The 227129-nt window shown below is 60.7% G+C and carries 209 protein-coding genes, 3 tRNA genes, 1 other RNA gene and 3 pseudogenes (1 of these 216 running past the window's edge); 124 read left to right on the forward strand and 92 right to left on the reverse strand.

The window, feature by feature from the left end; all coding sequences use genetic code 11:
- Positions 1–32 precede the first annotated feature (32 nt).
- The 3 genes from prs to lolB all read right to left on the reverse strand — a co-directional run bounded on the left by prs (position 33) and on the right by lolB (position 2595).
- Entirely contained in the window at positions 33–980 is a 948-nt protein-coding gene (gene prs / locus Q9R34_RS02155; RefSeq protein ID WP_006118899.1) for a ribose-phosphate diphosphokinase, read from the reverse strand.
- A gap of 137 nt (positions 981–1117) precedes the next feature.
- A complete protein-coding gene (gene ispE, locus Q9R34_RS02160) occupies positions 1118–1975 on the reverse strand; it encodes a 4-(cytidine 5'-diphospho)-2-C-methyl-D-erythritol kinase (protein WP_485892221.1) in 858 nt (285 codons plus the stop codon).
- The gene (lolB, locus tag Q9R34_RS02165; RefSeq protein WP_434125437.1) at positions 1972–2595 is read right to left on the reverse strand and encodes a lipoprotein insertase outer membrane protein LolB; all 624 of its coding nucleotides are present in this window, start codon (positions 2593–2595) and stop codon (positions 1972–1974) included. Before lolB ends, ispE begins: the two co-directional genes overlap by 4 nt.
- Before the next feature lie 216 nt (positions 2596–2811).
- Between lolB and hemA the strand changes: the two genes are divergently transcribed.
- The 6 genes from hemA to kdsA are packed head-to-tail and all read left to right on the forward strand — an operon-like array spanning position 2812 to position 8125.
- Positions 2812–4068: a glutamyl-tRNA reductase gene (hemA, locus tag Q9R34_RS02170; protein WP_485892223.1), complete on the forward strand. Its 1257-nt coding sequence runs from the start codon at positions 2812–2814 to the stop codon at positions 4066–4068.
- 43 nt (positions 4069–4111) lie between these two features.
- Positions 4112–5194, forward strand: coding sequence for a peptide chain release factor 1 (prfA, locus tag Q9R34_RS02175; RefSeq protein ID WP_485892224.1), 1083 nt, complete (start codon positions 4112–4114; stop codon positions 5192–5194).
- Positions 5194–6027 carry a peptide chain release factor N(5)-glutamine methyltransferase gene (prmC, locus tag Q9R34_RS02180; RefSeq protein ID WP_485892226.1) on the forward strand — a complete coding sequence of 278 codons (834 nt, stop codon included), beginning with the start codon at positions 5194–5196 and terminating at the stop codon, positions 6025–6027. Before prfA ends, prmC begins: the two co-directional genes overlap by 1 nt.
- A 12-nt stretch (positions 6028–6039) precedes the next feature.
- Complete coding sequence (locus Q9R34_RS02185) at positions 6040–6438, forward strand: SirB2 family protein (RefSeq protein WP_084881896.1); 399 nt, start codon at positions 6040–6042, stop codon at positions 6436–6438.
- Positions 6435–7244, forward strand: coding sequence for an invasion regulator SirB1 (sirB1, locus tag Q9R34_RS02190; protein WP_434125444.1), 810 nt, complete (start codon positions 6435–6437; stop codon positions 7242–7244). Before Q9R34_RS02185 ends, sirB1 begins: the two co-directional genes overlap by 4 nt.
- 26 nt (positions 7245–7270) lie before the next feature.
- Positions 7271–8125, forward strand: a complete 855-nt coding sequence (gene kdsA, locus Q9R34_RS02195) for a 3-deoxy-8-phosphooctulonate synthase (protein WP_434125445.1) — start codon at positions 7271–7273, stop codon at positions 8123–8125.
- Positions 8126–8190: 65 nt separating this feature from the next.
- On the opposite strand, the gene chaA is transcribed toward kdsA, so the two are convergent.
- Entirely contained in the window at positions 8191–9282 is a 1092-nt protein-coding gene (gene chaA / locus Q9R34_RS02200) for a sodium-potassium/proton antiporter ChaA (protein ID WP_485892229.1), read from the reverse strand.
- Between the two features lie 370 nt (positions 9283–9652).
- Here chaA and chaB point away from each other — a divergent pair, with 370 nt between their 5' ends.
- Positions 9653–9883: a putative cation transport regulator ChaB gene (gene chaB, locus Q9R34_RS02205; RefSeq protein WP_485892230.1), complete on the forward strand. Its 231-nt coding sequence runs from the start codon at positions 9653–9655 to the stop codon at positions 9881–9883.
- A gap of 189 nt (positions 9884–10072) precedes the next feature.
- Complete coding sequence (locus Q9R34_RS02210; RefSeq protein WP_434125447.1) at positions 10073–10750, forward strand: gamma-glutamylcyclotransferase; 678 nt, start codon at positions 10073–10075, stop codon at positions 10748–10750.
- 43 nt (positions 10751–10793) lie between these two features.
- Here the strand turns inward: Q9R34_RS02210 and Q9R34_RS02215 are convergent, their stop codons facing one another.
- The 8 genes from Q9R34_RS02215 to Q9R34_RS02250 form a co-directional block, all read right to left on the reverse strand.
- On the reverse strand, positions 10794–12242 hold the full coding sequence (locus Q9R34_RS02215) for a serine/threonine protein kinase (RefSeq protein WP_485892232.1): 1449 nt from the start codon (positions 12240–12242) through the stop codon (positions 10794–10796).
- Positions 12243–12286: 44 nt separating this feature from the next.
- Positions 12287–13240: a hypothetical protein gene (locus Q9R34_RS02220; protein ID WP_485892234.1), complete on the reverse strand. Its 954-nt coding sequence runs from the start codon at positions 13238–13240 to the stop codon at positions 12287–12289.
- Between the two features lie 14 nt (positions 13241–13254).
- On the reverse strand, positions 13255–14031 hold the full coding sequence (locus Q9R34_RS02225; protein ID WP_485892236.1) for a PP2C family protein-serine/threonine phosphatase: 777 nt from the start codon (positions 14029–14031) through the stop codon (positions 13255–13257).
- The gene (gene tagH, locus Q9R34_RS02230; protein WP_485892238.1) at positions 14028–15155 is read right to left on the reverse strand and encodes a type VI secretion system-associated FHA domain protein TagH; all 1128 of its coding nucleotides are present in this window, start codon (positions 15153–15155) and stop codon (positions 14028–14030) included. The genes Q9R34_RS02225 and tagH overlap by 4 nt, the downstream gene beginning before the upstream one ends.
- 36 nt (positions 15156–15191) lie before the next feature.
- Complete coding sequence (gene tagF / locus Q9R34_RS02235; protein ID WP_434125452.1) at positions 15192–15890, reverse strand: type VI secretion system-associated protein TagF; 699 nt, start codon at positions 15888–15890, stop codon at positions 15192–15194.
- Between the two features lie 13 nt (positions 15891–15903).
- Positions 15904–18018 (reverse strand): type VI secretion system membrane subunit TssM, encoded by a 2115-nt coding sequence (gene tssM, locus Q9R34_RS02240; protein ID WP_485892240.1) that lies wholly within the window; start codon positions 18016–18018, stop codon positions 15904–15906.
- Positions 18018–19235: a type IVB secretion system protein IcmH/DotU gene (gene icmH / locus Q9R34_RS02245; protein ID WP_434125455.1), complete on the reverse strand. Its 1218-nt coding sequence runs from the start codon at positions 19233–19235 to the stop codon at positions 18018–18020. The genes tssM and icmH overlap by 1 nt, the downstream gene beginning before the upstream one ends.
- An 85-nt stretch (positions 19236–19320) precedes the next feature.
- Complete coding sequence (locus Q9R34_RS02250; RefSeq protein WP_485892455.1) at positions 19321–19815, reverse strand: SH3 domain-containing protein; 495 nt, start codon at positions 19813–19815, stop codon at positions 19321–19323.
- A gap of 497 nt (positions 19816–20312) precedes the next feature.
- Between Q9R34_RS02250 and Q9R34_RS02255 the strand changes: the two genes are divergently transcribed.
- The 7 genes from Q9R34_RS02255 (at position 20313) to cobA (ending at position 32225) form a co-directional block, all read left to right on the forward strand.
- On the forward strand, positions 20313–21542 hold the full coding sequence (locus Q9R34_RS02255; protein WP_485892242.1) for a nitrate- and nitrite sensing domain-containing protein: 1230 nt from the start codon (positions 20313–20315) through the stop codon (positions 21540–21542).
- Between the two features lie 270 nt (positions 21543–21812).
- The gene (locus tag Q9R34_RS02260) at positions 21813–23063 is read left to right on the forward strand and encodes a CmpA/NrtA family ABC transporter substrate-binding protein (protein ID WP_485892243.1); all 1251 of its coding nucleotides are present in this window, start codon (positions 21813–21815) and stop codon (positions 23061–23063) included.
- Positions 23064–23074: 11 nt separating this feature from the next.
- Entirely contained in the window at positions 23075–23947 is an 873-nt protein-coding gene (ntrB, locus tag Q9R34_RS02265) for a nitrate ABC transporter permease (protein WP_485892244.1), read from the forward strand.
- 9 nt (positions 23948–23956) lie between these two features.
- Complete coding sequence (locus tag Q9R34_RS02270) at positions 23957–24742, forward strand: ABC transporter ATP-binding protein (protein ID WP_485892245.1); 786 nt, start codon at positions 23957–23959, stop codon at positions 24740–24742.
- A gap of 12 nt (positions 24743–24754) precedes the next feature.
- Positions 24755–28819, forward strand: a complete 4065-nt coding sequence (gene nirB, locus Q9R34_RS02275; RefSeq protein WP_485892246.1) for a nitrite reductase large subunit NirB — start codon at positions 24755–24757, stop codon at positions 28817–28819.
- Complete coding sequence (locus tag Q9R34_RS02280; RefSeq protein WP_485892247.1) at positions 28816–31416, forward strand: nitrate reductase; 2601 nt, start codon at positions 28816–28818, stop codon at positions 31414–31416. The genes nirB and Q9R34_RS02280 overlap by 4 nt, the downstream gene beginning before the upstream one ends.
- Before the next feature lie 11 nt (positions 31417–31427).
- Positions 31428–32225, forward strand: a complete 798-nt coding sequence (gene cobA / locus Q9R34_RS02285; protein ID WP_485892248.1) for a uroporphyrinogen-III C-methyltransferase — start codon at positions 31428–31430, stop codon at positions 32223–32225.
- Here the strand turns inward: cobA and Q9R34_RS02290 are convergent.
- A complete protein-coding gene (locus Q9R34_RS02290) occupies positions 32222–33040 on the reverse strand; it encodes a DeoR/GlpR family DNA-binding transcription regulator (protein WP_434125468.1) in 819 nt (272 codons plus the stop codon). The genes cobA and Q9R34_RS02290 overlap by 4 nt on opposite strands.
- Before the next feature lie 378 nt (positions 33041–33418).
- Here Q9R34_RS02290 and Q9R34_RS02295 point away from each other — a divergent pair, with 378 nt between their 5' ends.
- The 9 genes from Q9R34_RS02295 to Q9R34_RS02335 all read left to right on the forward strand — a co-directional run bounded on the left by Q9R34_RS02295 (position 33419) and on the right by Q9R34_RS02335 (position 42390).
- Positions 33419–34216: a GolD/DthD family dehydrogenase gene (locus tag Q9R34_RS02295; RefSeq protein WP_434125469.1), complete on the forward strand. Its 798-nt coding sequence runs from the start codon at positions 33419–33421 to the stop codon at positions 34214–34216.
- Positions 34217–34271: 55 nt separating this feature from the next.
- Entirely contained in the window at positions 34272–35207 is a 936-nt protein-coding gene (locus tag Q9R34_RS02300; protein ID WP_033747606.1) for a D-ribose ABC transporter substrate-binding protein, read from the forward strand.
- A gap of 47 nt (positions 35208–35254) precedes the next feature.
- Positions 35255–35866 carry a DUF2291 family protein gene (locus Q9R34_RS02305; protein ID WP_434125470.1) on the forward strand — a complete coding sequence of 204 codons (612 nt, stop codon included), beginning with the start codon at positions 35255–35257 and terminating at the stop codon, positions 35864–35866.
- Between the two features lie 9 nt (positions 35867–35875).
- Entirely contained in the window at positions 35876–37402 is a 1527-nt protein-coding gene (locus Q9R34_RS02310) for a sugar ABC transporter ATP-binding protein (RefSeq protein ID WP_434125471.1), read from the forward strand.
- A 53-nt stretch (positions 37403–37455) separates the two neighbouring features.
- Positions 37456–38523 carry an ABC transporter permease gene (locus tag Q9R34_RS02315; RefSeq protein ID WP_434125472.1) on the forward strand — a complete coding sequence of 356 codons (1068 nt, stop codon included), beginning with the start codon at positions 37456–37458 and terminating at the stop codon, positions 38521–38523.
- A 12-nt stretch (positions 38524–38535) separates the two neighbouring features.
- The gene (locus Q9R34_RS02320; RefSeq protein WP_485892249.1) at positions 38536–39333 is read left to right on the forward strand and encodes a glucose 1-dehydrogenase; all 798 of its coding nucleotides are present in this window, start codon (positions 38536–38538) and stop codon (positions 39331–39333) included.
- Positions 39334–39496: 163 nt separating this feature from the next.
- Positions 39497–40939 carry a YchO/YchP family invasin gene (locus Q9R34_RS02325; RefSeq protein WP_485892250.1) on the forward strand — a complete coding sequence of 481 codons (1443 nt, stop codon included), beginning with the start codon at positions 39497–39499 and terminating at the stop codon, positions 40937–40939.
- A gap of 75 nt (positions 40940–41014) precedes the next feature.
- Entirely contained in the window at positions 41015–41377 is a 363-nt protein-coding gene (locus Q9R34_RS02330) for a hypothetical protein (protein WP_485892252.1), read from the forward strand.
- 104 nt (positions 41378–41481) lie between these two features.
- Positions 41482–42390: a bestrophin family protein gene (locus tag Q9R34_RS02335; protein WP_485892253.1), complete on the forward strand. Its 909-nt coding sequence runs from the start codon at positions 41482–41484 to the stop codon at positions 42388–42390.
- 104 nt (positions 42391–42494) lie between these two features.
- Here the strand turns inward: Q9R34_RS02335 and Q9R34_RS02340 are convergent, their stop codons facing one another.
- Positions 42495–43568 (reverse strand): porin, encoded by a 1074-nt coding sequence (locus Q9R34_RS02340; protein ID WP_485892254.1) that lies wholly within the window; start codon positions 43566–43568, stop codon positions 42495–42497.
- A 918-nt stretch (positions 43569–44486) separates the two neighbouring features.
- Between Q9R34_RS02340 and Q9R34_RS02345 the strand changes: the two genes are divergently transcribed.
- The 6 genes from Q9R34_RS02345 (at position 44487) to spy (ending at position 51320) form a co-directional block, all read left to right on the forward strand.
- Positions 44487–45707, forward strand: a complete 1221-nt coding sequence (locus Q9R34_RS02345) for a bifunctional succinylornithine transaminase/acetylornithine transaminase (protein ID WP_485892256.1) — start codon at positions 44487–44489, stop codon at positions 45705–45707.
- A complete protein-coding gene (gene astA, locus Q9R34_RS02350; RefSeq protein ID WP_434125481.1) occupies positions 45704–46735 on the forward strand; it encodes an arginine N-succinyltransferase in 1032 nt (343 codons plus the stop codon). The genes Q9R34_RS02345 and astA overlap by 4 nt, the downstream gene beginning before the upstream one ends.
- Positions 46732–48201: a succinylglutamate-semialdehyde dehydrogenase gene (gene astD / locus Q9R34_RS02355; protein ID WP_485892258.1), complete on the forward strand. Its 1470-nt coding sequence runs from the start codon at positions 46732–46734 to the stop codon at positions 48199–48201. The genes astA and astD overlap by 4 nt, the downstream gene beginning before the upstream one ends.
- A complete protein-coding gene (astB, locus tag Q9R34_RS02360; RefSeq protein WP_434125484.1) occupies positions 48198–49523 on the forward strand; it encodes an N-succinylarginine dihydrolase in 1326 nt (441 codons plus the stop codon). The genes astD and astB overlap by 4 nt, the downstream gene beginning before the upstream one ends.
- Positions 49524–49558: 35 nt before the next feature.
- A complete protein-coding gene (astE, locus tag Q9R34_RS02365) occupies positions 49559–50557 on the forward strand; it encodes a succinylglutamate desuccinylase (protein ID WP_485892259.1) in 999 nt (332 codons plus the stop codon).
- A 277-nt stretch (positions 50558–50834) separates the two neighbouring features.
- Complete coding sequence (spy, locus tag Q9R34_RS02370) at positions 50835–51320, forward strand: ATP-independent periplasmic protein-refolding chaperone Spy (protein ID WP_434125487.1); 486 nt, start codon at positions 50835–50837, stop codon at positions 51318–51320.
- A 75-nt stretch (positions 51321–51395) separates the two neighbouring features.
- On the opposite strand, the gene cho is transcribed toward spy, so the two are convergent.
- From cho to Q9R34_RS02390, 4 genes and pseudogenes are all read right to left on the reverse strand, one after another.
- On the reverse strand, positions 51396–52256 hold the full coding sequence (gene cho, locus Q9R34_RS02375) for an excinuclease Cho (protein ID WP_033747571.1): 861 nt from the start codon (positions 52254–52256) through the stop codon (positions 51396–51398).
- A gap of 126 nt (positions 52257–52382) precedes the next feature.
- Positions 52383–53207: an ammonia-dependent NAD(+) synthetase gene (nadE, locus tag Q9R34_RS02380; RefSeq protein WP_485892260.1), complete on the reverse strand. Its 825-nt coding sequence runs from the start codon at positions 53205–53207 to the stop codon at positions 52383–52385.
- A gap of 126 nt (positions 53208–53333) precedes the next feature.
- Positions 53334–54526, reverse strand: a pseudogene (locus Q9R34_RS02385) (multidrug effflux MFS transporter).
- On the reverse strand, positions 54523–55101 hold the full coding sequence (locus Q9R34_RS02390) for a TetR/AcrR family transcriptional regulator (RefSeq protein WP_485892261.1): 579 nt from the start codon (positions 55099–55101) through the stop codon (positions 54523–54525). The pseudogene Q9R34_RS02385 and the gene Q9R34_RS02390 overlap by 4 nt, the downstream one beginning before the upstream one ends.
- Before the next feature lie 193 nt (positions 55102–55294).
- Here Q9R34_RS02390 and osmE point away from each other — a divergent pair, with 193 nt between their 5' ends.
- Positions 55295–55630 (forward strand): osmotically-inducible lipoprotein OsmE, encoded by a 336-nt coding sequence (gene osmE / locus Q9R34_RS02395; protein WP_434125494.1) that lies wholly within the window; start codon positions 55295–55297, stop codon positions 55628–55630.
- 66 nt (positions 55631–55696) lie between these two features.
- On the opposite strand, the gene Q9R34_RS02400 is transcribed toward osmE, so the two are convergent.
- The 6 genes from Q9R34_RS02400 to hxpB form a co-directional block, all read right to left on the reverse strand.
- Positions 55697–56080, reverse strand: a complete 384-nt coding sequence (locus Q9R34_RS02400; protein ID WP_434125495.1) for a DUF6515 family protein — start codon at positions 56078–56080, stop codon at positions 55697–55699.
- A gap of 195 nt (positions 56081–56275) precedes the next feature.
- Positions 56276–57667, reverse strand: coding sequence for an L-cystine transporter (locus tag Q9R34_RS02405; RefSeq protein WP_434125497.1), 1392 nt, complete (start codon positions 57665–57667; stop codon positions 56276–56278).
- 156 nt (positions 57668–57823) lie between these two features.
- Positions 57824–58414 carry a metal-dependent hydrolase gene (locus Q9R34_RS02410; protein ID WP_434125499.1) on the reverse strand — a complete coding sequence of 197 codons (591 nt, stop codon included), beginning with the start codon at positions 58412–58414 and terminating at the stop codon, positions 57824–57826.
- Between the two features lie 188 nt (positions 58415–58602).
- Complete coding sequence (gene kduD, locus Q9R34_RS02415; protein ID WP_485892262.1) at positions 58603–59364, reverse strand: 2-dehydro-3-deoxy-D-gluconate 5-dehydrogenase KduD; 762 nt, start codon at positions 59362–59364, stop codon at positions 58603–58605.
- A 16-nt stretch (positions 59365–59380) separates the two neighbouring features.
- Positions 59381–60217 (reverse strand): 5-dehydro-4-deoxy-D-glucuronate isomerase, encoded by an 837-nt coding sequence (gene kduI, locus Q9R34_RS02420; protein ID WP_485892263.1) that lies wholly within the window; start codon positions 60215–60217, stop codon positions 59381–59383.
- Positions 60218–60411: 194 nt separating this feature from the next.
- Positions 60412–61092 carry a hexitol phosphatase HxpB gene (gene hxpB / locus Q9R34_RS02425; RefSeq protein ID WP_485892264.1) on the reverse strand — a complete coding sequence of 227 codons (681 nt, stop codon included), beginning with the start codon at positions 61090–61092 and terminating at the stop codon, positions 60412–60414.
- 143 nt (positions 61093–61235) lie between these two features.
- Here hxpB and Q9R34_RS02430 point away from each other — a divergent pair, with 143 nt between their 5' ends.
- Positions 61236–61772 carry a YniB family protein gene (locus tag Q9R34_RS02430; protein ID WP_434125505.1) on the forward strand — a complete coding sequence of 179 codons (537 nt, stop codon included), beginning with the start codon at positions 61236–61238 and terminating at the stop codon, positions 61770–61772.
- Positions 61773–61776: 4 nt separating this feature from the next.
- Here the strand turns inward: Q9R34_RS02430 and Q9R34_RS02435 are convergent, their stop codons facing one another.
- Together Q9R34_RS02435 and ghoS are read right to left on the reverse strand one after the other, a co-directional pair.
- The gene (locus Q9R34_RS02435; RefSeq protein WP_485892265.1) at positions 61777–62670 is read right to left on the reverse strand and encodes a fructosamine kinase family protein; all 894 of its coding nucleotides are present in this window, start codon (positions 62668–62670) and stop codon (positions 61777–61779) included.
- A gap of 134 nt (positions 62671–62804) precedes the next feature.
- Entirely contained in the window at positions 62805–63095 is a 291-nt protein-coding gene (ghoS, locus tag Q9R34_RS02440; protein WP_434125508.1) for a type V toxin-antitoxin system endoribonuclease antitoxin GhoS, read from the reverse strand.
- Positions 63096–63448: 353 nt separating this feature from the next.
- On the opposite strand from ghoS, the gene Q9R34_RS02445 reads away from it, so the two are divergent.
- From Q9R34_RS02445 to Q9R34_RS02520, 16 genes are all read left to right on the forward strand, one after another.
- Positions 63449–64210 (forward strand): DUF481 domain-containing protein, encoded by a 762-nt coding sequence (locus Q9R34_RS02445; protein ID WP_033747531.1) that lies wholly within the window; start codon positions 63449–63451, stop codon positions 64208–64210.
- Positions 64211–64448: 238 nt separating this feature from the next.
- Positions 64449–66377 carry a threonine--tRNA ligase gene (gene thrS, locus Q9R34_RS02450; protein ID WP_434125509.1) on the forward strand — a complete coding sequence of 643 codons (1929 nt, stop codon included), beginning with the start codon at positions 64449–64451 and terminating at the stop codon, positions 66375–66377.
- Between the two features lie 4 nt (positions 66378–66381).
- A complete protein-coding gene (gene infC / locus Q9R34_RS02455; protein WP_434125534.1) occupies positions 66382–66924 on the forward strand; it encodes a translation initiation factor IF-3 in 543 nt (180 codons plus the stop codon).
- Between the two features lie 99 nt (positions 66925–67023).
- Positions 67024–67221 carry a 50S ribosomal protein L35 gene (rpmI, locus tag Q9R34_RS02460; RefSeq protein WP_006118955.1) on the forward strand — a complete coding sequence of 66 codons (198 nt, stop codon included), beginning with the start codon at positions 67024–67026 and terminating at the stop codon, positions 67219–67221.
- Positions 67222–67319: 98 nt separating this feature from the next.
- A complete protein-coding gene (gene rplT, locus Q9R34_RS02465) occupies positions 67320–67676 on the forward strand; it encodes a 50S ribosomal protein L20 (protein WP_010616241.1) in 357 nt (118 codons plus the stop codon).
- 120 nt (positions 67677–67796) lie between these two features.
- Positions 67797–67841: a pheST operon leader peptide PheM gene (gene pheM, locus Q9R34_RS02470; protein ID WP_001386830.1), complete on the forward strand. Its 45-nt coding sequence runs from the start codon at positions 67797–67799 to the stop codon at positions 67839–67841.
- A 141-nt stretch (positions 67842–67982) separates the two neighbouring features.
- Positions 67983–68966 (forward strand): phenylalanine--tRNA ligase subunit alpha, encoded by a 984-nt coding sequence (gene pheS / locus Q9R34_RS02475; RefSeq protein WP_033747521.1) that lies wholly within the window; start codon positions 67983–67985, stop codon positions 68964–68966.
- Positions 68967–68980: 14 nt separating this feature from the next.
- Positions 68981–71368: a phenylalanine--tRNA ligase subunit beta gene (pheT, locus tag Q9R34_RS02480; protein ID WP_485892267.1), complete on the forward strand. Its 2388-nt coding sequence runs from the start codon at positions 68981–68983 to the stop codon at positions 71366–71368.
- A 4-nt stretch (positions 71369–71372) separates the two neighbouring features.
- Positions 71373–71675, forward strand: a complete 303-nt coding sequence (ihfA, locus tag Q9R34_RS02485) for an integration host factor subunit alpha (RefSeq protein ID WP_033747517.1) — start codon at positions 71373–71375, stop codon at positions 71673–71675.
- 204 nt (positions 71676–71879) lie between these two features.
- Complete coding sequence (locus Q9R34_RS02490) at positions 71880–72224, forward strand: DUF2502 domain-containing protein (protein WP_485892269.1); 345 nt, start codon at positions 71880–71882, stop codon at positions 72222–72224.
- A 99-nt stretch (positions 72225–72323) separates the two neighbouring features.
- Positions 72324–73307: a vitamin B12 ABC transporter permease BtuC gene (gene btuC / locus Q9R34_RS02495; RefSeq protein WP_485892270.1), complete on the forward strand. Its 984-nt coding sequence runs from the start codon at positions 72324–72326 to the stop codon at positions 73305–73307.
- Positions 73308–73344: 37 nt separating this feature from the next.
- Positions 73345–73890: a glutathione peroxidase gene (locus tag Q9R34_RS02500; protein ID WP_434125512.1), complete on the forward strand. Its 546-nt coding sequence runs from the start codon at positions 73345–73347 to the stop codon at positions 73888–73890.
- The gene (gene btuD, locus Q9R34_RS02505) at positions 73891–74631 is read left to right on the forward strand and encodes a vitamin B12 ABC transporter ATP-binding protein BtuD (protein WP_485892272.1); all 741 of its coding nucleotides are present in this window, start codon (positions 73891–73893) and stop codon (positions 74629–74631) included.
- 71 nt (positions 74632–74702) lie between these two features.
- Positions 74703–75164 (forward strand): C40 family peptidase, encoded by a 462-nt coding sequence (locus Q9R34_RS02510; protein ID WP_033747504.1) that lies wholly within the window; start codon positions 74703–74705, stop codon positions 75162–75164.
- Between the two features lie 313 nt (positions 75165–75477).
- On the forward strand, positions 75478–76209 hold the full coding sequence (locus tag Q9R34_RS02515) for an EAL domain-containing protein (RefSeq protein WP_485892273.1): 732 nt from the start codon (positions 75478–75480) through the stop codon (positions 76207–76209).
- A 139-nt stretch (positions 76210–76348) separates the two neighbouring features.
- The gene (locus tag Q9R34_RS02520) at positions 76349–77785 is read left to right on the forward strand and encodes a protein adenylyltransferase SelO (protein WP_485892274.1); all 1437 of its coding nucleotides are present in this window, start codon (positions 76349–76351) and stop codon (positions 77783–77785) included.
- A 4-nt stretch (positions 77786–77789) separates the two neighbouring features.
- Here Q9R34_RS02520 and Q9R34_RS02525 read toward each other — a convergent pair whose 3' ends face one another.
- Positions 77790–78836 (reverse strand): 3-deoxy-7-phosphoheptulonate synthase, encoded by a 1047-nt coding sequence (locus Q9R34_RS02525; RefSeq protein ID WP_434125518.1) that lies wholly within the window; start codon positions 78834–78836, stop codon positions 77790–77792.
- 153 nt (positions 78837–78989) lie between these two features.
- Positions 78990–79817, reverse strand: a complete 828-nt coding sequence (gene ppsR, locus Q9R34_RS02530; protein ID WP_081137326.1) for a posphoenolpyruvate synthetase regulatory kinase/phosphorylase PpsR — start codon at positions 79815–79817, stop codon at positions 78990–78992.
- A gap of 453 nt (positions 79818–80270) precedes the next feature.
- Here ppsR and ppsA point away from each other — a divergent pair, with 453 nt between their 5' ends.
- The gene (ppsA, locus tag Q9R34_RS02535) at positions 80271–82655 is read left to right on the forward strand and encodes a phosphoenolpyruvate synthase (RefSeq protein ID WP_485892277.1); all 2385 of its coding nucleotides are present in this window, start codon (positions 80271–80273) and stop codon (positions 82653–82655) included.
- 59 nt (positions 82656–82714) lie between these two features.
- Here the strand turns inward: ppsA and rprA are convergent.
- Both rprA and ydiK read right to left on the reverse strand, forming a co-directional pair.
- An RNA gene (gene rprA, locus Q9R34_RS02540) (antisense sRNA RprA) lies at positions 82715–82823 on the reverse strand.
- Between the two features lie 244 nt (positions 82824–83067).
- Complete coding sequence (gene ydiK / locus Q9R34_RS02545; protein ID WP_033747493.1) at positions 83068–84189, reverse strand: AI-2E family transporter YdiK; 1122 nt, start codon at positions 84187–84189, stop codon at positions 83068–83070.
- Between the two features lie 205 nt (positions 84190–84394).
- On the opposite strand from ydiK, the gene ydiJ reads away from it, so the two are divergent.
- Positions 84395–87448, forward strand: coding sequence for a D-2-hydroxyglutarate dehydrogenase YdiJ (gene ydiJ / locus Q9R34_RS02550; RefSeq protein ID WP_485892278.1), 3054 nt, complete (start codon positions 84395–84397; stop codon positions 87446–87448).
- Between the two features lie 33 nt (positions 87449–87481).
- Here the strand turns inward: ydiJ and Q9R34_RS02555 are convergent, their stop codons facing one another.
- Entirely contained in the window at positions 87482–87886 is a 405-nt protein-coding gene (locus Q9R34_RS02555; protein WP_434125523.1) for a hypothetical protein, read from the reverse strand.
- A 391-nt stretch (positions 87887–88277) separates the two neighbouring features.
- On the opposite strand from Q9R34_RS02555, the gene sufA reads away from it, so the two are divergent.
- From sufA to Q9R34_RS02590, 7 genes are read left to right on the forward strand one after another with little or no spacing between them, the layout of a single operon-like run.
- Positions 88278–88652, forward strand: coding sequence for a Fe-S cluster assembly scaffold SufA (gene sufA / locus Q9R34_RS02560; protein WP_434125525.1), 375 nt, complete (start codon positions 88278–88280; stop codon positions 88650–88652).
- A gap of 7 nt (positions 88653–88659) precedes the next feature.
- Positions 88660–90153 carry a Fe-S cluster assembly protein SufB gene (gene sufB, locus Q9R34_RS02565; RefSeq protein WP_434125526.1) on the forward strand — a complete coding sequence of 498 codons (1494 nt, stop codon included), beginning with the start codon at positions 88660–88662 and terminating at the stop codon, positions 90151–90153.
- Between the two features lie 42 nt (positions 90154–90195).
- Positions 90196–90942: a Fe-S cluster assembly ATPase SufC gene (gene sufC / locus Q9R34_RS02570; RefSeq protein WP_033789824.1), complete on the forward strand. Its 747-nt coding sequence runs from the start codon at positions 90196–90198 to the stop codon at positions 90940–90942.
- Complete coding sequence (gene sufD / locus Q9R34_RS02575) at positions 90917–92194, forward strand: Fe-S cluster assembly protein SufD (protein ID WP_485892281.1); 1278 nt, start codon at positions 90917–90919, stop codon at positions 92192–92194. Before sufC ends, sufD begins: the two co-directional genes overlap by 26 nt.
- Positions 92194–93417, forward strand: coding sequence for a cysteine desulfurase SufS (sufS, locus tag Q9R34_RS02580; protein WP_485892458.1), 1224 nt, complete (start codon positions 92194–92196; stop codon positions 93415–93417). Before sufD ends, sufS begins: the two co-directional genes overlap by 1 nt.
- Positions 93418–93437: 20 nt before the next feature.
- Positions 93438–93854, forward strand: a complete 417-nt coding sequence (sufE, locus tag Q9R34_RS02585) for a cysteine desulfuration protein SufE (protein WP_033789826.1) — start codon at positions 93438–93440, stop codon at positions 93852–93854.
- Positions 93855–93909: 55 nt separating this feature from the next.
- A complete protein-coding gene (locus tag Q9R34_RS02590) occupies positions 93910–94893 on the forward strand; it encodes a L,D-transpeptidase family protein (RefSeq protein ID WP_485892282.1) in 984 nt (327 codons plus the stop codon).
- Positions 94894–94979: 86 nt separating this feature from the next.
- On the opposite strand, the gene Q9R34_RS02595 is transcribed toward Q9R34_RS02590, so the two are convergent.
- From Q9R34_RS02595 to Q9R34_RS02620, 6 genes are all read right to left on the reverse strand, one after another.
- Positions 94980–95216: a major outer membrane lipoprotein gene (locus tag Q9R34_RS02595; RefSeq protein WP_007374746.1), complete on the reverse strand. Its 237-nt coding sequence runs from the start codon at positions 95214–95216 to the stop codon at positions 94980–94982.
- Positions 95217–95517: 301 nt separating this feature from the next.
- Complete coding sequence (gene pykF / locus Q9R34_RS02600; RefSeq protein ID WP_434125531.1) at positions 95518–96930, reverse strand: pyruvate kinase PykF; 1413 nt, start codon at positions 96928–96930, stop codon at positions 95518–95520.
- A 344-nt stretch (positions 96931–97274) separates the two neighbouring features.
- A tRNA-Val gene (locus Q9R34_RS02605) sits at positions 97275–97351 on the reverse strand.
- Positions 97352–97362: 11 nt separating this feature from the next.
- Positions 97363–97439: transfer RNA gene (locus Q9R34_RS02610), tRNA-Val, on the reverse strand.
- Between the two features lie 3 nt (positions 97440–97442).
- Positions 97443–97519: transfer RNA gene (locus Q9R34_RS02615), tRNA-Val, on the reverse strand.
- 208 nt (positions 97520–97727) lie between these two features.
- Positions 97728–99101 (reverse strand): MATE family efflux transporter, encoded by a 1374-nt coding sequence (locus tag Q9R34_RS02620; protein ID WP_485892284.1) that lies wholly within the window; start codon positions 99099–99101, stop codon positions 97728–97730.
- A gap of 193 nt (positions 99102–99294) precedes the next feature.
- On the opposite strand from Q9R34_RS02620, the gene Q9R34_RS02625 reads away from it, so the two are divergent.
- The gene (locus Q9R34_RS02625; RefSeq protein WP_485892285.1) at positions 99295–99933 is read left to right on the forward strand and encodes a riboflavin synthase subunit alpha; all 639 of its coding nucleotides are present in this window, start codon (positions 99295–99297) and stop codon (positions 99931–99933) included.
- A gap of 43 nt (positions 99934–99976) precedes the next feature.
- On the opposite strand, the gene cfa is transcribed toward Q9R34_RS02625, so the two are convergent.
- Both cfa and punC read right to left on the reverse strand, forming a co-directional pair.
- A complete protein-coding gene (gene cfa, locus Q9R34_RS02630) occupies positions 99977–101125 on the reverse strand; it encodes a cyclopropane fatty acyl phospholipid synthase (RefSeq protein WP_434127043.1) in 1149 nt (382 codons plus the stop codon).
- 308 nt (positions 101126–101433) lie between these two features.
- A complete protein-coding gene (gene punC, locus Q9R34_RS02635; RefSeq protein WP_485892286.1) occupies positions 101434–102636 on the reverse strand; it encodes a purine nucleoside transporter PunC in 1203 nt (400 codons plus the stop codon).
- Positions 102637–102756: 120 nt separating this feature from the next.
- On the opposite strand from punC, the gene punR reads away from it, so the two are divergent.
- A complete protein-coding gene (gene punR, locus Q9R34_RS02640; protein WP_485892287.1) occupies positions 102757–103662 on the forward strand; it encodes a DNA-binding transcriptional activator PunR in 906 nt (301 codons plus the stop codon).
- Here the strand turns inward: punR and purR are convergent.
- Complete coding sequence (gene purR / locus Q9R34_RS02645; protein ID WP_434127046.1) at positions 103659–104684, reverse strand: HTH-type transcriptional repressor PurR; 1026 nt, start codon at positions 104682–104684, stop codon at positions 103659–103661. The two genes, punR and purR, sit on opposite strands and share 4 nt — an antisense overlap.
- Positions 104685–104969: 285 nt before the next feature.
- Between purR and cydH the strand changes: the two genes are divergently transcribed.
- On the forward strand, positions 104970–105059 hold the full coding sequence (gene cydH, locus Q9R34_RS02650) for a cytochrome bd-I oxidase subunit CydH (RefSeq protein WP_094078480.1): 90 nt from the start codon (positions 104970–104972) through the stop codon (positions 105057–105059).
- Between the two features lie 47 nt (positions 105060–105106).
- On the opposite strand, the gene Q9R34_RS02655 is transcribed toward cydH, so the two are convergent.
- Positions 105107–105907, reverse strand: coding sequence for a C40 family peptidase (locus tag Q9R34_RS02655; RefSeq protein WP_434127047.1), 801 nt, complete (start codon positions 105905–105907; stop codon positions 105107–105109).
- 362 nt (positions 105908–106269) lie between these two features.
- Between Q9R34_RS02655 and Q9R34_RS02660 the strand changes: the two genes are divergently transcribed.
- Positions 106270–106605, forward strand: a complete 336-nt coding sequence (locus Q9R34_RS02660; protein ID WP_179256429.1) for a Grx4 family monothiol glutaredoxin — start codon at positions 106270–106272, stop codon at positions 106603–106605.
- A 42-nt stretch (positions 106606–106647) separates the two neighbouring features.
- Here Q9R34_RS02660 and rnt read toward each other — a convergent pair whose 3' ends face one another.
- The 5 genes from rnt to eptA all read right to left on the reverse strand — a co-directional run bounded on the left by rnt (position 106648) and on the right by eptA (position 111368).
- Positions 106648–107322 carry a ribonuclease T gene (rnt, locus tag Q9R34_RS02665; protein WP_434127048.1) on the reverse strand — a complete coding sequence of 225 codons (675 nt, stop codon included), beginning with the start codon at positions 107320–107322 and terminating at the stop codon, positions 106648–106650.
- Between the two features lie 111 nt (positions 107323–107433).
- Positions 107434–107841 (reverse strand): lactoylglutathione lyase, encoded by a 408-nt coding sequence (gene gloA / locus Q9R34_RS02670; RefSeq protein WP_033747448.1) that lies wholly within the window; start codon positions 107839–107841, stop codon positions 107434–107436.
- 110 nt (positions 107842–107951) lie between these two features.
- Positions 107952–109049 carry an N-ethylmaleimide reductase gene (gene nemA / locus Q9R34_RS02675; protein WP_485892288.1) on the reverse strand — a complete coding sequence of 366 codons (1098 nt, stop codon included), beginning with the start codon at positions 109047–109049 and terminating at the stop codon, positions 107952–107954.
- 48 nt (positions 109050–109097) lie between these two features.
- On the reverse strand, positions 109098–109694 hold the full coding sequence (locus Q9R34_RS02680) for a TetR/AcrR family transcriptional regulator (protein WP_434127050.1): 597 nt from the start codon (positions 109692–109694) through the stop codon (positions 109098–109100).
- Positions 109695–109733: 39 nt separating this feature from the next.
- Positions 109734–111368, reverse strand: coding sequence for a phosphoethanolamine transferase EptA (gene eptA / locus Q9R34_RS02685; RefSeq protein ID WP_434127051.1), 1635 nt, complete (start codon positions 111366–111368; stop codon positions 109734–109736).
- A gap of 207 nt (positions 111369–111575) precedes the next feature.
- Here eptA and Q9R34_RS02690 point away from each other — a divergent pair, with 207 nt between their 5' ends.
- The 4 genes from Q9R34_RS02690 (at position 111576) to Q9R34_RS02705 (ending at position 113980) form a co-directional block, all read left to right on the forward strand.
- Positions 111576–111815 (forward strand): DUF1289 domain-containing protein, encoded by a 240-nt coding sequence (locus Q9R34_RS02690; RefSeq protein WP_434127052.1) that lies wholly within the window; start codon positions 111576–111578, stop codon positions 111813–111815.
- A gap of 57 nt (positions 111816–111872) precedes the next feature.
- Entirely contained in the window at positions 111873–112769 is an 897-nt protein-coding gene (locus Q9R34_RS02695) for an aldo/keto reductase (protein WP_434127053.1), read from the forward strand.
- 86 nt (positions 112770–112855) lie between these two features.
- Complete coding sequence (gene sodC / locus Q9R34_RS02700; protein ID WP_485892290.1) at positions 112856–113377, forward strand: superoxide dismutase [Cu-Zn] SodC; 522 nt, start codon at positions 112856–112858, stop codon at positions 113375–113377.
- A 135-nt stretch (positions 113378–113512) separates the two neighbouring features.
- Positions 113513–113980: a hypothetical protein gene (locus tag Q9R34_RS02705; protein WP_434127055.1), complete on the forward strand. Its 468-nt coding sequence runs from the start codon at positions 113513–113515 to the stop codon at positions 113978–113980.
- On the opposite strand, the gene Q9R34_RS02710 is transcribed toward Q9R34_RS02705, so the two are convergent.
- Genes Q9R34_RS02710 through Q9R34_RS02720 form a run of 3 tightly spaced genes read right to left on the reverse strand, consistent with a single transcriptional unit; the run spans position 113981 to position 117088 of the window.
- The gene (locus Q9R34_RS02710) at positions 113981–115981 is read right to left on the reverse strand and encodes an FUSC family protein (RefSeq protein WP_485892292.1); all 2001 of its coding nucleotides are present in this window, start codon (positions 115979–115981) and stop codon (positions 113981–113983) included.
- Positions 115982–115988: 7 nt separating this feature from the next.
- The gene (locus tag Q9R34_RS02715; protein ID WP_485892293.1) at positions 115989–116846 is read right to left on the reverse strand and encodes an efflux RND transporter periplasmic adaptor subunit; all 858 of its coding nucleotides are present in this window, start codon (positions 116844–116846) and stop codon (positions 115989–115991) included.
- Entirely contained in the window at positions 116843–117088 is a 246-nt protein-coding gene (locus tag Q9R34_RS02720) for a DUF1656 domain-containing protein (RefSeq protein WP_434127058.1), read from the reverse strand. Before Q9R34_RS02720 ends, Q9R34_RS02715 begins: the two co-directional genes overlap by 4 nt.
- A gap of 152 nt (positions 117089–117240) precedes the next feature.
- Here Q9R34_RS02720 and slyA point away from each other — a divergent pair, with 152 nt between their 5' ends.
- On the forward strand, positions 117241–117678 hold the full coding sequence (gene slyA / locus Q9R34_RS02725; RefSeq protein ID WP_434127059.1) for a transcriptional regulator SlyA: 438 nt from the start codon (positions 117241–117243) through the stop codon (positions 117676–117678).
- Between the two features lie 46 nt (positions 117679–117724).
- Here the strand turns inward: slyA and slyB are convergent, their stop codons facing one another.
- Positions 117725–118192 (reverse strand): outer membrane lipoprotein SlyB, encoded by a 468-nt coding sequence (gene slyB, locus Q9R34_RS02730; RefSeq protein ID WP_434127060.1) that lies wholly within the window; start codon positions 118190–118192, stop codon positions 117725–117727.
- Positions 118193–118470: 278 nt separating this feature from the next.
- Between slyB and anmK the strand changes: the two genes are divergently transcribed.
- From anmK to pdxY, 5 genes are all read left to right on the forward strand, one after another.
- The gene (gene anmK / locus Q9R34_RS02735) at positions 118471–119586 is read left to right on the forward strand and encodes an anhydro-N-acetylmuramic acid kinase (protein ID WP_485892295.1); all 1116 of its coding nucleotides are present in this window, start codon (positions 118471–118473) and stop codon (positions 119584–119586) included.
- 17 nt (positions 119587–119603) lie between these two features.
- Complete coding sequence (locus Q9R34_RS02740; RefSeq protein WP_434127062.1) at positions 119604–119942, forward strand: MliC family protein; 339 nt, start codon at positions 119604–119606, stop codon at positions 119940–119942.
- A 5-nt stretch (positions 119943–119947) separates the two neighbouring features.
- Positions 119948–120604: a pyridoxamine 5'-phosphate oxidase gene (gene pdxH, locus Q9R34_RS02745; protein ID WP_434127063.1), complete on the forward strand. Its 657-nt coding sequence runs from the start codon at positions 119948–119950 to the stop codon at positions 120602–120604.
- Positions 120605–120742: 138 nt separating this feature from the next.
- Positions 120743–122017 (forward strand): tyrosine--tRNA ligase, encoded by a 1275-nt coding sequence (gene tyrS, locus Q9R34_RS02750; RefSeq protein WP_434127064.1) that lies wholly within the window; start codon positions 120743–120745, stop codon positions 122015–122017.
- Between the two features lie 64 nt (positions 122018–122081).
- Complete coding sequence (gene pdxY, locus Q9R34_RS02755) at positions 122082–122942, forward strand: pyridoxal kinase PdxY (RefSeq protein ID WP_485892296.1); 861 nt, start codon at positions 122082–122084, stop codon at positions 122940–122942.
- 34 nt (positions 122943–122976) lie between these two features.
- Here the strand turns inward: pdxY and gstA are convergent, their stop codons facing one another.
- A complete protein-coding gene (gstA, locus tag Q9R34_RS02760) occupies positions 122977–123582 on the reverse strand; it encodes a glutathione transferase GstA (protein ID WP_485892297.1) in 606 nt (201 codons plus the stop codon).
- A 144-nt stretch (positions 123583–123726) separates the two neighbouring features.
- Positions 123727–125223: a dipeptide/tripeptide permease DtpA gene (dtpA, locus tag Q9R34_RS02765; protein WP_485892298.1), complete on the reverse strand. Its 1497-nt coding sequence runs from the start codon at positions 125221–125223 to the stop codon at positions 123727–123729.
- A gap of 577 nt (positions 125224–125800) precedes the next feature.
- Between dtpA and Q9R34_RS02770 the strand changes: the two genes are divergently transcribed.
- The gene (locus Q9R34_RS02770) at positions 125801–126499 is read left to right on the forward strand and encodes a CTP synthase C-terminal region-related (seleno)protein (RefSeq protein WP_485892299.1); all 699 of its coding nucleotides are present in this window, start codon (positions 125801–125803) and stop codon (positions 126497–126499) included.
- Positions 126500–126523: 24 nt separating this feature from the next.
- On the opposite strand, the gene nth is transcribed toward Q9R34_RS02770, so the two are convergent.
- The 9 genes from nth to ydgT form a co-directional block, all read right to left on the reverse strand.
- On the reverse strand, positions 126524–127159 hold the full coding sequence (nth, locus tag Q9R34_RS02775; RefSeq protein ID WP_434127068.1) for an endonuclease III: 636 nt from the start codon (positions 127157–127159) through the stop codon (positions 126524–126526).
- Positions 127156–127860: an electron transport complex subunit E gene (locus Q9R34_RS02780; RefSeq protein ID WP_485892301.1), complete on the reverse strand. Its 705-nt coding sequence runs from the start codon at positions 127858–127860 to the stop codon at positions 127156–127158. Before Q9R34_RS02780 ends, nth begins: the two co-directional genes overlap by 4 nt.
- The gene (rsxG, locus tag Q9R34_RS02785; RefSeq protein ID WP_485892302.1) at positions 127853–128485 is read right to left on the reverse strand and encodes an electron transport complex subunit RsxG; all 633 of its coding nucleotides are present in this window, start codon (positions 128483–128485) and stop codon (positions 127853–127855) included. Before rsxG ends, Q9R34_RS02780 begins: the two co-directional genes overlap by 8 nt.
- A gap of 3 nt (positions 128486–128488) precedes the next feature.
- Complete coding sequence (gene rsxD / locus Q9R34_RS02790; RefSeq protein ID WP_485892303.1) at positions 128489–129547, reverse strand: electron transport complex subunit RsxD; 1059 nt, start codon at positions 129545–129547, stop codon at positions 128489–128491.
- Positions 129548–131647, reverse strand: a complete 2100-nt coding sequence (gene rsxC, locus Q9R34_RS02795) for an electron transport complex subunit RsxC (protein ID WP_485892304.1) — start codon at positions 131645–131647, stop codon at positions 129548–129550.
- Positions 131640–132218 carry an electron transport complex subunit RsxB gene (rsxB, locus tag Q9R34_RS02800; protein WP_033747391.1) on the reverse strand — a complete coding sequence of 193 codons (579 nt, stop codon included), beginning with the start codon at positions 132216–132218 and terminating at the stop codon, positions 131640–131642. Before rsxB ends, rsxC begins: the two co-directional genes overlap by 8 nt.
- Positions 132218–132799 carry an electron transport complex subunit RsxA gene (gene rsxA, locus Q9R34_RS02805; RefSeq protein WP_033747388.1) on the reverse strand — a complete coding sequence of 194 codons (582 nt, stop codon included), beginning with the start codon at positions 132797–132799 and terminating at the stop codon, positions 132218–132220. The genes rsxB and rsxA overlap by 1 nt, the downstream gene beginning before the upstream one ends.
- 123 nt (positions 132800–132922) lie before the next feature.
- Positions 132923–133366, reverse strand: coding sequence for a DUF2569 domain-containing protein (locus tag Q9R34_RS02810; protein WP_434124873.1), 444 nt, complete (start codon positions 133364–133366; stop codon positions 132923–132925).
- Positions 133367–133459: 93 nt separating this feature from the next.
- On the reverse strand, positions 133460–133675 hold the full coding sequence (gene ydgT, locus Q9R34_RS02815) for a transcription modulator YdgT (protein ID WP_434124874.1): 216 nt from the start codon (positions 133673–133675) through the stop codon (positions 133460–133462).
- On the opposite strand from ydgT, the gene Q9R34_RS02820 reads away from it, so the two are divergent.
- The 5 genes from Q9R34_RS02820 (at position 133674) to yjfF (ending at position 138896) form a co-directional block, all read left to right on the forward strand.
- Positions 133674–133940, forward strand: coding sequence for a hypothetical protein (locus Q9R34_RS02820; protein WP_485892306.1), 267 nt, complete (start codon positions 133674–133676; stop codon positions 133938–133940). The genes ydgT and Q9R34_RS02820 overlap by 2 nt on opposite strands.
- A 438-nt stretch (positions 133941–134378) precedes the next feature.
- On the forward strand, positions 134379–135335 hold the full coding sequence (gene ytfQ, locus Q9R34_RS02825) for a galactofuranose ABC transporter, galactofuranose-binding protein YtfQ (protein ID WP_434124876.1): 957 nt from the start codon (positions 134379–134381) through the stop codon (positions 135333–135335).
- Positions 135336–135389: 54 nt separating this feature from the next.
- Complete coding sequence (locus tag Q9R34_RS02830) at positions 135390–136910, forward strand: sugar ABC transporter ATP-binding protein (protein WP_485892307.1); 1521 nt, start codon at positions 135390–135392, stop codon at positions 136908–136910.
- Positions 136903–137913, forward strand: coding sequence for a galactofuranose ABC transporter, ATP-binding protein YtfT (gene ytfT / locus Q9R34_RS02835; RefSeq protein WP_485892308.1), 1011 nt, complete (start codon positions 136903–136905; stop codon positions 137911–137913). The genes Q9R34_RS02830 and ytfT overlap by 8 nt, the downstream gene beginning before the upstream one ends.
- On the forward strand, positions 137910–138896 hold the full coding sequence (gene yjfF, locus Q9R34_RS02840) for a galactofuranose ABC transporter, permease protein YjfF (protein ID WP_485892310.1): 987 nt from the start codon (positions 137910–137912) through the stop codon (positions 138894–138896). The genes ytfT and yjfF overlap by 4 nt, the downstream gene beginning before the upstream one ends.
- Before the next feature lie 624 nt (positions 138897–139520).
- On the opposite strand, the gene araA is transcribed toward yjfF, so the two are convergent.
- Together araA and Q9R34_RS02850 are read right to left on the reverse strand one after the other, a co-directional pair.
- A complete protein-coding gene (gene araA / locus Q9R34_RS02845; RefSeq protein WP_485892311.1) occupies positions 139521–141023 on the reverse strand; it encodes an L-arabinose isomerase in 1503 nt (500 codons plus the stop codon).
- Between the two features lie 11 nt (positions 141024–141034).
- Positions 141035–142720, reverse strand: a complete 1686-nt coding sequence (locus Q9R34_RS02850) for a ribulokinase (RefSeq protein ID WP_485892312.1) — start codon at positions 142718–142720, stop codon at positions 141035–141037.
- Between the two features lie 367 nt (positions 142721–143087).
- Here Q9R34_RS02850 and Q9R34_RS02855 point away from each other — a divergent pair, with 367 nt between their 5' ends.
- From Q9R34_RS02855 to Q9R34_RS02875, 5 genes are all read left to right on the forward strand, one after another.
- Positions 143088–144071: an arabinose ABC transporter substrate-binding protein gene (locus Q9R34_RS02855; protein ID WP_485892313.1), complete on the forward strand. Its 984-nt coding sequence runs from the start codon at positions 143088–143090 to the stop codon at positions 144069–144071.
- Between the two features lie 61 nt (positions 144072–144132).
- On the forward strand, positions 144133–145653 hold the full coding sequence (araG, locus tag Q9R34_RS02860) for an L-arabinose ABC transporter ATP-binding protein AraG (protein WP_485892314.1): 1521 nt from the start codon (positions 144133–144135) through the stop codon (positions 145651–145653).
- Positions 145654–145667: 14 nt separating this feature from the next.
- Complete coding sequence (araH, locus tag Q9R34_RS02865) at positions 145668–146654, forward strand: L-arabinose ABC transporter permease AraH (protein ID WP_434124884.1); 987 nt, start codon at positions 145668–145670, stop codon at positions 146652–146654.
- Positions 146655–146715: 61 nt separating this feature from the next.
- Positions 146716–147633, forward strand: coding sequence for an arabinose operon transcriptional regulator AraC (gene araC, locus Q9R34_RS02870; RefSeq protein ID WP_434124885.1), 918 nt, complete (start codon positions 146716–146718; stop codon positions 147631–147633).
- Positions 147634–147711: 78 nt separating this feature from the next.
- Positions 147712–148752, forward strand: a complete 1041-nt coding sequence (locus Q9R34_RS02875; RefSeq protein WP_434124886.1) for an oxidoreductase — start codon at positions 147712–147714, stop codon at positions 148750–148752.
- A gap of 297 nt (positions 148753–149049) precedes the next feature.
- On the opposite strand, the gene add is transcribed toward Q9R34_RS02875, so the two are convergent.
- The gene (gene add, locus Q9R34_RS02880) at positions 149050–150048 is read right to left on the reverse strand and encodes an adenosine deaminase (protein ID WP_434124887.1); all 999 of its coding nucleotides are present in this window, start codon (positions 150046–150048) and stop codon (positions 149050–149052) included.
- A 490-nt stretch (positions 150049–150538) separates the two neighbouring features.
- Here add and malI point away from each other — a divergent pair, with 490 nt between their 5' ends.
- A complete protein-coding gene (gene malI / locus Q9R34_RS02885) occupies positions 150539–151570 on the forward strand; it encodes a Mal regulon transcriptional regulator MalI (RefSeq protein ID WP_485892315.1) in 1032 nt (343 codons plus the stop codon).
- Between the two features lie 44 nt (positions 151571–151614).
- On the opposite strand, the gene Q9R34_RS02890 is transcribed toward malI, so the two are convergent.
- On the reverse strand, positions 151615–153114 hold the full coding sequence (locus Q9R34_RS02890) for a YdgA family protein (protein ID WP_485892316.1): 1500 nt from the start codon (positions 153112–153114) through the stop codon (positions 151615–151617).
- A gap of 132 nt (positions 153115–153246) precedes the next feature.
- Positions 153247–154422 (reverse strand): mannose-6-phosphate isomerase, encoded by a 1176-nt coding sequence (gene manA, locus Q9R34_RS02895; protein ID WP_485892317.1) that lies wholly within the window; start codon positions 154420–154422, stop codon positions 153247–153249.
- A gap of 193 nt (positions 154423–154615) precedes the next feature.
- On the opposite strand from manA, the gene fumC reads away from it, so the two are divergent.
- Positions 154616–156013 (forward strand): class II fumarate hydratase, encoded by a 1398-nt coding sequence (gene fumC / locus Q9R34_RS02900; protein ID WP_434124891.1) that lies wholly within the window; start codon positions 154616–154618, stop codon positions 156011–156013.
- Positions 156014–156056: 43 nt separating this feature from the next.
- Here the strand turns inward: fumC and tus are convergent, their stop codons facing one another.
- Positions 156057–156986: a DNA replication terminus site-binding protein gene (tus, locus tag Q9R34_RS02905; RefSeq protein ID WP_485892459.1), complete on the reverse strand. Its 930-nt coding sequence runs from the start codon at positions 156984–156986 to the stop codon at positions 156057–156059.
- A gap of 205 nt (positions 156987–157191) precedes the next feature.
- On the opposite strand from tus, the gene Q9R34_RS02910 reads away from it, so the two are divergent.
- A complete protein-coding gene (locus tag Q9R34_RS02910) occupies positions 157192–158382 on the forward strand; it encodes an MFS transporter (protein ID WP_485892318.1) in 1191 nt (396 codons plus the stop codon).
- Between the two features lie 192 nt (positions 158383–158574).
- Entirely contained in the window at positions 158575–159063 is a 489-nt protein-coding gene (locus Q9R34_RS02915; protein WP_224481430.1) for an RrF2 family transcriptional regulator, read from the forward strand.
- A 145-nt stretch (positions 159064–159208) separates the two neighbouring features.
- Here Q9R34_RS02915 and oqxB read toward each other — a convergent pair whose 3' ends face one another.
- Together oqxB and Q9R34_RS02925 are read right to left on the reverse strand one after the other, a co-directional pair.
- The gene (gene oqxB / locus Q9R34_RS02920) at positions 159209–162361 is read right to left on the reverse strand and encodes a multidrug efflux RND transporter permease subunit OqxB (protein ID WP_485892320.1); all 3153 of its coding nucleotides are present in this window, start codon (positions 162359–162361) and stop codon (positions 159209–159211) included.
- A gap of 17 nt (positions 162362–162378) precedes the next feature.
- A complete protein-coding gene (locus tag Q9R34_RS02925) occupies positions 162379–163539 on the reverse strand; it encodes an efflux RND transporter periplasmic adaptor subunit (RefSeq protein ID WP_434124894.1) in 1161 nt (386 codons plus the stop codon).
- Positions 163540–163837: 298 nt separating this feature from the next.
- Between Q9R34_RS02925 and Q9R34_RS02930 the strand changes: the two genes are divergently transcribed.
- The 3 genes from Q9R34_RS02930 (at position 163838) to Q9R34_RS02940 (ending at position 164975) form a co-directional block, all read left to right on the forward strand.
- On the forward strand, positions 163838–164182 hold the full coding sequence (locus Q9R34_RS02930) for a helix-turn-helix domain-containing protein (RefSeq protein WP_033747323.1): 345 nt from the start codon (positions 163838–163840) through the stop codon (positions 164180–164182).
- 86 nt (positions 164183–164268) lie between these two features.
- The gene (locus Q9R34_RS02935; RefSeq protein ID WP_434124895.1) at positions 164269–164703 is read left to right on the forward strand and encodes a ribonuclease domain-containing protein; all 435 of its coding nucleotides are present in this window, start codon (positions 164269–164271) and stop codon (positions 164701–164703) included.
- 2 nt (positions 164704–164705) lie between these two features.
- Positions 164706–164975 carry a barstar family protein gene (locus tag Q9R34_RS02940; protein WP_434124896.1) on the forward strand — a complete coding sequence of 90 codons (270 nt, stop codon included), beginning with the start codon at positions 164706–164708 and terminating at the stop codon, positions 164973–164975.
- Here the strand turns inward: Q9R34_RS02940 and Q9R34_RS02945 are convergent.
- The 4 genes from Q9R34_RS02945 to Q9R34_RS02960 form a co-directional block, all read right to left on the reverse strand.
- The gene (locus Q9R34_RS02945) at positions 164972–167347 is read right to left on the reverse strand and encodes a virulence factor SrfC family protein (RefSeq protein ID WP_485892322.1); all 2376 of its coding nucleotides are present in this window, start codon (positions 167345–167347) and stop codon (positions 164972–164974) included. The two genes, Q9R34_RS02940 and Q9R34_RS02945, sit on opposite strands and share 4 nt — an antisense overlap.
- Positions 167344–170307, reverse strand: coding sequence for a virulence factor SrfB (locus tag Q9R34_RS02950; protein ID WP_485892323.1), 2964 nt, complete (start codon positions 170305–170307; stop codon positions 167344–167346). The genes Q9R34_RS02945 and Q9R34_RS02950 overlap by 4 nt, the downstream gene beginning before the upstream one ends.
- Positions 170308–170309: 2 nt before the next feature.
- Positions 170310–171641: an SrfA family protein gene (locus Q9R34_RS02955; RefSeq protein WP_485892324.1), complete on the reverse strand. Its 1332-nt coding sequence runs from the start codon at positions 171639–171641 to the stop codon at positions 170310–170312.
- A gap of 162 nt (positions 171642–171803) precedes the next feature.
- Entirely contained in the window at positions 171804–172979 is a 1176-nt protein-coding gene (locus Q9R34_RS02960; protein ID WP_485892325.1) for a benzoate/H(+) symporter BenE family transporter, read from the reverse strand.
- A 92-nt stretch (positions 172980–173071) separates the two neighbouring features.
- Between Q9R34_RS02960 and Q9R34_RS02965 the strand changes: the two genes are divergently transcribed.
- From Q9R34_RS02965 to Q9R34_RS02980, 4 genes are all read left to right on the forward strand, one after another.
- The gene (locus Q9R34_RS02965) at positions 173072–173629 is read left to right on the forward strand and encodes a helix-turn-helix domain-containing protein (RefSeq protein WP_033747303.1); all 558 of its coding nucleotides are present in this window, start codon (positions 173072–173074) and stop codon (positions 173627–173629) included.
- 66 nt (positions 173630–173695) lie between these two features.
- Positions 173696–174127: a MarR family winged helix-turn-helix transcriptional regulator gene (locus Q9R34_RS02970; protein ID WP_485892326.1), complete on the forward strand. Its 432-nt coding sequence runs from the start codon at positions 173696–173698 to the stop codon at positions 174125–174127.
- Positions 174128–174138: 11 nt separating this feature from the next.
- Positions 174139–174696, forward strand: a complete 558-nt coding sequence (locus Q9R34_RS02975) for an isochorismatase family protein (RefSeq protein WP_434124902.1) — start codon at positions 174139–174141, stop codon at positions 174694–174696.
- A 1-nt stretch (position 174697) separates the two neighbouring features.
- The gene (locus Q9R34_RS02980) at positions 174698–175765 is read left to right on the forward strand and encodes an AbrB family transcriptional regulator (RefSeq protein ID WP_434124903.1); all 1068 of its coding nucleotides are present in this window, start codon (positions 174698–174700) and stop codon (positions 175763–175765) included.
- A 35-nt stretch (positions 175766–175800) separates the two neighbouring features.
- Here Q9R34_RS02980 and Q9R34_RS02985 read toward each other — a convergent pair whose 3' ends face one another.
- Complete coding sequence (locus Q9R34_RS02985; RefSeq protein ID WP_485892327.1) at positions 175801–178692, reverse strand: autotransporter outer membrane beta-barrel domain-containing protein; 2892 nt, start codon at positions 178690–178692, stop codon at positions 175801–175803.
- A gap of 36 nt (positions 178693–178728) precedes the next feature.
- Here Q9R34_RS02985 and Q9R34_RS02990 point away from each other — a divergent pair, with 36 nt between their 5' ends.
- Positions 178729–178962, forward strand: coding sequence for a hypothetical protein (locus Q9R34_RS02990; RefSeq protein WP_485892328.1), 234 nt, complete (start codon positions 178729–178731; stop codon positions 178960–178962).
- On the opposite strand, the gene pqqU is transcribed toward Q9R34_RS02990, so the two are convergent.
- Complete coding sequence (pqqU, locus tag Q9R34_RS02995) at positions 178959–181070, reverse strand: TonB-dependent receptor PqqU (RefSeq protein WP_485892330.1); 2112 nt, start codon at positions 181068–181070, stop codon at positions 178959–178961. The genes Q9R34_RS02990 and pqqU overlap by 4 nt on opposite strands.
- Before the next feature lie 208 nt (positions 181071–181278).
- Here pqqU and Q9R34_RS03000 point away from each other — a divergent pair, with 208 nt between their 5' ends.
- Positions 181279–182142: an NAD(P)-dependent oxidoreductase gene (locus Q9R34_RS03000; RefSeq protein WP_434124906.1), complete on the forward strand. Its 864-nt coding sequence runs from the start codon at positions 181279–181281 to the stop codon at positions 182140–182142.
- Positions 182143–182144: 2 nt separating this feature from the next.
- Entirely contained in the window at positions 182145–182927 is a 783-nt protein-coding gene (locus tag Q9R34_RS03005) for an AraC family transcriptional regulator (protein ID WP_434124907.1), read from the forward strand.
- Here the strand turns inward: Q9R34_RS03005 and leuA are convergent.
- Positions 182848–184560: a 2-isopropylmalate synthase gene (leuA, locus tag Q9R34_RS03010; RefSeq protein WP_485892331.1), complete on the reverse strand. Its 1713-nt coding sequence runs from the start codon at positions 184558–184560 to the stop codon at positions 182848–182850. The two genes, Q9R34_RS03005 and leuA, sit on opposite strands and share 80 nt — an antisense overlap.
- 187 nt (positions 184561–184747) lie before the next feature.
- Here leuA and Q9R34_RS03015 point away from each other — a divergent pair.
- The 12 genes and pseudogenes from Q9R34_RS03015 (at position 184748) to Q9R34_RS03070 (ending at position 194858) form a co-directional block, all read left to right on the forward strand.
- A pseudogene (locus Q9R34_RS03015) lies at positions 184748–185680 on the forward strand (ABC transporter substrate-binding protein).
- 150 nt (positions 185681–185830) lie between these two features.
- Entirely contained in the window at positions 185831–186013 is a 183-nt protein-coding gene (locus Q9R34_RS03020; RefSeq protein WP_434124910.1) for a hypothetical protein, read from the forward strand.
- Positions 186014–186022: 9 nt separating this feature from the next.
- On the forward strand, positions 186023–186799 hold the full coding sequence (locus Q9R34_RS03025) for a hypothetical protein (protein ID WP_485892332.1): 777 nt from the start codon (positions 186023–186025) through the stop codon (positions 186797–186799).
- Between the two features lie 84 nt (positions 186800–186883).
- Positions 186884–187903: a dipeptidase gene (locus tag Q9R34_RS03030; protein WP_485892334.1), complete on the forward strand. Its 1020-nt coding sequence runs from the start codon at positions 186884–186886 to the stop codon at positions 187901–187903.
- 148 nt (positions 187904–188051) lie between these two features.
- On the forward strand, positions 188052–188123 hold the full coding sequence (gene pqqA, locus Q9R34_RS03035; protein ID WP_010617686.1) for a pyrroloquinoline quinone precursor peptide PqqA: 72 nt from the start codon (positions 188052–188054) through the stop codon (positions 188121–188123).
- A gap of 53 nt (positions 188124–188176) precedes the next feature.
- Positions 188177–189094: a pyrroloquinoline quinone biosynthesis protein PqqB gene (gene pqqB / locus Q9R34_RS03040; protein ID WP_485892335.1), complete on the forward strand. Its 918-nt coding sequence runs from the start codon at positions 188177–188179 to the stop codon at positions 189092–189094.
- Between the two features lie 3 nt (positions 189095–189097).
- A complete protein-coding gene (pqqC, locus tag Q9R34_RS03045) occupies positions 189098–189853 on the forward strand; it encodes a pyrroloquinoline-quinone synthase PqqC (RefSeq protein ID WP_485892336.1) in 756 nt (251 codons plus the stop codon).
- 3 nt (positions 189854–189856) lie between these two features.
- Positions 189857–190135: a pyrroloquinoline quinone biosynthesis peptide chaperone PqqD gene (gene pqqD, locus Q9R34_RS03050; RefSeq protein WP_434124915.1), complete on the forward strand. Its 279-nt coding sequence runs from the start codon at positions 189857–189859 to the stop codon at positions 190133–190135.
- Positions 190122–191264, forward strand: coding sequence for a pyrroloquinoline quinone biosynthesis protein PqqE (gene pqqE, locus Q9R34_RS03055; protein ID WP_485892337.1), 1143 nt, complete (start codon positions 190122–190124; stop codon positions 191262–191264). The genes pqqD and pqqE overlap by 14 nt, the downstream gene beginning before the upstream one ends.
- A gap of 2 nt (positions 191265–191266) precedes the next feature.
- Positions 191267–193561 carry a pyrroloquinoline quinone biosynthesis protein PqqF gene (gene pqqF / locus Q9R34_RS03060; protein WP_485892339.1) on the forward strand — a complete coding sequence of 765 codons (2295 nt, stop codon included), beginning with the start codon at positions 191267–191269 and terminating at the stop codon, positions 193559–193561.
- A 117-nt stretch (positions 193562–193678) separates the two neighbouring features.
- On the forward strand, positions 193679–194263 hold the full coding sequence (locus Q9R34_RS03065; protein ID WP_485892340.1) for a YceI family protein: 585 nt from the start codon (positions 193679–193681) through the stop codon (positions 194261–194263).
- Positions 194264–194429: 166 nt separating this feature from the next.
- Positions 194430–194858: a thiol-disulfide oxidoreductase DCC family protein gene (locus Q9R34_RS03070; protein ID WP_485892341.1), complete on the forward strand. Its 429-nt coding sequence runs from the start codon at positions 194430–194432 to the stop codon at positions 194856–194858.
- Between the two features lie 2 nt (positions 194859–194860).
- Here the strand turns inward: Q9R34_RS03070 and Q9R34_RS03075 are convergent, their stop codons facing one another.
- Positions 194861–195190 carry a cupin domain-containing protein gene (locus Q9R34_RS03075; RefSeq protein ID WP_485892343.1) on the reverse strand — a complete coding sequence of 110 codons (330 nt, stop codon included), beginning with the start codon at positions 195188–195190 and terminating at the stop codon, positions 194861–194863.
- Between the two features lie 137 nt (positions 195191–195327).
- Here Q9R34_RS03075 and Q9R34_RS03080 point away from each other — a divergent pair, with 137 nt between their 5' ends.
- Positions 195328–195966, forward strand: a complete 639-nt coding sequence (locus Q9R34_RS03080) for an RpiB/LacA/LacB family sugar-phosphate isomerase (protein WP_434124921.1) — start codon at positions 195328–195330, stop codon at positions 195964–195966.
- 45 nt (positions 195967–196011) lie between these two features.
- Here Q9R34_RS03080 and Q9R34_RS03085 read toward each other — a convergent pair whose 3' ends face one another.
- Genes Q9R34_RS03085 through Q9R34_RS03110 form a run of 6 tightly spaced genes read right to left on the reverse strand, consistent with a single transcriptional unit; the run spans position 196012 to position 202388 of the window.
- A complete protein-coding gene (locus tag Q9R34_RS03085; protein WP_434124922.1) occupies positions 196012–196776 on the reverse strand; it encodes an ABC transporter ATP-binding protein in 765 nt (254 codons plus the stop codon).
- Positions 196777–196785: 9 nt separating this feature from the next.
- Positions 196786–197652, reverse strand: a complete 867-nt coding sequence (locus Q9R34_RS03090) for an ABC transporter ATP-binding protein (protein ID WP_485892344.1) — start codon at positions 197650–197652, stop codon at positions 196786–196788.
- Positions 197624–198529: an ABC transporter permease gene (locus tag Q9R34_RS03095; protein WP_485892345.1), complete on the reverse strand. Its 906-nt coding sequence runs from the start codon at positions 198527–198529 to the stop codon at positions 197624–197626. Before Q9R34_RS03095 ends, Q9R34_RS03090 begins: the two co-directional genes overlap by 29 nt.
- Positions 198526–199551 carry an ABC transporter permease gene (locus tag Q9R34_RS03100; protein ID WP_485892347.1) on the reverse strand — a complete coding sequence of 342 codons (1026 nt, stop codon included), beginning with the start codon at positions 199549–199551 and terminating at the stop codon, positions 198526–198528. Before Q9R34_RS03100 ends, Q9R34_RS03095 begins: the two co-directional genes overlap by 4 nt.
- A complete protein-coding gene (locus Q9R34_RS03105; RefSeq protein WP_434124925.1) occupies positions 199548–201179 on the reverse strand; it encodes an ABC transporter substrate-binding protein in 1632 nt (543 codons plus the stop codon). The genes Q9R34_RS03100 and Q9R34_RS03105 overlap by 4 nt, the downstream gene beginning before the upstream one ends.
- A gap of 57 nt (positions 201180–201236) precedes the next feature.
- The gene (locus Q9R34_RS03110) at positions 201237–202388 is read right to left on the reverse strand and encodes a mandelate racemase family protein (protein WP_485892348.1); all 1152 of its coding nucleotides are present in this window, start codon (positions 202386–202388) and stop codon (positions 201237–201239) included.
- A gap of 325 nt (positions 202389–202713) precedes the next feature.
- Between Q9R34_RS03110 and Q9R34_RS03115 the strand changes: the two genes are divergently transcribed.
- The 6 genes from Q9R34_RS03115 (at position 202714) to Q9R34_RS03140 (ending at position 208337) form a co-directional block, all read left to right on the forward strand.
- A complete protein-coding gene (locus tag Q9R34_RS03115; protein WP_485892349.1) occupies positions 202714–203538 on the forward strand; it encodes an MBL fold metallo-hydrolase in 825 nt (274 codons plus the stop codon).
- Positions 203539–203636: 98 nt separating this feature from the next.
- Entirely contained in the window at positions 203637–204752 is a 1116-nt protein-coding gene (locus tag Q9R34_RS03120) for an ABC transporter substrate-binding protein (RefSeq protein ID WP_485892351.1), read from the forward strand.
- Positions 204753–204880: 128 nt separating this feature from the next.
- Positions 204881–205288, forward strand: coding sequence for a DUF2231 domain-containing protein (locus Q9R34_RS03125; RefSeq protein WP_485892352.1), 408 nt, complete (start codon positions 204881–204883; stop codon positions 205286–205288).
- A gap of 12 nt (positions 205289–205300) precedes the next feature.
- On the forward strand, positions 205301–206593 hold the full coding sequence (locus Q9R34_RS03130) for a PQQ-dependent sugar dehydrogenase (RefSeq protein WP_485892353.1): 1293 nt from the start codon (positions 205301–205303) through the stop codon (positions 206591–206593).
- A gap of 649 nt (positions 206594–207242) precedes the next feature.
- A complete protein-coding gene (locus tag Q9R34_RS03135) occupies positions 207243–207872 on the forward strand; it encodes a DapH/DapD/GlmU-related protein (RefSeq protein ID WP_485892354.1) in 630 nt (209 codons plus the stop codon).
- A gap of 126 nt (positions 207873–207998) precedes the next feature.
- The gene (locus Q9R34_RS03140) at positions 207999–208337 is read left to right on the forward strand and encodes a glutathione S-transferase C-terminal domain-containing protein (protein WP_485892355.1); all 339 of its coding nucleotides are present in this window, start codon (positions 207999–208001) and stop codon (positions 208335–208337) included.
- A gap of 14 nt (positions 208338–208351) precedes the next feature.
- Here Q9R34_RS03140 and Q9R34_RS03145 read toward each other — a convergent pair whose 3' ends face one another.
- Positions 208352–209671 (reverse strand): MFS transporter, encoded by a 1320-nt coding sequence (locus Q9R34_RS03145; protein ID WP_485892357.1) that lies wholly within the window; start codon positions 209669–209671, stop codon positions 208352–208354.
- A 474-nt stretch (positions 209672–210145) separates the two neighbouring features.
- Between Q9R34_RS03145 and Q9R34_RS03150 the strand changes: the two genes are divergently transcribed.
- The gene (locus Q9R34_RS03150; RefSeq protein ID WP_485892358.1) at positions 210146–212500 is read left to right on the forward strand and encodes a membrane-bound PQQ-dependent dehydrogenase, glucose/quinate/shikimate family; all 2355 of its coding nucleotides are present in this window, start codon (positions 210146–210148) and stop codon (positions 212498–212500) included.
- Between the two features lie 67 nt (positions 212501–212567).
- On the opposite strand, the gene Q9R34_RS03155 is transcribed toward Q9R34_RS03150, so the two are convergent.
- Positions 212568–213308, reverse strand: coding sequence for a nitroreductase family protein (locus Q9R34_RS03155; RefSeq protein WP_434124935.1), 741 nt, complete (start codon positions 213306–213308; stop codon positions 212568–212570).
- Between the two features lie 281 nt (positions 213309–213589).
- Between Q9R34_RS03155 and Q9R34_RS03160 the strand changes: the two genes are divergently transcribed.
- From Q9R34_RS03160 to Q9R34_RS03170, 3 genes are read left to right on the forward strand one after another with little or no spacing between them, the layout of a single operon-like run.
- Positions 213590–214933, forward strand: coding sequence for an MFS transporter (locus Q9R34_RS03160; RefSeq protein ID WP_485892360.1), 1344 nt, complete (start codon positions 213590–213592; stop codon positions 214931–214933).
- Complete coding sequence (locus Q9R34_RS03165; protein ID WP_485892361.1) at positions 214911–216257, forward strand: enolase C-terminal domain-like protein; 1347 nt, start codon at positions 214911–214913, stop codon at positions 216255–216257. The genes Q9R34_RS03160 and Q9R34_RS03165 overlap by 23 nt, the downstream gene beginning before the upstream one ends.
- Positions 216258–216269: 12 nt before the next feature.
- Positions 216270–217397, forward strand: a complete 1128-nt coding sequence (locus tag Q9R34_RS03170) for a lactonase family protein (RefSeq protein ID WP_485892362.1) — start codon at positions 216270–216272, stop codon at positions 217395–217397.
- Positions 217398–217452: 55 nt separating this feature from the next.
- On the opposite strand, the pseudogene Q9R34_RS03175 reads toward Q9R34_RS03170, so the two are convergent.
- The 5 genes and pseudogenes from Q9R34_RS03175 to Q9R34_RS03195 form a co-directional block, all read right to left on the reverse strand.
- Positions 217453–217563: pseudogene (locus Q9R34_RS03175) on the reverse strand (Rpn family recombination-promoting nuclease/putative transposase); the annotation flags it as partial.
- Positions 217564–217885: 322 nt separating this feature from the next.
- The gene (locus Q9R34_RS03180; RefSeq protein ID WP_485892363.1) at positions 217886–218569 is read right to left on the reverse strand and encodes a hypothetical protein; all 684 of its coding nucleotides are present in this window, start codon (positions 218567–218569) and stop codon (positions 217886–217888) included.
- Between the two features lie 47 nt (positions 218570–218616).
- Complete coding sequence (locus tag Q9R34_RS03185; RefSeq protein ID WP_485892365.1) at positions 218617–219183, reverse strand: nucleotidyltransferase family protein; 567 nt, start codon at positions 219181–219183, stop codon at positions 218617–218619.
- Complete coding sequence (locus tag Q9R34_RS03190; RefSeq protein ID WP_485892366.1) at positions 219180–220196, reverse strand: XdhC family protein; 1017 nt, start codon at positions 220194–220196, stop codon at positions 219180–219182. Before Q9R34_RS03190 ends, Q9R34_RS03185 begins: the two co-directional genes overlap by 4 nt.
- A gap of 179 nt (positions 220197–220375) precedes the next feature.
- A complete protein-coding gene (locus Q9R34_RS03195) occupies positions 220376–221272 on the reverse strand; it encodes a LysR substrate-binding domain-containing protein (RefSeq protein WP_485892368.1) in 897 nt (298 codons plus the stop codon).
- Positions 221273–221468: 196 nt separating this feature from the next.
- Here Q9R34_RS03195 and Q9R34_RS03200 point away from each other — a divergent pair, with 196 nt between their 5' ends.
- Genes Q9R34_RS03200 through Q9R34_RS03215 form a run of 4 tightly spaced genes read left to right on the forward strand, consistent with a single transcriptional unit; the run spans position 221469 to position 225442 of the window.
- A complete protein-coding gene (locus Q9R34_RS03200) occupies positions 221469–222218 on the forward strand; it encodes an SDR family NAD(P)-dependent oxidoreductase (RefSeq protein ID WP_434124946.1) in 750 nt (249 codons plus the stop codon).
- A gap of 55 nt (positions 222219–222273) precedes the next feature.
- Positions 222274–223572: an MFS transporter gene (locus Q9R34_RS03205; RefSeq protein ID WP_434124947.1), complete on the forward strand. Its 1299-nt coding sequence runs from the start codon at positions 222274–222276 to the stop codon at positions 223570–223572.
- A gap of 12 nt (positions 223573–223584) precedes the next feature.
- Entirely contained in the window at positions 223585–224424 is an 840-nt protein-coding gene (locus tag Q9R34_RS03210; protein WP_434124948.1) for a transketolase, read from the forward strand.
- A 1-nt stretch (position 224425) separates the two neighbouring features.
- Entirely contained in the window at positions 224426–225442 is a 1017-nt protein-coding gene (locus Q9R34_RS03215; protein ID WP_485892369.1) for a transketolase family protein, read from the forward strand.
- A gap of 377 nt (positions 225443–225819) precedes the next feature.
- Here the strand turns inward: Q9R34_RS03215 and Q9R34_RS03220 are convergent, their stop codons facing one another.
- Together Q9R34_RS03220 and Q9R34_RS03225 are read right to left on the reverse strand one after the other, a co-directional pair.
- Positions 225820–226149 (reverse strand): SMR family transporter, encoded by a 330-nt coding sequence (locus tag Q9R34_RS03220; protein WP_434124950.1) that lies wholly within the window; start codon positions 226147–226149, stop codon positions 225820–225822.
- Between the two features lie 160 nt (positions 226150–226309).
- Positions 226310–226573 (reverse strand): hypothetical protein, encoded by a 264-nt coding sequence (locus Q9R34_RS03225; RefSeq protein WP_434124951.1) that lies wholly within the window; start codon positions 226571–226573, stop codon positions 226310–226312.
- 264 nt (positions 226574–226837) lie between these two features.
- Here Q9R34_RS03225 and hpxO point away from each other — a divergent pair, with 264 nt between their 5' ends.
- A protein-coding gene (gene hpxO / locus Q9R34_RS03230; protein ID WP_485892370.1) for an FAD-dependent urate hydroxylase HpxO crosses the window boundary here: on the forward strand, positions 226838–227129 show its 5' portion. Its footprint extends 866 nt past the window's final position; only the first 292 of its 1158 coding nucleotides appear in the window; it begins with the start codon at positions 226838–226840; its stop codon lies off the right edge, out of view.

Genomic DNA, 227129 nt, shown 5'->3' on the forward strand with positions numbered 1-227129 from the left:
GGCGCCTGGCCCGGTTTTTTATTAGACGAAAATCAGTGCTCGAACATCGCCGAGATAGACTCTTCGTTGCTGATACGGCGGATCGCTTCAGCCAGCATGCCGGAGAGCGTCAGGGTACGCACGTTCGGCAGCGACTTCATCTCTTCAGAAAGCGGGATGGTGTCGCAGACGATGACCTGATCGATCACCGATTTACGCAGATTCTCCACTGCGTTGCCGGAGAAAATCGGGTGGGTCGCGTAGGCGAAGACGCGTTTCGCGCCGCGCTCTTTCAACGCTTCCGCCGCTTTGCACAGCGTGCCGCCGGTGTCGATCATATCGTCGACCAGCACGCAGTCGCGGCCCGCCACGTCACCGATGATGTGCATCACCTGAGAAACGTTCGCGCGCGGACGACGTTTGTCGATGATAGCCATATCGGTATCGTTGAGCAGCTTGGCAATCGCGCGAGCACGCACGACGCCGCCGATGTCCGGGGAAACCACAATCGGGTTTTCCAGACCAATTTGCAGCATGTCTTCCAGCAGGATTGGGCTGCCGAAAACGTTATCAACCGGGACGTCAAAGAAGCCCTGGATTTGCTCGGCGTGAAGATCGACCGTCAGAACGCGATCGACGCCAACGCTGGAAAGGAAATCCGCGACCACTTTAGCGGTAATCGGCACGCGAGCGGAGCGCACGCGGCGATCCTGGCGGGCATAGCCGAAGTAGGGAATAACCGCGGTAATACGACCAGCAGAAGCTCGACGCAGCGCGTCGACCATCACAACCAGTTCCATCAGATTATCATTGGTGGGAGCACAGGTGGACTGGATGATGAAAATATCACCACCGCGTACATTTTCATTGATTTGTACACTCACTTCGCCATCGCTGAAACGGCCCACTGCGGCGTCTCCGAGGCTGGTGTAAAGGCGGTTGGCAATACGTTGTGCTAGTTCCGGGGTGGCGTTACCAGCAAATAGCTTCATATCAGGCACGAGAAGAACCTCAGGCTTGGCGTCCAGAGAATGAACGACGTTACGGTAACCGGCGCATACCGTAGCGCATGTTCATACGGGTGTGTTAATGCACAGCGTGCAGCGTCTGGAACAGGGTGACACTGTCACACATGCGCTTACAGCCCGGAAAGGGTGCGATGCAGAGGCGAGACGTTAACGCCTCGCGCGACAAATCCGCATACCCATTTCGGGGCGAGTTCCAGCACCTGACGAGCGGCTGACTCGGTGTCAAATTCGGCAAACACGCAAGCGCCAGTGCCAGTCAGGCGCGACGGCGCGTATTCTAGCAGCCAGGAAACAAGCTCATCAACCTCACGAAAACGTTTTCTTACCACTGCCTCACAATCATTGTGAAAGGGTGTCGATAAAAGCGCCGCCAGCGAACGCACCGGCGTATCGCGCGTAAGCTGCGGATCGTTAAACACCAGCGGCGTCGGCACGCTTACGCCGGGATGCGCCACCAGGTACCATTTTTCCGCCGGATCGGCGGGCTGGAGCTGCTCGCCGACGCCCTGCGCGAAAGCGGCGAAACCTCTGACGAACACCGGCACGTCCGCGCCAAGCTTAATCCCCAGCTCCGCCAGCGCCTCAAGAGAGAAACCGACTTCCCACAGGTGATTCAGCGCCACCAGCACGGTGGCGGCGTTCGAGGAGCCGCCGCCCAGCCCGCCGCCCATCGGCAGCCGCTTTTCAATGGCGATCTGCGCCCCGGCGTTGGCTGGCAGCCGCTGTTGCGCCTGCGCCGCCTGACGCAGCAGCATGGCCGCGCGAACAATCAGGTTGTCGTCATGGGCGACGCCGTCCACCGGCGTGGTCAGGCTAACGCGGCCGCTGCTGTCCGGCGTGATATGCAGGCTGTCGCCGTAGTCGAGAAACTGAAACAGCGTCTGCAGGTTATGGTAGCCGTCTGCGCGACGGCCGGTGATATAGAGAAACAGGTTGAGCTTTGCCGGTGCAGGCCAGGTGATGATCATTGCAGGGTCCAGCTATCCATACGCAGTTTGATGCGCTGATCGCCTTCACGCAGCTCAAGGTTCGCCGGCAGCGGCGGGGTGGATTTGCTGTCGTAATCCTGAATCGCCACCTGCCACTTCTGGCCGTTGCTGCTGTAGTTCAGGCTTTTAAGCTGATAGTTGCTGTTGAGCTGATAGTCGCTGGCGTCGCCCGGCAGGCCCATCATCCACTGACGCAGGTTGGCGAGCGGGATATCCATGCCGGTCAGCTGAGAGATCATCTTCTCCGCGTCGTTGCTGACGTAGCGTTTGCCTTTGTTATCCACGATCTGTACGGTGTCGCCTTGCGCGTCGAGCTGCAGCTCGGTGCTGCCGAGCGGGTTGGTCAGCAGCAGGCGATAGCGGTCCGGGGCGGTCTGCTGCCAGTTAAAGCGCGCGTAGACTTTCTGCTTGTCGGAAAGATAGGCGAAGGCGCCGCGTGTCTGGTAGTGCGTGACTTTCGCCACCTCCTGCTGATGCTGCTGCCACTGCGGCGCGGTCGTGCTCGGGCCTGGGCCCTGCGGCTGATTAACGGCGCAGGCGGTGAGCAGAACGCTCGCCAGCGGCAAAAGGCGCAGCATAGTGCGTGGGGAACAGGTCATCACGTGGTCATCTCCTCGGACACGTTTTTAATTCGTAACGGTTAACGCTAGCGATCCGCTTATAAACCGTCAATGGTGATAAGAGTAAAATTGCGCACGATCAGTTTAATCTTATTACAGTCATAGCCTTTGTATGGCTTTTCATGATCTGCCGCATCTTGTAGAATGCGCATCACAAAACCCTGACATTATTGGGACATCCCAACTTTTATCGCCATGACGCTGCTCGCTCTCGGAATCAATCATAAAACTGCACCTGTCGCGCTGCGCGAACGCGTCGCGTTCGGGCCGGACGTGCTGGAACAGGCGCTCGACAGCCTGCTTTCCCAGCCGATGGTGCAGAGCGGCGTCGTTCTCTCTACCTGCAACCGCACTGAACTCTATCTGAGCGTAGAGCAGCAGGCGGATCTGCAGGAGCGCCTGGTGCGCTGGCTGTGTGACTATCACCATCTCAATGAAGAGGACGTGCGTCAAAGTCTCTACTGGCATCAGGACAACGCGGCGGTCAGCCATTTAATGCGCGTAGCCAGCGGCCTCGACTCGCTGGTGCTGGGCGAACCGCAAATTCTCGGCCAGGTGAAAAAAGCCTTCGCCGACTCGCAGCGCGGCCATGCGCTGAGCAGCGAGCTGGAGCGGATGTTCCAGAAAACCTTCTCGGTCGCCAAACGCGTGCGCACCGAAACGGAAATCGGCGCCAGCGCGGTGTCGGTCGCCTTTGCCGCCTGTACGCTGGCGCGCCAGATCTTCGAGTCCCTCTCGACTGTCAACGTGCTGCTGGTCGGCGCGGGCGAAACCATTGAGCTGGTAGCGCGCCACCTGCGCGAGCATAACGTGCAGAAGCTGATCATCGCCAACCGCACGCGCGAGCGCGCCGAGCGGCTGGCGGAAGAGGTCGGCGCGGAAGTGATCGGCCTCGGCGACATCGACGCGCGTCTCGCCGACGCCGATATCGTCATCTCCTCCACCGCCAGCCCGCTGCCGATTATCGGCAAAGGGATGATGGAGCGCGCGCTGAAAGCGCGCCGCAACAAACCGGTGCTGCTGGTGGATATCGCCGTGCCGCGCGACGTCGAGCCGGAAGTGGGCAAGCTGCCTAACGCTTATCTCTACAGCGTCGACGACCTGCAGGCGATCATCGAGCAGAATATGGCGCAGCGCAAAGCCGCGGCCGTACAGGCCGAAAGCATCGTGGCGGAGGAGAGCGGCGAATTTATGTCCTGGCTGCGCGCCCAGAGCGCGGTCGAGACGATTCGCGAATACCGCTCTCAGGCGGAAAGCGTGCGCGCCGATCTCGAATCGCGCGCGCTGGCCGCGCTGCAGCAGGGCGCCGATCCGCAGAAAGTCCTGCTGGAGCTGGCGCACAAGCTGACTAACCGTTTAATTCACGCACCAACCAAATCCCTGCAGCAGGCCGCCCGCGACGGCGACACTGAACGCCTGCAATTGCTTCGCGACAGCCTTGGTCTCGAGTAGACTCCTGGGCTGTTGCCCTCTGTGACGAGAATCCCATCACGACATGAAAACCTCTATTGTTGCCAAACTGGAAGCGCTGCAGGAGCGCCACGAAGAAGTGGAAGCGATGCTCGGCGACGCCAGCGTTATCGCCGATCAGGACCGCTTCCGCGCGCTCTCGCGTGAATATGCGCAGTTAACCGACGTGACCCAATGTTTCCGCGCGTGGCAGCAGACGCAGGAAGATATCGACACCGCCCAGATGATGCTGGACGATGCTGAGATGCGCGATATGGCGCAGGAAGAGCTGCAGCAGGCACGCGCCGAGAGCGAGCGGCTGGAGCAGCAGCTGCAGGTGCTGCTGCTGCCGAAAGATCCCGACGACGAGCGCGCCTGCTTTATCGAAGTGCGCGCCGGCACCGGCGGCGACGAGGCGGCGATCTTCGCCGGCGACCTGTTCCGCATGTACAGCCGCTACGCTGAAGCCCGCCGCTGGCGCGTGGAGATCGTCAGCGCCAACGAGGGCGAGCACGGCGGTTATAAAGAGGTCATCGCCCGCGTCACCGGCGAAGGCGCCTATGGCCGCCTGAAGTTTGAATCGGGCGGCCACCGCGTGCAGCGCGTGCCGGAAACCGAGTCCCAGGGGCGTATCCATACCTCGGCCTGTACCGTGGCGGTGATGCCGGAGGTGCCGGAAGCGGAGCTGCCGGAGATCAATCCCTCCGACCTGAAGATCGACACCTTCCGCTCGTCCGGCGCGGGCGGCCAGCACGTCAACACCACCGACTCCGCCATCCGCATCACCCACCTGCCGACCGGCATCGTGGTGGAGTGTCAGGATGAGCGTTCGCAGCACAAAAACAAAGCCAAAGCGCTGGCGGTGCTGGGCGCGCGCATTCGCGCCGCGGAGATGGCGAAGCGCCACGAAGCGGAGGCGAGCACGCGCCGCAACCTGCTGGGCAGCGGCGACCGCTCCGATCGTATCCGCACCTATAACTTCCCGCAGGGCCGCGTGACCGATCACCGCATCAACCTGACCATCTATCGCCTTGACGAAACCATGGAAGGCAAGCTGGACAACCTGATTGAGCCGATTGTGCAGGAGCATCAGGCCGATCAGCTGGCCGCGCTGGCTGGTCAGGAGTAATGGCGTTTCAGGACTGGCTGAAAAAGGCTGTCGCCGCGCTACAGGGCGGCGACAGCCCGAAGCGCGACGCGGAGATCCTGCTGGGGCACGTCACCGGCAAATCGCGCAGCTGGCTGGTGGCGTTTGGCGAGACTGAGCTGCTGCCTGAACAGCTGACGCAGCTCGACGCGCTGCTGGCGCGGCGCGTGCGCGGCGAGCCGGTGGCGCACCTCATTGGCGAGCGCGAATTCTGGTCGCTGCCGCTGCGCGTCTCCGACGCGACGCTGATCCCGCGTCCCGATACCGAAGCGCTGGTTGAGCAGGCGCTGGCGCGTCTGCCCGCCGCACCGTCGCGCATTCTCGACCTCGGCACCGGCACCGGCGCCATCGCGCTGGCGCTGGCGAGCGAACGGCCCGACTGCGAGGTGCTGGGCGTCGATCGCATTGAGGCCGCCGTGGCGCTGGCGCAAAGCAACGCCGAGCGGCTGGCGATCCCCAACGCCGCGTTCGCCGTGAGCCACTGGTTCGACGCGCTGCACGCTTCGCGCTTCGACCTGATCGTCAGCAATCCTCCCTATATCGACGCGTGCGACCAGCATCTCTCGCAGGGCGACGTGCGCTTCGAACCGCGCAGTGCGCTGGTGGCCGACGAGGCGGGGCTGGCGGATCTGCGCCTGCTTATTACCCAGGCGCCGCAGTGGCTGGCGCCCGGCGGCTGGCTGCTGTTGGAGCATGGCTGGCAGCAGGACGCGGCGGTGCGCGCGCTGATGCAGCAGCACAATTTTCTTCAGGTCGCGACCGTAAATGACTACGGCGGCAATCCGCGCGTCACGCTCGGTCGCATTCCCTCTTAAAAAGGACGTTCCATGGCCGCTTACTACCCGCTTATCAAGCAACTGCATCTGCTGACGGTGTTTATCAGCATTGCGCTTTTTATTGTGCGTTTTTACTGGCTGCGCAGCGGCTCGGCGCTGCTGCAGCGGCGCTGGGTGCGCATTACGCCACACGTTAACGACACCTTTTTACTGCTGACCGGCGTGCTGCTGGTGATGATTACCCACTTTTACCCGTTCTCGCCGCAAGGAAGCTGGCTGACGGAGAAGCTTTTAGGCGTTATTATCTACATCGCCTTAGGTTCCGTGGCGTTGAGTCGTCGCCCGCGCACCAGCCGTACGCGCTGGATCGCTTTCCTGGTCGCGCTGGTCGCGCTGGTGACAGTGATTAAGCTGGCGGTGACCAAAATGCCGTTATTGGGGATAGTATGACCTCCACAGAGCAATTAGATTTTAGCCAGACGCCGCTGTGTGAAGCGGTGATTGGCGCTACCCGCGCGATTCGCGCCGATTTTCCCGCCTCGTCCGTGCAGGAGCAGCTGGCGACGCTGGTGGCAGAAGCGCGCCGCTATGTGAGCAGCGAACAGGACGCCGACATGCAGCTGGAGAAGCTGCTGGAACTTTTCTACCGCCAGTGGGGCTTCGGTGGCGCCAGCGGCATCTATAACCTTTCCGACGCGCTGTGGCTGGATAAAGTGCTCAAGACGCGTCAGGGCACCGCGGTGTCGCTGGGCGTGATCCTGCTGCATATCGCGCAGGCGCTCGATATTCCGCTGATGCCGGTTATTTTCCCCACGCAGCTGATTTTGCGCGCTGACTGGATCGACGGCGAGATGTGGTTGATCAACCCGTTCAACGGCGAGACGCTGGATACCCATACGCTGGAAGTGTGGCTAAAGGGCAACATCAGCCCCACGGCGAAGCTCTACGACGACGATCTGGAAGAGGCGAAGACCGTGAGCGTGATGCGCAAGATGCTCGACACCATGAAGTCGGCGCTGATGGAGGAGAAGCAGATGGAGCTGGCGCTGGGCGTGAGTCAGGTGCTGCTGCAGATCGATCCGGACGACCCGTACGAGATCCGCGATCGCGGTTTGATCTACGCGCAGCTGGAGTGCGATCACATTGCGCTAAACGATTTAACCTATTTCGTTGAGCAGTGTCCCGAGGATCCGGTCAGCGAAATGATCAAAGTACAAATTCACGCAATTGAACAGAAACAGGTGACGCTGCACTAAGCGCACCACACCATTAAGGAAAGGGCATGACTCAGAAAGTCGTCACTATTGGTGATATCAAGGTCGCTAACGATCTGCCATTTGTGCTGTTTGGCGGCATGAACGTGCTGGAATCGCACGATCTCGCCATGCGTATTTGCGAGCACTACGTGAAGGTCACCGACAAGCTTGGCATTCCGTACGTGTTCAAGGCCTCTTTTGACAAGGCGAACCGCTCCTCCATCAAATCTTATCGCGGTCCCGGCCTCGAAGAAGGCATGAAGATTTTCCAGGCGCTGAAGCAGGCGTTCGGCGTGAAGATCATTACCGACGTGCACGAGGCGTCGCAGGCGCAGCCGGTGGCTGACGTGGTGGACGTGATCCAGCTGCCCGCCTTCCTGGCGCGTCAGACCGACCTGGTAGAAGCGATGGCGAAGACCGGCGCGGTAATCAACGTGAAGAAGCCGCAGTTCGTCAGCCCGGGCCAGATGGGCAATATCGTGGATAAGTTCGCCGAAGGCGGCAACGATAAGGTGATCCTGTGCGATCGCGGCAGCAACTTCGGCTATGACAATCTGGTCGTCGATATGCTCGGCTTTAACGTAATGAAGAAAGTCACCAACAACAGCCCGGTGATTTTCGACGTGACCCACGCGCTGCAGACGCGCGACCCGTTCGGCGCCGCTTCCGGCGGTCGTCGTGCCCAGGTGGGCGAACTGGCGCGCGCCGGTATGGCAGTCGGTATCGCCGGTCTGTTTATTGAGGCGCATCCGGATCCGGATCACGCGAAGTGCGATGGCCCGTCCGCGCTGCCGCTGGATAAGCTGGAGCCGTTCCTGGTGCAGATGAAGGCGATTGACGACCTGGTGAAGAGCTTCCCGGAGCTGGATACCAGCAAGTAACTGGCGCTTCAGGCGGCCAAATAAAAAAGAGCGATGTGAATCGCTCTTTTTTTTTCGTCTCTTGTTCAGAGCATGATCGTCATCAGATAGCCGGCGAAAATCGCCAGGTGCGCGGCGCCGTTCAGCACGTTGGTGCGCCCGGTTGAAAACGAAATATGACACAGGATCAGCGCCGCTGACATCATCACCATCTGCGGCGGCTCAAGGCCGAACACCAGCTGCTGGTCGGTGAGGGTGGCGATAATGGTCACCGCCGGCACGGTCAGCGAGATAGTCGCCAGCACCGAGCCGAAAAAGAGGTTCATGGCGCGCTGCACCTGATTCATCAGCACCGCCTTGAGCGCCCCCAGTCCTTCCGGCGAGAGGATCAGCAGCGCCACCAGAAAGCCGGTGAACTGTGCGGGCGCATTAAACTCCGACAGCAGATGCTCCAGCGTATTGGCGTTCATCTTGGTAACGCTGATGACCGCAATCAGATGGACGATCAGCCAGGCGGTGTGCCAGATGCTGCTGTGGGCCGAGGGCTTGCCGTGGTGCGGGTCGCCATCGTCGCTGTCGTCTTCATGCTCGTAAACAAACAGGCTCTGGTGAGTGCGCGTCTGAATCAGCAGAAAAACCCCATACATCGCCGCCGAAATCGCCGCGATCAGCAGCGCCTGCGTGGTGGTAAAGTTACCGCCCGGCAGCGCGTTGGGGAACACCAGCACCAGGATTGCCAGCGGAAAGATGGCGATCAGATACTGCTTTACCCCGGCAAGATTCACATACTGTGTGGCGAACTTGCGCCCGCCCAGCAGCAGCGAGAACCCCACCAGCCCGCCGGTGACGATCATAATGATAGAGTAGAGCGTGTCACGCATCAGCGCCGGTGCGGCATCGCCCGTGGCCATCAGCGCGGAGATCAGGCTGACCTCAAGGATAACCACTGACAGGCTGAGGATCAGCGAGCCGTAAGGCTCGCCCAGCCGATGCGCCAGCACGTCGGCATGGCGCACCACGCTAAAGGCGCTGCTGAGGATCGCGACCAGCGCCAGCAGATTGATGCCGATAACCGCGGGCAGGGAATGTTGCCCGCCAAAGAAAAAGAGTACGCCCAGGGCGGCGAGGGGAAGTATCAGCGAAAACTCTTTGTGACGTGTTTTTTCATGTGTGGTCATTCACCATCCTCTTCAGAGAAATGCCTCAGCGAAACCCAACGGGGCTTCACAAAATAGTAGAGCGTTTATTACCCCTTAGAGTATAACTTTTCACTATTTAGCCTGGGTGAAATTTACCGGTTTTTACTTTTACGCAAATATGTTCTCACCTTGTCAAAACCCATTATCAACATCGTTTATCGCTTTCTATTCATTATATTAACTTTATTAGCCAGGCAAAAATGTCGCTGGTAATCGCCAGTTAGAGCGGCGATAGCCTTGTCTTTTATGTGCTTCGGCCATTTTTTCAGAAAGGACGCGCTGAATAACAAGGTTGTAATTTTTTCGCCATACGCCAGGCTTAAAGCGGGCCCTTAATGGAGGAAATGCAATGCCTTACAAAAATCGTGAAGCGCTGCCGGATAACGTGAAACATGTTTTGCCGCCGCACGCGCAGGAGATCTATCAGAAGGCGTTCAACAGCGCCTGGGATCAGTACAAAGACAAAGATGATCGACGCGGCGACGAGTCTCAGGAAGAGGTGGCGCATAAAGTTGCCTGGTCAGCGGTGAAAAAAGAGTATGAAAAAGGGGACGATGATAAGTGGCACCCCAAAAAGTAGCCATGAACAGCGGGCCGGCGCAGCTGGCCTGATGCGACGGTTTTTTAATTTCTCGTCTTGACGCGGCCTTGAAAGCGGTGCGGAAAATGCATACTGTCAGTGCAGGCTGGGACTCAAGATTGTCGCCCGCCAGCCGATTTTTATAAGGGAGCCCGTCGGACAGGACGTTAAAGAAGTCAGGAGGTCGCATTGTTAACCCGAGAATTTTTACTAAAAGCCGACTGCAAAACCTCATTCGGCGATATTGAGGAATCGCTGCTCTGGAGCTGTGAGCAGCGCGCCGCGTCGCTGGCGGCCACGCTCGCCTGCCGTCCCGACCAGAGCCCGGTCTGGATCTTCGGCTATGGATCGCTGATGTGGAATCCGGTTTTTGAAGCGGACGAGGTCGCCTCCGGCACGCTGAACGGCTGGCACCGCGCCTTCTGCCTGCGTCTGATCGCCGGACGCGGCACCTCGTCCCATCCTGGCCGGATGCTGGCGCTGAAAGAGGGCGGCTCGACCAGCGGCCTGGCGTTTCGCCTGCCGGAGACGCGCCTGCATGAAGAGCTGGAGCTGCTGTGGAAGCGCGAGATGATTACCGGCTGCTATCTGCCGACCTGGTGCGAGTTAACCCTGGAGGATGGGCGCAGCGTCACCGCGCTGGCCTTTATTATGGATCCGCGCCATCCGCTCTATGAATCGGACTCCTGTCCTGAGGCGATCGCGCCGCTGATTGCCGCGGCGAGCGGCCCGCTGGGCAGCAACGCGCAGTATCTTTTTTCGCTTGAGCAGGAGCTGGCGAAGCGCGGCATGGAGGAGGAGAGTTTAAGCCGTCTGGCGCACCAGGTACGCGCGCTGCAGGCGGGCGTTCGCTGCGCACAGGGCTAAAGGAGAGGGCTCGCGGCGTGCTCATCCACGCCGCGAGAGCGCGCTAGTTCCCCGGATTCAGCAGCCAGGTGCCCGGCTTGTCAATCACCAGCGACTGCGCGCGCATGCTGGTGCCCGAATGCACCTCAATACGATACTGACCCGCCGCCAGGTTGAGCGCGGCGAAACCGTTGCTGCCGGTTTTCACCTCCACCGGCTGGCCGTTGAGCACCACGTTGGCGCCGCGCTCCAGCTTGAGGTAGACCGTCGCCAGCGCCGCGGGCGTCGCGGGCGGCGCGCTGTTCACGACGGGGTTCTGCGCCACCGCAGGCGTCGCGTTTTCCGGCGTCGCGTCGCGCCTGTTGGCCAGCCAGGTGACCACCACGACCGCCAGCAGCGCCGCGGCCGCCAGCGCCACCAGTCCAGGCGACAGGCGGCGCACGTTGCGCGGCGTGACCGGTTCGACGCTGGGTGAGGCGTGATTCACCGCCATCACCACCGGCGCCGGCGTCACGACGGCTTCCTCTTCGACCACGGGCGCTGGCGCGGGCGCTACAGCGACCGGCGGCGGCTCGGGCGCGGGCTGCAGGCTATTGACCACCGCCTCGACGTCGCTGACGGGCAGATCGATAAGCGCTGCAAAGGCGTCAATCGACTGCGGGCGATCGACTGGCTTCATCGCCAGCGCGCAGTCCACCGCATGCAGCAGCGGCAGGGAATAGCCGGGCGGCTGGCGTTCGACCAGCGGCTGGTAGTTATCCTCAATGCAGCGCACCACGCTCACCGGCGGCGGATTGCCGGTGATCAGACTGTGCAGCACCGCGCCGAGGGCGTAAATATCGGTCCACGGCCCCTGTTCGTTTTCACCCTCTTCGCTGTACTGCTCAATCGGCGCGAAGCCGGGCTTGAGCATAATCTCGGTTTCATCCGACAGATTGCCGATCTCTTTACGCGCCGAGCCGAAGTCGAGCAGCACCGGCAGCTGGTTTTCCTGGATCTGAATATTATCCAGCGAAATATCGCGATGCAGATAGCCGGCCTGATGGATAGTGCTGATGGCACCGAACAGCGGCGGCAGCAGGCGACGAATCCAGGCCTCGCTCAACGCATCCGGGCTGGTCTGCTGCCACTCTTTCAGCGTCATGCCGCTGTAGTAGAGCGTGCCCATATAGGCGGTACCGTTCTGCTCCCAGAAACGCAGCACGTGCAGCAGGCCGGGATGGTTGAAGCGCGCCAGCAGACGCGCCTCCTGCATAAAGCTGGCCAGGCCGGCGTTAAACAGCTTTTGATAGCGCTCGCCGCGCAGCTCCAGCGACAGATCCTCAGCGCGCACCGCCAGCGACACCGGCATATACTCTTTAATGGCGATGGTGCGTTCAAGCTGATGATCCCAGGCGCGGTAAACGATGCCAAACCCGCCGCCGCCAATCACTTCCTTGATTTCAAACTCGTTAAATCGGTATCCCGCCGGGAGCGCGTTGGGCACCGCTTTCTGATTATCATTTGCCGACATAGTGAACTCTCTGAACACCGCCTGGCAGCCAGGCTGCGCTGTAATTAATTGATGTTACGCCACGCACCTATCGCCGGATCAACCAGGTCGGCGTGCAGGGTGTCGATCAGTAACACATTCACTTTTTGCTGTGGCATAAACTGCGGTCCCCAAAGACCACGCAACGTTTCCACCCGCGATTTCACGGCGTCCGGATCCTGCTGCGCCGTGTTTTTGTCCATTTTCACCAGCAGCGTGCCGTTAAAGCGCCAGATGTGGCTCGCCTCGTCGAACGGCAGCACCAGCCAGCTGTCCGCCGCATCGGCACGCGTCACGATCATGCGCTCTCTGTTCACCGCCACCACCTGCAGCGAGTTGCCGGAGATTTGCAGGTTTGCGACGGGGTAGCCCTGATAAAAGGTGACCGGCAGCGGCGTACTGGTGCCCTTGCTGGTTAACGTTAATGCGCTTTTGCCTTCCAGCCAGCCGTCGTGGGGGCACTGCGCCCGCGCGACGTCGGGAATAAACAGCGACTGGCCGTCGGCGTCCCACCAGGTGCGGAAGCGACAGCCGCCGGGCAGATCGAAATGCTGCAGCGGCGCGCCGTTGGCCGGACGCGACAGATCCAGCGGCGCCGCGTTGGCGGCGCTGGCGCTGGCGGTCGCGTCGGCCATCACAATCGGCCGCCAGTTTTGCAGCTTGCTGGCGCTGCCGCTGGCCAGCACGCCGCCCTCTTTATTGGTCATCTGCCAGGGCAGCTCGTCCAGCGTGCCGCACTGATTGGCCAGCAGCGTGCCAACGCGCGGCAAAAACGTCGTCAGCACGGCGGAATCGGTGCTTTTGCCCGAAACAATGCGCAGCGGCAGCGACTCTTTGCACCAGTCGTCGGGCGCTTTGCTTTTCACGCCGTCGATAAAAACCTCCAGCGCCAGGCTGGGGGAGTAGACCACGCGATAATCTTCGGCCTGCGCGCTGAAAGCGATAAGTAGGGACGCAATGCCGGACAACCACAATTTCATAAGGATCCTTGGTATCAGTCGCGGGGCGGCAGAAAACGTGCCGAATCCGCCGCAGAATAAAGCAACGTGGCGTCCTGAGGTTCGCCGATCCACACAGAGAGCGCGCTGAGATTGTCCTTTTTCACGCTGCGGCTGACCGCTTTTTCCATCAGCGCCAGCCACTCTTCGCAGGCGTTCACCATGCGCAGCGCCTGCTCCATCTCTCTGGTCGTCAGGTTAAGCCAGAAACCGTCGGTGCAAACCAGAAAGGCGTCGCCATCCTCCAGCGCCAGCTCGGCGGAGAAGGTCACGGGACGCGCCGGATCCGCGCCGAGCGCATTATAAAGTAAATTACTGTTAATGCCGGTATTTTCATAGCCCGCATCCTTTAACTGCTGCGCCAGACTGTGATCGCGCGTGACGTCGAACAGCGTGCCGTGGCGAAAGTGGTAGACCCGGCTGTCGCCGGCGTGCGCCCACCAGGCGCGCCGCTGCAGGCGATCGATAAACAGCGCCGCCAGCGTGGTGCTCATGCGGGAGAAACCGGGCTGCTGCGTCTGCGCCTCGCGCAGGGCCGCGCGGCAGCGTTCAATCGCCGCGTGCGTGTTTTCCGGCGTCAGCTGCGGCTGGTCGCGCAGATCGGCGAGCAGGGTATCGCGCACCAGCTGTGCGGCACGTTCGCCGCCCGCCAGGCCCGCCACGCCGTCGCAAACCACGAAGCAGGCTTTCTCGTCGGTGATCTCCGCGCCGGTGCGGTCCTGGTTCTCATCGCGCAGCCCCTGCTGGCAGCGGCTGGCAAAGACTATTTTCATGCGTCATCCGTCCGGGTCTGCGAATCTTTATACTGGTTTACTTCCACATCGTAGGCGTGCAGAAAGGCTTCGCCGAACAGGGTGTGGAAGTCATCTTCAATCTCGCCGGCAGTGCGCTGATAGTCGCGCGTAAAATAGTCCCAGAGCGCGGCTTTGCGGGCGACAGAGAAGGGGAGTTTGGGCAGCACGCCCTCGCTGCGCGCCTGCTCTTCCAGACGCTGCGGGTTAAACGACTGCAGCATGGCGGCGATAATGGCGCGAATACCGGCGATCATGCCGAGCTGATGCGCCTGCAGATCCACCAGCGCGTCGCGCACCGCCTGCTCCGGCTGCATAAAACCGGGCATCTGGCTCTGGTACATCTGCATCAGCACAGTTTTGCCGGAGGGAAGGATCTTAAAGGGGTTGTTCGCCTCGTTCAGGATCATCGTCATATCCGCCTTGACGCCGCGCTTCAGGATCTGGCGCGACGACAGCAGTGCGACCGTACCCTGCGAGAAGAGGCTCAGCATTCGCCCTGTGACGCGCATCTGCTCTTCGTCAATCGGCGTGGCGTGGCCATTATTCAGCCCCATCCCCTCCAGCAGCGCAGCGATCAGCTTCTCCTGATCCTGTAAAGCGATGCCGGTCGGACGCGGCGCCTCACTCTTTTGCGGATCGATCGCCAGCCGGGCGTCGCTGTGGCGCGGCAAAGCAGAAGGCGCAGAGAGGATGCTCTCGGTGGGTTCGACCTCAAACATGCCCAGCGGATCGCCCTCAGTCTGCAGCTCGCTGACGAACAGCGCCAGCGGATCGTCCTTTGCCGCGTCGGCGCGCGCCGGATCCTGCACGGCAAGCTGATATTCGCCAATTTGCAGCGCGTCGCCATGGTGCAGCTGAACCTGACTTCCCCGCTCGAGCGCGACGCCGTTGTGCACCACCGCGGTCACGCTGCCCTGGTTGGTCAGGCGGCACTCGCCCTCGGCGGACAGGTGCACCAGCGCCTGCAGGCGCGAAATCGCGCGCGATTCATCCGGCAATACCAGATCGTTATCCTGGCTACGGCCGATGGTGCCGCCGGGCGGCTGAAACGCCACGGTTTTTACCGGAACATCCGTATTGCACTGCACAATGGTAAATTGCATGAGTCATCCCGTGTCTGATGGGCAAACGCAAGGCCGTTATTCGAACATCGGCGGATAGAGGCCGTTACGTCCCGGCTGAGTACCTGCCGCCGGGTTGAAAAGTAATAAAAACAGTTGCGCCGTCAGGTTGCCGCTGTGCTTGTGGGTCGCGTGGGCGAAGCCGTCGCAGCGGTTGGTCCACCAGTAGCTGATATGCTGCTGGGGATCGAAACGCTCCGCCACCTCACGCCAGCTCAGGGTGCAGGGCAGATCGTTAAAGCCGATAACGTCCATAATGTCGGAGCGCTGCTTCTCCGGCACCAGCAGCGGCGGCATCGCCTGCACCTGCTGCTCCAGCTGGTCGGGGGCGATCTGCACCTGTACCGCCTGGTAGAGCGTGGCGCCTAAGTCCTGAAACCAGTCGCCGGAAATCGCGAGCTGCGCCGGATGCCACTGGCTGAGCGGAAAGGTGCGCAGCGCCAGCAGCGGCCAGGCGCGGCCTACGCGATCGCATGAGGGCATCAGGCAGCCCATCTGCACCTGCTGCACGCCCGGCGTGATCGGCAGCACAAAGTTCCATACCGGCGCCTGCAAAAACCAGCTGGTGGCCGCCTGCTCCTGGCTGTGCCAGTGCATCAGCCCCTGCTGAAACCAGTGGGTCCAGGGCGCGATATGTTTCTCGCTCAACCGGTGACGAAGGAAATCGCCGGTTGAGGGGAGCTTCCCGTACCAGCCGGGGGCAAGGATCGCAGCCATACTCACCTCATCATTACTCGCTATGCGCGGTCAATCGCTGCGCGTCCGCCGTCGGCGCCACGGCCAGCGCGCTGCCTTCGCGACCCGCATTTTTAAGATTTTCCGCAAGCTTGCGCATCATCAGCGCATTGTCGCGCGCATAGGGCGAAGACTGAATCTGCTGATCCAGCAGCTGGCTGAGGTGCCAGTCGAGCTGCTGCAAATCGCGCGCGCTGACATTCTCCGGCAGCGAACGCTGCAAATTCTGCATCAGCCAGGCGCGTAGAAATTCACCGTCGTAGTTGCGCGGCTGATAGAGCATCTGGTAGGCGCGCAGCGCGTTGCGGCTGTACTCATTGTCGTCGCCCTTGTCGTTTCGCAGCAGATTAGTGATCTGCTGCGCGACGCGCGGTAATAGCAAAGACTTTAGCGCATTTTGATAAAGCGCCCAGGCGGCATCGCTGACCTGGGTGCCGCGATAAAGCCCAGCGCGCATGGTAACTGGCGGATTATCCAGAGAAAAGTGGTCAGAGAGCGGCAGTTTCACCAGGTTGTTCAAAAAGGGAAGCAGATCAAAAATATTATCAGCTGGCTGATGAATGACCTGCTGGCTCTGGGTGGCGATGACCGGTACGCGCTCCGCCACCTGGCTGAGGTAGCGCTGGTTCTGGAAAAAGCTGATCAGCCAGAGTCCCGAGGCGATGGTGAGCGCGCCCGCCAGCACGCCGTAGCCGATCCAGTGGAACAGCTGATTACGGTGCTCCCAGTGACGGTTGCTGCCGGCAAGGCCGCTTTCGCGGAATACCAGGTCGCTGAGCAGATCGCGGATAAAAAAGCTCTGGCCTTTGTTGCCGGGGATCGGGCTGTTGCGGTTGACGCTGTCCCACGCGGCAATGGTCTGGCCGCCCGCCTGTGGCAGCTGCAGCCTGCGGCTCAACTCGCCCATGATACGGTCGAAGGGCAGGCCTTCCTGGGTGCCGCTGGTAAAGAAGAGCCCGCGGGCGCTCCAGGCGATCGACGCCTGCTGGTCGGAGAACACCACGTCGAGATACTCGCTCAGCAGCGGGCGCAGCGAGGCGAACTCCTGCGGAAAAAGAAAACAGTCGGCGCGCTGGCTGAGATCGCGCTCCTGCGCCATCTTGTGGCTGAGCTGCTGCTGAAGCTGGCGCTCCAGTCGGTGGAACTGCTGATCAAAGCTGCGGTGCCAGTCATCTTTATGTGGCCTGCCTGGCTCCCAGGGAAAGGTAAAGCCCCAGATGGCGTCGCGCTGGCGCTTCTCCAGCGCGCCGAAATAGCCCATAAAGCCTTTCAGCAGATCGGTTTTGGTCACCATCACGTAGACCGGAAAGTGAATGCCGGTCTGCTGGTGCAGCTCGCTCAGGCGATTGCGCATGGCGCTCGCCTGGGCATAGCGCGCCTCGGCCGATTCGCTCAGCAGATCCGCCACGCTGAGGGTCATAATCACGCCGTTAATCGGCTGGCGCGTGCGGTAGCGCTTCAGCAAATTGATAAAGCTGTGCCACTCGCCGGCATCGCGCGCGCGCTGGCTCTCCTGCAGGGTATAGCGTCCGGCGGTGTCAATCAGCACCGCCTGGTCGGTAAACCACCAGTCGCAGTGGCGGGTGCCGCCTACGCCACGAATCGCGGTCTTGCCGACGCTGTCGGTCAGGGGAAAGTCGAGCCCGGCGTTGAGCAGCGCGGTGGTTTTGCCCGCGCCGGGCGCGCCGATCACCAGATACCACGGCAGCTGATAGAGATAGCTCGACTGCATGCCCGCCAGCCAGCGGCTGCTGCTTTTGCGGCTAAGAGGCATGCGTTTTAGCTGCATCACCGCCTCGCTGAAGCGCTGGGTGAGCAGCTCCTCGGTCGCCTGGCGATCGGAGAGATCCTCCGCGCCCGCCTGCTGCAGGTTATTGAGCAGCTTGCTGTTGAACCAGGCGCGATAGAGCGAAGGGATAAACTGAAACAAAATCCAGATAAAAAAGAGCAGGCCCACCGTCAGCTGGCGCGGCAGCGCCTGCTCCAGCGGGCGAGTCTCTCCCCAGCTCCAGAAGGGGCCGAGGATCCAGACGAGACAGCTCAGCGCCGTCACGCCGATAAAGCTCCACAGCAGGCGATGAGTGAGAACAGGGCGTAAGGATGCGCGCATTACTGGGTTCCCTGATGATTACTGAGCGTTTCCGGCGCGGCGAAGAGCGTAATTTCGACGCGGCGGTTGCGAGTGCGGTTTTCGTTGCTGTCGTTGGGCAGCAGGGGATCGCTGTCGCCGCGTCCCTCTGAGCGGATCGCATGACCGTCGGCAAGCTGCGACTGCAGCAGTTGGGTCACGGCGCGGGCGCGGGCGAACGAGAATTCATAGCTGGAGGCGAAGCGACTGTTGTCCACCGGGCGATTGTCGGTGAACACCGAGACCAGCACCGTGCCTTTGACGTTCTTCATCGCCGTGGCGACGCGGGCCAGCAAGGCGCGTCCGACCGGATTGATGGCGGTGCCCTGTTCGGCGAACAGCTTGTCGGCGGGAATAATGACCTTGCTGCCGAACGCGCCGTCGCTGACTTCAAGCTGGCCAGCGGCGATAACGTCGTTAAGGCGCTGCCGCAAATCGAGCAGCGCCTGCGGCGAAGAGGGGCGGCGTCCGACGGTGATCTGCGGCAGCGGCGTCTGATAAATGGCGCGCAGCAGCGGTTCAGCGTCGTTGCCGAGCCGCCAGTTGAGCGCGCTGTAGAGCAGGCAGGCGAGCAGCGCGGCGACGGTCGCGCAGGCCCAGAGCGGGATCATCGGGCGCGAGATGCTGCTGACCAGCGGGTGCACCTCGACCAGCGGCCTGGCGCTCTCGCGCTGCGGCTGGCGCGTCTCCTCAATCAGCTTCGCGAGGCGCTTGCGAATGGCGTCGCACTGCACTCGTCCGCTGTCGCTGCCGCGATAGCGGCCTTCGTAGCCGAGCAGCAGGCAGTAGTGCACCACCTCCAGCAGCCAGAGGTGCTGAGTCGGGCTCTGCGAAATGCGCGACAGCAGCTGGAAAAATTTTTCGCCGCCCCAGCTTTCGTTGTGAAAGGTGACCAGCATGCCGTTGCCGGACCAGACGCCGCGCGTGCCCCAGGGGGTTTGCGCCGCGGCCTCATCCAGCGCGCTGCAGAGGCAGTAGCGCGCGCCGATAATCATCTCGAACGGCAGCCCCGCCTGCTTGCAGCGCTGCTCGAACTGGCGGATTTCATCAATCAGCGACTGACGCAGGCCGGCGGGATCGTCGTGCGTCACCGCCTGGCGAAGCTGCACCACGGCGTTCAACAGCGGCGCCGCAGCCTGCAGTAAAAGATTATCGTTGCCCGAGGTGTTCGCCTCTGCGGCCTGCGATTCCTGAGTCATTAACGGGGATTCTTCCAGACAAGAACAGATCCCTGAGTGGCGAGCTCAGGGATGACAAACTGGCAATATGCGCCGGATTTCATTATCAGTCTAAGATCCAGGTCGCGGTATCGTTGGTGCGGCACGCTTTGCTGGCGCCGCCGACATCCACGCAGACCTGCTTATTTTTACCGCGCGGACGCGGGCGATCGCTGCGCAGCGTGGCGTCGTAGCGGCTGCTCTCTACGCCCGCCTTCAGCGGAACATAGCCGATCAGCGGGCCGTCAGCCTGGTCGGCGATCGCCAGCCAGTGGTTTTCGACGCTGCCCAGCACTTCAAACGGCTTGCCGGTTTCCAGATAGCGCAACACTTTGCCGCCGTAGTCGGGCGTGGTCATCACCGACGCCGCATAGAGCGCGCGCCAGGTCTCATTCACCGGGGTAAATTCGGCAGGCGCGACGACCGCATGACGATGCACCAACTTGACGCCATTGACCTCGCTGGTGACCAGCGTGTCATCGGTGACAGGCGGCGGTGGCGCTTTACAGCCCGCCAGGGTCAATGTCGCCAGCAGCATTAACGCAAGACTCTTTTTCACCATGTTCCTCGATTTCATCAGAGTAACTGCATAATACGTCGCCATCGTCACGCTGGTGACGACCCGCAACCTGCATCATGCCTTCACAGCATCAGCTAAAAAAACAGACAAATTACATCAGGATAGTACCGCATCCAGTCTACCTAAGACTTTTGAGATTTCAAACCATTGCGCTGTCGCTAAAGCCATGCTAGCCAGCCTGTCGCGCAGCGCGTAAAGATGCCGAAAAAGGTCGCTGGGTGGTTCAGTTAAGCGAAATTTACGAATGAATGACGTAACGTGATGAATTATGAGCACGCTATTTTGACATGCGCCACCGGGAATAGGAAATTATTAAATTTTTTTAATTGCTTTAGCGCGCTGTGGCAACCTTGCCCGCTTTTGAGCGCCCGCGCTTTTCAGAATATCCGGGTGAGCGCGATCGCCCTTATTTCATAAACCGGCACGCCTTTTGCTTTGTTTTGCCCCAATAAGACGACGCAGAGTAGAAGGTGATCCCTATGACCGACGCGCTGGCATACCTCCAGGCATCGCGCGACAGCGACATCGCCAGCCTGCAACGGCTGCTGCATACCGGCCAGCTGATTGCGGCGCTGAGCGAGCTGATCCATCAGCTTCAGCGCGAGCGCGGCGCCAGCAATATCTGGATCTGCTCGCAGGGGCGGCTGTTTGCCCAGGAGCGCCTGGCGCGCGAGAACGAGGTGAGCACGGCGATCCGACGCTTTACCCGGGCGCTGCCGCCCGCCGCCGCCCATCCCGGCGACAGCCGCTTCTGCAACCTGATCGCCGCCGCGCTGCAGGCGCTGGCGGCGCTGCCTGGCCTGCGCGCGCAGATGCTGGCGGGCGAGCGCGATCAGGCGCAGTCGATGCAGGCGTTCAACCAGGTGATCCGCACTCTGCTGAACCTGGTGTTCGAGGCGGCGGATACCGCCAGCCATCCCGACATTTCCCGCGCGCTGATTGCGCTGTTCAGCTTTATGCAGGGCAAAGAGCTGGCGGGACAGGAGCGCGCCACCGGATCGGCAGGCTTCGCCGCTGGCCGCTTCAGCGCAGAGCAGCGTCAGCGCATGGTGGCGCTGATCGCGGCGCAGGAGCAAAGTTTCGCCACCTTCAGCCAGTTTGCCGACGCCGACGCGCTGGCCCGCTGGCATCCGCTGGCGTCCGCCAGCCGGGAGGTGGAGCGACTGCGGCGCATCGCCTGCACGCTTGGCCAGGCGGAGGAGTCGGGCACGCTGCGCTGGTTCTCGCTGCTGAGCGCCCGCATCGATCAGATGAAAAAGCTGGAGGATCACCTGACCGCCACGCTGATGGCGCGCTGCCGGAAGAGCATTCAGGCGGCGCAGAGCGAAGCCGCACAGCCCATGCTGGCGGCGGACCAGAGCTTCAGCCTCTATATCGCCGGCGCCGACTGGCTGCCGGAAGAGCAGACCCGGCTGCACAGCGACGGCCTGGCGCACCAGCTTGGCCGCTCGGTGCTGTCGCTGGTGCGCGAGCAGGCGCAGCGTCTGCAGCGTCAGGCGGATGAGCTGGCCACCATGCGTGCCAGCTTAGAAGAGCGACGGGTGATCGATCAGGCGAAGGCCTGGCTGATGCAGCAGCACGGCTACGGCGAACAGGCGGCGTGGCAGGCGCTGCGCAAAAGCGCCATGAACCAGAACAAACGCATTATCGACATCGCGCAGGCGGTGCTGGCGGTGGCCGCAATGGCGCAGCCGCCCGCGTCGCAGTGAGCGTCGCGGCGCGGCTACCTCTCAGGAGGTAGATGCACAACCGCTGTGCGCAGGCTGCCTTAGCAAAGTGCATTCCTTCCGCTTCGCCGCGCCAGACCCTGCGCCAGCGCGGGCTTTCTAACCTGGCACGCTCCTTGCTGCAGTGTCAGGGAGTTCGCACTTCTTTCGCCAACGGCGGCGAAACAGTGCGTTGGATAAAGGCGTCCATCCGCATGCGCAGGCATGTCGGTCGGACGCCTTTTTTTATTCTCTTTTTTCAGGAAGCGAGCGATGAGCCACTCCTCTTTTTCCGCCTCACGGCGCAAGTTGTTACTCGCCGGTGCCGTCGCAGGCGGCGCATATCTGCTGCCGGGGCTGCGCAGCGCCGTCTGGGCCGCCGGTTCCGACGCGCCGGAGAAGGCGAGCCTGCGCGTCGGTTTTATCCCGCTCACCGACTGCGCGCCGGTAGTGATGGCGGCGGTGAAGGGCTTCGATAAAAAGTACGGCCTGACGCTGCAGCCGAGCAAAGAGGCGAGCTGGGCAGCGGTGCGCGACAAGCTCACCTCCGGCGAGCTGGACGCCGCCCACGCGCTCTACGGCATGATCTACGGCCTGCAGCTGGGCGTGGCGGGGCCGCAGCACGACATGGCCAACCTGATGACGCTCAACAACAATGGCCAGGCGATTACGCTCTCCAGCCAGCTTAAGGCGCAGGGCGTGACCGACGCCGCCAGCCTGAAGCAGGCGGTGGCGGCGCAGCCGAAAGGCGCCTTCAGCTTCGCCCATACCTTTCCCACCAGCACCCACGCCATGTGGCTCTACTACTGGCTCGCCAGCGCGGGCATTCATCCCTTTGACGACGTCCGCACCCTGGTGGTGCCGCCGCCGCAGATGGTGATGAACATGAAGATCGGCAACATGAGTGGGTTCTGCGTCGGCGAGCCGTGGAACCAGCGCGCCATCAGCGACAACATCGGCTTCACCGCCGCCACGTCGCAGCAGATCTGGCCGGAGCATCCCGAGAAGATCCTCGCCACCCGCGCCGAGTGGGTGAACAGGCACCCCAACAGCGCCCGCGCGCTGACCGCCGCGGTGCTCGAGGCGGCGCGCTGGATCGACGCCTCCGATGACAACCGCCGCGAAACGGCCGCCGTGCTGGCGCAGCGCGCCTGGATCAACACCAAAGTCGAGACGCTGGAGGGGCGCATGCTCGGCCAGTACCAGAACGGCCTCGGCAAAAGCTGGCAGGACGCGCACGCCATGCGCTTCTTTGGCGACGGCGCGGTGAGTTTCCCCTGGCTCTCCGACGGCATGTGGTTCCTGACGCAGATGAAGCGTTGGGGCCTGCTCAGCGCCGATCCTGACTATCTGGCGGTGGCGCGTCAGATTAACCGCATCGACATCTACAAACAGGCGGCAAGCGCCGTCGGCAACGTCGCGCTGCCGACGGGCGAACTGCGCAGCAGCACCCTGATGGACGGCAAAGTGTGGGACGGCAGCGATCCTGCCGCCTATGCCGCTGGCTTCGCCCTGAAACGCTAAGAGAGGCTGAGATGAAAAAAGTTGCGCAGATCGGCGCCCCAACCCCAACCGCCGTCGAAACCGGCACCGTCGTGACACTTAACCTGAAGCCGAAAAGCGCGGTGCGCCCGCCGCGCCTGCGTCCGCTGATGCAGCGGCTCATTCCGGCGCTCTGCGGCCTGCTGCTGATGCTGCTGGTGTGGCAGATTGCCGCGCTCTGGAGCAGCGGCTTTCCGACGCCGTACGCCACCTGGCAGGCGGCGCTGACGCTGTTCGCCGATCCTTTCTATAACGCCGGCCCAAACGACCAGGGTATCGGCTGGAACGTGCTCGCCTCGCTGCAGCGCGTCGCCGTCGGCTTTGGCCTGGCGGCGCTGGTGGGCATACCCGCCGGCTTTCTGCTCGGGCGCTTCACCTTTGTGTCGCGCATGTTCAGCCCGATTATTTCGCTGCTGCGTCCGGTCAGCCCGCTCGCCTGGCTGCCGATCGGCCTGCTGCTGTTCCAGCGCGCCGAACCCGCCTCCAGCTGGACCATTTTTATCTGCTCGATCTGGCCGATGGTGATCAACACCGCCGAAGGGGTGCAGCGCATCCCGCAGGACTATCTCAACGTGGCGCGCGTGCTGCAGCTTTCCGAGTGGACGGTGATGCGCCGCATCCTGTTTCCCGCCGTGCTGCCCGCGGTGCTCACCGGCGTGCGCCTCTCTATCGGCATCGCCTGGCTGGTGATCGTCGCGGCCGAAATGCTCACCGGCGGCCTCGGCATCGGCTTCTGGATCTGGAACGAGTGGAACAACCTCAACGTCGAGAACATCCTCATCGCCATTCTGATTATCGGCGTGGTGGGGCTGTTGCTGGAGCAGGGCCTGATGCTGCTGGCCCGCCGTTTTAGCTGGGATAAATAAGGAGCCGCTATGTCACCGATTATTCGCGTTCAGCAGGTCAGCCAGCGTTTCACCACCGCGGGCGGCGACTTTCTCGCCCTGGATAACGTCTCATTCGATATTCACGAAGGGGAGACGGTGAGCCTGATCGGCCACTCCGGCTGCGGCAAATCGACGCTGCTCAACCTGATCGCCGGACTCACCGCGCCAAGCAGCGGCGTGCTGCTGTGCGACAACCGCGAAATCGCCGGGCCCGGCCCGGAGCGCGCGGTGGTGTTTCAGAACCACTCGCTGCTGCCCTGGCTGACCGCCTGGCAGAACGTGGAGCTGGCGGTGCGCCAGGTCTTTAAAGGCCGCATGAGCAACGCGGAGATGGCGGAGTGGATCGAGCACAACCTGAACCGGGTGCAGATGAGCCATGCGATGCACAAGCGCCCCGGCGAGATCTCCGGCGGCATGAAGCAGCGCGTCGGCATTGCGCGCGCGCTGGCGATGAAGCCGCGCGTGCTGCTGCTCGACGAGCCGTTCGGCGCGCTCGACGCCCTGACGCGCGCGCATCTGCAGGAGAGCGTGATGCGCATCCAGCAGGAGCTGAACACCACCATTGTGCTGATCACCCACGACGTCGACGAGGCGGTGCTGCTCTCCGACCGGGTGCTGATGATGACCAACGGTCCGGCGGCGAAGGTGGGCGACATCCTGACCATCGATCTCGCCAGGCCGCGCGCGCGGATCGCGCTGGCGGAGGAGGCGCGCTACCACCAGCTGCGCCAGCAGATCCTGCACTTTCTCTATGAAAAACAGACCGCCGCCTGAGGAGCCGCAGAGATGAAGCAACGGCTGCTGGTAGTGGGCAACGGCATGGCGGGGATGCGCATGGTGGAAAGCCTGCTGCGCCTCGCGCCGGATCGTTACGCCATCACCGTGATCGGGCGCGAGCCGCACGGCAACTACAACCGGGTGCTGCTTTCGCCGGTGCTGGCGGGCGAGCAGCCCTTCGAGGAGACGCTGATCCACGCGCCCGACTGGTATCCGCAGCACGGCGTCACGCTGCTGGCGGGGGAAACGGTGCTGAAGATCGACCTCGCGGCGCGGCGGCTGGAGACCGACCGACGCGCGCTGGCGTGGGATCGGCTGGTGTTCGCCACCGGATCGCGCCCGCGGCTGCCCGCGATACCCGGCGTCGACCGGCCGCAGGTCTTTGGCTTTCGCAGTAAAGCGGACGTCGACGCGCTGCTGGCCGGAATGGGGCCGGTGGTGGTGCTGGGCGGCGGCTTTCTCGGCATCGAAGCGGCCGCCGCGCTGCGCGCCCGGGGGCGCGACGTGACGCTGCTGCACCACAAAAGCTGGCTGCTGGATCGCCAGCTCGACGCCGAGGCGGGCGCGCTGCTCCTTGCGCAGCTCAGGTCGCGCGGCCTGCAGGTCGTGCTTAACAGCGGGCTGGCGGCGGTGACGGAAACCGGCGTCGTGCTCACGGATGGCCGCGCGCTACCCGCCGCGCAGGTGGTGATCGCCATCGGCGTCGAGCCGGAGATCGCCGTCGCGGCGGCGGCGGGGGTGCCGTGCCATCGCGGCATCGTCGTGGATCGCCAGCTGCGCAGCGCGCTGCCCGGCGTTTACGCCCTCGGCGAGTGCTGCGAAATCGGCGGCGAGACCGTCGGCCTGGTGGCGCCCTGCCTGGCGCAGGCGGCGGTGCTGGCGGCGCAGCTGGCCGGGCAGCCGGTGGCGGATTTCCGCCACCAGGTTGACGGCACCCGCCTCAAGGTCAGCGGCATTTCACTGTTTAGCGCGGGCGACATCCGCGAGGCGGAGAGCTGCGTCAGCGTCGATCCCCTGACGGGCGACTACCGCCGTCTCTTTCTGCGCGACGGCCGGTTGAGCGGCGTGCTGCTCTACGGCGACTGTCGCCAGGCCGCGCCGTTGCTGGCGAAACTGCAGGCGGGCGAGCGCGCCGCGCTCCACACCCTTTTTGATACTTCACCCGAATCGCAGCCGCAGGCTGCAGGAAGCCCGATGATGAGTAAACCGGTATTAGCCGTGGTCGGTCACGGCATGGTCAGCCACCATTTCCTCGAACAGCTGGTGGCGCGCGCGCTGCACCAGCGCTATCACATCGTGGTCTACGGCGAAGAGCGGCTGCCCGCCTATGATCGCGTCCATCTCTCATCCTGGTTCGACGGCAAAAGCGCCGCCGATCTGTCGCTGGTCAGCGAGGATTTTTTTGCGGCGCACGGCATCGAATTGCGCAGCAACTGCCGGGTGGTGGCGATCGATCGCCAGCAGCGCAGCCTGCGCGACAGCCGCGGCGACGAGCTGGCGTGGGACAGACTGGTGCTCGCCACCGGCTCCCGTCCCTTTGTGCCGCCGATCCCCGGCCACGACGACCCGCGCTGCTTCGTCTACCGCACGCTGGACGATCTCGACGCTATTGCCGCCTGTGCGCGCCGCAGCCGGCGCGGCGTGGTGATCGGCGGCGGCCTGCTGGGGCTGGAGGCGGCCAACGCGCTGCGCCAGCTCGGGCTGGAGACCCACGTGGTCGAATTCGCGCCGCGCCTGATGGCGGTGCAGCTGGATGACGGCGGCGCGCAGATGCTGCGGCGTAAAATCGACGCGCTCGGCGTGCAGGTGCACACCGCGAAGCAGACGGAAGCCCTGGTGCGCGAGGCGGACGACAGCCTGACGCTGCGCTTCGCCGACGGTGAATCGCTCAACGTTGACATGGTGCTCTTTTCGGTGGGCATCCGCCCGCGTGACGAGCTGGCGCACGCGGCGGGCGTGACGCTCGGGCCGCGCGGCGGCATCGCCATTAACGATCTGTGCCAGACCAGCGATGAGGCGGTGTTCGCCATCGGCGAGTGCGCGCTGTGGAACGGGCAGATTTTCGGTCTGGTGGCGCCTGGCTACCAGATGGCGCGCGCGCTGGCCGGGCACCTCGCCGGCGAGGCGAGCCGGTTTACCGGCGCCGATATGAGCACCAGGCTCAAGCTGCTGGGGGTTGAGGTCGCCTCGTTCGGCGACGCTCACGGCCGCACGCCGGGCAGCCAGAGCTACTACTGGACCGACGAGCCTAAAGGGATATACAAGAAAATCGTGGTGTGCGGCGCGGGCAAAAGCCTGCTGGGCGGCGTGCTGGTGGGCGACAGCGCCGACTACAGCACGCTGCTGCAGATGATGCTCAACCAGATGGCGCTGCCCGCCGCGCCGGAGAGCCTGATCCTGCCCGCGCTGGCGGACGCGCCGGGGCGGGCGCTGGGCGTGGCGGCGCTGCCGGAGAACGCGCAGGTCTGCTCCTGCCACAGCGTCAGCAAGGGGGAGATCTGCGCCGCGGTGCAGGCGGGCTGCGGCGATATGGCGGCGATCAAGCAGTGCACCCGCGCCGCCACCGGCTGCGGCGGCTGCTCGGCGCTGGTGAAACAGGTGATGGAGCACCAGCTGGCGACCCTCGGCGTCGAGGTGAAAAAAGATATCTGTGAACATTTCGCCTGGTCGCGGCAGGAGCTTTATCACCTGATGCGCGTCGGCGAGCTGAAAAGCTGGGAGGCGCTGCTGGCGGCGCACGGGCGCGGCCACGGCTGCGAGGTCTGCAAGCCGCTGGCGGCGTCGCTGCTCGCCTCCTGCTGGAACGACTACCTGCTGACGCCAGCGCACCTGCCGCTGCAGGAGACCAACGATCGCTACTTCGCCAATATTCAGAAAGATGGCAGCTACTCCGTGGTGCCGCGCGTGCCGGGCGGCGAGATCACCCCGCAGGGGCTGATCGCCATCGGCGAAGTGGCGGCGCGCTTCGATCTCTACACCAAAATCACCGGCGGCCAGCGCATCGATCTCTTTGGCGCGCGGCTGGATCAGCTGCCCGCCATCTGGGAAGCGCTGCTGGCGGCGGGCTTTGAGACCGGCCACGCCTACGGCAAATCGCTGCGCACGGTGAAATCCTGCGTCGGCTCCAGCTGGTGCCGCTACGGCGTGCAGGACTCGACCGCCTTCGCCATCGCGCTGGAGCATCGCTACAAAGGGCTGCGCGCGCCGCACAAGATCAAGATGGCGGTGTCGGGCTGCACCCGCGAGTGCGCCGAAGCGCAGAGCAAAGATATCGGCGTGATCGCCACCGAGAAGGGCTGGAATCTCTACGTCTGCGGCAACGGCGGCATGAAGCCGCGCCACGCCGATCTCTTCGCCAGCGATCTCGACAGCGAAACGCTGATCCGCTACGTCGACCGTATCCTGATGTTCTACGTGCGCACCGCCGACCGGCTGCAGCGCACCAGCGTCTGGATGGATAACCTTGAGGGCGGGCTCGACTACCTGCGCCAGGTGGTGATAGAGGACAGTCTCGGCCTCGCGGCGACGCTGGAGGCGGAGATGCAGCAGGTGGTCGACAGCTACCAGTGCGAATGGCAAACCACGCTGGCGGATCCGTCGCGGCGCGCGCTCTTTACCGCCGCCGTAAACGGCGGGGGAGCGGATGAGGGGCTGCGTTACGATCGGGTGCGGGATCAGCGGCAGCCCGCGACGCCGGCGCGCATTGCGCTGCGCGAGCTGCCAGCCGACCCCTGGAGCGCGCTGTGCGATCTCGCGGCGGTGCCGCCGCAGGCGGGCATCGGGGCGCGCCTTGGCAGCGAGCGCATCGCGCTGTTCCGCTTCGGCGACGACCTTTACGCGCTGGAGGATCGCGAGCCGGGCAGCGAGGTCAGCGTGCTGTCGCGCGGCATCCTCGGCGACGTGGCGGGCGAGCCGGTGGTGATCTCGCCGCTTTACAAGCAGCGCGTGCGGTTGCGCGACGGGCAGAGCCTCGACAATCCGCAGCACCAGCTGCGCTGCTGGCCGGTGAAGCTGGAAGCGGGGCGCATCTGGGTGGCGAACCGGCCGCTGAACCTGATGGCGGAGGCCTCATGAAGAGCACCTGCCCCTACTGTGGCGTGGGCTGCGGCGTCAGCGTAGGCGACGACGGCGCCGTCACCGGCGACGGCAGCCATCCGGCCAACTTTGGCCGCCTGTGCGTCAAAGGCGCGGCGCTGGGCGAGACCCTGCATGCCAGCGGGCGGCTGCTGCGGGCGCGGGTCGACGGCGAGCCGGTTGCGCTGGCGCACGCGCTGGAGAGCGCCGCGGCGCGCCTGCGCGCCATTATCGAACAGCACGGCCCGGAGGCGGTGGCGATCTACGCCTCCGGCCAGCTGCTCACCGAGGATTACTACGTCGCCAACAAGCTGATGAAGGGCTATCTCGGTGCGGCCAATATCGACACCAACTCACGCCTCTGCATGGCCTCGGCGGTGGTCGGCTACAAGCGCGCCTTCGGCGCCGACGCGGTGCCCTGCTGCTATGAGGATTTCGCCGAGGCGGATCTGGTGGTGCTGGTGGGCTCCAACGCCGCCTGGACCCATCCGGTGGCCTATCAGCGGCTGGCGCAGGCGAAGCAGCAGCGCCCGGCGCTGCGCGTGGTGACGATCGATCCGCGCCGCACCGCCAGCGCCGACCTGGCGGATCTGCATCTGCCGCTGCGTCCAGGCAGCGACGGCGCGCTGTTTAGCGGGCTGCTTAACTGGCTGGCGCAGCATCGCGCCATCGACAGCAGCATGCTGCCGCACCTGAACGGCGTCGAAGAGACGCTGGCGGCGGCGCAGCCCTGGACGCTGGCGCGCGCGGCGGCCGCCTGCGAACTGGACAGCGGCCTGCTGGCGCAGTTCTACCAGCTGTTTACCGACAGCGATCGCGTGCTCACGCTCTGGTGCATGGGCATCAACCAGTCGGCCGCTGGCAGCGACCATAACAACGCGATTATTAACGTCCATCTGCTGAGCGGCAAGCTGGGCCGCGCGGGCTGCGGCCCTTTTTCGCTGACCGGACAGCCTAACGCCATGGGCGGACGCGAGGTGGGCGGGCTGGCGAATCAGCTGGCGGCGCATATGGGCTTCAGCGACGTGGAATGCGACCGGCTGCAGCGCTTCTGGCGCAGTCCGACGGTGGCGCGGCGGCCCGGGCTTACCGCCGTCGCGCTGTTCGAGGCGGTGGCGCGCGGTGAGGTGAAGGCGGTGTGGATCCTCGGCACGAATCCGGCGGCGTCGATGCCGGAAGGCAACCGCGTGGCGCAGGCGCTGGCCGCGTGCCCGCTGGTGATCGTCTCCGACGTGATGGCAGACACCGACACCACGGCGTTCGCCGATATTCTGCTGCCCGCGCTCGGCTGGGGCGAGAAAAACGGCACCGTCACCAACTCCGAACGGCGCATCTCGCGCCAGCGCGCCTTTGTGCCGCCGCCCGGCGAGGCGAAGCCCGACTGGTGGCTGCTGGCGCAGGTGGCGCAGCGGCTCGGCTTTGGCGACGCCTTCGGCTGGCAGCATCCGGCAGAGATTTTTCGCGAGCACGCCGCGCTCTCCGGCTTTGAAAATCACGGCCAGCGCGCGTTCGACATCAGCGGGCTGGCGCAGCTCAGCGACGACGCCTGGGACCGGCTGAAACCGGTGCAGTGGCCGGTCAACGCGCGCTTTCCCGAGGGCTGCGCGCGACTGTTTGGCGATCGCCGCTTTTACCATGCCGACGGCAACGCGCGGCTGTTGCCCTGCGCTGCGCCGCTGGAGCGCGCGGGCGACGACGCCTATCCGCTGCTGATGAACAGCGGACGTATTCGCGACCAGTGGCACACCATGACGCGCACCGGCGCGGTGCCGCGCCTGATGCAGCATATCGACGAGCCCTTTATCGCGCTGCATCCCGCGACGGCGCAGCGCTGGGGCCTTGCCGATGGCGAGCTGGCCCGGGTGCAGTCGGCGCGCGGCTGGATGGCGGCGCGGGTGCGTGTCGACAGCGGTATGCGTCTTAACGAGCTGTTTGCGCCGATGCACTGGAACCGTCAGTTTGCGCTGCAGAGCCATGTTGACGCGCTGGTGACGGCGCGCTGCTGTCCCGCGTCGGGCCAGCCGGCGCTGAAGCAGACGGCGGTGCGCATCCAGCCGCTCTCTGCCGGCTGGCAGGGCTGGCTGTGGCAGCGCAATATCAAGGCGCCCGCCGGGCTGCGCTACTGGGCACGCGCGCCGCAGGCGGGCGCGCAGCGGCTGACGCTGGCGGGCGACGGCACCGCGCGCGACTGGGCGCAGGCGCAGCTGGCGACGCAGAACATGCAGCTGCAGCAGGCGGTGGGCGCGGCGGGAGAGTACCGGCTGCTGGCGTGGCGCGAGGGCGAGCTGCAGCTGGCATTCTACGCCGCGCCGCGCCTGCCGAGGCTTGACCATGCCTTCATCACCGCCGCCTTCCGCGCGCCGCCCGCCGACGCCGCCGGACGCTTTGCGCTACTGGCGGGGTGTCGCGGGCAGGGCAGCGACGCGGGGCGCATTATCTGCAGCTGTTTCGGCGTGGGCGAAACGGCGATCCGGCAGGCGATAGCGCAGGGCTGCGACTCGCCTGCGGCGCTCGGCAGCGCGCTGCAGTGCGGCACCGGCTGCGGCTCCTGCCTTCCTGAACTGAAACAGCTGTTATTCACGCCAGCCACGGCGTAACGGAGAGCGCGATGACTTTTGCGATCGATTCACTGAACAAACTGCTGTCGAACGGCGGCGAGCAGGGGCGGGTCTGGCTGGTTGGCGCCGGGCCGGGCGACGTCGAGCTGCTGACGGTAAAAGCGCTGCGGCTGCTGCATCAGGCGGAGGTGGTGGTCTATGACCGGCTGGTGAGCGAGGCGGTGATGGCGGAGGTGCCGACCTCGGCGCTCTGCATCGACGTCGGCAAGCAGCCCGGCCGTCACGGCATGAAGCAGGGCGAGATCAACCAGCTGCTGGCGGATCTGGCGCGCGGCGGCCGCGAAGTGGTGCGGCTGAAGGGCGGCGATCCCTTTATCTTCGGACGCGGCGGCGAAGAGCTGGCGTTTCTGCAGCAGGCGCAGGTGCGCTGCGAGGTGGTGCCGGGTATCACTGCCGCCGTGGGCTGCGCCGCCGCCAGCCGCATCCCGCTGACGCACCGCGACTGCGCGCAGTCGCTGCGGCTGATCACCGGCCACGGCAAGCTGGGCGAGCCACAGCTGGCGGATCGGGCCTGTGGCGACCCGCATGAAACCCTGGTGTTCTATATGGGGCTGCGCTGGAGCGCCTCTATCGCCGCCCAGCTGCAGAAGCAGGGGCGCGCGGGCGATACGCCGGTGGCGATTGTCGAGAACGGCACGCGCGCGGATCAGCGGGTGTTAATCACCTCGCTGGCCGAGCTGGCGCAGACGGTGGCGCAGCAGCGGCCGGTTTCGCCATCGCTGCTGATTGTCGGCGAGGTGGTGCGCTACGCTACAACGACGCAGCAGGCCACCGCCGCGCAGGCCTAGATCGCACGCCGCTGCGCCTGCGGCAGCGACGCCACCAGCACGTTGACGCCAAGCGCCTCAAAGGCGGCGATCTGCGCCGCGCTGATGCCGTCGTCGGTGATCAGATAGTGGATATGGCTCCAGTCGCAGGGCAGCGCGAACATCGACACCTTGTCGATTTTGCTGGAGTCCGCCACCACGTAGACCGTGCTGGCGGAGTTGATCATCGCCATTTTCACCTTGATGTCGGTTTCGCTGGGGAAGCTGAGCCCAAGGCGCGGCGAAATGCAGGCGGTGGCGAGAAACAGCTTCTGCGCCAGCACGTTTTCAAAAAAGCTCGCCGCCTTTTCGCCGGAGGTGGAGAGGGTCGGGAATTTAAAGGTGCCGCCGGTGAGCAGGATGTTGATGCCCGGCTCGCCGCCCAGCTTGAGCGCGATATTCACCGCCGTGGTCACCACCGAAAGGCGGCGAATATGGCCGATCGCCTCAGCGATGGCGGTGGTCGTGGTGCCTGAATCGAAAATCACCGTGTCGCCGTTTTCGATATGCTGCGCCGCCAGTCGGCCGATCGCCTCTTTTTCCTCCAGATGGGTCTGCCGCTCCAGCAGCAGCGCGCCGGTATTCTGCTTGCCGGTCATCAGGGTGGCGCCGCCGTGATAGCGCTGCACAAACCCCTGCTTTTGCAGCATTCTCAGGTCGGTACGGATAGTCGCCTCCGTCAGACCGAACGCCTCCGTCAGCGCCTTAACCGTCACCGTGCCATCTTCGCGGATCATCTCCAGAATCTTTTCGCGGCGCTGCTGCATATCGGCAAGCTGCTCAGTTTTGCTTTTCAATCGAAACGCTCCCTCTTCTCAACCACGGTTATATCCGGCGAATAGATGCCTGACGCTGAGTTTACCCCGCGCTTTTGACGAATGCGAGGCAGTGCGGTGCGCTATTGGATTTCGAACGAAAATGAATGTCTTGCATCCCTTTGAAAGCGCAGGGTTCACATAGCGCCTTTATCCATGCCGCCTAAAGGCTTATCAGGCTATATTACGCGAAAACAAGGGGATAAAAATAATTTTTGCGAGGTGTATGAAATTTGATCTCACCCACATACCATTGCGATTCGATAGCTTATATTTTTGTTCGAAAATCAAATAGCCATACGCCCGGGTAAATCCGTTTCAACAGGAGCGGCCGCTGGCAACGACACAAGTGAGGAAAGGATGAGCAGCGAATATGACGTAAACCTGCGCTACGGCGTCAACAGCGCGATGGATCTTGGCGGCAAAGTGGCAGTGGTGACCGGCGGACTTGGGGGCATCGCCATGGCGAGCAACGAGATGCTGCTGGCGAAAGGGGCGCGTCTGGCGCTGCTTTATCCCCCTTTCGAAGCGGAAAAGGTCGCCGGCCTGCGCGACAGCTTCGACGCCGACAAGGTGCAGTTTGTCACCTGCGACGTCACCGACCCGGCCTCGGTCGAGCAGGCGTTCGACGCGGTGACACAGCACTATGGCCAGATCGATATCCTGGTTAACTGCGCTGGCTATGTGATGCTGCAGCCGGTGCTGGAAACCGATTTCGCCGAATGGCAGAAGCAGATCGCCGTCAACCTGACCGGGCCGTTTCTCTGCGCGCAGGCGGCGGGCAAACGCATGGTCGCGGCGGGCAAGGGGGGCAAAATCATCAATATCGCCTCACAGGCGGCGTCGATTGCCATCGATAACCACGTCGCCTACACCTCCGCGAAGGCGGGGCTGCTCGGCATGACCAAGGTGATGGCGAAAGAGTTCGCGCCGCACCGCATTAACGTAAATACCCTGTCGCCTACCGTGGTGCTGACGCCGATGGGCGAAAAAGCCTGGCGCGGCGAGAAGGGCGAAGCGATGAAAAAGCTGATCCCGCTAGGCCGCTTCGCCTACACCGACGAAATCGCCGCCGCCGTGCTGTTTTTCGCCAGCAACGGCAGCGACATGATTACCGGCGCCGATCTGATGATCGATGGCGGCTTCACCATCTGGTAATGCAGCACCCGCCCCAACGCCTTACCCCCCTACAAATAGAAGAGAGAATATCACTATGAAAATCCGCTCCCTGCTGTGCACCGCGATCGCCGCCAGCCTCTTCTCCAGCGCCGGCTTCGCGGCGGAGAAAGGCACCATCATGATCCTCGTTAACTCGCTGGATAACCCCTATTACGCCTCGGAGGCCAAGGGCGCCAACCTCAAGGCGCAAGAGCTGGGCTACAAAACCTCGGTGCTGTCGCACGGCGAAGACGTGAAGAAGCAGAGCGAGCTGATCGACGCCGCCATCGGCAAAAAAGTGCAGGGCATTATTCTGGATAACGCCGACTCCACCGCCAGCGTCGCGGCGATCAAAAAGGCCAAAGAGGCCGGGATCCCGGTGGTGCTGATTAACCGCGAAATTCCGGTCGATGACGTTGCGCTGGAGCAGATCACCCATAACAACTTCCAGGCCGGCTCCGACGTCGCCACCGTATTCGTCGAGAAGATGGGCGAGAAGGGCAAATATGCCGAGCTGACCTGCAACCTGGCCGACAACAACTGCGTGACGCGGTCGAAATCCTTCCATCAGGTGCTGGACCAGTATCCCGATATGCAGAGCGTGGCGCGCCAGGATGCGAAAGGCACCCTGATCGACGGCAAGCGCATTATGGACAGCATTCTGCAGGCGCATCCCGATGTGAAAGGGGTGATCTGCGGCAACGGACCGGTGGCGCTGGGGGCGATTGCCGCCTTGAAGGCGGCGGGCCGTAACGACGTCACCGTGGTGGGCATTGACGGCAGCAACGACGAGCGCGACGCGGTGAAGGCGGGCACGCTGAAAGCCACGGTGATGCTGCAGGCGCAGGCGATCGCCGCACAGGGCGTCACCGATCTGGATAACTTTATTCAGAAAGGGGTGAAGCCGGCGAAGCAGCGCGTGATGTTCCGCGGCATTCTGATTACGCCGGATAACGCCAGCGGCGTGCAGGACTTCAACTTTAAGTCGTAATCCCCCTTGCAGCCGCGCCCGTCCGGGACGGGCGTCAGGAGAATCCCATGCACAGACGACTCTGGCTTCTGCTTCCGATGATGGTGCTCAGCGGTTGCCGCATTGTGTCGCAGCAGGAGCTGGCGGACCTGAAAAATCCGCCGAACCCGAAGATGGCGAATATCGCCCAGACCTGGCGCGAACAGCTGGTGCCGCAGGTGCAGCGCGACGCGAAGCCCGCGGGCGACCTGCTGAAGGCGCTGCAGGCGGCGAAAGATTTCGACACCGCCTGCAGCACGCTGGGCTATCGCAGCCAGGCGGAAAACCCCTGCGTGTTTAGCGTCCGCGTCAGCGGCGAAGTAACGGCGGTCAATACCACGTCGCGCAGCGGCCGCATGACGGTCAAAGAGGCCTCGGGCGACAACATCACGGTGCAGACTGGGCCGATTATTCCCGGCACCGCGCTGCGCGACGCCTATAAAGGGGCCAGCTATCAGGATTTTAACGACCAGGTGCTGTTCGGCGACTACGGCCGCGCCATCAATCAGCAGGCCTCCGACATGATGACCGCCTTCAAGCCGAAAGTGGGCGACAAGGTGCAGCTGACGGGCGTATTCAGCAGCTGGGATGTGCCGCAGCAGATCCCGAACGTGACGCCTGTCGCCATCGCGCGGCAGTAAGGAGCGGTTATGCAGCATTCACACGCAACCGGCGAGGTGATTATCGAGACGCGCGGCCTGTCGCGCATCTATCCCGGCGTCACCGCGCTCGATCAGGTCAACTACCGCGTCTATCGCAACAAGGTCAACGTGCTGATTGGCGAAAACGGCGCGGGCAAATCCACCATGATGAAGATGCTGGCCGGGGTCGAGACCCCCTCCAGCGGCGAGATCCTGCTCGACGGCGAGCCGGTATCGCTCTCCTCGACGCACCAGGCGGAAAAACAGGGCATCAGCATCATCTTTCAGGAGCTGAACCTGTTCCCCAACATGAACGTGATGGACAACATTTTCATCGCCAACGAGTTCTTCCAGCGCGGCGTGATCAACGAGAAGTATCAGTATGCGCTGGCGAAGTCGCTGCTGGAGCGGCTGGAGCTGGATGTCGATCCCTATGCGCCGCTGGGCGAGCTGGGCATCGGCCATCAGCAGCTGGTGGAGATCGCGCGGGCGCTCTCGAAAGATACGCGCGTGCTGATTATGGATGAGCCGACCAGCGCGCTCAGCCAGTCGGAGGTGAAGGTGCTGTTCAACGTGATTGAGCAGCTGAAGCGGCGCGGCGTCACCATCATCTATATCTCGCACCGGCTGGAGGAGCTGATGGCGATCGGCGACCACATCACCATCTTCCGCGACGGCCGCTTTATCAGCGAGCGCGAGGTGCGCGACGCCAGCGTGCCCTGGATTATCGAACAGATGGTTGGCGACAAGAAAAAGCACTTCGACTATCAGGCGGCGGCGCAGGGCGAAACGGTGCTGGAGGTAGACGGCCTGACCGCGCTGCACCAGAACGGCGGCTACCGGCTCAACGAGGTCAGCTTCTCGCTGCGCAAAGGGGAGGTGATCGGCATTTATGGCCTGCTGGGCGCCGGGCGCACCGAGCTGTTCAAAGGGCTGATCGGCCTGATGCACTGCCAGTCGGGCAAGGTGCGGCTGGCGGGCAGCGCGCTGGAGCGGTGCAGCTTTCAGCAGCGGCTGAAGCGTGGCATCACGCTGGTGCCCGAGGATCGCCAGGGGGAAGGCGTGGTGCAGCTGATGTCGATCACCGCCAATATGACGCTGACCGATCTCAGCCTGCGCGGCTTTCGCCGCGCGCTGCGCCTGCTGCATCCGGCCAAAGAGAAGCGGCGTGTCGACGAGATGATCCAGCATCTGGCGATCAAGGTCAGCGATCCCGAGCTGCCGATTACCTCGCTGAGCGGCGGCAACCAGCAGAAGGTGGTGCTGGGCAAGGCGCTGATGACCGGGCCGCAGGTGGTGCTGCTGGACGAGCCGACGCGCGGCATCGACGTCGGCGCGAAAACCGACGTCTATCACCTGATTGGCACGCTGGCGCAGCAGGGGCTGGCGGTGATGTTCTCCTCTTCCGAGCTGGATGAGGTGATGGCGCTGGCAGACCGCGTGCTGGTGATGGCCGACGGCCGTATCACCGCCGATTTACCCCGCGCTGAGGTCACGCGCGAAAAACTGATTACGGCCTCGACGCCGCATGACTAAGCCGCCGGTTTACCAGGCATGACGGGCGACGTCGCTCGCCCGCAGGAGAGATGATGAACCAAAAATACCTGCTCTATATGTACCTGCTGAAAGCGCGCACCTTTATTGCGCTGCTGATCGTCATCGGCTTTTTCAGCGTCATGGTGCCGAACTTTCTTACCCCGTCGAACCTGCTGATTATGACCCAGCACGTCGCCATTACCGGGCTGCTGGCGATCGGCATGACGCTGGTGATCCTCACCGGCGGCATCGATCTCTCGGTGGGGGCGGTAGCGGGCATCTGCGGCATGGTGGCGGGCGCGCTGCTCACCAGCGGCGTGCCGCTGTGGAACGGCAATATCCTGTTTCTCAACGTGCCGGAGGTGATCCTCGCGGTGGCGCTGTTCGGCGTGGTTATTGGGCTGGTGAACGGCGCGGTGATCACCCGGCTTGGCGTCGCGCCCTTTATCTGCACCCTGGGCATGATGTATGTGGCGCGCGGCGCGGCGCTGCTGTTCAACGACGGCAGCACCTACGCCAACCTGGTCGGCCTGCCGGCGCTCGGCAATACCGGCTTCGCCTTTCTCGGCTCCGGCACGCTGCTCGGCATCTATCTGCCGATCTGGCTGATGGTGGGCTTTCTGCTGCTCGGGCTCTACCTGACGCGCAAAACGCCGCTGGGGCGCTATATCTACGCCACCGGCGGCAACGAATCGGCCGCGCGGCTGGCGGGCGTGCCGATCGTGAAGGTGAAAATTTTCGTCTACGCCTTCTCCGGCCTCTGCGCCGGACTGGTGGGGCTGGTGGTGGCGTCGCAGCTGCAAACCGCCCATCCCATGACCGGCAATATGTTTGAGATGGACGCTATCGGCGCTACGGTGCTGGGCGGCACGGCGCTGGCGGGCGGCCGCGGCCGCGTCTCCGGCTCGATTATCGGCGCCTTCGTCATCGTCTTCCTCGCCGACGGCATGGTGATGATGGGCGTCAGCGACTTCTGGCAGATGGTGATCAAGGGGCTGGTGATTGTCACCGCCGTGGTGATCGACCAGTTCCAGCAGCGGTTGCAAAGCAAAGTGGTGCTGCTGCGTCGCCATGAAAAAAAGCAGCAGTCGACATCGGTATCTGAAGTCAGTCATGGATAAGCGGAGGGCAACATGATGCGTCATTTTCAAGGGCAAACCGTCGTCATTACCGGCGCCTGTCGCGGCATCGGGGCCGGCATCGCGGCGCGCTTCGCGCGCGACGGCGCTAACCTGGTGATGGTCTCCAACGCCGAGCGGGTGTTCGCCACCGCCGAGGCGCTGAAGGAGAAGTACGGCAGCGATATTCTGGCGCTACAGGCGGACGTCACCGACGAAGCCGCGGTCCAGCAGCTCTATCAGCAGGCGTTCGACCGCTTCGGCCGCATCGACGTCTCGATACAGAACGCGGGCGTGATCACCATCGATCGCTTCGACGCCATGCCGAAAGCGGATTTCGACAAGGTGCTGGCGGTGAATACCACCGGCGTCTGGCTCTGCTGTCGCGAGGCGGCGAAATATATGGTGCAGCAGAACCGCGGCAGCCTGATCAACACCTCTTCGGGCCAGGGACGCCAGGGGTTTATCTACACGCCGCACTACGCGGCGAGCAAGATGGGGGTGATCGGCATTACCCAGAGCCTGGCGCTGGAGCTGGCGCCCTGGCATATCACCGTGAACGCCTTCTGTCCCGGCATTATCGAGAGTGAGATGTGGGACTACAACGACCGCGTCTGGGGCGAGATCCTCAGCAGCGATAAGAAAAAATATGGCAAGGGCGAGCTGATGGCGGAGTGGGTAGAGAATATTCCGCTGAAGCGCGCCGGCCAGCCGGAGGATGTCGCCGGGCTGGTGGCGTTTCTCGCCTCTGACGACGCCCGCTATATTACCGGCCAGACCATTAACGTCGATGGCGGGCTTATCTTCTCCTGATAGCGACTTCAGGCTGGATAACTCTGCGTTTATCCAGCTTTTTCCCTGCTTTTTCCGCTTTTCCCTGCCATTCTCTGCAAATTCATCGCGATGTGTTAAAGTAAATTCAAATCCTTTTGTGAGACAGATCTCGTTAATCAGCTGAAAAAACCGATAAGACGCTATGTTTCTTCACCGCTTTGCCCGCCCGCTTTTTGCCTCTTCGCCCCTTGTCGCGGCGCTGCTTTCCGCTCTGCCTGCGGCCCAGGCTTTCACTGGCACCGCCGCCGTGGCGGAGACGCCTTTTGACGATCCGGCGCGTTTCAACCAGCAGCTGGCGGCGCTGCCGTCGCTGGGCAACGCGCAGAGCGACGACGAGTGGAATAAGCGGCTCGCCGCTATCGCCAAAGACATTGGCGAAGCAAGCCTGAAAGGCGACGACAGCACCAGTTTCGGCCAGCAGGCGGGCGTCTGGGCTTTTAACCACTTTCGTGACGAGGTGGCGAACCGCGTCGAGAGTGAAGGGCAGTCGCTGCTGTCGCCCTACGGTAATGCCCAGATCGATTTGATGGTGGATATGCAGGGCAGCTTCACCGGCACCGGCGGCGATCTTTTCACCGCGCTGTCGGACGAGCGCAGCCATCTCACTTTTAGCCAGGTGGGGGTGCGCGACACCAGTGACGGGCTGGTGGGCAATGTCGGCCTGGGGCAGCGCTGGGTGACGCCAGGCTGGCTACTGGGCTATAACGCCTTTCTCGACCGCAGCGTCGATATCGGCCAGCAGCGCGCTTCGCTCGGCACCGAAGCCTGGAACGAGAATCTGCGCTTCTCCGCCAACTACTATCACCCGCTGGGCAGCTGGAAGAACAGCGGCGACAGCGAACAGCAGCGTATGGCGCGCGGCTACGACATCACCACGCAGAGCTATCTGCCGTTCTATCGTCAGCTCGGCGTGTCGCTGAGCTGGGAGCAGTATCTCGGCGATAACGTCGATCTTTTTCACAGCGGCAACCGCTACCACAACCCCTCCGCGCTGTCGCTGGGCCTCTCCTATACGCCGGTGCCGCTGGTGACGCTATCGGCCAGCCACAAGACCAGCAGCGCGGGCGAGACGCAGGATCAGCTGGGGTTAAAGCTCAACTATCGCTTCGGCGTGGCGCTGAGCAAGCAGTTGGAGGCGAGCAACGTTGCCGAGGCGCGTTCGCTGCGCGGCAGCCGCTATGACCGGGTCACCCGTTCCGATACGCCGGTGCTCAGTTTTCGCCAGCGCAAAACCCTGTCGGTGTTTCTTGCCACGCCGCCGTGGCAGCTGACGCCGGGCGAAAGCCTGCCGCTGAAGCTGCAGATCCGGCACAGCAACCCGATTAAGGCGTTGAGCTGGCAGGGCGATACCCAGGCGCTGAGCCTGACGCCGCCCGCGAATAACAGCCAGCCGCAGGGCTGGAGTCTGATCGTGCCCGCCTGGGACGACTCGCAAGGCGCCAGCAACGAGTACCGCCTGTCGGTGACGCTGGAGGATGAGAAGCAGCAGCGCGTCACCTCGAACTGGATCACCCTGAAGGTGCAGCCGCCGATGCAGGCCGATGCCGGTGCGGCGTCAGATCGCTTCGATATTATGGCGCCCTGACGCGCTGTTGAGGATTGCGTGACGCCGCGCGCGCTATCATCACTGCTGTTCGCTGTCTCTGCCGAGAGGTCATCAATGAAACTTTTCTCTCTTCTGTTCGCCTGCGGCTGTTTATGCGGCTGCGTGGATCTGGGCCAGGTGTCGCTCCATCCTGAGACCACCACCGGCTACTTCGCCGCCCATCGCTTCGAGGTTGAGCAGTGTCTGGAAACCACAGCGCTCAACCAGCGGCTGCGGTTAGAGGCCGACGATCCGCTGCCTGGGGGCGTGGACCGGTTTAACCTGCTGAATGCGCAGTCAGAGGTAGTGGCATGGATCGAGGTGGCGAAATTTAGCCATCACGAAACCAGCGCGCAGTTCTATTACGCGCCCGACCGGCCCGCAATCGCGCAGGCGGTGGCGACGATGATAGCGCGCTGCGGCTCAGTGGGCAGCTAGCGCGCGAGAGAGGAATAAGTTGTGACAATTGTCACAATTTATCGCTGGTCAGGCGGGCGGGAAAGTCGCAGAATCGCCACAAAATCCCTTGTCACCTGCCCATCATGATCGTTCGTCCTCATCGCCACTGGTTCGTTCGTTTGTTCGCCTGGCACGGCTCTGTGCTGCCTGTTATTTCATTCCGCCTGTTTCTTAATCTGCTGATGTCGCTGCTCGCGCTCTGGCTGCTCAACTGGTACGAGACCCTCGGCATCAAGCTGACGCTGGCGCCTTTTAGCCTGCTCGGCGTCTCCATTGCGGTGTTTCTCGGCTTTCGCAACAGCGTCTGCTTCGCGCGCTTCAGCGAGGCGCGCCATTTTTTCGGCGCGCTGCTGATCGCCTGCCGCACGCTGCAGCGTCAGGTGCTGGCGCTCTTTCCTGACGATGCGCCGCGGATCCAGGCGCTGCTGCTGGCGTTCTGCTATAGCCTGAAGCACCAGCTGCGCCGCAGCGACGCGCGCGCCGATCTGCAGCGGCTGCTCGGGGAAGATGCCGACTGGGTGCTGTCGCGCCGCTCGCCGACCAATATGCTGCACCTTCAGCTCTCGCACTGGCTGGCGGACCAGCGTCGCCAGGGCAAAATCAGCGATCTGGTGTGGAGCACGATCGACGAGAGCCTGAATCAGCTCGCGGCGGTGCTGGGTGGCTGCGAACGGCTGGCGAGCATGCCGGTGCCGTTCGCCTACGGCCTGCTGCTGCACCGCACCGTCTATCTCTTCTGCACGCTGCTGCCGTTTGCGCTGGCGCCCGATCTGCACGCGATGACGCCGCTGGTGTCGATGTTTATCTCCTACACCTTTTTGTCGCTTGATACGCTGGCGGAGGAGCTGGAGATGCCGTTCGGCTATCAGAATAACCATCTGCCGATGGATGCGATCTGCACCAATATTGAGATTAGCCTGCGGGAGATGGCGGGAGAGGAAGAGACGCTGCCGACGCCGCTGCGCCCGGACGTCTATTACCGTCTGACTTAGCCCTGGCGGCGCACCTTAACAGAGAGCAAAGAAAAAGGCCGCTTGCGCGGCCCTGCGCGCCCGGTTGACACTGTGACCGGGCGCAGCATGAGGGTACAACCTTATCAGAACTGGTAGATCAGGCCCACGGCGGTGATATCGTCGGTCTTCAGGCGCAGCGGGTTGTTGTCGTCCAGCAGGTTGATTTTGTACTCCACATAGGTCGACATGTTTTTGTTGAAGTAGTAGGTGGTGCCTACCGCAACATATTTGAAGATGTCGGCGTCGCCGATATTCTCAATCTCTTTGCCTTTTGATGAGACATAGCCAATTGACGGGCGCAGGCCGTTCAGGAACTGATACTGCGCCACCGCTTCGAAGTTCTGCGCTTTGTTGGCGAAGCCGCCGCTGATCGGGGTGGCGTTCAGGGTTTCGCCATACATCGCCGCCAGATAGATCTGATTCGCATCATATTTCACCGCCGTCGCCCAGTTCTGCGCGCGGTCGCCGTCGCCGCGCGCCGCCGCGTTCTGCGTCTCGGTGCGGTCGAGGCTGGCGAAAGCGCCGGTAAAGCTCAGGCCGAAATCGAAGGCGTAGGTGGCGGAAAGGGCGTAGCCGTCGCCGTTGGAGCGGCGCACGCCGTCGGTGTTGCCAGCGCGATCGTTTTTACCCTGGTACTGCGCGGCCAGGCTCAGCCCCTTGACCAGGCCGAAGAAATCTTTATTGCGCCAGGTGAGCAGGCCGGTAGAGCGTCCCGCCAGGAAGGCGTCGGCGTAGCCGGAGTCGCCGCCGAAGAAGGGCAGCATATCGGTATAGGCGAGCGCGTCGTAGACCAGCCCGTAGTTGCGGCCATAGTCGAGCGAGCCAGCGTTGCCAAACTTCAGGCCAGCATAGCCAAGACGGGTGCGGTTGCCGGTCTGCGCGTCGCTGCCTTCCGAGTTGCGCAGGCTGTACTGATACTGCCAGAAGCCATAGCCGGTCAGCCGATCGGTAATTTTGGTTTCGCCCTTAAAGCCGAGGCGCGCATAGGAAGAGGTATCGCCATCGCTGCTGCTGTCGTTAGAAAACAGGTGCGAGACGTTAATCTTTCCCACTAAGTCGAGTTTGTTACCATCTTTATTATAAATCTCTGCTGCCTGGCTGGCAGATATCCCTACAAGAGACGACACCACTGCCGCCGCTATCGCGCGCTTCATCATTGATATTTACCCTGTCTTTGTTAGTTATTATTCCCCGCTATCCGGGGTGAAAGAAAAATGACACAAAAGGATAATTTGACCTAGTGCAATAAGTGTAACTGAATATTTCTATAGCTGATTTTATGTTTCTGCTGGTTATTTATTGTTCGGTAATGCGATGCGTAAATTATTGCCAGCCAGAAGGTTGGTAAAATTATTTATTTTTAAATCATTGAATTTAATCATTAATATAAATTCTTATTGTGAAGGCTTCGGGCAGGGCTGCGTCTTGATATCTGGCTAGCTAATCCCAGAGGAAAAGCAAGCTTTATCGGAAAAGTGCAAATAGCAGCCAAAATTAAAGCTCTAATAATTAGCTCACTTACAAATTAAATAGCCATCATAAATTCTTATTGCTGAATTGATAATAACGTCAGGAATAATTGTTTTAACGCGCGTCGTTTAATTACTCAGGCCAGGTGAATATTCCGCCTGGCCTTTTACGCATGTAACGGTGCCCACGGACTCGCCAGGCTTAATTTTCAGGCAAGCGATCCGCCTTCACGCTTTCAGGCGATCGATCTGCCCTTAAACAGAGCACGCTGCACCTCTAAAGGGCGTTTTTTGCCTGATTTTGAACATAAAAGTCAGGAGCGATCACAAAAGCAATATTTACTCTGGTAACTGCATAAATCTGCTGCGGATTATAGGGCGCAGGCGCGACAGTCACAAAATTATTCACTATATATGCAATAAAAGTGAATATCGCATGTATTTAAGTTATTGATATTTCGTTGTCACGCCTCTTTTATGCATTTATTCGCTTTGCTGGCACGCAAGCTGCACCTTACAGTAGGGCTGTATTTACCCGAATTTCACAAATCTAAAACATTCGCTTTACTCGCCGGCGCGCCGGGCGGGAAAGCAGGAGAAACAGATATGTCACTGCAGGTTTCGCGTCACGATTTCAATCAATGGATGGTGCCGGTCTATGCGCCAGCGAACTTTGTACCGGTGCGCGCATCGGGCTCGACCCTCTGGGATCAGAACGGCAAAGAGTATATCGACTTTGCCGGGGGCATTGCGGTTAACGCGCTGGGCCATGCGCACCCGGCGCTGCAGCAGGCGTTGACCGAGCAGGCGTCGCGCCTGTGGCATACCGGCAACGGCTATACCAACGAGCCGATCCTGCGGCTGGCGAAGCAGCTGATCGACGCCACCTTCGCTGACCGCGTCTTCTTCTGCAACTCGGGCGCCGAAGCCAACGAGGCGGCGCTGAAGCTGGCGCGTAAAACCGCACACGATCGCTTCGGCGCGCATAAAAGCGGCATCGTTGCCTTCAATAATGCTTTTCACGGCCGCACGCTGTTTACCGTTTCCGCTGGCGGTCAGCCCGCCTACTCAAAAGATTTCGCGCCGCTGCCGCCCGATATCCGCCATACCCCGTTTAACGATCTGGAAGCAGCGGCGCAGCTGATCGACGACAACACCTGCGCGGTGATCGTCGAGCCGATTCAGGGCGAAGGCGGCGTGCTGCCTGCCGATCCCGCCTTTTTACGCGGCCTGCGCGCGCTGTGCGACCAGCACCAGGCGCTGCTGATTTTTGACGAAGTGCAGAGCGGCGTAGGCCGCACCGGTTCGCTCTACGCCTATATGCACTACGGCGTGACGCCGGACGTGCTCACCACCGCCAAGGCGCTGGGCGGCGGTTTCCCTATCGGCGCGATGCTGACGCGCGAGGATCTGGCGCAGGTCATGAACGTCGGCACCCACGGCACCACCTACGGCGGCAATCCGCTGGCGGGCGCGGTGGCGGGCAAGGTGCTGGAACTGATCAACCAGCCTGCGACTCTGGCGGGCGTGACTGAACGCCATCGGTGGATCGTCGAGGCGCTGGAGGAGATTAACCAGCGGCTGCATCTGTTTAAAGAGGTGCGCGGCCTGGGCCTGCTGATCGGCGCGGTGCTGAACGAGGACTATGCCGGTAAAGCGAAGCAGTTTAACCTGGCGGCGGCCGAGCAGGGCGTGATGGTACTGATCGCCGGCGCTAACGTGGTGCGTTTCGCGCCGGCGCTCAATATCAGCGAAGAGGAAGTCAAAACCGGCATGGCGCGCTTTGCCGCTGCCTGTGAACACCTGGCGCGAGGATCGACATCATGATGGTGATTCGCCCTGTTGAACATGACGACCTGGCACAACTGCTGACGCTGGCCGGTAAAACGGGCGGCGGACTCACCTCGCTGCCGGTCGACAGCCCGACACTGCAGGCGCGCATCGAGCGCTCGCTGCAAACCTGGCAGGGCAGGCTGCCGCGCGCCGAACAGGGCTACGTCTTTGTGCTGGCGGACAGTGAAGAGAATCGCGCCGTGGGCATCTGCGCCATTGAGGTGGCGGTCGGACTGCAGGAGCCCTGGTATAACTTTCGCGTCGGCACCCAGGTGCACGCCTCAAAAGAGCTCAACGTCTACGCGGCGCTGCCGACCCTGTCGCTGAGCAATGACCATACCGGCAGCAGCGAACTCTGCACGCTGTTTCTCGATCCCGACTACCGCGACGGCAAAAACGGCTACCTGCTCTCTAAGTCGCGCTTTCTCTTTATGGCGAACTTTCGCCATCAGTTTATGGATCGCGTGGTGGCCGAGATGCGCGGCGTCAGCGACGACGCGGGCCATTCGCCCTTCTGGGAGAGCGTCGGCAGCCGCTTCTTCTCCATGGAGTTTCGCAAGGCCGACTTCCTCAGCGGCACCGGCCAGAAAGCCTTTATCGCCGAGCTGATGCCGAAGCATCCGCTCTATATCGACTACCTGTCGCCAGAGGCGCGCGCGGTGATCGGCCAGGTGCATGAGAAGACCGCGCCCGCGCGCGCGGTGCTGGAGGCAGAGGGGTTCCGCTACCGCAACTATATCGACATCTTCGACGGCGGTCCGACGCTGGAGTGCGAAATCGACGACATTCGCGCCATCCGCAAGAGCCATGTGCGCAGCGCCGCGCTCGGCGAACCGGACGAACATGCGCCGCTCTGTCTGGTGGCGAATATGGACTATCACCGTTTCCGCGTCGCGCTGCTGCCCGCGCGCATCGAGCAGCATGACGTGGTACTTAATGAGAATCAGCTCAGGGCGTTGCACGTTGAGCCAGGCGATAGCCTGCGCGTGGTGACGCTGGGCGGCGAGGAGAAAAAAGCATGACGCAAATGATTAACGGCGAATGGCAGCCGGGCCGCGGCGACGCGCTGCGTAAAGTCGATCCGGTGTTCGGCGAAACGCTGTGGCAGGGCGAGGCCGCCACGGCGGAGCAGATCGCGCAGGCGGCGGCGGCCGCCCGCGAGGCGTTTCCCGGCTGGGCGCGCCGACCTTTCGCCGAGCGTCAGGCGCTGGCCGAGCGTTTCGCCTCGCTGCTGGAGAGCCATAAAACCGAGCTGGCGGACACCATTGCCGCCGAAACCGGCAAGCCGCGCTGGGAGGCGCTGACCGAAGTACAGGCGATGATCAATAAGATCGCTATCTCTGTGAAAGCGTTCCACACGCGCACCGGGGAACAGCACGAGGGCGAAAGTTCGCTGCGCCATCGCCCGCACGGCGTGCTGGCGGTCTTCGGCCCCTACAACTTTCCCGGCCATCTGCCGAACGGCCATATTGTGCCGGCGCTACTGGCGGGCAACTGCGTCCTCTTCAAGCCGAGCGAGCTGACGCCCCTGACGGCGGAGAAAACCGTGCGCCTCTGGCTGGAAGCGGGGCTGCCGCGCGGCGTGCTGGCGCTGCTGCAGGGCGCGCGCGCCACCGGACAGGCGCTGGCGGCGGAGACGCAGATCGACGGCGTGCTCTTTACCGGCAGCGCCGGAACGGGCTATCAACTGCATCGCCAGTTCGCTGGCCAGCCGGAGAAAATGCTGGCGCTGGAGATGGGCGGCAACAATGCGCTCATCGTCGAGGATCCGGCGGATATCGACGCGGCGGTGCATATCGCTATTCAGTCCGCGTTTATTACCGCGGGGCAGCGCTGCACCTGCGCGCGCCGCCTGCTGGTGAAGCGCGGCGCGGCGGGCGACGCCTTCCTGCAGCGGCTGCTGGACGTCAGCGCGCGGCTGCAGCCCGGCGCGTGGAACGCCGAGCCGCAGCCCTTTATGGGCAGCGCCATCTCCGTCGAGGCGGCGGAAAAGATCTATCAGGCGTGGCAGCAGCGCGTCGCGCTCGGCGGCACGCCGCTGCTGGAGATGCGCTGGCCGCAGCGCAGCAATGCGCTGCTCACGCCGGGCATTATCGACGTCACGCAGGTCAGCGGCCTGCCGGACGAAGAGGTGTTCGGCCCGCTGCTTAACGTTATTCGCTACGACAGCTTCGATGAGGCTATCCGCCTCGCCAACGCGACCCGCTACGGCCTCTCCTGCGGCCTTATCTCGCCGTCGCGCGCGCAGTTCGACCAGCTGCTGCTGGAGGCGCGCGCCGGGATCGTAAACTGGAACAAGCCGCTCACCGGTGCGGCCAGCAGCGCACCGTTTGGCGGCGTTGGCGCCTCCGGCAACCACCGCGCCAGCGCCTGGTACGCGGCGGACTACTGCGCCTGGCCGATGGCGTCGCTGGAGACGCCCGATCTGACGCTGCCCGCCGCGCTCTCGCCGGGACTCGATTTTTCTGCGCGCGAGGAGCAGGCATGAAAACCACAGAAGCGAACTTCGACGGGCTGGTCGGCCTGACGCACCACTATGCCGGACTGTCGTTCGGCAACGAGGCCTCGACGCGCCACCAGCATCAGCCGTCTAACCCGCGCCTCGCGGCGAAGCAGGGCCTGCTGAAGATGAAGGCGCTGGCGGATAAAGGCTTTGTGCAGGGGGTGATCCCGCCGCATGAGCGGCCCAATCTGCCGCTGCTGCGTCAGCTCGGCTTCCGCGGCAGCGACGAACAGGTGCTGGCGCAGGCGGCGAAGGCGTCGCCCGGGCTGCTGTCGGCGGTCAGTTCCGCCTCGGCGATGTGGGTCGCCAACGCGGCGACGGTGTCGCCTTCGGCCGACAGCGCCGACGGGCGCGTCCATTTCACCGTCGCCAACCTGAACAACAAGTTCCATCGCGCCATGGAGGCGCCGCAGACCGCCCGGCTGCTGCGCGCTATCTTTCGCGATCCGCAGCATTTCAACGTGCACGACGCGCTGCCGCAGGTGGCGCTGTTTGGCGACGAAGGGGCCGCGAACCATAACCGCCTCGGCGCCGAGTATGGCGAACGCAGCCTGCAGCTCTTTGTTTACGGGCGCGACGACAACGGCGGCATCGCCCCGGGCCGCTATCCCGCGCGGCAGACGCTGCAGGCGAGCCAGGCAGTGGCCAGGCTGCATCAGCTTGACGAGCGCCACACGATTTTTGCCCAGCAGAACCCGGAAGTGATCGACCAGGGGGTGTTTCATAACGACGTTATCGCGGTCAGCAACCGCGAAGCGCTTTTCCTCCATCAGCGGGCGTTCGTCAATCAGCCTGCGCTGCTGGCGACGTTGCAGCAGCGCGTGCCTGGCTTTACCGCCATTGAGGTGCCTGAAAGCCGCGTCTCGGTAGCGGACGCGGTCAGCACTTATCTCTTCAACAGCCAGCTGCTGAGCCGCGACGATGGCGCGATGCTGCTGGTGCTGCCCGAAGAGTCGCGCCAGCATCCCGGCGTCTGGGGCTACCTGAGCGAGCTGGTGGAGCAGGGCGGTCCGGTGCGCGAGCTGGCGAGCTTCGACCTGCGCGAAAGCATGCAAAACGGCGGCGGTCCTGCCTGTCTGCGGCTGCGCGTGGTGCTGACGCCTCAGGAGCGGCAGGCGCTGAATCCGGCGGTAATCATGAACGATCGCCTGTTCGCCACGCTTAATGAGTGGGTGGATCGCCACTACCGCGATCGCCTGACGCAGGCGGATCTGGCTGATCCTCAGCTGTTAACAGAGGGCCGCGAGGCGCTGGACGAGCTGACGCGGCTGCTGGACCTGGGCAACGTTTACGCGTTTCAGCAGTAGCGGGAACGGCGCTGACATCGCAGAAAGGAGCTTTCATGCACGATTTTCTTCAGCAGACGCTGTCAGGCGAGGCGCCGCATCAGCTGTGCGGTGAGACGCCCTGGCTGCGCTGGCGCTGGATCGATCACGGTATTCTCCAGCTCGACCCGCTCGACGAGCCGCAGCAGGCGCTGGTGCTGTCGGCCGGCATTCACGGCAATGAGACCGCGCCGGTAGAGATAATGAATGCGCTTATCAGCGCGCTGCTGCGCGGCGAGATGGTGTTGCGTCATCGCGTGCTGGCGATCCTCGGCAATCCGGCGGCGCTGCGCGCCGGGAAGCGCTACCTGCGCCATGACGTGAACCGCCTGTTCGGCGGCCGCTGGCAGCAGATCGACGGCTGCGACGAGGCGCGGCGCGCGCTGCGTCTGGAGCAGGCGACGGAGGCCTTCTGGCTGGAGGGCGGCAAGGCGGCGCAGCCGCGCTGGCATCTCGATCTGCACACCGCCATTCGCGGCTCCTGGCATACCCGCTTCGGCGTGCTGCCGCTCAATCCGCATCCCTGGCCGGCACCCTTTATCAGCTGGCTGACGGCGGCGGGGCTGGAGGCGCTGGTCTTCCACACCGCGCCAGGCGGCACCTTTACGCATTTCAGCTGCGCCAGCTTCGGCGCCGCCAGCTGCACGCTGGAGCTGGGCAAGGCCCTGCCGTTCGGCGCCAACGATCTGACGCAGTTCGCCGCCGCGCAGCAGGCGCTGGCGGCGCTGCTGAGCGGCGGGCCGCTGCCGGAGGCGCGCGAGCAGCCGCGTCGCTACCGGGTGGCGCAGCAGATCACCCGCCTCAGCGAGCAGTTCCGGCTGCATATGGATGCGGAGACGCGCAACTTTACCGCCTTCCCGCAGGGCACGCTGCTGGCTGAGGATGGCGCCACGCGCTACGTCGTGCAGCAGGCGCGCGAATATGTGCTGTTTCCCAATCCTGCCGTCGCGCTGGGGCTGCGCGCCGGTCTGATGCTGGTGGAGGAGGAGGCGCCAGCAGCGGCGCTGCCAGACTGACATCCTGTCCGGCGGCGAAGCGGCGAATTTTCCTTCCGCTTTGCTGCCGGAACCCTTACACTCCTCCATAATTCCTGCCAAATCCGCTTTAAATTCATATTCTTTTGCAATTCCTCACCGGATCCTTCTTATTCTCTTCATGATTGCCCGATTTTTGTCTTTTATGCTTTCACGGCTTTACTCACTCTCTGAGAGATTGACATTCAGCAGCGTAATCTTGTTCTCGAAGACGCGACAGGCTGCTGTCGTCATTAACTGAATGATAAGGACAACTATTATGCGTAAACTGACTTCTCTGATTCTCGCTTCTACCCTGGCATTCGGTGCGGCAAGCGCGGTCCATGCAGCGGCCGACAACCTGACGCCACCTCCGGCCGGTAGCGAAAAAGCGATGCATAAGCCGCCGATGCACCACGGCATGATGATGTTCAAAGGCCTGAACCTGACCGATGCGCAGAAGACCCAGATTCGCGACATCATGAAAGAGAGCCACAAAGAGTTTAAACGTCCGTCGCTGGAAGAGCGCCGCGCCGGTCACGCGATTATCGCCTCTGACACCTTCGACCGCGCGAAAGCGGAAGCGCAGGCGGAGAAAATGACCGCCGATGCGAAAGCGCGCGCGGTGGCGATGATGGAGACGCAGAACAAGCTCTATAACGTGCTGACGCCAGAGCAGAAGAAGCAGTACAACGCTAACTTTGAAAAGCGTCTGACCGAGAAAGGCCCGCACGACGAGAAAATGGCGCCGCCAGCCGCTGAATAACCGGCTGAGGTAAGGCAGTAAGACCGCCGACGTTGTCCAGACAGGCAGAAAGTCTGGGCAGCGTCGGCGGTTTTTTTATAGCGGTTCGATGGGGTAGTGGCCGGAAAGCAGCGGTCGACACAAAATTTTATAGCCGTCATGGTCGAAGCCGCTCGGCGCACGCTTCAGCCGACGCGCCTCTTCCATATCGCTGACCGATCCCAGATAGAACCAGTGGTCGATCACGTGGATCTGCGTCATCAGTTTCCCCTCCTCGATCAGCGCGACCGGGCCCTGCCACGGCCAGCAGATCACCCGCACGCTCTCCAGCGCTTCCAGCAGCCGCGCCTGATGATCGTCCAGCGTTTCGCGGCCGCAGCAGGCACCGGCGCAGCGGCGCAGCGCCGCGCGAAAACAGGCGCGGTTGGCGCTCAGCTTCTCCAGCCCCAGCAGCCCGTGGCAGAGCTGATGCTCGTCGGCGAGATACTTCAGCGTCTCCAGCGCTTTGTGGCGACTGCGATAAAGCCCAAAAAGGTTAGGAGAGTGGGAAAAATCGACGTCGCGCGCGTAGACCACCTCAGGCTTGCCTTCGGCGATCTGAATCGAGCAGAGCTGGCGATTTTTGCGCAGGCGTTTGTTGAACAGCGGCTGCTGCGTCTTGATCATCTGCGCCTCCAGCAGCAGCGCGCCGAGATCGCCCGCGGTGGGGATCCAGCTGACGCGGCGCGCCTGGCGCAGCATGCGCGCCTCTTCCGGCGTGCGGAAGTGCGACATCACGCGCGAGCGCAGATTGATGCTTTTCCCGATATAGAGCGGCAGCGTCTCGCTGTCGCCGTGAAAGGTATAGACGCCGGGCTGATTGGGCAAACCTTCCAGCCATTCGCGCAGGTGTTCGGGATATTCGTAGATGGCAGCCGCGTCGAACTCGAGGCGGTGCGTGGCGGCACGTCGAACCAAGACAGACTCCTGTAACTGTGTATTCATACAGCATATCAGGCTGCTCAGGCTTTCGCCAGCGGGTTAATCGGTGAACATCGAGGCGGGATAAGATTTCCCCTGCCGGGCAGCAGGGGAAAGAGGGCGTTATTTCCAGAAGTCGTCGAACACCGTAATCGGCGGACGGCGCTTGTGCTCAGTCTTCAGATACCAGTTTTCGATGATCTTCGCCGTTTCCGGCGCGACGCTTTTGCCTTCCAGGTAGTCATCAATCATCTCATAGGTAACGCCGAGCGCTACTTCATCCTCCAGGCCAGGACGATCGTCTTCCAGATCGGCCGTCGGGCGTTTCAGGTAGAGGTGTTCCGGACAGCCCAGGGTTTTCAGCAGCAGCTTGCCCTGGCGCTTATTGAGGCGAAACAGCGGGTTGATGTCGGTGCCGCCGTCGCCATATTTGGTGAAGAAGCCGGTCACCGCTTCCGCCGCATGGTCGGTGCCCACCACCAGGCCTTTGGTCATGCCGGCGATGCTGTACTGCGCCTTCATGCGCTCGCGCGCTTTTTCATTGCCGCGCACAAAATCGGAGAGCTCGACCCCCGCCTCGCGCAGCGCGCGTTCGCTGGCCAGCACCGACTCTTTGATATTGACTACCAGCGAGCGATCGGGCTGGATAAACGCCAGCGCGTCCTGACAATCCTGCTCATCCGCCTGCACGCCGTAGGGCAGGCGTACGGCGATAAAGGCGTAGGCGCTGTCGCCGCTCTCTTCACGCAGTTCGTCGATCGCCAGCTGCGACAGTTTGCCCGCCAGCGTCGAGTCCTGGCCACCGCTGATGCCGAGCACCAGGGTCTTCAGAAACGGATTACGCTTCAGGTAGCTTTTGAGGAAATCGACGCTGCGACGAATTTCCTGCTGCGGGTCGATATCCGGGCTAACGCCGAGTGCGGTAATGATTTCCTGCTGCAGTGACATGAATCTCTCCTCAAGTCAGAGGCCTGTTGGCCCGTGCGAACCTTTTATTAAAGCTAACGCGCATCGGCGAAAACAACAAGCCAAAGCGCCAGTTGTTTCCGGTTAACTGTTGCGATATCAGGCAGTTTATTCGCGCGGCGCCGGTTTCTGCGCCAGGAAAATAAACATCAGGATCGCCAGCATAAAGCAGCCGAAGATGGTGCCGGTCATGCTGACGAGCGAGGTGCCGCCCAGCCCGGTAATGGGCACCGAGATTGCGCCGAAGGAGAACATGCAGACGCCGATGACCGCTGACGCGCTGCCGGCGCGATGCCCCTGGCTCTGCATCGCCAGCGACGAGGCGGTGGTGGCGATCACGCCGTTGCTCGCGATAGTGAAAAAGAGCGCCACCAGCACCAGCGGCAGCGGCGCGGCGGTGAGCCCCGCCAGCAGCAGCAGGCTGGAGGCCGCAAAGGCGAGCGTCAGGCCGCCCTTCAGCACGCGGTATTCGCCCCAGAGCGGGCAGAGGCGCGCGCTGGTCTGCGAGGCGATCACCAGCCCGATGCCGTTCGCGGCGAAGCAGAAGCTGAACGCCTGCGGCGAGAGGCCATAAATCTGCTGCAGCACGAAGGGCGACGCGCCGATATAGGCGAACATGCCGACATCATAAAGGCCTGCGTCAGGCAGAAGCCCATAAAGGGACGATGAACCACCACCTGGCCCAGCGCCGCCCAGGCGGAGAAGACCGAGCCCTGGCTGCGGCGCTCGGGCGGCAGGGTTTCGTGCAGCTTCCAGCGCGCCAGCAGGATCAGCAGCAGCGCCGTTGCGCCCAGCACCACGAAGATGCCGCGCCAGTTAAGCAGCGTCATCAGCACGCCGCCCAGCACCGGCGCGCCGATGGGCGCCAGGCCGTTTACCAGCATCAGCAGCGCGAAGAAGCGCGTCAGTTCGTGGCCGCTGTACATATCGCGCGCCACCGCGCGCGACAATACCGCGCCGCCCGCGCCCGCCAGGCCTTCGAACAGGCGCGCCAGCAGCAGCTGGTGGATGTCCTGCGCCAGCGCGCAGCCGATGGAGGCGATAAACAGCAGCGCCAGCGAGAGCGTCAGCGGACGCAGGCGCCCGAACTTATCGCTCATTGGCCCGAACAGCAGCTGTCCGGCACCAAGGCCGAGCAGGCCAGCGGTCAGGCTGAGCTGCGCCGTGGCGGTTGAGGTTTGCAGATCGCGCGCCAGCTCAGGCAGCGCAGGCAGGTAGAGATCGATGCAGAGCGGGCCAAGCGCCGCCAGCAGGCCCAGCGTGATGGCATAGACCAGTCGGTTATTGCGTGCAGGTGTCATTTGTCCTCTGAGGGGTTGACCAGGTTGTGGATCATCTGGTTGTAGAGCGTATGAAGCAGATCCGCTGACGCTTTTGGCGTCGTCAGGCGGCGAAAAGCGGTGCCTTCTATCAGCACTGCCAGCACTTCGACGCAGGCGGTGCACTGCGGCTCGGTAAGGTGCGGATAGTCGGCGCGCATTTTTTCACAGGCGTTATGAAACAGGCGCGTCTCGGCGGCCTGCAGGATGTCGCTGATACGCGGATTGCGGCTCGCTTCGGCGGCAACCTCCAGCATCAGCATCTCATCCTCGTCGTTCAGGGTTTCCCGGTGGGCGATCATATCGGCGATATGGCTGGCGTCACTCTGCGCGCTCATCGCCGCCACGCGGCCGTCGACGATGCGTTTCACCATCTCCTCAATCAGCGCATCTTTGCTGGGAAAGTAGCGATAGATCTGCCCGACGCTGAGGCTGGCGGCGCTGGCAAGCTGCGCCATGCTGGCGCCGTGGAAACCCGACCGACGAAAACAGCGCCGCGCCGCCGCGATGATCTCATCCTGGCGCGTGCGATGCCGCGCTTCACGCTGTGGGTTCATCCTGCCTCCGAAAAAATAGTTTTGAGAGTGCTTATTCTCGCGCCGGATTATACGGGGCGATCGCGTCAAGAACAGCCTTTTTACGCTAACCTGACAGTTCAGACTGAACGTAAAAATGCGCCATAAAGTTGATTAATCTGCATTTCTGTTCCAGGCTTAAGCTTACATGGACAATACAATGAGGAACAACTTGATGAATAAAGCAATGGGATGTATCGCTGCGGCGCTGACGCTGGTCGCACTGTCTGGTTGTACGGCTTACGATCGTGCTGAGAGCTACGTGAGCAAGCCCGTCGTTAAGGATGTGAAAAAAGGCATGACGCGCGATCAGGTTCGCCAGATTGCGGGCCCGGCTTCGACTGAAATCACCATGGTTCACGCGCGCGGCACCTGCCAGACCTATGTGCTGGGCGAGCGTGACGGTAAACCGCAGACTTACTTCGTGAGCTATAACGACACCGGTCGCGTCATGAACTACGGTTTCCAGAGCTGCAAAGACTACGACACCGATCCGCAGGCTGCTCAGTAAGCGGCGAACCGAACGAACAGAAAGTAAACGGCCCGTCAGTGACGGGCCGTTTTTCGTTGTGGCGGATTAAAGTCCTGCGGGGCGCGGTACCTCGATATATTCACCGTTGATATCGCGCTGGTAGTAGTGGCCCGCCTGCACGTAAAAACGACGACCGTTAAAGTCGAGCACGCGCAGCGCGCCGTCCGGCTCAGCTGGCGGCTGCACCACCACGTAATTTTCGCCCTGGCGCTGATAGTAAGCGCCGTTGAGCATATAGTAGGTCAGGCCGCCTATGAGCACCGCGGTCGCCGCTTCAGGCAAAAAGCGCAGCGGGCCTGGACCACCCCAGCCGCGGCCGTGGCCGCCCCAGTGCGGACCCGGGCCAGGGCCCCAGCCGCCGGGATGAGCAGAGACAAGCGCTGGCGATAACAGCGTTAACGCCAGCAGCGAGGCGATAACTTTTTTCATGGGTTTTCTCCTGCGATAACTGCCTGAAGCATTCTCTTTTTCCGCCGTGAAAACAAGCGCAGGGGCGCGACTTTTTCCTCTCTTTACCACGCTTAACGCTTTCTTTACGGCGTCGCCATAAAGGGGGCGGATTGTGAAGCGCGTGCATAAAAAAACCGGGCGCGAAGGCCCGGCTTATTGTCATGCAGCGTGCGCTTAGCGGTGCGCCAGCTCTGCGTGCTCGTCACTCTCCAGCACGGCTTTATCGGTCATACCGAGCCAGCGGCTGGTGAGAGAGCCTGCGGTCATCGAGCCGTTGACGTTGAGCGCGGTACGGCCCATATCGATCAGCGGTTCAATGGAGATCAGCAGGGCGACCAGCGTCACCGGCAGACCCATCGCGGGCAGCACAATCAGCGCGGCGAAGGTCGCGCCGCCGCCGACGCCGGCCACGCCTGCCGAGCTCAGCGTAACGATGCCCACCAGCGTAGCGATCCAGACCGGATCGAACGGGTTGATGCCGACGGTCGGCGCCACCATCACGGCCAGCATGGTCGGGTAGAGGCCTGCGCAGCCGTTCTGACCAATTGTCGCGCCGAAAGAGGCGGAGAAGCTGGCGATCGATTCCGGTACGCCCAGGCGACGCGTCTGCGTTTCCACGTTAAGCGGAATGCTTGCGGCGCTGGAGCGGCTGGTAAAGGCGAAGGTGATCACCGGCCAGACCTTGCGGAAAAAGCGCAGCGGGTTAATACCGTTGACCGACAGCAGCAGCGCGTGCACGCCGAACATAATCGCCAGACCCAGGTAGGAGGCGACGACAAAGCCGCCCAGCTTGATAATGTCCTGCAGGTTGGAACCGGCGACCACTTTGGTCATCAGCGCCAGCACGCCGTAGGGGGTCAGCTTCATGATCAGACGCACCAGCTTCATCACCCAGGACTGAAGGGTATCGATCGCCACCAGCACGCGCTGGCCTTTGACTTCGTCATCTTTCAGCAGCTGCAGCGCGGCCACGCCGAGGAAGGCGGCGAAGATCACCACGCTGATGATCGAGGTCGGGCTGGCGCCGGTCAGATCGGCGAACGGATTTTTCGGCACGAAAGAGAGCAGCAGCTGCGGAACGGTGAGGTCCGCCACTTTGCCTGCATAATTGCTCTGAATCGCGGCAAGACGCGCGCTCTCCTGCGCCCCCTGAACCAGCCCCTCGGCGCTGAGGTGGAACAGGCCGGTCACCAGCACGCCGACCAGCGCGGAGATCGCGGTGGTGAACAGCAGCACGCCGATGGTAAGCAGGCTGATTTTACCCAGTGACGAGGCGTTATGCAGGCGGGCGACAGCGCTGAGAATCGAGGCGAACACCAGCGGCATCACGATCATCTGCAGCAGCTGCACGTAGCCGTTGCCCACGATATTGAACCAGCTAATAGAGGTTTTCAGCACCTCGCTCTGCGCGCCGTAAAGGGTTTGCAGCGCCAGGCCGAACAGCACGCCGATCACCAGACCGACCAGCACCTTTTTCGACAGGCTCCAGCTGTTACGGCCGAGGCGCGACAGCAGCAGCAGCAGCGCAACGAAGGCGGCAAGATTAAGAATCAGAGGTAGATCCATGTTGGCTCCCGAAAAAACACGCCCGGCGACAGCTATTGCGCCGGAACGCCAGATATTATGACGCACGAATTAAGTGGCGGTATGTTACCAGCTCACCTGGGTGTCGACTTATATCCAAATGGAATGCCTTATAACCAGACAGCGTATTCTGCTGCTTTAATGCGCTTTCTGGGTGGAAATTAAGCGAGAGACGCCATTTTGTAGCGTATCAAAGAGCTGCGAGGTCCAGCCCTGCGCACCAAAAGAGGGCGCGCCTGCCGGAAACCACAGCGAACAGCCGACCAGTATCAGGCAGAGCGTGCGCTCCAGCTGGTTGCCTTTCTGGCTTCTCAGGATGGGCAGACGAAATCGCCAGCGGCACGGCCACAGCAGAGGCACGCCAGCGGGCGTCAGCATATCCGCAACGATATGGCTGAGATAGCCCAGGGTCATGCCCTGCAACACATCAGCAGGCAGTAGCCAGTCTGCCGGCACGTTAATCTGAAACAGCCACAGACTGGCCGCGACGGCCAGCAGGCTATGGGTAAAGCCCCGGTGACCAAAAGCACGCGCGATAGGATAGGAGAGCCACTTTAACCGTTGACCAAGCAAAGATTTAGGATGGTCAATATCGGGCAGCAAACAGGTAAGCAGCGTGGCAGGAACAAGATGCCACCAGTCAGCCTGCGCCAGCACGGGCGTCAGCTCGGCGCGCTTAGCGAAAATAGCGGTGGCAATAGCGAAAATTACGTGGCCTTCGCCCGTCATGATAAAACCTGGCTGCAAACTGTCGATGCATCCAGTATAGGGATTTATCCAGTGAATGAGAAGTTGTGACGCTGTAACGAAGCGTGAATTTTTTTAGCGAAATGGCGGCATTGCGCCGCCGTTTCGTCGGGTTTGCCAGCAGGCCGGGAACGCAAGCTTTTAAGCTGCGTCTTGTCACCTGCGAGACGCTAGCGCGCCAGCCAGCCGCCGTCGACCGCCAGCGTGTAGCCGTTGACATAGTCAGAGGCTGAAGAGGCAAGGAACACCACCGGGCCCATCATATCTTCCGGTACGCCCCAGCGCGCGGCGGGAATACGTCCGAGGATCTCGGCGCTGCGGCCTTCGTCACTGCGCAGCTGTTCGGTATTGTTGGTCGCCATATAGCCCGGCGCGATGGCGTTGACGTTAATGCCGTGTTTCGCCCACTCGTTCGCCATCAGCCGCGTCAGGCCCATCACCGCGCTTTTCGATGCCGTGTAGGAGGGGACACGAATCCCGCCCTGGAAAGAGAGCATTGAGGCAATATTAATGATTTTGCCGCCCTGGCCCTGCGCAATAAACTGGCGCGCTACCTGCTGCGACAGGAAGAAGACGCTCTTACTGTTAATGTTCATGACGTCATCCCAGTCCTGTTCGCTGAAGTTCAGCGCGTCTTCACGGCGGATAATACCGGCGTTGTTGACCAGAATGTCGATTTTGCCAGCGGCGGCCACCGCTTTTTCTACCACGCCCGGCACCTGCTCGGTGCGGATAAGGTCCGCCTGCAGCGACCAGAAGCGACGGCCCAGCGCTTCGACGCGCTGCTGCGTTTCGGCGGGATCGTCACGGTTGACACCGACAATATCGCAGCCGGCCTGGGCCAGCCCCAGCGCCATACCCTGGCCGAGCCCGGTGTTGCAGCCGGTAACCAGCGCGATTTTACCTTCCAGATTAAATGCGTTGAGTATCATGAGAGCGCCTCCTTTGTTAGCGCAGATCGCGGATGTTGACATGATCCATGTCGTCGAATACCTGATTCTCGCCGACCATGCCCCAGATAAAGGTGTAGCGTTCGGTGCCGACGCCGGCATGAATCGACCAGCTGGGCGAGATAACCGCCTGTTCGTTATGCACCAGCAGATGACGCGTCTCCTGCGGCTGGCCCATCATATGAAATACCGCGCTTTCCGGATTCATATCGAAATAGAAGTAGACCTCCATCCGGCGTTCGTGGGTGTGACATGGCATGGTATTCCACAGGTTGCCTTCGTCCAGGCGGGTCAGGCCCATGGTAAGCTGGCAGGTCGGCAGCACGTCCGGCACCAGATATTTATTGATGGTGCGGCGGTTTGATGTCGCCGCATCGCCCAGCGTGGTGCGAACCGCGTCCTCTTTGCCCACTTTTTTATCGGGAAAGCGACTGTGCGCGGGCGCGCTGTTGAAATAGAACTTCGCCGGGCGCGAGGCATCATTGCTGCGGAAGCTCAGCGTCTGCGCGCCTTTACCGACGTAGAGCGCCTCTTCCGTCCCGATCTCCCAGACCTTGCCGTCTACCTCGATGGTGCCCGGCCCGCCGATATTAATCACGCCCAGCTCGCGGCGCTCCAGGAAGTAGCTGACGCCTAACTGCTTGCCCATCTCGTTGCCGAAGGTCACGCCATCGGCGACCGGCATCACGCCGCCGATAATAATGCGGTCGATATGGCTGTAGGTGAGCGTATAGCGGTCCGCTTCAAAGATTTTTTCAATCAGGAATTCGCGACGCAGCGCGGCGGTGTCGAGCTGACGGGCATGCTCGCTATGAATGCTTTGACGAACGTCCATTCTGGTTCCCTCTGGCGAAACAGATACACAGGCCCCGCAGGGCGTCTGAGGGCATCTTAGGAGGAGTGGGAGATCAATTCAATAAAAATGAAACGCTGTTTTATTTATTTGAGAGGAGGATCATGCCGTAAAGAAAAACCCGCCGGCGGCGGGCGGGTTCGAACAGGCGGCGCGTTCGCCTCGTCGCACAGGGTTTAGCGAGCGGCATCGCCCAGCAGATGCGCTGCGGTAAGCTGGGTCAGATTGTCCAGCTTTACGTTAGCCAGCGACCAGCGCGCATCGTCGCGCAGCGCGGCGGGCGGCACCACAACAGAACGCATACGCGCCGCTTTGGTGGCGATCATGCCGTTAACCGAATCCTCCAGCGTCACGCAGTTGAGCGGATCGACGCCCAGCCGCGCGGCGGCGTCAAGATAGACCTGCGGATGCGGCTTGCTGTAGGGCAGCGCCTCGCCGGAGACCAGCACGTCGAACTGGTCGCGCAGATCGAACAGGGCGAGCACCCGCTCCAGCATCATCAGCGGCGAGGCGGAGACCAGCCCGGTTTTCAGCCCGCGCTGCCGACAGAGCTGCAGCGCCTGCTTCACCCCCGGAAGCAGCGGGCGCTGCTCCTCGATCAGCGCCAGCGCGCGGGCAATAATGCGTGCCGTAACCGTCTGCTGATCCGGGCCTGACCAGGGCAGGGTTTCATACCACATGCGCACCACCTGATCGATGCGCAGGCCCAGCGTGTCGGGCAGTTCGTTGCGGCGTGACAGGTCGACGTTGAGCGTGGCAAAAACATCCAGTTCGGCCCGATCCCACAGCGGTTCGGAATCGATAATCAGACCATCCATATCAAACAGGGCGGCATAAACGGGGCGGGTGTAACGCATCGGCTGGCTCCTTGTAGAATTTGCGCTACCTTATCATGGGCCAGCGCGCGCGGCGAAAGTGACGCAGGCGGCGCTTTTTACGGGAAATAAAAACCACAGGCAGGTAGACTGGCTGCAAACGGGATTCAGGTACAGGAGATACCATGACTTATCAACAGGCTGGCCGCATTGCCATCCTCAAGCGAGTGGCTGGCTGGGCGATTTTTTTGCTCGCGCTGCTGTCGACCGCGATTTCAGTGCTGGGCTTTATGTTCAGGCACAGTGAAAAACAACCGGGCATCGACGCCGTGATGCTCGATTTTGTCCATGTCATTGTCGATATGATCCGTTTCAACACGCCGTTCCTCGGTTTCTTCTGGCGTAACTCGCCGGTGCCGGAGTTTAACGGTCAGATGAATATCGGCTTCTGGATTATCTATATTTTGATTTTCGTCGGCCTGGCGCTGGAAGCGTCCGGTTCGCGCATGGCGCGTCAGGCGCGCCATATCAAAGAGGGTATTGAGGATCAGCTCATTCTTGAGCAGGCGCGCGGCAGCGATGCCCGCACGCGCCAGCAGCTGGAAGAGAAAATTCGCGTGCCGCACCACACGATTTTCCTGCAAATCTTTCCGCTTTATATCCTGCCGGTAGCGATCGCCGTCGCCGGTTACTTCGCGCTGTCGCTGCTCGGCTTTCTGTAAGGCGTCAGGCCAGTCTGGCCTGACGCTGCGCTAGCGCATCCTCTTCCAGCAGGCGCGCGACGGCGAAGCGCGCCTCGCTTAACCAGCTGCCGCCGAAAACGTTAGCGCGGTTAAGCAGGTAGTAGAGCTGGTAGACCGGCTGCCGCTGCGAGAAGCCGTCCGGCAGCGGCCAGACCGACTGATAGCCCTCATAGATCTGTCGCGGCAAATCAGGAAACCAGCCGAGCATCGCCAGGTCACATTCGCGGTCGCCCCAGTAGCAGGCGGGATCGAACAGCCAGGGACCGCTGGCGCTGCCGGCGCAGTTGGCCGGCCAGAGGTCACCATGCAGCAGGGAAGGCTGCGGCTGGTGGGTGGCCAGCGCGCGCTGCACGCAGTTGACGATCTCTTCCGTATTGCCATAGGCGATGCCTTTCTCTTCCGCCAGCTGCAGCTGCCAGCCGATGCGCTGCTCCGCAAAGAAAACCGACCAGCGGCGCAGCCAGCTATTGGGCTGCGGCGTAGTCGTGATGTTGTTGTCGAAGTCGAGGCCGAACTGCGCCTGTTCACTCCACTGATGCAGGCGCGCCAGCTGCTGGCCGAGCTGAAAGGCGTTCTCCGCGTCCAGCGGCAGCGGCGCAATATACTCCAGCAGTAAAAAGCTCTGATCGCGATGGTGGCCGACGCCGTAGACCGCCGGCACGCGCACGCTTTGGGTGCGCGCCAGCAGCGCCAGCTGATCGGCCTCCCAGGTGAAAAGGGTGAGCATTTCGCGGCTGTTGCACTTCATAAAGACGTCATGCTCGCCATAGCGAAAGCGCCAGGCGGGATGAACGTCGCCGCCGGGCAGCTCGTGGCGATCGGTAATATCGGCCTGGCCAAACTGCTCGCTTAACAGACGACTAATAGCGTTCCACATGGGCGATCCTCTTTTAACCTGTCAGGCTGCGGTGTCAGTCAGAGTGGTCTGCAACATTGAAACGATTATATCGCCTCAATATCGCTGAAAACCCGCGCTTGCGCACAGCTTACCGGAACGGATGGCGAGCGCGGCTACTGCGCCGCGTCACCTAAGAACGCCTCCAGCGTGGTGACGGCGACGTCGGGTGTCTGATGCAGTACGCTTTCGCCCACGGCAGTGGCCTGACGCTGCAGATCCTCCTGTGAGAGGGCGCTGACCAGACCAAAGCTATTGGTGCCTAGCTCGTGCGGGTGGCCCTGATCATCGTTAAGCGTTGTGCTAAAGCCGGTGGCGATCATCGCGCTGTTGAGCGCCTGAATATCACCGAGGCCCGATTCCTGATAGTGAAATGTGACAATGTAACGCTTGAGATCGTCGCTCATGTTTCACCTCTGTGCGGCATGACTGTGCTCAGCGTAGACCATGGTTAAAAAATGCGCGAATAATGAACAGGATAAAGCGGTTATTTAGAGCAGGCACAAAAGTAAAGCAGGGTAAAGGCGCTGACGGGTGGCGCAGAAAAATTTTGTCATCGCGCCACTGCTTTTCAGCCAGACGCCCTCTATAATGCGCGCCGTTAATAAGAAAAATCCCAACAAACAAGCGGGATAGCCTGTGTGAAGCCTGTTTCAGCCAGGTTAATATTTATTTACAATACTTACCGTAAATTGCGTTGATTGGCCGGTAAAACTCTTCACACTCACTCTTTTTTAAACTGTCGTACGGGTCACAATAAATGAAAGTGCTTCACAAGCTCTCAGCCGTTCTTTTGCTTTCCGCCGGCGCATTTTGCCACCAGGCATTGGCGGACAACACCGTTTTTACTGCGATGGACGATCCTTCAACGGCGAAAAAACCGTTCGACGGCAGCGCCTCCGCAGGCTACCTGGCGCAGACCGGTAACACCACCAGCTCCTCGCTGACTGCGCAAACCAACATGACGTGGTATCAGAGCTCTATGGCTTACAGCCTGTGGGGTAACGCGGCGAACACCTCGTCCAACGACGAGCGCTCTTCTGAAACCTACAGCATCGGCGGTCGTTCGCGCTACAACCTCAACAGCTTCGACTACCTGTTTGGTCAGGCGAGCTGGCTGAGCGATCGCTTTAACGGCTACGACTCACGCGATGTGCTGACCGCCGGTTACGGTCGTCAGATCCTGAGCGGGCCGATTCATTCGCTGCGCGCGGAATTTGGTCCGGGCGTGCGCTATGACGATTTCCACGACGGCGGCAGCGAAACCAAAGCACTGGGCTACGGCGCGCTGAGCTATCAGTGGCAGCTGACCGACAACACCAAATTCATTCAGGGCGTCTCTGTGCTGAGCAGCTTTGGCGAAGACACCACCGTCAACTCGGAAACGGGTCTGCAGGTGGGCATCAACGATCACTTTGCGCTGAAGCTGGCGTATAACGTGACCTGGAACAACAACCCGCCCGAGTCCGCTCCCGATCGCACCGACACCAAAACCAGCATCATGCTGACCTACGCGATGTAATTCACACCGTAATCGCTTCCTGACCGCAGCCCGTCTGCGGTTTTTTTTCGTCGGTTCCTCAACTTAGCGGCAAGAGGGCGGGTTTTGCTCACCGCTCAAAGCTGTTATCATCAGCGCCGCACTACTATTCCCGGCGTCATTCCGACAATGTGGGTCTGACATCGCGCCGGGCAATCAACTCTACTCAATGTTGTATGTAAGCTTTCGTGTGGCTTACCACTGCAATTAAGGATATGAAATGCCTGTAATTACTCTTCCTGATGGCAGCCAGCGCAGCTATGACCGCGCGGTAAGCGTGATGGATATTGCGCTGGACATCGGTCCTGGCCTGGCGAAAGCCTGCATTGCCGGACGCGTGAATGGGCAACTGGTGGATGCGGTCGATCCCATCACCGAAGATGCCTCCGTCGCCATCATCACGGCTAAAGATGAAGCGGGGCTGGAAATTATTCGCCACTCCTGTGCGCATCTGCTGGGGCACGCGATTAAGCAGCTGTGGCCCAATACGAAAATGGCGATCGGTCCGGTTATCGACAACGGCTTCTACTATGACGTCGATCTCGATCATACCCTGACGCAGGAAGATATCGACGCGCTGGAAAAACGCATGCACCAGCTGGCCGAAACCAACTACGACGTAGTGAAAAAAGTCGTTAGCTGGCAGCAGGCGCGCGAGGTGTTCGCCGAGCGCGGCGAGAGCTACAAAATCACGATTCTGGATGAGAACATCAGCCACGACGATCGTCCTGGCCTCTATCATCACGAAGAGTATGTCGACATGTGCCGCGGTCCGCACGTGCCGAATATGCGTTTCTGCCACCACTTCAAGCTGCAGAAAATCGCAGGCGCCTACTGGCGCGGCGACAGCAACAATAAAATGCTGCAGCGTATCTACGGCACCGCCTGGGCGGATAAGAAGCAGCTCAACGCCTACCTGCAGCGTCTGGAAGAGGCGGCGAAGCGCGACCACCGCAAGATCGGCAAGCAGCTTGACCTCTACCATATGCAGGAAGAGGCGCCGGGCATGGTTTTCTGGCATAATGACGGCTGGACCATCTTCCGCGAGCTGGAAGTGTTCGTGCGCAGCAAGCTGAAAGAGTACCAGTACCAGGAAGTGAAAGGTCCCTTTATGATGGACCGCGTGCTGTGGGAAAAAACCGGGCACTGGGAAAACTACAAAGAGGCGATGTTCACTACCTCTTCAGAAAACCGCGAATACTGCATCAAGCCGATGAACTGCCCGGGCCACGTGCAGATCTTCAATCAGGGACTGAAATCCTACCGCGATCTGCCGCTGCGCATGGCGGAGTTCGGCAGCTGTCACCGCAACGAGCCGTCAGGCGCGCTGCATGGCCTGATGCGCGTTCGTGGCTTTACGCAGGATGACGCTCACGTCTTCTGTACCGAAGATCAGGTGCGCGACGAAGTGAACAGCTGTATTCGCATGGTCTATGACATGTACAGCACCTTCGGCTTTGAAAAGATCGTGGTGAAGCTCTCCACGCGTCCCGAAAAGCGCATCGGCACCGATGAAATGTGGGACCGCGCGGAAGAAGATTTGGCCGCCGCGCTGAATGAAAACGAAATTCCATTTGAATTTCAGCCCGGAGAAGGTGCATTCTACGGCCCGAAAATTGAATTCACATTATATGACTGTCTCGATCGCGCCTGGCAGTGCGGCACAGTTCAGCTAGACTTTTCCCTGCCAAAACGTCTGGACGCCACCTATGTGGGCGAAAATAACGACCGTCAGACCCCGGTAATGATTCATCGCGCGATTCTTGGCTCGATGGAGCGCTTTATCGGCATCCTGACCGAAGAGTTCGCTGGGTTCTTCCCGACGTGGCTGGCGCCAATGCAGGCGGTGGTGATGAATATCACCGATGCGCAGGCGGAATATGTCGACATGTTGACACGCAAATTGCAGAATGCTGGTATTCGTGTGAAAGCAGACTTGAGAAACGAGAAGATAGGCTTTAAAATCCGCGAGCACACATTACGTCGCGTCCCTTACATGCTGGTTTGCGGTGACAAAGAGGTGGAAGCAGGCAAAGTCGCCGTTCGCACCCGCCGTGGTAAAGACCTCGGGACGATGGACATCGATGTGTTTGTTGAGAAGCTGCAACAAGAGATTCGCAGCCGCAATCTTCACCAATTAGAGGAATAAGGTTATTAAAGGCGGAAAACGAGTACAACCGACGCGTCCGAATCGAATCAACGGTGAAATCCGTGCCACTGAAGTACGCTTAACTGGCGTGGATGGCGAACAGATTGGTATTGTCAGCCTTCGCGAAGCTATTGAAAAAGCTGAAGAAGCGGGCGTTGATTTAGTAGAGATCAGCCCCAACGCCGAACCGCCGGTGTGCCGTATTATGGATTACGGCAAGTTCCTTTATGAAAAAAGCAAATCTTCTAAGGAACAGAAGAAGAAGCAAAAAGTTATCCAGGTTAAGGAAATTAAATTCCGTCCTGGTACCGATGAAGGCGACTATCAGGTAAAACTCCGCAGCCTGATTCGTTTTCTGGAAGAAGGCGATAAAGCCAAAATCACGCTGCGTTTCCGCGGTCGTGAGATGGCGCACCAACAGATCGGCATTGAAGTGCTTAACCGCGTCAAAGACGATCTGACAGAACTGGCAGTGGTCGAATCCTTCCCATCGAAGATCGAAGGCCGCCAGATGATTATGGTGCTCGCTCCCAAGAAGAAACAGTAGGCTTTCAAGTAACAACGACCGCGCAGCGTTCGCGCTGTGCGGCTTTTTGTTCGCCTGTCTGATTCGTTTTATTAACAATGCGAAGTGGATATTTTTAAAATGCCAAAGATTAAAACTGTACGTGGCGCCGCTAAGCGCTTCAAGAAGACCGCTTCTGGCGGCTTCAAGCGTAAGCACGCAAACCTGCGTCATATTCTGACTAAAAAATCAACTAAGCGTAAACGTCACCTGCGCCCGAAAGGCATGGTGTCTAAAGGCGATCTGGGTCTGGTTGTTGCCTGCCTGCCGTACGCATAAGTTAACTTTTTTATAAATCTGCCTCGACGACTCTGCATAACGGCCGCTGGCCGGCAGGGGATAAAGGCATCACAGAATATTGATACAGGAGAGCTCACATGGCTCGCGTTAAACGTGGTGTAATTGCTCGCGCACGTCACAAGAAAATCTTAAAACAAGCTAAAGGCTACTATGGTGCACGTTCACGTGTTTACCGCGTTGCCTTCCAGGCTGTTATCAAAGCTGGTCAGTATGCTTACCGTGACCGTCGTCAACGTAAGCGTCAGTTCCGTCAACTGTGGATTGCGCGTATCAACGCTGCAGCGCGTCAGAACGGCATTTCTTACAGCCGTTTCATCAATGGCCTGAAAAAAGCGTCCATTGAAATTGACCGTAAGATCCTGGCTGACATCGCTGTATTCGACAAAGTGGCGTTCACCGCACTGGTCGAAAAAGCAAAATCAGCTCTGGCGTAAGCCAGATGAAAAAGGGAGCTTGCTCCCTTTTTTATTGCCTGTAACTCAAGCAAAAGATTGACATTTTCACCGCAGGGCTTTTCAATAGTGCCCTCAGAGTCACAGTAAGGTAACGCAAGCATGAATGCTGCTATTTTCCGTTTCTTTTTTTACTTTAGCACCTGACACTCAGGGGCTTTTGCGCATAGAAAAGAAACGAAAAATCGCGCCGAAAGCCTCCCTCGTGGAGGCTTTCGTGTTTCTGGCGAAGCATGACGGCAACGTCCCAACGAGAAATGACCAGCCCGCCTGGAAGAAGAGGAAACCATGTCCCAACTCGCAGAACTGGTGGCCCGCGCCACAGCCGCTATCGACGAGGCGACGGATATCGCCACCCTTGACGCGGTGCGCGTCGAATATACCGGTAAAAAAGGCCACCTGACGCAGCTGATGACCACGCTGCGCGAGCTGCCGCCGGAAGAGCGTCCGGCTGCGGGCGCGGTGATCAACGACGCCAAGCAGCAGGTGCAGGAGCGCCTGAACGCGCGCAAAGAGACGCTGGAATCCGCCGCGCTCAACGCTCGCCTGGCTGCCGAAACCATCGACGTCTCGCTGCCGGGACGCCGCACGGAAAATGGCGGTCTGCATCCGGTCACCCGCACCATCGATCGCATTGAAACCTTCTTTGGCGAGCTGGGTTTCGCGGTGGTGACCGGCCCGGAAATCGAGGATGACTATCACAACTTCGACGCGCTGAATATCCCGGGCCACCACCCGGCGCGCGCCGATCACGACACCTTCTGGTTCGACGCCACGCGCCTGCTGCGCACCCAGACTTCCGGCGTGCAGATCCGCACCATGAAAAATCAGCAGCCGCCGATTCGCATCATCGCGCCGGGCCGCGTCTATCGTAACGACTACGACCAGACGCACACTCCGATGTTCCACCAGATGGAAGGGCTGATCGTCGACAAGAACATCAGCTTTACCAATCTGAAAGGCACGCTGCACGACTTCCTGCGCAACTTCTTTGAGGAAGATTTGCAGATCCGTTTCCGTCCTTCCTACTTCCCGTTCACCGAACCGTCAGCGGAAGTCGACGTCATGGGCAAAAACGGCAAATGGCTGGAAGTGCTGGGCTGCGGCATGGTGCATCCGAACGTATTACGCAACGTCGGCATCGACCCGGAGATTTACTCTGGCTTCGCCTTTGGCATGGGCATGGAGCGCCTCACCATGCTGCGCTACGGCGTTACCGACTTGCGCGCCTTCTTCGAAAATGACTTACGTTTCCTCAAACAATTTAAATAAGGGCAGGTTATCCAATGAAATTCAGTGAACTCTGGTTACGTGAATGGGTAAACCCGGCTCTGGACAGCGCTGCCCTTTCTGAACAGATCACCATGGCCGGTCTGGAAGTGGACGGCGTGGAGCCGGTTGCCGGCGCGTTTCACGGTGTAGTGGTCGGCGAAGTGGTCGAGTGCGGCCAGCACCCGAACGCCGACAAGCTGCGCGTCACTAAGGTCAACGTCGGCGGCGATCGTCTGCTGGATATCGTCTGCGGCGCGCCGAACTGCCGTCAGGGCCTCAAGGTGGCGGTCGCTACCGTAGGCGCCGTACTGCCGGGCGATTTTAAAATTAAAGCGGCGAAGCTGCGCGGCGAGCCGTCTGAGGGCATGCTCTGCTCATTCTCCGAGCTGGGCATTTCCGACGATCACAACGGCATTATCGAACTGCCGGGCGATGCGCCGATCGGCACGGATATCCGCGACTACCTGAAGCTTGACGACAACACCATTGAGATCAGCGTCACGCCGAACCGCGCCGACTGCCTCGGCATCATCGGCATTGCGCGCGACGTAGCGGTGCTGAACGGCCTGCCAATGACCGCGCCAGCAATCGAGCCGGTGGCCGCCGCCATCCCCGATACCTTCCCGATCCGCGTCGACGCCACTGACGCCTGCCCACGCTACCTTGGCCGCGTGGTGAAAGGGATCAATGTGAAAGCCGCCACTCCGCTCTGGATGCGTGAAAAGCTGCGCCGCTGCGGCATTCGCTCTGTCGATCCGGTGGTGGATATCACCAACTACGTGCTGCTTGAGCTGGGCCAGCCGATGCACGCTTTCGACCTGGACCGTATCGACGGCGGCATCGAGGTGCGCATGGCGGAAGAGGGCGAAACCCTGACGCTGCTCGACGGCAGCGAAGCGAAGCTCAACAGCGACACCCTGGTCATTGCCGATCACCATAAAGCGCTGGCAATGGGCGGTATCTTCGGCGGGGAGCATTCCGGCGTCAATGAAGAGACGCAGAATATTCTGTTCGAATGCGCCTGGTTCGCTCCGCTGGCGATTACCGGCCGCGCGCGCCGTCACGGCCTGCACACCGACGCCTCGCACCGCTACGAGCGCGGCGTCGATCCGGCGCTGCAGCACAAGGCTATCGAGCGCGCCACCCAGCTGCTGCTGGATATCTGCGGCGGCCAGGCCGGCCCGGTTATCGACCAGACGCACGACGCGGCGCTGCCGCCGCGTGCCACTATTACGCTGCGCCGCGAGAAGCTGGACCGCCTGATTGGTCACGCCGTCGCCGACGAGCAGGTGACCGATATTCTGACGCGTCTCGGCTGTGAGGTGACGTCGGGCCAGGGCGAGTGGAAAGCGGTCGCGCCGAGCTGGCGCTTTGATATGGCGATTGAAGAAGATCTGATTGAGGAAGTCGCCCGCATCTACGGCTATAACAATATCCCGGACGTGCCGGTGCAGGCGGGCCTGGTGATGACGCAGCACCGCGAGGCAGATCTCTCGCTGAAGCGCGTGAAAAATCTGCTGGTGGATAAAGGCTATCAGGAAGCGATCACCTACAGCTTCGTCGACCCGAAAATCCAGCAGCTGCTGCATCCGGGCGAAGAGGCGCTGATCCTGCCAAGCCCTATCTCCAGCGAAATGTCAGCCATGCGCCTGTCGCTGTGGACCGGCCTGCTGAGCGCTGTGGTCTATAACCAGAACCGCCAGCAGAGTCGCGTGCGCCTGTTTGAAAGCGGTTTGCGCTTTGTCCCTGATACCCAGGCGAATTTAGGCATCCGTCAGGATCTTATGCTGGCGGGCGTGCTGAGCGGCAATCGCAATGAAGAGCACTGGGATCTGGCGCGTCAGGCGGTTGACTTCTATGATTTGAAAGGCGATTTAGAATCGCTGCTCGATTTAACCGGCAAGCTGGACGACATCCGCTTCCGCGCGGAGGCCAATCCGGCGCTGCATCCGGGGCAGAGTGCGGCGATCTATTTGCATGAAGAACGAATCGGATTTATCGGGGTGGTTCATCCTGAGCTGGAACGTAAGCTGGATCTCAACGGCCGCACCTTAGTCTTTGAACTGCTTTGGAATAAGGTCGCAGACCGCGTCCTGCCTGAAGCGCGCGAGATTTCACGCTTCCCGGCGAACCGTCGCGATATCGCTGTGGTGGTGGCTGAAAACGTCCCCGCAGCAGATATCATCGCCGAGTGTAAGAAAGTTGGCGTAAATCAGGTAGTTGGCGTAAACTTGTTTGACGTGTACCGCGGTAAGGGTGTTGAAGAGGGTTTCAAGAGCCTCGCCATCAGCCTGATTTTGCAGGATACCAGCCGGACACTCGAAGAAGAGGAGATTGCCGCGACCGTTGGCAAATGCGTTGCGGCATTAAAAGAGCGATTCCAGGCAACCTTGAGGGATTGAACCTATGGCGCTTACAAAAGCTGAAATGTCAGAGTACCTGTTTGAGAAGCTTGGGCTGAGCAAACGCGACGCAAAAGAGCTGGTGGAGCTGTTTTTTGAAGAGGTTCGCCGCGCTCTGGAGAATGGTGAACAGGTAAAACTGTCTGGGTTTGGTAATTTCGACCTGCGCGATAAAAATCAGCGTCCAGGCAGGAATCCAAAAACGGGGGAAGATATTCCAATTACCGCGCGCCGCGTGGTAACGTTCCGCCCGGGTCAGAAGCTGAAAAGCCGCGTCGAAAACGCTTCCCCGAAAGATAACGACTGACCGATTTCAGTGTTCTAAAAAGGCCGCTTACGCGGCCTTTTTCATTTCCGCGCCGTGCGCGTTCTCCTCTTTCTGCCGCATCTCTTCATACTGTCAGTATTCTGTAAGCATACGGGAAATAAGCTGAAAATCCGCCTGCGCCGATAGTGACGTGCGAGTCGCTTTTGCTATAACTGCGGCGAGAGACAACAAGAGATCGCCCTGATGAAAAAAAATGCACTGTTTTTAAGCCTCCTGCTGGGGATGCCGCTGCTGGCGAGCGCCAATGCGCCGCACCATGACAATCCGCCGCGCGTCGGCGTCCATATCGGCGATCGCGACCATCGCGGCTACTACTGGGACGGCTACGACTGGCGCTCGGCGAAATGGTGGCAGACCCATCACGGACGCAACGTCGGGCTGAAAGGGCCGCACGGCTACTGGAACGGCAACGGCTGGCAGGCGCAGCGCCCCGAAGGCGGCAGGTCGGTAGCGAAACGCGATAATCCGTCGCACAGCGATCGTCAGCCGCACGGCGAGCCGCTGCCGCCGCGCCCGGCGCAAGGCTAACCCTCGAGGCGGTGCCCGACGGCGCCGCCTACGCCAGCCTTTCTTTTTCCGCCAATCTCTCTACAATCAAATCTCTGTTTTCTCAATGAATCCTCAACTATGTCCCTGCTGGATCAGCTTGCTTATCAGGCGGATCGCCGCAGCCGTCGCGCGCTTACGGCGCTCTGTCTTCTTCTGCTGGCGTTAATGGTGCTCAGCCTGTGCGCGGGCGATAGCTGGATCGCGCCAGCGCAGTGGCTGAGCGACAGCGGCCGGCTGTTCGTCTGGCAGCTGCGTCTGCCGCGCACCCTGGCGGTCGTGCTGGTCGGCGCGGCGCTGGCGGTGTGCGGCGTGGTGATGCAGGCGCTGTTTACCAACCCGCTGGCGGAGCCGGGCCTGCTCGGCGTCTCTAACGGCGCCGGCATCGGGCTGGTGCTGGGCGTGCTGTTCGGCAGCGGTTCGCTCTGGAGCCTCAGTCTGGCGGCGATGGCGGGCGCGCTGCTGATCACCCTGATCCTGCTGCATTTCGCCCACCGGCAGCTCTCCGTCACGCGGCTGCTGCTGACCGGCGTGGCGCTGGGCATTATCTGCAGCGCCATCATGACCTGGGCGGTCTATTTCAGCACCAGCCTCGACCTGCGCCAGCTGATGTACTGGATGATGGGCGGCTTCAGCGGCATCGACTGGCGCTATGGCTGGATGATGCTGGCGCTGCTGCCGGTTACCGCTGGGCTGATCGCCTCCGCGCGCGTGCTCAATCTGCTGGCGCTCGGTGAAGCCTCGGCGCAGCAGCTCGGCCTGTCGCTTTTTTTCTGGCGTAATGTGCTGGTGCTGGCGATGGGCTGGCTGGTGGGCGTCAGCGTCGCCATGGCGGGCGCGATCGGTTTTGTCGGCCTGGTAATACCGCATCTGCTGCGGCTCAGCGGCATCAGTGACCATCGTTATCTGCTGCCGACCTCGGCGCTGGCGGGCGCAGGCGTACTGCTCGCCGCCGATATTATCGCGCGGATGGCGCTGACCTCGGCGGAGCTGCCGATTGGCGTGGTGACCGCCACGCTCGGCGCGCCGCTGTTTATTGCGCTGTTAGTTAAATCTTCACGCTAGCCTCGGCTGGCTTTCTGCATCTTTACAGGAGAGTTTTATGAGCCTTTATCAAACAGAAGTCACCACCATCGACGGCGAGAAAACCACGCTGGAGCAGTGGCAGGGCAAGGTGCTGCTGGTGGTTAACGTGGCGTCGAAATGTGGCCTTACGCCGCAGTACGAGCAGCTGGAGGCGCTGCAGCAGCAGTATCAGGCGCAGGGCTTTAGCGTGCTCGGCTTTCCCTGCAATCAGTTCCTTGAGCAGGAGCCGGGCAGCAACGACGAAATCAAAACCTTCTGCAGTACCACCTATGGCGTCACCTTTCCCCTGCTGGCCAAAGGCGACGTCAACGGCCCGGCGCGCCATCCGCTCTACACCCAGCTGGTGGCGGCGCAGCCGGAGGCGGTGCGTCCCGAAGGCAGCGGCTTCTACGAGCGCATGGCGAGCAAAGGCCGCGCGCCGAAAGCGCCTGGCGATATCCTGTGGAATTTTGAAAAGTTCCTGATTGACCGCGAGGGCAACGTGGTGCAGCGCTTCGCGCCGGATATGACGCCGGACGACGCCCTTATCCAGCAGCGCATTCAGCAGGCGCTGGCGCAGTAAATGGTGCTGAGCCTTAAGGACGCCGCCGTTTCTGGACGACTGGCGCCTTTTTCCGCCGACGTGGGTGCTGGCACGCTGCTGCACCTGGTCGGGCCCAACGGCGCAGGCAAAAGCAGCCTGCTGGCGCTGATGGCGGGAATGCTGGCAGGCGAAGGGGAGATTCAGCTGCTGCAGCGTCCGCTGCGCGAATGGCGCGGCGCGGCACTGGCGCGGGTGCGCGCCTGGCTGCCGCAGCAGATAGCGCCCGGCGTGATGCCGGTCTACCACTATTTGCGTCTGCACCTGAGCGACGCGCGATCGCAGGAGGCGCTGAGCGGGCTGCTTGAGAGGCTGCAGCTGCAGGACAAGCTGATGCGCCCGCTGACGCAGCTGTCGGGCGGCGAGTGGCAGCGCGTCAGACTGGCGGCAGCGTTCGCCCAGATTGATCCCGCCCTCAACCCGCAAGGCCGGGTGCTGCTGCTGGACGAACCGATGACCGGGCTGGATATCGCCCAGCAACACGCCGTGCATAACCTGATCGTCGGGCTGCGGCGCGCCGGCGTCTGCGTCATCGCCAGCAGCCACGATCTTAACCATACGCTGCGCCATGCCGACAGCGTCTGGCTGATGGGGCAGGGCCGTGTGGTGGCGCAGGGCGCGGCCGCATCGATCCTTACGCCCGAGCGCCTCAGCGGGCTCTACGCGATTCCGTTCCGCCAGCTGGAGCTGGACGGCCAGCCGCTGCTGACCATACAACCCTGAACGTCGCGTCTTGCCAGGCTGCGTGCCTGACGCTAGAGTGAGGCCGTTGCGATTAAAGGAGAGGCGCGCAAATGCGGATGGGCGTGATTTTACTGGTGCTGATACTGGCGGGATGTAGCGGCCATCGTGCGCCGCCGGTGAACGGCCGACTGTCAGATTCTATTATGGTGGTGGCCCAGCTCAACGAGCAACTGGGGCAGTGGCGCGGCACTCCTTATCGCTACGGCGGCATGAGCCGCGGCGGCGTCGACTGTTCGGGGTTTGTCTATCTCACCATGCGTGACAGGTTCGATCTGCAACTGCCGCGCAGCACGCGGGCGCAGAGCGATATCGGTACGCGCATCAGCAAAGATGAGCTGCAGCCGGGCGATCTGGTCTTCTTTAAAACCGGCCGCGGCGAAAACGGTCTGCACGTCGGCATCTACGACAGCGACAACGCTTTTATCCACGCCTCTACCAGCCAGGGCGTGATTCGCTCTTCGCTCGACAACGTTTACTGGCGCAAAGCCTTCTGGCAGGCGCGGCGTATCTAAGGCAAATTAATAAACTCCCCCGCTGGCGATTGTCGAAATAGCAAGAAAATAGCAGCGACACATAGCGCATTTTATAACTCTTATTTAAAATGGCACTTTACGCTGCCGGAGAATAATTATAACAATAGGGCGGAGAGTTAATTTTCTGGTAAAGGGTCTTATACGCTACCGTTATTTGGCTTAGGGATCTGGCGCAGCGGGCAAAGCGAAATTTAAAGGCAAAGATGTCCATCTCTTCCCACGTTTGGTACTATTGCCTGCCCGATTTCGATGATATACGATGCGCCAGTCGCCACTTAATCTGGCTGTAAAAATGAAAGTTCATTTATCTGCCGACTATCAGTCGGAAATTTGGTTTTATCCTGCCTGCACAATTAGCGGGCAGCTGGCGACTGTCGAGCTGGTTAGCCAGTTCGTCCATGATACTGCGCCTGTCACCTTGCCGCAGGATTTGCTGTTGCCGCAGCTTGATGAGACGCAGAGGCTACGCCTGCTGCAGCGGCAGATCGGCTTGCTGGAACAGTACCGCGACTTCTTTGATAAAAATCATCTCCTGGCTTTAATGCGTATTGATGAAAATCTGGCGCGTACGCTGCTGGCGAGTGAATTGCTGATACGTAAAATTAAACAGCTTCCTTTTTTATTACTCGACCTCAGCGAAACGTTTCCGCAGCTTTTAAACGGTATTGATGACCCTCTTATTTCTGCGCTAAAACAACAGTTCCGGTTATCATTATCTTCCTTCGGCGCGGGTAAATCGTCCACCCGCGCGGTCTACGATAATCTGTTTGACTGTATTAAACTGGATAAACAATTTATTCAGTCGCTGGCAAAACGCGCCTCATTCCAGCCCTTTATTCAGAGCATTGTCGATAACTTTCGCAGCCATACGCAGCTGATGATTATTTGCGGCATTGATGACGGCGCGCTACTCGATAAAACCGCTACGCTGCAGCATGCCGCGCTGCAGGGCGCGCTTTTTCCGCCGGTGAAGGCTGAGTCGCTGTCGCGACTGATTACCAGAGAATACCGCGCCCCTGACTAAGCCCGCCTGTTGTATTTGATTCCCCACCACTATACTTGCGGTGTCTCGCGCGGCCGTGTCTGCGGCGGGACGGCCCGATATCCGGTTATTCACAGCGACGGCGGCTCTGGTTTCGCCGGGCTGCCGCTCGGGAGAGTCTATGTTGTTTGATAACAGCTGGCAGCGCGAGCTGCCGGGTTTCTATACCGCTCAGGCGCCGACGCCGCTCAAGGGCGGACGCCTGTTTTACCACAATGCGCCGCTGGCGCAGACGCTGGGCGTCGATGCGGCGCTTTTCGCCAGCGAAGGCCATGGCGTCTGGCACGGCGCCGCGCTGCTGCCGGGCATGCAGCCGCTGGCGCAGGTTTACAGCGGCCACCAGTTCGGCGTCTGGGCCGGTCAGCTTGGCGACGGGCGCGGCATTCTGCTGGGCGAGCAGCGCCTCGACGCGGGCGGCAAGGTCGACTGGCACCTGAAGGGCGCGGGGCTGACCCCCTATTCGCGCATGGGGGACGGGCGCGCGGTGATTCGTTCCACGGTGCGCGAATTTCTCGCCTCGGAAGCGCTGCACCATCTCGGCATTCCCACTACGCGCGCGCTTGCTCTCGCCATCAGCGACGAGCCAGTTTATCGCGAATCGCCCGAGCGCGGCGCGACCCTGATGCGCATTGCGGAAAGCCATCTGCGCTTCGGCCACTTCGAACACTTCTTCTACAGCCAGCAGCAGGAAAAGGTCGAACAGCTGGCGGACTATGCGCTGCGCCACCACTGGCCGCATCTGGTCAATGAAGCGGATAAATATGCTTTATGGTTTACCGACGTCGTCGAGCGTACCGCGCGCCTGATCGCCCAGTGGCAAAGCGTGGGTTTTGCGCACGGCGTGATGAACACCGATAACATGTCGCTGCTGGGGCTGACGATCGATTACGGCCCGTACGGTTTCCTGGATGACTATCAGCCCGGCTTTATCTGCAACCACAGCGATTATCAGGGGCGCTACAGCTTCGAAAATCAGCCGATGATCGGCCTGTGGAACCTTAACCGGCTGGCGCATGCGCTTTCTGGCCTGCTGAGCGTCGACCAGCTTAAGCAGGCGCTGAGCCGCTACGAGCCAGAGCTGATGCGCGTCTGGGGCGAGCGTATGCGGGCGAAACTGGGCTTTAGCCAGCCCGACGGCGGCGACAACGACCTGCTGGTGGAACTTCTGTCGCTGATGACCCAGGAGCGCAGCGACTACACCCTGACATTCCGCCTGCTGAGCGACACGCAGCAGCAGGAGGCGCGCTCGCCGCTGCGCGACGAATTTATGGATCGCGACGCCTTCGACCGCTGGTATCAGCGCTATCGCGCGCGCTTGCTGCAGGAAGGGGTAGAGGATGAGACGCGTCAGCAGCAGATGAAGGCCGCTAATCCGGCGCTGGTGCTGCGCAACTATCTGGCGCAGCAGGCGATCGACGAGGCGGAAAAGGGCGAGAGCGGGGCGCTGGCGCGGCTGCACCAGGCGCTGCAGCAACCCTTTAGCGACGAAACGGCCGCTGAGTATCGTCAGCGGCCGCCAGACTGGGGGAAATCGCTGGAGGTGAGCTGCTCCAGCTAACGGCTCAGAAGCGGCTGTTCACCGCCTCGGCCAGCAGCGACAGCACCGCTTCGCTGTCCTGCCAGCCGAGGCAGGGATCGGTAATCGACTGGCCGTAAACCAGCGGCTCGCCCGCGACCACCTTCTGATTTCCCTCTTCGATAAAGCTTTCGATCATGACGCCCGCGACCGCGCGCGAGCCAGCGCGGATCTGCTGCGCCACCTCGGCCGCTACCTCTTTCTGACGACGATGCTGCTTCAGGCAATTGCCGTGGCTGAAATCGATCACCAGCTGTTCCGGCAGGTTAAATTCGCGCAGGCTGGCGGCCGCGGCGGCCACGTCGTCGGCGTGATAGTTAGGCGCTTTGCCGCCGCGCAGGATCACATGGCCGTGCGGATTGCCGCTGGTCTGGTAAATCGTCATCTGGCCATCTTTATCGGGGGACAAAAACATATGGCTGGCGCGCGAGGCGCGAATCGCGTCCACCGCGATGCGCACGTTGCCGTCGGTGCCGTTCTTGAAGCCCACTGGGCAGGAGAGCGCAGAGGCCATCTCGCGGTGGATTTGGCTCTCGGTGGTGCGGGCGCCAATCGCGCCCCAGCTAATTAAATCGGCGATAAACTGGCCGGTGACCATATCGAGAAATTCTGTCGCGGTAGGCAAACCCAGACGATTGATATCGAGCAGGATCTGACGCGCCAGGCCGATGCCGCGGTTAACGTTGAAGCTGCCGTCCAGGTCGGGATCGGAGATCAGGCCTTTCCAGCCCACCACGGTGCGCGGTTTTTCGAAATAGGTGCGCATCACGATTTCCAGCCGGTCGGCATAGCGCTCGCGCAGCGCATTCAGCCGCTGGGCGTAGTCGAGCGCCGCGCGCGGGTCATGCAGCGAGCAGGGGCCGATAATCACCAGCAGGCGCGGATCCTCGCCGGTAAGAATACGGGCGATGCGCTGGCGCGCGCGCGTGACGTTATCCGCCACCTCGGCGGAGAGAGGGTGTTCGGCGGCTAACGCGGCAGGCGTAATCAGGCTGCCGATGCGTGCCGTACGCAGTTCATCAGTTTTATTCATGGGCGTCTCGAAAGCTTTTTCTTCGCAGCGGTGACATACCGGGAAGTGATGATGATCACAATAAATTATTAGTTTGCGAATGCAAGCCTATAAACTGAAAAGATATTTTGCGCGACGGCAGCGGCGCTTTACAAAAACGCCGCCGCCGGTACCTCAGTACATGCGGCGCGTGAGGCCCATGATGTCGAGAATTTTAGTGGCGATCTCTTCGACCGAATAGTTGGTGCTGTTGAGGTAACGGATCTGGTGGGTGCGAAACAGCGCTTCGACCTCGCCGACTTCAAGCCGGCACTGGCGCATAGAGGCGTAGCGGGTATTTTCCGCCCGCTCCTGGCGAATGGCGGCAAGCCGCTCGGGATCGATGGTCAGGCCAAACAGCTTGTTCTGGAAGGGGCGCAGGGCCGCGGGCAGCTTAAGGTTATCCATATCATCGGCGATAAAAGGGTAGTTGGCGGCGCGGATGCCGAACTGCATTGCCAGGTAGAGGCTGGTCGGCGTTTTGCCGCAGCGCGATACGCCCAGCAGGATCACCTGCGCATCTTCCAGCCCGCGCAGTGAGATGCCGTCGTCGTGCGCCAGGGTATAGTCAATGGCGGCAATGCGCGCATCGTACTTGCCGAGGTTGCTGGCGTCGAGACCGTGGGTGCGGTGCGCCACCGGGGCGGGCGCCATGCCCAGCTCCTCCTGTAGCGGCGCCACCAGCGCCTGCACGATATCCTGACAGAAGCCCTCGCTCTGCATAATGATGTCGCGGACTTCCGGCGTGACGATAGAGAAAAACACCAGCGGACGCACGCCGCTTTTCTGATAGAGCGCGTTGATCTGCGCCTTCACCGCCTGGGCGCGCTGCACATTCTCGACAAACGGCAGCGTCAGGCTATTGAAGCCCACCGGAAACTGCGACAGCACCGCGTGGCCAAGCACCTCTGCGGTAATCGCGGTGCCGTCGGAAATATAGAAAACGCTTCTTTCGCTGCTCATGGCCTTTACCTTATGCAAAGAGAGATAGCATCAGGTTAGCAGCTTTAATTAGCGCTCAAAACAAAATAAAAAATCCATGTCTGAATTATGTGAACTTTTCATTTTTCTCTCCTGGGTGGCGAAAAGAGGCGCTGCTAAATAATGAAATGGCGTTTTAACTTCGCTTTACCCGCTATTGCCGCCTGCGGCAGGGAAATAACGTAGCAGATTGTTGCGCAACAAAAAGAGCAGATAAGCCAATGATAGATAGCGAAAACAAACAACATCATAGTCTTAGCGGGAAATAGCGAATTTGCGCAACCTGGCGTAATTATCGGAATAATTCTTAAAGTGCTATTTATTGCGCGCTTTAACGATTCAACACTTAGTCATTAATTGCGCATTGTGCCAGGCTAATTTTGCGAATAGCTAAATTTTCCATGTGCCCATTCATTCTTAAAAAGGATAATCTCGATGTCCATTACAGGCGAACAGCCGTTAGTGCTCTGGTATAACCAGCTTGGTATGCACGATGTCGATCGCGTGGGAGGCAAAAATGCTTCTCTGGGTGAAATGATTACGAATTTATCGTCGCTGGGCGTATCCGTTCCTAACGGCTATGCGACCACCTCTTATGCCTTTAATCAGTTCCTCGAGCAGAGCGGCCTCAACCAGCGCATTTACGATTTACTGGACAAGACTAATATCGACGATATCAATGAGCTGGCGAAAGCCGGCAAACAGATCCGTCAGTGGGTCGTGGATACCCCGTTTCAGCCTGAACTGGAAACGGCTATTTGCGAGGCTTATGAGCAGCTCTCCGCAGACGATGCCGAGGCATCATTTGCCGTACGCTCTTCCGCCACGGCGGAAGATATGCCGGACGCCTCCTTCGCCGGCCAGCAGGAAACCTTTCTTAACGTGCAGGGCTATGACGCGGTAATCGTCGCCGTGAAGCACGTTTACGCCTCGCTGTTTAACGATCGCGCCATCTCCTACCGCGTGCATCAGGGCTATGACCATCGCGGCGTCGCGCTGTCGGCGGGCGTTCAGCGCATGGTGCGCTCCGATCTCGCCTCTTCGGGCGTGATGTTTACCATCGATACCGAATCGGGCTTCGATCAGGTGGTGTTTATCACTTCCGCCTTCGGTCTTGGCGAAATGGTGGTGCAGGGAGCGGTCAATCCCGACGAGTTTTACGTGCACAAGCCGACGCTGGCCGCCGATCGCCCGGCGATTGTGCGCCGCAATATGGGCTCGAAAAAGGTGCGTATGGTCTATGCCGATTCGCAGTCGCACGGCGAGCAGGTGCGTATCGAAGACGTGCCGGAAAGCGAACGCGACCGCTTCTCGCTGACCGATGAGGAGGTCCAGGCGCTGGCGCGTCAGGCGGTGCTGATCGAGCAGCACTACAAGCGCCCGATGGATATCGAGTGGGCCAAAGATGGCCATACCGGCAAGCTCTTTATCGTACAGGCGCGTCCGGAAACCGTGCGCTCCAACGGACAGGTGATGGAGCGTTATAACCTGCAGGGTACAGGCAGCGTGGTAGTGGAAGGCCGCGCTATCGGCCATCGCATCGGTGCGGGCGAAGTCAAAGTCATCCACGATATCAGCGAAATGAACCGCATTGAAAAAGGCGACGTGCTGGTCACCGATATGACCGACCCTGACTGGGAGCCGATCATGAAGAAAGCCTCGGCGATCGTGACTAACCGCGGCGGGCGTACCTGTCACGCGGCGATTATCGCGCGCGAGCTGGGCATCCCGGCCGTGGTGGGCTGCGGCGACGCCACCGATCGCCTGCAGGACGGCAACAAAGTGACCGTCTCCTGCGCCGAGGGCGACACCGGCTATGTCTATAGCGATCTGATCGATTTCGACGTCACCAGCTCGCAGGTAGACGAAATGCCGGCGCTGCCGCTGAAGATTATGATGAACGTCGGCAACCCTGACCGCGCATTCGATTTTGCCTGCCTGCCAAACGAAGGCGTCGGCCTCGCGCGTCTGGAGTTCATCATCAACCGCATGATTGGTGTGCACCCGAAAGCGCTGCTGGAGTTTGACCAGCAGACCCCGGAACTGCAGCAGCAGATCCGCGGCATGATGAAGGGCTTCGACAGCCCGGTCGAGTTCTATATCGCACGCCTGACGGAAGGGATCGCCACCCTCGGCGCCGCCTTCGCGCCAAAACGGGTGATTGTGCGCCTGTCGGACTTCAAATCGAACGAGTACGCCAATCTGGTCGGCGGAGAGCGCTACGAGCCGGAAGAAGAGAACCCAATGCTGGGCTTCCGCGGCGCCGGGCGCTATGTGGCGGACAGCTTCCGCGACTGCTTCGCGCTGGAGTGCGAAGCGGTGAAGCGCGTGCGCAACGACATGGGGCTGACCAACGTTGAAATCATGGTGCCCTTTGTGCGCACCGTGGCGCAGGCGCAGGCCGTGGTTGAAGAGCTGGAACGTCAGGGCCTGAAGCGCGGCGAGAACGGCCTGAAAATCATTATGATGTGCGAAATTCCTTCCAACGCCCTGCTGGCCGATCAGTTCCTTGAGCATTTCGACGGCTTCTCAATCGGCTCGAATGATATGACGCAGCTGGCGCTGGGGCTGGATCGCGATTCAGGCGTGGTGTCGGCGCTGTTTGACGAGCGCAACGAGGCAGTAAAAGCGCTGCTGTCGATGGCGATTCAGGCCGCGAAAAGGCAGGGCAAATATGTCGGCATCTGCGGCCAGGGGCCATCCGATCATCAGGACTTTGCGGCTTGGCTGATGGAAGAGGGGATCGACAGCCTGTCACTTAATCCAGATACCGTGGTAGAAACCTGGATATCCCTGGCTGAGTTAAGCAAAAGCGCATGATTAATGAGGTAAATTAGTGCCTGAAGGCCAGCTTTGCTGGCCTTTTTACTTTCTTTGGGCCAAAAAAAAGCCCATCACAGGGGATGGGCAAAGACTACACACAGCAATTCTTCACTTTACTCAGGGGAAAAAGGTTGTTTAAAAATCAGTAGGTTGATTTCAGACTTAGGAATCATGTTATTCATCGCGCGGTTCTGCGTCTTTAAGAATCCTCTTATTAGTTTAAAGCCAGTAAACTTTTGTCACCTGTTTATCAGCAAAATCGAGGTAAACCAGTGTGAAAAATAAACTATTGGACGCTGATATGCGGCCTCATGGCTGAAAACTGCGTTTTTTCTTAAAAACTGCTAATGAAAAAAAATATTAACGTTGCGCAAATAAGTCAGGGCGATTAACCGCCCTGAGCCTGGTTTCAGGAAGGCAGATGCTCTTCGTCGTGATCGGACAGAATCTCGACCACGCTGGCGAGATCGCCTTCTGGCGGCGGCGGGGCCTCATGCATCCAGACGGAGACCAGTCGGTATGAGACCGCCAGCACGACAGGACCGATAAAGAGCCCAATCAGACCGAAGGCGACCAGTCCGCCGATCACGCCGGAGAGGATCAGGATCATCGGCAAATCGGCGCCCATGCGGATCAGCATCGGGCGCAGCACGTTGTCCAGCGTGCCGACCACGCAGCTCCAGATGAGCAACACCGTGCCCCAGGTGGTGTCGCCGCTCCAGTAGAGCCAGATAATGGCGGGGACCAGCACGATAAGCGGCCCTATCTGCACCAGACAGCAGAGGATCATCAGCACGGTGAGCAGCGTGGCGTAGGGGATGCCTGAGAGCGCGAGGCCGATGCCGCCCAGCACGCCCTGTACCAGTGCGGTTACCACCACGCCGAGCGCCACGGCGCGGATCGCCTGACCGGCCAGTAGCACCGTCGCGTCGCCGCGTCGGCCCGCCATACGAAAGGCGAAGTGGCGGATGCCCTGCGCCGCCTGTTCGCCACGCCAGAACAGCAGGGCGCTGAACAGCAGCATCACGCCGAGATGGATCATCAGCCGGCCAAAGTGGCCCGCCTGCGCGACAAAGAAGCCGGTGGTGCGACCCACGTAGGGCTGCAGTTTCGCCATGATGGCGGATCCGCCGCCCGCCACCAGCTTATGGTAGCTGGAGAAGAGTTTATCGCCGATGGCCGGAATATCATTCAGCCACAGCAGCGACGGCATCTCCATATGACCCTGCGTCGCCCAGGCGATAACAGGCGCGCTATTGTCGATAAGGCTGTTGACCAGCAGTGCGATAGGAATAATAAACAGCAGCAACAGCAGCAGCGTCATCACGATGACCGCTAGCGAACGCCGGTTCCACAGCAGGCGCTGCACGCGCAGCATCAGCGGCCAGGTGGCGATCACCACCATGCTCGCCCAGGCGAAACCCAGTATAAATGGCTGAACTATCCAGATGCAGGCGACGATCATCAGCAGGATAAAGAGCAGCGTAAAGAGCCGCTGCGGCATATCCGTGGTGCGGTGCAGGTTTTTCATAAGAGACAACGACCTCAAATAATCCTTCATTAGGGGGCAATCAGGCCCGGCTTAATGATGAGCTATTTTGGCCCCTTTAGACAGAGGCGAAAGAGGCGGTTTTTCCCTCTTCTGAAAAAACAGCGAGCGCGAAAAAAATGTGTTAAAACGGAACGTTCAGACAAAACAAGCAACGCAAACGTTTACAACATCTGGTCTCCCAATAATGATCCCACAGATTTCTCAGGCGCCCGGCCTCGTTCAACGGGTGCTGACATTCCTCGACGCGCTCAAGGCGCAGGGCTTCACTGGCGACACCGCCACCAGCTACGCCGACCGTCTGTTAATGTCCACCGACAACAGCATCTATCAGCTGCTGCCGGACGCGGTACTCTTTCCGCGCTCCACCGCCGACGTCGCGCTGATTGCGCGCCTGGCGGGCGAGGCGCGCTTTAACGAGCTGATCTTTACGCCGCGCGGCGGCGGAACCGGCACCAACGGCCAGTCTCTGAATCAGGGCATCGTGGTGGACATGTCACGCCATATGAACCGCATCCTGGAGATTAACCTTGAACAGGGTTGGGTGCGCGTCGAGGCGGGCGTGGTCAAAGACCAGCTTAACGCCTGGCTTAAGCCCTACGGCTTTTTCTTCTCGCCGGAGCTCTCCACCAGCAACCGTGCGACGCTGGGCGGGATGATCAATACCGACGCCTCGGGCCAGGGCTCGCTGGTCTACGGTAAAACCTCCGATCATGTGCTGGGACTACGCGCGGTGCTGCTCGGCGGCGATATTCTTGATACCCGGCCAATGGCCGCCGCGCTGGCGGAGACGCTGGCGCAGACCGCGACGCCGGAAGGGCGCATCTATCAGCAGGTGCTGACGCGATGCCGCGAGCAGCGTGCGCTGATTCTGGAAAAATTTCCGAAGCTAAACCGCTTCCTCACCGGCTACGATCTGCGTCACGTCTTCAGCGATGATATGCAGACCTTCGATCTGACGCGCCTGCTGTGCGGCGCGGAGGGGACGCTGGCCTTTATCACCGAGGCGCGGCTCAATATCACGCCTGTCCCCAAAGTGCGTCGGCTGGTGAACATCAAATATGACTCTTTCGACTCCGCACTGCGCAACGCGCCCTTTATGGTCGAGGCGAAAGCGCTGTCGGTTGAAACGGTGGATTCCAAAGTCCTTAACCTGGCGCGGGAAGATATCGTCTGGCATTCGGTGCGCGAGCTAATTACCGACGTGCCGGACAAAGAGATGCTCGGCCTCAATATCGTTGAATTCGCCGGGGACGACGGCGCGCTGATCGAGCAGCAGGTCGCCTCGCTCTGTGCGCGGCTGGAGAGCCTGATGGCGCAGCGACAGGGTGGCGTAATCGGCTATCAGCTCTGTGAGGACCTCGTCGGCATTGAGCGCATCTATAATATGCGGAAAAAGGCGGTTGGCCTGCTGGGCAACGCCAAAGGGCGCGCCAAGCCCATCCCCTTTGTCGAGGATACCGCGGTGCCGCCAGAGCACCTTGCCGACTATATCGTCGAGTTTCGCGCGCTGCTCGACAGCCATGGCCTGAGCTACGGCATGTTTGGCCACGTTGACGCGGGGGTGCTGCACGTGCGTCCAGCGCTGGACATGTGCGATCCGCAGCAGGAGATGCTGATGAAAACCTTGTCGGATGAGGTGGTAGCGCTGACCGCGCGCTACGGCGGACTGCTCTGGGGCGAACACGGCAAAGGCTTTCGCGCCCAGTACAGCCCGGCATTCTTCGGCGAAACGCTGTTCAACGAGCTGCGGCGCATCAAGGCGGCGTTCGATCCCGACAACCGTATGAATCCCGGCAAGATCTGTACCCCCATCGACAGCAACGAGCCGATGATGCAGGTCGACGCGACGACGCGTGGCCGCTATGACCGCCAGATTCCGCTATCGGTACGCAGCGAGTGGCGCGGCGCGATGGAGTGCAACGGCAATGGCCTCTGCTTCAATTTCGATGCGCGCAGCCCGATGTGTCCCTCCATGAAGATTACCCGTAACCGCATCCATTCGCCGAAAGGACGCGCCACCCTCACGCGCGAATGGCTGCGCCTGCTGGCGGAGCAGGGGGTCGATCCGCAGCAGCTTGAAAAGCAGCTGCCGGAAAACAGCCTGTCGCTGCGCGCCCTGATTGGCCGCGTGCGCAACAGCTGGCACGCCAGCAAAGGCGAATATGATTTCTCCCACGAGGTGCATGAGGCGATGTCCGGCTGTCTCGCCTGTAAAGCCTGCTCGACCCAGTGCCCGATCAAAATTGACGTGCCCGATTTTCGCGCCCGCTTTTTGCAGCTCTACCATACGCGCTATCTGCGTCCGGTAAGCGACCATCTGGTAGCGGCGGTCGAGGGCTATGCGCCGCTGATGGCAAAAGCGCCCAGGGCGTTCAACTTCTTTCTGCGCCAGCCCTGGGTGCGCGAGCTAAGCAAAACCCATATCGGTATGGTCGATCTGCCACTGCTGTCGTCCCCTTCGCTGAAGCAGGAGCTGAGCGGCCATCCGGCAATGGGCATGACGCTGGAGAAACTTGAGGCGCTAAGCCCCGAACAGCGCGCCGAAACGGTGCTGGTGGTGCAGGACCCCTTTACCAGCTTCTACGAGGCGCAGCTGATCGCTGACTTTATTCGCCTGATCGAAAAGCTGGGTCTGCGGCCGGTGCTGCTGCCCTTTATGCCGAACGGCAAGGCGCAGCACGTTAAAGGCTTTCTGCAGCGCTTTGCGCGCACCGCTGGCAAAACCGCCGACTTCCTTAATCGGGTCGCCAGGCTCGGTATGCCGATGGTCGGTGTCGATCCGGCAACGGTGCTCTGCTATCGCGATGAATACAGGCAGACGCTCGGCGACAAGCGCGGCGACTTTCACGTTCAGCTGGTGCATGAGTGGCTGCGCGAAGTGGTCAGCACGCGCGAAGCGACGCCGGGCAGCGGGGAGAGCTGGTATCTGTTCGCGCACTGTACCGAAGTGACGGCGTTGCCCAACACGCCAAACCAGTGGCAGGATATTTTCGCGCGCTTCGGCGCGCGGCTGGAGAGTGTTAATGTCGGCTGCTGCGGCATGGCGGGCACCTACGGCCATGAAAGCAAGAATCTTGATAACTCGCTGGGGATCTATGGGCTGTCGTGGCATCCGCAGCTGCAGAAATTGCCGCGCCAGCGCTGCCTGGCGACCGGCTTCTCCTGCCGCAGCCAGGTTAAGCGGCTGGAAGGCAACGGCATGCGCCATCCACTTCAGGCGCTATTAACCCTGATGTAATGAAATTGTGCGCGACGTCACGAGGCGGCTGGATTAGAATATCCAGCCCGCATGGCGTACAAAGTCGCTTTGCAGCGCGGTGGCTTTGTCCCACTCTCCAGCCAGCGTCAGCTGATGGCACAGCTGAGTGAGTGAAAGGCGCGCTAGTTGATAAGCCTGGATGCGGAACAGCCTGTCGCGCTCGCTGTTGCCCATTTCCTGCACCAGCCGATGATGCAGTTTGCCCATGGCGTGCAGATAACTGTGATCGTCCCCGTTGATTTGGCAGATTTCAGCCATATCCAGACAGGTGTCGTTGAACTGGCGCAGCTGATGAATAGTCGCGTCGGCCCGGTTCAGCTTTGCCTGCGCCAGGTAGAAGTCAACGGTGATATCGCGTACGGAAAACCTGTAATCGTCGATTTTGCGTTGTAGCCAGGCAGAAACTGAGAGCGTCATGGGCGCCACCTCAAATATTGAATGATAATAATTATCATATTCAACTGGATGCGGATTGCAATTGCGCCGTGCGAAAATTTTCACGATTTACTTAGCCTGTTAATAAAATCGGCAAGAACAATTTCTGCACATGTGATAAAGGCGTAACCTATCAATAAGAAATTATTAATAACTGGCCGAAAAAAATTTTACGTATTTTTAACAGGTTAGGTCATAGATTTTGGCGCGCGCGCGCTCGCCGCAAAGGGCTGTGAAGCAGCTATGCTTAATAAAGCAGTGATTAAAAAGAGCACAAGATGATTATCCCTGCAAAACAAGAGGTTGAAGTGATCGCCCAGATCCTTACCATAGGGGAATAGCCTGAAAAGGTCCGGACTTACGAGGTAACAACATGGCATCTGTAAATGCAGCAACGTTCTCTCCTGATGATTTCGTCTGGAAAGGGGTCACGCTGACTGATTCCGCGGCAAAGCAAATTCTTAGCCTGGTGGCGCAAGATCCTGAAGTAAAAGGTCTGCATCTGGGCGTGAAGCAATCCGGCTGTGCCGGTTTTGGTTACGTTATGGATCTGGTGAAAACGCCTGCCGACGACGACCTGCAGTTTACCCATAACGGCGCAACGCTTTACGTGCCGCTCCAGGCGATGCCGTTTATCGACGGTACGGAAGTAGATTATGTCCGCGAAGGCCTGAACCAGATTTTTAAATTCAATAACCCTAAAGCTCAACACGCCTGCGGGTGCGGTGAAAGCTTTGGCGTCGAGTAAGTGAAATATGTCACGACACAGCGAAACATCTGACGATGTACAAATGTGGGAAGGCAAGCTCAACTACAAAGAGGGCTTCTTTACCCAGTTGCAAACCGACGAAATGGCGCACGGCATCAACGAAGATGTGGTGCGCGCGATCTCGGCTAAACGTAACGAGCCAGAGTGGATGCTGGAGTTTCGTCTTAAAGCCTTTCGCGCCTGGCTCGAAATGGAAGAGCCGCACTGGCTGAAAGCGCATTACGACAAACTGGATTATCAGGATTACAGCTATTACTCGGCGCCGTCATGCGGCAACTGCGACGATAGCTGCGCCTCTGAGCCGGGCGCGCTGCAGTCCTCGGGCATCGAAGAGACCAACACCTATCTGACGCAGGAAGTTGAGAAGGCGTTCGATCAGCTGGGCGTGCCGGTGCGCGAAGGACGCGAAGTGGCGGTCGATGCGATTTTCGACTCTGTTTCCGTTGCTACGACCTATCGCGGCAAGCTGGCAGAGCAGGGCATTATTTTCTGCTCGTTCGGCGAAGCGATTCAGGAACATCCTGAGCTGGTGCAGAAGTATCTCGGCACCGTCGTGCCGGCCAACGACAACTTCTTTGCGGCGCTGAACTCCGCCGTAGCCTCCGACGGCACCTTCGTCTATATCCCGAAAGGGGTGCGCTGCCCGATGGAGCTGTCGACCTATTTCCGCATCAACGCGGCGAAAACCGGTCAGTTCGAACGCACCATTCTGATTGCCGACGAAGAGAGCTACGTCAGCTACATCGAAGGCTGTTCCGCGCCGGTGCGCGACACCTATCAGCTGCATGCGGCGGTGGTGGAAGTCATTATTCATAAAAACGCGGAAGTGAAGTACTCCACTGTGCAGAACTGGTTCCCAGGCGGCGAAGGCGAAGGCGGCATTCTCAACTTCGTCACCAAGCGCGCGCTGTGTGAAGGCGAGAACAGCAAAATGTCCTGGACGCAGTCCGAGACCGGCTCTGCCATTACCTGGAAATACCCGAGCTGCATCCTGCGCGGCGATAACTCTATCGGCGAGTTCTACTCGGTAGCGCTGACCAGCGGCCGTCAGCAGGCAGATACCGGCACCAAGATGATCCACATTGGTAAAAACACCAAATCGACCATCATCTCCAAAGGTATCTCGGCCGGTAAGAGCCAGAACACCTATCGCGGCCTGGTGAAAATCATGCCGACCGCGACCAACGCGCGTAACTTTACCCAGTGCGACTCAATGCTGATCGGCCCCGATTGCGGCGCGCATACCTTCCCGTATGTCGAGACCCGCAACAACACCGCTCAGCTGGAACATGAGGCGACCACCTCACGCATCGGCGAAGATCAGCTGTTTTACTGCCTCCAGCGCGGTATCAGCGAAGAAGATGCGATCTCCATGATCGTTAACGGCTTCTGTAAAGACGTTTTCTCTGAGCTGCCACTGGAATTTGCCGTGGAAGCGCAAAAACTGTTAGCCATCAGCCTTGAGCACAGTGTGGGCTGATGCCGTCACACGCGTTGCCGGAAGCAATGTGAAGGAATAAGTATGTTAAGCATTAAAGATTTACAGGTTAGCGTTGAAGACAAAGAGATTCTGCGCGGTCTTAACCTCGAAGTGAAACCGGGCGAAGTGCACGCCATTATGGGCCCGAACGGCTCAGGCAAAAGCACACTCTCTGCCACGCTGGCTGGCCGTGAAGATTACGAAATCACCGGCGGTTCCGTGAGCTTTAAAGGCAAGGATCTGCTGGAGCTTGACCCGGAAGACCGCGCGGGCGAAGGCATCTTTATGGCGTTTCAGTATCCGGTCGAGATCCCGGGCGTCAGCAACCAGTTCTTCCTGCAGACTGCGGTCAACGCGGTGCGCAAATATCGCGGCAAAGAAGAGCTGGATCGTTTCGACTTCCAGGACTTTATCGAAGACAAGATCCACCTGTTGAAGATGCCGGAAGATCTGCTGACCCGTTCGGTCAACGTCGGCTTCTCCGGCGGCGAAAAGAAACGCAACGACATCCTGCAGATGGCGGCGCTGGAGCCGGAGCTGTGCATCCTTGATGAAACCGATTCCGGTCTCGATATCGATGCGCTGAAGATCGTCGCGGAAGGAGTCAACAGCCTGCGCGACGAAAAGCGCGCCTTTATCATCGTGACCCACTATCAGCGTATTCTGGACTACATCAAGCCAGACTTCGTGCACGTGCTGTACAAAGGTAAGATCGTCAAATCAGGCGACTTTACGCTGGTGAAACAGCTGGAGGAGCAAGGCTATGGCTGGCTTACCGACGAAGAGTGATAACGCCCTGCAGCAGTGGCATCATCTGTTTGAATCGCGCGGCGAGTCTCGCTCGCTGCAGGCTCAGCAGCACTGGCAACAGCTGATGCGCGTCGGTCTGCCGACGCGTAAGCATGAAAACTGGAAATATACCGCGCTGGATGGGCTGCTGGCCCACCAGTTTGCGCTGCCGCAGGCGAAAAGCCTGAGTCAGGCGCAGGTCGACGCGCTGGCGCTGCCGCTGGACGCGATCCGCCTGGTGTTCGTCGACGGTCAGTTTCAGCCGTCGCTGAGCCCGGCCGATACAGAACTCTTCGCCGTTCAGCATAGCCGCGCCGCCGAGCGCCGCCCGCTGCCGGCGCCGGTGCAGCCGGAAGTCTTTCTGCATCTGACCGAAAGCCTGGCGGAAGAGGTCACCTCGATTCGCCTGGCACGCGGCAAGGCGGCGGCGCGTCCGCTCTACCTGCTGCATATCACCAGCGGCCAGGCGGATGCGCTCAACACCGTGCATCATCGCCACCATTTCGAGCTGGAAGAGAGCGCGCAGGCGCAGGTTATCGAGCATTACGTCACCCTGGACGGCGCACAGCACTTTACCGGCGCGCGCTTTACCTTCGCGGTCGGCGACAATGCCCAGCTGAAACATATCAAGTTGGCGTTTGAAGAGAGCAGCAGCTACCACTTCGCCCATAACGATATCGTTATCGGTCGCGATGCGCAGGTAAGCAGCACCAGCTTCCTGCTGGGCGCGGGCCTCTCTCGTCACAACACCAGCGTGCAGCTCAACGGTGAGAACACCCAGCTGTCGCTGAACAGCCTGGTGCTGCCGATGAATTCGGAAGTGGCGGATACCCGCAGCTATCTGGAGCATAACAAAGGCCACTGCCTGAGCCGTCAGCTGCATAAAACCATCTCGCGCGACAAAGGCCGCGCGGTATTTAACGGCCACATCAAAGTGGCGCAGCACGCGCTGAAAACTGACGGGCAGATGACCAACAACAACCTGTTGCTGGGTCGTCTGGCGGAAGTGGACACCAAGCCGCAGCTGGAAATCTATGCGGACGACGTGAAGTGCAGCCACGGCGCGACCATCGGCCGCATTGATGATGAGCAGATGTTCTACCTGCGTTCGCGCGGCATTGCAGAAGAGGCGGCGCAGCAGATGATTATTCACGCTTTTGCGGCCGAACTGACCGAAGCGCTGGATGATGAGACGCTGCGTCAGGCGGTTCTGCAACGCATCGCGGCGCGTTTCCCTGGAGATGCCTCATGATGAACTTCGATCTCGAACGTATCAGGGCCGACTTCCCGATCCTGAAGCGTGAGGTCAACGGTCATCCGCTGGCCTACCTTGACAGCGCGGCCAGCGCCCAGCGTCCGCTGGCGGTGATTAACGCCGAAAGTCATTTTTATCAGTATGGCTATGCGGCGGTGCACCGCGGCATTCACAGCCTGAGCGCGCAGGCCACCACCGATATGGAAAACGTCCGCCTGCAGGCGGCGCGTTTTCTTAACGCCTCCTCGCCGGAAGAGATTGTGTTTGTCAAAGGCACCACCGAGGGCATCAACCTGGTGGCAAACAGCTGGGGCGCAAGCCAGCTGCAGGCCGGTGACAACCTGATCATCACCGAGATGGAGCACCACGCCAATATCGTGCCGTGGCAGATGGTGGCGCAGCGCACCGGCGCAGAGATCCGCGTGCTGCCGCTGAACAGCAGTGGCGAGCTGGCCATCGACGCGCTGGCAGGGCTGATTGACAGCCGTACGCGCCTGCTGGCGGTGACGCACGTCTCCAACGTGCTCGGCACCGTAAACCCGGTCAAAGCGCTGGTGGCGCAGGCGAAAGCCGCCGGGCTGGTGACGCTGGTGGACGGTGCGCAGGCGGTCATGCATGGCAAGGTTGACGTGCAGGATATCGGCTGCGATTTCTACGTCTTCTCCAGCCACAAAATTTACGGCCCTAACGGCGTCGGCATTCTCTACGGGCGCAAAGCGCTGCTCGACGAGATGCCGCCCTGGGAAGGCGGCGGCTCGATGATCGATCAGGTGGTGCTGCCTGTCGGCACCACCTGGAACAAAGCGCCCTGGCGTTTCGAAGCGGGCACGCCTAATACCGGCGGCATTATCGGCTTCGGCGCGGCGCTGCGCTATGTCGAAGAGATCGGTTTTGAGGCGATTCAGCAGCGTGAACAGGCGCTGATGCGCTACGCGCTCGACAAGCTCGCCTCAGTGCCCGATCTGGTGATTTACGGCCCGCAGGATCGCGCAGGCGTCATCGCGTTTAATCTGGGCAAGCATCACGCCTACGACGTCGGCAGCTTCCTCGATCAATACGGTATCGCTATCCGCACTGGCCACCACTGCGCCATGCCGTTGATGCGCCATTTCGCCGTGCCGGCGATGTGCCGCGCTTCGTTCGCCTTCTACAACAGCGAAGAAGAGGCCGATCGTCTGGCGGCGGGTTTGACCCGTATTCATCGTTTGCTGGGCGGTTGAGCAGAGTTCAGGAGTCAGTCATGGCCACGTTGCCAGATAAAGAGAAACTGGTGCGCAACTTTAACCGTTGCGCCAACTGGGAAGAGAAGTACCTCTACATCATCGAGCTGGGCGCAAAACTTCCAGAATCATCTGAAAGCCTGCATCAGCCGGAAAACGTGATTTCCGGCTGCCAGAGCCAGGTCTGGATTAAGATGACGCCGCAGAGCGACGGCACCCTGGCGTTTGAAGGGGACAGCGACGCCGCTATCGTTAAGGGATTGATTGCAGTGGTATTTAGTCTGTATCAAAACCTGACGGCAGCCGATATCGTCGCGCTGGACGTGCGGCACTGGTTCGCTGAGCTGGCGTTAACCCAGCATCTGACGCCGTCGCGGTCGCAGGGCCTTGAGGCGATGATTCGGGCAATTCGCCATAACGCTCAAAATCTCCTCTGAGTTAAACTAGCAGACGCCAACAGGCGTCTGTTTTTTATCTGAAAGAGAAGATTGCATGAAATCAGCCTTACGTTTCGCCGGTGCGCTGCTGCTAAGCGTTGGACTTGCCGCGCCGGCTTTCTCCACGGAATACCCGCTTCCTGCCGCCGACAGCCGCCTTATCGGCGAAAATCAGCTAACCACCGTTCCCGACGACAAACGTCCTCTTGAAGCGATTGCGGCGAAGTACCAGATTGGCCTGCTGAGCATGCTGGAGGCGAATCCAGGCACCGATCCCTGGCTGCCGAAGGCGGGCACGCAATTGGTGGTGCCGCAGCAGATGCTGCTGCCGGATACGCCGCGCGAAGGGATTGTGGTGAACCTGGCCGAACTGCGCCTCTACTACTACCCCAAAGGCGAAGACAGCGTTATCGTCTATCCCATCGGCATCGGTCAGCTTGGCGCCGCGACGCCGGTGATGGTGACCAGCATCAGCCAGAAGATACCGAATCCAACCTGGACGCCAACCGTCAATATCCGCAAGCGCTACGCTAAAGATGGCATCACGCTGCCAGCGGTGGTGCCTGCTGGCCCGGAAAACCCGATGGGGCTCTTTGCGCTGCGTCTGGCGCGCGGCAGCGGCAACTATCTGATCCACGGCACTAACGCCGATTTCGGCATCGGTATGCGCGTCAGCTCCGGCTGCATACGTCTGCGTCCGCAGGATATCGAAGCGCTGTTCAACAGCGTGCCGAAAGGCACGCGCGTGCAGGTGATTAACCAGCCGGTGAAGTATGCCGTTGAGCCGGATGGCAAGCGCTATATCGAAGTGCATCAGCCGCTGTCACACAGCGATAAAGATGACCCACAAACCATGCCGATAGCGCTCAGCCCAGCGATGAAGAAGTTTATCAAGAGTCCACAGAGCGACAGCGCGCTGATCAAAGCGGCGCTGGAGCGTCGTTCCGGCATGCCGGTGCTGGTGTCGAGCGGGGAGGCGGTGACAAAACCATCTGAGGCAGTGTCAGAGCAGACGCAGAGCGCGCAGGCGACACCCTGAACCTGACAATCGCCGCCGTAGCCAGGCGGCAAAACGAGGGCAAAAAAAATGGCGCCACATGGGCGCCATTTTTAATACCAGAACTCTTACTTACGGTAAGAGTGAGCCTGGTTGTCCAGACGCTGGTTAGCACGAGCTGCGTCATCTTTAGCAGCCTGCACGTCAGAACGGATTGCGTTCACGTCGTTGCTCAGCTGGTCAACTTTAGCGTTCAGAGTCTGAACGTCTGAAGACAGCTGGTCGATTTTAGCGTTGCTTGAGCAACCAGCCAGCAGAGTTGAACCCAGGATTACCGCGCCCAGTACCAGTTTAGTACGATTCATTATTTATACCCTCTAGATTGAGTTAATCTCCATGTAGCGTTACAAGTATTACACAAAGCTTTTTAAGTTGAGAATAAATTTTTGATGAGAAGATGCTTAAACTTGCTCGTTCGCTCAAAGAAGCAGCGCTCAACCGCATATGATAAAAATATTTAGCGAAAACAGAGAGATTTAATCGGATTAACCTTAATTTCGGAGGATATTGAATAGTTATTATCGATTGGAAATTTCCCGTTTTTGTATTAGTGACGGAATAAAAAAAGCGCCCCTGAAGGCGCTTTTAAATAAATGCTCAGACAAATTAAATGACGTGTACTGAGGCGGTATTTGTGGTACCGCTTGGTACTAATGCGCCCGAAACCATCACCACCACGTCGCCTTTTTGTGCATAGCCGCTTTCCAGCGCCGCTTCTTTGCCGATGCGATAGAAATCGTCGGTAGAAGCGATCTCGGTGACCAGACGCGTTTCGATACCTTTGCTCAGAATCAGCTGGCGAGCGGTAGTCTCATTGGTGGTCAGTGCAAGGATAGTGGCGTCCGGGAAGTATTTGCGCACCGATTTGGCAGACTTGCCGCCTTCGGTAGCGACCACAATCAGCGGCGCTTCCAGTTTCTCGGCGGTTTCCACCGCGCCGCGGCAGACGGCTTCTGTGATGCGCAGCTTACGGGAGTCTTCCAGCGCGTCGATGCGCGACTTCATCACGCGGTCGGTACGCTCGCAGATGGTGGCCATAATGGTCACTGACTCCAGCGGATATTTGCCCTTAGCGCTCTCACCGGAAAGCATAACCGCATCGGTGCCGTCGAGGATGGCGTTGGCTACGTCGCCCGCTTCCGCGCGAGTAGGGCGCGGATTCTTGATCATTGAGTCGAGCATCTGGGTCGCGGTGATCACGACCTTGCGCGCCTTGTTACACTTCTTGATCATCATCTTCTGCGCGAAAATCACTTCTTCCACCGGGATTTCTACACCCAGATCGCCGCGCGCCACCATGATGCCGTCAGAAGCATCGAGGATTTCGTCGAAGTTGTTCAGGCCTTCCTGGTTTTCAATTTTGGAGATGATCTGGATATGCTCGCCGCCGTGGGCTTTCAGATGCTCGCGGATCTCCAGCACGTCGGAGCGCTTGCGAATAAAGGAAGCCGCCACAAAGTCGACGCCTTGCTCGCAGCCGAAAATCAGGTCACGCTTGTCCTTCTCCGCCAGCGCAGGCAGCTGAATAGAGACGCCTGGCAGGTTAACACCTTTGTTCTCGCCGAGGTCGCCATTATTCAGCACGGTGCATACCACGGTGTTTTCCGTGACTTCTTTGACTTCCATGCCGAGCAAACCATCGTCTACCAGCACGGTGTTGCCGATTTTCAGATCTTCGGTGAAGCCCGCGTAGGTGACGGCAACACGTTCGCTGTTACCGATCACGCTCTGGTCGGTGGTAAAGGTAAAGGTCTGTCCCGCTTTCAGGGAAACATCGTTACCGCCTTCCAGTTTCATGGTGCGGATTTCCGGACCTTTGGTATCGAGCAGAATGGCGGCCTGACGACCGGTTTTCTGCATCACCGCGCGCATGTTGGTGATGCGCTGGCCATGCTCGGCGTAGTCGCCGTGCGAGAAGTTGAGACGCATAACGTTCATGCCGGCTTCAAGCAGCTGGGTCAGCATCTCTTCTGATTCGGTTTTCGGGCCGATAGTACAAACGATCTTGGTCTTTTTCATGACAGGTTATCTGTAAGTTGTGATGGATGACGAAGGTTGGGATTCGATGACGACGCACCGAAATGAGAATTCTGGTTGATAACGAAACGGACAGTACAACGTAAGAATAGGTGACGCAGGCTGAGCGTGCAGGGAAGTTGTGCGGTTACGTCTGGAAACCGACAATAGCGTGTTGCGCAAAGAGTTTGAGTTATCGCCATAGGCACGCCGCGCTGAAACCTTTCAAGTGGAACAACGCGGGATAGTATAGACGCTAAGTATCCGAAAACCAATTAAAAAGCAGAGAAGGAAACGACGGAGATCAATAAAAAGCGATGTTGCGCAAGGAAGGAAAACAGCAAGAGTGGTGCGCTCTAATGGACTCGAACCATCGACCCCCACCATGTCAAGGTGGTGCTCTAACCAACTGAGCTAAGAGCGCATTCAGAAATTTGGTGCGTCCGAGTGGACTTGAACCACCGACCCCCACCATGTCAAGGTGGTGCTCTAACCAACTGAGCTACGGACGCACTTGGTGCGCTCTAATGGACTCGAACCATCGACCCCCACCATGTCAAGGTGGTGCTCTAACCAACTGAGCTAAGAGCGCAACACGCTGTCAGGGCGACAGCGGGGACGAATATTAACGACACGCCGCAACGCTGGCAAGGGGAAAAACGCTTTTTTGATACTGACTGACCAGCAACTGCGCTATGCGTCGTTTTTTTAAACGTAGCAGGACGTTAAAGGCGCATCCAGGGCTGACCGCGCCAGGAGAGAGACGAGCCGAAGCCCGCCATCTCCTCCGACCGCACGGCTCAGCGCGCGGCGCGCGCGAGGATAACCTGCGCAGGGAGCTGTTGCAGGCGGCGAATGCGCCACAGCATCATGATCGCCGCCGAGGTCAGGCCGATAATAAACCCGCACCAGAAGCCCGCCGGGCCCATGCGCGGCACTACCCAGTCAGTCATCGCCAGCGTATAGCCGCTGGGCAGCCCCAGCAGCCAGTAGGCGATAAAGGTAATAAAGAAGATCGAGCGCGTATCTTTATAGCCGCGCAGAATGCCGCTGCCGATAACCTGAATCGAATCGGAGAACTGGTAGATCGCCGCCAGCAGCATCAGCTGCGCCGCCAGCGCGACCACCTCCGGGTTGTCGTTATAGAGCAGAGCGATCTGATGGCGAAAGGTCACGGTCAGCAGCGCGGTTATCGCCACCATGCAGACGCCGACGCCCTGGGCGGTCCAGGCCGCGACGCGCGCCTGCTCAGCCGAGCCCTGGCCCAGCCGGTAGCCGACGCGGATAGTGGTGGCGACGCCAAGCGACAGCGGCAGCACGAACATCAGCGAGCTAAAGTTCAGCGCGATCTGATGGCCCGCCACGTCGACGATACCCAGCGGCGACACCATCAGCGCCACTACGGCAAACAGCGTCACCTCGAAAAAGAGCGCCAGCGCGACCGGCAGGCCGAGTGAAAACAGACGCTGCAGCACGGCGCGCGATGGCGGCGACCAGCGGGAGCGCATGCGAATATCGCGCATGGCGCCCATGCGTCGCACCCACAGCCGCATCACCAGGAACATCACCCAGTACACCGATCCGGTCGCCACGCCGCAGCCCACGCCGCCCAGCGTCGGCATGCCGAAGTGGCCGTAGATAAATATCCAGTTAAGCGGAATATTGACCAGCAGGCCGATAAAGCCCATAACCATGCCGGGTTTGGTTTTCGACAGCCCTTCGCACTGGTTGCGCATTACCTGGAAAAAGAGGTAGCCGGGCGCGCCCCACAGCAGAGCGTGAAGATAGCCTTCTGCCTTCAGCGCCAGCTGTTCATCAATATCCTGCATGGCGCGAATGAGGTAACCGGCGTTCCACAGCACTGCCATAATCAGAATGGCAACGAAGAAGGCCAGCCAGTAAGCCTGGCGAACCTGTTCAGCGATACGTTCGCGGCGGCCGGAGCCGTTGAGTTGCGCAACGGTTGGCGTCAATGCAAGCAGAAGACCATGGCCGAATAAAATGGCCGGAAGCCAGATAGAGGTGCCGACTGCGACGGCGGCCATATCCGTGGCGCTAACCGCGCCGGCCATGATGGTATCTACAAACCCCATTGCAGTCTGCGCCACCTGAGCAAGGATGACTGGAATCGCAAGGGCAAGCAATTGACGCGCTTCTGTTAAATACTTCTGCACGTTAACACCTGTTAAAAAAGAAAAGGGGAGTAATCCCGGAGAAATGCGCGGTTAGTGTAGCGGCATTAACAGGATTCACCAAGTTTTGTCACGCCGTGCGTTATATTGCGGCTGTAAAGCGGACGCGACGCGGAAATAATATTCGCGCGCTAAGCTGTGGTAAGCTAGAGCAAACTTCGCAGAGGCCAAAACTATGTTTACCGGAATTGTGCAGGGCACCGCAAAGATTGTGTCCATTGAAGAAAAAGATCTGTTTCGCACCCATGTCGCAGAGCTGCCGGAAGAGCTGCTGCCGGGGCTAGCGCTGGGCGCATCGGTAGCGCACAACGGCTGCTGTCTGACGGTGACGGCCGTTGAAGGCAATCGCGTCAGTTTCGATCTGATTAAAGAAACGCTGCGCGTCACCAATTTAGGCGACCTGCAGGAAGGCGACGTTGTCAATATTGAGCGCGCGGCGAAATTCAGCGATGAGATCGGCGGCCACCTGATGTCTGGCCATATTATGACCACTGCGGAAATCTGCAAAATTATCCAGTCGGAAAATAACCGCGAAGTCTGGTTTAAAATTCAGGACCCGACGCAGATGAAATATATTCTGCATAAAGGTTTCGTGGGTATTGACGGCATTAGCCTGACGGTAGGAGAAGTGACCAGAAGCAAATTTTGCGTCTATTTGATCCCGGAAACCCTGGAGCGCACGACGCTGGGTGCGAAAAAGCTGGGGCACCGCGTCAATATCGAAATCGATCCGCACACGCAGGCGATCGTCGATACTGTTGAGCGCGTGCTGGTGCAGCGCGAAGCCGCCGCGCTGCGTCCTGACGTCGAATAAGCATAAAAAAAGGCGCTCCGGGCGCCTTATTCTTCACCGCGGCTTAGCGCGCGACGCGCAGGCCGCCTTCTACGCCGCGGCTAAATACCACCTGCCACAGCTGAATATCGCGAGCGCGAAAGGCACCGGCGCAGGCGTTAAGGTAGTAGCTGAACATGCGCTTAAACCGTTCGCCGTAGGTTTCACTCAGCTGCGGCCACGCCTGCAGGAAGCGCTCATACCAGGCCATCAGCGTGGTGTCATAATCGGCGCCGAAATTATGCCAGTCTTCCAGAATGAAATGAGATTCGCTGGCATCCGCGATATGGCGCACCGACGGCAGACAGCCGTTGGGGAAAATATATTTATCAATCCAGGGATCGACATTCATATCGGTGCGGATGGCGCCAATGGTGTGCAACAGGAACAGTCCGTCCGGCTTGAGGTTGCGGTCCACCACGTCGAAGTAGGTGGCGTAGTTTTTCGGGCCAACGTGCTCGAACATGCCCACCGAAACGATACGATCAAACTGCTGGTTAAGATCGCGATAATCCTGCAGCAGAATAGTGACGTCCAGGCCTTCGCAGCGCTGCTGCGCCAGTTTTTGCTGCTCTGCCGAAATGGTCACGCCGTGCACCACCGCGCCGTAGTGGCGAGCGGCATACTCCGCCAGGCCGCCCCAGCCGCAGCCGATGTCCAGCAGCGTCATGCCCGGCTCCAGCTGCAGTTTGCGGCAGATCATATCGAGCTTCGCTTCCTGCGCCTGCTCCAGCGTCTCGGCCTCTTTCCAGTAGGCGCAGGAGTATTGCATATAGGGATCGAGCATCAGCGAGAAGAGGTCATTCCCGAGATCGTAATGCTCCTTGCCCACGATCCAGGCGCGTTTTTTCGACTGTAGGTTGGTGAGACGCGCGGCGGCCACGCGCAGCGTATCCTTGAAGTGGTGCGGCAACTGCTGGTCCAGCTTGTGCTTTAGCACGCGGTGAAAAAACATATCCAGCCGTTCGCACTCCCACCAGCCATCCATATAAGCTTCGCCAAGACCAAGTGAGCCTTCCTGAATCACGCGCTTAAAAAAGTCAGGCTGTTTAACCTGAATATCCCAGGGGCGGCTGCCGTTGATTTCGATGTCCGCTTTTTCCAGCATTTCGTGGACAATGCGATACCAGTGGTTTTCTTCAAGGCTCACTTCTTCTATTAACGATGAACTCATAGCTTCTCCATCACCTGTCCGCGTTGAACCTGAGAAAAAGAATAGTCAATTTCTCAAGTCCTGTGAGAAATGTCACGGATTGCTCCGTGCGCCTGATATCCGACGTTTTACAGAGGATTGGATCTAAAAATCGGGGTCTGACGCAGCAGGAAACGCGCGCGCAGTCACCATCCGGGCGATAAGCCTCGCCTAATAATAGAACAATTATGTTATTGATTTGTTGCAGATTTATTGACCCGATTGAGTATATGCTCAACCGGGTCAGTATTCAACGACTTATTGTTAGGGCGCTAACTATAAAAGTTGCCTTAGTGATTATCCTGGCAGGGAGTGGTAACGCGGACAATATCCATTTGTGCGCTGGCACGTCGCTGCCAGACGTAGCCCGCTATCGCCAGCGCGATAGTGGCGACCATAATCAGCGTAGTCATCAGCAGCGGCTGTTGTAAACCTGCGGAGACCGCGAGGCTGGCAAGGAAGCAGAGGCCAAGCTGCAGGGTATTCTGCAGCGCCGCGGCTTTACCGGTGGCGTGCGGGAAGGGCAGCAGCGCATTCGACACCACGATTGGGTAGATCGCGCCGTTCGCCAGCGCCATGCCGCAGAAGGGCGCAAGCAGGGCAATCAGGTTGTGGCTTCCGCTGAGGGCCACGGCGAACAGCGTCGCCACGCTCAGGCTGTAAAGCGCCAGCAGCAACGGGAGGAGCTGCGCGCCACCAAAACGGTTGAGCAGCGCGCGGCAGCCAAATCCGCCCAACAGAAAGGCGATGGTTTGCGGAATATAGCTCAGGCCGATATCCGCCGGCGTCAGGCCTGCATCGGCGAGAATAAAGGGCGAACCGGTCAGCCAGGCGAAAAAGCTGGCGGAGCAGGCGGCATAGATCAATACGTTGCCGCCATAGACGCCGGAGCGCAGCAGCGAGAAAAAGCCGGGCTGCTCGCTCGCCTCTTTGGCCGCCGGGCGGCTGGCGGGCAGGCGCAGCGTGACCAGCATCAGCGCCACGCCGGTCAGCGTCAGCACCAGAAAGATCGAACGCCAGTGAAAATGGCTAATCAGCCAGGCACCAAGCAGCGGCGCCAGCGCGGGCGAAAGCGCCACCAGCGGCATAATGGTGGCGAACACCTTATTAGCGCGCGCGCGTGGGTAGCGATCTACCACCAGCGCCTGCCAGCTCACCGCCGCGGCGCAGACGCCGATGGCCTGAACAAAGCGCAGCGCCAGCATCAGCACCGCATTCTCCACCCACAGCATGCCGGCGCAGCCAAGCGCGAATAACCCCAGCCCCATCAGCAGAACCGGTTTGCGGCCGATGCGGTCGGAAAGCGGGCCCCAGAAAAGCTGGCCGATGGCGAAGCCCGCCAGGAAGAGGCTCATACTGGCGCTGATAATGCCGGGCGAGGTATTAAAGCTGATCTGCATCGCGCCGAAGGCGGGCAGATACATATCGGTCGCCAGAAAGCCCAGCATGCTGAGCAGAGCGAGGTAGGGCAGAAATCCTTTTGATGACAGCATGATTTTTACTCTCATATTTCGACAGGCAGGTTAAACGCGGCAGAGTGTAAAAGGGTGCGCCCGTTACTGTGAAACGTTAATATTTGCAGAGTGCTGTGAAAATTTTTGAAAGGAAAAAGCATGTGGTCTGAATATGCGCTTGAGGTGGTAGACGCCGTGGCGCGCACCGGCAGTTTCAGCGCCGCCGCGCAGGAGCTGCATCGCGTGCCCTCTGCCGTCAGCTATACGGTGCGTCAGCTGGAAACCTGGCTGGCGGTGCCGCTGTTTGAGCGACAGCATCGCGACGTGGCGTTGACCGCCGCTGGCGAGCATTTTGTGCGTGAAGGGCGCGAGGTTATCAAAAAAATGCTCGCCACCCGCAGGCAGTGCCAGCAGCTGGCTAACGGCTGGCGCGGGCAGCTTAGCATCGCCGTCGATCGCATTGTGAAGCTGCCGCGCAGCCGCCAGCTGGTGACTGATTTCTATCGCCACTTTCCCGATATGGAACTGCACATCAGTTATGAGGTGTTTAACGGCGTCTGGGACGCGCTGGCCGACGGACGCGTTGAGGTGGCGATCGGCGCCACTCAGGCGATCCCGGTCGGCGGGCGCTTCTCCTTTCGCGATATGGGGGCGCTGAACTGGCGATGCGTCGTGGCGCGCCATCATCCGCTGACGCACCAGCCGCAGCTCGACGACGATGCGCTGCGCGCCTGGCCATCGCTGGTGCTGGAGGATACCTCGCGCGCGCTGCCGCGCCGCATGACCTGGACGCTGGACAACCAGCGGCATCTGGTGGTGCCGGACTGGCAGGCGGGGCTGGCGTGCGTACTGGATGGCTTATGCGTGGCGATGATGCCGGGCCATCTGGCGCGGCCGCTGCTGGATAAGGGCGAGCTGGCAGAGCTGGCGCTGCCTGCGCCTTTTCCGGAAAGCCCCTGCTGCGTGAGCTGGTCGGAGGCGCACGCATCGCCGGCGCTCAGCTGGCTGCTCAGCTATCTCGGCGATGCGCAAACGCTCAACCAGGAGTGGTTAAGCGAGGATTAACGGCGATAGTCGCGGAACGGGCCGTCGCCGACTGAGCGGCGCTCAATCAGCGTAGGACGCACTTCGATGGTCTGCGACACTTCGCGTTTGCTGGTAATGCGATCGAGCAGCATCTCCAGCGCCTTCTCGCCCAGTTCGGCTTTCGGCTGATGCACGGTGGTCAGCGCGGGCGTGAAGTAGCGCGCGTTGCGCACATTGTCATAGCCGATCACCGAAATATCCTGCGGCACGCGCAGGCCCATCTCGTCGGCGGCGCAGATCGCGCCCATCGCCATAATATCGCCGCCGCAGAAGATCGCCGTCGGGCGCTGCTTCTGCTGCAGGATCTGCTGCATCGCCTGGTAGCCCGACTCCGGCTCGAAATCGCCCTGTACGATCCACTCGGGACGCACCGAGATGCCCGCTTCCTCCAGCGCTTGCAAAAAGCCCGCGTGGCGTCCGCCGCCGGTGTTGCGCTCCAGCTGGCCAGGAATCGCTCCGATATCGCGATGGCCGCGTTCAATCAGATAGCGTCCCGCCAGATAGCCGCCCTGAAAAGCGTTGTCGAGCACGGTGTCGGTAAAGTCGCCGCGCGATTCACCCCAGTCCATCACCACCATCGGAATATTGCGGTTCTCTTCCAGCATCTTCAGCAGATCGTCCGGATACTCGGAGCACATGACCAGCAGGCCGTCGACGCGCTTCTGCGCCATCATCGACAGATAGGCGCGCTGCTTCTGCAGATCGTTGTGGGCGTTGCCGAGAATTAAGGTATAGCCCCGCTCGAAGCAGTGATGCTCAACCGCTTCGATGATTTCCGCAAAATAGGGGGCTTCGCTGGAGGTAGCCAGCAGCCCCAGCGTTTTGGTGTGGTTAACCTTCAGGCTGCGCGCCACAGCGCTGGGCGAATAGTGTAATTCCTGAATCGCCTGCCAGACGGCGTTGCGCGTCTCTTCCGCAACGAAGCGCGTTTTATTGATCACGTGAGAAACGGTGGTGGTGGAGACACCCGCGCGCTTCGCGACATCTTTGATTGTTGCCATTAAAAAGAGACTCCAGAACTTATCAATAAGCTACTGATAAGCATAATGTTAAACGTTTGCGTCCGCTAAGAGAGTTTTCTGTTAATTCGCTACAGTTTTTGTCGGTGAAATACTCACTGGGCAGGACAAAACAGGGGCTGTTGCGTGCGAACGGCACGGGCGTTGCGTCAGTTGCGCAACAGAGCCGGGGATTCTAACAAGGCTTGCGGGATAAAACGAGATTTTTACCGGCAACTATGGGAAAATCACACAAGACCCTGACAACTGTAAGGATAAGGAGAGGTAATGAGCACCGATTTAAAACTGGCGTTGATGACCACCGGCGCGGCACTGCTGATGATTGTGGCCTTTAGTTTTACCGCCGTCATGCACTAACAGACAGCCATAAAAAAACCGGGATTATCCCGGTTTTTTTATGGCGCTTAGCGAATGGTTTTCGGCGTCATCACCCGGCGCGCGCCGATGTAGTGACGCTGCCAGTAATCATCCGAAAGCCCGCTAATCTGGATATCTTTACCAGTGCGCGGCGACTGAATGAATTTGCCGTTGCCGAGATAAACCCCGACGTGGTCAGCGGTGCCGCGGCCGTTGATGCGAAAGAAGACCAGATCGCCTTTCTCCAGCGACTCGCGCTTCACCGGCGCAGCGTCGCGCAGATGGTACATTTCGTTGGCGGTGCGCGGAATTCTGAATTTTACCAGGTCTTTATAGGCGTACCAGACGAGGCCGCTGCAGTCGAAACCGGTGTGCGGTGACGTACCGCCCCACTGATAAGGTTTGCCGAGCTGACCCATCAGCTTGGTCATCGCCGTTTCGCGTGCTTTCTGGTAGCGCAGGCGATGGGACTTGCTCATTTTGAGGGTGGAAGTGGCGTCGGCATCCAGCGGCGTGAGAGGAGTGGCTTTTGCGGTGGTCAGCGTGCGCTGGCGGCCATAGCGTTTGCGAGAGGATTTCAGGGTTTTTTTCGTGTCGGCGGCGGAAGCGGAAAGCTTAGCCGTTTCAATCTTCTTCTGCTTTTTCAGTTTGAGTTTTTGCGCAGTAGAAGAGCGCGCTTTTTTCGCGCTGGTTTTAACCGGTCGCCGTTTGCGGCGCTCATCTTCGCGCGCGCTTTTTTTCTCTGCCTTGTGCAGGCTGGCGTTAACCGGCGCTTGCGGCGAAGCCGAAGCGATGTTCATGAACAGCTGCGCGAAAGCTAATATAAAGAGCGTAATCAGTAATCGCATAGTCCGGTTACAGGGTTAGCGGTTACGACAACAGGCCGTAACGAGGTTAGAAAAATCTGATCGGAGATCAGCGCCGGGGCCATTCTAAGCCAGGTTTTTTTCAAAAGTTAAGCCATTTTTCTATTAAACTGTTACAGGGTTGCAGTTGGGTTTAAAATAAGCAATTTCAGCGGCTTATAGCAGCAAAGTTATTACCAGATATGAACAGCTTAAGTTTTGATTATCGTCAGAAAAAATCAGATCTTTACTAAAGAACTTAACAAACATGGCGGTTTCACCCGACAAGCGAGAAATTGTCGTTTTCAGGGACGGGGCGAAGTCGCTACAATAAACAAACACGAAGTAGGGAATTAAGGAAGGCAATTATGAGTACTGTAGAAAAAATTCAGCGCCAGATCGCAGAAAACCCGGTCCTGCTGTATATGAAAGGCTCGCCGAAACTGCCAAGCTGCGGTTTCTCTGCACAGGCGGTGCAGGCGCTCTCTGCCTGCGGTGAGCGCTTTGCTTACGTGGATATTCTGCAGAACCCTGATATTCGCGCCGAGCTGCCGAAATATGCCAACTGGCCGACCTTCCCGCAGCTGTGGGTAGACGGTGAACTGGTTGGCGGCTGCGATATTATCGTCGAGATGTTCCAGCGCGGCGAACTTCAGTCGCTGATTAAAGAGACAGCAGAAAAGCACAAAGAAGCGGAATAAAAATCCGCGCAATTGAAAAGGCCGACGCAAGTCGGCCTTTTTTTACGCCTGCTCCGGCGCCGTTTCCGCGTCGTCGCTCGCTGCCATCGGCAGCGGCCAGCCGCCCAGCCGTTTCCAGCGGTTTACCAGCTCGCAGAACAGCGTTGCCGTCTGCTCGGTATCGTAGAGCGCAGAGTGCGCCTGGGTGCTGTCAAAATCCATGCCTGCCGCTTTACAGGCTTTTGCCAGCACTGTCTGCCCCAGCACCAGCCCGCTCAGCGCGGCGGTGTCGAAGGTGGCAAAGGGATGGAAAGGGTTGCGCTTCAGCCCGGCGCGCCCGGCGGCGGCCATCATAAAATTGAGATCGAAGGTGGCGTTGTGCGCCACCATGATGGCGCGATTACAGTGGTGATCTTTGATGCCTTTGCGCACCATTTTGAAGATAGCGTGCAGCGCCTCATATTCGCTAATCGCGCCGCGCAGCGGGTTGCTGGGGTCGATGCCGGTAAACGCCAGCGCCTCCGGATGAAGCAGCGCGCCTTCGAAAGGCTCGACGTGGAAATGCAGCGTCTGGTCGCGGTGCAGCCAGCCCTCTTCGTCCATTTTCAGCGTGGTGGCGGCGATCTCCAGCAGCGCATCGGTCTGCGCGTTAAAGCCTGCGGTCTCGACATCGATCACCACAGGATAGAAACCTCGGAAACGTTGATTCAGCGCGTTCAGGGAGTTCGTTTCAGACATCAGCATCTCATAGCAGAAAATAGGCAGCGCGCATTATGGCAAAAAAAAGAGGAGGGTGCAGCAGAAGGGAAAGCTTCAGCCTGCCGCAGCGTGCAGACTGAAGCGGCAAACTTAGTTGCCCAGGCCGTGACCGGCGTGTTTATTTTCGATCAGCTCGATCTTGTAGCCGTCCGGATCTTCGACGAAGGCGATAATGGTTGAACCGCCTTTCACCGGACCCGCTTCGCGCGTGACCTTGCCGCCCGCGTTGCGGATGCGGTCGCAGGTCGCCGCTACGTCATCGACGCCCAGCGCGATATGGCCGTAGGCGTTGCCGAGATCGTAGCTGTCCACGCCCCAGTTATAGGTCAGCTCGATCACTGCGCCTTCGCTCTCTTCGGTATAGCCCACGAAGGCCAGCGTATATTTATACTCCGTGTTTTCGCTCTGACGCAGCACGCGCATGCCGAGAACGCGGGTGTAGAAGTCGATAGAACGTTGCAGATCGCCAACGCGCAGCATGGTGTGAAGTAAACGCATAACATCCTCTTTTATGAAATCGTCATCGTCTGATGACTCAAACGCTAAGTATAGCGGTGAAAATAGCAAAAACGGCCGCTGGCGTAACCGTTGTCACGCCAGCGTCGCGCTTAAAGCGTCGGGTAATCGGTATAGCCCTCTGCGCCGCCGCCGTAGAAGCTTTCGGGACGCTGCGGATTTAGCGGGGCGTCCTGCTGCAGACGCGCCACCAGATCGGGGTTGGCGATAAAGTCGCGGCCGAAGGCCACGGCGTCAATCAGGCCGCGCGCAATCAGATTGTCTGCTTTCTCCACGGTGTAGGCGCCCGCGCCGATAATCACGCCCGGGAAGCGCGCGCGCACTTGTTCGCGGAAGGCCTCGCTGTAGGGCTTACCGCCCGCCCAGTCCGGCTCGGAAAGGTGCAGGTAGGCGATATTGCGCTTCGCCAGTTCGCCGATATACCACAGCGCGGCTTTCTCTTCCTCAGGGCCATTGTCCAGATTCTGGAAGCTGCCGATCGGCGAAACGCGAATGCCGACGCGGTCGGCGGACCAGTTGGCGATGGCGGCGTCGACCACTTCCAGCGCAAAGCGGCCGCGTTTTTCAATGCTGCCGCCATATTCATCGGTGCGTCGGTTGGAGTCGGGCGCCAGGAACTGATGCATCAGGTAGCCGTGCGCTGAGTGCAGCTCCAGCAGATCGAAATCCGCCTCGCGCGCATTAGCGGCCGCCTGGCCGAAATCTGCCACAATCTGTTTGATCTCGGCCACCGTAAGCTCGCGCGGCGTCGAGGTCTCTTCGCGATAGACGCTGCCGTCTTTCGCGCGCAGCGAAGTGCGCGTGCCGGCGGCGATAGCCGAGGGCGCGACAGGCGCTTTGCCTTCCGGTTGCACGCTGTTGTGCGAGATGCGGCCGGTGTGCCATAGCTGAACGGCGCTGTGGCCGCCCGCCTCGTGAATGCCTGCGTTAATCGCTTTCCAGGCGGCAATCTGCTGCTGGGTATGCAGGCCCGGCGCGCCAGCGTAACCTTTCGCCTGGAAAGAGACCTGCGTCGCCTCAGTGATAATCAGGCCGGCGCTGGCGCGCTGACGGTAATATTCGCCCATCAGCGGGGTTGGAATGTCGCCCGGCTCAATACTGCGCAGACGCGTCAGCGGCGCCATAAATACGCGGTTTGGTACGGTAATCGCACCCACTTTAAGCGGGCTAAACAGCTGGGTACTTGCCATAACAACTCCTGTAGTAGACCGGTCTGCTATAAAACGGCGTTTTTAAAATCAGTGGGTTTGCAGCCACTGTTCGAGAGTGCTGAGGGCCAGGCGCAGCGGCTGTGGCTCGCGGGAGAGCTTGCTCTGCAGGCTGGCGCCCAGCCACAAAATATAGATCACTTCCGCCATCTCGCGCGGCGCGTAGGGCAGCGTCATCCTCTCCTGCCGCAGCGCCGCTTCGAGCGTGTGCGTATAAGCCGCGATAATGCGACCGGCACCGTGCTGCAGGGCGTCGCGCATCGGCTCGGAGAGATCGCAAACTTCCGCGGAGAGCTTCACCGCCAGACAGCCGACGATATGTCCCTGTTCGCTGAACAGCTGCTCGGCCTGGCGAAAATGGTCCAGCAGCCGCTCGCGCGGCGTGCCTTCGCCATGCTGCAGCCGCGCCTCGACCTGCTGATGCAGATGGAGAAAGTAGCGCTCCAGCAGCGCCACGCCAAACGCCTCTTTCGAGCGGAAATAGTAGTAGAAGGAGCCTTTCGGCACCTCCGCCTGCGTCAGCAACTCGCTGAGTCCCATTCCGGTGAAACCGCGCTGCAGACAAAGCTGCTCGCCGGTGGCGAGCAGCTGTTCACGGGTTTCGGTGCGTTGCTGCGTCTTGTTCATGGCGCTTAAGGTAGTAGACCGATCGGTCAGATGCAACGCTTAGCCCACTTTTCGGCACGTTCTGATCATATCGAGCTGCGGCTGATATTCGCTGGTCTGCACGTTGAACATTCCCAGCAGCGTATGAAACAGGTTGTCCTGCGATACCGTAGCCGAAGGCGCCTGCTTGCGCAGACAGGCCTGATCAATGCCGTAGGTTTTAGCGTAGTCGTCTGACATCCACAGCAGTAAAGGAATATGGGTCTGCTGAGACGGCGCAAACAGATAGGGCGCGCCGTGCAGATACATGCCGTGTTCGCCGAGCGATTCGCCGTGGTCGGAGAGATAGACCAGCGCCACGTTGAAGCGGTCGCTCAGTCCCTTCAGCATATCGATGGTGCGGCTCACCATATCGTCAGTGTAGAGAAGGGTATTATCGTAGGTATTTATCAGCGCCTGATGATCGCAATCCTGAATCTGATTGCTGTCGCAGGTCGGGGCAAACTGGCGGAACTGCGGCGGATAGCGGCGATAGTAGGCGGGACCGTGGCTGCCCATCTGATGCAGCACGATAATGCCGTCGTTATTCAGGCTATGGACATAATTATCCATCCGGTGCAGCAGCACGTCGTCGAGGCAAGATCCGTCCTGGCACCAGGCGTTCAGCTTCCACAGCGTCATATCGGTATGCGGCACGCGATCGCAGGCGCCTTTACAGCCGCCGTCGTTTTCGCGCCACAGCACGCTGACGCCCGCATGGCCGAGGATATCCAGCACGCCATCCTGATGATGCGCCAGATTAGCGTCGTAGTGGGCGCGCGGCATATTAGAGAACATGCAGGGCACGGAGATGGCGGTTTCGGTGCCGCACGAGGTCGCCTGCGGATAGTAAATGACGTTCTGTTTTTTCAGCTGCGGGTTGGTTTCGCGCGCATAACCGCCCAGCGAAAAGTTTTCCGCACGGGCAGTTTCGCCAACGACCAGCACCACCAGCGTTTTTTTCTGCTCTGCCGTAATGACGGGACCTTTATGCGCGTCCTGCCCGATATGGACCCAGGCCTGGCTGCCTTTCATCCAGCGGTTATTGACGTAGTGGCCAGCGCCGCTGACGATGTTGGCGGGCGTCACCATTTTGACCAGCCCTTTGTTATTGCGGATCAGCGAGGCGTAATCCTTATAAAAAAGCAGCGCCATCAGCAGGATAATCCCGAGCGACACCGCCATAAACAGCGCGCGCCAGGCGAGATTCATCCACCAGCATTTGCGACGTTTGAAGCGCGTCAGGAAGATGATGATGGTCGGCACGACGCCCATCAGCATCAGCCAGATAACGGCGTTACGACTCAGCAGCGCGGTGGATTCCTGCAGGTCGGTTTCAAAAACGTTCTGCACCATATTGGTATCGATAACGGTGCCGAAGCTAAACATAACGTAGTTCGCCGCCGCACTCGTCAGGATCAGCACCGCCAGCAGCGGCTTACGCAGGTACGGCCAGGCGACCAGGTTAAAGATCAGGCCGAACGCCGCCGTCAGCACCACAGGCAAACTGGCAGCGAAGATATAGTCGTGCAGAGACGTATAAGGAATACGCTCCCAGGCACGGAACAGAAACAGACCGTTCAGGACCAGCGCGAAGAACAGGGAAACCACCAGATTAAAGGTGGTTTCGTGACAGCGTAACTTTTTCAACCGCATGAGTATCCAGTAAAAACAAATGATCGCCAAAAGAGAATAAAGAGGATAACCTGGGCAAACCTTAACAAAAGCTCAACACTATGCCCGGGATTATCTGTTTAACCAAACTAATTAGTGACATTTAGTGACGAGACGCGCAGGCAGCAGCGAGAAAGGCGCGCGCCTTGAGCTATCTTTAAAAGAGATAATCAGCGATGTGGAGATCCTGTGGCGGAGCAACTTGAATTTTTCCCGGTACCCAGTCCCTGTCGCGGCATCTGCCAGGTAGATGCGCGCGGCTACTGCCTTGGCTGCCTGCGCAGTCGGGAAGAGCGCTTCAACTGGATGAAATTCAGCGACGCGCAGAAGCGCGACGTGCTGCGCCTGTGCTATCAGCGCCGCCTGCGGCTGCTGCGCTCGCAGAAACCGGAAGAGGATGCCGGGCCACAGCAGCCATCCCTGTTCTGAGTGCTTTTCGTTATACTCCCTGACTCTGACTGAATGAGCAAACACAGGGATATCACTATGCTACAAGCGCAACAGATCTCGCCGCAGGGCCCCGCGTTCTCTCCGCTGATTATGGGGTACTGGCGCCTGATGGAGTGGGGAATGACCCCGCAGCAGCGCGTCAGCTTTATCGAACATCATCTCTCATCAGGCATCACCACGGTCGATCACGCCGATATCTATGGCGACTACCGCTGCGAAGCCGCCTTCGGCGAAGCGCTGAAGCTGTCGCCCGGCTTGCGCGATCGCCTGCAGATCGTCACCAAATGCGGCATCGCCACGCGCGCGAAGCCGGAACATCGCATTGGACACTACATCACCGACAAAGCGCATATCGTGCAAAGCGCGGAAAACTCGCTGCGTCATTTTGCTACCGACCGGCTCGACCTGCTGCTGATCCATCGTCCCGATCCCCTGATGAATGCCGATGCGGTGGCCGAGGCGTTTCTGGCGCTGCATCAGAGCGGTAAAGTGCTGCACTTCGGCGTGTCCAACTTTACGCCGTCGCAGTTCACGCTGCTGCAGTCGCGTCTGCCCTTTACGCTGGTCACCAATCAGGTGGAGATCTCGCCGATTCAGCAAAATGTCCTGCTGGACGGCACCCTCGATCAGTGCCAGCAGCTGCGCCTGCGGCCAATGGCATGGTCCTGCCTGGGCGGTGGCGAGCTGTTTCAGGATCCGCACTATCAGCCGTTGCGCGACGAACTGGAACAAGTGCGTCTTGAAACCGGGGCCGCCAGCCTGGCGCAGGTGGTCTACGCCTGGGTGCTGATGCTGCCGAGTCAGCCGCTGCCCATTATCGGCTCCGGCAATCCTGAGCGCGTCAGCGAAGCGGTGGCGGCGCTGAAGGTTACGCTGGATCGCCAGCAGTGGTTCCGCATTCGCAAAGCGGCGCTGGGTTACGATGTGCCCTGAAGCGTAAAGCTATGTCAAACTGCAGCGGAGACTGAAAATTGCGGCCAGGCTTATCACACCCTGTGGGAGAAAAGAGGCAAGCGATAATGAAAAAATCGGTTTTAGCATGTCTGTTCGCGCTAAGCAGCGGCCTGGCTGGCAATGCGCTGGCGCAAGAGGTCACCCTGCACAAAGTGAGCGCCAAAGGCATTGGCGAAGCGATCGGCACGGTCGATATCGTGCAGACGAAATATGGCCTGACGTTTACGCCGAAGCTGAGCGGCCTGACGCCTGGCGTACACGGTTTTCATATTCACGCCAACGGCAGCTGCGAGCCGGGCGTGTCTGAAGGCAAAACGGTGGCTGCGGGCGCGGCGGGCGGCCATCTCGATCCGCAAAAAACCGGTAAGCACCTTGGCCCCTGGGGCGAGGGCCACCTCGGCGATTTACCGGCGATTTACGTCGATGAGAAAGGCAGCGCCGACCAGCCGGTGCTGGCACCGCGGCTGAAATCCCTGGATGAGATTAAGGGCAAGGCGTTAATGGTGCATATCGGCGGCGATAATCACGCCGATCATCCGCAGCCGCTTGGCGGCGGCGGCGGGCGCTACGCCTGTGGCGTGATCTGATCGTGAGCTTATCGACGGCTCCTGACGGGGCCGTTTCATTATTGTTTAGTTTACGGCTATGTTCTCCTGATGATTTACCGCCTATGATGCTGATTCTGGACACTTTCATCTGGTGCGGTCAAAGGAGAAAAAGGAATGAAGAAAACGGGCGCACTGCTGCTCTGTCTGTTGCTGGCGGGCTGCGATCAACCCAATGAAACCCAGCTCAGGACTGAAGCAGGACGTCAGCTTCAGCGCACCATCGACGCCAGCCCGGCGCGTGCCGAGTGTGAGGATATTGCGAAAGGACGCGAGCGGCTGAGCCACAGCGTGCGTAAGCGGCTTGAAGAGAAGGGCTGTCAGTCTGTCTTGCGCAGCGCCACCGAAACCAACTTCGAGCAAACGGCGATCTACCACACCAGCATGACCATGGTGTGCGGCAGCATTATCGGCAAAAGTTTTACCGGCAGCGAAATCCGGCGGCGTTTTATCTACTCGCCGGAAGAGCGCGAGCTGGTGATTGAGCCGATGTCCACCAACGATAAAACCCGTTTCGAGCAGCGTAAGACTCTGACGCAGCTGCAGGCCGATTTTGACCGTCAGCAGCTGCAGTACTGCAAATAGCTATTCTGGCACCGCCTGTTTCAGCTGCGCCAGTGAACAGCGCAGCCGCCATAGAATACCCGCCAGCGTATTCGCCTCTGTATCGCCCGCCGCCACCAGCTGGCTAATCGTCTCTTCAAGCCGGGTCAGAGTCTGATCGAGCGAGCTGTGCCGCACGCCGCGCGCGCTGATGATGCGCTGCAAATCGCCCAGGCTCGCCTCGCGCATCTGCGCCAGCGTGGTGGACGCAGGCTGCCAGTCGCGCAGCTGCCAGACGATATGCGAACAGTTGAGCAGCACGACGCCCCAGCGCAGCAGCCAGACGCGCGCCTGCTCGTCTCGGCTGCTGCTCAGCTGGCTGATGCGATGGTAAATCTGCGATTCAAAGCGGCTCTCGCTCAGGCGCGGACGGCGGCGGAGCTGGTCGAGGAACGCCATGCGCAGCCGGCGGATATGACGGCGGCTGCGTCGCGCGTCGGAGCTGGGGCGCAGGATCTGAAACGCCAGCCACGCGAGCATCACGCCGCACACTTTGGCGATATTGTCGTTGAGGAAGTCGGCATAATCCCAGCTCGGCGGGTTGGTCACCGCAATAAACGAACCCATAAAAACAATAAACTGGCCCCAGAGCGCGGCGCGCTGCTTTTGCTGCAGCTTAAACAGCTGTAGCGTCAGCAGCAGCGGAAACAGAAACAGCAGAAACTGCCACAGCTGGGAGATCTGCACCATCAGGCCAAATTTCATCACAAAGCTGAACAGCGACAGCCAGAGCAGGGTCTTCAGCAGCAGGGTGACGCTGCCGCTGGGCGAGGGCGCAGATGAGTAGAGCACGCAGGCGATGGCGGTCAGTGTCAGCGCCGCCGCGCCAGCCGACCACTGCGTGGTGATCCAGAAGGCGCAGCCCGCCACCACGGCACAAAAGGTGCGCAGCGCGCTCCAGCCCGCTTCGGCGCTGTCGCTCTCCCGCGCCAGCGCGGGCACGGGCGGCGGCTGAAAGCGGGTATCGGCGTCGGCGCGCGCCAGCAGGCGGATCCAGCGGCTAACGTTGAGATACATCCAGCAGAAGTCGCGCAGCCGCTGACAAAAGGCGCGCTGGCGGTAATCGCCGTCGGCGGCGGGGGTGATGCTGCGCAGGATCTGCGCCAGCCGGTATTTGTCGCACTGCACGCTCGCCAGCTCCTGCATCAGGGCATCGATGGCGTCATAGAGCGGCTGCGGCGCGTCGGGCCAGTTAAGCAGCATGCGACGCAGGCTGGAGAGCACGCTGGTCAGGCGCAGCTGCTGGTGCAGCACATAGTTGAGCACGTTGTTCTGGCGGCGAAAGCGGTAGTGGCTCCAGAACGCCTGGATGCGCAGCAGGTTCATGGTAAGAATCTGGCTAATCACCGCTTCATGGGCGGCACGCACCTTATCGACCTCGGTAGGCTGCAGCAGCAGCCCGGCGTGCTCCAGCAGGCGAGCGTGCATCTTCTGCAGCGAGGCGATCAGCGTCGCGCCGTCCGAGGTGCTCGGCAGCACCATCATCATAAACCCGGCGCACAGAATGCCGGAAATTACCTCACAGACGCGCGCCTGCGTCAGATCCCAGAGATCCGTCGCATCGGTCAGGTCGACGCTGCTGAACACGATAATCGCCGCGGTATAGCCCGCCAGCGAAAAGGCGTAGGCCACGTTATTTTGGTAGTGGTTGGCGATGCCGGTGCAGAACGCCAGCCAGCCGGCGATAAAAAAGGTAAACAGCCAGGGGTCGTTGAGGGTATGGCCGGCGATCAGCAGCGCGGCGCCTGCGCCCATCAGGCTGCCGACGATGCGGCCAAGGCTTTTGCTTATCGCGCCGCCGACGGTAGGAAAGCTGATCACCGCCGCCGAGGTCATCGCCCAGTAGGGCTCATCCAGATCGAGCGCATAGGCGATGCTGAGGGCGAGGCACATGGCGATGGCGTTGCGCAGCGCATAGCGCCACTGACCGGCGTCAGCCTTCACCCAGGGAAGCTGGTCCCACGCCAGCCAGTGCAGATTCATCGCGCGCTCACGGCTGGATGGCGACAGAGCAGGTGGTGCCCGCCACCAGCGGCACATTATCCGGTATCTGCGCCAGGCGAATGCGCACCGGCACGCGCTGCGCCAGTCGCACCCAGGGCACGTTTGGCTTGATATCCGGCACCAGGCCGCTGTCGCTGTCGATACTCTGGTCGTAGATAGCGCGGCCGATGCTTTCTACCTCGCCCTGCAGGCGCGTGCCGTTGCTGTAAAGCACAATCTGCGCCGGCGCGCCAGGCCGAATATGACGCAGCTTGGTCTCTTCAAAATAGCCCATCACGTAATAAGAGTGGCTGTCGACCAGCGCGAAGAGCGGCGTGCCCGCCGTGGCATAGTCGCCGACGCGCAGCGTCAGGTTGCTGATCCAGCCATCGGTCGGCGCCGTCACGGTGGTCTGCTGCAAATTCCAGCGCGCCTGGTCCAGCGCCGCCTGCGCCGCTTTAGCACTGGCCGCCATCGACGCGGCGTTCAGCTGCGCGGCGTCGAGATCTTCGGCAGAAATCACGTTGCGCGGCAGGCTGGCGCGGCGGCGCGCTTCATGCTGCGCCTTCGCCAGGTCGGCCTGCGCCTTCGCCAGCTGCGCCTCGGCGTTATCCAGCGCAATCTGCCAGGGCACGCTATCTAGGGTCAGCAGCGTCTGACCCTGATGCACAAACTGATTATCCTTTACCGCCAGCGAGACGATGCGCGCCGAAATCTGCGGAGTCACCTGCGCCAGCTCGGCGCGGACTTTGCCGTCGCGCGTCCAGGGCGACTGCATGTAGTAGTTCCACATCCACCAGCCCGCCAGCAGGGCGGCCGCGAAGACGATCAGCGTGGAAAAATATTTCACTGCATTGAATTTCATGGTGCGTATCCCTGTGCCAGCAGAAAAAGCGCGGCGGCGACGCAAAGTACGAAAAGCGAGAGATCCAGCAGCGTTGGATGCCAGATATCCCCCGAGTAGATCCAGCCGCGCAGCAGCGGATGAAGAATAAGCCAGAAGAAGAAGCCGAGCAGGACCGCTTTAAACAGCGGCGGAAAAAACAGCGAGGCGCCGAACACCAGGTCGGTCAGGGGCCCAGCCGCATGAAAGGGAAAAATAGCCACGCATCGTCCTTCTGATATTACCCTGGCACCGGTCTCAAAAAGCGTAGATGAACCGTTGGGGCTTTGCCCGGGGTTTGTAATTTGTCCTTTAAACTCGCAGAATAGTGTAAAATCTGGCTTGATAGCTAGCAAGCTAATTATAAGGAGATGAAATGGATACGCCCCTTGGAACGGATTTGTCTCGCCTGGTGCGCATCTGGCGCGCGTTGATCGATCAGCGACTGAAGCCGCTTGAGCTGACGCAGACGCACTGGGTCACGCTGCACAACATTCATCAGCTGCCGCCGGAGCAGTCGCAGATTCAGCTGGCGAAAGCGATCGGCATCGAGCAGCCGTCGCTGGTGCGCACGCTGGATCAACTGGAAGAGAAAGGATTGATTACCCGCTCGACCTGCGCGAACGATCGCCGCGCGAAGCGCATCAAGCTGACGCGTCAGGCGGAGCCGATTATTGAGCAGGTTGAGAGCGTGATCGACGCCACGCGCGACGATATTCTTGCCGGCATCAGCCGCGACGAGATCAACCAGATGGTGACCCTTATCGCCCGTCTGGAGAAAAACATTCTCGAGCTACAGAATCGGGAAAAATAAAAAAACCGACGCCGCGGCGTCGGTTTTTTTTGCTGAGGCGATGCGATCAGCGCGGCGAAACGGTGATCTGGCTCCCGTTAGACGCCAGCGCGACGCGCTGCCCGACAGAGTAGCGGCTGGCCGCCTGCTTCTGCACCACCATGATGGTATTGCCGTCATCCTTGCGGATTTCCAGCTCGACGCCGTCGGTTTTATTCATTGCGCCCTGAACGCCCTGGCCCGCCAGGCCGCCGGCGATCGCGCCGCCTGCGGTGGCCAGGCTGCGTCCGGTGCCGCCGCCGATGGTGTTGCCGAGGAAGCCGCCCAGCACCGCGCCGCCGATAGCGCCGATCACGTTGTTGTCATCGCCGCCCTGAATCTTAACCGGACGGACCGAGACCAGCGTGCCGTAAGACACGCTCTGAACCTGCTTAGCCTCACTGGCACTGTAGGTATCGCCTGACAGAGTACTGGTATTTGAGCAGCCAGCCAGCGTAATGCCAGCCAGTGCGACAGCAACGAAACGCTTGATCATTTGTAACTCCTTTCTTAAGCAATGCGCCATGTGTATCGCGAAATCCTGCAAACAGTATAAGACACAAAGCAAATTAATCTTAGTCTGAGTAAAACAGGTTGAAGCCAAGCATAGACTATTGGCGATCAACAAAAATTCAACTAAGGGCGAAAAAAAGTTGCGCAAGGTTATTTGTTGCTTAAAGTCGGGAAAACCTCAGGTAATCGTCGAATCGGGCGCGATAATTTGCCAGACTGAGGGGTGTTAATCGCACTTCCGCCACCCAGTAAGGACCAGGAATGAAATCAGGACGTTATATCGGCGTTATGTCAGGCACCAGCCTGGACGGCGTTGACGTGGTGCTGGCCGCCATTGATGAGCATATGGTGGCGCAGCAGGCGAGCTATTCTCATCCGATGCCGGGTGAGCTGCGCCAGCAGATTCTGGCGATCAGCCAGGGCCAGCAGCTGACGCTTTCGCAGCTCGGCCAGCTCGATACGCGCCTTGGCCGGCTGTTCGCTGACGCGGTCAAAGCCCTGATGCATCGCGAGGCGCTGGAGCCGGGCGATATCGTCGCCATCGGCTGTCACGGGCAGACTGTCTGGCATGAACCACAAAGCGAGGCGCCAAATACGCTGCAAATTGGCGATAATAATCAGATTGTCGCCGCCACCGGTATCACCGTGGTTGGCGACTTTCGCCGCCGCGATATGGCGCTGGGCGGGCAGGGGGCGCCGCTGGTGCCGGCATTTCATCAGGCGCTGCTGATGGATGCGGTGGAGCGCCGCATGGTGCTGAACATCGGCGGCATCGCCAATCTTTCGCTGCTGATCCCCGGTCAGCCGGTACGGGGCTTCGACACCGGCCCCGGCAATATGCTGATTGACGCATGGATCTGGCGCCACCAGGGCAAGCCTTTCGACCAGGACGCAAGCTGGGCGCGCAGCGGCAGCGTGGTGCCCGCGCTGCTGGAGCAGATGCTGCGCGATCCCTGGTTTGCGCTGCCGCCGCCGAAAAGTACCGGGCGCGAATATTTCAATCTGGGCTGGGTCGAGCGTCAGCTGCAAACTTTCCCGGGCCTGGCGCCGCAGGACGTGCAGGCGACGCTGACCGAGCTGAGCGCCGTCACCATCGCCCATCAGGTGCAGCTTAACGACGGCTGCGACCGGCTGCTGGTGTGCGGCGGCGGCGGCCGCAATCCGCTGCTGATGGCACGCCTCGCCGCGCTGCTGGCAGGAACCGAAGTGGCCACCACCGACGCTGCGGGCATTCGCGGCGACGATATGGAGGCGCTGGCGTTCGCCTGGCTTGCCAGCCGCACGCTCTCCGGTCTGCCCGGCAATCTGCCCGCCGTGACCGGCGCGGCGGCAAAAAGCGTGCTCGGCGCTATCTATCCAGCTAATCCGCTCTACTGACAGTAAGGAGAATCACGATGAAACAGGGGTTAATGCTTGTCGCCACATTGCTGCTGAGCGGCTGCGGTCTGCTGCATAAGCAGGCTGAAGGGCCGCAAACGCTGCACTACCGCTGCGGCACCCTGCCGCTGACCGTCACGCTCGACAACGCCAGCGAGCAGGTCAGCTTTATCATGGACGGCCAGCCGCTAACGCTGAAGCGGGCGATCTCCGCCTCAGGCGCGCGCTACAGCGACAGCGACGAAAAATATGTATTCTGGACCAAAGGCGACACTGCCTTTATCGAACGTGACGATAAAATCGTCGTTAACGACTGTCAATTGCAGCCAGCCAACCAGCCTGTTCATTTTGAGTAATCTATATGAGCGCAAACTTCACTCTGCAAGATATTGCCAGCCTGCGCCGCGAATATACGCGCGGCGGGCTGCGTCGCAAAGATCTGCCGGACCAGCCGCTGGCGCTGTTTGAAACCTGGCTGCGTCAGGCGTGCGAGGCGCAGCTGCCCGATCCCACCGCCATGACCGTGGCAACGGTTGACGATCAGGGACAGCCTTACCAGCGCATCGTGCTGCTTAAGCACTACGACGACAGCGGCCTGGTATTCTACACCAACCTCGGCAGCCGCAAGGCGCAGCAGCTGGCCAGTAACCCGCGCATTTCGCTGCACTTTCCCTGGCACTTTCTGGAGCGTCAGGTCATGGTGCTGGGCGAGGTTGAGAAGCTGTCGTCGCTGGAGGTACTGAAATATTTCCATAGCCGCCCGCGCGACAGTCAAATCGGCGCCTGGGTATCGCGTCAGTCGAGCCGGATATCGGCGCGCGGCGTGCTGGAGGGAAAATTCCTCGAGCTGAAGCAGAAATTTCAGCAGGGCGAGGTACCGCTGCCGAGCTTCTGGGGCGGATACCGGGTCAAATTTCATACCATGGAGTTCTGGCAGGGCGGCGAACATCGCCTGCATGACCGTTTTCTCTACCAGCGCGACGACAACGGCTGGAAAATCGACCGCTTAGCCCCGTAAAACAGCGTTTTTCTCCTCTCTCAGCGCTGGCACAGAAGTCGCCAGCGCTTTATGCTATAGCCCTCTTTTTTTTTTCTCCGCACTCAGCGGAAAGCTGTGTACCAGCATAGGTGCAGTCTGATCAATTTGGAGTCAGTGATGACCAGCAGTAACCTGATACAACAATTGCAGGAACGAGGCTTAATCGCCCAGGTAACGGACGAGGAAGCGTTAGCAGAGCGACTGGCGCAAGGGCCAATCGCCCTCTATTGCGGCTTCGATCCGACCGCTGACAGCTTGCATTTGGGCCATCTGGTGCCGCTGCTCTGCCTGAAACGTTTTCAGGATGCCGGACACAAGCCGGTCGCGCTGGTGGGTGGTGCCACCGGTCTGATCGGCGATCCCAGCTTTAAAGCAGCAGAACGCAAACTCAACACCAGCGAAACCGTAGGCGAGTGGGTGGAGAAGATCCGCCGTCAGGTCGCGCCTTTCCTCGACTTCGACTGCGGCGACAACAGCGCTATCGCCGCCAACAACTACGACTGGTTCGGCGGCATGAACGTGCTGACCTTCCTGCGCGACATCGGCAAACACTTCTCTGTGAATCAAATGATTAACAAAGAAGCGGTTAAACAGCGCCTGAACCGCGACGACCAGGGGATCTCCTTTACCGAGTTCTCCTACAACCTGCTGCAGGGCTACGACTTCGCCGAGCTGAACCAGCGTCACGGCGTGTCGCTGCAGATTGGCGGATCCGATCAGTGGGGCAACATCACCTCCGGTATCGATCTGACGCGTCGTCTCCATCAGAACCAGGTCTTCGGCCTGACGGTGCCGCTGATCACCAAGTCCGACGGCACCAAATTCGGCAAAACCGAAGGCGGCGCGGTGTGGCTCGATGCGAAGAAAACCAGCCCCTATAAGTTCTACCAGTTCTGGATCAATACCGCGGACGCCGACGTCTACCGCTTCCTGAAGTTCTTCACCTTCCTCAGCCTTGACGAGATCAACGCGCTGGAAGAGGAAGACAAGAACAGCGGCAAAGCGCCGCGCGCGCAGTACGTGCTCGCCGAGAGCGTCACGCGCCTGGTGCACGGCGAAGCGGGCCTGGCGGCGGCGAAGCGCATTACCGAGAGCCTCTTCTCCGGCGCGCTGAGCGACATGACCGAAGCGGACTTCGAACAGCTGGCGCAGGACGGCATGCCGACCGTGCAGCTGGGCGCGGAAGACGATCTGCAGCAGGCGCTGGTGAATGCCGAGCTGGTGCCGTCACGCGGCCAGGCGCGCACCATGATTGGCTCCAACGCCGTCGCTATCAACGGCGAGAAGCAGTCAGACGCGGAGTACCGCTTCAGCGAGAGCGATAAGCTGTTTGGCCGCTACACGCTGCTGCGTCGCGGGAAAAAACATTACTGCCTGATCGTCTGGCAGTAAGCGCTTCAGGGCCGGTTTCCGGCCCTTTTTTATGGCAGGCAAGGGCAAGGCAGTTCAGAACATAATGAAAAATATTCTCGCAATTCAGTCGCATGTGGTATTCGGCCACGCTGGCAACGCCGCCGCCGAATTTCCGATGCGGCGCATGGGCGCCAACGTCTGGCCGCTCAACACCGTACAGTTCTCAAACCATACCCAATACGGCCACTGGACGGGCACGGTGATGCCCGCGACGCACCTGACGGAGATCGTCAAAGGCATCAGCGCTATCGACCGGCTGAAATCCTGCGATGCGGTACTGAGCGGCTATCTGGGCTCGGCTGAGCAGGGTGAACAGATCCTGGAGATTGTGCGCATGGTGAAAGCCGCCAACCCGGACGCCTGGTTTTTTTGCGATCCGGTGATGGGACATCCTGAAAAAGGGTGCATCGTGGCGCCTGGCGTGGCGGAGTATCACTGCAAGTACGCCATGCCCGCCAGCGACATTATCGCGCCGAATCTGCTGGAGCTGGAGATGCTCAGCGAGCGCAGCGTCACCAACGTAGAAGAGGCGATCGCGGCGGCGCGCGCGCTGATTGCGCAGGGCCCGCGCGTGGTGCTGGTGAAACACCTGGCGCGCGCCGGACGTCGCAGCGATCGCTTCGAGATGCTGCTGGTCACGGCGCAAGAGGCCTGGCATATCAGCCGTCCGCTGGTCGATTTCGGCGTGCGCCAGCCAGTCGGCGTCGGCGACCTCACCAGCGGCCTGCTGCTGGTCAATCTGCTCCACGGCAAGGATCTGAAGCAGGCGCTGGAGCACGTTACCGCCGCCGTGTACGAAGTGATGCTGACCACGCACGCGATGGGTGAATATGAGCTGCAGCTGGTAGCGGCGCAGGAGGCTATCGCCCAGCCGACCCAGCACTTCGCCGCCGAAGCGCTGTAAACCAGCGGGGACGATATCGCATCGGCCCCGCTAGTCAGGCGGCGCCTTCCGCCTTCAGCGCCGCCTGCACCGCAGGCCGCTGCGACGTTCGCTGAAACCAGGCGTCCAGCGCCGATAGCCCTTCCAGCTCCAGCTTCAGCGCATGCGCCCAGCGCACCATCACGTACAAATAGGCGTCCGCCACGCTGAAGCGCAGCCCCATCAGCCACTGCTTGTCCTGCAGCGCCTTGTCGACGAAGCGAAACTGCTGCTCCAGCCGGGCGCGCAGCAGAGGCTTGTAGCTGTCGGGCGTATCGGCCTTAAATAGCGGCGTGAAGGTTTTATGCAGTTCGCTGCTGATAAAGCTCAGCCACTCCAGCGTGTGATAGCGCGTCAGGCTGCCGACCGGCGCCAGCAGCTGGCGATCGGGCTTCAGATCCGCCAGATACTGCACAATCGCCACGCCTTCGGTCAGGAGAGTGCCGTCATCCAGCTCCAGCGCCGGCACCTGGCCTTTTGGATTGATTTGCCAGTAATCTTCGCTGCACTCGGTGAGTTTTTTCGTCAGATCGACATTAACCTGCGTGAAGTCGAGCCCGCACTCACGCAGCACGATATGCGGCGAAAGCGAGCAGGCGCCAGCCTTACAGAAGAGTTTCATCACGGACCTCCGGATTGCGACAGGATCATTGCAGCTTAATGCCTCGTCGCCGAATTGCCAGTGACCGCGATCAAGCGTCGGCCCTGACCCGGAAAAGGATAAAAAAAGCCGGGCGCATCGCCCGGCTGCCTGTCACCTGAACGATTAGGCCTCTGCTTTTTGCAGCTCTTCCTGCGGCGTCTGCGCCATGCGGTTCAGCAGCGGCGCGGTCAGCAGCATCAGCACGGCGATCACGCCGGTGACGATGCCGATCTGCTGGAAGACGCTGCTGTAGACGTTCAGCGAAGCGAGCGGATCGGTCACGTTCTCCGGCACGGCCATCAGGCCCGCCACTTTACCGGCGATCATCGCCGCGCCAGCGGTGGTGAGGAACCAGGAGCCCATAATAAAGCCCATCAGGCGTTGCGGCACCAGCTGCGCCACCATCGCCAGACCGAGACCGGAGATCATCAGCTCGCCGATGCTCTGCAGCGCATAGCTGAGGATCAGCCAGTTAACCGAGACGATACCGGCATCCGAGGCGAACTTCGCGCCCAGCGGCAGCACCAGGAAGGCGGCCGAGCAGAGCACCATGCCGATAGCAAATTTAAACGGCATTGGCAGACGGTCGCCCAGCTTGTTGTAGACCGCCGCCAGCAGCGGACTCGCCAGCATAATCCAGAACGGGTTGAGCGCCTGGAACTGCTCGGGTTCGAAGGTAATCCCCAGAATGGTGTGCTCGACGTTGCGAATCGCAAAGAAGTTAAGCGAGGTCGGCATCTGCATATAGAGCACGAAGAAGACAATCGCTTCGACCATCAGCAGAAACGCCACGATCATTTTGCGACGCGCCGCGCCTTTCAGCGAGAAGGCCTCTTTGGCGAAGATCAAGATTATGCCCAGCGCGACCACGCCAAGGGTAATGCGCGCGATAGTCTGGTTATGCAGCAGCCAGGTTGCGATAGCGACCAGCACCACCACGCCCACTAGCGTCATCAGCAGCTTGCTGACGTTAAGCGGCGCGAAGTCCGGCTTCGAACCGTAGTTTTTCACCAGGCCTTTGCAGAACAGGAAGTTGAGCAGGGTGATCACCAGGCCGATGACCGACAGAGAAAACGCTACGCTCCAGCCATATTTCGCCGCCAGCCAGGGGGTCAGCATCATTGAGAAGAGCGAGCCGACGTTGATTGACATGTAGAACATGGTGAAGGCGCCGTCGAGGCGCGGGTCATCTTTCTCGTAACAGGTAGAGAGCAGCGAAGAGGGATTCGCCTTAAACAGCCCGCTGCCTACCGCGATGGTTGCCATGCCGACGTAGACCATGCCGACGTGATGACCGGAGAAGGCCACCAGCGCGTAACCCAGCGCCAGTACGATGACGCCCAGCACGATAACGCGCTTGGTGCCCAGCACTTTATCGCCCAGCCAGCCGCCGATGGCCACCAGACCATAAACCAGCGCGCTAAAAGAGGCGAACAGCGTAATAGAAGCCGCTTCCGACATGCCCAGCTGTTTAACCAGATAAACAGCCATAATGGCCTGCAGGCCGTAGAAACCGAAGCGCTCCCACAACTCAATTGAGAAGATCAGGTAGAAGGCCTTCGGCTGTTTGAACGCATTGAGGCTAACGGCCTCATCGGTGTGTTTGTTTGCAGTTGACACGTGTACCTCAGTTTTTCGCGTACCCTGTTTTACGACAGGAAATAAGTCCGCGTCATGTCAGGATTCCATGCGCGACATTGTTATTAGTAGGGAAAAGCGGCGCCTAATGTGGCTGATAACGCGCATCAGGGCAAGAATTTTTTGAATGCTGAAAAGCCCAAGCTATGTAAGGGATAAAAACCGAACTGACTTTGTTAAGTGGGTTTTAATTTCACCAGAGATCATTCTACCAGAATAAACGTTTGTTTTTCACGGTAAGAGGATAACAATAACCATATAAGCTGCTTGCGGATAATTTAACAGGCAAAGGTATCGCCGTTCGATAATTAACCGGTTTATTATGCCAGAGACAGCGGGTTTATCAGCTAATTTGAACAATAAATCAGCAAAATAGCTTCCAGTAATGAGAACGAATGGATAAAAGTTGATCCTTCGCACAGAATCGCCAATTAATTCATCAAGTAAAAGAAGAAAGCGTTTGCATAGGGAGTCAAAGGCAGAAAAATGCGATTTTTACCGTCTCGACATCAAAATAGCGATCGGCTAACCTCGGTATTTCCATCTACAGGACGTATTCATGGCACCTCTATTAAACCTGGCGCTGGTGGGCGATTACCGTGCCAGCGCCGTTGCGCATCAGGCTATTCCTCTGGCTATCGACCGTGCCGCCGCGCATCTGGGCGTCGTCGTCAGCTTTCGCTGGCACTCTACTGACCAGCTCGGCGATCTGGGCGCCGTGAAAGAGAGCGACGCCGTCTGGGTCGTGCCGGGCAGCCCCTATAAAAACGATGAGGCGGTGTTTGAAACCATTCGCTGGGCGCGAGAACAGCAGCACCCGTTTCTCGGCTCCTGCGGCGGTTTTCAGTATGCGGTGATTGAGTATGCCCGCAACGTGCTGGGCTGGCAGGATGCGAATCACGCCGAGACCGACGAGGGCGGCCGTATGGTTATCGCCCCGCTCAGCTGTTCGCTGGTGGAGCAGCGGGGCGAAGTCAGGTTCGCGCCGGGTTCGCGCATCGCCGAGGCCTATGGCGCGCAGTCAAGCGATGAGGGCTACCACTGTAATTTCGGCGTTAACCCCGCCTTCAGCGAGGCGCTGGAAGGAGAGAATCTGCGTATCACCTCCTGGGATGCTTCAGGCGATGTGCGCGGCATTGAGCTGACCGATCACCCTTTCTTTGTCGCAACGCTGTTCCAGTCGGAGCGGGCGGCGCTGCAGGGGAAAGATTCGCCGCTGGTGATCGCCTGGCTGCAGGCGGCGCTGGCAGGGCGCTAGCGTATCACGGGCGCGACGCGCCCGTTAGATTTCCGTCTTGTCGGGGAACTCGCACAGATCTTCAATCAGGCAGGCGCCGCAGCGCGGCTTGCGCGCGACGCAGGTGTAGCGGCCATGCAGGATTAGCCAGTGGTGACAGTCCACCTTAAACTCGGCGGGCACGACTTTCAGCAGCTTCGCCTCTACCTCTTCCACGTTCTTGCCTGGCGCGAAGCGGGTGCGGTTGCTGACGCGGAAAATGTGGGTATCCACGGCGATGGTCGGCCAGCCGAAAGCGGTGTTCAGCACCACGTTGGCCGTTTTGCGCCCGACGCCTGGCAGCGCCTCCAGCGCGGCGCGATCTTCCGGCACCTCGCCGCCGTGCTGCTCCAGCAGAATACGGCAGGTCTTGATCACATTCTCAGCTTTGCTGTTAAACAGGCCGATCGTCTTGATATGCTCCTTTACGCCCTCTACGCCCAGCGCCAGCATCGCGGCGGGGGTATTCGCTACCGGATAGAGCTTCGCGGTCGCCTTATTGACGCTGACGTCGGTTGCCTGCGCCGACAGCAGCACGGCAATCAGCAGCTCGAACGGGGAGGTAAAATTGAGTTCGGTGGTGGGATGCGGGTTATTGTCCCGCAGCCGGGTAAGGATTTCTCTGCGTTTCGCCTGATTCACACCGCTTTCCCTGCAGGCGCGTGCGGCGCGGCCGCCGCTGCTTCAGCGTCGCGGCGGGCGGCGCGCTGTTTCAGTTTCTGATCGATCAGGTATTTCGCGGCCAGCAGCATGCCGAGGCCGATAAAAGCGCCTGGCGGCAGCATCGCCAGCAGCATCGGCGAGTCGAAGTGCACCACCTCAATGCGCAGCGCCCTGGCCCAGGAGCCGAGCAGCTGATCCGCGCCGTTAAACAAGGTGCCGCTGCCGATCAGCTCGCGAATCGAACCCAGGGTAACCATGGCGCAGGTGGCGCCCATGCCGATGGCGAAACCATCCAGCGCCGCAAGGGGAATGCTGCTTTTTGAAGCGACCGCTTCGGCGCGGCCGACCACGATGCAGTTGGTGACGATCAGCGGAATAAAGATGCCGAGCGACTCATACAGGCCATAGGCGTAGGCGTTGATCAGCATCTGCACGCAGCTCACCACCGAGGCGATGATCATCACGTAGATTGGAATGCGGATTTCCGACGGCACCCAGCGGCGCGAGGCGGAAATGGCGCTGTTGGTAATGGTCAGCACCAGCGTGGTCGCCAGGCCGAGCCCCAGCGCGTTGGTCGCCGTCGAGGTGACGGCCAGCAGCGGGCAGAGCCCCAGCAGCTGCACCAGCGCCGAGTTGTTTTTCCACAGGCCGCCTACCAGCAGGTTTTTGGCTTCACTCATTTGCGTCTCCACATTCGGGCAGCGACGAGACGTTGCCGCTCAGCGTTTCAATCAGTAGCGCGGCGCGCTTAGTGGCGTTCACCACCGCGCGCGGCGTAATGGTGGCGCCGGTAAACTGGTCAAACTCGCCGCCATCTTTCTTTACCGCAAAGGCTTTGTCATCGGCGCCGTGCACCACTTTGCCGTTGAAGCTGTTAATCCAGTCTGAAACCCGCAGCTCGATCTTATCGCCAAGGCCGGGGGTTTCGTGATGTTCAATAACGCGTACGCCCAGCACCTTACCGTGGAAATCGGCGCCGACCAGCATCTGTATCGCACCAGAATAGCCATCCGGGGCGGTGGTCTCAAGCGCGGCCGCTACGGGCAGATCCCCTTTGCGCGCCAGATAGAGGTGGTGGGGCGCGGCGTTGCCCAGCGCGGCATTGGTGACAAGGTAACATTCGCGCTGGATCTGATTATCGTACAGATCGACCGGCACCACCTGATCCAGCAGGTTTTTCTGGTTCAGCGCGGTCTGATGGGCAATGGTCGGTTTGGTCACGTAGTTCACCACGGCGGTCAAGCCGGTGGTGAACACCGCGAACAGCGCCAGGGTAACGGCGTTTTTACGGATAGTCTCAAGCATCGATCACTCCTTGCGATGGCCGTAGACGCGCGGCTGCGTGTAGTAATCGATGAGCGGCACGCAGATATTCGCCAGCAGCACGGCAAAGGCGACGCCGTCGGGATAGCCGCCGAAGCTGCGGATCAGCCACACCAGCAGACCGATCAGCGCGCCGTAGAGCAGACGTCCGCGGTTGGTGGTGGAGGCGGTCACCGGATCGGTGGCGATAAAAAACGCGCCGAGCATGGTGGCGCCGGAAAAGAGGTGGATCAGCGGCGTATTCAGGCTCTCCGGCGAGATTAGCCAGCCCAGCGTGGCGCAGACCCCCAGCGACAGCAGCATCGCCGCTGGAATATGCCAGCGAATGGCGTTTTTCCACAGCAGGAACAGGCCGCCGACCAGATAGCCAAGGTTGATCCACTGCCAGCCGAGGCCGGCCAGCACGCCGGTATAGATCGGCTGCGCCAGCAGCTGCTCCGCGCTGTGCCCGGCGCGCAGGCCGGTTTTGAAGGTATCCAGCGGCGTCGCCTGGCTGACGCCGTCAACGCCGAGCTGCAGCTGCTGCATGGTATCGCCCGCCAGCGTATGGCCGGTAAAGATCATGCTCAGTGAGTCGAGCAGGCCGGGCTTCACCGCCTGCAGCGCGTCGGGCGGCAGCCAGCTGGTCATCTGCACCGGGAAGGAGATCAGCAGCACTACATAGCCGACCATTGCCGGATTGAAAGGGTTTTGCCCAAGACCGCCGTAGAGCTGTTTAGCGATCACGATAGCGAACAGGGTGCCGATGACCACCAGCCACCAGGGCGCAAGCGGCGGCAGGCTGATGCCGATAAGCACGGCGGTCAGCAGCGCGGAGTTATCCGCCAGGCTGGGCGCTATCGGCGCCTTGCGCAGCCGCAGGATGGCCGCTTCCGCCAGCCACGCGGTCAGGACCGCCAGCAGCACCTGCAGCACGCTGCCGTAGCCAAAGAAATACCACTGCGCGGCGAAGCCGGGAACCGCCGCCAGCACCACCAGCAACATAATGTTGCCGGTGCTGCGACGGTTATGGGTATAGGGAGAGCTTGCGATACGAAAAGCCATTTATTCCTCAAACGTCGACGGCGGCTGCGCTTTACGCGCTTTCGCCCGGGCGATAGCGGCAGCGACCGCTGCCTTACGCGCGTCATCCGACGGACGCGCATCACGGTTTGCAACGTCGAGGGTCACGACGTCCTTTTCTGATGCCTGCGCGGCAGCGGCTTTCTTCGCTTTGGCGCGGGCGATGGCGGCTTCAACCGCCGCCTTGCGCGGGTCGACCGCTGGCGCGTCGTTGACCGGCTGCACCTCTTCGGTCGACGTGCCCGCCGCGGCCTGCGCCGCTTCCGCTTTCTTCGCTTTGGCGCGGGCGATGGCGGCTTCAACTGCCGCCTTGCGCGGGTCGGCCGGCGGCGCGTCGTCGACCGGCTGTACTTCTTCGGTCGGCGTGCCTGCCGCGGCCTGCGCCGCTTCCGCTTTCTTCGCTTTGGCGCGGGCGATGGCGGCTTCCACCGCCGCCTTGCGCGGATCGTCCGTCTGGCGGGTTACCGGCTGGGTTTCCGCCTGCGCTTCCGCCTGACGCAGATGCGCCTGCGCATGACGCGCCTGACGCTGCGCCTCTTCCACCGCCGGATCGACCACGCCCGCCGCCTGGCGTTTCGCCATCACGCGTTCGCGGGCGGCAGCCAGCTCGCCTTCGTCGCTGCGCGCCACGCGCTGCTTCGCCTGTTCATGCTTCGCTTCGCGCGCCAGCTTCTCACGTTCCAGACGCGCCTGGCGCGCCTCGAAGCGCGCTTTCGCTTCAGCGGTGCGCTTCGCTTCAAGATCGATGGCGCGCAGCTCCGCCTTCTCCTGACGGTAGTACTGCACCAGCGGAATATTGCTCGGGCAGACATAGGCGCAGGCGCCGCACTCAATGCAGTCATCGATATGGTGGGCGCGCGCTTTATCGTGATCGCCGCCCTGGCTGTACCAGTAGAGCTGCTGCGGCAGCAGTTTCGCCGGGCAGGCGTCGGCGCAGGCGGAGCAGCGTATACAGGACTGCTCTTCGTCGTTGTTGCCCATTTCGCTGACGGAGGGCGCGAGGATGCAGTTGGTGATCTTCACTACCGGCACATCGAGCGACGGCAGGGTAAAGCCCATCAGCGGGCCGCCCATAATTACCATCTGACGCGGCGCGGGCGTAAAGCCGACCTGATGCAGCAGATGGCTGACAGGGGTGCCGATACGGCTCCAGACGTTGCGCGGCTGCGCGATCGCCTCGCCGGTCAGGGTCACCACGCGCTCGGTCAGCGGCTCGCCGTCAATCACCGCGCGTTTCACCGCCCAGGCGGTGCCGACGTTCTGCATCAGCACGCCAATATCGGTAGAGCGTCCGCCGTGCGGCACTTCCAGTCCGGTAAGAATTTTGGTGAGCTGCTTCGCGCCGCCGGAGGGATATTTGGTCGGAATCACGCGGATTTGCAGATCGCGCTCGCCGCCCAGCGCCCGCTTCAGCGCGGCAATCGCTTCCGGCTTGTTGTCTTCGATGCCGATCAGCACGCGCTCGGCCTGCAGCACCCAGGCGAGGATGCTGCTGCCTTCCAGCACTTCGGCGGCATAATCCTGCATCAGGCGATCGTCGGCGGTGATGTAGGGCTCGCACTCGGCGGCGTTGATAATCAGGGTTTTTACCCCGCGCAGGCCGCCGCGCAGCTTGGTGCCGGTAGGGAAGCCCGCGCCGCCAAGGCCGGCAACGCCCGCGTCATGAATGCGCTGCACGACGGCGGCGCGCTCGCGCTGGCGATAGTCCGCCATCGGCTCAAGCAGCGTCCAGCGATCCTCGCCGTCCGGCGACATAAAAATGCACAGCTCCGACAGCCCGGAGGGGTGGGCGGTCATATGCTGGCCAATGGCGTCAATGGTGCCGGAGGTCGGCGCGTGCACCGGCAGCATCCGGCCGTTGCCGAACGTCAGCGGCTGGCCGCGCAGCACGCGATCGCCCGGCGCGACGCAAATCTCGCCCTCATGGCCGATATGCTGCTTCAGCGGGATAATAAAGCGGTCTGGCAGCGGCAGCTGACTCAGCGGCGTGCCGTTCGACTGGGTTTTCATTTCCGGCGGATGAATGCCGCCCTCGAAATCCCACAGCTTCTCTTTACGAAAGATATTCAACAGATTAAGCATGACTTTCTACCGGGATCACCCGTACAGGAATGGTTTCAAGATCCCATTTCCAGTTAGCGGTAGTGGTCGCCACTGGACGCATCTCGATGCAGTCGGTGGGACAGGGGGCGACGCAGAGGTCGCAGCCGGTGCAGACATCGCTGAGCACGGTATGCATGGCGCGCGTTGCGCCGACAATAGCGTCGACCGGACAGGCCTGGATGCACTTGGTGCAGCCGATGCAGTTCGCCTCATCGATCCAGGCGACGGTGCGCACCGGCTCTTTCGCCGTTTCGTCGCCGTCAATCGGCTGCGGGTCGACATTCAGCAGCGCCGCCAGCTTGAGCATGGTCTGCTCGCCGCCCGGCGCGCATTTATTAATCGCCTCGCCGTTATTGCCCACCGCGTCCGCATAGGGGCGGCAGCCAGGATAGCCGCACTGGCCGCACTGGCTTTGCGGCAGCAGCTCGTCGATCTGCTCGACGATGGGATCTTCTTCGACTTCGAAGCGGCGCGAGGCGTAGCCCAGCAGGGCGCCGAACACCAGGCTCAGCGCGCTCAGAACGATAATAGCAATCCAGATCGCGCTCATCAGAATTTTACCAGACCGGTAAAGCCCATAAACGCCAGCGCCATCAGGCCAGCGGTCACCAGCGCAATAGAGGAGCCTTTAAAGGGCGCAGGCACGTTTGCCAGCACCAGACGTTCGCGCATGCCGGCGAACAGCACCATCACCAGCGAAAAACCGAGCGAGGCGCTGAAGCCGTAAAGCGCCGCCTGCAGAAAAGTATGATTAAGGTTGACGCTGAGCAGCGGCACGCCGAGCACCGCACAGTTGGTGGTGATCAGCGGCAGAAAGATGCCGAGCAGTCGGTAGAGCGACGGACTGGTTTTACGCACCACCATTTCGGTGAACTGCACGACGACGGCGATCACCAGGATATAGGCCATGGTGCGCAGGTAGACAAGGTCGAGCGGCACCAGTATCAGGTGGTTCACCAGCCAGGCGCAAATCGACGCCAGCGTAATGACGAACGTGGTCGCCAGGCCCATGCCGATCGCCGTTTCCAGTTTTTTGGAAACGCCCATAAAGGGACAGAGGCCAAGAAATTTCACCAGAACGAAGTTGTTCACCAGCACAGTGCCTACAAACAGCAGCAGATAATCGGTCATTTTTTCGCCATTGATTCGGAAAGCGGCCCATTATCTGTGATCTGTGACGCTATCTCAACCACTGCGCGAAACGCAGTGCGCAGTTTCGCACTCAGGATTAAATTGTTGACGAAACTCACGGCGTTACGGCTGGACAAAGGTCGATTTCACCCGCTGAGAGCGTTTGAAATAGGGCACGAACACTGCCGCGGCCAGCAGCGCCAGCAGCAGGGTCTGAGCCGCCTTGCCGTCGGAGACCGGCGTGAAAGCGAAGGTCTTCAGCGCCAGCAGCAGCGTGACCAGCAGCCAGATAATGTAGTGGCGCGGCAGACGGCGCGAACGTTTGCAGAACATCCAGCAGACCCAGAGGCTGTAGAGCCAGACGGCGAGCGCGGTCAGCAGGGAGATCGCCCAGTTGGTGACCAGCATGCCGCCGTGCGAAAAGAGCGTAGCGCGCCATACCGGATTAAACAGGGGGCTGAGATACATCGCCAGCACCATCGCGCTGGTGAGCATCATCATTATCAGCCAGGCGAGCGGCACAAGCAGCCAGCCGCCCAGACGCGGCGCGGTCACCGATTCATTCATGGGGAGATCCTGTTGCGACAAGGAGAGCGGGAGAGAATAACACGTTCTGACAGGGCCTGCCTGCGCAGAAGCGGCAGGCCTGATAAGCGTTAATCAGACCACGTAGCGCCACACCGTTTTCGGCACGCAGCCCAGGTCGTAGAGTCGTCCACCGGACGCCAGCTCAGCGCGTCGGTGATCCGCCGCGCGGTACATATTGATAATCTCGCGGTCATCGGTAAGCGAGTAGTTAAGGTGATCGTAGAGTTTTTCCAGACTTTCCAGGTTGTTCACTTTGCGAAATTTGAGCAGGTAATCTTGCGCAGTCATGATTGCCATTATGAGAGAGAACAGAGAAGCGGTCAGTATAGGGGGCAGGCGCGGGCTGTCCAGCGACTTATTCTGGAAAAAAGAGAAATTCTTAATTTTTGTTTATCAATGCGCTAAAAAACCCACTTTTTATAGCCCGTGTCTCCATAAAGCGAAACGGCAAAAATCTGGCGTGCCGCTTTTAGCGCTGCGCCGCTGCGCTAACCGGCGCCAGGGCAGGAGAGAGGCGTTACTGCTCTTCTTCAGGCAAAATCCGCTGCGCTAAGGGGATAAAAAGAGCACGAATAACGTCCGGCGCTGCGTTGGCTGGATCAAAGCCGGTAATATCCTCTTTTTAGCTTTTTTATCCCCTGCGCTGAGGGCGAGGCACTGCGCCGCCTGCGGCGCGCCACTGTGCGGAAAATCACAAAATCACTATCTCGCCTGCATAACAGGCGGTGACCAATGTTTACGTATTATTGTAATCGCTTCCAGAGGAAGATTTCATAAGCGATTCTGTTTATTACATTTATTTAACCAGCACATTTAAATAACGCAGTCGTTTTGTCCATGAACGCTACCTCGGCAGACTGCCATACCTGCACGTAACCCCTTTAATTTGAACCGATTTGTGAGGCGCGTCGCCCTTATTCACGCCGATTTACGCCAGGCTAAACGGGCTCTTTACCCTTACTCGCAAAAGCCCTTCAGAGGAATGCAAACTATGTGGAAACGTTTACTTTTGACCAGTCTGGTCAGCGCCGCCTTAGCCGCGCCGGTCATGGCGGCAGACCTGACGGTCGGCTTCTCTCAGGTCGGCTCCGAATCGGGCTGGCGCGCAGCGGAAACGAACGTGGCGAAAAGCGAAGCGGCGAAACGCGGCATCACGCTGAAAATTGCCGACGGCCAGCAGAAACAAGAGAACCAGATCAAGGCGGTACGCTCGTTCATCGCGCAGGGCGTCGACGCGATTTTTATCGCGCCAGTGGTGCAGACCGGCTGGGAGCCGGTGCTGGAAGAAGCGAAAGACGCCAAAATCCCGGTCTTCCTGCTCGACCGCGCCATCGTAGTGAAAGATAAATCGCTCTATATGACGGTGGTCACCGCTGACAACGTGCTGGAAGGCAAGCTGATTGGTGACTGGCTGGTGAAAACCGTCGGCGACAAGCCGTGCAACGTGGTCGAGCTGCAGGGCACCGTGGGGGCCAGCGTCGCCATCGATCGCAAGAAAGGCTTTGCCGAGGCGATCGCCGGGCATCCCAATATCAAGGTGGTGCGCTCGCAGTCAGGCGACTTTACCCGCAGCAAGGGCAAAGAGGTGATGGAGAGCTTTATCAAGGCGGAAAATAACGGCAAAAACATCTGCATGGTTTACGCCCATAACGACGATATGGCGATCGGCGCGATTCAGGCGATCAAAGAGGCGGGGCTCAAGCCCGGCAAAGATATTCTCACCGGCTCAATCGACGGCGTGCCCGATATCTATAAGGCGATGCTGGCAGGCGAGGCCAACGCCAACGTCGAGCTCACGCCGAATATGGCAGGCCCGGCGTTTGACGCGCTGGAGAAGTTCAAAAAAGACGGCACGCTACCGCCGAAGATCACCAAAACCGAAACCCGGCTTTTTCTGCCAGCCGATGCACAGGCGCAGCTGGATTTGAAAAAGGGCATGGGTTACTGAGCCGCGAGCCGCTCTCCGGAGCGGCTTTTTATCTGTTGAGGCGGGGCTGACAAGATGATTAGGCACAATGACGATACGCTGCTCACCATCAGCGGCGTCAGCAAAGGGTTTCCCGGCGTGAAGGCGCTGGACAACGTGTCGTTTAGCGTGCGCAAAGGCGAGATCATGGCGCTGCTGGGCGAAAACGGCGCGGGCAAGTCGACGCTGATTAAGGTGCTGACCGGAGTCTACAGCCGCGACGCGGGCACGCTGACGCTAAACGGGCAGACCATTGCGCCGCGGAGCACAGCCGATGCGCAAAAGGTGGGCATTGGTACCGTGTATCAGGAGGTCAATCTGCTACCCAATATGTCGGTGGCAGACAACCTGTTTATCGGGCGCGAGCCGCGCCGCTTCGGCATGGTCGATCGCCGCAAAATGGTGCGCGATGCCGACGCGCTGATGCGCAATTACGGTTTTATTCTCGACGTGACGCGTCCGCTGGGGCACTACTCGGTGGCGATGCAGCAGATTATCGCCATCTGCCGTGCGGTCGATCTCTCGGCGCAGGTGCTGATCCTCGACGAGCCGACCGCCAGTCTCGACGCCAGCGAAGTGGAGATGCTCTTCACCCTGATGGCGCAGCTGAAGGCGAAGGGGATGAGCCTGATTTTTGTCACGCACTTTCTCGATCAGGTTTACCGCATTACCGACCGGATCACGGTGCTGCGCAACGGCCAGTTTATCGCCACGCGCGACACCGCCACGCTGCCGCAGATTGAGCTGATCAAGCTGATGCTGGGGCGCGAACTGCTGGAGACCGCCCTACAGCGCCAGGGCAGCACGCTGCGCAGCAACCAGCCGGTAGCGTCGTTTTGCGACTACGGTAAGAAGGGCACCATTGAGCCTTTCGACCTTGAGGTGCGCCCGGGAGAAGTGGTGGGTCTGGCTGGTCTGCTCGGCTCCGGACGCACCGAGACCGCCGAGGTGCTGTTCGGCATTCGCCGGCCCGATCGCGGCACGGCGACCATTAAAGGCAAACCCCAGACGATCCGCTCGCCCGCGCAGGCGTCGCGGCTCGGTATCGGTTTTTGTCCTGAGGATCGCAAGACCGACGGCATTATCGGCGCCGCCTCGGTGCGCGAAAATATTATCCTGGCGCTGCAGGCGCAGCGCGGCTGGCTGCGGCCGATTAAGCGGCGCGAGCAGCAGGCGATCGCCGAGCGCTTTATTAAGAGCCTCGGCATTCGCACGCCGCACGCCGAGCAGCCGGTGGAGCTGCTTTCCGGCGGCAATCAGCAGAAGGTGCTGCTGTCGCGCTGGCTGGTGACCAAACCGCAGTTTCTGATCCTAGACGAACCCACGCGCGGCATTGACGTCGGCGCCCACGCCGAGATTATTCGCCTGATTGAATCGCTCTGCGCCGACGGTCTGGCGCTGCTGGTGATCTCGTCCGAGCTGGAGGAGCTGGTGGGCTACGCCGATCGCGTGGTGATTATGCGCGACCTGAAGCAGGTGGCGGAGATCCCGCTTGAGCAGCTTTCGGTGGCGTCGATTGTGAACGCCATCGCGGACGGAGGGGCACAACATGCTTGAATCCCATATGACGAAGCCAGAACGCCGTAAGTTTCGCCTGCCGCCGGGCCTGCCGCAGATCGCCGCGCTGATTCTGGTGCTGCTGGTAGATAGCCTGGTGGCGAAAAATTTTTTCGCCGTGCATCTGCAGGAGGGCCGTCTGTTCGGCAGCCCGATCGATATTCTTAACCGTGCCGCGCCGGTGGCGCTGCTGGCGATCGGCATGACGCTGGTGATCGCCACCGGCGGTATCGATCTTTCGGTCGGCGCGGTGATGGCGATTGCGGGCGCGACCGCCGCCACCCTGACGGTGTCGGGCCATAGCCTGACCGCGGTGATTTTCTCCGCGCTGGGCGCCGGCCTGCTGTGCGGGCTCTGGAACGGCGTGCTGGTGGCGCTGCTGCACATTCAGCCGTTTGTCGCCACGCTGATTTTGATGGTGGCGGGGCGCGGCATCGCGCAGCTGATTACCCAGGGGCAGATTGTCACCTTTGACAGCGCGGCGCTCGGCTGGCTGGGCAGCGGGTCGCTCTGGCTGCTGCCGGTGCCGGTGTGGATTACCCTGGCGGCGGCAGTGCTGGTCTGGCTGCTGACGCGCAAGACGGCGCTCGGGCTGTTTATTGAGGCGGTAGGGATTAACCTGCGCGCCGCGCGCAACGCGGGCGTGACCGGCTGGCTGGTGGTGATGTCCACCTATGTGATCAGCGGGCTCTGCGCGGCGGTGGCGGGGCTGATCGTGACCGCCGATATTCGCGGCGCGGATGCCAATAACGCCGGTCTGTGGCTGGAGCTGGATGCGGTTCTCGCGGTGGTGATCGGCGGCGCCTCGCTGATGGGCGGCCGTTTTAATCTGGTGCTGTCGCTGATCGGCGCGCTGATTATTCAGGCGATGAATACCGGCATTTTGCTGTCCGGTTTTCCGCCGGAGCTGAATCAGGTGGTGAAGGCGGTGGTGGTGATGGGCGTGCTGCTGCTGCAGTCGCCGCGCTTTCTGGCGATGTTGAAACGGAGACGGCCTCAATGATTAAACGTCATCTTCCCCTGATGATTACGCTGCTGGTGTTTGTCGCTGGCTATCTGTTCTGTCTGAGCCAGTTTCCCGGCTTCGCCTCGACGCGCGTGATCTGCAATATCCTGACCGATAACGCTTTTCTGGGCATTATCGCCGTCGGCATGACCTTTGTGATCCTCTCCGGCGGTATCGATCTGTCGGTGGGCGCGGTGATCGCCTTTACCGGCGTGTTTCTGGCGCGCGCCATCGGCGATTTGCATATTCATCCGCTGCTGGCGTTCGCCATTATTCTGGCCGCGGGCGCGCTGTTTGGCGCCATGATGGGCTGGCTGATCGACGCGCTGAAGATCCCGGCGTTTATTATTACCCTGGCGGGGATGTTTTTTCTGCGCGGCTGTAGCTATCTGGTGTCGGAGAATTCGATTCCCATCGATCATCCGCTCTACGCCACGCTCTCCAGCCTGGCGTGGAAGGTGCCGGGCGGCGGGCGTCTGAGTTTGCTGGCGTTGGTGATGCTGGTGGTGGTGGCGGGCGGCATTTTGCTGGCGCACCGCACGCGCTTCGGCAATCAGGTTTATGCGGTCGGCGGCAGCGTGACCTCGGCGCAGCTGATGGGCATCTCCACGCGCGCTACCACAATTCGCATTTATATGCTGTCGACGACGCTGGCGACGCTGGCGGGCATTGTGTTCTCGATTTATACCTCAGCGGGTTATGCGCTGGCGGGGCTGGGCGTCGAGCTGGATGCTATCGCCTCGGTGGTGATCGGCGGCACGCTGCTTTCCGGCGGCGTCGGGACGGTGCTGGGCACGCTGTTTGGCGTGCTGATTCAGGGGCTGATTCAGACCTGGATTAATTTCGACGGTACGCTGAGCTCCTGGTGGACCAAGATCGCCATCGGTATTTTGCTGTTTGCGTTTATCGCGCTGCAGCGTCTGCTGACGGTGATGTGGGATCGGCAGAAGAATGCGCCGGTGAAGCGGATAGCGACCTAATCGGTCGGATGCGAGTTAAGCCGCCTGCGGGCGGCTTTTTGTTTTAGGAGTGGCGGCGAGAATGTGCGGCGTGAAAGGGGATTCGGCCCGATCGCAAAGGATTCCCGCATCCATGCGGATCGGCCTCGCCATCCTGGCTCGGACGCTTTGCTCTTCGGGCAGAACCCCCTTCCACGCATGGGCATTTTTATGGCGGTTTAAACCACCGTATTCATGCCGGTCGGGCTCGCCCACAAATGGGTCAATGCTACGCGCTGTTCAAAACGCTCCCGGCGTTTTTGTCCATGTCTCAGATGCTTTGTTCCTGGAGCTGAACTTACCTACAGGAATTAGCCTTCATGGCTATTTAAACAAACCGCACAGAGGTTCATGAAGGAGGGAGGATGGGCAGTAGAGTGAAGCGTCCGAGCCATGGACAAAAACGCCGGGAGCGTTTTTGAACAACGCATAGCGTTGGCCCGCTTGCGGGCGAGCCCCAGGGATGGGGCGAGTAAGGCGAGGCCGAGGCTCCAGGGATGGATTTACGCCGTCTTCACGGAACTGCCCATCTTCCCGACTGGGCAGCTCGGTTTTCCTGACAGCGCCGTTTTAATAAGCTGGCGCTGTTTTCTCTCAAACTACAATTTAGCGTTTCGAGCGGTAATAGACCTCATTCCAGCGCAGCGCGTCTTTAAACGCCGGCAGTCGCGTGTGCTCGTCAATCACCAGCACTTCGATGTCGTTCATCTCGCCGTAAAGATACATATCTTCCAGCGTCAGCGCCTGGCTGAACACCGTGTGGTGCGCGCCGCCGCCCAGAATCCAGGACTCTGACGCCACGGACAGCGACGGCTGGGCACGCCACAGCGCGCGCGCCACCGGCAGCTTCGGCAGCGGCTTCGGCTGCTCAATGGCATCAACCACGTTCACCAGCAGGCGGAAACGGTCGCCCATATCGATCACGCTGGCGTTAACCGCGCGTCCGGCCGGCGTTGAGAAGATCAGGCGCGCCGGATCCGCTTTGCCGCCAATGCCGAGGAACTGCACGTCGATCAGCGGCTTCTCCTCTTTGGCGATGGAGGGGCAGACCTCCAGCATATGCGAGCCTAGAACCAGGTCGTTGCCGGGCGAGAAGTGATAGGTGTAGTCCTCCATAAAGGAGGTGCCGCCAGGACGATCGCCCGCCAGCACTTTGAAAATGCGCAGCAGCGCGGCGGTTTTCCAGTCGCCTTCGCCGGCGAAACCGTAGCCCTGGCCCATCAGGCGCTGCACCGCCAGCCCGGGAAGCTGCGTCATGCCGTGCAGCGTCTGGAAGTTGGTGGTGAAGGCTTTGCAGCCCTCGTCGTCGAGGAAGCGCTTAATGCCGATCTCAATACGCGCCGCGTCGAGCACGTTCTGGCGCTTCTCGCCGCCGCTGGCCGCCACGTCGCTAAAGCGATAAAGACTTTCATACTCGTCGATCAGCGCGTTGACCTCGCCGTCGCTGACCTGGTTGATCACCTCAACCAGATCGCCGACGCCCCAGCCGTTGACCGCATAGCCGAACTGGATCTGCGCCGCAACTTTATCCCCTTCGGTCACGGCTACTTCGCGCATATTGTCGCCAAAGCGCGCCACTTTCAGCTGCTGGCTGCTCTGCTTCGCGAAGGCGGCGCGCATCCAGTTGCCGATGCGCTGCTGGCTCGCCGCATCCTGCCAGTGGCCGGTGATGACGCTGTGCTGCAGCCCCATGCGCGCACCGATAAAACCGAACTCGCGGCCGCCGTGCGCGGTCTGGTTCAGGTTCATAAAGTCCATATCCATGCTGTCCCACGGGATCTCCGCGTTGAACTGGGTATGGAACTGCAGCAGCGGCTTGTTCAGCACGCTGAGCCCGCCGATCCACATTTTGGCGGGCGAGAAGGTGTGCAGCCAGGTGATGATACCGACGCAGTTGCTGTCGTGGCTGGCGTCGCGGCAGAGCGCCAGCGCTTCATCTGGCGACTTCACCAGCGGTTTGGCGATAAGCTTTAACGGCAAGGCGGCAGAGGCGTTCAGGCCCTCGACCACCTGGCGCGCATGCTCTTCCACCTGACGCAGGGTTTCTGCGCCGTAAAGATGCTGGGTGCCAATCACAAACCATACGCTGTGCGCGTTGTACTGATCCATAAAACCACTCCTCAATTAGCGTTGGCGGGGCGCGACGCATACTGCGGCTCAGCCGCGGCGCACCAGAGTTGATAACGTTCATAAAGCTGCTGATAGCGTGCGACGCGCGCGGCATCGGGCTGGAGCGTAACGGCAATCGGGCTGGCCATCGCTTTCTGCGCCTCGGGCACTGAGGCGTACACGCCTGCGGCGACGGCGGCGAAAATCGCCGCGCCCAGCGCGCAGCACTCGTCGGAGGCGACGATATCCAGCGGACGGTTCATCACGTCACAGCACGCCTGCATAATGGCGGGCGATTTGCGCGCGATGCCGCCCAGCGTCAGGATGTTCTCGACCGGGATCTGCTGCTGTTCGAAGCACTCCATAATGGCGCGTGCGCCAAAGGCGGTGGCGGCGATCAGGCCGCCGAACAGCGAGGGCGCGTCAGTGCCGAGATTCAGATCGGTGATAACCCCTTTCAGGCGCTGGTTGGCGTTGGGGGTGCGGCGACCGTTGAACCAGTCGAGCACCACCGGCAGATGATCCAGCTGCGGATCCGCAGCCCAGGCTTCGGTCAGCTGGCGGATCAGGTTGCGCTGCAGCTCAGCCAGCTGCGGCTGCAGCTCAGGATGCTGCGCCGCCGCCTGCTGCAGCGGCCAGCCGAGCAGACGGCTGAACCAGGCGTAAATATCGCCGAACGCAGACTGGCCCGCTTCGCAGCCGATGGCGCCCGGCATCACGCTGCCGTCGACCTGGCCGCAGATGCCTTTAATGGCGCGATCGCCGACCTGGCCGGCATCGGCGATCAGGATGTCGCAGGTAGAGGTGCCGATCACTTTCACCAGCGTGTAAGGCTGCGCGCCAGCGCCGACGGCGCCCATATGGCAGTCGAACGCACCGCCAGCAATAGTGACGGTCTGCTTCAGGCCGAGCCGCTGCGCCCATTCAACGCTCAGCGTGCCGACGGGAACATCGGCGGTCCAGGTGTCGTGGAACAGCGGCGAGTCGAGCTGCTGGGTCAGCAGCGGGTCAAGCGCGTTGAGGAAGTCGGGGTCAGGCAGCCCCTGCCAGTCGGGATGCCACAGCGCCTTATGCCCGGCGGCGCAGCGGCTGCGGCGCAGGCTGGCCGGGGCAGTGGTGCCGCTCAGCAGCGCCGGCACCCAGTCGCACAGCTCAACCCAGGAGACGGCGGCGTCGCGTACCGCGGCGTCGGCGCGCGAGACGTGCAGAATTTTTGCCCAGAACCATTCAGACGAATAGATGCCGCCAATATAGCGGCTGTAGTCGGTAAAGCGGCCGCTGCGGCAGAGCTGGTTAATCGCTTCCGCCTCTTCAATCGCCGTGTGATCTTTCCATAGCACGAACATGGCGTTGGGGTTGTCGGCAAAGTCGGGACGGAGCGCCAGCACGTTGCCGTCGCGGTCGATGGGGGCAGGCGTCGAACCGGTGGTATCGACGCCGATTCCCGTGACACTGTCACGTTGCGCTGGCGTCAATGCGTCAAGCACGCCCAGCAGCGCCTTCTCCATCGCCTCGATATAGTCCAGCGGATGGTGGCGGAAGCGGTTGGTGTGGGGATCGCTGTACAGTCCCTGCTGCCAGCGCGCGTAGTTCACGACGGCGGTTTGCAGCTCGCTGCCGCTGTCGCAGTCCACCGCCAGCGCACGCACCGAATCACTGCCAAAGTCGAGGCCCAGAGTGATGGCTCCAGCACGCATCGGAAATCTCCTGTTATGAATAGTCGTCCTCTATCCTGTGGCGGCGGCGCAGGAAACGTTATTCCCCAATCGCTGAGAATATGCACTTTTCTGTCATGGGCAGCGATTTTGTGATCGCCAACAAAAGTTACCAGTCGGTTAAAATTGCTGAATATATGGAACATTTTGCCGTGATTTCAGGGTGTGATACCGCTCTACATTTTTCATCGCCTTTCCCGCTACAACTAGCCCAGCGTTTGTACAGGCTTTACTCATTCACTTGTCTAACGCGCTGATTTTCATCTGTACCCAAAAAAGAAAATTGACTGGTAGCGTTTACACCGATTCGTCAACAGCAGGGAAAAACACCCTGGCTCCGGAGAGCATCATGCATAAATTCACTAAAGCGTTCGCGGCCATCGGCCTGGCAGCGGTTATGTCACATTCCGCTATCGCCGAAACCATGAAGCTGGGTTTTCTCGTTAAGCAGCCTGAAGAACCCTGGTTCCAGACCGAATGGAAATTCGCGGACAAAGCCGGCAAGGATTTAGGCTTTGAAGTGATCAAAATCGCCATTCCCGACGGCGAAAAGACCCTTAACGCCATCGACAGCCTGGCCGCCAGCGGCGCGAAGGGCTTTGTCATCTGTACGCCCGATCCCAAACTCGGCTCCGCTATCGTCGCCAAGGCGCGCGGCTACGATCTGAAGGTGATCGCCGTCGACGACCAGTTCGTCAACGCCAAAGGCAAGCCGATGGAGAGCGTGCCGCTGGTGATGATGGCCGCCACCAAAATCGGCGAGCGTCAGGGGCAGGAACTCTATAAAGAGATGCAGAAGCGCGGCTGGAACGCTAAAGAGACCGGCGTAATGGCGATCACCGCCAACGAGCTCGATACCGCACGCCGCCGCACCGGCGGATCGATGGATGCGCTGAAAGCGGCCGGCTTCCCGGCGGCGCAAATCTACCAGGTGCCGACCAAATCTAACGATATCCCTGGCGCATTTGACGCCGGCAACTCGCTGCTGGTGCAGCATCCGGAAGTGAAACACTGGCTGATCGTCGGCATGAACGACAACACCGTGCTGGGCGGCGTGCGCGCCACCGAAGGCCAGGGCTTTAAGGCGGCTGACGTCATCGGCATCGGCATCAACGGCGTCGACGCCATCAGCGAACTGTCGAAAGACAAAGCGACCGGCTTCTACGGCTCGCTGCTGCCCAGCCCGGACGTGCACGGCTACAAGAGCAGCCAGATGCTCTATGAGTGGGTGAGCAAAGGGGTAGAGCCGCCGAAATTCACTGAGGTCACCGACGTGGTGCTGATTACCCGCGACAATTTCAAAACCGAACTGGCGAAGAAAGGGTTGATGTAAACCCGCGTACCGTGCCGCCGCCTGCGCGGCGGCACCTTTACGGTAAACCAGAGGAGTTACCATGAATAGCGAGCCAACCTTTCTGTCGTTTCATGGCATCAGCAAGACCTTTCCCGGCGTTAAGGCGCTGCAGGATATCTCATTCGACTGTCGCGGCGGCGAAGTGCACGCCCTGATGGGCGAAAACGGCGCAGGCAAATCGACGCTGCTGAAAATTCTCAGCGGCAGCTATCAGCCCAGCGGCGGTGAAATCCGCGTAAAAGGCGAGCCGGTCAGCTTTCAGCATACCAGCGAGGCGCTGGATGCCGGGGTCGCCATTATCTACCAGGAGCTGCATCTGGTGCCGGAGATGAGCGTGGCGGAGAACATCTACCTCGGTCAGATCCCGCACAAGCGTGGCCTGGTGAACCGCAAGCTGCTGCGCTACGAAGCGGGCCTGCAGCTGAAAAACCTTGGCATGGATATCGATCCCGATATGCCGCTGAAATACCTTTCCCTCGGCCAGTGGCAGATGGTGGAGATCGCCAAGGCGCTGGCGCGCAATGCGCGCATTATCGCCTTCGACGAGCCGACCAGCTCGCTGTCGGCGCGTGAAATCGAAAACCTGTTCCGCGTGATCCGCCAGCTGCGCGCGGAAGGGCGCGTGGTGCTCTACGTCTCGCACCGCATGGAGGAGATCTTCGCCCTCAGCGACGCCATTACCGTCTTTAAAGATGGCCGCTACGTGCGCACCTTTACCGATATGGCCAACACCCATCACGACGACCTGGTGCAGGCGATGGTGGGACGCAATCTGGGCGATATCTACGGCTATACGCCGCGTCCGCACGGGCCGGTGCGCCTGGTGCTGGAAAAGGTCGAGGCGAAGGGCGTGCGCCAGCCCATCTCCCTTGAGGTGCGCGCCGGTGAAATCGTCGGCCTGTTCGGGCTGGTGGGCGCCGGACGCAGCGAGCTGATGAAGGGCATCTTTGGCGCGACCCGGCTGCGCGGCGGTCGCATTCTGCTGGACGGCGAGGTGCTGAAGCTGCGCGAGCCGATTGACGCGATCCGCGCGGGCGTGATGCTCTGCCCGGAGGACCGCAAAGCCGAGGGGATCATCCCGGTGCACTCGGTGCGCGACAACATTAATATCAGCGCGCGCCGCCACAACCTGACCGCCGGCTGCCTGATCCAGAATCAGTGGGAGACCCGCAACGCCGACAGCCATATTCGCTCGCTCAATATCAAAACGCCTCACGCCGAGCAGCTGATCATGAATCTCTCCGGCGGCAACCAGCAGAAGGCGATTCTTGGCCGCTGGCTGTCGGAAGAGATGAAAGTGATCCTGCTGGATGAGCCGACGCGCGGCATCGACGTCGGCGCCAAACATGAAATCTATAACCTGATTTACCAGCTGGCGAGCAAGGGCATCGCGGTGCTCTTCGCCTCCAGCGATCTGCCGGAAGTGATGGGGCTGGCCGACCGCATCGTGGTGATGCGCGAAGGCGCCATCGCCGGCGAACTGCTGCATGACGCCGCCACGGAGCAGCAGACGCTGAGCCTGGCGATGCCTAAAACTACCCAAGCGGCCGCTGTGGCCTGACAGAGGAAAATATTATGTCTTCATCCACAACTTCAGGTACGCCGCCGGTGCAGCAGCGCAGCGGCATGCGCTTCGGGCGTATCTGGGATAACTTCGGCATGCTGGTGGTGTTCGCGCTGCTGTTCGTCGCCTGCGCCGTGTTTGTGCCTAACTTTGGCTCCTTCATTAATATGAAAGGGCTGGGCCTGGCGATGTCGATGTCGGGCATGGTGGCGTGCGGCATGCTCTTCTGCCTCGCCTCCGGCGACTTCGACCTGTCGGTCGCCTCGGTGATCGCCTGTGCGGGCGTGGTCACCGCAGTGGTGATCAACATGACGGAAAGCCTGTGGATCGGCGTCTTCGCTGGCCTGCTGATTGGTGTCGCCACCGGCTTTGTTAACGGCTTTGTGATTGCGCGTCTGAAAATTAACGCCCTGATCACCACGCTGGCGACCATGCAGATCGTGCGCGGCCTGGCCTATATCTTCTCCGACGGCAAGGCGGTGGGCATCGAAGATGAGCGCTTTTTTACCCTCGGCTTTGCCAACTGGCTCGGCGTGCCTGCGCCGATCTGGCTCACTATCGCCACCATGCTGATTTTCGGCTTCCTGCTCAACAAAACCACCTTTGGCCGCAATACGCTGGCGATCGGCGGCAACGAAGAGGCGGCGCGACTGGCGGGCGTGCCGGTGGTGCGCACCCGCATCATCATCTTTATTCTCTCCGGGCTGGTATCGGCGGCGGCGGGCATTATTCTCGCCTCGCGCATGACCAGCGGCCAGCCGATGACCTCGCTGGGCTATGAGCTGGTGGTGATCTCCGCCTGCGTGCTGGGCGGCGTCTCGCTGAAGGGCGGCATCGGCAAAATTTCCTATGTGGTTGCTGGCGTGCTGATCCTCGGCACCGTTGAAAATGCGATGAATTTACTCAATATCTCGCCGTTCTCACAGTACGTGGTGCGTGGTCTGATACTGTTAGCGGCGGTGATTTTTGACCGCTATAAACAAAAGCATAAAGCCTGACGGCAAAAAAGGCGGCGCTCAGGCGCCGCGCTCTGCTTAACCCTGACTGAGTGAGGACGTTATGTACCACCGTGAAACCACAGCGGCGCAGCAAAATCCTCTGTTGCCTGGTTATCCCTTCAACGCCTGGCTGGTCGCCGGGCTGACGCCCATTGCGGCAGACGGTCCGCTCGACTTTTTTATCGACCGTCCGCACGGCATGAAAGGCTTCATTCTTAACCTCACGATTAAAGGCAAGGGCCGGGTGTTCGACGGCGAAAACGGCTTTGACTGCCTGCCGGGCGATATGCTGCTGTTTCAGCCGAAAACGCCGCACTACTACGGGCGCGCGCCGGACAGCCCGGAGTGGCATCACCGCTGGGTCTATTTCCGTCCGCGCGCCTACTGGAACGACTGGCTGCAGTGGCAGGACGCGCGCGAAGGCGTCGGACGGCTGCACCTCAACGAAACGCTGCGCGCCGAGTTCGACCGCCTCTTTGCCAGCATCGAGCAAACCCATAATTCCGGTCGCCGCTTTGCCGAAGAGCTGGCGATGAACCTGCTGGAGCGCCTGCTGCTGCGCGCGGTAGAGGAAGATCCGCGCAGCCACCAGCAGGTGCGTGACCCGCGCATCATTGAGGCCTGCCAGTACGTTACCAACCATCTGGCCAGCGAAGTGAAGATCGAAGAGGTGGCGCGCCACGTCTGCCTGTCGCCGTCGCGGCTGGCGCACCTGTTCCGCGAACAGATGGGCGTCAACCTGCTGCGCTGGCGCGAAGACCAGCGCGTCATCCGCGCCAGGCTGCTGCTGCAAACCACCCAGGAGCCGATTGCCAGCGTCGGGCGTGAAGTAGGCTACGACGACCAGCTCTACTTCTCACGCGTCTTCCGCAAACGGGTCGGCGTCAGCCCCAGCGATTTTCGCCGTCGTAACCAGGATGCACAGGATACCTTGCTCGCGGAAACGCCCTGGCCGATGGCGCAGCGGGCTATCTCCTGATTTTTCGGGGGATTCCTGCTTGTCCTGACCAGCGCTATGGTCTTAAATCAGTCGGGTATGCGAATAAGAGGAGTGATAATGAGCGACAAACTTCGTGTTGGACTGATAGGGTACGGCTTCGCGAGCAAGACGTTTCACGCGCCGCTGATTGCGGGCACGCCGGACGTTGAGCTGGCCGCCATCTCCAGTAGCGACGAAGGGAAAGTGCACGCTGACTGGCCGCAGGTAACCGTTGTGGCCGATCCTCAGGCGCTGTTAGAGGACCCGTCGCTGCAGCTGATCGTGATCCCGACGCCCAACGATACCCACTTTCCACTGGCCAAGGCTGCGCTGAACGCAGGCAAGCATGTGGTGGTAGATAAGCCCTTTACCGTGACGTTGTCACAGGCGCGCGAGCTGGACGCGCTGGCGAAAGCCAAAGGCCTGCTGCTTTCCGTCTTCCACAACCGCCGCTGGGACAGCGATTTCCTGACCCTGAAACAGCTGCTGAAAGAGGGCACGCTGGGCGACGTGCGCTATTTTGAATCCCATTTCGACCGCTTCCGCCCCGAAGTGCGTCAGCGCTGGCGCGAGATGAAAGGCGCTGGCAGCGGCATCTGGTACGATCTGGGACCGCATCTGCTCGATCAGGCGCTGCAGCTGTTCGGCGCGCCGGTCGCCATTAACGTCGATATGGCGGAGATGCGTCCCGGCGCGCAGACCACCGACTACTTCCACGCCACGCTGACCTATCCGCAGCGTCGCGTGGTGCTGCACGCCAGCATGCTGGTGGCGGCCGAGTCGCCGCGCTATGTGGTGCACGGCATGCGCGGCAGCTACGTGAAATATGGTCTGGATCCGCAGGAAGATCGGCTGAAGGCGGGCGATTTTCCGCCCGCTGAAGAGTGGGGCTACGATATGCGCGACGGCGTGCTGACGCTGGCCGACGGCGAAGGCGTCAAGGAAGAGACGCTGATGACGCAGCCGGGCAACTATCCTGCCTATTATGCGGCGGTGCGCGATGCGATTAACGGGCGCGGCAATAATCCGGTGACGGCGGAAGAGGCGATCCAGGTGATGGAGCTGATCGAGCTGGGGCTGCAGTCGGCGGAGAAGCGCCAGACGCTCTCGCTGAAGTAACGAGAAAAGGTTTACTGCGCATCGAGCTGCATATATAAAGCCATCGCCCGCCCGCAGACGACTGAAAACTCAAAACGCGGGTAACATAGCCCGAAGAGCAGAGCGTCCCGCGCAAGGACAAAAACGTCGGGAACGTTTTTGAACAACGCAAAGCGTTGGCCCGGCGACGGGCGCACCTCAAGGATGAGGTGCGTATCTGCGCGGGCCGAACCGCCAGGGATGGCGTTTTTGCGATCGGACTATGTCACCTGCGTCAGCACATTACTAACAAGCTAAGGCCGCCTTCGCGGCCTTTTTTTACGCCTGCACTTTATTGCGGATAGCGGTTTTCTCAGCGTCGCTCAGGAACGCGATGGTCAAACCGTTCTCCTGCGCCTGGCGGATCTGCGCGGCGCTCAGCCCGGCGGCGGGCGCCGCGTGCTGATACTCATGCGCCAGCTCAATGCCCTGAACCGCCGGATCGTCGGTATTGATGGTTGCCAGGATGCCGTGCTCCAGGAACGCTTTCAGCGGGTGGTGCGCCAGCGAGGAGACGGTGCTGGTCTGGATATTGGAGGTCAGGCAGGACTCGATGCCGATGCGGTGCTCGGCGAGAAAATCCATCAGCGCGCGGTCTTCAATCGCCTTCACGCCGTGGCCGATACGCTCGGCACCCAGCTCGCGGATCGCCTGCCAGATGCTCTCCGGACCGGCCGCTTCGCCCGCATGCACCGTCACGCGAAAACCGGCGTCGCGCGCCTGCGTAAAGTGGCTCAGAAACTCGCTGCCGGGAAAGCCCAGCTCATCGCCAGCCAGATCGACGGCGGTAATATGATCGCGGTGCGCCAGCAAGCCTTCCAGCTCGCGCAGACAGGCTTCGTCGCCGAAGGTGCGGCTCATAATGCCGATCAGGCGCACGTCGACGTTATATTTCTGACAGCCCGCCTTAATCCCGTCAATAACGGCTTCCACCACGCCCGCCACCGGCAGGTTATGGTTCATCGCCATATAGCCCGGCGAGAAGCGCAGCTCGGCGTAGTGAATGCCGGCGCGCGCCGCATCTTCCACATTTTCCAGCGCGATACGGCGACAGGCGTCCAGATCGCCCAGCACCTTAACGCCCCAGTCGAGCTTATTCAGGAAACTTACCAGGTCGGGCTGGTTTTCCACCACCTGAACGTGGGGGCGCAGCGCTTCCAGCGTGGCGGCGGGCAGGGCGAGGTTAAACTGGCGGCCTAAATCCAGAATGGTTTGCGCGCGGATGTTGCCGTCAAGATGGCGATGGATATCGGTAACGGGAAGGCTGGAATCGAACATGCTGCACTCTCTGACAGGAATAAAAGTGCAGACCATTATAGAAACAAGGTGCGCAACATGGCGAGCCCTTTGCGCAACCTGCGCCACAACTGCTGGGATAGTAAGCGAAAGGGCTTAAGCGCGCATCAGGGCGGGCATGGCAGACGGAGACCGGGTTCGCTTTTTACGGCGCAGGCACAGCCGCTTTTCGTGACGTTGTCACACCTGTCGGTCGCGACCGCCCGCGCTTTCTGGCGTCTGCGCCAGTTATCTCCATAAGGCTAGCCAGAACCAGAGAAGAATAGCGTCGGCATTCTGAGCCTGACCAGAAGACTGAGCAACCGGACACGGCCAGAGGAGCCGACAGGTAAAATAAAAGATAAAACGTTTTACCTTATGTTTAACCCGCTTTCCGCCTGATAACAGGTGAATTAATCAGCAGGTTTTTTTCAGGTTAAACGTTTTACCTTTATAATGCGGTTACGTAACCCCCTTTTCGCAGGCGTGCCCTATGTCGCAGCAAAAAATCACCATTAACGATGTCGCTGAAGCGGCTGGCGTCTCTGTCACCACCGTTTCGCTGGTGCTGTCCGGCAAAGGTCGTATCTCTCCCGCTACGGCGGCGCGGGTCAATGAGGCGATCGAGCAGTCAGGCTATGTGCGTAACCGCAGCGCGGCCGCGCTGCGCGGCGGCACCAGCGGCGTCATCGGCCTGATCGTCAGGGAGATGAGCCAGCGGTTTTATGCAGAGATGACGGCCGGGCTCAGCGAGGCGCTGGCGGCGCATGACAGGATGCTGGTGCTGGCTCAGAGCGGCGCGCAGGGGCAGCACCTGGCGCGCGCTTTCGAGTCGCTGGTGGCGCAGGGTGTCGACGGCATAGTGCTGGGCGGCGACGCAGATAACGGCGCGGCGCTGGTCACGCGCGCTGCCGAGCTTGAGCTGCCGCTGATCTGCGCCTCACGCGCCAGTTATCTGGAGGGAACGGACAGCCTGCGGCCCGATAATGCGCTGGGGGCGCGCATGGCGACCGAATACCTTATCCGTCAGGGACATCAGCATATTGCCTGGCTAGGCGGCAGCAACGCGTCGCTGATGCGCGCCGAGCGTATCGGCGGCTACTGCGCCACGCTGCTGCAGTACGGCCTGCCGTTTAAGCCGGAGTGGATTATCGCGTGTGAAATGAGCCAGCAGGCGGCGGCTGAGGCGACTACGCAGCTGCTGCAGCGCCACCCGCAGCTGACGGCCCTTATCGCCGCCGACACCGCTACCGCGCTCGGCAGCTACGTCGCGCTGCTGCGTAGCGGACAGGCGCTGGGCCAGGGCGCGGTTGACAGCGAGGAGGCGCAGCAGATAGCGCTGGTAGGTTTCAGCGACGAGCCGCAGGCGAATCCAGGCGATCCGCCGCTCACCTATATCTGCAGCCCGGCGCGCGAGATGGGGCGCGCCGCCGCGGCGCGCATTCTGCTGCGGCTTAGCGCGCCGGATATCGCCAGCCAGCATACGATTTTAACGCCGAGCCTTGTTAGCGGCGGCTGGAAATAAAAAAAGCGACCCGCAGGTCGCTTTAGCTATCGTGCCGCTTGCGCTTACTGCGGCATGCCTTCGCTGGTGGGCAGGCCGAGCATATAGCGCGACATAAACTGCTCCAGCGTCATGGTGTCGCCGTTCATGTTCACCTGGCCGCCGTTGTACTGCAGGCTGGTGACGATATTGTTATCCTGCTGCTGGGTCAGGCGGAACATCTGGCCCATCGCCGCCAGGCCTTTCACCTGCTGGTCCGCCAGCTTCTGCGCGTCGTCACCGGTATAGCCTTCGGCCAGGCCAACGTTGCGCATCACTTCGGTCGCCATCGGCATATTGATCACCAGTTTGGCCGATAAGCTCTTCAGCACGCGATCCACCATGCCGGAGAGATTTTGCGGCTGTCCGGTAACGGTCGCGGGATCGTTGAAGTTAGCCGTGAGGTTAAAGGTGCTTTCGCCTTTTTCATTTTTCCAGCTCAGCGGTGCGATGCTGACCATCGGCGCGCCTTTCAGCAGCGTCGGCAGGTTATTCAGCAGAATCGTGTTGACGCCGGCCTGATAGCGGATCGGGTCGTTCGCCAGGCCCGGCTGATTCAGCAGCTCCTGCATCTGCGCATGATAGTTATCGGAGAACGCTTTCACCGCCTGAGCGTCAAACTGCGCCAGCTTCATGCTCAGCTTCGCTTTGCCAAAATCGTTGTTCTGCAGGTGCACGTTATCGACGCGATAGTCGATATTGCCGCTGATTTTGCCCGCTTTGTTATCGAACGATGAGGTGCCGTTGAGCTTTTGCAGCGTCAGCGCATCCTTGCCGTTGACGCTGGCGTTGAATTTCTCCAGCTCGACTTTCTGATCGCCGATGCGCACGCCTTCTGGCGTCAGGTGCGTATTGCCGCTCACCTTCACGCCGTTAGCGGTAAACAGCACCGGCATGCCCATCTCGTTTTTGCTGGTGATGGCGATGCTGTCGATATCGCTGTCTACTGAGACTTTATCGCCTTTGCTGTCTGCGCTGACGTTTAGCGTGCCGCCGTTGGTCGCCACGCGCTGGCCGGTCTGCGCATTCTGATAATTAACCGGCAAAAAGTGCAGGGCGGTATCGGTCGCGCCGCTGTAGCCGATGCGGGTATCCGCATTTGCCGGTGACTTATTGTCGGTCAGGGCGAAGAGGTTTTTCAGCGCATCGGTGTTTTCCAGCTCGGTGTGCACTGACGCCATGCTCGGGATCAGCGTAAAGCGACGCAGCTGGGCGAACGGGAAAGGGCCGTGATCGATGGTTTCGTTGAAGACGATGCTCTGACCGGGCTTCAGAAACGCGTTATCTTCGGTCTGCGAGTTGGCCTGCAGCACCAGCTTCGTGGTGCTGCTGAAGACGCCGCGCTGGTAATCCTGATAGCTGAGCTTGAGGCGGCTGTTGGGCGCCAGGGCGTTAAGCTGCGTATTGGCGTTCTGCACCAGTTCATCCATATGGCTTTCCAGCTGCTTACCGGTAAACCATGCCGCGCCGGTCCAGATTACGCCCAGGGCGATAATCACACCTACGGCAACGTTGGTCTTTTTCATTGCTGAGTCGTCCTTATCCTTGTGTCCGCTTACGCCGCTGTCCGACGTCCGGCGAGGGAAGAAAAACGCCCGCGGGCGTTTTTCGCTAATAGATTGAAATAATAGCAGTTAGCGCCAGTCCCGTCAGGCTAATCAGCGCAATGCGTTAAAAACGCGCGCCAGGCGACCACTGCCGGTGGCTTTCAGGGTGCCGTCGCTGGCGGGCACAAAGCAGGATTCGCCGGGATGTAGCGTCAGCTGCTGCTGGCCCAGCGTCAGCGTCGCCTCGCCTTCAATGCAAAACAGGATTGCCGCGCTCTCCTGCGAGAGGGGCTGCGGTTCGCTGTCCAGCGCGTGAATGGCGAAAGCGAAATCCTCCACCGGAACAGGGAAGTTCAGGGCGCGATCCTGCTGTTGCGGCTGGGTCAGCAGCTGCGACGCCGGTTTTGACTGAAACCTGACGTTGGCGAGCAGCTCGGGGATATCGATATATTTTGGCGTCAGGCCGGCGCGCAGCACGTTATCGGAGTTGGCCATCACCTCCAGCGCCACGCCGTTGAGGTAGGCGTGCGGCGTCTCGGCGTAAAGAAACATCGCTTCGCCCGGCTGTAGCGTAATCACGTTCAGCAGCAGCGGCGAAAACAGTCCGCCGTCGTCCGGGTAATCCGCCGCAATCGCCTTAATGGTCTCCCACGGCTGGCCGTCGCGCGCGTTGAGCGCGGCTTTCAGCACGCCCAGCGCCAGCGACTTCGCTTCCCCCTGCAATGACAGCAGGGTGGTGAACAGCGCCGCCAGATTATCGCTGTCGGGGTGCTGCAAAAAGTGGGCGATCTGCGGATGCGCGCCTGCCAGCGGCTGCAGCAGCGAGGCGATCTCCGGCAGCTCACGGAAGCCGTTCATCGCCTGAAAAGGGGTCAGCGCATAGACCAGCTCTGGCTTATGGTTGGCATCTTTATAGTTGCGCTCCGGCGCATTGAGCGGAACGCCTGCCGCGTTCTCCCTTGCGAAACCCTCTTCCGCCGCGCTTTTGCTGGGATGGACCTGAATTGAGAGCGGCTGAGCGGCGCACAGCACTTTAAACAGGAACGGCAGTTCGCCAAAGCGTTTCGCTACCGCATAGCCGAGCGTCTCTTCGGGCGCGGCGTCGATGAGGTCGCGCAGCGAGCGGCGCTCGCCCTTGACCTCGACCTGCGAAGGGCTTTTTGGGTGCGCGCCCATCCACAGCTCCGCCATCGGCGCGCCGCTGGGGTTAGCGATGCCGTAGAGTTCCGTTAAGGCAGTTCTGCTGCCCCATGCGTAATTTTGCAGCGAATTGACCATTTTTTGCATGATTAACCCTTTAATCACGGGAAGTTATTGCGCCTATTAAAGCAGAAAATGGCACCGGGAATACATATGAAGTGCAAACATCGCTTATGACTCGCATAATGTTAAATTCTTGTATGCAAGCATTCTGCGCGTCCAGCATTCTTCTCGCGCTGGGCGACCAATCACCACAACCTGTGCTAAAGGAGACGTAGACATGGCAGCCACGCGCATTGAAAAAGATTCAATGGGGCCCATTGATGTACCCGCAGACAAGTTATGGGGCGCGCAAACGCAGCGCTCGCTGGAACACTTCCGTATCTCGACAGAAAAAATGCCCACCGAGCTGGTCTATGCGCTGGCGCAGACCAAGCGCGCCGCCGCCACCGTCAACCGCGATCTTGGCCTGCTGCCGGCTGAACGCGCGGACGCCATTGTTAAAGCCGCCGACGAAGTGCTGGCCGATCAACACAGCGGCGAATTCCCGCTGGCGATCTGGCAAACCGGCTCCGGTACCCAGACCAACATGAACATGAACGAGGTGCTGGCCAACCGCGCCAGCGAGATCCTCGGCGGCGAGCGCGGCATGTCGCGCCTGGTGCACCCCAACGACGACGTCAACAAAAGCCAGAGCTCAAACGACGTCTTCCCGACCGCCATGCACGTGGCGGCAGTGATTGCGCTGCGCGAAAAGCTGATCCCGCAGATTGAAACGCTGAAGAAAACCCTGAGCGAGAAGTCCAGCGCCTTTCAGGATATCGTCAAGATCGGCCGCACCCATCTGCAGGATGCGACGCCGCTGACCCTGGGCCAGGAGATCTCCGGCTGGGTGGCGATGCTGGAGCACAACCTCCGGCACATTGAGCAGAGCATTCCTCACGTCGCTGAACTGGCGCTGGGCGGCACCGCCGTCGGCACCGGGCTGAATACCCATCCGGAGTACGCGGTGCGCGTGGCAAAAGCGCTGGCTGAACTGACCGGACAGCCGTTCGTCACCGCGCCGAATAAATTCGAGGCGCTGGCGACCACCGATGCGCTGGTGCATGCGCACGGCGCGCTGAAAGGGCTGGCCGCCTCGCTGATGAAGATCGCCAACGACGTGCGCTGGCTGGCGTCAGGCCCGCGCTGCGGCATCGGCGAACTCTCTATACCGGAAAACGAGCCGGGCAGCTCAATCATGCCGGGCAAGGTTAACCCGACCCAGTGCGAAGCGATGACCATGCTCTGCTGCCAGGTTATGGGCAACGATGTGGCGATCAATATCGGCGGCGCGTCGGGCAACTTCGAGCTGAACGTTTTCCGGCCGATGGTGATCCACAACTTCCTGCAGTCGGTACGCCTGCTGGCCGACGGCATGGACAGCTTCAACCACCACTGCGCCGTCGGCATCGAGCCGAACCGCGATCGCATTTCGCAGCTGCTTAATGAGTCGCTGATGCTGGTGACCGCCCTGAATACCCATATTGGCTACGACAAAGCGGCCGAAATTGCGAAGAAGGCGCATAAAGAGGGGCTGACGCTGAAAGGCGCGGCGCTGAAGCTGGGCTATCTTACCGAAGAGGAGTTTGACGCCTGGGTGCGTCCGGAAGAGATGGTCGGCAGCATGAAGGCGTAACCCGCCGTCGTGATAAAAGGCCAGCGCTGCTGGCCTTTTTACATTATATCGGACAGTCAACCCACAGGTGCAGCCGCGGGATCAGCAGGTTGAGCGGCTGCGCTGCTGGCTTGTAGCGGTGCTGCACGTTATCCGCATTGTAGTTCAGCAGTTCGCCCAGCACCGGCACCTGGCTGCGGTCGCGGCACAGCACAACGATCGGGGAGGGACAGGCGAGCTGCGTCTGTTTTTTCTCGTCGGCGCGCCAGACGCGCGCAATGGGCTGCACCTTTACCGGGCGCTTGATCTTCAGCCGCGCGGTGGCGGGCAGGGCGCGCACGCTCTCCAGCTCATCCTGCACCTTTTCCGCCCACTGCTCGCGCGTCCAGGGCGCCTGCGCGCGATTCGCGCTGAGGCTCTTTTCCAGCTGCGCGATAATCTCCTCGCGCTTGACGTTTTTAATCACATGCTTGTTGGCCCAGCCGAAACGCAGGCTGTCCGGCGCCTGCAGCAGGGTGATGGTGCGATAGGCGTTAAGGGTAATCAGGCCACGCAGATGCTGGTGCACGAACTCAAAGCGCGCTTCGCTCGGCAGGCCTGACTCCACGGTGATGATCTGCTCCAGCCGCGCTTTGTATTGATTCACCAGCGCGATCTGATCGATAAGAGCAGTTTCGCGTTCGCCTTCGGCTTCGATGCAGAGGGCGCCGGGCAGGCGAACGGCCGCTTTGGTGCTCAGTTTTTCTGACTGATGCTGCATAAAAAGGCGACAGAAGTGCGCCAGCGCCATCTCGCGCGCGGCTTCCCCCAGGTGCTGCTCAACGGCGATTTCGGTCACGGCGTCATGCTCGTGGCCTTTTTCTATCGGCGGCAGCGAGAACACCCGCGCGATCAGCAGCGGCTGCGTCATTATCATCTCGCGCAACTCCCCCAGCGACGCTTCGAGGCGGTTAGCGCAGTCATGCAGGTCGGAAATCAGGTCGTAGCGCATCAGCGGTCTCCATAGTTACAACATACCTTACTGTGACAGAGAGCGACGTTGCACGCAATCTGTTCTATTAGTTACAGCATACTTATGAAATGATAAAACAAACCGTGCGGCCTGACGGCTAAACAGGCAAAGCGAGGCAACCGGCACGGTTTCGGTTTTTTCCTTATCTCATAGCATGTTATAAAAGCTGCTACTGTAAAAAAAGGTGATGGATGTGAATCAACGGAATAAACCGGGCGTGATGGCGGTAGTGGTGCTGGGGCTGGTGCAGATACTCTCCTGGGGCGGCTCGTTTTATCTGATGGCGGTAATGGCGGCCCCGATCGTCGCGGAAACCGGCTGGTCACAGCAGTGGGTCTACGGCGCGCTGTCGCTCGGCATTCTGGTTTCCGGCCTGCTGGCGCCGCTGAGCGGACATATAATCGCGCGCAGCGGCGGCCGGATGATGCTGGCGCTGAGCGGGGCGGTGATGGCGGTCGGGCTGGCGGTGATGGCCTTAAGCCATTCGCTGCCGCTGTTCCTTGCCGCCTGGGTCATTATCGGCGTCGGCATGGCGATGGGGCTTTACGACGCGCTGTTCGCCACGCTGGGCACGCGCTACGGCGGCCAGGCGCGCAGCGCCATTACCAGCATTACGCTGATCTCCGGCTTTTGCACCTCGCTGGTGTGGCCTGGCACCGCGTTGCTGATTCATCTGCTGGGCTGGCGCGGCGCCTGTTTCGCTATCGCCGCAATGCTGCTGTTGCTGGTGCTGCCCGCCTATTTTTACGCGCTGCCGGACAAGGCGGCGGTTGTGAAGCCAAAATCAGCGACGATGCCTGCGCCGCAAAGCGATATCGCGCCGTCGCTGTTCTGGCTGCTGTGCGCCATTTTTACGCTTGCCTCGGTGATCATGACGGCAATCTCGGTACAGCTGATCGCTTTACTGCAGGCGAGCGGCTACACCCTGGCTGCCGCGCTGGGGCTCAGCGCCATTCTGGGACCGTGTCAGGTGGGGTCGCGCGTGGTCGATATTCTGTTTAAACGCGGCCATCCCATCTGGACGGCCTTGTTCTCGGTAGGCCTGGTGGCGCTCGGCCTGCTGTCGCTGGCGCTGTTCCCGCAGCTTGCGCTTCTCAGCATGGTGCTTTACGGCGCAGGAAATGGCCTGCGCGCCATTGTGCGGGGAACTTTACCGCTGGCGATGGTCAAACCGGAAGCGTATGCCGTAGTGGTCGGCCGGATGGCGCGTCCGGCGCTTATCGGTCAGGCGCTGACGCCTCTGGCGGGCGGATATCTGTTTGCAACCTTCGGCGCGTCCGTTACGCTGTGGACGCTTTGCGCGCTGGCGCTGCTTAACGTGGCGCTGGTAGTGCTGCTGAAGAATCGGCTGCCCTCAGCGGCGCCAGAGGCGCTTTAAGGGCAGGGCGGCGGCTGGCGCGACGCAGGCTGAACAGCTTGTGCTATCGGCAGCTAGCTTTTAATGAATACGTGCCCTGGCACCGCTGCCTTGCTTCTAAAAAGCAACAGTGTTTGTTATATTTATTGCTCACTGAATGTTCACTTACGCGGCAATAAAACAATAAGATGCACCGCAACTCAGGATAAAGAAATGCTTGATTACCGCTTCCCGACAGCTTTGCAAATGGTTCTTAGCGTAGCGATGGCGGAGCAGATGGGTAAACGCTCGACCAGCGCCATTCTGGCATACGGCCTTGAGGCGAATCCCAGTTTCATCCGTAAGCTGATGGTTCCGCTCACCCGAGATGGCATTATCGTCTCGACGCTTGGCCGCACCGGTTCGATTCATCTGGGGCGTCCGGCCAGCGAAATCACGCTGCGCGATATATATACCTCGGTGATTGAGGATAAAAAGCTATGGGCGTCGCGTCCGGACGTTGCGCCTCGCTGTCTGGTCAGCGCCAATCTCTGCTGGTATTTCAAATCGATTGCCGATGAAGCCGAGCAGGCTTCGCTGGAGGTGCTGGAAAAACGCACCGTCGCCGACGCGCTTGAAGAGCTGAAGAAAGGCAACGAAACCGAGTGCGCGCCGGTGCTGGAACCGGATGCTATCGAAGACCTGTGCAAAAAAAGCCGTTAACAGCGGCTTTTTTTATGCCCCGCAGCGCGGCGCACCCGATTCCTTCCAGAATGTTTTTCTCTTCAGCCGCAACAGACTTACCCACGCTATAGCAAAAATACCTTCCCTAAAGAAAGGGCGGTCGCTGACCGCCCTTAATAGATAGTTACGCTGTCTGCATCGCCTCTTTCGGCGCCTTACGCGTCACCAGCTTACGCAGCGTGACGTAAAATACCGGCGTCAGGAACAGACCAAACAGGGTAACGCCCAGCATCCCGGCGAACACGGTGATGCCAGTGACGCCGCGCACTTCTGCGCCCGCGCCTTCGCCGAGGATCAGCGGCACGGTGCCAGCGATAAAGGCGATGGAGGTCATCACGATAGGGCGCAGACGCAGACGACAGGCCTCCAGCGCCGCTTCCACAATGCCTTTGCCCTGCATCTCCAGCTCGCGGGCGAACTCCACGATAAGAATGGCGTTCTTGCACGCCAGCCCCATCAGCACCACCAGGCCGACCTGCACGAAGACGTTGTTATCGCCGCCCGTCAGCCAGACGCCGACCAGCGCCGACAGCATGGTCACCGGCACAATCAGGATCACCGCCAGCGGCAGCGTCCAGCTCTCATAGAGCGCGGCCAGCACCAGGAACGCCAGCAGCACCGCCACCGGGAAGACGATAAAGGCAGTATTGCCCTGCGTCGCCTGCTGGTAGCTGAGATCGGTCCACTCGATATTCATGCCGTTCGGCAGCAGCTGGCTGGACATCGCCTCCAGCTGGGTCATCGCCTGCGCGGAAGAGAGGATGCGCGGATCGGCATCGCCAATCAGGTCCGCCGCCGGGTAGCCGTTGTAGCGGATCACCGGATCGGGCCCGTAGGTGGTGGTGATATGCACCATGCTGCCGACAGGCACCATCTCGCCGCGGTCATTGCGGGTGCGCAGGTTGGCGATATCCTCTACGCTGTCGCGGAACTCGCCGTCCGCCTGCGCCATCACGCGCCAGGTGCGGCCGAAGCGGTTAAAGTCGTTGACGTATGACGAGCCGAGATAGGTCTGCAAGGTGCTGAAAAGATCGGTCAGCGATACCCCTTGTGCCTTGGCCTTATCGCGGTCGACCTGCACGTCGAGCTGCGGCACATTCGCCTGATAAGAGGAGATGGGATAGTGCATGCCCGGCGTCTGCATCACCGCACCGGAAAGGGTATTGATCGCCGTCTGCAGCGCGCCGTAGCCCAGCCCCGCGCGATCCTGCACGTAGAGCGAATAGCCCGACCCCTGGCCGAGGCCCAGAATCGGCGGCGGCATAATCGAGAAGCCGAAGCCCTGCTGCAGCTGGGCGATTTTGGCGTTGATTTCCGCGTTAATCTCTGCGGCGCTGTGCTTGCGCTCGCTGAACGGCTTCAGGCCAAAGAAAACGGTGCCGGTATTCGGCGTATTGGTGAACTGCAGCGCATTCAGGCCGGGAAAGGCGACGGAGTAGGCCACGCCTTCGGTATTCATGCCGATTTCGCTCATCTTGCGGATCATCTCGTCGGTACGCTCCAGCGACGAGCCTTCCGGCATCTTCACGCCGCCGATCAGATAGAGCTTATCCTGCGTCGGGATAAAGCCGCCCGGCACGGCGTGGAACATAAAGCCCGCGCCCGCCAGCAGCAGCACATAGACGCCAAATACCGCGCCGCGACGGCGCAGCGTTTTGCCGACCAGCCCTTCGTAGCCGTGCGCGCTGCTGTTAAAGAAGCGGTTGAACGGACGGAACAGCCAGCCAAGCAGGCGATCGATAATGCGCGTCGGGATATCTTTCGGCGCATGGTGATCCTTCAGCAGCTTCGCCGCCAGCGCCGGCGACAGCGTCAGCGAGTTGATGGCGGAGATCACCGTAGAAATCGCGATGGTGACCGCGAACTGCTTATAGAACTGGCCGGTGACGCCGGAGAGGAACGCCATCGGCACGAACACGGCGCAGAGCACCAGCGCGATGGCGATAATCGGCCCGGACACCTCGCGCATCGCCTGATGCGCCGCCGCCTGCGGCGAGAGGCCCAGCGCGATATTACGCTCGACGTTCTCCACCACCACGATGGCGTCATCCACCACGATGCCGATCGCCAGCACCAGCCCGAACAGGCTCAGGGTATTAAGCGAGAAGCCGAGCAGGTAGAGCACGCTAAAGGTGCCGACCACCGAAACCGGCACCGCCAGCAGGGGAATAATCGAGGCGCGCCAGGTCTGCAGGAACAGGATCACGACCAGCACCACCAGGGCGACCGCTTCCAGCAGCGTATGCACCACCGCGCTGATGGAGTCGCGCACGAACACGGTAGGGTCATAAGGCGCGGCCCACTGCACATCGTCCGGGAAGCGTGTCGCCAGCTCGGCCATTTTGGCGCGCACCGCGTTAGAGAGATCGATGGCGTTGGCGCCCGGCGCCTGGAAAATACCGATGCCGACCGCGTCCTTATTGTTGAGCTGCGAGCGCAGCGCATAGCTGCCGGAGCCCATCTCGATGCGCGCCACGTCGCGCAGCCGCACCAGCGAGCCGTCATCCGAGGTTTTCAGGATGATATTGCCGAACTGCTGCTCGTTCTCGAGGCGGCCTGCGGTATTGATTGAGAGCAGAAAGTCGGACTGCTTCTTCAGCGGTTCAGCGCCGAGCTGGCCAGCCGACACCTGCACATTCTGCTCCTGCATCGCCGCGATTACGTCGGCAGCGGTCAGGCCGCGCGCAGCGACTTTATTGGGATCGAGCCAGACGCGCATTGCATATTCGCCCGCGCCGAAGATCTGAATCTGCCCCACGCCCGGCAGGCGCGCCAGCTCATCTTTGACCTTCAGCGTGGCGTAGTTGCGCAGGTAGAGCGAGTCGTACTTGCCGTGCGGCGAGAACATATGCACCACCAGCGTCAGCGTCGGCGACATCTTCTGGGTAGTGATGCCGAGGCGGCGCACATCTTCCGGCAGGCGCGCTTCCGCCTGGGCGACGCGGTTCTGCACCTGTACCTGCGCCTGATCGGGATCGGTGCCGGGGCGGAAGGTCACGGTGGTCACCAGCACGCCGTCGGAACCGGCCACCGATTTCATATACATCATGTTCTCAACGCCGTTGATCGCCTCTTCCAGCGGCGTCGCCACCGAGTCGGCAATTACCTTCGGGTTGGCGCCGGGATATTCGGCGCGCGCCTGCACGCTGGGCGGCACCACGTCCGGGTATTCGCTGATCGGCAGCAGCGGAATAGCGATCAGGCCGGTAACGAAAATCAAAATCGACAAAACGGCGGCGAAGATCGGCCTGTCGATAAAAAAGCGGGAAAAGTCCATAGCGGCAGTAGCCTCAGTTAGTTGGCGTTAGCCGCGCGCATCGCGACCTGCTGAGCCGTTACCGGCATTCCGGGCATAAACACTTTTTGCAGCCCATCGACGATCACGCGATCGCCCGGCTGCAGCCCGCTTTTCACAATGCGCAAACCCTCGACCATTGCGCCAGGCTGAATGTCGCGGCGCTGCGCCTTGCCCTCTTTGTCCATGACATAGACATATTTGCGATCCTGATCGGTCAGCACCGCCTTGTCGTCAATCAGCAGCGCCTGGAATGCGGCGCTGCCCGGCAGGCGGACGCGGGAGAAGAGGCCGGGCGTAAACTGACGCTGGCGGTTATCAAGCAGGGCGCGCATGCGGATGGTGCCGGTGCTGGCGGTGAGCTGGTTGTCGGTAAAGTCCACCTGGCCGCGGTGCGGATAGCCGCTTTCGCCCGCCAGGCCGATTTCGACCGGCAGCGAGCCGCGCTGCTGCCCCTGACGCGCCATCGCCTGGTAGTGCAGGAAGGTGGTTTCATCGACATCGAAGTAGACATACATACGATCCTGCGACACCAGCGAGGTGAGCACGCTGGCGCTGTCGCCGGCGGTCACCAGGTTGCCGGTGGTGATCATGGCGCGGCTGGCGCGTCCGTCGATCGGCGCAGTCACGCGGGTAAAGTCCAGGTTGAGCTGCGCCATATCCACGGCCGCCTCGGCGGAGAGCACGTCTGCCTGGGCCTGGCTGGCGGCGGAGCGCCGCTGCTCCCACTGCTCGCGCGACACCGCCTGTGTGCCGATCAGCTTCTCGGTGCGCGCCGACTCGCTGCGCGCCAGCGCCGCCTGGCTGCGGGCGCGCGCCAGTTCGGCCTTCGCCTGCTCCAGCGCGGCGCGATAGGTGCGGTCGTCGATGGTGAACAGCACCTGGCCTTTTTTCACTTCGTCGCCTTCGCGGTAGTTCACCGAATCGATATAGCCGGAGACGCGCGGGCGCAGCTGCACGCTCTGCACCGCTTCGATGCGGCCGTTAAAACTGTCCCACTGGCTAACCGGCTTCACCACCACGTCGGCGACGCTGACCTGAGGGGGCGGCGGCGGGGCGTTTTGCGCCACGCCTTTGTCACATCCGCTAAGTATGCTGCTGAGCAGCACCGCGCCCAGAAGGGTTGAACCCTGACGAACCCACTTCGTTTGTCTGTTCATTATTGTTATTCCGCATAGCGTTAAAAAAGAGCCCACAAGGGTGGGCCAATATTTGCAACTTTTAAGATTGCAATTAATCGCGAGGAGTGTAGGCTTGGGCATCCAGCAACTGCAAGAATATCTGATACACTTTATGTGCGGTTTTGACTGAGGCAGAGCGGGGCGGAGAATGTCCTTACGGCGAGTGCGGCATTTAATGTATCAATCCAACTTGCATTAAATGGCAAAGTCAGTCACCCTTAAAGTGTAATTGCAACTGATACTGATACTGTTCGCAACGGCGACGGGAGAAAATGGGATGATGAGCGACGCATTTATTCACGATCTAATCGACTGGATCGATAACAACATCGAAGCACGTCTGGATCTGGACACCGTATCGGAGCGCGCAGGCTATTCTAAATGGCACCTGCAGCGTATGTTTAAAGAGCACACCGGCTATCCGCTGGGTGAGTACATCCGCATCAAGAAGCTGAAGAAATCCGCGGATCGGCTGACCACCACCAATGAGCCGATCCTTAACGTCGCGATTTCGCTGGGCTTTGACTCGCAGCAGTCTTTCAACCGCAGCTTTAAACGCCAGTACGGCGTTGCGCCAGGCGCCTGGCGTCGCCACGGGGCGCAGATGCAAGCGATGCAGTGATCCCCGCAGGGCCAGCTTCGCTGGCCCGCGCTGTATCTGCCCGCTAAAGCTGGTATCATCAGCGTCCTGTTGTCTGGGATGCCATCATGTCGAAAAAACTCTGGATTGCACTGTTCATCGTGCTTGCGGCCGCCTGGGCCGGTTTAAAACCCCATCTGAATCTCTCATCCACGCCTGAATCTGGCGACATCAGCTCGCTGACCGATGCGCGCACCGTAGCGCGTTACCTGCTGCAGCATCAGCAGCTGCCGACCTATTACATCAGCAAAAATGAGGCGCGCCGCCGCGGCTGGGATCCCGCCAAAGGCAATCTGTGCGAGGTGCTGCCGGGCAAGGCGATAGGCGGCGACCGTTTCGGCAACCGCGAAAAGCGTCTGCCGCAGCGTAGCGGTCGCTTATGGTATGAGGCGGACGTCAACTATCGCTGCGGCCATCGCGAGGCGGATCGGCTGGTCTACTCCTCTGACGGCCTGGTCTATATCACCACCGATCACTACCGCAGCTTTAAGCAGGTGCCCTGAAAATGCTGACCATTACGCTCGACTTCCGTCGCCTGGCGGATCGCGACGCGCTCTACCGGACGCTGGCGCAGCAGAGCCATTGCCCGTTCGCCTTCGGCAATAATCTCGATGCGCTGTGGGACTGGCTGACCGGCGGCATGGCGCTGCCGGCGCGCATTCATCTGCGCCACGTGGCGGAGGCGGAAAGGCGCGACGAGTTCGCCGCCGTGCTGGCGCTGCTGGAAGAGGCGGCGCAGGTGCTGGAGGGCGACCTGCGCCTGAAGCGGGATTAGCCGCGCAGCGGCGCGAGGATCGCGGCCAGCGCGGCGCGCGCGGCGGGCGTCACGTCGCGTCCGCCGGCGTAGCCGTTGTTCTCCAGAATCACGGAATTGAGCCCGACCAGCCAGTCGTAAATGTAGTAGGCGGTATGGTTGGCGGGCGCGGCGGAGAGACGCGTCAGCCGCTGTCCGGCAGAGAAGTTAACGCTCGGCGCGGGCGGACGCGAGAAAATCGGCTGACCGCGATTGACGCGGCTTGGCGGCCGCTCAGCCTCGTCTCGCTGCAAAAAGCCCAGCCAGGCGACAAAATCCCCCAGCACCGTCATGGCGCGGGAAACCTGACGATCGGCGCGCGACTCATGGCTGACGGAAGGGTTATCCGGCTCGTGCAGCGCCTGCTCCAGCGACGTCAGCATATCGAGGCGGAAGCTGGCGACAATCAGCTCTTCAACCAGCCACTCCAGCGTGCCGCGATCCACATTCAACAGCGTCAGCAGGCTGCGGTTCTCCGGCAGTTCGCGCAGATGATCGAGCCACAGCGCCATCACCTGGCGCGCGAAGCTCTGTCCCGCGGCGCTGACGTGATGCTGCGCGGCCGCCGGTTCAGCCAGCGGCGTATCGCTAAAAAGATCGAATTCAAAGCCGACGCCGAAATGCTGCGCGGGCGCCTCGGCGCGGATCGCCGCGGTCGTGGTCGGCGCATCATGCTGGCTGAGCCAGAGCTGACGCAGCGTTTCGCGCGGCGGCTGCAGACGCTCCAGCAGTTCGCCGTGCAGGCCGGTACGGTGCTGCAGACATTTCAGCAGGGTATCGGCGATGGTCTGCCTGCGCGCCGCCTGCTCGGCGCTCGCCTCGGCGTCAATCCAGGGCAGCAGTCGACGCTCCAGCACGCTGTGCTGCAGGGCACGCAGCTCGGCCAGCAGCCGATCGCGGCGCGCGTCGGGCTGCATCTCTTCCTGCAGCCACTCCGCCATGCGATCGACACCGGCGCGATCGAGCGCCAGCATCGAGCCCCAGCGCTGGCCGGGCTGGCCAATCTGGCGCTGCACCGCCTCATCGACGTTGATCTGCTGATGGCGCGCGTCGTATGGGGTGATCGCCCAGATCAGGCGCGGCTTTTCGCCGTTTTCGCGCGGCGGCTGATGCAGCTGCCATTCGCGCAGCGCCCGGCTGGCGACATCGACATCCTGACGCTGGCTGGCGGCGGTGCAGATCAGCATTAAATCGATCCCCTGGCGCGTGGCGTAAAAGCCAGGCAGCAGGGCGCGCTTCTGCTCCAGCAGACGGGCGCGCAGCGGATCCTGCTGCGCCAGACGCTGGCGCTCCTCGCGCGCCGCCGCCTCGGCGGGCGTGCCGGGGGCGGGCAGATCGAGCATATCGGCGTCGTCAAACAGTGCGGTGCGCGGCGTCGAGCTTAAGGGGATAACCAGCTCCAGCGTCAGCAGCGCCAGCCAGCCGAGGGGCGCCTGCTGCGGCTTGCCGATGCGGTTGCCGTTCAGCGGACAAACCTCCACCTTCAGCTGCTGATCCTGCTCGCTGGCGGGCGCGATCAGCTGTTCGCTCGGCAGCAGCGCGTCGTCCGCCAGCAGACTGAGCGGCGCGAGCACGCGGCTGGCGTTGCGCAGCTGATGGCGCAGATGCAGCAGCGCGCGCAGCGCGTCGCTCAGCTCCGGCTGAGTCGGCCACAGCAGGGCGAAAAGCTGCACCCGATCGTCGACGCTGAGCGCAGGCGCCAGCTCTACCGCCTGCGGCCAGAAATGGCGGTCAAGCCGCGGCTCGTGACAGCGGTGACGACGGCTCCAGGCCCAGAGCGTGACCAGCGCGTCGCTGTCGAGGCCGCCGACCGGCGCGCTGAGGCGCTGGCGCTGCAGGCGCTGCAGCTGCTGGTCAAGCTGGGCGCTTTCCGGCTGCGGCGCCGCATGGCGGCAGCTCAGCACCAGACGCAAAATTTCCGCTTCGCTCAGCAGCGTCAGCTCTACCGGCCATTCGCCGGAGAGCGGCTCGCGCTGATGGCAGTAGCGGGTCGCTGCGGCAAAGTCGAGATTGCCGGGATTGATCTGCTGAAAGACGTTAAGGTTTTTCTCGCCCAGACGCGTCAGCAGCTGGCCCTGAGCGTCGGCAACCATTTCGCTCAGCAGCCAGGCTTTGCCCGCCTGCGACTGGCCGAACAGCGCCAGCGTCACCGGACGGGCGACCTGCTGAGCAAGCGCATCGCTCTGCGCGCGGGCGCGGCGCAGCTGGCGCGTAAAGGTTTCCGCCTCCAGCGCCAGGCGGGGCGACGCGTCGCGGTGGTCGGCGACCCAGCCCAGGCTGGCGTTGAGCGCCTCCTGCAGCAGGCCAAGTCGTTTTGCCAGCGTCTGCGGCTGGCGCGGTTTTACAGTTCTCATCGTTTGCAAAGGCTTCCGCTGTCAATCCAGTACTGGGCGTTGGCGTTGCCCTTCGGTGAGAGAGTATTAAGTTTCAGGCTCAGCTGCTCAAGTGGCACGCGGGTGCCGTCGTCGAGGCGCGCGTCGCTCAGCACCAGCCGCTCCGGGCCGGGCAGCGTCGGGCCTGGCGCCACCGCCAGCTTCACGCGCAGCACGCTTTCTCCGGCCACCTTGCGCGCCAGCTGGGCGTCGTTCAGGGTCAGGCTGTAGAGCGGCGACGCGGGCCAGCGATCGTTATCAAGCTGGCGGAAACCGAGGCAGACGTTGCCGCGAATGCGGAAGCTGCTTTTGCGGTCCAGCGCGAAGCGCTGGTCGTCGAGATCGATTTCGCTGTAGCAGAGATTATCGTTGGTCAGCGCCTGATTCTCGTCAAGTACGCCCAGGTAGCGGATGGTGGAATAGGGTTCGAAATCGCCCGCGCGGAACCAGAAGCTGTTCAGGCGCAGATCGAGCGCCAGCAGGCAGAGCATCGCGCCGACCGCCGCGGTGGATTTCGGATTGTCGATACGGCCATGTTTGTTGAACGGATACCAGTCGCTGGTGTGGTAGCCCTCCAGCGACAGAATGCGGCTGCCTGGCAGCGGCTGCAGATGGCGCACCAGCGCCTGAATGCCGGGGAAGCGCGACGGGCGCCCGGTGAGCAGCAGCACGTCGCACTGATAGAGCGACACCACCTCGCACATCGAGCGCAGCGCCGGAATGATCGCCATGCGGTGCTGCATAAACTCGGCGTGCAGCTGGGCGAGACTGACGATCAGCGGCACCTCCAGCAGATCAAATCCGCTGTCGGCGCCCAGCGCGCGCTGGATTTCGCCGTTGATAAAGGCGAGCACCGCGTCGGCCGGCCGGCTCTCCACCAGTTCGCCGAACAGGGCGTTGATCTCCGCGTGGCTCTCCAGCGGATCCCAGTTCTCGTAGCGCTCCAGCACCGCCTGCGCCAGCGGAATAAACAGCTGCAGCGTCGCCTGCTGGCGCAGCGTCGCCTGGCCGTCGAGGCGGCCGTCGTGGCCGAACAGCTTGTTCAGCAGCGGCTCGGCCAGCGTCAGGCCCGCTTTCTGCAGGCTCTGCTGTAGCGCAGGCAGGATCCAGAGCTGGATCACATCCAGCAGAATATCGTCGCCCGCGACCTTGAAGCCTTCGCGGAACAGCAGGCGCGGGGTGATTTTGACGTTGTTGCCCTGGCCGTCGTCGAGACGATAGTGGGTAATGGCCAGATCGGTGGTGCCGCCGCCGATATCGATTGAGGCGATGCGCAGGCTTTTGCCCGGCACCTCATCCGCCTCGCGCGGACGATCCGGGCGTGCGGTGCTGCTAAAGAAATCCTGCGCGCGACCGGCGAAGTTAACCTGCGTTTCGTTGAACAGCCACACCATCTGGCCGCAGGTGGCTTCGTCCCACTCCATCTGCACGTCCGGCACCGGCTTGCGGCAGGTCGGCGGCGCGGCGGCGTCGAACGGCTCGTCGGCCGCGTGCCAGCCCTCGGCTTTCCACACCAGCGCGATCGCCTGCTGCATGCGGCGGCGGAAAATTTCGCGCTCCGGCTTCGGCATCGCCGACGGCAGGGTAAGGATGACGTGGCGCAGCTGGCGCGGCGCGTGGCTCTGCGGCATGCGCTGACGCTGCGCGGCGCTGTTCATCTGCATCAGCGCCTGCGCCAGCAGTTCGCACAGCATAAAGGTCATCAGCGAGCTGCGGCTGTAGTGGGCGGAAAAAACCGGCAGGCGATCGTCCTCGGCGAGCGCGTGCAGCGGCTCCCCTTCGTCATTCAGCAGAAAGGTAAAGGGCGCGGCGTTGGCCTGCGGCTCGTTCGATCCCTGCGGCTGATTAAAGCGCCAGCCGGGCTGATAGCGCGCCTCGTCCCACAGATAGCGGCGCGGGCTGGAGATGCCGGTGCTGCCCTCAAGGCCGGCGCGCTGCAGCGCCAGGCGGCTCGCTTCGCGCCCGACGCGCGTCAGCGACGGCCACATAAAGGCATTTTCGCGGCCGCTCTGCAGCGAAAAGCTCGCCTTGCCGAAGTCGGTTTCAGCAAACTCCAGGCGGCTGTCGAACAGCTCGTTATAGACCTGATGCGGCTGCGAGAGGTCGCGCAGCTGCAATTCGTAGGTCTGCTTCAGGCCGTTGCTCTCTTCGGGATGATCTTCCACCAGAATGCCGCAGGTGTGTGAATTGCCGACGTCGAGAATAATGTCGACGTTCACCGCCGGGGTCTGCTGGGTGGCGGCCTGCAGGTGGATATCGCTCAGGTTAAGCTGCTCACCGAGCAGCTCCAGCAGGTTCAGGTAGTGCGCCTGGTATTCGAATTCGCGCAGGGCCTGCGCGATCGCCTGCTCGCGGCGGTCGCCGACGCGGTCGCTGAACGTTTCACGCAGCCAGCCGTCGACCCAAATGTGATCGAGGAACTCGCCCAGCTCGTAGTTGTGCCAGGCGAGCGAGAAGGTGACGCCGTTCTGCGCGTCGGCGGCGGTCAGGCCGAGCTGTTCGCCGCCATCCTCCGGCGCCACGCAGCGGGTATCGAACGCCAGGGTCACGCGGTGGGTATTGCCCGCCGCGTCCGGCTGCGCCAGCGCGGTGAGGCGCAGGCGCGCCCAGTTCTCCGGGCCGCCGATAAAGCGACGGCCGCTGGCGCAGCGCAGCATCGGCAGCGGCAGCCAGCAGTCCGCCAGCAGCGCCAGCGAGTCCGCCAGCGCCACGTCCGATTCCGGGCGCACCACTTCCGGCGCGCCGCCGTCCTGCGGGTAGAGCAGAAATTTGCCGCTGTTGCCGTCGACGTTGAGGCGCAGCAGCGGGCCGTTTGCCGTCTGGCGCACAAACTGACGGCGCGCTAGACCTGCGGCGATGCGCAGGCCAAAATCGAGAAACTGTACGCCGCTCTCTTCAATTAGCGTGATTTTTTGTTTGTCATCGATCAGGGGAGCCAACATGGTTACTTACTCTCACGCTTAATCGTCATCGGGAAGGATTTGTCGTCGCTAAACAGCGCTTCGCACACGGCGGCACCGTCTCCCGGCTTACACATTAGCTGCGGCATGCGGTAGCGCGAGCCGTCGCTGCATTTGGCAGTATAGCGGCTGCGCACCGAGAGCTGGCCGCTGCTGAGCATAGCCGCGGTAACCTCGTCGGCGCTGCAGCGCAGGTTATTGCCCTGAGTGACGGTGGCGCTGCCTTTGCCGCTGCGGATCGTATAGCGCAGTACTGGCGAGGCGCCCCCCGGCAGAGAGTTCTGCATCACCACGCGCCAGCGGCCGTCGACGACGCTAATCGCGCCGGTGCGGACATCCTCCACGCTCATTTTCAGCGCGTCCGCCGCAACGGGAACGGCGGGCGTCACCACGCTGGCAAGGGTGGCTGAAGACGCTGGCGTCTCGGCGGGCGCGGCGACGCTGGCGGGCGTCTGCGGCAGTGTGGTGGCAAGCTTTTGCGCGGCAACCAGCGCGGCAGGCGGCGCGATAGCGGTGGCAGCAGGAACGGCAGCGGGCGCGGCCTGCTGCGGTGCGGCGACCGGCGTTGGCTGATGCAGCCAGAACGCGGCGGCACCGGCAACGGCCAGCGCCACCGGCGCCAGATAGAGGAGGCGGAAGGCATGGCGCTTCGTGGCTGGCACGGCAGAGGCCGCGGCGGCTGGCGCAGCCGCAGGTGGCGCGACGACCAGAGGCGGTTCGACAGCGGGCGCCGGCAGCGGTCCAGGCTCAGCGATCGTCGGCAGCGTCTCCGCTACCGCTGGCTGCGGCTCGACGACAGCCACTTCCGGCAGCAGCGGCGGCAGCGACACCTCCAGCGTATCGCGCAGGCAGGCGAGCGCGTCGTCGCGCGTGCGCGCCTGCGCGTCGACAAAGCCCCAGAAGGTGATCACCGGCTTGCCGTCCACCAGGTAGACATACTGTTGATCGGGAAACTGCAGCGTTTTGCCCAGCAGCGCGCCGAACAGGCGCATCGCTGGATTGTCCGCCTCGCGCGCGCGCGCGCTGAGATCGCGCATCTCCTGCTGGGTCGCCGTCAGCTGTTCCAGCGCCAGACGGCGCTCGCGATCGCTGGCGCCCAGCCAGGATTTTACCTTGCCGCTGAAGGGCGCGTACCAGTCGAGGCGGTCGCCGCGCGCGTTAGGCTGAGGAATGGCCAGGCAGTTTGCCAGCACGGTCTGACGGCGCAGCCGCAGCGTTTCACGAATTTGCAGGGCGGATGCGTAGACCGGCTGGCCGTTTTCACCCAGCGCCAGCACCGCGTCAAGATTACCGCTGCGCAGAAAAGTTTTTGCCACCTGTTGGGCCCTTATCGGTCGAAGTGTGAGGCAGAAAATCGTGTGATATCGACGACTGGAGTGATTTTACGCGGAGCAACGGCAAATCAAACGCCGGAAAAAACGGTGATTAAGGGCGTTTTTCGCGCGCTGCGATAAAAAATGCGCAGCCTGTCCAGTCGGTTAAGCGCCGCGACGCGTCAGCACGGCATGCGCGACGAGGCCGCCGACCAGCCCCCAGAACGCCGCACCGATGCCGAACAGCGACAGGCCGGAGGCGGTGATCAGAAAGGTGATGGCGGCGGTGTCGCGCGTATCCGACTCCGCCAGCGCGCGCGTCAGGCTGCCGCTGAGGGTAGAGAGCAGCGCCAGGCCAGCAAGGGTGGCGATCAGCGGCGACGGCAGCGCCACGAACAGCGCGGCGATAAGCGCGCCCGAGAGCCCGGCCAGCAGATAAAACAGACCGGCCAGCGCGGCGGCCATCCAGCAGCGGCGCGGGTCGGGATCGACCTCGTCGCCCATGCAGATGGCGGCGGTGATGGCGGCGATGCAGACGGAAAAACCGCCGAAGGGCGACAGCAGCAGGGCGACCAGCCCGGTCCAGCTCATCAGCGCGGAGACCGGCGGCTGATAGCCGTGCGCCTGCAGCGTGGCGACGCCCGGCGCGTTTTGCGACGCCATGGTGACGAGGAAAAAGGGCAGGCCGACGCCGATCAGCGCGGTCAGGCTAAAGTGCGGCATGATGCCCTGCGGCAGCGCAACGCTCGCCATCTGCGCCGGAAAATGGATCGCGTGGCGGGCAAACGCCATCGCGACGCCCACCGCCAGGGTGGCCAGAATGGCGTAGCGCGCCAGCCAGCGCCGCGCCAGCAGCCAGGCGAGCAGCATCGCGCCGCACAGCACGGCGTCGTACTGCAAGCCGGTAAAGGCCTCCAGCCCGAAGCGCAGCAGGATCCCGGCGAGCATCGCCGAGGCCAGCGCGGGCGGAATAACCTTCATCAGGCGCGCAAACAGGCCGGTGACGCCGCTCAGCACAATCAGCGCGTTGGCGAAGATAAACACGCCGATCGCCTCATTGAGGGAGAGCCCGTGCAGGCTGGTGGCCAGCAGCGCCGCGCCGGGCGTAGACCAGGCGCAGAGGATCGGCATACGCGTCCAGAGCGACAGGCCCAGCGAACAGAGCCCCATCGCGATGCCCAGCATCGACAGCCAGCCGCCGATCTGCGTCGGCGAAGCGCCAGCGGCCTGCGCCGCCTGAAAAATAATAGCAGCTGAACTGCTGTAGCCGACCAGTACCGCCACGAAACCCGATACCAGCATGGGAAAAGAAAAGGCGGATCGCGCCGCTATGCTCTGCATAAAACCTCCGCTGTGCGTTATAGCGCACATGGTAACAGTGTGCGCTATAGCGCTCAAGTGCTACACTGCCGCCATGATTTCAGGAGAACCTCATGGAAAATCTGCATCAGCATCTTAGCGAGGCGCTGAAACAGCTGCGTCAGGCTAACGGCTGGAGCCTGACGCTGGCGGCGGAACGCACCGGCGTCAGCAAAGCGATGCTCGGCCAGATCGAGCGCGGCGAGTCCAGCCCGACGGTGGCAACCCTGTGGAAAATCGCTACCGGCTTTAACGTTCCTTTCTCTTTTTTCATTCAGGGCAACGGGTTGCAGAGCGGCGACAGCGCGCGCTTCAGCCAGCCCAACGCCCAGATGACGGTGCGGCCGCTGCTGCCTTACGACGCGCGGCTGCGCTTCGATCTGCTGGCGGTCGAGCTGGCGGCGGGCGCGCAGAGCGACTCCTCGCCGCACGAGCAGGGCTGCGTCGAGCAGGTGGTGGTGATCGAGGGCGAACTGCTGCTCGGCACGGGGGGTGTCTGGCGTCGGCTACAGACGGGCGAAGCGCTGCAGTTCGCCGCTGACGTGGCCCACAGCTACCGCAATCCGCTCGCCACGCCGCTGCGCTTTCACAGTCTGATCCACTACCTGCAGCGTCCGGACCTTACAAATTAATACGAAGGCAAACTACACAGTTTACCTTCGTATCTCTATACTGGCGCTAACGTAAGGAGAATGGCGATGAGCGAACTCACTGAAGCCGCCGCGGCGCTGCGCATGCTGACAGGCAAGCTAAGCCGTCGGCTGCGCGAATCTGCGCCGCCGGGCGATCTCACCTGGTCGCAGGTGTCGGTACTGGGTTATCTGGTACGCGACGGCGCGATGACCATCACCGAGCTGGCCGCCGCCGAAGGGGTGCGCAGCCAGTCGATGGGCGCGACCGTCGCCAGCCTGCTGGCGGCGGGCATGGTGCAGGGCGAAGCGGATCCGCTCGACGGCCGCAAAACCCGCTACTCGCCGACGTCAGCCGCTCGCACCCTGATCGCCGCCAACCGCGCGATGCGCGATGACTGGCTGGTGCGCGCCATCGACACCCGCCTCAGCGCCGACGAGCGCCAGCAGCTGATCGCCGCGATCCCCTTACTGCAACGACTCGCCGACAACGCATCCTGAGAGGACTTTTCATGGCTCTGACTACCCTTGATACCCATACCGCACTGATTATCATCGACCTGCAGCACGGCATTGTTCGCCTGCCGGTGGTGCATGAGCCACAGCCGGTGATCGACCGCTGCGCGCAGCTCGCCGCGGGTTTCCGCGCCCGCCAGCTGCCGGTGGTGCTGGTGAATGTCGCCGGCGGCGCGCCGGGCCGAAACGAGCAGGGCAGCCACAGCGGCGAACTGCCGGCCGACTGGGCGACGCTGGTGCCGGAGATGACGCCGCAGCCGGGCGATATCACCGTCACCAAGAAAACCTGGGGCGCCTTTCACCAGACCGATCTGCATGCTGAACTGCAGGCGCGCGGCGTGACTCAGGTGGTGATCTGCGGCATCGCCACCAGCATCGGCGTTGAATCTACCGCGCGCCAGGCGTATGAGTTAGGTTACAACGTCACTCTGGCCACCGACGCCATGACCGATCTCAATCTCGACACCCATAACAACAGCGTGAAGCTGATCTTCCCGCGCCTGGGCGAAACCGGCACCAGCGCCGAAGTGCTGACGCTGGTCGACGCACGCTAATATGGCGTCGGCGCAGGCGGGCCTGGGGCGCTGGGCTGGGCTGATCCTCAGCTCGGCGGGGCTGGTGGCGGTGCTGGAGTGGCTGCATATTCCGGCCGCGCTGCTGCTTGGCCCGATGTTTGCCGCCATCGGCTTCGCCGCCTCCGGCCGCACGCTGAAAATCGCGAGGCCGCTGTTCAACAGCGCGCAGGCGACGGTGGGCGCGATGATCGCCGCGGCGATCCCCGCCACGATATTTCATGAAATCGCCAACGACTGGCCGCTGTTTGTGCTCTGCGTCGGCTCGGTGATCGTCGCCAGCCTGGCGCTTGGCGGCCTGCTGGCGCGCTTCCGCGTGCTGCCGGGCTCGACCGCCATCTGGGGCTCGTCGCCCGGCGCGGCGACCGCCATGACCCTGATGGCGGAGAGTTTCGGCGCTGACGTGCGCCTCGTCGCCTTTATGCAGTATCTGCGCGTGATGATGGTGGCGCTGGTCGCCACGCTGGTGACGCGCTTCTGGGTTGGCGGAAGCGATACCCCGACAGCGTCGCCCGCGCTGAATCTCTTCGCGCCGTTCGCGCCGATCTCATTTCTGTTTACGCTGCTGACCATCGCCGCAGGCGTGCTGGCGGCGCGGCTGCTGCGCATTCCCGCCGGGCCGATGCTGATGACGCTGATTGTCGCCTCGCTGGCGCAGGATCTCGGCGGCCTCGATATTACGCTGCCGAAGTGGCTGCTGGCGCTGGCCTACGCCTTCGTGGGCTGGGGCATCGGCCTGCGCTTCAGCGCCGATATCCTGCGCTACGCGGCGCACGCTTTTCCGCGCGTGCTGCTGTCGGTGCTGACGCTGATCGCCATCTGCGGGCTGTTCGCATTTTTGCTGGTGGAGTTTGCCGGTATCGATCCGCTGACCGCCTATCTGGCGACCAGTCCGGGCGGCGCCGATTCGGTGGCGATTATCGCCGCGTCGAGCAACGTCGATATGCCGTTTGTAATGGCGATGCAGACCGGACGCTTTATCGTGGTGATGTTCACCGGCCCGATTTTGTCGCGCTGGATCGCCAACTGGATGGCGCGGCGACCTGACTGAAACGACCCCGCCATGCGGCGGGGTATGAGGGGACATCAGAAGGTAAAGCGGTAACCTGCATTGACCTGTCGCTGATTGAAGCGGTGCCCCGTTGACGCGTCTGCTTCAAGGTAGAGATTATGGTTTCCCAGGCTTGCGCTAACGCCCAGCCCATTATTCCACCAGTTGCCACGAAAATTATTCTCCTCCGCAGAACCGTTAAGCAGATAGGCAGGACGAGCAGTAAATTCTCTGACCACGCCCGTTTTTAAATAGAGGTTGAGGCTGCCAGCGGAGGTTTGCTGAGTGAAGCCAGCCAGCGTCGACGCTCTTGCCATAACCGAATCATAATCATGGAATGACACCGTCAATCCGTTAGTGGCTTTAATCTGCGTGCCTTTTTGTCGACCGGCAGAGAGCTGGAGCTGCGGTTCAATATAAAAACCTTGCTGGTCAGGTGAAAAGGTAAAGCGCTTACCCGCTTCAACCGAGGCATGCAGTCCGTTGGTTTTAGCGGCACCGTTAACAGGATTATTCTGGCTGTCCTTAACGTTAAATGCATTACTCATTCGGTTATATTTAATAAACTGATCGATATAGAAGCCATTCTCGCCCACCCAGGTTAAGTAAGCGCCGAAATGCTGGGATTTTGCCGTGCCGCTGCCGCTGCCGCTGCCGCCACGGCTGTAATGGGGCGAGGCGCTGGTTTCTCCTATAAAGAGCCCGCCAAACAGCTTAGTGCCTTCCATCAGGTTTTTATCCACGCCGAACTGATAGCCGCTATAGCTCATGCTGAACTGGCTCAGTTTTCCGCCGGGGAACGCACTAAATTTGCCGCCGTAGCCTTTTAGCCAGACGTTACCCTGGCTCTCACTCTGGCGAATGTCACCCAGGCGCTGGAGTAAGGTCTGGTTTTCAGCATAGGTGAGCAAATAGCCGATTTGTAAATAATTCGCGCCTGCGTCAGCGGTGGTGGTAATGACGTTATGATTTCCTGCGCCAGGTTGAGGTGGCGTAACGACGGCGTCAGCAGGGGGTGCGGGAACAACGGGGGTGACAGAGTCAACGGGGATGACGGTGTCAGCAGGCGGAACAGTATCAGCAGGCGGAACGGGATCGGCTGGGGTAACAGGGGCGACGGGCGCGGTGCCGGCGGCGTAAAGCTCCCAGTTGGTTCCTGCCTGGCGCACCTGATAAAGGTAACCGCCCAGTTCGACATCTGACTTAGACGAAAAGCTCGCCTGACCATCCGGCGTTTCAACAACGGTCAGTCTCTCGTTGCCGGTTGTGGCCAGGCTGCCACGGTTAACGAATGACAGCGAATAATCCCCTTCACTGCTATTGGTCACGATGAGTTTATCCCCGGCATTATTGACACCGTCGCCATCACCGACCAGGTCGACGCGCAGGGTGAAATCACCGCTTCCCTTTAAGTCAGCAACGGTTAAGGTGGTATAGCCGGCTGTGCTGTTGCTCTGCGTAAAATCGACGCGACTTTGGTTTAGCGCCAGCAGGTCGAGAACCGATGTGTCGCTGACGCGCCACGTACTTTCATTAAGAGAGGCATTCAAGTAACCGCCGTTGAGGTTATCGCTATACGCGCTGCCCGTCCAGGTAGAACCGGGTTGCAGGGTCATATCAATTTGACCGCCATTTGATAAGACGGAGCCTGTCATATCCAGCTTGCCATTGGCATTGATGCGGCTGGGGGCGTAGCCGTCAGTGTAGGCTGCTGCAAGCGCATAGAATTCAGGCGATGGCATCGTAATGGTGAGATCGCCGGTGAGATCCACTTCGCCTCCCGCCATGGAGGTCACCGCGGCACGCTGCTGGGTTCCACTTTCAATTGAGAGGTTATGACCGGTAATGGTGCCCCCAAACAGCGCCCATAACCCCATATCGCTGCTGACGATATCTGTCTCAGCAAGATTCACCGTCGAGTTTGAGGTTTGCGCAGAGGCGCCATAAGAGCCTCCCGCATTGAGAGTATTGCGCTGCTCCGCCGTACCTGAATAATTAATGACGGCATTGGTGCCGCTTGCCACAATACCGCCAGCCCTGGCTGAAGTGACATGGCTGTCTGCACCGATATTCACCAGGCTGCTGCCCCGGGTTTCAATGCCTATGGCTGACTCCCCGGTCGTCGTCACCGAAAGATTCTCTGCCGTTAACTCGCCAAAGTTCCAGATGCCGGTCGCGCCGATTCCTGATGTCGTAAGCGTACTGCCCGTTCCAAGATTGACCTGCACATTTTCCTGTAACTCAACGCCGTAAGAATAATCCCCCTGCGTGGTGACCGATAAATGACTGGCTGACAGCGTTGATGGTTTTTTCGTTGTGCCATTCAGGGCATCAATGGTAATCCCGTTACTTCTGTTGCCACTGGTCGAAATTGAACTGTTTTCGCCGAGGCTGGCGCTACTGCCCTGATTGTTAACAGCAAATCCAGTGCCATAGTCGCCCGTGGTCGTAACGGTGAGCTCGCTGGCGGTGAGTGAGGAGCCGTTGCTAACGGAGATGCCGTTCGCATTAATGTTGCCTGTGCCTGTGGTATTAACCACGCTGTGAGTGCCTAAATCCGCGGTAATATTGTCGCCCCAGAGGGTAATGCCATTCGCACTTTTTCCTGTGACGTTAACCGTCAGGCTATTAGCGGTTAAGGTACTATTGTCACCCAGGATATTAATGCCGCGCGCAAAATTATCTTTATCGGTCACGTTAATAGTGGCGTTGTTAGCTAAATCTATCTCTCCCGTTTCCCGGTAGGGATTTATTATCCCATAAAGCCCGCCCGAATAAAGCGCATCACCGGTAAGTATATCGCCATCGTTCAGCTTAATATTTGCTCCGCTCATACTGCCTGTTTCGGCGCCAGAGGCATTTCCCGTTAAAATAAAGGCGATGAATATTGCCAGCGGCTTGAATCCGCTTTTAATTACGCTTTTCATTAAAACACTCCATTGTATTTATGATGAGGTAACCTGTTGCGTTGCTTAGGGGGTATTTTATTAGCTGCTCAGCTGGCAATAATTTATCAGTTTGATGGCAATTTAATGGGGAAATGTTGGCAAAGGCTGGCGCGAATTGTTGTTAATTTGGAATGGGTTTTTATTTTATGTTTTTGGGGTGTTAGAAAGACAGGAGAGATCGCGAAAATTCTTATTATTGATAAAAGAGAGGTTATGGTCGGCTTCAAAGAAGCCGACCATAACGCTTAATTAAAGCGGTAACTCGCCGTTATACCCACGCTGTAATTGCGACCCGGTGCCGGCTCAAAGTAGCGGCCGTTGCCTTCGTTAACGATCACCGAGCCGATGTAGTTGCGGTCGAAGAGGTTATCGACGCGGCCGAAGAGATCGAGCGTCCAGTTCTGCACCAGCCATTTGTAGCCGCTGTTAAGCGCCGCGACGGTATAGGCGGGCGCCTTCACGTCGTTTTCGTCATCGGCGGCGATATTGCTCATATAGCGCATCTCCGCGCCCGCATAAAAGCCCTGTTCCGGTGCGTAGGCCAGTGTGGCGTAGAGCATATTGCGCGCAATGCCGGGAATGCGGTTGCCGTCACAGCTCGCGTCGCCGCAGGCGTTGCTGCGATAGCGCGCGTCGAGCAGCGTCCAGGCCGCCTTCGCGCGCCAGTCGGCGGCGAACTGCTGATCTATACCCAGCTCCAGGCCGCGCCGCCGGGTTTCGCCGGCGTTTTTGTAGGTGGTGCGGCCGCCGAGGCTGGTATCGGTCACGATCTCATTTTTGGTGTCGGTCTGGAACAGCGCGGCGGTGACCAGGCCGTTGCCGATGCGTTTTCTGGTGCCCAGCTCGACCGTGTCGCTGGTGGCCGGTTTCAGGCCGGTATTCAGGCCGGTTTCGCCGTCGGCGCGGTAGGAGAGCTCGTTAATGGTCGGGGTTTCGAAGCCGCGGCCCGCCGAGAGATAGGCGTTCCAGCTGCTGTCGATGGCGTACTTCAGCGACGCGGCGGGCAGCCATTTATGGTAGCGCGCGTCGCCGCTGTCGTCGCCGTTGGCGGCGGTAATGTAGTTGTCGTTGGCGTCGAAATTAACCGTGCTGTAGCGCAGCCCGGCGTCCAGCGACCAGCTGTCGGTAAGCTGCCAGGCGGTCTGCAGGTAGGGATCCAGGTTCCACATCAGGTTGCGTTCGTTACGGCGAATATTGCCCTTCACGCCGAGATCGTCGCCGCTGAAGTTTTCGAAACCCTTGCGGCGCTCGGTCAGGGTTTCATAGTCGAGGCCGCCGGTCAGCGTCACCGGCACGCTGAACAGGCTGTCGCGGTGGGTCCAGCGCGTGTCGATGCCCTGATAGTGGCGCGTCAGGTCGATTACGCCGCCAGGATGTTTCGCATTGGCTTGGTAAAGTTTGGGGATCGACTGATACTGGGTGGTTTCACGGATCCCGGCGTACATCATTACGCTGAGGTCGTCGTTTTCGCCCATCTGGCGCTGGTAGTGCAGGCCGCCCTGGGTCTGATCGACGGTTTTGCGCGTGTTGTAAAGGGTGACGTTGCTGACCACCTGGCGCGGGTTGGCGCGCCACTGATCCGGCGTCAGGCCGCCGGGATCCTGCGCCTCGATGTGCACGCTGTTGAACAGCAGCGTCAGGGTGCTGACGTCGTCAATGCGCACTCCCAGCTTCGCGTTGCCGAGGTTCTTCTGCGCCTCGCTGTGGTCGCGGTAGCCGTGCGTGGTAAAGCGCGAGGCGGAAACGGTGTAGTTGACGTCGCCCGCCTGGGTGCCGTCGCCGGTCGCGCCGCTCGCTTTAACGCTGTTGCGCCAGCTGCCGTAGCTGCCGTACCAGCTGCCTGCTTCCAGCGTCGCTGGCTGCTGGCCGGTCTGGGTATCGACGTTAATCACGCCGCCCGAGGCGTTGCCGTAGAGCGCGGAAAAGGGGCCGCGCAGCACCTCGATATGGTCGATGGAGCCGATATCGATATTGGAGGTTTGGCCCTGGCCGTCGGGCATGGTGGCGGGAATGCCGTCGACGTAGAGGCGCAGCCCGCGCACGCCGTAGGTAGAGCGCGAACCAAACCCGCGCACCGAGAGCTGCAGATCCTGGGCGTAATTCTGCCTGTTCTGGATTTGCAGGCCCGGCACGCTGCCGAGATTTTCCGACAGATTGACGCGCGGCGCGGCCTGGCGCATATCCTCGCCGTTGACCACGCTGACCGCGGCGGGCGTATCGAGCTCAGAGAGGCCGGTTTGCGCCGGCGCGGCGCTGACCACCATGGTCGCGCTGCCGTTATCCTCAGCTGCCAGCAGGGGCAGCGGCAGCATAGCAGGCAGCAGCACGCCGACCTGTCGCAGTGATGCAATTTTCATGAATGAAAGACCGTTATTAAGAGATGAAATGAACCAAGCGGGACATTGCGCGCGTATGTTACGGCTTTTTACGATTATTTGAAAAGCGTAAATAATAAGGGGGTTTTATGCGAAGTTCAGCGTTGAAAAATGTTTTTACCGACTGGATTTTTCGGGACTTTCCCTTCAGTGTTAAATGCTTAGTTCCCGGATAACCAGAGGAGTCAGAATGAGTCAACAACCTGCCGTCGCCGTATTGGGGTTAGGCGCCATGGGGCACGCGTTTGCCGCCAACCTGCTGAAAAAAGGCTTTACCGTCTATGGCTGGAACCGCACGCGGGCGCGCGGCGAAGATCTGATTGCCTCCGGCCTGACGCTGAGCGACAGCCCGGAAGCGGCGGTGCGCGACGCTGACGTGGTTATCGCCATGCTCGCCGACGGCGACACCACGGAAAAAACGCTGCACCAGGTGAAAGAGGCGCTGAAGCAGGGCGCGACCTTCGCGCAGATGGGCACCATCGGCGTTGAGAAAACCGACGCCCTGATCGCCTGGTTCGCCAGCGAGCGCCCGGACGTAACCTTTATCGACGCGCCGGTTTCCGGCACCAAAGCGCCAGCCGAAAATGCGCAGATTCTGGTGATGGCCAGCGGCGATCGGACGCGCGCGCAGGCGGCGGAAACGGTCTTCGCCGCGATTGGCAAAGGCACGCAGTGGCTGGGCGAGGCGGGCAAATCGTCGCGCATGAAGCTGGTGGTCAACAGCTGGCTGATCGGCCTGATGCAGAGCCTGGCGGAGAGCACGCGCCTGGCGGAGGAGTTTGGCTTCAGCACCGACGACCTCTGGAAGGTGCTGGACGGCGGCCCGCTGGCGGCGCCTTACGCCAGAGCGAAGCTCGCGATGATCGCCAGTGAAGATTTCACCCCGCAGATGAGCCTGGTGTGGGCGCTGAAAGATGCGAAGCTGGCGTTAGAGGCGAAGGGCGACGCGAAGCTGCCCGCGCTGGAGCAGATCGCCGCACTCTGGCAGCAGGCGGTCGACGCCGGCTACGGCGAGCAGGATCTGGCGGCGATCCATCGCTACCTGAAGGAATAATCGTGACGGCGCGGCTGTCGTTCGATTTCACCTCTCGTCCGCTGGTCTCTTACGCCCATGACTATGCGCACGGCGAAAGTGAACCCTGGCATCACCACAGCTGCGCACAGCTCATTCATACGCTGAGCGGCGTAGTGCGCGTTGATACCGCGCAGGGCAGCTGGATCGTTCCGCCGGGCCGCGGCGTCTGGCTGCCTGCCTATACGCGCCATGCGCTGCAGATCACCGGTCCGGTTGCTGCGCGCACCTTATTCGTCGATCCGCTGGCGCGTGCCGACCTGCCCGCCAGCTGTCAGGTAGTGCCGGTATCGCCGCTGCTGCGTGAGCTGATCGTCAGCGCGCTGCCCCTGCCGGAGGTTTACGCGCCCGGCAGCCGCAGCGAGCATATCTATGAGCTGATTCTCGATGAGCTGCGCGGCCTGGACGTGCTGCCGTTCAATCTGCCAGAGCCGCAGAGCGCCCGGCTGCAAAGCCTCTGCCGCGCCATCCAGCAGGCGCCGGGAGATCGCTGGACGCTGGAGGAGGGGGCGCGGCGGCTAAACCTCTCCAGCCGCACCCTGGCGCGCCACTTTCAGCGCGAGACGGGGCTGCATTTCAGCGACTGGGTGCGTCGCGCGCGCCTGGTCATCGCCCTGACCCGGCTGGCGCAGGGCGAGTCGGTGCTGGGCGTGGCGCTCGATCTCGGCTATGACAGCCCCAGCGCCTTCAGCGCAATGTTTCGTCGCCTGCTGGGGGTGGCGCCTGCCGCCTATTTTCCTCAGGCAGAGAGGCCGTCGCCGCGTTAAGCAGCGCCTGTACCGAGGCGCGGGCGATATCGCTGTGGATACTGACGCCCCAGGCGCGCTCGCCCTGGCTATTCAGGCAGCAGACGTAGGCGACCGAACGGCTGTCGCTGCGTTTGCCCAGCGCATGCTCGTGGTAATCCGCTATCGTCAGCTCCAGACCCAGCGCGCGGCGCAGCGCATCCACCGCCGCCGACAGCAGGCCGTTACCGCTGCCGCGCAGGCGGCGCATGCCGCCATTTATCTCCAGGCTCGCCTCAAGCCGCGTCATTTCGCCGTCGCTTCGGCTTTCCGCCTCCAGCAGCCTCAGCGTCGGCTGCTCTACGCCGTAGTGCAGGCAGAAGCTGCGCCAGATGGCGCGCTGCGTCATCTCCTTGCCGTGGCGGTCCGTCTCTTGCTGCACCCGCTGGCTGAAATCCTGCATCAGCGCGCGCGGTAGCGTCAGGCCATGGTTTTGCTCCAGCAGCCAGGCGGCGCCGCTCTTGCCCGACTGGCTGTTGACGCGGATCACCGCCTCATAGCTGCAGCCGATATCGGCCGGATCGATCGTCAGATAAGGCATCTGCCAGATGGTCTCCTGCCGCTGCTGACGGAGGGCGAACCCTTTGCGGATCGCATCCTGATGCGAACCGGAAAAAGCGGTGAACACCAGCTCGCCCGCATAAGGATGACGCGGATGCACCGGCAGCTGGTTGCAGCGCGTCACCACCTCCGTCACCTTGCTGATATCGCTGAAATCGAGATGAGGTGCGATCCCCTGGCTGTAGAGATTCAGCGCCAGCGTGACGAGATCGACGTTGCCGGTGCGCTCGCCGTTGCCGAACAGGCAGCCTTCAACGCGATCCGCGCCCGCCAGCATCGCCAGCTCCGCGCAGGCGGTGCCGGTGCCGCGGTCATTATGGGGATGGACGCTAATACAAACGGCATCGCGGCGGCTGAAGTGACGGCAAAAATATTCAATCTGATCGGCATAGACGTTCGGAGTATTGACCTCCACGGTCGCAGGCAGATTGACGATCATCGGCCGGGCGGCGCAGGGCTGCCAGATATCCGCGACCGCCTCGCAGATCGCCAGCGCAAATTCCGGTTCGGTAAAACAGAAGGTTTCCGGGGAGTATTCGAAGGTCCAGTGGGTTTCAGGCCGGGCGTCGCAGCCCTCGCGGATCTGGCGCGCGCCCGCACAGGCCAGCGCGACGATCTCCGCCTGGCTCTGGCCGAACACCCGTTCGCGAAACAGCGGCGCAGTGGCGTTATAGAGATGCAGAATAGCGCGCGGTGCGCCCTGCAACGCCTCAAAAGTGCGGGCGATAAGCGCTTCGCGCGCCTGCGTCAGCACCTGAATCGTGACCCCTTCGGGGATGCGGCGCTGCTCAATCAGATCGCGCACAAATTGAAAATCGGTTTGCGATGCCGCGGGAAAGGCGACCTCTATCTCTTTGAAGCCGCAGGCCAGCAGCAGATCCCAAAACGCCAGCTTGCGTTCTGCGTCCATCGGCTCCGCCAGCGCCTGATTACCATCGCGTAAGTCGGTGGAAAGCCAGCGCGGCGCCTTTGTCAGCTGGCGATCTGGCCACTGACGATCGGGCAGGGCGATAACGGGAAAAGCGCGGTACTTCTCGGTGGGTTGCGTCAGCATAAAACCTCCTTGATGGTGTCAACGCAGTCTGCCGTGTCGAACCGCGCCGCCGCGCGCGCAAAAATGACAACCGATAACGCAAAAGCGACAGCCTTATGCGGCCGCTGGCTAACCTCATGCGGAATCGGCATCGGCGTTTCTCAACGTCCGGTTTATGCTAGTTTTTTTTGCGCCAGGAGAAAACAGGATGAAATACCATGCTCTTTATATCGCGCTTGCGCTGGCCAGCGCCTCCTCTGCGCAGGCCGTCACGCTGCGCATCGCCGATCAGAAAGGCAATATGCGCGCCGAGATGACGGCGGCGCATCAGCTCGACAAGCTAAGCTACGCTATCGAGTGGGTGGAGTTTCCCGCCGCCGCGCCGCTGGCGGAGGCGCTTAATGCGGGCGCGGTGGACGCGGGCATTATCGGCGACGCGCCGCTGCTCTTTTCGCTCGCCGCCGGCTCGCAGGTGAAAGCGGTGGCGGTCAGCAAATCGGTGCCTGCCGGTCTGGCGGTACTGGTGCGGCCCGATTCGTCCATCAAAACCGCCGCCGATCTCAAAGGAAAAAGCATCGCCACCGGACGCGGCTCTATCGGCCATTTTCAGGCGCTGAAAACCCTGGAGCAGGCGGGCCTGAGCGATAAGGATGTCAGCTGGCGCTTTCTGCAGCCTGCCGACGCGCGTATTGCGCTGTCTACCGGTGCGGTAGACGCCTGGGCGACCTGGGATCCCTATACCGCGTTGGCGGAAGTGACCCAGAGCGGGCGCATACTGGTCAACGGCGTAGGGCTCTCGACCGGCAACAGCTTCCTGGCCGCCACCGACGGCGCCATCAACGATAGCGAAAAGCGCGCTGCGCTACAGGACTACGTCAACCGGCTGGCGGCGGCGGATCGCTGGGCCAACAGCCATGTCGCCGACTAGGCGCAGACGCTGGCGAAAATTATCGGCTTTCCACCGGCGGCAGCGGAAAAAGCGTTTTCGCGCCGCCAGTCGCACTGGCAGAGCATTGACGACCAGACGGTGCGGCAGCAGCAGGAGACCGCCGATTTTTACCAGAAATATGGCCTGATCCAGCGGCCGCTCGAGGTGAAGCCGACCTTTTATCGCGGCCTGACGGTGGCGCAGGGCGGTTAAATCAGGATGCGGTTGCGCGCCCGCGCAAAACAGCGTAGAAAACGGAACAAGGAATGTTTGCAGCGGCTGAGGTATACTCAACAGGGTGCAACCGCTCAGGTTGCCGCACCGTTAAGGCGAGGTGGAAAAATGAACAGGCTAAAAAGGTTAATGGGCACGTGGTTCGCCGCACCGGATAAGTTTATGCGCGGCTTAACCAATGAAGATCTTCGCTACTCCGATCAAGATAAGTTGATCCTCGACGTTAACGGCAACGCCCGTCTGAATATGAATAACCCGGAGGTCGGCAGAGCGATGCGCGCCCGTATGGAAGAGCTGGCGCAAAAACCTTAAGAACGTGCAATGGGACCGCTGGTCATTATGGTCGTGCTGGTCTGCGGCTACTGGTATACGGAAAACCACTACCCCTCGCGCACGCGGCAGGCGCGCTCAAGCGGCTGGCTCGCCTATTTTTACGTGGCGATGCACGGCGCCAAATTTGCCCTTCAGGGCTTCTTCGGCGTGGCGCTGCTCTACCTGGCGCTTTTTCTGCTCAGCCTGCTGCTCTCTCTACCCCATCTCTTTTTCACAGGCTATTCCGTGCAGGATTATTACTCCTGGCTAACCCATACCACCCTGATGAGCTATCCGCTCTTTTTCGAGCTGGGGCTGGCGCTCGCCGCGCTGCGCGCCTGGCGCGCGGGGGAAGCGGCGCGGCGCGCGATGCGAGACGGGAAAAGCAGCATGGCGGAATACCGGAAAGTCGCGCGGGAAGATGGCATGGAGTCGCTGCTGCTGCAGGCGATCGAAGAAGAGAAGCTGGTGTTCGTGACGCTGAAATCGCGCAAGGTCTATATCGGCTACGTCGCCGCGCCGCGCATCGAACACACGCAAACGGAGCATCTGGCGCTTATCCCCTATATCAGCGGCTATCGCGACAAAGAGACGCTGCGCTTTTGCGAGCAGCACCGCTACTATGAGCTCTATCTGGCGCAAAACATCACCCCTGATTCCCAGCCCCTTAACCTGCAGCACTTCAGGCATCTGATTCCGATGGCGGAGGTCGAGGCGGTTTCGCTGTTTGACGTCGCGACCTACAAGATTTTTGACCAGTTCTCGGTTAAAGCGCAGTCAGAGTAACCATTCGTGCCCTCTGATTTGGCGTTTATCCCGCAGCCGCGTAACATAGCGCGATGTTGAGTTCTTTAAGCGCTTATTTCTCCGATGTTAACTTTTGATGGCCATAACGATCTGCTGCTCAATCTGTGGCTGCATCATCGCGACGCGCCGGTCGACGCCTTCTTCAACGGCATTGAGCGCGGCCAGCTCGATTTTCCACGCATGCGCCAGGGCGGCTTTTTCGGCGGCCTGTTCGCTATCTTCGTGCCGCCGCAGGCCTATATCGCCCAGATGGCGCCGCACCTTGCCGCGGCGCCCTGGCAGCCGCTGGAAATCATGTGGCAGCAGCTGGCTATACTTAACCAGATTGCCGAGCAGTCGCAGGGGCGCGCGCGGCTATGCCGCAGCGTGGCGGAGATTGCCGCCTGCCGCGACGCGGGCGTGCTGGCGCTGGTCGCCCATATCGAAGGCGCGGACGCGCTGGACGAAGAGGGGGAGCAGCTACAGGCGTTTTACGCTGCCGGCGTGCGCAGCATCGGGCCCTTCTGGAATCTGCCTAACCGCTTCGGCGTCGGCGTGACCGGCGGCTTTCCCGGCTCGCCGGACAGCGGGCCCGGCCTGACCGAGGCTGGCAAAGCGCTGATTAAACAGGCCAGCGCGCTAAATATGCTGATCGACGTGTCGCATATGAACGAAAAAGCGTTCTGGGATACCGCCGCGCTCTCCCGCTCGCCGCTGGTGGCAACCCACTCCAATGCCCATGCGCTCTGCGCCCAGCCGCGCAACCTGACCGATGCGCAGCTGGGCGCTATTCGCGACAGCGGCGGCCTGGTCGGCATCAACTTCGGCAATGCGTTTCTGCGCGCCGACGGCAAGCGCGACGGCGATACGCCGCTGAGCGACATCGTCAGGCACTACGAACGGCTCATAATGATAATGGGCAGCGATCGTGTGGGATTCGGCTCCGATTTTGACGGCATCTCCGTGCCAGACGCGCTAAAAGATGTGGCGGGACTGCCGCGTCTGTTCGCGGCATTCCGCGATGCGGGCTATGATCAGGATCGGCTGGAGAAGCTCGCCTCGGATAACTGGCTGCGCCTGCTGCGCCAGGTCTGGCAGGGCTGACTGATTTCCTTAACATTTGCGGGTTGATCTCGATGCGCCGTTAGCGCACCATCAGCCGGCTCAAAATTGCGTGCATAATCACTGGATTGTTTACGTAATGATGCCTGACGAGTATCGCTTTGTTCATTCACCTTAGAGGAAGACTATTATGTGGAAAAAACCTGAATTTGTTGATTTACGTCTCGGTCTGGAAGTGACGCTGTACATCTCCAACCGTTAATATTCATGCCCGCCAGCTGTGCGGGCATTTTGTTTCAACGCCGGGTTTCTCCTATGTTCATCAAAGTCCTTGGATCCGCCGCTGGCGGCGGTTTTCCTCAGTGGAACTGCAACTGCGCTAACTGTCAGGGCGTGCGCGAGGGCACCCTTCAGGCCAGCCCGCGTACGCAGTCCTCGATTATTCTCAGCGACGACGGCGAAAACTGGGTGTTATGCAACGCCTCGCCGGACATCAGCCAGCAGATCGCCCATACGCCAGAACTGATAAAAAAGGGCGTGCTGCGCGGCACCGCCATCGGCGCCATTATTCTTACCGACAGCCAGATCGATCACACCACCGGCCTGCTCAGCCTGCGCGAAGGCTGCCCGCATCAGGTATGGTGCACGCCGGAGGTGCACGCCGATCTCACCAGCGGTTTTCCGGTATTCACCATGCTGAAGCACTGGAACGGCGGGCTGCAGCATCGTCCCATCGCGCCGCTGGAGTCGTTCAGCGTTGACGTCTGTCCGAATCTGCGCTTTACCGCTATTCCGATCCTCAGCAACGCGCCGCCTTATTCGCCATACCGCGACCGTCCGCTGCCGGGACACAACGTGGCGCTGTTTATTGAGGACCTCGCCAGCAAGCAGACGCTGCTCTATGCGCCTGGCCTCGGCGAGCCGGACGCGGTGATTATGCCCTGGCTGCAGAAGGCGGATTGCCTGCTGATCGACGGCACCGTCTGGAAAGATGACGAGCTGCAGGCCACCGGGGTCGGCACCAACACCGGCAAGGCGATGGGCCACCTGGCGCTCTCTGAAGAGCAGGGGCTAATGGCGCTGCTCGCCTCGCTGCCGGCGAAACGCAAGATCCTTATTCACATTAACAACACCAATCCGATCCTCAACGAGCAGTCGCCGCAGCGCCAGTTTCTGACGCAGCAAGGCATTGAAGTGAGCTGGGACGGCATGGCGATTCATCTTCAGGAGTGAGTGATGCAGATCACCGAAACGCTGACGCCGCAGGCGTTCGAACAGGCGCTGCGCGATAAGGGCGCTTACTACCATATTCATCATCCCTACCATATCGCGATGCACAACGGCGACGCGACGCGCGAGCAGATCCAGGGCTGGGTGGCAAACCGCTTCTATTATCAGACCAGCATCCCGCTGAAAGACGCAGCGATCATGGCGAACTGCCCCGATCCCGCCACGCGCCGCAAGTGGGTGCAGCGCATCCTCGACCACGACGGCAGCAACGGCCACGAAGGCGGCATCGAAGCCTGGCTGCAGCTGGGCGAAGCGGTCGGGCTGACGCGCGAGGCGCTGCTCTCTGAACGCCATGTGCTGCCGGGCGTGCGCTTCGCGGTTGACGCCTACCTCAACTTCGCGCGCCGCGCCTGCTGGCAGGAGGCGGCCTGCAGCTCGCTGACCGAGCTTTTCGCGCCGCAGATCCACCAGTCGCGTCTCGACAGCTGGCCGCAGCACTATCCCTGGATCAAGGAAGAGGGCTACTTCTATTTCCGCAGCCGTCTGAGCCAGGCGAACCGCGACGTCGAGCACGGCCTGGCGCTGGCGCTGGAGTTTTGCGATACGGTCGAGAAACAGAACCGCATGCTGGAGATCCTGCAGTTCAAGCTCGATATTCTCTGGACGATGCTGGACGCCATGACCATGGCCTACGCGCTGCAGCGTCCGCCTTACCACACGGTCACCGATAAGGCGGCCTGGCACACGACGAGACTGGTATAACAGATGAATGACAACTCAATTCCCGCGTTCCGCCGCGGCTACCGCATGCAGTGGGAAGCCGCGCAGGAGAGCCACGTGGTGCTTTATCCGGAAGGCATGGCGAAGCTGAATGAAACCGCCGCCGCCATCCTGGAACAGGTCAACGGCAAAGAGAGCGTCAGCGCGATTATCGCCACCCTCGACGCGCGCTTCCCGGAAGCGGGCGGCGTCGGCGAAGATGTCAGAGAGTTTCTGCGCGCGGCGTATGAACAAAAGTGGATAATGTTTCGTGACCCAGAATAAACCCGCCGTCAATCCGCCGCTCTGGCTGCTGGCGGAGCTAACCTACCGCTGTCCGCTGCAGTGTCCTTACTGCTCCAATCCGCTCGACTTTGCACAGCAGGAGAAAGAGCTGACCACCGGACAGTGGGTTGAGGTCTTCCGCCAGGCGCGCGCTATGGGCAGCGTCCAGCTTGGCTTTTCGGGCGGTGAACCGCTGACGCGTAAAGATCTGCCGGAGCTGATCCGCGCCGCGCGCGATCTCGGCTTCTATACCAACCTGATCACCTCCGGCATCGGCCTGACCGAGAAGAAACTCGACGCCTTCGCCGAGGCGGGCCTGGACCATATCCAGATCAGCTTTCAGGCGAGCGACGAGACGCTGAATGCCGCGCTGGCGGGATCGAAAAAAGCGTTTCAGCAGAAGCTGGAGATGGCGCGCGCGGTGAAGAAGCACGGCTACCCGATGGTGCTGAACTTTGTGTTACACCGTCACAATATTGACCAGATCGACAAGATTATCGACCTCTGCATCGAGCTGGAAGCGGACGATGTCGAGCTGGCTACCTGCCAGTTTTACGGCTGGGCGCAGCTTAACCGTCAGGGTTTGCTGCCGACGCGCGAGCAGATTGCGCAGGCGGAAGCGATGGTCAGCCGCTATCGCGAACGCATGAGCGGCAGCGGCAACCTGACTAACCTGCTGTTCGTGACGCCGGACTACTATGAAGAGCGTCCCAAGCCCTGTATGGGCGGCTGGGGCGCGATCTTCCTCAGCGTCACGCCCGAGGGCACCGCGCTGCCGTGCCACAGCGCACGCCAGCTGCCGGTGCAGTTCCCGTCGGTGCTGGAACAGTCGCTGGAGGATATCTGGTATCGCTCTTTCGGCTTCAACCGCTATCGCGGCTTCGACTGGATGCCGGAACCCTGCCGCTCGTGCGACGAGAAAGAGAAGGACTTCGGCGGCTGTCGCTGCCAGGCCTTTATGCTGACCGGCAACGCCGATAATACCGATCCGGTGTGCAGCAAGTCGCCGCATCACGACGTGATCCTTGAGGCGAGACGCGAAGCGGCCTGCAGCGACGTGAAAATCGGGCAGCTGCAGTTCCGCAACCGCGCCAACTCGCAGCTTATCTATAAAACCCGGACCTTTTAATCATGGCGGAGACGCGTCAGCTGAGGCTGCGCAACGGTCTGCGCGTCACGCTGATTCACCAGCCCGACGCGCGCCAGGCCGCCGCGCTGGTGCAGGTGGCGGCGGGCAGCCACGATGAGCCCGACGCCTGGCCAGGGCTGGCGCATCTGCTGGAGCATCTGCTGTTCAGCGACAGCGCCCGGTTTCAGGGGGATGCGCGGCTGATGCCCTGGGTGCAGGCGGCAGGCGGGCGGCTCAACGCCACCACGCTGCCGCGCAGCAGCGCCTGGTTTTTCGAAACCGAGCCGGGCCTGCTTGGCGAAGGCGCGGCGCGGCTGGCGGATATGCTGGTCGCGCCGCAGTTTGCCCCAGAGGCCATTGCTCAGGAAGCGGCGGTCATCGATGCTGAATATCGGCTGATCCAGCAGCATACCCCCTCCAGACGGGAAGCGGCGCTCAATACGCGCGTCAGCGCGCCCGCCGCTTTCCAGCGTTTTCATATCGGCAGCCGCGACGCCTTCGGCGACGACGTCGGCGCGCTTAAGCAGGCGCTGCACCAGTTCCATCAGCGGTTCTTTCTGGCGGGCCAGATGCAGCTGTGGCTGCAGGGGCCACAGTCGCTGGCCACGCTGGAGCAGATCGCGCGCGCTTTTGGGGCGCTTTTGCCCTCAGGTGAAAGCGCGCCGCGGCCCAGAGAAATGCACTTCGTCGCAGAGGCGGATATTGCGCTGAAGACGCAGGGCACGAGCGAATTGTGGATCGCTACCGCGCTGCGCGGCGAGATGGCGGCGATGCGTGACAGCGTCACCTTAATCCGGGAGTTTTTACAGGATGAGGCGCCAGGCGGGGCGATGCAGAGTCTGCGCCAGCGCGGCTGGGCGCAGCGGCTTGAATTTGCCTGGCTGAATCTTGACAGCGCAGGCGGATGGCTGGCGCTACAGGTAGAAACGGAACGGCCCGACGCGATTTGCGCCTGGTATCCACAGGTGCTGCGCGCGCTGGCGCAGAGTTCACCAGCGCAGCAGCACTACCTGCGCCTGGCGCAGCGGCGCTTTAAGGCGCTGACGCCGCTCGATCAGCTGCGCGAGCGGGCGTTTGGGTTTCCGCCGCCCACCGATACAGCCGGTTTTACGCCGCTGCTGCACCAGCTTGCAGAGGCGCCGCCAGCGCGTCTTTGGAGCGCGGCCGACGTGCTGGGCACGGCGATTGAGACGCAGGGGTTTAGCCTGGCGCTTCAGCCCTGGCGGCCCGCGCGCGTTGACGAACCGCTGCCGGCCCTGCAGTTTTACCCGCTGGCGCAGCCGCTTGCCGATCGGACGCCGCCCGCAGCATCCGCGCCGCTGCTGCATCTGGCGCCCGGCGAGCCGCCAGCCACCCTGATGCTGCGTCCGGCTTTTTTCACCACGCTCACTCTCGCGCAGGCGGCGGCTATCGACCGGCGTCTGCGTCCGCTTTTCGCGCTGCTGCGTCATCAGGGTGGCGCGGCAAGCTGGCGGGAGAGGCAGGGCGTCTGGCTGCTGGAGGCGCAGCTGCCCCCGGGCAGCGAGGCCTGGCTGGCGTCGCTGCCGGACGCGTTACGCCTTGACGAATGTCCGCAAGGCGAGCCGCCGCCCGATGATGTGGCGATCCGCGAACTGCTGCGTCGGCTGCCGCAGGCGGTTGCCGCTTCTGCATCGGCGGGCGGCTGGCGGGCGGCCCTCTACGGCGGTTCGCCGCCGCAGCATGCCGTTATTGCGCGATGGCTGACGCTGCTGGCGGGCGCGGGCCATGGCGATGGTGCAGAGCCGGAGCAGGGCAAACGGCTGACGGTGGCGCATCAGAGCCGCGACGGCGCGCTGCTGCTGTTTCTGCCTTGCCCGCCTGCGATCTCGCTGGCGGCGCTGCGTGCGCTGGCGCTGCTGATGGAGCCGCGCTTTTTCCAGCGCCTGCGCGTTGAGCAGCAGATCGGCTATGTTGTCAGCTGCCGCTATCACCGCTGCGCCGATCGCGACGGCGTGCTGTTCGCCCTGCAGTCACCAGACGTTGCGCCCGCCGCGCTGCTGGAAGCGTGCCACCTTTTCGTGCAGCAGCTGCAGATCTCCGAGGAGGCTGACGTACTGGAGAGGTTACGCGCGCGCCTGTGTGCCCAGCTGGACGCCGTGCCCGACGCGACAGCGGCGCTGCAGCTTGGGCTGCGTCAGGAGGGCGGGCTACGCGATCTCGACCGCGCGTCGCTCACAGCGCTGACGACTGCGCAGCTCCGTCAGGCGCAGACGGAACTGCTTCGCCGCTGGCATGACACCATTGTGGTGGAGTCGCGCCACGCTAACCCGCAATAGTCACGCCAGGATATTGCTGAATTTATTTGAAAATTAAGACCAAAACTCTTCACTATGTCTGCGGGGGCGTTTAGGGGACACTCGAATGGATTCGGCTGTTTTAAAAGGAACCTAAAAGTGAAAAAGATCAAACGTCTCGCGCTGCCGCTGCTGGCCGCTTCTGTACTCTACGCTCCGCTGTCGCAGGCGGCCGCTCAACAGTATGAGCTTGACCCTGCGCATACTTCAGTGATTGTGACCTGGACCCACTTCGGTTTTTCACATCCCACCGCCGACATTCCTGACACAAAAGGAACGCTGGTGTTTGACAGTGAAAATCCGGCCGCTTCGCGCGTTAACGTGACCCTGCCGATAACCAGCATCGACAGCCATGTGCCTGCGCTGACCAAAGAGTTCAAGGGCGCGGAGTACTTCGACACGGCGAAATATCCGACCGCGACGTTCCACAGCACCAAAGTGACCGCAAAGGGTGATGATAAATTCGACGTGGAGGGCAACCTGACGCTGAAAGGCATCACCAAACCGGTAACGCTGCACGCCACGCTGAACAAGCAGGGCGAGCATCCGATGGTGAAGAAGCAGGCGATCGGCTTTGATGCCACCGGTACCATTAAGCGTTCTGACTTTAAGCTGGATAAATATGTGCCGGCCGTCAGCGACGACGTGACGCTAACAATTTCAACCGAAGCTTACGCAAAATAAACCTCCGCTTATTTGCTATTCTGAATAAATTAACATCCTGATTCAGAAGGGTTAAAACAGAACCGGCCGCCGTGCCGGTTTTTTTATATTTGCGTTGCGCTTGACGCCTGCGCAATTAATGACCGTACTTAACTATCGTATCCGTCATTAATTTAAGGAGATAATTATGCCACAGCCACCCTTTCTCAAGCCCGGCGAAAAGGTCGTGCTCTATGACGGCGTCTGCAAAATTTGTAATAGCTGGGTCAATCTCCTGCTGCGCCTGAAGCTTTCCCGACGCGTCCGGTTTGCGGCAGTACAGAGCGAAGAGGGCAAGGCGCTGCTGCGTTTTGCTGGCCTGCCCGATGAAAATATCCGCACCATTGTGCTAATTGATGGTGACCGCCACTGGATCCGTGCTCAGGCGATTTTACGCGTGATGCGGCTACTGCCTTTTCCCTGGGGACTACTGTCGCTGCCGGGCCTGCTGATCCCCCATTTTATCAGCGACTTTTTATATAACCGTATTGCGCTAAATCGCTACCGGTTGTTTGGCCGCTATGAGAAGCAGCACCCGGTATCCCCTGATTTTCCTGGCCGGTTCCTGCATGCCTGAACTTAATCCGGCGACAGAAAATCTTCACGCTGCGGGGTAAAGGTATCCAGCAGCGTGCCAGCCTCCAGGCAGACGCATCCATGCACCACGTTGGGTCCTTTATAGAGCGTGTCGCCTGCGCCGACCTCCTGAGTCACGCCATCAATGGTAAAAGCGAAGCGCCCACTGAGCACCCAGGTCAGCTGCTCATGAGGATGATGGTGCAGGGGGCCGATCGCGCCCTGTTCAAAGGTCACTTCCACCGCCATCATGGTGCCGCCGTTCGCCAGCACGCGCCGCGTCACGCCCTTGCCTGCGGCTTCAGGCTGCGTCTGCGATCGATATACAAACATTTTTCCTCCTCATACGGATCGGCCTCTGCCTGCCGTTTTTGTGATACGCCTCACGCCTCAGTGCGCGATTAGTCCATGCACTTTAGCCGCTTTTGATTAAAATGAAACGGTGTTTCATAAATACTTAAGGGCAGATCATGAAAATCGCATTAATGATGGAAAATAGCCAGGCCGCTAAAAACGCCGTCGTGCGCAAGGAGCTGGAAAACGTCGCGCAGCCGTTGGGCCATCAGGTCTTTAACGTCGGCATGAGCGACGAACAGGATCACCATCTGACCTATATTCACCTCGGTATCATGGCCAGCGTGCTGCTTAACAGCAAAGCGGTCGATTTCGTTATCGCTGGCTGCGGCACCGGACAGGGCGCGTTAATGTCCCTTAACCTGCATCCGGGCGTCGTCTGCGGCTACTGCATCGATCCGGCGGACGCCTATCTGTTCGCCCAGATCAACAACGGCAATGCGTTGTCGCTGCCGTTCGCCAAAGGCTTTGGCTGGGGCGCGGAACTGAACCTGCGCTTTATTTTTGAAAAAGCCTTCACCGGTGAAAAAGGGCTGGGCTATCCGCCTGAGCGTAAAGAGCCGCAGGTGCGTAACGCCGGCATTCTAAATCAGGTAAAAGCGGCGATGCTGAAAGAGAACTATCTCGATACGCTGCGCGCGCTGGATCCAGAGCTGGTGCGCACCGCGCTCAGTGGCCCGCGCGTGCAGCACTGCCTGTTTGAGCATGGGCAGGTACCGGAAATCGCCGACTTCGTGCGTCAGATGACGCAGTAACGCCTTCCTGGCGCGCCGCCTTCGCCGCGCGCCTCTTTTTCCTCTCTAAATCTCTTTCGCCAGCGCCGGGCTGTAGTGGCGGCTCGCCTCTACCAGCATGCGCGTATAGGGCATCGCCGCGCGATCGCCCACCAGCGTCGGCACGTCGAGCGTCTCCAGCACGCGACCCTGCTGCATCACCGCCACGCGATGGCAGAGATGCGCCACTACGCCTAAATCATGCGTTACCATCAGGTAGGTAAGATTCGCCTGCTGCTGCAGATCGCTCAGCAGGTTAAGGATTTCCGCCTGCACCGAGACGTCGAGCGCCGAGGTCGGCTCATCCAGCAGCAGCACGCGCGGCTCGAGTATCAGCGCACGCGCGATGGCGACGCGCTGGCGCTGACCGCCGGAAAGCTGATGCGGATAGCGCGTCAGCCAGGCGCGATTCAGCCCGACTTTTTCCAGCATTGCCACCACGCGCGCCTGCCGCTGGCCGATGCCGTGGATCAGCAGCGGTTCCTCCAGAATATCGCCGATGGTGTGGCGCGGATGCAGGGAACCGTAAGGATCCTGAAACACCATCTGCACCTGTCTGCAGCGCGCGCGATCGATGCGGTGCCCGAGCGGCGCTCCGCCTATCGCCAGCGCACCGTGCCAGTGGGTAATCAGCCCCGCCAGGCACTTCAGCACCGTAGTTTTCCCCGAGCCGGACTCGCCCACCAGGCCGAAGATTTCCCCTTCGTTAACCTTCAGAGCGACGTCGAACAGCACCTGGGTTCGAGCCGCCTCTTCGCCGAAGCTCAGGTTCAGATTCTCAACAGCGATCATGCGCGCTCCTTAATCATTCAGCCAGCTTGCCTGGCGCTGCAGCACCGGCAAACGAGGGCGGCGCTGGTCGATATCCGGCAGCGCCGCCAGCAGGCCCTGCGTATAGGGATGGCGTGCGCGATCGAGATCGCCTGCCGCCAGCGACTCCACCACGCGCCCGGCGTACATCACCAGCACGCGGTCGCAGAAGCTGCGCACCAGGCTGATGTCGTGGCTGATAAAGATCAGCCCCAGCCCGCGCGCCTTTACCAGCTCATCCAGCAGCGCCAGAATTTGCAGGCGAACCGAGACGTCGAGCGCGGAGGTTGGCTCATCGGCGATGACCAGCTCTGGCTCGGTGATCAGCATCATGGCGATCATCACGCGCTGCCCCTGGCCGCCGGAAATTTCATGGGGATAGCGCTGATAAAGGCGCTCCGGATCGCGAATGCGCACCACCTCCAGCATCTCCAGCGCGCGTTTTTTGGCAGCGGCGTGCTGGCCGCGATGGTGGCTGCGCCAGGCCTCGGCGATCTGCTCACCGACGCGCACCACCGGATTAAGTGAATATTTCGGGTCCTGCATAATCATCGAGATGCGCCTGCCGCGGATGTCACGCATCTGGGCCGGGCTGGCGCGCAGCAGATCGATCTCGCCGAACTGCATGCGCGCCGCCTCGATGCGCGCCTTCGCCGGATGCAGCTGCAGCAGGGCGCGGCCCACGGTGGATTTGCCTGAGCCGGACTCGCCAACGATCGCCAGTTTTTCCCGGCCGAGCTGAAAGGAGACGCCGCGCACCGCCGGGGTGCTGTGACGTCCGTTAACAAAATCGACGCGCAGATCGTGCACGTCCAGCAACGGCGCGCCGTTACTCACTGCGGGGATCGAGCAGGTCACGTAGGCCATCTCCTAAGAAGTTAAATGCCAGGCTGTTGATCAGGATGGCCAGCCCCGGCACGGTAACCACCCACCAGCACTCCAGCATGTAGGTCCGGCCGCTGGCGATCATCGCGCCCCATTCCGGCGCGGGCGGCTGCGAGCCGAGCCCGAGAAAGCCGAGCCCGGCGGCGGTGAGAATAATGCCCGCCATATTCATGGTGATGCGGATAATCACCGACGGCAGGCAGAGCGGCACGATATGGTGCCAGAGCACGCGCAGCGGCGACGCGCCCTGCAGCCGCACGGCGGAGATAAAGTCCGCCTGGCGCAGCGACAGGGTTTCGGCGCGCGCCAGCCGCGCGATGGGCGGCCAGGCGGTAAGGGTAATGGCGATCACCACATGCTCCAGGCCAGGGCCGAGCGCGGCGACGAACGCCAGCGCCAGCACCAGGCTGGGGAAAGAGATAAAGATATCGGTAATGCGCATCAGCGCCGCGTCTACCTTGCCGCCAAAATAGCCGGCGGTGACGCCCAGCAGCAGTCCGAGCGGACCGACGGTGACCGACACCAGCAGCACGATGTAGAGCGTAATGCGTGCGCCCCACACCAGTCGGCTAAAGATGTCGCGGCCAAACTCGTCGGTGCCGAACCAGTGCTGTGCGCCCGGCGGGCTGAGGGCGTTGTCAAGATCCTGCACCAGCGGATGATAAGGGGCGATCCAGGGCGCGAACAGCGCCGTCAGGCAGAGCAGCAGCACAATGCCGCCGCCGATGGCGGTCAGCGGGTTGCAGGCCATGCGCAGCAGAAAATGGCCGGCGCGCAGGGCAAAGCGCTGGCAGCGCGCCAGCCGTTCGCGCGCGGCGCCGACGGGCGGCGTATCGATCGATAGCGTCATACTTTGGTCCTCGGATCAAATACCTGATAGAGCAGGTCGGAGAGCAGATTGAGCAGCACGAAGATCAGCCCGACCACCAGCACGCAGCCCATCACCGCATTCATATCGCCCAGCATCAGACTGCTGGTCAGGTAGGAGCCGAAGCCCGGCCAGGAGAAGACCGTCTCGATGAGCACCGCCCCCTCCAGCAGCGAACCGTAGGCGAGCGCCACCACCGTCAGCAGCTGCACCAGAATATTGCGAAAGGCGTGCTGCCAGATCACCTGCCACTCCGTCAGCCCTTTAACGCGCGCCGTGAGAATAAACTCCTGCGACAGCTGCGCCAGCATAAAGCTGCGCGTCATGCGACTGATATAGGCGAGCGAGTGAAAGCCGAGCAGCGAGGCGGGCAGCACCAGGTGGTTCAGCGCGTTCCAGAACACCGTGGCATTGCCCGCCAGCAGCGCGTCTACCAGCATCAGACCGGTGCGGCGCGGCACCACGCCGTCGAGGCTGAAATCGACGCGGCCTGCGCCGCCGACCCAGCCCAGATGGGCATAGAAGAGCAGCAGGCCGATCATGCCGACCCAGAAGATCGGCGTGGAGTAGCCCGCGAGGCTCACCACGCGCACCGCATAATCAATGACGCCGTTGCGCCGCGCCGCGGCGATCACCCCAAGCGGCACGCCGAGGCCGGCGCCGATAACGATAGCCAGAGTCGCCAGCTCCAGCGTGGCGGGAAAGACGCGCAGAATATCCTGGCTGACGGGCTGGCCGGTCAGCAGCGCATGGCCGAGGTCGCCGTGCAGCAGCCCGTTCAGATAGATGCCGAACTGCGCCCACAGCGGCTTGTCGAAGCCGAGCTGATGGTAAACCTGCTGATAAGTCGTCTGATCGGCGTCCGGGCCGACGATCGCCAGCACCGGATCGAGCGGCATCACGCGGCCGATAAAAAACGTCAGCAGCAGCAGGCCGAACAGGGTGATAAACACCTGCGTCGCGCGCTTGCTGACGCGGCGCAGCTGCGGAAGAGCGGCGATCATGGGGTGCCTCCTGCCAGGCTCTCTGGCGTTTTCCAGACGTCGCGTAAAAAGGTGGTGGCGGACGGATGCGGCTGATAGGCCTGGACGCGGTTATTCACCACTACCGAATCCACCATCTGGGAAAGGGGCATCAGCGCCGGGATCAGCTGGTCATAGCGCTGCTGGATAGCGAAATAGGCCTGCTGCTGCTTTGCCGGATCGCGCTCCGTCAGCGCCTGGTCAATCATGCTGTTGAGCCGGGCGTCGTAGAAGCTGGTGCGCCAGCCCTGGAAGTTGGTCAGCCGCGCGCTGTCGGCGTTGTCCGGATTGTAAACCAGCGAGCGCAGGCTGGAGTGGGGATGCGGCTCGACGCCGCTGCCGCCGCGCCCCACCAGCAGCCCGAACTGCCGGTCGCGCATCGCGCCATAGATCTGGTTGCCGGTGCCGGTGATGATGCGCGCGCGGATCCCCGCCTGCATCAGCGTTGACTGGATGGCGATGGCGACGTTAAGAAAGGGCTGATCCGCCAGCACGCGCAGCGTGGTGTCGAAGCCGTCGGGATAGCCCGCTTCCGCCAGCAGGGTCCGGGCGCGTGCTATGTCCAGCCGGTAGCCGGGATCGGGCAGCGTCGCGGGCATCCCGGCCTGGATAGGCCGCTGATGCAGCACGCCATAGCCTGCCATCAGCGTTTTATTGATCCCCTGATAGTCCACCAGATAGCGCAACGCTTCGCGCACCTTCGGGTTGGCGAAATGGGCATCTTTCATGCTCATCGCCAGGTAGTAGATTGTGCCGCGCTGCACGCTGTCGATACTGAGATCGGGATCGTTACGCAGGGCGCGCACGTCCGGGATCGCCATATTGCTGGCGATATCGAGATCGCCTTTCTCCATCATCAGGCGCAGGGTCTGCGACTCCTGGAGGTGACGAAACACCACGCGCTGCATTTTCGCCGCGCCGCGCCAGTAGTCCGGCGCGCGGCTCATGGTCAGCACATCTTTCGCCTGCCAGCCGTCGAGCCGAAACGGGCCGGAACCGGCCGCATGGGTGGTGAGCCAGCGGTTGCCCCAGTCATTATTGACGGCGTGCGCCTGCACGGTTTTGCTGTCGAGCACCACCATGCTGCCGAGCGCGGCAAGGGAGTAGAGCACCAGACGAGGATCGTTGGGCTTCGGCAGGCGTATAACCAGGGTGCGCGCGTCGGGCGCGGCGATCATCTCATCGACGTTCGCTTTGGTGAAGCCGTAGGATTTCCACACCGACGCCTGCGCCAGGTTAAGGTGCAGCACGCGGCGCATCGACCAGACGGCGTCGGCGCTGGTCAGGGCATTGCCCGAATGGAAGCGCACGTCGTCGCGCAGCCGAAAGGTCAGCGCGCTGTTGTCCGGGCTAATGCGCCAGCTCTCCGCCAGCGCCGGTCGCACATGCGTCAGCTGCTGCGGATCGAGCTCCACCAGCCCGTCATAGAGGTTAACCACGATACCGACCACTTCGTTGCCGGTCATGGCGGCGGGATCGAGCGTAAGCAGGTTGTTCATATTCATGCCGACGATCAGCTGGTCGTCAGGCGTATTCGCCTGAAGCGACGCGCTGCCCGCCAGCAGCAGCAGCGTGGCGAGCCACGCGCCGCAGCGGGTGCGGATAGTCATAAGGTCAGTCCAGCAGGTCAGAGGTTTATTGTTTTTTGCTGTACTTCTCTCTCAGCGTTACCAGCGGTTCAGCGTATGGGTCTCAATCCAGCTGAAGTTAATGTCTTCGCCCAGGCCGGGCCGGGTCGGCAGCTGTACATAGCCCTCACCATCCATCGGATCGATCAGGCTGTTGAGGTAGGCCGGCTGCTCATAGTCGAGGAAGGGGTGCAGCAGGCCGCGCTCATACCAGCGGCAGTTGCGGATCGCCCCGACCACCGCCAGGCTGGCCGCGCCGTTGCCGTGCACCTCGCAGTCCATGCCGAACGCCTCCGCCAGGCTGGCGACCTTCATAGTGGCGGCGATGCCGCCCACGCCGTTGGCGCCGGCGCGCAGGATGTCGCAGGCGCCAGCGCGCACCCAGTCGGCGCGGCTGTGGTGCTTGCCGCCGAGGCTCTCCGGCCCCAGCACGTCGATGCTGAGGTTTTCCGCCAGCCAGGCGTAGGAGGCCATGCTCTCCTCTTCCATCGGCTCTTCGAACCAGCTGAAGTTGAGCTTCTCCAGCGCCTTGCCGATGGTGAGCGCCTCGCTGCGGCTGTACCAGTGGTAGCCGTCGAGCATCAGGGCGATATCGGGACCGACCGCTTCGCGCACCGCGGCGCAGGCGTTGATATCCATCTGCGGGCTGGGGGCGAACGCCACTGGCGGCATCCAGGTGTGCAGCTTGATCGCCTTATAGCCGCGCGCCACCAGCGTCTCGGCGAAGCGCGCATAGTCGTCCGGCGTCGCCAGCCCACCGGGCAGCTCGTCGCCGCACATGGTGCTGCCGTAGGCGGGCACCCGTTCGCGATAGCCGCCCAGCAGCTTGTGCACCGGCTGCTGTAGCCGGCGACCGATAAGATCCCACAGCGCCTGCTCGACGGCGGAGAGGGCGCGCTCGGTGAGCTGATGCGCGCTGCCGCGCTGCCAGTGGGCCAGATCCTGCCACAGCCGTTCGCGATCCATGGCGTTCTGCCCGATCAGCACTTTGCGGAAGAAGGCGTTGACCACGTGCGGCCGGATCACCTCCGGCGGCGCGAAGGCGTAGCCGCTGTGGCCCTCCTCGGTGGTCAGGGTCAGCAGCGCCATCTGCGCCTCGGTTTCATCACCGGGGTGGGAGTGTCCGGCGCTGTCGGCATGACGCCTGCTGGGATAGGTAAACTGGGTGACTTCTATAGCGCTGATCTTCACGGCACAGGCTCCTTATGCGACGGCTCTCGCTGGGTGTGAAATAAAAGTAAAACGACGTTTCATTTCGTAATCTAGCGTTCACAGATTGTTTACGCATTAGCCAAAGCGAGGTAAATGCAGCCGTAAATTAGGGCAGCCGCACAGGGCGATGTGAACAAATTCACGAAGCCTGGCCACTTTGTGAGCAAGGCCGCACCGAAAAAACGCGCCACCGATTGTGCCGCTCACGCTTGCAGATGCGGCAGGGCTGACCATTATTGTTTCATTAACCCGTTCATCATTAACCCGCTCTTTGGCCGCTATGGCGAAAGGCAAGGAGAAAACCATGCGCGTTCATCACCTCAACTGCGGCTGTATGTGTCCCTTCGGCGGCGCGCTCTACGACGGCTTCAGCCGCTCGCCGCTGGCGCATCTGAGCTGTCACTGCCTGCTGCTGGAAACCGACGCGCAGGGGCTGGTGCTGGTGGATACCGGCATCGGCCTGCAGGATATGGCGCATCGCGGCCGCCTGTCGGGCTTTTTCCGGCTCTTCAACAATATTCAGTTCGACCGCAGGCTCAGCGCCTGGCAGCAGATTGTCGATCTCGGCTTTAAACCGGAGGATGTGCGGCATATCATCCTGACGCACCTCGACTTCGATCACGCGGGCGGCATCAGCGACTTTCCCCAGGCGCGCGTGCATCTGCTGCAGCGGGAGCTGGATACCGCGCCGCAGCGCCAGAGCTGGCTGCAGCGGCAGCGCTTCCGGCCGCAGCAGTGGGGCAACCACAGCGGCTGGCGCGGCTATGCCGCCGGCGGGGAACGCTGGTTTGGCTTTGATGCCGTAAGGGCGCTCGACGATCTCAACGACGAGGTGCTGCTGGTGCCGCTGCCCGGCCACACGCTCGGCCACGCGGGCATCGCGGTGCGGCAGGGCGACGGCTGGCTGCTGCACGGCGGCGACGCCTGGTTTTACCGCGAGGAGATGCGGCAGGCGGAGCGGCACTGCACGCCAGGCCTGCGCTTCTACCAGTGGATGATGTGCAGCGATCGCGACGCCTGGCGCACCAACCAGCAGCGGCTGCGCGCGCTCTCCCTGCAAACCGATGCGCAGGTGACGCTGTTCTGCAGCCATGACCGGCGCGAGCTGGGCCTGCTCGACAGCCGGTAAAAGATTTCTGTTTACCTCTTTTCCTGCAACCCATTTTGCGTAATAGTAACGGCGCTTTACATAAATAATTATCATTATCGTTTGAATGGGTTAATTCAATGAAGAAATGGATGTTAGCGCTGGGGTTGTTGTGCATGGCGGGGACGGCTGCGGCCAAAACCATCACCGACGTGGCGGGCCGTCAGGTTGAGGTCGCTGCTGAGTCGAAACGCATTATTCTGGGCGAGGGGCGGCAGATCTATCTGCTGGCGGCGTTTGACACTGACGCGCCTTTTCAGCGCGTAGTGGGCTGGCGCGACGATTTTCATAAGGCGGACTGGGACGGCTATCAGGCGTACGAAAAGCGCTATCCGCAGATTAAAACGCTGCCGACCTTCGGCGGCGCCAAGGACGGCACTTTCAACGTCGAGCAGGCCCTGACGCTGAAGCCCGATCTGGTGCTGATGAACCTGGAGTCGAAAGCGGCGACCGACGAAGGCAAGCTGGTTGAGAAGCTGCAGGCGGTCGGCATCCCGGTGGTGTTTATCGACTTTCGCGAAGCGCCGATGGTGAACGCGGAAAAAAGCATTCGCATCATGGGCGAGCTGCTGAATAAGCCGCAACGCGCGCAGGAGATTATCGATTTTCGCCGTCAGCAGATTGAACGCGTTACCGCGCGGCTGAACGATTTTCACGGCACGCGCCCCAAAGTGATGATTGACCGCGCAGGCGGCTACACCGACGAGTGCTGCATGTCGTTCGGCAATGAAAACTTCGGGCAGATGGTGGAGATCGCGGGCGGCAGCAATATCGCGAAGGATCTGATTCCCGGCACCTTCGGCACCCTCAACCCTGAACAGATTATCGCCAGCCGTCCCGACGTGGTGGTGGTGACCGGTGCCAACTGGAAAAACTATAACACCGTCGGCAAGTGGGTCGGCGTCGGGCCGGGTGCCGACGTGAAGGCGGCGGAGAAGCGTTTGCAGATGCTGATGATGCGCGACGCCTTTAAAACCCTGCCGGTGGCGCACAACGGCCACGCGCACGCCATCTGGCATCAGTTCTACGACAGCCCGTATCAGTTCGTCGCCATTCAGGCGCTGGCGAAGTGGCTGCATCCCGATCTCTTCGCCGATCTCGATCCGGACGCGACCTTCCGCGCCTTTCATGAGAAATTTTTACCGCTGCCTTACCAGCCCGGTTACTGGGTAACCCTGCCTGCCGACAAGCGCTAATTGCCGCACCGCGGCAGGGACGCCGCGTTACCGCCTGAATCTTTCCGTCATCTTTCTTCATATTTACTAATATTTTACAGGCGCAGCGCGTTTTTCGCGCTGTAACGCTTACTGATAGGGAGAGGATAATGACCAGAACTTCGGGACGATCGGCTTTCGCCGTGGCGCTTTACACGCTGTTCGAACCTGTGCCGCTCGGTTTTTTCGTGGCGGCGTGGATCTTCGACATTATTTACCTTAACAGTTACGTCGTGGAGTGGACGCACGCCGCCAGCTGGCTGATCGCCATCGGGCTGGTTATCGCCATTCTTCCGCGTCTTGTCGCCCTGATCGGTCTGTTCGGCGGCAGCCGCCGCGCGGAGAAGGTGCACTTCTGGCTCACGCTGGTGGCGATCCTGCTGGCGATCGTTAACGCCTTCGTTCACAGCCGCGATGCTTACGCCGTGGTGCCGTCCGGCGTCATTCTGTCGACTCTCGTGGTGGCGCTGATGCTAATCGCCAATGTTCAACTCGCGCTGCGTCAGCGCACGGCTTAAGGAGAAGCACCGATGAAAAAGCAAACGCTTATCGCGATGGCGCTGACCGCGCTGCTGGCGGGCTGCGACAGCGGCGCACAGCTCGATCCGCAGAAGCAGACCGGGCCAAACCCGGAGCTGCCTGAGGCGAAAAACTTCTTTATGCCGCCGATGCAGGTGCCGGAAGGGGTGCCGTGGAAGCAGGGCGAGATGCCGAAAGTGGCGCAGGGGCTGAAAATCGAGAAGATCGCGGAGAACCTCAAGCATCCGCGTCAGCTGTTGACGCTGCCGAACGGCGACGTGCTGGTGGCGGAGGCCAACGGCCCGGCCAAACCCACCACGCGTCCCAAGCAGCTGATTATGGGCATTGTGCAGAAAGCCTCAGGCAAAGGCGGCGAGGGCGGCAACCGCATCACGCTGCTGCGCAACGTGAACGGCAAGTGGGAGCAGCACGTCTTTATCGAGAACCTCTTTTCGCCCTTCGGCATGCAGCTGATCGGCAATACGCTCTATGTCGCCAACGCCGACAGCCTGGTGAAGTTTCCCTATCAGGAAGGGCAAACCGAGATCCGTACGCCGCCTCAGCTTGTAACCGATCTGCCCGGCGGGCCGATTAACCACCACTGGACCAAAGCGCTGGTCGCCAGCCCGGACGGCAGCAAACTCTATGTCGGCATCGGTTCTAACAGCAACATCACCGAGAACGGCATCGGCGCGGAGTACCATCGCGCCGCGGTGCTGGAGGTCGACGCCGCCAGCGGTGCAACGCGCCTTTACGCCACCGGGCTGCGCAACCCGACCGGCCTGCAGTTTGAGCCGCAAAGTAACCGGCTGTGGGCGATCGTCAACGAGCGCGACGAGATCGGCTCCGATCTGGTGCCGGACTATATGACGTCGGTGCAGGAGAACGGCTTCTACGGCTGGCCATACAGCTATTTTGGTCAGCATGTGGATACGCGCGCGCAGCCGCAGCGTCCCGATCTGGTGGAGAAGGCGATTAAGCCGGACTATGCGCTCAGCTCGCACGTTGCGCCGCTGGGGCTGCTCTTCTATCAGGCGGACAATATGCCGCAGTATCGCGGCGGTGCCTTCGTCAGCGAGCACGGCAGCTGGAACCGCACGCCGCTTAACGGCTACAAGGTAGTGTGGGTAAAATTTGAAAACGGCAGGCCGGTTGGATTGCCGCAGCCGGTGGTGACGGGATTCCTGACCGACGATCAGAAGCAGGTCAGAGGGTTGCCGGTCGGTCTGGCCGCCGATCGCCAGGGCGGGCTGCTGATTGCGGATGACGCCGGCAACACAGTGTGGCGCGTCAGCGCGAAGTAGCGTTTTACAGGCATAAAAAAAGGATTTGGCGTCACGGCCAAATCCTTTCATTTTTTGTTCGCTTAACGGCTGGTGACCGCGTTGCGAACGAGGTGCTCAGCACTCTCCACACCTGCGATTCTAAATAGCGCGGAGAAATATTTCAAGTTTCGCCAAAATACTGTATGGTTGTACAGGTGTTGAGCGCAAAGCAGAGCCGACTTGCTGACTGGCCGCTCCCAGGGGCACGGTTTTAAAAATCCCGGCAGGCATCAGGTGGTGCTGGCCTGTGGCTTTAGCAACGAGTGCCGCTCAGCGCTCTCCACAAGATGTGCTTAGGCGCCCGGCGGGTAGAGTCAAAGCCTCGGTAGCCGAACAGCGCGCTCCTGTTGAAGGAGAAGGAAAGTGATGGAACTGATTAGATTGCTCCTGGATCTTGTCCGGGTCATCTTGCAGATCATCGTTGCCCTTTTGCAACTGACCGGCCAGGCTCACTAGCCGGAACTTGAACAAAGGCGGAGCTAACCACTCCGCCTTTTTCGTCGCGTTATCCCGCTAGTCCGCCGCATTGCACTGTCTTCCGCCTGTCATCTTCGCCCGTTACCGTCAGCGCTGTTTCCGCCGCGCCGCACACTCCGCTTATCCAGACATCCGATCAGACGAGGCCATTATGACTTTGCACGCTCTCTCTTCCGCCCGACTGCAGCAGACTTATATCGACAACAGTGTACGCCTGCGCGACACCACCGTCGGGCAGCAGTGCGAAATCCTGGCGCACAGCTACCTCGAATACAGCACCCTGGGCGACTTCTCCTATATCGGCGAACACTGCCACGTGGCGGACGCGCAGATAGGCCGCTTTACCGCTATCGCCAACCATGTGCGCCTTGGCGCGCCCAATCACCCGATGGATCGCGCTTCGCAGCATCGCTTTACCTGCTGCCCGGAGTATTACGACGCCAGCGCGGCGCGCGACAGCGGCTTTTTCGCCGACCGCCGCGCCGCGCGCGTTATCGTCGGCCACGACGTCTGGATTGGCCACGCCGTGATTGTGCTGCCGGGCGTTACGGTCGGCGACGGCGCGGTGCTGGCGGCGGGCGCGGTGGTGACGAAAGATGTTGCGCCCTACAGCATCGTGGGCGGCGTGCCGGCGAAACCGATCCGCATGCGCTTTACGCCCGCCATCGCCACGCGCCTGCGGCAGATCGCCTGGTGGGAGTGGCCGCTGGAGAAGCTGATGGCGAACCTGGCTGATTTTCAGTCCGGCGACATCGCGCGCTTCTGCAATCGCCACGGCTGACTACACTTACCGCATCGCAACCCTGAAAGGAGAGCGCTATGTTCACGCTCTATGGCGCACCGGGCTGGGGCTCGGCCATCAGCGAGCTAATGTTTAGCCTCTGCGGCGAACCCTATCGCTGGGTAGATGTCTCCGGCTTCGACCAGCCGGGCGAGGCGCGCGATCGGCTGCTTTACCTATGGCGACTATCCGCAGCGCTGGACCGCCACGAGGGCGCAGGAGCTGAAAAAGAGTACCGACGCCCATCGCGAAGAGGCCTATCGCTGGCTTGAGTCGCAACTCGGCGACAGCGCTTTTCTGCTGGGAGACAACATCACGCTGCTTGACGCCTGTCTACCGGTGCTGGTGCGCTGGCAGCCGCGCGAGGCCTGGTTTCAGGCCAGCGCGCCGAAGCTGTGGGCGATTGCGCAGCGCGTTAAGGCGCAGAAAGCGCTGCAGAGCGTGGTGGCGCGTAACCAGCTGTAGCGCGCCGCCAGAGGTCAGAGCGCCTGCTGCACCACGCCGCCGGCGCTGTGCGGCTGCAGCGGTTTCTCCGGCTGCAATAGCGTCATCGCCAGCATGCTGCCCAGCGCAATCACGGCGGTGACGGTAAACATCGCGTTGTAGCCGTAGTACTCCGCCAGCCAGCCGCACAGCATCGGCGAGACGATAGCGGCAAGGTTGGCGATCGCCAGCGTCATGCCGCTATAGGCGCCGACGGAGGCCTTCGGCGTCACGTCAATCACCACCGACCAGTAGACGTTGTTCACCATGGCGTTGAGCGCGTTGCCCAGCGTCATTAGCGCAATAATCGCCGTTGCCGATCCGGCGTAGGGAATGGCCATAAAACAGCAGGCGGTGCCCAGCAGCGTCACGGCGGCGAACAGGTTGCGCGCCACGTGCAGGTTATTGAAGCGCGCCAGCAGGCGATCGGCGAGTCGGCCGCCGAGGAGTACGGTCAGGCAGGCGCCGCTCCAGGGGATCATCGCCACGTACCAGAGCGAATGGAGATCGTAATGGAAGCTGTCCTGCAGATATTTCGGCAGCCAGGTCACCAGCGTAAAGGTGATATAGAGAAAGGAGAAGTAGCCGAGGGCATTGCACACCAGGGTGCGGCTGGTGAAAAAACGCCACCAGGGCAGCACCGTATCGGTGTGCGCCTCCTGACGCTGACCCTCGCGGATCAGCGCGCGCTCCGCTGCGTTCGCCGCCGGTCGCTGTTCCGGGGTATCGCTGAAGGTGCGCGCAAACAGCAGCATCGCCAGCAGCGAAAAGGCGCCCAGCAGGATAAACATCATGCGCCAGTCATGGGTCAACAGCAGCAGGCCGACCGCAATCGGCGCGGTCAGCAGCGATCCTACCTGCGTGGAGAGCAGGCCGATGCTCAGCGCGAAGCCGCGTTCGTTATCCGGCGCCCAGTGGGCGATGGCTTTGTTCATCAGCGCGTAAGCTGGGCCTTCGGAGAAGCCGAACAGAATGCGCAGGGCGGCAAAGCCCATAATCGCCGAGCCGCCAAACAGCGCCATGCCCAGGTCACCCGCCCAGGCGGTGGCGATCTCCAGCAGCGACCAGAGCACGCCCGCCATCAGCCAGACCTTACGGGTACCGAGCCGATCCGCAAGGAATCCGCCGCACAGCGATCCAAACAGATAGCCGAAACCGAAATAGCCCAGCACTGCGCCGAGCTGCACTTTAGTGAAGTGGTACTCCTGAGAGATGGCGTTAGCGGCAAACGACAGCGCGCCGCGATCGATGTAATTGATCAGCGCGACAAAGAACAACAGGGAAAAGATAACGTAACGATAGCGACTTGGCTGCATGGTGCCTCTCCTGCATGAATAGGGTCTGCATGGGAGAAGCAAAATCGGTGCCGAATCGTTAGCAGGCCCGCTGGCTGGGCGCTACGCGCGAGGCAGAGATGAAATAACCAGCCTAATGGTTAGTCTGCGCATCATTAAGGTGCAGTCACGCAACGCCGACGGGGTCCACAGGGAGGAGCCCGCCCGATAAAGCGCGGTGACGTTAAATTTATGTGTGTTATTTGTCAGCATATTGAACAAATGATGCGGTAAAGGCAGGTAACTGATAAGCCATATCGTACCATGGCGCTCGGTTGTGCTCGTCATGGCCCCTGCAAATCGCGTCTGCTTCACCTTTCGCAGCACCAGATCCGTTAGCCCGGCTAAAGGCTCGTAAGTTATTACGTTTTTAACAAAAATTTACCTAAGTTAAAATAACGTTGAAGTTATGTGTATTTGTTTTATTTCGACCCTTGAATGAGGAAAAAAAGGATCATGGTTAACAAGCTAACCAGTATCGTGATGGCGATTGTCGCCGTGGCGATGCTCTATATGGGCGGGAAGCTATTGCTGCTGGGGGGCAGCGCGTTCTATGCGCTGATGGCCGCAGGCTTACTGCTCACCGCGATATTGCTGTTTCTGAATAAACGCAGCGCGCTGTCGCTTTATGCGCTGCTGATGTGGATTACCCTGTTCTGGATTATCTGGGAAGTGGGCTTTGACAAGTGGCAGTGGATCCCCCGCGGCGACCTGTTTGGTCTGTTCGGCGTCTGGCTGGCGCTGCCCTGGGTGGTGCGTCCGCTGACTCAGCGCAGGTTCCATCCTTTCCTCGACACCACGGTAGTGGTGATGATCGCGCTGGTGATCGGCCTCTGCTTTTACGATCCGCTGCCGCAGCAGGGAACCATTACCAATGCGCGCGCCCCGTCTGCCTCAAATAGCGCGGGCAACGACTGGACAGCCTACGGCGGCTCCACCAATGCGCTGCGCTTCTCTTCGCTGAATCAGATCACCAAAGATAACGTGAAAGATCTTGAGGTCGCCTGGACCTACCATACCGGCGATCTGCGTCAGAGCGACGACGCGACCGAATACACCTTTGAGGCGACGCCGCTCAAGGCGAACGGCATGCTCTACTTCTGTACGCCGCATAACGAGGTGCATGCCCTCGATCCGGAAACCGGCGCGGTAAAATGGAAATATGCGGCGCCGCAGGATCGCTCCTATATGCAGCAGCATCAGACCTGTCGCGGCGTCAGCTTCTACGACGGTGGCAGTGCGGCAGCTGACGGCAGCGCAGCGCAGCCGGCGCTCTGCCGTAAGCGTATCTACAACGCGACCACCGATGCGAAGCTGGTGGCGCTGGATGCTGACAGCGGCAAGCCGTGCGCCGATTTTGGGCAGAACGGCGTGGTCGATCTGCATGCCAATATGGGCGAGGTGCGTCCGCATGCGCTGATGCAAACCTCTGCGCCGCTGGTGGCGGGCAACCTGGTTATTGTTGGCGGCTCGGTAATGGACAACGGCTTTAACCGCGGCAACCCGTCTGGCGTCATCCGCGCCTGGGACGCCGTTACCGGCCGTCTGGTGTGGAACTTCGATCCGGCTCAGCCGGAGGCGACCCAGCCGATTGCGGCGGACGCGACCTATCCGCAGGATACCCCGGTGGCCTGGGCGACGCTGAGCGCCGACCTGAAAAACGGCCTGGTCTATGTGCCGTTCGGCAACGCCTCGCCGGATGAAGTAGGCATCGAGCGCGATCCTGACAGCAACACCGAGAAGTTCCGCGATGCGCTGGTGGCGCTGGATCTGAAAACCGGCGCCTTTAAATGGCGTTACCAGAGCGCCAACCACGATCTCTGGGACCGCGATAACCCGTCTCAGCCGTCGCTGGTGGATATCGACTATCAGGGCAGCCAACAGCCGGCGGTCATCCTGCCGACTAAAACCGGCAACCTGTTCGTGCTCAACCGCCTGACCGGTCAGCCGATCTATCCGGTTAATCAGGTGAAGGTCTCGACAGAAGGCGGCGTCGAAGGCGAGAAGTTTGCCGCTACGCAGCCGGTCTCCAGCCTCAACTTTATTCCGCAGCCGCTGACGGAAAAAGCGATGTGGGGCATTTCGCCGTTTGACCAGATGAGCTGCCGCATGGGCTTCCGCGAGCTGCGCTATGACGGCAACCCGTGGACGCCAGCGACCGAGAAGGGCTCGCTGATTTTCCCGGGCAATATCGGCGTATTTAACTGGGGATCGGTGGCGGTTGATCCGGAGCGTCAGCTGCTGATCGCCGCGCCGGTGCGTCTGGCCTATAAGTACAACCTGATCAAGCGCACGTCAGCGACCGCGACCGAGCGCCTGTTCACCAAAGATGGCTCGCCTTACTGGAATGAAAACTTCCACGGCGATTACGCGATCCATATTCAGCAGTTCGCGTCAGCGCTGGGCATACCCTGTATCGCGCCGCCGTGGGGCCGTATGGTGGGCGTCGATCTGAAAACCGGCAAGACCGAATGGCTGCGCCGCATCGGCACCACCAAAAACCTCAACACCTCGTTCCTGCCGGGGCGTTTCCCGATCGGTTTCCCGATGGGGATGGTGGCGCATGGCGGTCCGCTGGTGACGGCGGGCGACGTGGTGTTCCACGGCGCGACGGCGGATAACTTCTTCCGCGCCTATGACAGCACGACCGGCGCGCTGCTGTGGCAGACCGAGCTGAGCGCGGGCGCGCAGGCCACGCCGTCGACCTTTATGGGTAAAGATGGCAAGCAGTATGTGGTGATTGCCGCTGGCGGCCACGGCTCGCTCGGCACCAAAAGCGGCGACAGCGTGGTGGCGTTCCGGCTTAAATAGCGATGTGGCTGCGTCTCGCGCAGAAAAAGATAAAGCGCCCATTTGGGCGCTTTTTTTATGCGGTGAGTTACTTATCGTTGCCGAAGCCCTGTTTTTTCAGCGCGCCCAGCACGTGTGGGAAATAGATGTTCTGATAATAGCCGCTGACGCTTTCGCTCCAGCTTTCGCCATCGGAACGGCCAATGTTCTGCCAGTGCTGCACCATCTCCTGATTATAGGCGGCGATCTTCTCCTCCAGCCCGGCGGTGCGGTAGGCCTCTTCATGGCGGAAGGTTTCCAGCGGCAGGCGCGGCTTCTGGTGCGACGGCTCATCGACATAGCCAATCACCACGCCCGCAACCGGGAAGGTATATTCCGGCAGCTCCAGCAGGCTGATTAACGCCTCAGGATCGCGGCGGATGCCGCCGATCGGCACGATACCCAGGCCTTCCGCGCGCGCGGCGGCCATCACGGAACCCAGCGCGATGCCCACATCGGTGGCGCCGGAGACGATGCTCTCGATACTCTGCTGCGCGATCTGCTCGCGGCCAATCGCCTCCATCGCCACGCGTGATTTATGCATATCCAGCACGAAGGTCAGAAACACCGGCGCTTTGGCGATCCACGGCTGGCCGCCGGCGATCTGCGAAATTTCCTTACGCTTCGCCGCATCGCGGGTCACCACCACAGAAACCTGCTGCGAATTGACCGAGGTCGGCGCACGCCAGGCGGTGCTGATAATGCGATCCAGCATCGCGTCGTCAACAGGCTGCTCGGTAAAGCTGCGTTCGCTTTTATGGCTGGTAAAAATTTCAATAAGTGAATTCATGGATCCTCCTGGTGTGGAGGCTAAGCGTAGCAGGTTCGGGCAGGGCCAGATTTAACCGCACTGGCCATGGGAAATAATCGCTGTTCGCTCAAAGCGTTGGCGGTGATAGCAGAGTGAGCCAGCACACAATTTCGAACACCGATGAATTATAACATTTTTATAACATACTGAATCCGCTGGTTTCCTGGGCGAGTACACAATGTGCCTCGGGCAGTTACACATAACGGCAGCGCCTCTGACTGCGTATACCTGTAGCGGTACGCTTTAACAGGGGATAAACCATGTCCATCGTGACCCATGACGAACGCGCAATGGCGATCGCTTCCGCGACCAGAAAATTCTTCCGCCGCATTATTCCTGTGCTGGCGGTAATGCTGATTATCAATCAGATTGACCGCGCCAATATTGGCTTCGTTAAGGCCGAGCTGCAAACCGATGCCGGTATCGGCGCAGCGGCCTTTGGTCTGGGAGCCGGGCTTTTTTTTATTGGCTATGCGTTATTTGAAGTGCCGAGCAACATGATGCTGAAAAAGCTAGGCGCACGCGTCTGGCTGACGCGCATCATGATCACCTGGGGAATTGTGGTTTTTCTTACCGGCTTCGTCAGCACACCGCTGCATTTTTATTTGCTGCGCTTCTTACTTGGCGTAGCCGAAGCGGGCTTTTTTCCGGGCGTGCTGTTCTATTTCCGCCAGTGGGTGCCCAATGCGTGGCGCGGTCGCGCCACGGCAATGGCGTTAAGCGCCACCGCCAGCGCATTCCTTTTTTCCGGCCCGCTCACCGGCGCCATCCTGATGATGCACGACTTTATGGGCATTGCCGGCTGGAAATGGGTGATGTTTCTTGAGGGCGGCGGCTCGGTCATCGTGGGGTTACTGGCTGCACTGGTACTGGTTTCGCGACCGGAAAAGGCCAGCTGGCTTAGCGAGCAGGAGAAAAGGGCGCTGACTCAGCAGCTGAAGCTGGAAGATGAGGCCCGGGAAGAGCAGCAGACTGCGTCAGGGCGCTGGGGCCTGATTGGCCATCGCGGCCTGCTGTTTTACTGTCTGATCTTTTTTACCATGACCATGACCGGCTATACGCTGGTGTTCTGGCTACCGCAGATTATTCAGCGCATAGAAGGTTTCAACAGCTTTGAAACAGGCCTGCTGACTGCCATTCCGTGGCTGTGCGCGATTGTCGCCATTTTTTTACTGGGAAAAACCACCGATCGCCTGCGCGAGCGGCTGGACAGAGGGCTGGGGCTGGCCATGCTGCTGGCGGGCTGCGGCACCTTTATGGCAACCCTGGGCACGCCCTGGTTTGGGTTCGTTGCGATGATTGTCGCTTGTATCGGTTCAAAAGTAAGCGCGGCTTTCTTCTGGCCAATGCCGCAGGCTGAACTTCCTGCCTCCATTGCTGCGCCTGGCATCGCCCTGATTAATTCCATCGGTAACCTTGGCGGATTTTTTGCGCCGACATTATTTGGCTATCTCGAAATGAAAACCGGCAGTACCACCGGCGGACTCTACGCGCTAACCAGCGTATCGGTTGTCACGGGATTATGGCTATTGCTGCGTCGCAAATCGGTGCGCCCTGGTCAGACTAACAAGGAGGCTTCTCATGTCAGACAGTCCAGTCATTAAGACGATGCGTATTGTGCCCGTAGCGGGTTATGACAGCATGTTGCTCAATATCGGCGGCGCCCATAACTGCTACTTTACCCGGATTTTGGTTATTTTGACCGATTCATCTGGTCATACCGGGGTAGGTGAAGCGCCTTGTCACGCTTCTACGCTAAGGCTGCTGGAGCGTTTTAAGGCGCAGACGGTAGGCAGCTCGCTTTTGCGGGTTAATGCCACGCTGAACCAGCTATTCAGCAGCGATGCGCGTACTGAGCACGCCGCGCATACCAACGACATTCATATACCGCAAATGAATCCAGAGAAATTCTACAACGCCGCCGCTGCGATTGAGGCGGCGTTGCTCGATTTACTGGGCCAGCATCTGAACCTGCCTGTAGCGGATTTGCTGGCCAGCGGCAAGCAGCGCGATCGCATACCGGTGCTGGGATATCTCTTCTATATCGCAGACCGCAAGTTAACTCCGATGGACTACCAGTCGGGTACCACCCAGCAGAGCGACTGGTTCCGACTGCGCCATGAAAAGGCTATGACCAGTGAGGCTGTCGTGCGTCTGGCTGAAGCGGCACAGGCGCAGTATGGCTTTCGTGACTTTAAGCTCAAGGGAGGGGTGCATCATGGCGAGGTGGAGGTAGAAACCGTCAATGCGCTGCTGCAGCGTTTCCCTGAAGCCCGCGTGACCGTCGATCCCAACGCCAGCTGGTCGCTGGACGACGCTATCCGCTACGGCAAAGAGCTTGCGGGAAAGGTTCCCTATCTGGAAGATCCCTGCGGCGCAGAGCAGGGCTATTCTGGGCGTGAAACCCTCGCGGAGTTTCGCCGGGCAACCGGCGTGCCTGTCGCAACCAATATGATTGCCAATGACTGGCGTCAACTGCATCATGCGTTGCAGCTCAACGCCATCGATATTCCTCTGGCCGATCCCCATTTCTGGACCATGCGTAACGCTAACGTGGTTGCGCAACTATGTAACGAGTGGGGGCTGACTACCGGCTGCCATTCCAATAATCATTTTGACGTGTCGCTGGCGATGGTTGCTCATCTGGGCGCCGCGGCACCTGGCGATCGCCAGACGGCCTTTGATACTCACTGGATCTGGCAGGATGGTCAGCAGCTGACACGTCAGGCACCGCAGATAAGAGACGGTTACCTTGAATTGCCAGAAGGCCCGGGGCTTGGCATCGAACTGGATATGGAACGGGTGGAACAGGCTCATGCGCGCTATAACGCGCTGCCGGAAAAGAACCGCAACGATGCACTTGGCATGCAATATTTAATCGAAAACTGGCGCTATGACGCTAAGCGGCCTGCGCTGCTAAGGCCTTAAAAGGAGAGGGGCATGAAGGTAAACCCGGCATTACGTCACGCATTTTTACTGACTGGCGTCGCTTTTAGCGGCCCGCTGATGGCGCAGACCTTTGTCTACGTTTCGGCGGCGGAGGATGGCGAAATCGCGCGTTACGCCTTAAACGATCGGACCGGTGCGCTAAAGCTGCTGGGCGAAACGCCAGCGGGGGGCAAGGTAATGCCGATGGCGATAAGCCCGGATAAGCAGACGCTTTACGCCGCCGTGCGCAGCCAGCCGATGCGGCTGGTGAGCTGGTCCATCAACGGCAAAACCGGCGCTCTGACGCCAGCGTCAGAGCGCGCGGCCGCCGCAAGCTATCCCTATATCAGCCTGGACAGGCAAGGGCGCTTTTTACTGGCGGCCTCCTACGATAGCGGCCTGGTGCATGTTTATCACCTCGGCGCTGGCGGAAAAATAGAGACGCCATTCATTGACGAGATCAAGACCGGCCACGCCGCGCATTCAGTCATTGTCGACGCGACAAATCGCTTCGCTTACGTTGGCGTCCTGGGCACCGATCGCGTTCTGCAGCTGGCGCTGCACCCGGATGGCCAGCTGACGCCGCTTGGAAAAGGCTTCGTCGCGACGGCGGAGAAAAACGGCCCGCGGCACTCGGCGCTGTCGCCAGATAACCGCTTTCTCTATAACGTTGGTGAAATGAGCGGCGCCATCGTGCAGTTCGCGCGGCAAGCGGATGGCACGCTGACCAGGGTAGCTGACTATCCCAACGCAGTCGCGGAGAAATATCATCTGCAGCACGGCGTGGAACGCACCGCCAGCTACAGCGACACCACGCCGCGCATCTGGGCGGCCGATATCAAGATTACGCCTGACGGGCGTTTTCTTTACGTGACAGAGCGAACCAGCAGCACGGTAACGGGCTATCGCATCAGCCAGCCGGATGGAAAATTGCAGCTCATTAACAGCTGGCCGGTTGAGAAGCAGCCGCGCGGTATCGCGATTACGCCTGACGGACGCTGGCTGATCGCCAGCGGTGAGAAAAGCGCGGTCATTGGCAGCTATGCTATTGCCAAAGCGAGCGGCGAGCTGAAAAGGGTCGCTGAAGCGCCCGTAGGCAAGGATGCAAACTGGGTGAGTATCGTCAGCTTTAAGCAGTAGCAGGCAGGCGGGCACACAATAAGAACCGCCTGAAGCGGCGGTTCTTATTGACGGTGAGCGCCAGCAGCCCAGGCGGCAGATGCAGCGTTAAAAAGTCGCGAGCGGTTCTCGGGTGTGTCAGAAAGGTTTTAAAGACCGCATCATGCGGCGTGCAAGTTCGCTTCATCCTGAAGTCTCGGCCAGCTTTTTGTCTACCGGACCTTAGCAGTCGCCTTTAGCATGCGAAAGTGGGAAAAGCGCAGCAGCCGAGGCGGCTCGCAAAATCTACGCGCCGACAAGGGTTGGCGCTTTATCACAGACGAAAGACGACAAGCCGATCGGTGCTGTGGCAGATTGCGCTGTTTAAGTTATAAGAAGAGAAAAGGGAAGAGAGAGGACGTATGCGCGCAGCGTCCTGACTCTGAGTGATTTCTTATTTAACATAATATACATTATGTGCACCTAAATAATCCCGTCTGCTTTGGGCATTTCTCACCACATTGCCCTGGTTAACTTTTTAATGGATAGCATGTTGTCCAGTTATAGTTGCACCTTGCCAATATCAGCTCGCCGGCAACATCACCAAAATTAATTGCCTGACGCTCCAGGAAAAACTGACGCAGGCTTTCCGGTAAAAAAGACGCGCCGTAGCGTAGAACCGTGCTGTGCCAGAATGGCGCTGGCAATGAGATGTTGTCATGACGCATCAGTAACTCATTTTTCCATTGAGAATCCAGAACCTTCTCGCAGAACGACTGACGCATAGCGACCGCAGGACTCTCAGGAATTCCCGCAAGCAACAGCTGACCAGGTAACGCCACTAACCGAAGCTGTCTGATAGTCAATTTTTTCGCATCGAATTCACCCCAGATAGTTGCCAATTGCTCTACCTTCGTCGGTAATGGCTCGTTGCGGTGATAAAGCGGCAGCGTCAGAGGCAAGAAAGTAAAATGAAAGCCGTGCGCTGGCAGCGTATCGGCCAGGGGATCGTCTTTTGTGATTTCGCTCAACTCATCAATAAGGCGTGAGACACAGCGGGAAACAGGCGGCTTTATTCCTGCTGCAAGAGAGAGCTTTACGGGATCGTAGTAGTTTTGTTCTCGGATCTCCCCGATTCCTGCATTTTTCGCCCAAATTGCGAGAGTGTCCTCATTTGTCGAGCGATATCTGTTTTGCAGAAGTATTGATTGCATGACAAACCTTATCGTTCTTTGCCCCGCACCACTCGCTGGCTGAGCGATTACAGCGCAGGACTATGCTGAAGATCTGAACGGGTATCAATATCCAGCACGCACCCCTTATCCGCCAAGGTCACCGCCTGACACGGCGCGCTGTCAAGCACCGCGCGCGCCCCGCTGTCGCCGCTCAGACTGGCGAGCGCGGAAAAGAAGGCGCGCTGAAATCCCACCGGATGTCCAGGCACGCCTTCGACTTCTGCCCGAACCAGCGGCGCGTGATGCAGCGCCTCCGCCACGGCCAGCAGGCTTTCCACAGTTAAAAACGGCATATCGCCCAGCGTGATCAGCCAGCCGTCGTACTCTGCGGTGGCTTTTACCCCCGTGGCGATAGAGTCGCCGATGCCCGCGCTGCTGCAGACAATCGCACGACCACCGGGAATCAGCGCATGAATTGCCCTGTCTTCCGGCCGCGTCACCGCGAAAACGTCGAGCTCCGTGGCAACAGCATGCTCCAGCGTGTGCTGCAAAACCGGCTTGCCGTTCAGCGAGGCCAGTAGCTTATGCTCTCCGCCGCTCGCCTTAAAGCGGCGGCTGAAGCCTGCCGCCATCACCAGAATGGCGAATCTCATAGCAGACTTCCCTGCTCCCACGGCTCTGCCAGAGCTGGCTCAACCGCCTCTGCGCAGCCGTTTTTATAGCGCACGATGTCCGCCATTACCGACAGCGCAATCTCCGACGGCGTTTTACTGCCGATATCGATCCCGACCGGCGCGTGAATGCGGCTGACCTGCTCCGGCGTAAGATCGCCATACTCTCCCAGCCGCTCTTTTCTTCTCAGGCTGTTCTTTTTTGACCCCATCGCGCCGATGTAGAACGCTGGCAGATTGACCGCTTCCATCATGGTGAGATCGTCAATGCGCGGATCGTGGGTAAGCGACAGGATCGCCGTCCCGGCATGACACCCTTCCCGCTCCAGATACACGGCGGGAAACTGCTTAATCAGCCTGACGTTCGCGTCCAGCAAGGCGGCCATATTCTCCAGCGCCTCATCCCGGTGTTCGCACACGATGGTTTCGAAGCCGAGCGCGACGGCAAAATTGGCGCAGAACACCGCGACGCTGGAAAGCCCGCCGATCACCAGCCTGGGCGCGGTCGAGAGCGTCAGGGTAATGGCGGCGCCGTCGCGGTAAGTCAGGGTGCTGTTGGTATAGGCGGCCGGCTCCAGCGCATGACAGGCATGCGGCAGAAAAATTTTCTTTTTCACCGCTGTGGCGGCGACCAACGCATCGTGCATCTTCTGCAAATAGGCGCGGCTCTCAGCGCCGGGCGACAGCTTTTCCACCAGAATATCGAGCACGCCGCCGCACGGCAGCGCCCTGTCCGGCTCAAATCCGCCCTCGCCGTAGCGCACCACCTGGCTGGCCGCCGGGAAGGCGTTTTGGTCGATGCGCTCAATAAAACTCTCTTCAACGCAGCCGCCTGAAAGCGAACCGCAGTGATGCCCCCCTTTGCGGATAATCATCATCGCGCCGGGCGGACGCGGCGACGATCCATAGGTAGAAAGCACCGTACAGAGCCATACTTCATGCGCGTCAACCCACTGCAATCCTGCTTTTAATACCTGCATATCAAGGTTGTGCATGGCCTGGTGCCTCCGGCAACGGTTGGGCCAGGGCCTGTGCCCTGGCGGAAATTAAGTCGACATTGCCGCCTTAGCATACGGAATCCGCCGAGCGTCACGCCGGGCAGCGCGCGTCCGACAATAAAAATTAGTTCGTATAGCGTAAAAGTGGTAGTCAGGCATGACATTCACGCCGCGCGTCAGCCGTCCAGCTGCGCCTGAATCCACTGCAAAAAGTAGCTAACGCGCGGGAACTGCGCATAGCCGCGCGGATAAACCAGGTGATGGGCGCTGACCGGCAGACTCATGGCGTCATCAAATACCCTGACCAGTTTGCCGCTGCGAAGATAGTCGGCGGCCAGCAGTTCGCTTTCGAAAATCAGCCCGTGGCCGAGCATCGCCGCCTCCAGACTCATGTAGGATCGGTCAAAGCGAAACAGCCACTCCTGGGTCGGCTGCGGCAATTGCTGCGTGGCGAACCACTGTGGCCACTGAATTAACGGCGATTCAGAAAGGATCAGCGCGTGGTTATTTAATTCGTCCGGCATCCGCAGCGGATATTTATCCAGATAGTCTGGCGACGCCAGCACCGACATTTTTTCATGGCGAATGGTCTTTATTTCAAACGCCTTCCATTCCGGAAAGCCATGGCGCACCGCAATATCGATATTATCGCGGCTGAAAGATAAGTTTTCATAAGAGCAGGAAAGCGAAACCTGTATGTCCGGGTGCGCTTCGCGAAACTGATGAATACGCGGCAGCAGCCATAGCAGCCCAAAACTGGGCGCGCAATGGATGCGCAGCGCGCTGCGATCTTTCTCGTTGCGCAGCCGTGCCGTCGCCTGCGTCAGGCTGAGGATCAGCGGCCGGATCTCCGCTAAATAGCGCTCGCCCGCCAGGGTTAACGCTACCCCTTTCGCCGAGCGGTTAAACAGAATCGAGCCCAGCTCTTTTTCCAGTTTCGCCAGCTGGTGGCTCGCCGCTGAGGGGGTGATATTTAATTTTTCCGCCGCACGCGCCACGTTTCCCGATTGCGCCACTTCCTCAAACACGCGCAGCGATTTTAATGAAGGAAGCTGGCTGACTGGCTTTTCCATAACTCTTCCCGCTCAAAATTTTGTGATTTATGTCCGTTTCAAACATTGAAAAATGTTAACTGCATCAAACCAACAATTTCATTCAGCATCAAATGAATTTTTCTGCATTGCCACTTTGAGCGCTATTTCTGATGCTGAGGATGAACCCTGCCGGTAGCGATACCGAACCCTATAAAAAAAGAATCTGGAGTCACTTATGTTGCTGAAAGAGAAAGTTGCAATTATTACGGGCGCCGCGTCCCAGCGCGGTATCGGACGCGCCACCGCCGCCTGCTTCGCTCACCATGGCGCGCGCGTAGTGGTGCTCGATCTCGATGAAGCGGCAGCGCAGCGTACCGCGCTGGAGCTGGGATCTGGCCATCTGGGCCTTGCAGCCAACGTCACCGACGCCGAGGCGATTCAGCGCGCTGTCGCGGAGGTTTTGAAGGAGTATGGCCGCATCGACGTGCTGGTAAATAACGCTGGTATTACGCAGCCGGTGAAAACGCTGGAGATTGGGCTTGAAGATTATAACCGCATCCTGGATGTCAACCTGCGCGGCACGCTGCTGATGTCCCAGGCGGTGATCCCTACGATGCAGCGCCAGGGCGGTGGCAGTATCGTCTCTCTTTCGTCGGTATCGGCGCAGCGCGGCGGCGGCATCTTCGGCGGTCCGCACTACAGCGCCGCAAAGGCGGGCGTCCTGGGCCTGACCAAAGCGATGGCGCGCGAATTCGGGCCGGATCAGATCCGCATCAACGCCCTGACGCCTGGCCTCATCCAGACCGATATCACCGGCGGACTCCTGCACGACGAGCGCCGTCACGCCATTATCGATTCGATTCCCCTTGGACGCCTCGGCGCAGCTGACGATGTGGCGCACGCCGCGCTGTTTCTCGCCAGCGATCTCTCCAGCTACCTCACCGGCGTCACTTTAGACGTGAACGGCGGCATGCTGATCCACTGATCGTCCCCCTTTTCTCCAGCAGCCTGGCTGCTGGTTCACTCCCGGAGTGATAACCATGACAACGCTGAATATCGGTGCGGCGGTCGCTGCGCGCGACGGCGCCTATCGCAAAATTGCCTGGCGCCTGATGCCGTTCTTAATGTTGTGCTACCTCTGCGCCTATCTTGATCGCGTCAACGTTGGCTTCGCCAAGCTGCAAATGATGGACGATCTCTCGCTAAGCGAAACGGTCTACGGCCTTGGCGCCGGGATCTTTTTTCTCGGTTACTTTTTCTTTGAGGTGCCCAGCAACCTGATCCTGCATCGCGTCGGCGCGCGCCGATGGATCGCCCGCATTATGATCACCTGGGGCCTGATCTCTGGCGCCTTCGCCTTTGTCGAGACCGCCTGGCAGTTCTATCTGCTGCGCTTCCTGCTTGGCGTGGCCGAAGCCGGACTGGCGCCCGGATTGCTGCTCTATCTCACCTACTGGTTTCCCGCTCAACGTCGGGCGCGCATGACGGTGCTCTGGTTCGTCGCCATTCCGCTCTCCGGTATGATCGGCGGCCCGCTCTCCGGCTGGATTATGGAAACCTTTGCCGGTTCGCACGGCTGGGCCGGCTGGCAGTGGATGTTCATGCTGGAGGCGATCCCGACCATTCTGATGGGGTTTGTGGTGCTGGTGGTGCTGAAAGATCGCGTCGAGCAGGCGAGCTGGCTCGATGAGGGCGAAAAACGCATGGTGCGCGCCGATCTGGATGAGGATAACCAGCAGAAGTCGCATCACGGCACCATTAAAGAGTTTGTGGCGGACAAACGCCTCTGGACGCTGGCGGCGATCTACTTTTGCGTCGTGATGGGTCAGTACGCCCTGACCTTCTGGCTGCCGACGCTGGTGAGAAACGCCGGCATCCGCGAGCCGCTGCATATCGGTTTGCTGACCAGTCTGCCCTATCTGTGCGCCATCATGTTTATGCTGATGGCGGGCCGCAGCGGCGATCGCCATCGTGAGCGGCGCTGGCACCTTATCGTGCCGATGGTGCTCGGCATGGCGGGCCTGACGATGGCGACCCTGCTGGGCCATAGCGTCACGCTGTCGCTGCTCTTTCTCTGTCTGGCGGCTGCGGGCATTCTCTCCGCCTCGTCGCTGTTCTGGATGCTGCCGACCAACCTGCTGGGCGGCGTCTCCGCCGCCGCGGGCATCGCGGCAGTCAACTGTATCGCTAATCTCGCCGGCTTCTTTTCGCCCTGGCTTATCGGCTCAATCACCACCCTGACCGGCTCGCCCGCGTCGGGCATGTACTTTATCGCTGCGGTTCTGCTGCTCGGCGCGCTCTGCGTGCTGCGTATTCGGGCAGCGGACGTTAATCGTTAATCTGGAGGTTCTATGCATACTCTTACTTCATCGGTTCCGCTGACCCTGCGGCAGCGCGCCACGCGCATTCGTCGCCATGCGCTGCTGATGGGCCAGGTTCAGGGCCAGGGCTATATCGGTCAGGCGCTGGGCGCTGCCGATCTGCTCGCCGTGAGCTATTTCCATGCGCTGAACTATCGCGCCGAGGATCCCGAATGGGAAGGTCGCGATCGTTTCTATCTCTCTATCGGCCACTACGCTATCGCCCTCTATGCGGCGCTGCTGGAGGCGGGTGTCATTCCTGAAGCGGAGCGCGAAACCTACGGCAGCGACGAGAGCCGTCTGCCGATGTCAGGCATGGCTGCCTATACGCCTGGTATGGAGATCACCGGCGGCTCGCTCGGCCACGGCCTGGGCATTGCGGTTGGCGCCTGCCTGGGGCTGAAGCGTAAGGGCTCGACCTCGCGAGTCTATAACCTGCTTTCCGACGGGGAACTGAATGAGGGCTCGACCTGGGAGGCCGCTATGTCGGCGTCGCACTGGCGGCTCGATAATCTGATCGCGATTATCGACGTCAATAACCAGCAGGCGGACGGCCACAGCAGCGAGATTCTGGCATTCGAGCCTATCGTCGATCGCTGGCAGGCTTTCGGCTGGTATGCGCAGCGGGTGGACGGCAACGATATCGATGCGCTGGTCGCCGCCTTTGACGCTGCGCGTGACTGGCCGCAAGCGCAGCCACGCGTCATCATTTGCGATACCCGAATGGGCAAAGGTGTGCCTTTCCTGGAAACCCGGGAGAAAACCCACTTTATCCGCGTCGATGCCGATGAGTGGGATAAAGCCCTTACTGCGCTGGAACAGGGAGAATAAGATGAGCACATCAACAGCAAATAAACGCCTGACCACCTCGGCGATGATCGCCTCGATTGCCGCCGAAGGACAGCCAACGGAGGCGGCGCCTTTTGGCCATGCGCTGGTCGAACTGGCGCGTCAGCGTCAGGATATCGTCGGTTTAACCGCCGACCTGAGCAAATATACCGATCTGCACCTCTTCGGCGACGCCTTCCCCGACCGTTTCTTTCAAATGGGCTTGGCGGAGCAGCTGCTGATGAGCGCCGCCGCCGGCATGGCGCGCGAAGGCTTTACGCCCTTCGTCACCACCTACGCGGTGTTCGCCTCTCGCCGCGCCTATGACTTTATCTGCATGGCGATCGCCGAAGAGAACCTGAACGTGAAAATCGCCTGCGCCCTGCCCGGCCTCACCACCGGCTACGGCCCGAGCCATCAGGCGACCGAGGATCTGGCGATTTTTCGCGGTATGCCCAACCTGACGATTATCGATCCCTGCGATGCGCGGGAAATCAGCCAGGTGGTGCCAGCCATCGCCGACCATCAGGGGCCGGTTTATATGCGCCTGCTGCGCGGCAAGGTGCCGCTGGTGCTGGATAAGTATGACTATTACTATCAGCACGGCAAAGCGCAGCGGCTGCGCTCAGGCAAACATGCGGTGATTATCAGCAGCGGCTTAATGACGATGCGCGCGCTGGAGGCGGCTGAACAGCTGGAAAGCCGCGGCATTGAGGTCGGCGTGGTGCACTCCCCGGGGATCAAGCCGCTGGACGAGACGACGATACTGCGCGAGGCCGGCGAAGCGGTCAGCGCGGGACGGCTGGTGATTACAGCGGAAAACCACTCAATTACCGGCGGCCTGGGTGAAGCTATCGCGGCGACGCTGCTGCGCCATGGCGTGACGCCCCGTTTCCGGCAGGTCGCCCTGCCCGACGCCTTTCTCGATGCAGGCGCGCTGCCAACGCTGCACGATCGCTATGGCATTTCGACGCAGGCAATGGTGACGCAGATTACGGCGTGGCTGGAGCATGGTGTCTGACAGGCGGCAAACATCCGGAAGCCTTGCGCTTCCGGATCGTTAAGCCAGCCGCTTTTTTACCTGCCCGACTTCTGTGACAGGCATAGAAGTTAAGTGCGATGTTTTTACAGGTGCCGATGTATGATGTAACTAATAAGGAAGGCTAATATTGTGTTCTTCATGCTTGCTATATAATTCGTGACATATGGAAAAAGGGAGCCCTGTCTCTCCCGCTTTTGTGCCCCTCTCTTCTGGCTGGAATGCTCGCGCTCAGCGGCCAGGCGACGGCTATGCACAGCTGGCGTATAAGGCGATGCCACCCACCTCAACCATGAATATCGGACTCGGTTAGCTGTTTTTTCACGTTTATCTCCCGTCGATAAAGGAAAAAGATAACTTCAGTGCCCCACCGTTTTGGAAAAAAGATTCACTACCAGCACCCCAGCGATGATTAGCCCGAGGCCGATAATAGCAGGCAGGTCGAGCTTCTGTTTGAACACCACCCAGCCGACAACGGAAATCAGCACGATACCCACTCCGGACCAGATAGCATAGGCGATGCCGGTTGGCATGGTGCGCAGCACCAGCGTCAGAAAATAGAAAGCGATGATGTAGCCGACCAGCGTCACCACGGCGGGCCAGAGCCGGGTAAAGGATGCCGAAGCCTTGAGGCTGCTGGTCGCAATCACTTCCGCCACGATGGCGATAAACAGATAAAGGTAGGTCATAACATCCCTAAAAAAGCGCGAAGATTGTCCGACGGCAGCGCCGCTTCAGGCAGCGCAAAAGCGCTATTTTAGGCGATGACCGGCAGGAAAGGGAAACGGCAGCAGGCCGGTTTGACCTGAATCAATAAACGGCAAACCAACAGATTTGCCGCTCAGGACCCTATCGGCACTGGCTGGCGCAGTTCTGCACGCAGATTTGCGTCTGGCTGCTGCAGGAGCCGTTGCCGCGCGTATTGCAGTGCGAGCGCTCGACGTAGCAGTTCTGCTGACAGCTGGCGAGGTCGCACTTCGCCGCTATCGGCGTCAGCTGAGCGATGGGCGCCCGTCCGCTAAACAGCAGCGCTGATGACGCCGTCGGCTGGGCGGTAGCGCTCTGCCCCAGCAGTAAAGCAGTAAGTAGCAGTATGATGTAACGACTTTTCATTTTGACTCTCCCCGGATTTGATACCGGCTAAGTATGGCTGGCGAACAGAAAAACGTCTGCGGCCCGCACCCAAAAGCGCCTGGCGGTTACACTGAAACAAAAGATTCATCCGGCCGGTTAAGCACCAAAATAAAGCATTTCTCTTGCCTGGGTGCCTGCTGCTGGCGCGCCCTCGCCTGCTGGCAGGGCCAGAAGCCTGCCTGACGGGCGCTATCGGGTTGGTACAAAAGTTGCAGCTTTTCTCCCATCGAAAAGGAGACAAATATGAAAGCGATTGTAATTGGCGGCGGCATTGGCGGCATGAGCGCGGCGCTCGCGCTGGAAAAGGCAGGTATTGAAACAGCGGTGTTTGAAGCGGTAAAAGAGATGAAGCCGGTCGGCGCCGCCATCTCGGTCTGGCCGAACGGCGTGAAATGCCTGAACGCGCTGGGTCTGAAAGCGCAGCTGCGCGCCCTGAGCGGCAATATGGCCTTTATGGCCTATCAGGATTTCGCCAGCGGCGCCACCCTGACGCGCTTCAGCATGGAACCGCTGGTGCGCCAGGTTGGGGAGTATC

Origin of the sequence: Enterobacter sp. BRE11, assembly GCF_031844285.1 — a bacterium.
Classification (GTDB): domain Bacteria; phylum Pseudomonadota; class Gammaproteobacteria; order Enterobacterales; family Enterobacteriaceae; genus Pantoea.

Coding starts and splice junctions, on each gene's coding strand:
- pqqC (WP_485892336.1), top strand. CDS start 189,098: ATGCAGATCACCGAAACGCTGACGCCGCAGGCGTTCGAACAGGCGCTG.
- Q9R34_RS02910 (WP_485892318.1), top strand. CDS start 157,192: ATGGATGTGAATCAACGGAATAAACCGGGCGTGATGGCGGTAGTGGTG.
- Q9R34_RS02875 (WP_434124886.1), top strand. CDS start 147,712: ATGAGCGACAAACTTCGTGTTGGACTGATAGGGTACGGCTTCGCGAGC.
- nirB (WP_485892246.1), top strand. CDS start 24,755: ATGAAGCAACGGCTGCTGGTAGTGGGCAACGGCATGGCGGGGATGCGC.
- pqqU (WP_485892330.1), bottom strand. CDS start 181,070: ATGAAAATTGCATCACTGCGACAGGTCGGCGTGCTGCTGCCTGCTATG.
- Q9R34_RS03190 (WP_485892366.1), bottom strand. CDS start 220,196: ATGCACAACCTTGATATGCAGGTATTAAAAGCAGGATTGCAGTGGGTT.
- btuC (WP_485892270.1), top strand. CDS start 72,324: ATGTCCCTGCTGGATCAGCTTGCTTATCAGGCGGATCGCCGCAGCCGT.
- Q9R34_RS02655 (WP_434127047.1), bottom strand. CDS start 105,907: ATGCGATTACTGATTACGCTCTTTATATTAGCTTTCGCGCAGCTGTTC.
- Q9R34_RS02510 (WP_033747504.1), top strand. CDS start 74,703: ATGCGGATGGGCGTGATTTTACTGGTGCTGATACTGGCGGGATGTAGC.
- sirB1 (WP_434125444.1), top strand. CDS start 6,435: ATGACCTCCACAGAGCAATTAGATTTTAGCCAGACGCCGCTGTGTGAA.
- Q9R34_RS03135 (WP_485892354.1), top strand. CDS start 207,243: ATGACTTTGCACGCTCTCTCTTCCGCCCGACTGCAGCAGACTTATATC.
- Q9R34_RS03200 (WP_434124946.1), top strand. CDS start 221,469: ATGTTGCTGAAAGAGAAAGTTGCAATTATTACGGGCGCCGCGTCCCAG.
- Q9R34_RS02780 (WP_485892301.1), bottom strand. CDS start 127,860: ATGAGTGAAGCCAAAAACCTGCTGGTAGGCGGCCTGTGGAAAAACAAC.
- Q9R34_RS02270 (WP_485892245.1), top strand. CDS start 23,957: ATGTCACCGATTATTCGCGTTCAGCAGGTCAGCCAGCGTTTCACCACC.
- Q9R34_RS02280 (WP_485892247.1), top strand. CDS start 28,816: ATGAAGAGCACCTGCCCCTACTGTGGCGTGGGCTGCGGCGTCAGCGTA.
- fumC (WP_434124891.1), top strand. CDS start 154,616: ATGGCAGCCACGCGCATTGAAAAAGATTCAATGGGGCCCATTGATGTA.
- rsxD (WP_485892303.1), bottom strand. CDS start 129,547: ATGGCTTTTCGTATCGCAAGCTCTCCCTATACCCATAACCGTCGCAGC.
- pykF (WP_434125531.1), bottom strand. CDS start 96,930: ATGAAAAAGACCAAGATCGTTTGTACTATCGGCCCGAAAACCGAATCA.
- Q9R34_RS02975 (WP_434124902.1), top strand. CDS start 174,139: ATGGCTCTGACTACCCTTGATACCCATACCGCACTGATTATCATCGAC.
- Q9R34_RS02595 (WP_007374746.1), bottom strand. CDS start 95,216: ATGAATCGTACTAAACTGGTACTGGGCGCGGTAATCCTGGGTTCAACT.
- Q9R34_RS02965 (WP_033747303.1), top strand. CDS start 173,072: ATGGAAAATCTGCATCAGCATCTTAGCGAGGCGCTGAAACAGCTGCGT.
- tssM (WP_485892240.1), bottom strand. CDS start 18,018: ATGCGCGCATCCTTACGCCCTGTTCTCACTCATCGCCTGCTGTGGAGC.
- manA (WP_485892317.1), bottom strand. CDS start 154,422: ATGCAAAAAATGGTCAATTCGCTGCAAAATTACGCATGGGGCAGCAGA.
- ydiJ (WP_485892278.1), top strand. CDS start 84,395: ATGATCCCACAGATTTCTCAGGCGCCCGGCCTCGTTCAACGGGTGCTG.
- Q9R34_RS02220 (WP_485892234.1), bottom strand. CDS start 13,240: ATGAAATTGTGGTTGTCCGGCATTGCGTCCCTACTTATCGCTTTCAGC.
- Q9R34_RS02715 (WP_485892293.1), bottom strand. CDS start 116,846: ATGAAATTCAATGCAGTGAAATATTTTTCCACGCTGATCGTCTTCGCG.
- cobA (WP_485892248.1), top strand. CDS start 31,428: ATGACTTTTGCGATCGATTCACTGAACAAACTGCTGTCGAACGGCGGC.
- sufS (WP_485892458.1), top strand. CDS start 92,194: ATGAACTTCGATCTCGAACGTATCAGGGCCGACTTCCCGATCCTGAAG.
- slyB (WP_434127060.1), bottom strand. CDS start 118,192: ATGATCAAGCGTTTCGTTGCTGTCGCACTGGCTGGCATTACGCTGGCT.
- Q9R34_RS02850 (WP_485892312.1), bottom strand. CDS start 142,720: ATGCGTGCTGGAGCCATCACTCTGGGCCTCGACTTTGGCAGTGATTCG.
- Q9R34_RS02305 (WP_434125470.1), top strand. CDS start 35,255: ATGCACAGACGACTCTGGCTTCTGCTTCCGATGATGGTGCTCAGCGGT.
- Q9R34_RS02515 (WP_485892273.1), top strand. CDS start 75,478: ATGAAAGTTCATTTATCTGCCGACTATCAGTCGGAAATTTGGTTTTAT.
- Q9R34_RS02980 (WP_434124903.1), top strand. CDS start 174,698: ATGGCGTCGGCGCAGGCGGGCCTGGGGCGCTGGGCTGGGCTGATCCTC.
- Q9R34_RS02590 (WP_485892282.1), top strand. CDS start 93,910: ATGAAATCAGCCTTACGTTTCGCCGGTGCGCTGCTGCTAAGCGTTGGA.
- kduI (WP_485892263.1), bottom strand. CDS start 60,217: ATGGACGTTCGTCAAAGCATTCATAGCGAGCATGCCCGTCAGCTCGAC.
- Q9R34_RS03145 (WP_485892357.1), bottom strand. CDS start 209,671: ATGCAGCCAAGTCGCTATCGTTACGTTATCTTTTCCCTGTTGTTCTTT.
- tagF (WP_434125452.1), bottom strand. CDS start 15,890: ATGGCTGCGATCCTTGCCCCCGGCTGGTACGGGAAGCTCCCCTCAACC.
- Q9R34_RS03210 (WP_434124948.1), top strand. CDS start 223,585: ATGCATACTCTTACTTCATCGGTTCCGCTGACCCTGCGGCAGCGCGCC.
- Q9R34_RS03025 (WP_485892332.1), top strand. CDS start 186,023: ATGGGACCGCTGGTCATTATGGTCGTGCTGGTCTGCGGCTACTGGTAT.
- ppsA (WP_485892277.1), top strand. CDS start 80,271: ATGTCCATTACAGGCGAACAGCCGTTAGTGCTCTGGTATAACCAGCTT.
- leuA (WP_485892331.1), bottom strand. CDS start 184,560: ATGCTGACGCAACCCACCGAGAAGTACCGCGCTTTTCCCGTTATCGCC.
- punC (WP_485892286.1), bottom strand. CDS start 102,636: ATGCTGTCATCAAAAGGATTTCTGCCCTACCTCGCTCTGCTCAGCATG.
- Q9R34_RS03185 (WP_485892365.1), bottom strand. CDS start 219,183: ATGAGATTCGCCATTCTGGTGATGGCGGCAGGCTTCAGCCGCCGCTTT.
- anmK (WP_485892295.1), top strand. CDS start 118,471: ATGAAATCAGGACGTTATATCGGCGTTATGTCAGGCACCAGCCTGGAC.
- malI (WP_485892315.1), top strand. CDS start 150,539: ATGTCGCAGCAAAAAATCACCATTAACGATGTCGCTGAAGCGGCTGGC.
- Q9R34_RS03085 (WP_434124922.1), bottom strand. CDS start 196,776: ATGATCGCTGTTGAGAATCTGAACCTGAGCTTCGGCGAAGAGGCGGCT.
- Q9R34_RS02345 (WP_485892256.1), top strand. CDS start 44,487: ATGTCACTGCAGGTTTCGCGTCACGATTTCAATCAATGGATGGTGCCG.
- Q9R34_RS03130 (WP_485892353.1), top strand. CDS start 205,301: ATGAAAAAGCAAACGCTTATCGCGATGGCGCTGACCGCGCTGCTGGCG.
- add (WP_434124887.1), bottom strand. CDS start 150,048: ATGTTCGATTCCAGCCTTCCCGTTACCGATATCCATCGCCATCTTGAC.
- astD (WP_485892258.1), top strand. CDS start 46,732: ATGACGCAAATGATTAACGGCGAATGGCAGCCGGGCCGCGGCGACGCG.
- sufB (WP_434125526.1), top strand. CDS start 88,660: ATGTCACGACACAGCGAAACATCTGACGATGTACAAATGTGGGAAGGC.
- Q9R34_RS02855 (WP_485892313.1), top strand. CDS start 143,088: ATGCATAAATTCACTAAAGCGTTCGCGGCCATCGGCCTGGCAGCGGTT.
- araH (WP_434124884.1), top strand. CDS start 145,668: ATGTCTTCATCCACAACTTCAGGTACGCCGCCGGTGCAGCAGCGCAGC.
- chaA (WP_485892229.1), bottom strand. CDS start 9,282: ATGACCACACATGAAAAAACACGTCACAAAGAGTTTTCGCTGATACTT.
- Q9R34_RS03165 (WP_485892361.1), top strand. CDS start 214,911: ATGTCAGACAGTCCAGTCATTAAGACGATGCGTATTGTGCCCGTAGCG.
- tagH (WP_485892238.1), bottom strand. CDS start 15,155: ATGCAATTTACCATTGTGCAGTGCAATACGGATGTTCCGGTAAAAACC.
- pdxY (WP_485892296.1), top strand. CDS start 122,082: ATGAAAAATATTCTCGCAATTCAGTCGCATGTGGTATTCGGCCACGCT.
- Q9R34_RS03160 (WP_485892360.1), top strand. CDS start 213,590: ATGTCCATCGTGACCCATGACGAACGCGCAATGGCGATCGCTTCCGCG.
- nemA (WP_485892288.1), bottom strand. CDS start 109,049: ATGGCAAGTACCCAGCTGTTTAGCCCGCTTAAAGTGGGTGCGATTACC.
- Q9R34_RS02295 (WP_434125469.1), top strand. CDS start 33,419: ATGAGCAGCGAATATGACGTAAACCTGCGCTACGGCGTCAACAGCGCG.
- Q9R34_RS02400 (WP_434125495.1), bottom strand. CDS start 56,080: ATGAAAAAAGTTATCGCCTCGCTGCTGGCGTTAACGCTGTTATCGCCA.
- araA (WP_485892311.1), bottom strand. CDS start 141,023: ATGGATCAGTACAACGCGCACAGCGTATGGTTTGTGATTGGCACCCAG.
- Q9R34_RS02390 (WP_485892261.1), bottom strand. CDS start 55,101: ATGAACCCACAGCGTGAAGCGCGGCATCGCACGCGCCAGGATGAGATC.
- hxpB (WP_485892264.1), bottom strand. CDS start 61,092: ATGCGTTACACCCGCCCCGTTTATGCCGCCCTGTTTGATATGGATGGT.
- ytfT (WP_485892308.1), top strand. CDS start 136,903: ATGCTTGAATCCCATATGACGAAGCCAGAACGCCGTAAGTTTCGCCTG.
- Q9R34_RS02225 (WP_485892236.1), bottom strand. CDS start 14,031: ATGAAAATAGTCTTTGCCAGCCGCTGCCAGCAGGGGCTGCGCGATGAG.
- astE (WP_485892259.1), top strand. CDS start 49,559: ATGCACGATTTTCTTCAGCAGACGCTGTCAGGCGAGGCGCCGCATCAG.
- rsxB (WP_033747391.1), bottom strand. CDS start 132,218: ATGAGCGCGATCTGGATTGCTATTATCGTTCTGAGCGCGCTGAGCCTG.
- prmC (WP_485892226.1), top strand. CDS start 5,194: ATGGCGTTTCAGGACTGGCTGAAAAAGGCTGTCGCCGCGCTACAGGGC.
- sufC (WP_033789824.1), top strand. CDS start 90,196: ATGTTAAGCATTAAAGATTTACAGGTTAGCGTTGAAGACAAAGAGATT.
- nadE (WP_485892260.1), bottom strand. CDS start 53,207: ATGTCACTGCAGCAGGAAATCATTACCGCACTCGGCGTTAGCCCGGAT.
- Q9R34_RS02930 (WP_033747323.1), top strand. CDS start 163,838: ATGATGAGCGACGCATTTATTCACGATCTAATCGACTGGATCGATAAC.
- Q9R34_RS02770 (WP_485892299.1), top strand. CDS start 125,801: ATGGCACCTCTATTAAACCTGGCGCTGGTGGGCGATTACCGTGCCAGC.
- Q9R34_RS02215 (WP_485892232.1), bottom strand. CDS start 12,242: ATGTCGGCAAATGATAATCAGAAAGCGGTGCCCAACGCGCTCCCGGCG.
- ytfQ (WP_434124876.1), top strand. CDS start 134,379: ATGTGGAAACGTTTACTTTTGACCAGTCTGGTCAGCGCCGCCTTAGCC.
- ntrB (WP_485892244.1), top strand. CDS start 23,075: ATGAAAAAAGTTGCGCAGATCGGCGCCCCAACCCCAACCGCCGTCGAA.
- tyrS (WP_434127064.1), top strand. CDS start 120,743: ATGACCAGCAGTAACCTGATACAACAATTGCAGGAACGAGGCTTAATC.
- ihfA (WP_033747517.1), top strand. CDS start 71,373: ATGGCGCTTACAAAAGCTGAAATGTCAGAGTACCTGTTTGAGAAGCTT.
- Q9R34_RS02740 (WP_434127062.1), top strand. CDS start 119,604: ATGAAACAGGGGTTAATGCTTGTCGCCACATTGCTGCTGAGCGGCTGC.
- Q9R34_RS02320 (WP_485892249.1), top strand. CDS start 38,536: ATGATGCGTCATTTTCAAGGGCAAACCGTCGTCATTACCGGCGCCTGT.
- yjfF (WP_485892310.1), top strand. CDS start 137,910: ATGATTAAACGTCATCTTCCCCTGATGATTACGCTGCTGGTGTTTGTC.
- Q9R34_RS03125 (WP_485892352.1), top strand. CDS start 204,881: ATGACCAGAACTTCGGGACGATCGGCTTTCGCCGTGGCGCTTTACACG.
- Q9R34_RS02325 (WP_485892250.1), top strand. CDS start 39,497: ATGTTTCTTCACCGCTTTGCCCGCCCGCTTTTTGCCTCTTCGCCCCTT.
- Q9R34_RS02300 (WP_033747606.1), top strand. CDS start 34,272: ATGAAAATCCGCTCCCTGCTGTGCACCGCGATCGCCGCCAGCCTCTTC.
- pdxH (WP_434127063.1), top strand. CDS start 119,948: ATGAGCGCAAACTTCACTCTGCAAGATATTGCCAGCCTGCGCCGCGAA.
- kdsA (WP_434125445.1), top strand. CDS start 7,271: ATGACTCAGAAAGTCGTCACTATTGGTGATATCAAGGTCGCTAACGAT.
- oqxB (WP_485892320.1), bottom strand. CDS start 162,361: ATGGACTTTTCCCGCTTTTTTATCGACAGGCCGATCTTCGCCGCCGTT.
- ppsR (WP_081137326.1), bottom strand. CDS start 79,817: ATGAGCAGCGAAAGAAGCGTTTTCTATATTTCCGACGGCACCGCGATT.
- Q9R34_RS03170 (WP_485892362.1), top strand. CDS start 216,270: ATGAAGGTAAACCCGGCATTACGTCACGCATTTTTACTGACTGGCGTC.
- sodC (WP_485892290.1), top strand. CDS start 112,856: ATGAAAAAATCGGTTTTAGCATGTCTGTTCGCGCTAAGCAGCGGCCTG.
- cydH (WP_094078480.1), top strand. CDS start 104,970: ATGAGCACCGATTTAAAACTGGCGTTGATGACCACCGGCGCGGCACTG.
- Q9R34_RS03215 (WP_485892369.1), top strand. CDS start 224,426: ATGAGCACATCAACAGCAAATAAACGCCTGACCACCTCGGCGATGATC.
- Q9R34_RS02960 (WP_485892325.1), bottom strand. CDS start 172,979: ATGCAGAGCATAGCGGCGCGATCCGCCTTTTCTTTTCCCATGCTGGTA.
- Q9R34_RS02405 (WP_434125497.1), bottom strand. CDS start 57,667: ATGGATCTACCTCTGATTCTTAATCTTGCCGCCTTCGTTGCGCTGCTG.
- ghoS (WP_434125508.1), bottom strand. CDS start 63,095: ATGAGCGACGATCTCAAGCGTTACATTGTCACATTTCACTATCAGGAA.
- Q9R34_RS02970 (WP_485892326.1), top strand. CDS start 173,696: ATGAGCGAACTCACTGAAGCCGCCGCGGCGCTGCGCATGCTGACAGGC.
- Q9R34_RS02950 (WP_485892323.1), bottom strand. CDS start 170,307: ATGTTGGCTCCCCTGATCGATGACAAACAAAAAATCACGCTAATTGAA.
- Q9R34_RS02820 (WP_485892306.1), top strand. CDS start 133,674: ATGATTGCCATTATGAGAGAGAACAGAGAAGCGGTCAGTATAGGGGGC.
- Q9R34_RS03180 (WP_485892363.1), bottom strand. CDS start 218,569: ATGCAATCAATACTTCTGCAAAACAGATATCGCTCGACAAATGAGGAC.
- Q9R34_RS02500 (WP_434125512.1), top strand. CDS start 73,345: ATGAGCCTTTATCAAACAGAAGTCACCACCATCGACGGCGAGAAAACC.
- pheS (WP_033747521.1), top strand. CDS start 67,983: ATGTCCCAACTCGCAGAACTGGTGGCCCGCGCCACAGCCGCTATCGAC.
- gstA (WP_485892297.1), bottom strand. CDS start 123,582: ATGAAACTCTTCTGTAAGGCTGGCGCCTGCTCGCTTTCGCCGCATATC.
- Q9R34_RS03220 (WP_434124950.1), bottom strand. CDS start 226,149: ATGACCTACCTTTATCTGTTTATCGCCATCGTGGCGGAAGTGATTGCG.
- Q9R34_RS02255 (WP_485892242.1), top strand. CDS start 20,313: ATGACCGACGCGCTGGCATACCTCCAGGCATCGCGCGACAGCGACATC.
- Q9R34_RS02310 (WP_434125471.1), top strand. CDS start 35,876: ATGCAGCATTCACACGCAACCGGCGAGGTGATTATCGAGACGCGCGGC.
- pqqD (WP_434124915.1), top strand. CDS start 189,857: ATGAATGACAACTCAATTCCCGCGTTCCGCCGCGGCTACCGCATGCAG.
- punR (WP_485892287.1), top strand. CDS start 102,757: ATGTGGTCTGAATATGCGCTTGAGGTGGTAGACGCCGTGGCGCGCACC.
- Q9R34_RS03115 (WP_485892349.1), top strand. CDS start 202,714: ATGCGCGTTCATCACCTCAACTGCGGCTGTATGTGTCCCTTCGGCGGC.
- Q9R34_RS02335 (WP_485892253.1), top strand. CDS start 41,482: ATGATCGTTCGTCCTCATCGCCACTGGTTCGTTCGTTTGTTCGCCTGG.
- Q9R34_RS02490 (WP_485892269.1), top strand. CDS start 71,880: ATGAAAAAAAATGCACTGTTTTTAAGCCTCCTGCTGGGGATGCCGCTG.
- rsxA (WP_033747388.1), bottom strand. CDS start 132,799: ATGACCGATTATCTGCTGCTGTTTGTAGGCACTGTGCTGGTGAACAAC.
- Q9R34_RS02810 (WP_434124873.1), bottom strand. CDS start 133,366: ATGAATGAATCGGTGACCGCGCCGCGTCTGGGCGGCTGGCTGCTTGTG.
- Q9R34_RS03120 (WP_485892351.1), top strand. CDS start 203,637: ATGAAGAAATGGATGTTAGCGCTGGGGTTGTTGTGCATGGCGGGGACG.
- araC (WP_434124885.1), top strand. CDS start 146,716: ATGTACCACCGTGAAACCACAGCGGCGCAGCAAAATCCTCTGTTGCCT.
- Q9R34_RS03100 (WP_485892347.1), bottom strand. CDS start 199,551: ATGATCGCCGCTCTTCCGCAGCTGCGCCGCGTCAGCAAGCGCGCGACG.
- rpmI (WP_006118955.1), top strand. CDS start 67,024: ATGCCAAAGATTAAAACTGTACGTGGCGCCGCTAAGCGCTTCAAGAAG.
- icmH (WP_434125455.1), bottom strand. CDS start 19,235: ATGACTCAGGAATCGCAGGCCGCAGAGGCGAACACCTCGGGCAACGAT.
- eptA (WP_434127051.1), bottom strand. CDS start 111,368: ATGCGGTTGAAAAAGTTACGCTGTCACGAAACCACCTTTAATCTGGTG.
- Q9R34_RS02625 (WP_485892285.1), top strand. CDS start 99,295: ATGTTTACCGGAATTGTGCAGGGCACCGCAAAGATTGTGTCCATTGAA.
- hemA (WP_485892223.1), top strand. CDS start 2,812: ATGACGCTGCTCGCTCTCGGAATCAATCATAAAACTGCACCTGTCGCG.
- Q9R34_RS02520 (WP_485892274.1), top strand. CDS start 76,349: ATGTTGTTTGATAACAGCTGGCAGCGCGAGCTGCCGGGTTTCTATACC.
- ydiK (WP_033747493.1), bottom strand. CDS start 84,189: ATGAAAAACCTGCACCGCACCACGGATATGCCGCAGCGGCTCTTTACG.
- pqqB (WP_485892335.1), top strand. CDS start 188,177: ATGTTCATCAAAGTCCTTGGATCCGCCGCTGGCGGCGGTTTTCCTCAG.
- sufE (WP_033789826.1), top strand. CDS start 93,438: ATGGCCACGTTGCCAGATAAAGAGAAACTGGTGCGCAACTTTAACCGT.
- Q9R34_RS03225 (WP_434124951.1), bottom strand. CDS start 226,573: ATGAAAAGTCGTTACATCATACTGCTACTTACTGCTTTACTGCTGGGG.
- araG (WP_485892314.1), top strand. CDS start 144,133: ATGAATAGCGAGCCAACCTTTCTGTCGTTTCATGGCATCAGCAAGACC.
- gloA (WP_033747448.1), bottom strand. CDS start 107,841: ATGCGTTTACTTCACACCATGCTGCGCGTTGGCGATCTGCAACGTTCT.
- Q9R34_RS02915 (WP_224481430.1), top strand. CDS start 158,575: ATGCTTGATTACCGCTTCCCGACAGCTTTGCAAATGGTTCTTAGCGTA.
- Q9R34_RS03140 (WP_485892355.1), top strand. CDS start 207,999: ATGTCTCCGGCTTCGACCAGCCGGGCGAGGCGCGCGATCGGCTGCTTT.
- Q9R34_RS02705 (WP_434127055.1), top strand. CDS start 113,513: ATGAAGAAAACGGGCGCACTGCTGCTCTGTCTGTTGCTGGCGGGCTGC.
- Q9R34_RS02925 (WP_434124894.1), bottom strand. CDS start 163,539: ATGAACAGACAAACGAAGTGGGTTCGTCAGGGTTCAACCCTTCTGGGC.
- astB (WP_434125484.1), top strand. CDS start 48,198: ATGAAAACCACAGAAGCGAACTTCGACGGGCTGGTCGGCCTGACGCAC.
- osmE (WP_434125494.1), top strand. CDS start 55,295: ATGAATAAAGCAATGGGATGTATCGCTGCGGCGCTGACGCTGGTCGCA.
- purR (WP_434127046.1), bottom strand. CDS start 104,684: ATGGCAACAATCAAAGATGTCGCGAAGCGCGCGGGTGTCTCCACCACC.
- Q9R34_RS02410 (WP_434125499.1), bottom strand. CDS start 58,414: ATGACGGGCGAAGGCCACGTAATTTTCGCTATTGCCACCGCTATTTTC.
- ydgT (WP_434124874.1), bottom strand. CDS start 133,675: ATGACTGCGCAAGATTACCTGCTCAAATTTCGCAAAGTGAACAACCTG.
- Q9R34_RS02945 (WP_485892322.1), bottom strand. CDS start 167,347: ATGAGAACTGTAAAACCGCGCCAGCCGCAGACGCTGGCAAAACGACTT.
- Q9R34_RS03030 (WP_485892334.1), top strand. CDS start 186,884: ATGTTAACTTTTGATGGCCATAACGATCTGCTGCTCAATCTGTGGCTG.
- sufD (WP_485892281.1), top strand. CDS start 90,917: ATGGCTGGCTTACCGACGAAGAGTGATAACGCCCTGCAGCAGTGGCAT.
- prfA (WP_485892224.1), top strand. CDS start 4,112: ATGAAAACCTCTATTGTTGCCAAACTGGAAGCGCTGCAGGAGCGCCAC.
- Q9R34_RS02695 (WP_434127053.1), top strand. CDS start 111,873: ATGCTACAAGCGCAACAGATCTCGCCGCAGGGCCCCGCGTTCTCTCCG.
- Q9R34_RS02340 (WP_485892254.1), bottom strand. CDS start 43,568: ATGATGAAGCGCGCGATAGCGGCGGCAGTGGTGTCGTCTCTTGTAGGG.
- Q9R34_RS02250 (WP_485892455.1), bottom strand. CDS start 19,815: ATGGTGAAAAAGAGTCTTGCGTTAATGCTGCTGGCGACATTGACCCTG.
- Q9R34_RS02260 (WP_485892243.1), top strand. CDS start 21,813: ATGAGCCACTCCTCTTTTTCCGCCTCACGGCGCAAGTTGTTACTCGCC.
- cfa (WP_434127043.1), bottom strand. CDS start 101,125: ATGAGTTCATCGTTAATAGAAGAAGTGAGCCTTGAAGAAAACCACTGG.
- pqqF (WP_485892339.1), top strand. CDS start 191,267: ATGGCGGAGACGCGTCAGCTGAGGCTGCGCAACGGTCTGCGCGTCACG.
- Q9R34_RS03155 (WP_434124935.1), bottom strand. CDS start 213,308: ATGAATTCACTTATTGAAATTTTTACCAGCCATAAAAGCGAACGCAGC.
- Q9R34_RS03000 (WP_434124906.1), top strand. CDS start 181,279: ATGAGTCAACAACCTGCCGTCGCCGTATTGGGGTTAGGCGCCATGGGG.
- Q9R34_RS03075 (WP_485892343.1), bottom strand. CDS start 195,190: ATGTTTGTATATCGATCGCAGACGCAGCCTGAAGCCGCAGGCAAGGGC.
- thrS (WP_434125509.1), top strand. CDS start 64,449: ATGCCTGTAATTACTCTTCCTGATGGCAGCCAGCGCAGCTATGACCGC.
- Q9R34_RS02935 (WP_434124895.1), top strand. CDS start 164,269: ATGTCGAAAAAACTCTGGATTGCACTGTTCATCGTGCTTGCGGCCGCC.
- slyA (WP_434127059.1), top strand. CDS start 117,241: ATGGATACGCCCCTTGGAACGGATTTGTCTCGCCTGGTGCGCATCTGG.
- Q9R34_RS03095 (WP_485892345.1), bottom strand. CDS start 198,529: ATGACGCTATCGATCGATACGCCGCCCGTCGGCGCCGCGCGCGAACGG.
- Q9R34_RS02430 (WP_434125505.1), top strand. CDS start 61,236: ATGACTTATCAACAGGCTGGCCGCATTGCCATCCTCAAGCGAGTGGCT.
- chaB (WP_485892230.1), top strand. CDS start 9,653: ATGCCTTACAAAAATCGTGAAGCGCTGCCGGATAACGTGAAACATGTT.
- Q9R34_RS03070 (WP_485892341.1), top strand. CDS start 194,430: ATGCCACAGCCACCCTTTCTCAAGCCCGGCGAAAAGGTCGTGCTCTAT.
- Q9R34_RS02555 (WP_434125523.1), bottom strand. CDS start 87,886: ATGACGCTCTCAGTTTCTGCCTGGCTACAACGCAAAATCGACGATTAC.
- Q9R34_RS03080 (WP_434124921.1), top strand. CDS start 195,328: ATGAAAATCGCATTAATGATGGAAAATAGCCAGGCCGCTAAAAACGCC.
- astA (WP_434125481.1), top strand. CDS start 45,704: ATGATGGTGATTCGCCCTGTTGAACATGACGACCTGGCACAACTGCTG.
- ispE (WP_485892221.1), bottom strand. CDS start 1,975: ATGATCATCACCTGGCCTGCACCGGCAAAGCTCAACCTGTTTCTCTAT.
- Q9R34_RS03020 (WP_434124910.1), top strand. CDS start 185,831: ATGGGCACGTGGTTCGCCGCACCGGATAAGTTTATGCGCGGCTTAACC.
- Q9R34_RS02680 (WP_434127050.1), bottom strand. CDS start 109,694: ATGAACAAGACGCAGCAACGCACCGAAACCCGTGAACAGCTGCTCGCC.
- kduD (WP_485892262.1), bottom strand. CDS start 59,364: ATGATACTCAACGCATTTAATCTGGAAGGTAAAATCGCGCTGGTTACC.
- Q9R34_RS02940 (WP_434124896.1), top strand. CDS start 164,706: ATGCTGACCATTACGCTCGACTTCCGTCGCCTGGCGGATCGCGACGCG.
- rnt (WP_434127048.1), bottom strand. CDS start 107,322: ATGTCTGAAACGAACTCCCTGAACGCGCTGAATCAACGTTTCCGAGGT.
- Q9R34_RS02830 (WP_485892307.1), top strand. CDS start 135,390: ATGATTAGGCACAATGACGATACGCTGCTCACCATCAGCGGCGTCAGC.
- rsxC (WP_485892304.1), bottom strand. CDS start 131,647: ATGCTTAATCTGTTGAATATCTTTCGTAAAGAGAAGCTGTGGGATTTC.
- Q9R34_RS03195 (WP_485892368.1), bottom strand. CDS start 221,272: ATGGAAAAGCCAGTCAGCCAGCTTCCTTCATTAAAATCGCTGCGCGTG.
- sufA (WP_434125525.1), top strand. CDS start 88,278: ATGGCATCTGTAAATGCAGCAACGTTCTCTCCTGATGATTTCGTCTGG.
- Q9R34_RS02330 (WP_485892252.1), top strand. CDS start 41,015: ATGAAACTTTTCTCTCTTCTGTTCGCCTGCGGCTGTTTATGCGGCTGC.
- lolB (WP_434125437.1), bottom strand. CDS start 2,595: ATGACCTGTTCCCCACGCACTATGCTGCGCCTTTTGCCGCTGGCGAGC.
- pheT (WP_485892267.1), top strand. CDS start 68,981: ATGAAATTCAGTGAACTCTGGTTACGTGAATGGGTAAACCCGGCTCTG.
- Q9R34_RS02435 (WP_485892265.1), bottom strand. CDS start 62,670: ATGTGGAACGCTATTAGTCGTCTGTTAAGCGAGCAGTTTGGCCAGGCC.
- Q9R34_RS03105 (WP_434124925.1), bottom strand. CDS start 201,179: ATGACTATCCGCACCCGCTGCGGCGCGTGGCTCGCCACGCTGCTGCTG.
- Q9R34_RS03150 (WP_485892358.1), top strand. CDS start 210,146: ATGGTTAACAAGCTAACCAGTATCGTGATGGCGATTGTCGCCGTGGCG.
- Q9R34_RS02985 (WP_485892327.1), bottom strand. CDS start 178,692: ATGAAAAGCGTAATTAAAAGCGGATTCAAGCCGCTGGCAATATTCATC.
- rsxG (WP_485892302.1), bottom strand. CDS start 128,485: ATGCTTGAGACTATCCGTAAAAACGCCGTTACCCTGGCGCTGTTCGCG.
- rplT (WP_010616241.1), top strand. CDS start 67,320: ATGGCTCGCGTTAAACGTGGTGTAATTGCTCGCGCACGTCACAAGAAA.
- Q9R34_RS02710 (WP_485892292.1), bottom strand. CDS start 115,981: ATGAATCTGCACTGGCTGGCGTGGGACCAGCTTCCCTGGGTGAAGGCT.
- Q9R34_RS02185 (WP_084881896.1), top strand. CDS start 6,040: ATGGCCGCTTACTACCCGCTTATCAAGCAACTGCATCTGCTGACGGTG.
- Q9R34_RS02890 (WP_485892316.1), bottom strand. CDS start 153,114: ATGAAAAAGACCAACGTTGCCGTAGGTGTGATTATCGCCCTGGGCGTA.
- Q9R34_RS03205 (WP_434124947.1), top strand. CDS start 222,274: ATGACAACGCTGAATATCGGTGCGGCGGTCGCTGCGCGCGACGGCGCC.
- Q9R34_RS02445 (WP_033747531.1), top strand. CDS start 63,449: ATGAAAGTGCTTCACAAGCTCTCAGCCGTTCTTTTGCTTTCCGCCGGC.
- Q9R34_RS02315 (WP_434125472.1), top strand. CDS start 37,456: ATGAACCAAAAATACCTGCTCTATATGTACCTGCTGAAAGCGCGCACC.
- spy (WP_434125487.1), top strand. CDS start 50,835: ATGCGTAAACTGACTTCTCTGATTCTCGCTTCTACCCTGGCATTCGGT.
- btuD (WP_485892272.1), top strand. CDS start 73,891: ATGGTGCTGAGCCTTAAGGACGCCGCCGTTTCTGGACGACTGGCGCCT.
- Q9R34_RS02525 (WP_434125518.1), bottom strand. CDS start 78,836: ATGAATAAAACTGATGAACTGCGTACGGCACGCATCGGCAGCCTGATT.